Source organism: Pseudomonas sp. TUM22785 (assembly GCF_028198105.1).
In the GTDB taxonomy this organism is placed as follows: Bacteria; Pseudomonadota; Gammaproteobacteria; order Pseudomonadales; family Pseudomonadaceae; genus Metapseudomonas; species Metapseudomonas solani.
The window spans coordinates 4,288,548-4,511,642 of sequence record NZ_CP116239.1; the positions used below are offsets into that span (position 1 = coordinate 4,288,548).

Annotated in this window: 220 protein-coding genes, 6 tRNA genes, 1 pseudogene and 1 riboswitch (1 of these 228 cut by a window edge); of the genes and pseudogenes, 131 read left to right on the top strand and 96 right to left on the bottom strand. The window is 66.4% G+C overall.

The features are described 5' to 3' along the window. Nucleotides 1-271: 271 nt before the first annotated feature. The 4 genes from PI990_RS19375 to PI990_RS19390 form a co-directional block, all read right to left on the bottom strand. Nucleotides 272-1,051, bottom strand: coding sequence for an ABC transporter permease (locus PI990_RS19375; RefSeq protein ID WP_271658164.1), 780 nt, complete (start codon nt 1,049-1,051; stop codon nt 272-274). Beyond that, a complete protein-coding gene (locus PI990_RS19380; protein ID WP_184488774.1) occupies nt 1,048-1,980 on the bottom strand; it encodes an ABC transporter ATP-binding protein in 933 nt (310 codons plus the stop codon). The genes PI990_RS19375 and PI990_RS19380 overlap by 4 nt, the downstream gene beginning before the upstream one ends. Before the next feature lie 85 nt (nt 1,981-2,065). Next, nucleotides 2,066-2,686 carry a glutathione S-transferase family protein gene (locus tag PI990_RS19385; protein WP_184488775.1) on the bottom strand — a complete coding sequence of 207 codons (621 nt, stop codon included), beginning with the start codon at nt 2,684-2,686 and terminating at the stop codon, nt 2,066-2,068. 191 nt (nt 2,687-2,877) lie between these two features. Next, nucleotides 2,878-3,546 (bottom strand): transglutaminase-like domain-containing protein, encoded by a 669-nt coding sequence (locus PI990_RS19390; RefSeq protein WP_271658165.1) that lies wholly within the window; start codon nt 3,544-3,546, stop codon nt 2,878-2,880. A 160-nt stretch (nt 3,547-3,706) separates the two neighbouring features. Here PI990_RS19390 and PI990_RS19395 point away from each other — a divergent pair, with 160 nt between their 5' ends. The 6 genes from PI990_RS19395 (at nt 3,707) to PI990_RS19420 (ending at nt 14,327) form a co-directional block, all read left to right on the top strand. After that, complete coding sequence (locus PI990_RS19395) at nt 3,707-6,154, top strand: acyl-CoA dehydrogenase (RefSeq protein WP_271658166.1); 2,448 nt, start codon at nt 3,707-3,709, stop codon at nt 6,152-6,154. Nucleotides 6,155-6,242: 88 nt separating this feature from the next. Beyond that, a complete protein-coding gene (locus tag PI990_RS19400) occupies nt 6,243-6,653 on the top strand; it encodes a PA2817 family protein (protein WP_021217964.1) in 411 nt (136 codons plus the stop codon). A 215-nt stretch (nt 6,654-6,868) separates the two neighbouring features. Beyond that, nucleotides 6,869-10,243, top strand: coding sequence for a PAS domain-containing protein (locus PI990_RS19405; RefSeq protein ID WP_271658167.1), 3,375 nt, complete (start codon nt 6,869-6,871; stop codon nt 10,241-10,243). Nucleotides 10,244-10,359: 116 nt separating this feature from the next. Continuing rightward, on the top strand, nt 10,360-10,854 hold the full coding sequence (locus PI990_RS19410; protein ID WP_271658168.1) for a DUF1543 domain-containing protein: 495 nt from the start codon (nt 10,360-10,362) through the stop codon (nt 10,852-10,854). A gap of 229 nt (nt 10,855-11,083) precedes the next feature. Then, on the top strand, nt 11,084-12,340 hold the full coding sequence (locus PI990_RS19415) for an HD-GYP domain-containing protein (protein WP_271658169.1): 1,257 nt from the start codon (nt 11,084-11,086) through the stop codon (nt 12,338-12,340). 397 nt (nt 12,341-12,737) lie between these two features. After that, nucleotides 12,738-14,327 carry a malate:quinone oxidoreductase gene (locus PI990_RS19420; RefSeq protein ID WP_271658170.1) on the top strand — a complete coding sequence of 530 codons (1,590 nt, stop codon included), beginning with the start codon at nt 12,738-12,740 and terminating at the stop codon, nt 14,325-14,327. A gap of 155 nt (nt 14,328-14,482) precedes the next feature. Here PI990_RS19420 and PI990_RS19425 read toward each other — a convergent pair whose 3' ends face one another. The 3 genes from PI990_RS19425 to PI990_RS19435 form a co-directional block, all read right to left on the bottom strand. Next, on the bottom strand, nt 14,483-15,085 hold the full coding sequence (locus PI990_RS19425) for a flavin reductase family protein (RefSeq protein WP_271658171.1): 603 nt from the start codon (nt 15,083-15,085) through the stop codon (nt 14,483-14,485). 82 nt (nt 15,086-15,167) lie between these two features. Next, nucleotides 15,168-15,809, bottom strand: coding sequence for a DUF1109 domain-containing protein (locus PI990_RS19430; RefSeq protein WP_271658172.1), 642 nt, complete (start codon nt 15,807-15,809; stop codon nt 15,168-15,170). After that, nucleotides 15,806-16,372, bottom strand: a complete 567-nt coding sequence (locus tag PI990_RS19435) for a sigma-70 family RNA polymerase sigma factor (RefSeq protein WP_031287212.1) — start codon at nt 16,370-16,372, stop codon at nt 15,806-15,808. Before PI990_RS19435 ends, PI990_RS19430 begins: the two co-directional genes overlap by 4 nt. A gap of 202 nt (nt 16,373-16,574) precedes the next feature. Here PI990_RS19435 and PI990_RS19440 point away from each other — a divergent pair, with 202 nt between their 5' ends. The 4 genes from PI990_RS19440 to PI990_RS19455 are packed head-to-tail and all read left to right on the top strand — an operon-like array spanning nt 16,575 to nt 18,964. Beyond that, nucleotides 16,575-16,847, top strand: coding sequence for a BufA1 family periplasmic bufferin-type metallophore (locus PI990_RS19440; RefSeq protein WP_021217973.1), 273 nt, complete (start codon nt 16,575-16,577; stop codon nt 16,845-16,847). A gap of 16 nt (nt 16,848-16,863) precedes the next feature. Continuing rightward, nucleotides 16,864-17,703, top strand: a complete 840-nt coding sequence (gene bufB / locus PI990_RS19445) for an MNIO family bufferin maturase (RefSeq protein ID WP_184488783.1) — start codon at nt 16,864-16,866, stop codon at nt 17,701-17,703. Continuing rightward, nucleotides 17,700-18,485: an HvfC/BufC N-terminal domain-containing protein gene (locus tag PI990_RS19450; RefSeq protein WP_271658173.1), complete on the top strand. Its 786-nt coding sequence runs from the start codon at nt 17,700-17,702 to the stop codon at nt 18,483-18,485. Before bufB ends, PI990_RS19450 begins: the two co-directional genes overlap by 4 nt. Before the next feature lie 14 nt (nt 18,486-18,499). Beyond that, nucleotides 18,500-18,964 carry a DoxX family protein gene (locus PI990_RS19455; protein WP_271658174.1) on the top strand — a complete coding sequence of 155 codons (465 nt, stop codon included), beginning with the start codon at nt 18,500-18,502 and terminating at the stop codon, nt 18,962-18,964. A 12-nt stretch (nt 18,965-18,976) separates the two neighbouring features. On the opposite strand, the gene PI990_RS19460 is transcribed toward PI990_RS19455, so the two are convergent. After that, on the bottom strand, nt 18,977-19,573 hold the full coding sequence (locus PI990_RS19460; protein ID WP_271658175.1) for a chalcone isomerase family protein: 597 nt from the start codon (nt 19,571-19,573) through the stop codon (nt 18,977-18,979). 72 nt (nt 19,574-19,645) lie between these two features. Then, nucleotides 19,646-20,542, bottom strand: coding sequence for an alpha/beta fold hydrolase (locus tag PI990_RS19465; protein ID WP_271658176.1), 897 nt, complete (start codon nt 20,540-20,542; stop codon nt 19,646-19,648). A 123-nt stretch (nt 20,543-20,665) separates the two neighbouring features. Between PI990_RS19465 and PI990_RS19470 the strand changes: the two genes are divergently transcribed. The 5 genes from PI990_RS19470 to PI990_RS19490 all read left to right on the top strand — a co-directional run bounded on the left by PI990_RS19470 (nt 20,666) and on the right by PI990_RS19490 (nt 23,671). Further along, complete coding sequence (locus PI990_RS19470) at nt 20,666-21,433, top strand: DUF2092 domain-containing protein (protein ID WP_271658177.1); 768 nt, start codon at nt 20,666-20,668, stop codon at nt 21,431-21,433. A gap of 102 nt (nt 21,434-21,535) precedes the next feature. Beyond that, nucleotides 21,536-22,156 carry a hypothetical protein gene (locus PI990_RS19475; protein ID WP_271658178.1) on the top strand — a complete coding sequence of 207 codons (621 nt, stop codon included), beginning with the start codon at nt 21,536-21,538 and terminating at the stop codon, nt 22,154-22,156. 110 nt (nt 22,157-22,266) lie between these two features. Continuing rightward, on the top strand, nt 22,267-22,881 hold the full coding sequence (locus tag PI990_RS19480) for a hypothetical protein (RefSeq protein WP_271658179.1): 615 nt from the start codon (nt 22,267-22,269) through the stop codon (nt 22,879-22,881). A 31-nt stretch (nt 22,882-22,912) separates the two neighbouring features. Continuing rightward, nucleotides 22,913-23,293 (top strand): hypothetical protein, encoded by a 381-nt coding sequence (locus tag PI990_RS19485; protein WP_021217982.1) that lies wholly within the window; start codon nt 22,913-22,915, stop codon nt 23,291-23,293. 33 nt (nt 23,294-23,326) lie between these two features. Beyond that, the gene (locus PI990_RS19490) at nt 23,327-23,671 is read left to right on the top strand and encodes a hypothetical protein (RefSeq protein ID WP_043244793.1); all 345 of its coding nucleotides are present in this window, start codon (nt 23,327-23,329) and stop codon (nt 23,669-23,671) included. 36 nt (nt 23,672-23,707) lie between these two features. Here PI990_RS19490 and PI990_RS19495 read toward each other — a convergent pair whose 3' ends face one another. The 4 genes from PI990_RS19495 to PI990_RS19510 all read right to left on the bottom strand — a co-directional run bounded on the left by PI990_RS19495 (nt 23,708) and on the right by PI990_RS19510 (nt 26,417). After that, the gene (locus PI990_RS19495; RefSeq protein WP_043244792.1) at nt 23,708-24,094 is read right to left on the bottom strand and encodes a hypothetical protein; all 387 of its coding nucleotides are present in this window, start codon (nt 24,092-24,094) and stop codon (nt 23,708-23,710) included. A 90-nt stretch (nt 24,095-24,184) separates the two neighbouring features. After that, nucleotides 24,185-24,616, bottom strand: a complete 432-nt coding sequence (locus tag PI990_RS19500) for a hypothetical protein (RefSeq protein WP_271658180.1) — start codon at nt 24,614-24,616, stop codon at nt 24,185-24,187. A gap of 10 nt (nt 24,617-24,626) precedes the next feature. After that, nucleotides 24,627-25,541: an alpha/beta hydrolase family protein gene (locus tag PI990_RS19505; protein WP_442969286.1), complete on the bottom strand. Its 915-nt coding sequence runs from the start codon at nt 25,539-25,541 to the stop codon at nt 24,627-24,629. Between the two features lie 78 nt (nt 25,542-25,619). Next, nucleotides 25,620-26,417 (bottom strand): crotonase/enoyl-CoA hydratase family protein, encoded by a 798-nt coding sequence (locus PI990_RS19510; RefSeq protein WP_271658181.1) that lies wholly within the window; start codon nt 26,415-26,417, stop codon nt 25,620-25,622. A 164-nt stretch (nt 26,418-26,581) separates the two neighbouring features. Here PI990_RS19510 and PI990_RS19515 point away from each other — a divergent pair, with 164 nt between their 5' ends. Next, complete coding sequence (locus PI990_RS19515) at nt 26,582-27,148, top strand: TetR/AcrR family transcriptional regulator (protein ID WP_043244788.1); 567 nt, start codon at nt 26,582-26,584, stop codon at nt 27,146-27,148. Between the two features lie 10 nt (nt 27,149-27,158). On the opposite strand, the gene PI990_RS19520 is transcribed toward PI990_RS19515, so the two are convergent. Further along, entirely contained in the window at nt 27,159-28,073 is a 915-nt protein-coding gene (locus tag PI990_RS19520) for a LysR family transcriptional regulator (protein WP_184488790.1), read from the bottom strand. Between the two features lie 157 nt (nt 28,074-28,230). Here PI990_RS19520 and PI990_RS19525 point away from each other — a divergent pair, with 157 nt between their 5' ends. From PI990_RS19525 to hppD, 6 genes are all read left to right on the top strand, one after another. Next, a complete protein-coding gene (locus PI990_RS19525; protein ID WP_271658182.1) occupies nt 28,231-29,562 on the top strand; it encodes a nucleobase:cation symporter-2 family protein in 1,332 nt (443 codons plus the stop codon). 44 nt (nt 29,563-29,606) lie between these two features. Further along, nucleotides 29,607-30,113 (top strand): nucleoside deaminase, encoded by a 507-nt coding sequence (locus tag PI990_RS19530; protein WP_184488792.1) that lies wholly within the window; start codon nt 29,607-29,609, stop codon nt 30,111-30,113. Then, a complete protein-coding gene (locus tag PI990_RS19535; protein WP_271658183.1) occupies nt 30,110-30,466 on the top strand; it encodes a hydroxyisourate hydrolase in 357 nt (118 codons plus the stop codon). Before PI990_RS19530 ends, PI990_RS19535 begins: the two co-directional genes overlap by 4 nt. 242 nt (nt 30,467-30,708) lie before the next feature. Next, nucleotides 30,709-32,025: an MFS transporter gene (locus PI990_RS19540; protein WP_271658184.1), complete on the top strand. Its 1,317-nt coding sequence runs from the start codon at nt 30,709-30,711 to the stop codon at nt 32,023-32,025. 217 nt (nt 32,026-32,242) lie between these two features. Further along, nucleotides 32,243-32,878 carry a maleylacetoacetate isomerase gene (maiA, locus tag PI990_RS19545; RefSeq protein WP_271658185.1) on the top strand — a complete coding sequence of 212 codons (636 nt, stop codon included), beginning with the start codon at nt 32,243-32,245 and terminating at the stop codon, nt 32,876-32,878. Between the two features lie 164 nt (nt 32,879-33,042). Further along, nucleotides 33,043-34,119: a 4-hydroxyphenylpyruvate dioxygenase gene (gene hppD / locus PI990_RS19550; RefSeq protein WP_021217994.1), complete on the top strand. Its 1,077-nt coding sequence runs from the start codon at nt 33,043-33,045 to the stop codon at nt 34,117-34,119. A gap of 739 nt (nt 34,120-34,858) precedes the next feature. Here hppD and PI990_RS19555 read toward each other — a convergent pair. After that, nucleotides 34,859-35,647 (bottom strand): IclR family transcriptional regulator, encoded by a 789-nt coding sequence (locus PI990_RS19555; protein WP_271658186.1) that lies wholly within the window; start codon nt 35,645-35,647, stop codon nt 34,859-34,861. 102 nt (nt 35,648-35,749) lie between these two features. Between PI990_RS19555 and hmgA the strand changes: the two genes are divergently transcribed. Together hmgA and fahA are read left to right on the top strand one after the other, a co-directional pair. Beyond that, on the top strand, nt 35,750-37,051 hold the full coding sequence (hmgA, locus tag PI990_RS19560) for a homogentisate 1,2-dioxygenase (protein ID WP_271658187.1): 1,302 nt from the start codon (nt 35,750-35,752) through the stop codon (nt 37,049-37,051). A 3-nt stretch (nt 37,052-37,054) separates the two neighbouring features. After that, entirely contained in the window at nt 37,055-38,350 is a 1,296-nt protein-coding gene (gene fahA, locus PI990_RS19565) for a fumarylacetoacetase (RefSeq protein WP_271658188.1), read from the top strand. A 34-nt stretch (nt 38,351-38,384) separates the two neighbouring features. Here the strand turns inward: fahA and PI990_RS19570 are convergent, their stop codons facing one another. From PI990_RS19570 to PI990_RS19580, 3 genes are all read right to left on the bottom strand, one after another. Then, nucleotides 38,385-38,999 carry a LysE family transporter gene (locus PI990_RS19570; RefSeq protein WP_184488799.1) on the bottom strand — a complete coding sequence of 205 codons (615 nt, stop codon included), beginning with the start codon at nt 38,997-38,999 and terminating at the stop codon, nt 38,385-38,387. A gap of 79 nt (nt 39,000-39,078) precedes the next feature. After that, nucleotides 39,079-39,870 carry an AraC family transcriptional regulator gene (locus PI990_RS19575; protein ID WP_271658189.1) on the bottom strand — a complete coding sequence of 264 codons (792 nt, stop codon included), beginning with the start codon at nt 39,868-39,870 and terminating at the stop codon, nt 39,079-39,081. A gap of 47 nt (nt 39,871-39,917) precedes the next feature. After that, complete coding sequence (locus tag PI990_RS19580) at nt 39,918-40,661, bottom strand: sulfite exporter TauE/SafE family protein (protein ID WP_271658190.1); 744 nt, start codon at nt 40,659-40,661, stop codon at nt 39,918-39,920. A gap of 109 nt (nt 40,662-40,770) precedes the next feature. Between PI990_RS19580 and PI990_RS19585 the strand changes: the two genes are divergently transcribed. Both PI990_RS19585 and PI990_RS19590 read left to right on the top strand, forming a co-directional pair. Then, complete coding sequence (locus tag PI990_RS19585) at nt 40,771-41,658, top strand: LysR substrate-binding domain-containing protein (protein ID WP_271658191.1); 888 nt, start codon at nt 40,771-40,773, stop codon at nt 41,656-41,658. A 190-nt stretch (nt 41,659-41,848) separates the two neighbouring features. After that, nucleotides 41,849-42,859: an ABC transporter substrate-binding protein gene (locus PI990_RS19590; RefSeq protein ID WP_271658192.1), complete on the top strand. Its 1,011-nt coding sequence runs from the start codon at nt 41,849-41,851 to the stop codon at nt 42,857-42,859. Between the two features lie 57 nt (nt 42,860-42,916). Here PI990_RS19590 and PI990_RS19595 read toward each other — a convergent pair. The 6 genes from PI990_RS19595 to PI990_RS19620 all read right to left on the bottom strand — a co-directional run bounded on the left by PI990_RS19595 (nt 42,917) and on the right by PI990_RS19620 (nt 43,475). Further along, nucleotides 42,917-42,992: transfer RNA gene (locus tag PI990_RS19595), tRNA-Gly, on the bottom strand. A 7-nt stretch (nt 42,993-42,999) separates the two neighbouring features. Beyond that, a tRNA-Glu gene (locus PI990_RS19600) sits at nt 43,000-43,075 on the bottom strand. Nucleotides 43,076-43,107: 32 nt separating this feature from the next. Then, nucleotides 43,108-43,183: transfer RNA gene (locus tag PI990_RS19605), tRNA-Gly, on the bottom strand. A gap of 7 nt (nt 43,184-43,190) precedes the next feature. Beyond that, nucleotides 43,191-43,266, bottom strand: a tRNA-Glu gene (locus PI990_RS19610). A gap of 32 nt (nt 43,267-43,298) precedes the next feature. Further along, a tRNA-Gly gene (locus PI990_RS19615) sits at nt 43,299-43,374 on the bottom strand. Nucleotides 43,375-43,399: 25 nt separating this feature from the next. Then, a tRNA-Glu gene (locus PI990_RS19620) sits at nt 43,400-43,475 on the bottom strand. 232 nt (nt 43,476-43,707) lie between these two features. Between PI990_RS19620 and PI990_RS19625 the strand changes: the two genes are divergently transcribed. Both PI990_RS19625 and PI990_RS19630 read left to right on the top strand, forming a co-directional pair. Continuing rightward, entirely contained in the window at nt 43,708-44,475 is a 768-nt protein-coding gene (locus tag PI990_RS19625; protein WP_271658193.1) for a hypothetical protein, read from the top strand. Nucleotides 44,476-44,508: 33 nt separating this feature from the next. Beyond that, nucleotides 44,509-45,171, top strand: coding sequence for a glutathione S-transferase family protein (locus tag PI990_RS19630; protein WP_271658194.1), 663 nt, complete (start codon nt 44,509-44,511; stop codon nt 45,169-45,171). 63 nt (nt 45,172-45,234) lie between these two features. Here PI990_RS19630 and PI990_RS19635 read toward each other — a convergent pair whose 3' ends face one another. Both PI990_RS19635 and PI990_RS19640 read right to left on the bottom strand, forming a co-directional pair. Beyond that, a complete protein-coding gene (locus tag PI990_RS19635; RefSeq protein ID WP_021217357.1) occupies nt 45,235-45,717 on the bottom strand; it encodes a GAF domain-containing protein in 483 nt (160 codons plus the stop codon). Beyond that, nucleotides 45,714-46,601: an ATP-binding protein gene (locus tag PI990_RS19640; protein WP_021217358.1), complete on the bottom strand. Its 888-nt coding sequence runs from the start codon at nt 46,599-46,601 to the stop codon at nt 45,714-45,716. Before PI990_RS19640 ends, PI990_RS19635 begins: the two co-directional genes overlap by 4 nt. A 97-nt stretch (nt 46,602-46,698) precedes the next feature. Here PI990_RS19640 and PI990_RS19645 point away from each other — a divergent pair, with 97 nt between their 5' ends. Next, nucleotides 46,699-49,023 (top strand): response regulator, encoded by a 2,325-nt coding sequence (locus PI990_RS19645; protein WP_184488807.1) that lies wholly within the window; start codon nt 46,699-46,701, stop codon nt 49,021-49,023. On the opposite strand, the gene PI990_RS19650 is transcribed toward PI990_RS19645, so the two are convergent. The 3 genes from PI990_RS19650 to msrB all read right to left on the bottom strand — a co-directional run bounded on the left by PI990_RS19650 (nt 49,004) and on the right by msrB (nt 50,462). Next, complete coding sequence (locus tag PI990_RS19650; RefSeq protein WP_271658195.1) at nt 49,004-49,474, bottom strand: MarR family winged helix-turn-helix transcriptional regulator; 471 nt, start codon at nt 49,472-49,474, stop codon at nt 49,004-49,006. The two genes, PI990_RS19645 and PI990_RS19650, sit on opposite strands and share 20 nt — an antisense overlap. Continuing rightward, on the bottom strand, nt 49,471-49,956 hold the full coding sequence (locus PI990_RS19655) for a glutathione peroxidase (protein WP_184488809.1): 486 nt from the start codon (nt 49,954-49,956) through the stop codon (nt 49,471-49,473). Before PI990_RS19655 ends, PI990_RS19650 begins: the two co-directional genes overlap by 4 nt. A 107-nt stretch (nt 49,957-50,063) precedes the next feature. Further along, nucleotides 50,064-50,462, bottom strand: a complete 399-nt coding sequence (msrB, locus tag PI990_RS19660) for a peptide-methionine (R)-S-oxide reductase MsrB (protein ID WP_021217362.1) — start codon at nt 50,460-50,462, stop codon at nt 50,064-50,066. A 147-nt stretch (nt 50,463-50,609) separates the two neighbouring features. Here msrB and PI990_RS19665 point away from each other — a divergent pair, with 147 nt between their 5' ends. The 4 genes from PI990_RS19665 to htpX all read left to right on the top strand — a co-directional run bounded on the left by PI990_RS19665 (nt 50,610) and on the right by htpX (nt 53,992). Beyond that, the gene (locus PI990_RS19665) at nt 50,610-51,821 is read left to right on the top strand and encodes a pyridoxal phosphate-dependent aminotransferase (protein WP_021217363.1); all 1,212 of its coding nucleotides are present in this window, start codon (nt 50,610-50,612) and stop codon (nt 51,819-51,821) included. Nucleotides 51,822-51,832: 11 nt separating this feature from the next. Beyond that, nucleotides 51,833-52,579: an SDR family NAD(P)-dependent oxidoreductase gene (locus tag PI990_RS19670; protein WP_021217364.1), complete on the top strand. Its 747-nt coding sequence runs from the start codon at nt 51,833-51,835 to the stop codon at nt 52,577-52,579. Between the two features lie 2 nt (nt 52,580-52,581). Then, nucleotides 52,582-53,034, top strand: coding sequence for a hypothetical protein (locus PI990_RS19675; protein WP_021217365.1), 453 nt, complete (start codon nt 52,582-52,584; stop codon nt 53,032-53,034). Nucleotides 53,035-53,119: 85 nt separating this feature from the next. Then, a complete protein-coding gene (gene htpX, locus PI990_RS19680) occupies nt 53,120-53,992 on the top strand; it encodes a protease HtpX (protein ID WP_021217366.1) in 873 nt (290 codons plus the stop codon). Between the two features lie 59 nt (nt 53,993-54,051). Here htpX and PI990_RS19685 read toward each other — a convergent pair whose 3' ends face one another. After that, complete coding sequence (locus PI990_RS19685) at nt 54,052-54,708, bottom strand: thiopurine S-methyltransferase (protein ID WP_271658196.1); 657 nt, start codon at nt 54,706-54,708, stop codon at nt 54,052-54,054. Nucleotides 54,709-54,808: 100 nt separating this feature from the next. Here PI990_RS19685 and PI990_RS19690 point away from each other — a divergent pair, with 100 nt between their 5' ends. Beyond that, nucleotides 54,809-55,576 carry a DODA-type extradiol aromatic ring-opening family dioxygenase gene (locus PI990_RS19690; protein WP_271658197.1) on the top strand — a complete coding sequence of 256 codons (768 nt, stop codon included), beginning with the start codon at nt 54,809-54,811 and terminating at the stop codon, nt 55,574-55,576. Nucleotides 55,577-56,122: 546 nt separating this feature from the next. Here the strand turns inward: PI990_RS19690 and PI990_RS19695 are convergent. Then, nucleotides 56,123-57,805: a DEAD/DEAH box helicase gene (locus PI990_RS19695; protein ID WP_271658198.1), complete on the bottom strand. Its 1,683-nt coding sequence runs from the start codon at nt 57,803-57,805 to the stop codon at nt 56,123-56,125. Between the two features lie 362 nt (nt 57,806-58,167). On the opposite strand from PI990_RS19695, the gene PI990_RS19700 reads away from it, so the two are divergent. Together PI990_RS19700 and PI990_RS19705 are read left to right on the top strand one after the other, a co-directional pair. Beyond that, nucleotides 58,168-58,959 (top strand): crotonase/enoyl-CoA hydratase family protein, encoded by a 792-nt coding sequence (locus tag PI990_RS19700; protein WP_271658199.1) that lies wholly within the window; start codon nt 58,168-58,170, stop codon nt 58,957-58,959. Nucleotides 58,960-58,979: 20 nt separating this feature from the next. Then, the gene (locus PI990_RS19705) at nt 58,980-59,714 is read left to right on the top strand and encodes an alpha/beta fold hydrolase (RefSeq protein WP_271658200.1); all 735 of its coding nucleotides are present in this window, start codon (nt 58,980-58,982) and stop codon (nt 59,712-59,714) included. On the opposite strand, the gene PI990_RS19710 is transcribed toward PI990_RS19705, so the two are convergent. After that, nucleotides 59,669-60,415, bottom strand: coding sequence for a spermidine synthase (locus PI990_RS19710; RefSeq protein WP_184488814.1), 747 nt, complete (start codon nt 60,413-60,415; stop codon nt 59,669-59,671). The two genes, PI990_RS19705 and PI990_RS19710, sit on opposite strands and share 46 nt — an antisense overlap. Before the next feature lie 175 nt (nt 60,416-60,590). Here PI990_RS19710 and PI990_RS19715 point away from each other — a divergent pair, with 175 nt between their 5' ends. The 3 genes from PI990_RS19715 to PI990_RS19725 all read left to right on the top strand — a co-directional run bounded on the left by PI990_RS19715 (nt 60,591) and on the right by PI990_RS19725 (nt 64,095). Next, entirely contained in the window at nt 60,591-61,919 is a 1,329-nt protein-coding gene (locus tag PI990_RS19715) for a flavin-containing monooxygenase (protein ID WP_271658201.1), read from the top strand. Nucleotide 61,920: 1 nt separating this feature from the next. After that, a complete protein-coding gene (locus tag PI990_RS19720; RefSeq protein WP_271658202.1) occupies nt 61,921-62,655 on the top strand; it encodes a sulfite exporter TauE/SafE family protein in 735 nt (244 codons plus the stop codon). A 78-nt stretch (nt 62,656-62,733) separates the two neighbouring features. Continuing rightward, nucleotides 62,734-64,095, top strand: coding sequence for a class II 3-deoxy-7-phosphoheptulonate synthase (locus tag PI990_RS19725; protein WP_021222171.1), 1,362 nt, complete (start codon nt 62,734-62,736; stop codon nt 64,093-64,095). Nucleotides 64,096-64,155: 60 nt separating this feature from the next. Here the strand turns inward: PI990_RS19725 and PI990_RS19730 are convergent, their stop codons facing one another. The 3 genes from PI990_RS19730 to PI990_RS19740 form a co-directional block, all read right to left on the bottom strand. Next, the gene (locus PI990_RS19730; RefSeq protein ID WP_271658203.1) at nt 64,156-64,764 is read right to left on the bottom strand and encodes an FMN-dependent NADH-azoreductase; all 609 of its coding nucleotides are present in this window, start codon (nt 64,762-64,764) and stop codon (nt 64,156-64,158) included. A 126-nt stretch (nt 64,765-64,890) separates the two neighbouring features. Then, nucleotides 64,891-65,901, bottom strand: coding sequence for an alpha/beta hydrolase family protein (locus tag PI990_RS19735; protein WP_442969287.1), 1,011 nt, complete (start codon nt 65,899-65,901; stop codon nt 64,891-64,893). A 154-nt stretch (nt 65,902-66,055) separates the two neighbouring features. Further along, complete coding sequence (locus tag PI990_RS19740) at nt 66,056-66,562, bottom strand: DUF1993 domain-containing protein (RefSeq protein WP_021222174.1); 507 nt, start codon at nt 66,560-66,562, stop codon at nt 66,056-66,058. 175 nt (nt 66,563-66,737) lie between these two features. Between PI990_RS19740 and PI990_RS19745 the strand changes: the two genes are divergently transcribed. The 6 genes from PI990_RS19745 (at nt 66,738) to PI990_RS19770 (ending at nt 71,973) form a co-directional block, all read left to right on the top strand. Further along, on the top strand, nt 66,738-67,646 hold the full coding sequence (locus tag PI990_RS19745; RefSeq protein WP_043243467.1) for a LysR substrate-binding domain-containing protein: 909 nt from the start codon (nt 66,738-66,740) through the stop codon (nt 67,644-67,646). Nucleotides 67,647-67,734: 88 nt separating this feature from the next. After that, a complete protein-coding gene (locus PI990_RS19750) occupies nt 67,735-68,934 on the top strand; it encodes an MFS transporter (protein WP_271658205.1) in 1,200 nt (399 codons plus the stop codon). Between the two features lie 10 nt (nt 68,935-68,944). Further along, nucleotides 68,945-69,292 (top strand): MmcQ/YjbR family DNA-binding protein, encoded by a 348-nt coding sequence (locus tag PI990_RS19755; protein WP_271658206.1) that lies wholly within the window; start codon nt 68,945-68,947, stop codon nt 69,290-69,292. A gap of 76 nt (nt 69,293-69,368) precedes the next feature. Then, nucleotides 69,369-69,743 carry a DUF2834 domain-containing protein gene (locus tag PI990_RS19760; RefSeq protein WP_271658207.1) on the top strand — a complete coding sequence of 125 codons (375 nt, stop codon included), beginning with the start codon at nt 69,369-69,371 and terminating at the stop codon, nt 69,741-69,743. After that, on the top strand, nt 69,682-70,314 hold the full coding sequence (locus PI990_RS19765) for a putative glycolipid-binding domain-containing protein (RefSeq protein WP_271658208.1): 633 nt from the start codon (nt 69,682-69,684) through the stop codon (nt 70,312-70,314). Before PI990_RS19760 ends, PI990_RS19765 begins: the two co-directional genes overlap by 62 nt. Before the next feature lie 93 nt (nt 70,315-70,407). Then, a complete protein-coding gene (locus tag PI990_RS19770) occupies nt 70,408-71,973 on the top strand; it encodes a methyl-accepting chemotaxis protein (RefSeq protein ID WP_031288824.1) in 1,566 nt (521 codons plus the stop codon). A 136-nt stretch (nt 71,974-72,109) separates the two neighbouring features. Here the strand turns inward: PI990_RS19770 and PI990_RS19775 are convergent, their stop codons facing one another. Next, the gene (locus PI990_RS19775; RefSeq protein WP_271658209.1) at nt 72,110-73,306 is read right to left on the bottom strand and encodes a helix-turn-helix domain-containing protein; all 1,197 of its coding nucleotides are present in this window, start codon (nt 73,304-73,306) and stop codon (nt 72,110-72,112) included. Between the two features lie 292 nt (nt 73,307-73,598). On the opposite strand from PI990_RS19775, the gene PI990_RS19780 reads away from it, so the two are divergent. Further along, on the top strand, nt 73,599-74,468 hold the full coding sequence (locus tag PI990_RS19780; protein ID WP_184488821.1) for a phytanoyl-CoA dioxygenase family protein: 870 nt from the start codon (nt 73,599-73,601) through the stop codon (nt 74,466-74,468). 76 nt (nt 74,469-74,544) lie between these two features. On the opposite strand, the gene PI990_RS19785 is transcribed toward PI990_RS19780, so the two are convergent. The 7 genes from PI990_RS19785 to PI990_RS19815 form a co-directional block, all read right to left on the bottom strand. Then, the gene (locus tag PI990_RS19785) at nt 74,545-75,507 is read right to left on the bottom strand and encodes a WD40/YVTN/BNR-like repeat-containing protein (RefSeq protein WP_271658210.1); all 963 of its coding nucleotides are present in this window, start codon (nt 75,505-75,507) and stop codon (nt 74,545-74,547) included. A gap of 10 nt (nt 75,508-75,517) precedes the next feature. Continuing rightward, complete coding sequence (locus tag PI990_RS19790; protein WP_271658211.1) at nt 75,518-77,932, bottom strand: efflux RND transporter permease subunit; 2,415 nt, start codon at nt 77,930-77,932, stop codon at nt 75,518-75,520. Nucleotides 77,933-77,940: 8 nt separating this feature from the next. After that, nucleotides 77,941-79,527 carry a DUF1302 domain-containing protein gene (locus PI990_RS19795; RefSeq protein ID WP_271658212.1) on the bottom strand — a complete coding sequence of 529 codons (1,587 nt, stop codon included), beginning with the start codon at nt 79,525-79,527 and terminating at the stop codon, nt 77,941-77,943. Nucleotides 79,528-79,611: 84 nt separating this feature from the next. After that, a complete protein-coding gene (locus PI990_RS19800; RefSeq protein ID WP_271658213.1) occupies nt 79,612-81,033 on the bottom strand; it encodes a DUF1329 domain-containing protein in 1,422 nt (473 codons plus the stop codon). Between the two features lie 472 nt (nt 81,034-81,505). Next, the gene (locus tag PI990_RS19805; protein ID WP_333945567.1) at nt 81,506-82,153 is read right to left on the bottom strand and encodes a hypothetical protein; all 648 of its coding nucleotides are present in this window, start codon (nt 82,151-82,153) and stop codon (nt 81,506-81,508) included. 326 nt (nt 82,154-82,479) lie between these two features. Continuing rightward, nucleotides 82,480-82,695, bottom strand: a complete 216-nt coding sequence (locus PI990_RS19810; RefSeq protein ID WP_108186765.1) for a hypothetical protein — start codon at nt 82,693-82,695, stop codon at nt 82,480-82,482. A gap of 279 nt (nt 82,696-82,974) precedes the next feature. Beyond that, nucleotides 82,975-83,862, bottom strand: a complete 888-nt coding sequence (locus tag PI990_RS19815; RefSeq protein ID WP_073671419.1) for a phytanoyl-CoA dioxygenase family protein — start codon at nt 83,860-83,862, stop codon at nt 82,975-82,977. A 390-nt stretch (nt 83,863-84,252) separates the two neighbouring features. On the opposite strand from PI990_RS19815, the gene PI990_RS19820 reads away from it, so the two are divergent. The 9 genes from PI990_RS19820 (at nt 84,253) to PI990_RS19860 (ending at nt 94,435) form a co-directional block, all read left to right on the top strand. Further along, the gene (locus PI990_RS19820) at nt 84,253-84,834 is read left to right on the top strand and encodes a TetR/AcrR family transcriptional regulator (protein ID WP_184488826.1); all 582 of its coding nucleotides are present in this window, start codon (nt 84,253-84,255) and stop codon (nt 84,832-84,834) included. A 381-nt stretch (nt 84,835-85,215) separates the two neighbouring features. Continuing rightward, nucleotides 85,216-86,742 (top strand): flavin-containing monooxygenase, encoded by a 1,527-nt coding sequence (locus tag PI990_RS19825; RefSeq protein ID WP_271658215.1) that lies wholly within the window; start codon nt 85,216-85,218, stop codon nt 86,740-86,742. Beyond that, nucleotides 86,739-87,614, top strand: coding sequence for an alpha/beta fold hydrolase (locus PI990_RS19830; RefSeq protein ID WP_271658216.1), 876 nt, complete (start codon nt 86,739-86,741; stop codon nt 87,612-87,614). Before PI990_RS19825 ends, PI990_RS19830 begins: the two co-directional genes overlap by 4 nt. A 214-nt stretch (nt 87,615-87,828) precedes the next feature. Then, nucleotides 87,829-88,986: an iron-containing alcohol dehydrogenase gene (locus PI990_RS19835; protein WP_271658217.1), complete on the top strand. Its 1,158-nt coding sequence runs from the start codon at nt 87,829-87,831 to the stop codon at nt 88,984-88,986. 12 nt (nt 88,987-88,998) lie between these two features. After that, the gene (locus PI990_RS19840) at nt 88,999-90,330 is read left to right on the top strand and encodes an APC family permease (RefSeq protein WP_271658218.1); all 1,332 of its coding nucleotides are present in this window, start codon (nt 88,999-89,001) and stop codon (nt 90,328-90,330) included. A 79-nt stretch (nt 90,331-90,409) separates the two neighbouring features. Next, nucleotides 90,410-91,834, top strand: coding sequence for a gamma-aminobutyraldehyde dehydrogenase (locus tag PI990_RS19845; RefSeq protein ID WP_271658219.1), 1,425 nt, complete (start codon nt 90,410-90,412; stop codon nt 91,832-91,834). A gap of 44 nt (nt 91,835-91,878) precedes the next feature. Then, nucleotides 91,879-93,132 (top strand): aspartate aminotransferase family protein, encoded by a 1,254-nt coding sequence (locus tag PI990_RS19850; protein ID WP_271658220.1) that lies wholly within the window; start codon nt 91,879-91,881, stop codon nt 93,130-93,132. 14 nt (nt 93,133-93,146) lie between these two features. Beyond that, a complete protein-coding gene (locus PI990_RS19855) occupies nt 93,147-93,494 on the top strand; it encodes an aminotransferase class III-fold pyridoxal phosphate-dependent enzyme (protein ID WP_271658221.1) in 348 nt (115 codons plus the stop codon). Between the two features lie 29 nt (nt 93,495-93,523). Continuing rightward, complete coding sequence (locus tag PI990_RS19860; protein WP_271658222.1) at nt 93,524-94,435, top strand: NAD(P)-dependent oxidoreductase; 912 nt, start codon at nt 93,524-93,526, stop codon at nt 94,433-94,435. Between the two features lie 346 nt (nt 94,436-94,781). On the opposite strand, the gene PI990_RS19865 is transcribed toward PI990_RS19860, so the two are convergent. The 7 genes from PI990_RS19865 to PI990_RS19895 form a co-directional block, all read right to left on the bottom strand. Then, nucleotides 94,782-95,831 carry an AraC family transcriptional regulator gene (locus PI990_RS19865; RefSeq protein ID WP_271658223.1) on the bottom strand — a complete coding sequence of 350 codons (1,050 nt, stop codon included), beginning with the start codon at nt 95,829-95,831 and terminating at the stop codon, nt 94,782-94,784. Between the two features lie 5 nt (nt 95,832-95,836). After that, nucleotides 95,837-96,889, bottom strand: coding sequence for an AraC family transcriptional regulator (locus PI990_RS19870; RefSeq protein WP_271658224.1), 1,053 nt, complete (start codon nt 96,887-96,889; stop codon nt 95,837-95,839). 186 nt (nt 96,890-97,075) lie between these two features. Next, nucleotides 97,076-98,725, bottom strand: coding sequence for an acyl-CoA synthetase (locus tag PI990_RS19875; protein ID WP_442969346.1), 1,650 nt, complete (start codon nt 98,723-98,725; stop codon nt 97,076-97,078). Between the two features lie 131 nt (nt 98,726-98,856). Further along, on the bottom strand, nt 98,857-99,624 hold the full coding sequence (locus tag PI990_RS19880) for an SDR family NAD(P)-dependent oxidoreductase (RefSeq protein WP_271658225.1): 768 nt from the start codon (nt 99,622-99,624) through the stop codon (nt 98,857-98,859). Then, nucleotides 99,624-100,796 (bottom strand): acyl-CoA dehydrogenase family protein, encoded by a 1,173-nt coding sequence (locus tag PI990_RS19885; RefSeq protein WP_184488837.1) that lies wholly within the window; start codon nt 100,794-100,796, stop codon nt 99,624-99,626. The genes PI990_RS19880 and PI990_RS19885 overlap by 1 nt, the downstream gene beginning before the upstream one ends. A 52-nt stretch (nt 100,797-100,848) precedes the next feature. Continuing rightward, the gene (locus tag PI990_RS19890; RefSeq protein ID WP_184488838.1) at nt 100,849-101,205 is read right to left on the bottom strand and encodes a DUF6285 domain-containing protein; all 357 of its coding nucleotides are present in this window, start codon (nt 101,203-101,205) and stop codon (nt 100,849-100,851) included. Further along, on the bottom strand, nt 101,202-102,260 hold the full coding sequence (locus tag PI990_RS19895; RefSeq protein ID WP_271658226.1) for a phosphotransferase family protein: 1,059 nt from the start codon (nt 102,258-102,260) through the stop codon (nt 101,202-101,204). Before PI990_RS19895 ends, PI990_RS19890 begins: the two co-directional genes overlap by 4 nt. 199 nt (nt 102,261-102,459) lie before the next feature. On the opposite strand from PI990_RS19895, the gene prpR reads away from it, so the two are divergent. Then, a complete protein-coding gene (gene prpR / locus PI990_RS19900; protein ID WP_271658227.1) occupies nt 102,460-104,415 on the top strand; it encodes a propionate catabolism operon regulatory protein PrpR in 1,956 nt (651 codons plus the stop codon). Between the two features lie 392 nt (nt 104,416-104,807). Here prpR and PI990_RS19905 read toward each other — a convergent pair whose 3' ends face one another. Further along, a complete protein-coding gene (locus PI990_RS19905) occupies nt 104,808-105,608 on the bottom strand; it encodes a hypothetical protein (protein ID WP_271658228.1) in 801 nt (266 codons plus the stop codon). A 305-nt stretch (nt 105,609-105,913) separates the two neighbouring features. Here PI990_RS19905 and PI990_RS19910 point away from each other — a divergent pair, with 305 nt between their 5' ends. Both PI990_RS19910 and PI990_RS19915 read left to right on the top strand, forming a co-directional pair. After that, on the top strand, nt 105,914-107,020 hold the full coding sequence (locus PI990_RS19910) for a hypothetical protein (protein ID WP_271658229.1): 1,107 nt from the start codon (nt 105,914-105,916) through the stop codon (nt 107,018-107,020). 572 nt (nt 107,021-107,592) lie between these two features. After that, a complete protein-coding gene (locus tag PI990_RS19915; protein WP_271658230.1) occupies nt 107,593-108,012 on the top strand; it encodes a hypothetical protein in 420 nt (139 codons plus the stop codon). A gap of 53 nt (nt 108,013-108,065) precedes the next feature. Here the strand turns inward: PI990_RS19915 and PI990_RS19920 are convergent, their stop codons facing one another. Beyond that, the gene (locus PI990_RS19920; protein ID WP_271658231.1) at nt 108,066-109,427 is read right to left on the bottom strand and encodes a DUF4041 domain-containing protein; all 1,362 of its coding nucleotides are present in this window, start codon (nt 109,425-109,427) and stop codon (nt 108,066-108,068) included. 182 nt (nt 109,428-109,609) lie between these two features. Between PI990_RS19920 and PI990_RS19925 the strand changes: the two genes are divergently transcribed. Beyond that, complete coding sequence (locus tag PI990_RS19925; protein ID WP_271658232.1) at nt 109,610-110,032, top strand: hypothetical protein; 423 nt, start codon at nt 109,610-109,612, stop codon at nt 110,030-110,032. Between the two features lie 163 nt (nt 110,033-110,195). Here the strand turns inward: PI990_RS19925 and PI990_RS19930 are convergent, their stop codons facing one another. Further along, on the bottom strand, nt 110,196-110,813 hold the full coding sequence (locus PI990_RS19930; RefSeq protein WP_271658233.1) for an alpha/beta fold hydrolase: 618 nt from the start codon (nt 110,811-110,813) through the stop codon (nt 110,196-110,198). A gap of 111 nt (nt 110,814-110,924) precedes the next feature. Between PI990_RS19930 and ccoN (PI990_RS19935) the strand changes: the two genes are divergently transcribed. The 14 genes from ccoN (PI990_RS19935) to hemN all read left to right on the top strand — a co-directional run bounded on the left by ccoN (PI990_RS19935) (nt 110,925) and on the right by hemN (nt 124,805). Next, nucleotides 110,925-112,349 carry a cytochrome-c oxidase, cbb3-type subunit I gene (gene ccoN, locus PI990_RS19935; RefSeq protein WP_271658234.1) on the top strand — a complete coding sequence of 475 codons (1,425 nt, stop codon included), beginning with the start codon at nt 110,925-110,927 and terminating at the stop codon, nt 112,347-112,349. An 11-nt stretch (nt 112,350-112,360) separates the two neighbouring features. Next, nucleotides 112,361-112,972 carry a cytochrome-c oxidase, cbb3-type subunit II gene (gene ccoO / locus PI990_RS19940; protein ID WP_021222189.1) on the top strand — a complete coding sequence of 204 codons (612 nt, stop codon included), beginning with the start codon at nt 112,361-112,363 and terminating at the stop codon, nt 112,970-112,972. 6 nt (nt 112,973-112,978) lie between these two features. Then, nucleotides 112,979-113,164, top strand: a complete 186-nt coding sequence (locus tag PI990_RS19945) for a CcoQ/FixQ family Cbb3-type cytochrome c oxidase assembly chaperone (RefSeq protein WP_021222190.1) — start codon at nt 112,979-112,981, stop codon at nt 113,162-113,164. After that, nucleotides 113,161-114,099: a cytochrome-c oxidase, cbb3-type subunit III gene (gene ccoP, locus PI990_RS19950; protein ID WP_271658235.1), complete on the top strand. Its 939-nt coding sequence runs from the start codon at nt 113,161-113,163 to the stop codon at nt 114,097-114,099. Before PI990_RS19945 ends, ccoP (PI990_RS19950) begins: the two co-directional genes overlap by 4 nt. Before the next feature lie 433 nt (nt 114,100-114,532). Further along, nucleotides 114,533-115,972, top strand: a complete 1,440-nt coding sequence (gene ccoN / locus PI990_RS19955) for a cytochrome-c oxidase, cbb3-type subunit I (RefSeq protein WP_031288829.1) — start codon at nt 114,533-114,535, stop codon at nt 115,970-115,972. Then, nucleotides 115,972-116,583, top strand: coding sequence for a cytochrome-c oxidase, cbb3-type subunit II (gene ccoO, locus PI990_RS19960; RefSeq protein ID WP_043243475.1), 612 nt, complete (start codon nt 115,972-115,974; stop codon nt 116,581-116,583). The genes ccoN (PI990_RS19955) and ccoO (PI990_RS19960) overlap by 1 nt, the downstream gene beginning before the upstream one ends. A gap of 5 nt (nt 116,584-116,588) precedes the next feature. Beyond that, nucleotides 116,589-116,777 (top strand): CcoQ/FixQ family Cbb3-type cytochrome c oxidase assembly chaperone, encoded by a 189-nt coding sequence (locus PI990_RS19965; protein ID WP_031288830.1) that lies wholly within the window; start codon nt 116,589-116,591, stop codon nt 116,775-116,777. Beyond that, nucleotides 116,774-117,748: a cytochrome-c oxidase, cbb3-type subunit III gene (gene ccoP, locus PI990_RS19970; RefSeq protein WP_271658236.1), complete on the top strand. Its 975-nt coding sequence runs from the start codon at nt 116,774-116,776 to the stop codon at nt 117,746-117,748. The genes PI990_RS19965 and ccoP (PI990_RS19970) overlap by 4 nt, the downstream gene beginning before the upstream one ends. Nucleotides 117,749-117,882: 134 nt before the next feature. Beyond that, nucleotides 117,883-119,298, top strand: a complete 1,416-nt coding sequence (gene ccoG, locus PI990_RS19975; RefSeq protein WP_021222196.1) for a cytochrome c oxidase accessory protein CcoG — start codon at nt 117,883-117,885, stop codon at nt 119,296-119,298. A 14-nt stretch (nt 119,299-119,312) separates the two neighbouring features. Next, nucleotides 119,313-119,813 (top strand): FixH family protein, encoded by a 501-nt coding sequence (locus PI990_RS19980; RefSeq protein WP_184488846.1) that lies wholly within the window; start codon nt 119,313-119,315, stop codon nt 119,811-119,813. A 10-nt stretch (nt 119,814-119,823) separates the two neighbouring features. After that, on the top strand, nt 119,824-122,223 hold the full coding sequence (locus tag PI990_RS19985; protein WP_271658237.1) for a heavy metal translocating P-type ATPase: 2,400 nt from the start codon (nt 119,824-119,826) through the stop codon (nt 122,221-122,223). Between the two features lie 62 nt (nt 122,224-122,285). Then, the gene (gene ccoS / locus PI990_RS19990; protein ID WP_271658238.1) at nt 122,286-122,522 is read left to right on the top strand and encodes a cbb3-type cytochrome oxidase assembly protein CcoS; all 237 of its coding nucleotides are present in this window, start codon (nt 122,286-122,288) and stop codon (nt 122,520-122,522) included. Beyond that, entirely contained in the window at nt 122,515-123,198 is a 684-nt protein-coding gene (locus PI990_RS19995) for a sulfite exporter TauE/SafE family protein (RefSeq protein WP_021222200.1), read from the top strand. The genes ccoS and PI990_RS19995 overlap by 8 nt, the downstream gene beginning before the upstream one ends. Before the next feature lie 224 nt (nt 123,199-123,422). After that, nucleotides 123,423-124,805 carry an oxygen-independent coproporphyrinogen III oxidase gene (gene hemN / locus PI990_RS20000; protein ID WP_021222201.1) on the top strand — a complete coding sequence of 461 codons (1,383 nt, stop codon included), beginning with the start codon at nt 123,423-123,425 and terminating at the stop codon, nt 124,803-124,805. A gap of 6 nt (nt 124,806-124,811) precedes the next feature. Here hemN and PI990_RS20005 read toward each other — a convergent pair whose 3' ends face one another. Further along, nucleotides 124,812-125,291 carry a hypothetical protein gene (locus PI990_RS20005; RefSeq protein ID WP_271658239.1) on the bottom strand — a complete coding sequence of 160 codons (480 nt, stop codon included), beginning with the start codon at nt 125,289-125,291 and terminating at the stop codon, nt 124,812-124,814. A 150-nt stretch (nt 125,292-125,441) separates the two neighbouring features. Here PI990_RS20005 and fnr point away from each other — a divergent pair, with 150 nt between their 5' ends. The 4 genes from fnr to PI990_RS20025 all read left to right on the top strand — a co-directional run bounded on the left by fnr (nt 125,442) and on the right by PI990_RS20025 (nt 128,887). Next, nucleotides 125,442-126,176 (top strand): fumarate/nitrate reduction transcriptional regulator Fnr, encoded by a 735-nt coding sequence (gene fnr, locus PI990_RS20010; RefSeq protein ID WP_021222203.1) that lies wholly within the window; start codon nt 125,442-125,444, stop codon nt 126,174-126,176. 53 nt (nt 126,177-126,229) lie between these two features. Continuing rightward, complete coding sequence (locus PI990_RS20015; protein WP_021222204.1) at nt 126,230-126,778, top strand: adenine phosphoribosyltransferase; 549 nt, start codon at nt 126,230-126,232, stop codon at nt 126,776-126,778. 162 nt (nt 126,779-126,940) lie between these two features. After that, on the top strand, nt 126,941-127,906 hold the full coding sequence (locus PI990_RS20020) for a fatty acid desaturase family protein (RefSeq protein ID WP_271658240.1): 966 nt from the start codon (nt 126,941-126,943) through the stop codon (nt 127,904-127,906). 144 nt (nt 127,907-128,050) lie between these two features. After that, complete coding sequence (locus PI990_RS20025; RefSeq protein ID WP_021222206.1) at nt 128,051-128,887, top strand: metal-dependent hydrolase; 837 nt, start codon at nt 128,051-128,053, stop codon at nt 128,885-128,887. Nucleotides 128,888-128,953: 66 nt separating this feature from the next. Here PI990_RS20025 and PI990_RS20030 read toward each other — a convergent pair whose 3' ends face one another. Further along, the gene (locus PI990_RS20030; RefSeq protein WP_271658241.1) at nt 128,954-129,685 is read right to left on the bottom strand and encodes a TetR family transcriptional regulator; all 732 of its coding nucleotides are present in this window, start codon (nt 129,683-129,685) and stop codon (nt 128,954-128,956) included. Nucleotides 129,686-129,799: 114 nt separating this feature from the next. On the opposite strand from PI990_RS20030, the gene PI990_RS20035 reads away from it, so the two are divergent. The 9 genes from PI990_RS20035 (at nt 129,800) to PI990_RS20075 (ending at nt 140,497) form a co-directional block, all read left to right on the top strand. Then, the gene (locus PI990_RS20035) at nt 129,800-131,362 is read left to right on the top strand and encodes a flavin-containing monooxygenase (RefSeq protein WP_271658242.1); all 1,563 of its coding nucleotides are present in this window, start codon (nt 129,800-129,802) and stop codon (nt 131,360-131,362) included. Then, the gene (locus PI990_RS20040; protein ID WP_271658243.1) at nt 131,359-132,246 is read left to right on the top strand and encodes an SDR family NAD(P)-dependent oxidoreductase; all 888 of its coding nucleotides are present in this window, start codon (nt 131,359-131,361) and stop codon (nt 132,244-132,246) included. The genes PI990_RS20035 and PI990_RS20040 overlap by 4 nt, the downstream gene beginning before the upstream one ends. Before the next feature lie 424 nt (nt 132,247-132,670). Beyond that, nucleotides 132,671-133,579 (top strand): glutamate/aspartate ABC transporter substrate-binding protein, encoded by a 909-nt coding sequence (locus PI990_RS20045; protein ID WP_184489478.1) that lies wholly within the window; start codon nt 132,671-132,673, stop codon nt 133,577-133,579. A gap of 133 nt (nt 133,580-133,712) precedes the next feature. Further along, nucleotides 133,713-134,459, top strand: a complete 747-nt coding sequence (locus PI990_RS20050; protein WP_021222211.1) for an amino acid ABC transporter permease — start codon at nt 133,713-133,715, stop codon at nt 134,457-134,459. 5 nt (nt 134,460-134,464) lie between these two features. Further along, a complete protein-coding gene (locus PI990_RS20055) occupies nt 134,465-135,130 on the top strand; it encodes an amino acid ABC transporter permease (protein ID WP_037022405.1) in 666 nt (221 codons plus the stop codon). Further along, nucleotides 135,127-135,861: an amino acid ABC transporter ATP-binding protein gene (locus PI990_RS20060; protein WP_271658244.1), complete on the top strand. Its 735-nt coding sequence runs from the start codon at nt 135,127-135,129 to the stop codon at nt 135,859-135,861. Before PI990_RS20055 ends, PI990_RS20060 begins: the two co-directional genes overlap by 4 nt. Before the next feature lie 94 nt (nt 135,862-135,955). Further along, complete coding sequence (locus PI990_RS20065; protein ID WP_271658245.1) at nt 135,956-137,860, top strand: sensor histidine kinase; 1,905 nt, start codon at nt 135,956-135,958, stop codon at nt 137,858-137,860. 44 nt (nt 137,861-137,904) lie between these two features. Continuing rightward, entirely contained in the window at nt 137,905-139,179 is a 1,275-nt protein-coding gene (locus tag PI990_RS20070) for a sigma-54-dependent transcriptional regulator (protein WP_271661330.1), read from the top strand. 346 nt (nt 139,180-139,525) lie between these two features. Beyond that, a complete protein-coding gene (locus tag PI990_RS20075; protein ID WP_271658246.1) occupies nt 139,526-140,497 on the top strand; it encodes an IS110 family transposase in 972 nt (323 codons plus the stop codon). Between the two features lie 326 nt (nt 140,498-140,823). Here the strand turns inward: PI990_RS20075 and PI990_RS20080 are convergent, their stop codons facing one another. Then, nucleotides 140,824-141,573: a 3-oxoacyl-ACP reductase family protein gene (locus tag PI990_RS20080; protein WP_271658247.1), complete on the bottom strand. Its 750-nt coding sequence runs from the start codon at nt 141,571-141,573 to the stop codon at nt 140,824-140,826. A gap of 145 nt (nt 141,574-141,718) precedes the next feature. Here PI990_RS20080 and PI990_RS20085 point away from each other — a divergent pair, with 145 nt between their 5' ends. The 3 genes from PI990_RS20085 to PI990_RS20095 all read left to right on the top strand — a co-directional run bounded on the left by PI990_RS20085 (nt 141,719) and on the right by PI990_RS20095 (nt 143,560). After that, nucleotides 141,719-142,666 carry a LysR family transcriptional regulator gene (locus tag PI990_RS20085; protein WP_271658248.1) on the top strand — a complete coding sequence of 316 codons (948 nt, stop codon included), beginning with the start codon at nt 141,719-141,721 and terminating at the stop codon, nt 142,664-142,666. Between the two features lie 115 nt (nt 142,667-142,781). Further along, the gene (locus PI990_RS20090) at nt 142,782-143,024 is read left to right on the top strand and encodes a hypothetical protein (RefSeq protein WP_021222218.1); all 243 of its coding nucleotides are present in this window, start codon (nt 142,782-142,784) and stop codon (nt 143,022-143,024) included. Between the two features lie 71 nt (nt 143,025-143,095). After that, nucleotides 143,096-143,560, top strand: a complete 465-nt coding sequence (locus PI990_RS20095) for an SRPBCC family protein (protein WP_271658249.1) — start codon at nt 143,096-143,098, stop codon at nt 143,558-143,560. Between the two features lie 116 nt (nt 143,561-143,676). Here PI990_RS20095 and PI990_RS20100 read toward each other — a convergent pair whose 3' ends face one another. Then, entirely contained in the window at nt 143,677-143,967 is a 291-nt protein-coding gene (locus tag PI990_RS20100) for a hypothetical protein (protein WP_271658250.1), read from the bottom strand. A 154-nt stretch (nt 143,968-144,121) separates the two neighbouring features. Further along, nucleotides 144,122-144,856 carry a siderophore-interacting protein gene (locus tag PI990_RS20105; RefSeq protein WP_271658251.1) on the bottom strand — a complete coding sequence of 245 codons (735 nt, stop codon included), beginning with the start codon at nt 144,854-144,856 and terminating at the stop codon, nt 144,122-144,124. 72 nt (nt 144,857-144,928) lie between these two features. Here PI990_RS20105 and PI990_RS20110 point away from each other — a divergent pair, with 72 nt between their 5' ends. The 4 genes from PI990_RS20110 (at nt 144,929) to PI990_RS20125 (ending at nt 147,537) form a co-directional block, all read left to right on the top strand. Continuing rightward, a complete protein-coding gene (locus tag PI990_RS20110) occupies nt 144,929-145,369 on the top strand; it encodes a MarR family winged helix-turn-helix transcriptional regulator (protein ID WP_271658252.1) in 441 nt (146 codons plus the stop codon). Between the two features lie 83 nt (nt 145,370-145,452). Continuing rightward, entirely contained in the window at nt 145,453-146,160 is a 708-nt protein-coding gene (locus PI990_RS20115) for a DUF1963 domain-containing protein (RefSeq protein ID WP_271658253.1), read from the top strand. A gap of 42 nt (nt 146,161-146,202) precedes the next feature. Then, nucleotides 146,203-146,769, top strand: a complete 567-nt coding sequence (locus tag PI990_RS20120) for a DUF4291 domain-containing protein (protein WP_271658254.1) — start codon at nt 146,203-146,205, stop codon at nt 146,767-146,769. A 114-nt stretch (nt 146,770-146,883) separates the two neighbouring features. Next, entirely contained in the window at nt 146,884-147,537 is a 654-nt protein-coding gene (locus PI990_RS20125; RefSeq protein WP_021222224.1) for a peroxiredoxin, read from the top strand. A gap of 29 nt (nt 147,538-147,566) precedes the next feature. Here the strand turns inward: PI990_RS20125 and PI990_RS20130 are convergent, their stop codons facing one another. Further along, entirely contained in the window at nt 147,567-148,211 is a 645-nt protein-coding gene (locus PI990_RS20130) for a class I SAM-dependent methyltransferase (RefSeq protein ID WP_271658255.1), read from the bottom strand. Between the two features lie 148 nt (nt 148,212-148,359). Between PI990_RS20130 and PI990_RS20135 the strand changes: the two genes are divergently transcribed. The 3 genes and pseudogenes from PI990_RS20135 (at nt 148,360) to PI990_RS20145 (ending at nt 153,763) form a co-directional block, all read left to right on the top strand. Next, on the top strand, nt 148,360-149,481 hold the full coding sequence (locus tag PI990_RS20135) for an efflux RND transporter periplasmic adaptor subunit (RefSeq protein WP_271658256.1): 1,122 nt from the start codon (nt 148,360-148,362) through the stop codon (nt 149,479-149,481). A gap of 1 nt (nt 149,482) precedes the next feature. After that, a pseudogene (locus PI990_RS20140) lies at nt 149,483-152,533 on the top strand (efflux RND transporter permease subunit); the annotation flags it as partial. 18 nt (nt 152,534-152,551) lie between these two features. Further along, the gene (locus PI990_RS20145; RefSeq protein ID WP_271661331.1) at nt 152,552-153,763 is read left to right on the top strand and encodes a Bcr/CflA family efflux MFS transporter; all 1,212 of its coding nucleotides are present in this window, start codon (nt 152,552-152,554) and stop codon (nt 153,761-153,763) included. Between the two features lie 162 nt (nt 153,764-153,925). Here PI990_RS20145 and PI990_RS20150 read toward each other — a convergent pair whose 3' ends face one another. After that, nucleotides 153,926-154,267: a hypothetical protein gene (locus PI990_RS20150; RefSeq protein ID WP_271658257.1), complete on the bottom strand. Its 342-nt coding sequence runs from the start codon at nt 154,265-154,267 to the stop codon at nt 153,926-153,928. Nucleotides 154,268-154,453: 186 nt separating this feature from the next. Between PI990_RS20150 and PI990_RS20155 the strand changes: the two genes are divergently transcribed. Beyond that, a complete protein-coding gene (locus PI990_RS20155; protein WP_271658258.1) occupies nt 154,454-155,644 on the top strand; it encodes a helix-turn-helix transcriptional regulator in 1,191 nt (396 codons plus the stop codon). Between the two features lie 424 nt (nt 155,645-156,068). Here the strand turns inward: PI990_RS20155 and PI990_RS20160 are convergent, their stop codons facing one another. Next, nucleotides 156,069-156,674 (bottom strand): glutathione S-transferase, encoded by a 606-nt coding sequence (locus PI990_RS20160; protein WP_271658259.1) that lies wholly within the window; start codon nt 156,672-156,674, stop codon nt 156,069-156,071. A gap of 116 nt (nt 156,675-156,790) precedes the next feature. Between PI990_RS20160 and PI990_RS20165 the strand changes: the two genes are divergently transcribed. Beyond that, the gene (locus PI990_RS20165) at nt 156,791-157,258 is read left to right on the top strand and encodes a MarR family winged helix-turn-helix transcriptional regulator (RefSeq protein WP_184489495.1); all 468 of its coding nucleotides are present in this window, start codon (nt 156,791-156,793) and stop codon (nt 157,256-157,258) included. On the opposite strand, the gene PI990_RS20170 is transcribed toward PI990_RS20165, so the two are convergent. Both PI990_RS20170 and PI990_RS20175 read right to left on the bottom strand, forming a co-directional pair. After that, entirely contained in the window at nt 157,259-158,287 is a 1,029-nt protein-coding gene (locus PI990_RS20170; protein ID WP_271658260.1) for a zinc-dependent alcohol dehydrogenase, read from the bottom strand. Nucleotides 158,288-158,290: 3 nt separating this feature from the next. Further along, the gene (locus PI990_RS20175; protein WP_271658261.1) at nt 158,291-158,734 is read right to left on the bottom strand and encodes a PaaI family thioesterase; all 444 of its coding nucleotides are present in this window, start codon (nt 158,732-158,734) and stop codon (nt 158,291-158,293) included. A gap of 251 nt (nt 158,735-158,985) precedes the next feature. Beyond that, nucleotides 158,986-159,188: riboswitch (cobalamin riboswitch) on the top strand. Between the two features lie 107 nt (nt 159,189-159,295). Here PI990_RS20175 and PI990_RS20180 point away from each other — a divergent pair. The 7 genes from PI990_RS20180 (at nt 159,296) to PI990_RS20210 (ending at nt 169,280) form a co-directional block, all read left to right on the top strand. Continuing rightward, complete coding sequence (locus PI990_RS20180; RefSeq protein WP_271658262.1) at nt 159,296-161,434, top strand: TonB-dependent receptor; 2,139 nt, start codon at nt 159,296-159,298, stop codon at nt 161,432-161,434. A gap of 23 nt (nt 161,435-161,457) precedes the next feature. Next, the gene (locus PI990_RS20185) at nt 161,458-162,231 is read left to right on the top strand and encodes an ABC transporter ATP-binding protein (RefSeq protein WP_271658263.1); all 774 of its coding nucleotides are present in this window, start codon (nt 161,458-161,460) and stop codon (nt 162,229-162,231) included. Next, the gene (locus PI990_RS20190; protein WP_271658264.1) at nt 162,228-163,193 is read left to right on the top strand and encodes an ABC transporter substrate-binding protein; all 966 of its coding nucleotides are present in this window, start codon (nt 162,228-162,230) and stop codon (nt 163,191-163,193) included. Before PI990_RS20185 ends, PI990_RS20190 begins: the two co-directional genes overlap by 4 nt. Beyond that, complete coding sequence (locus PI990_RS20195) at nt 163,190-164,212, top strand: FecCD family ABC transporter permease (RefSeq protein WP_271658265.1); 1,023 nt, start codon at nt 163,190-163,192, stop codon at nt 164,210-164,212. Before PI990_RS20190 ends, PI990_RS20195 begins: the two co-directional genes overlap by 4 nt. A gap of 84 nt (nt 164,213-164,296) precedes the next feature. Continuing rightward, nucleotides 164,297-165,259, top strand: coding sequence for a hypothetical protein (locus tag PI990_RS20200; RefSeq protein ID WP_021217214.1), 963 nt, complete (start codon nt 164,297-164,299; stop codon nt 165,257-165,259). A gap of 107 nt (nt 165,260-165,366) precedes the next feature. Continuing rightward, nucleotides 165,367-167,022 carry a VRR-NUC domain-containing protein gene (locus PI990_RS20205; protein WP_271658266.1) on the top strand — a complete coding sequence of 552 codons (1,656 nt, stop codon included), beginning with the start codon at nt 165,367-165,369 and terminating at the stop codon, nt 167,020-167,022. Beyond that, nucleotides 167,019-169,280 carry an ATP-dependent DNA helicase gene (locus tag PI990_RS20210; protein ID WP_442969288.1) on the top strand — a complete coding sequence of 754 codons (2,262 nt, stop codon included), beginning with the start codon at nt 167,019-167,021 and terminating at the stop codon, nt 169,278-169,280. The genes PI990_RS20205 and PI990_RS20210 overlap by 4 nt, the downstream gene beginning before the upstream one ends. A 57-nt stretch (nt 169,281-169,337) precedes the next feature. Here the strand turns inward: PI990_RS20210 and PI990_RS20215 are convergent, their stop codons facing one another. The 3 genes from PI990_RS20215 to PI990_RS20225 form a co-directional block, all read right to left on the bottom strand. Beyond that, a complete protein-coding gene (locus tag PI990_RS20215; RefSeq protein WP_271658268.1) occupies nt 169,338-171,482 on the bottom strand; it encodes a 3-hydroxyacyl-CoA dehydrogenase NAD-binding domain-containing protein in 2,145 nt (714 codons plus the stop codon). Between the two features lie 76 nt (nt 171,483-171,558). Continuing rightward, on the bottom strand, nt 171,559-172,764 hold the full coding sequence (locus tag PI990_RS20220) for an acetyl-CoA C-acetyltransferase (protein ID WP_271658269.1): 1,206 nt from the start codon (nt 172,762-172,764) through the stop codon (nt 171,559-171,561). Between the two features lie 546 nt (nt 172,765-173,310). Next, entirely contained in the window at nt 173,311-174,198 is an 888-nt protein-coding gene (locus tag PI990_RS20225; protein WP_271658270.1) for an AEC family transporter, read from the bottom strand. Nucleotides 174,199-174,318: 120 nt separating this feature from the next. Here PI990_RS20225 and PI990_RS20230 point away from each other — a divergent pair, with 120 nt between their 5' ends. The 4 genes from PI990_RS20230 (at nt 174,319) to PI990_RS20245 (ending at nt 178,848) form a co-directional block, all read left to right on the top strand. Further along, entirely contained in the window at nt 174,319-174,675 is a 357-nt protein-coding gene (locus PI990_RS20230; RefSeq protein WP_184489507.1) for a rhodanese-like domain-containing protein, read from the top strand. Continuing rightward, on the top strand, nt 174,675-175,469 hold the full coding sequence (locus PI990_RS20235; RefSeq protein ID WP_271658271.1) for a cytochrome c: 795 nt from the start codon (nt 174,675-174,677) through the stop codon (nt 175,467-175,469). Before PI990_RS20230 ends, PI990_RS20235 begins: the two co-directional genes overlap by 1 nt. A gap of 90 nt (nt 175,470-175,559) precedes the next feature. Next, nucleotides 175,560-176,003 carry a hypothetical protein gene (locus PI990_RS20240; RefSeq protein ID WP_021217205.1) on the top strand — a complete coding sequence of 148 codons (444 nt, stop codon included), beginning with the start codon at nt 175,560-175,562 and terminating at the stop codon, nt 176,001-176,003. Between the two features lie 22 nt (nt 176,004-176,025). Beyond that, nucleotides 176,026-178,848: a DUF4132 domain-containing protein gene (locus tag PI990_RS20245; protein WP_271658272.1), complete on the top strand. Its 2,823-nt coding sequence runs from the start codon at nt 176,026-176,028 to the stop codon at nt 178,846-178,848. Nucleotides 178,849-179,720: 872 nt separating this feature from the next. Here PI990_RS20245 and PI990_RS20250 read toward each other — a convergent pair. The 4 genes from PI990_RS20250 to PI990_RS20265 form a co-directional block, all read right to left on the bottom strand. Then, nucleotides 179,721-180,452 (bottom strand): proteasome-type protease, encoded by a 732-nt coding sequence (locus tag PI990_RS20250; RefSeq protein WP_111264281.1) that lies wholly within the window; start codon nt 180,450-180,452, stop codon nt 179,721-179,723. 133 nt (nt 180,453-180,585) lie between these two features. Further along, nucleotides 180,586-181,389 carry a transglutaminase family protein gene (locus PI990_RS20255; RefSeq protein ID WP_021222639.1) on the bottom strand — a complete coding sequence of 268 codons (804 nt, stop codon included), beginning with the start codon at nt 181,387-181,389 and terminating at the stop codon, nt 180,586-180,588. Next, nucleotides 181,386-182,336 carry an alpha-E domain-containing protein gene (locus tag PI990_RS20260; protein WP_021222640.1) on the bottom strand — a complete coding sequence of 317 codons (951 nt, stop codon included), beginning with the start codon at nt 182,334-182,336 and terminating at the stop codon, nt 181,386-181,388. Before PI990_RS20260 ends, PI990_RS20255 begins: the two co-directional genes overlap by 4 nt. Nucleotides 182,337-182,339: 3 nt before the next feature. After that, a complete protein-coding gene (locus PI990_RS20265) occupies nt 182,340-183,749 on the bottom strand; it encodes a circularly permuted type 2 ATP-grasp protein (protein WP_021222641.1) in 1,410 nt (469 codons plus the stop codon). Between the two features lie 395 nt (nt 183,750-184,144). On the opposite strand from PI990_RS20265, the gene ydcS reads away from it, so the two are divergent. Continuing rightward, entirely contained in the window at nt 184,145-185,302 is a 1,158-nt protein-coding gene (gene ydcS, locus PI990_RS20270; RefSeq protein ID WP_271658273.1) for a putative ABC transporter substrate-binding protein YdcS, read from the top strand. Between the two features lie 203 nt (nt 185,303-185,505). On the opposite strand, the gene PI990_RS20275 is transcribed toward ydcS, so the two are convergent. From PI990_RS20275 to PI990_RS20295, 5 genes are all read right to left on the bottom strand, one after another. Then, complete coding sequence (locus PI990_RS20275; RefSeq protein WP_021222643.1) at nt 185,506-186,249, bottom strand: type 1 glutamine amidotransferase; 744 nt, start codon at nt 186,247-186,249, stop codon at nt 185,506-185,508. Nucleotides 186,250-186,382: 133 nt separating this feature from the next. Beyond that, nucleotides 186,383-186,724 carry a ribonuclease E inhibitor RraB gene (locus PI990_RS20280; RefSeq protein WP_021222644.1) on the bottom strand — a complete coding sequence of 114 codons (342 nt, stop codon included), beginning with the start codon at nt 186,722-186,724 and terminating at the stop codon, nt 186,383-186,385. A gap of 354 nt (nt 186,725-187,078) precedes the next feature. Continuing rightward, nucleotides 187,079-187,840, bottom strand: a complete 762-nt coding sequence (locus tag PI990_RS20285) for an SDR family oxidoreductase (RefSeq protein WP_271658274.1) — start codon at nt 187,838-187,840, stop codon at nt 187,079-187,081. A 1-nt stretch (nt 187,841) separates the two neighbouring features. Beyond that, the gene (locus PI990_RS20290; protein ID WP_271658275.1) at nt 187,842-188,780 is read right to left on the bottom strand and encodes an alpha/beta hydrolase; all 939 of its coding nucleotides are present in this window, start codon (nt 188,778-188,780) and stop codon (nt 187,842-187,844) included. Further along, a complete protein-coding gene (locus PI990_RS20295) occupies nt 188,764-190,239 on the bottom strand; it encodes a flavin-containing monooxygenase (protein WP_271658276.1) in 1,476 nt (491 codons plus the stop codon). Before PI990_RS20295 ends, PI990_RS20290 begins: the two co-directional genes overlap by 17 nt. A gap of 164 nt (nt 190,240-190,403) precedes the next feature. On the opposite strand from PI990_RS20295, the gene PI990_RS20300 reads away from it, so the two are divergent. The 4 genes from PI990_RS20300 (at nt 190,404) to PI990_RS20315 (ending at nt 193,875) form a co-directional block, all read left to right on the top strand. Continuing rightward, nucleotides 190,404-191,444 carry an AraC family transcriptional regulator gene (locus PI990_RS20300; RefSeq protein ID WP_271658277.1) on the top strand — a complete coding sequence of 347 codons (1,041 nt, stop codon included), beginning with the start codon at nt 190,404-190,406 and terminating at the stop codon, nt 191,442-191,444. Beyond that, complete coding sequence (locus tag PI990_RS20305; RefSeq protein ID WP_271658278.1) at nt 191,441-191,785, top strand: hypothetical protein; 345 nt, start codon at nt 191,441-191,443, stop codon at nt 191,783-191,785. The genes PI990_RS20300 and PI990_RS20305 overlap by 4 nt, the downstream gene beginning before the upstream one ends. Next, entirely contained in the window at nt 191,785-192,354 is a 570-nt protein-coding gene (locus tag PI990_RS20310; protein ID WP_271658279.1) for a GNAT family N-acetyltransferase, read from the top strand. The genes PI990_RS20305 and PI990_RS20310 overlap by 1 nt, the downstream gene beginning before the upstream one ends. Nucleotides 192,355-192,558: 204 nt before the next feature. After that, nucleotides 192,559-193,875 (top strand): MFS family transporter, encoded by a 1,317-nt coding sequence (locus tag PI990_RS20315; protein ID WP_271658280.1) that lies wholly within the window; start codon nt 192,559-192,561, stop codon nt 193,873-193,875. An 807-nt stretch (nt 193,876-194,682) separates the two neighbouring features. On the opposite strand, the gene speE is transcribed toward PI990_RS20315, so the two are convergent. After that, on the bottom strand, nt 194,683-195,543 hold the full coding sequence (speE, locus tag PI990_RS20320; protein ID WP_021222652.1) for a polyamine aminopropyltransferase: 861 nt from the start codon (nt 195,541-195,543) through the stop codon (nt 194,683-194,685). Nucleotides 195,544-195,712: 169 nt separating this feature from the next. Between speE and PI990_RS20325 the strand changes: the two genes are divergently transcribed. Both PI990_RS20325 and PI990_RS20330 read left to right on the top strand, forming a co-directional pair. After that, a complete protein-coding gene (locus PI990_RS20325) occupies nt 195,713-196,603 on the top strand; it encodes a DNA-3-methyladenine glycosylase family protein (protein ID WP_021222653.1) in 891 nt (296 codons plus the stop codon). 3 nt (nt 196,604-196,606) lie between these two features. After that, nucleotides 196,607-197,107: a methylated-DNA--[protein]-cysteine S-methyltransferase gene (locus PI990_RS20330; protein ID WP_263402153.1), complete on the top strand. Its 501-nt coding sequence runs from the start codon at nt 196,607-196,609 to the stop codon at nt 197,105-197,107. Between the two features lie 5 nt (nt 197,108-197,112). Here the strand turns inward: PI990_RS20330 and PI990_RS20335 are convergent, their stop codons facing one another. Genes PI990_RS20335 through PI990_RS20345 form a run of 3 tightly spaced genes read right to left on the bottom strand, consistent with a single transcriptional unit; the run spans nt 197,113 to nt 198,104 of the window. Next, nucleotides 197,113-197,667 (bottom strand): histidine phosphatase family protein, encoded by a 555-nt coding sequence (locus tag PI990_RS20335; RefSeq protein WP_271658281.1) that lies wholly within the window; start codon nt 197,665-197,667, stop codon nt 197,113-197,115. Then, nucleotides 197,664-197,855 carry a PLDc N-terminal domain-containing protein gene (locus PI990_RS20340; RefSeq protein ID WP_043244146.1) on the bottom strand — a complete coding sequence of 64 codons (192 nt, stop codon included), beginning with the start codon at nt 197,853-197,855 and terminating at the stop codon, nt 197,664-197,666. The genes PI990_RS20335 and PI990_RS20340 overlap by 4 nt, the downstream gene beginning before the upstream one ends. 51 nt (nt 197,856-197,906) lie before the next feature. Next, complete coding sequence (locus PI990_RS20345; RefSeq protein ID WP_021222657.1) at nt 197,907-198,104, bottom strand: PLDc N-terminal domain-containing protein; 198 nt, start codon at nt 198,102-198,104, stop codon at nt 197,907-197,909. A 138-nt stretch (nt 198,105-198,242) separates the two neighbouring features. Here PI990_RS20345 and PI990_RS20350 point away from each other — a divergent pair, with 138 nt between their 5' ends. Next, nucleotides 198,243-199,127 carry an endonuclease/exonuclease/phosphatase family protein gene (locus PI990_RS20350; protein WP_271658282.1) on the top strand — a complete coding sequence of 295 codons (885 nt, stop codon included), beginning with the start codon at nt 198,243-198,245 and terminating at the stop codon, nt 199,125-199,127. A 13-nt stretch (nt 199,128-199,140) separates the two neighbouring features. Here PI990_RS20350 and mtnC read toward each other — a convergent pair whose 3' ends face one another. The 5 genes from mtnC to aroC form a co-directional block, all read right to left on the bottom strand. After that, nucleotides 199,141-199,824: an acireductone synthase gene (gene mtnC, locus PI990_RS20355; protein WP_184490883.1), complete on the bottom strand. Its 684-nt coding sequence runs from the start codon at nt 199,822-199,824 to the stop codon at nt 199,141-199,143. Between the two features lie 142 nt (nt 199,825-199,966). Beyond that, nucleotides 199,967-200,512: a 1,2-dihydroxy-3-keto-5-methylthiopentene dioxygenase gene (locus PI990_RS20360; RefSeq protein ID WP_021222660.1), complete on the bottom strand. Its 546-nt coding sequence runs from the start codon at nt 200,510-200,512 to the stop codon at nt 199,967-199,969. An 86-nt stretch (nt 200,513-200,598) separates the two neighbouring features. Further along, entirely contained in the window at nt 200,599-201,213 is a 615-nt protein-coding gene (locus PI990_RS20365) for a methylthioribulose 1-phosphate dehydratase (protein ID WP_021222661.1), read from the bottom strand. Continuing rightward, the gene (locus tag PI990_RS20370; protein ID WP_271658283.1) at nt 201,210-202,373 is read right to left on the bottom strand and encodes an MFS transporter; all 1,164 of its coding nucleotides are present in this window, start codon (nt 202,371-202,373) and stop codon (nt 201,210-201,212) included. Before PI990_RS20370 ends, PI990_RS20365 begins: the two co-directional genes overlap by 4 nt. Next, nucleotides 202,370-203,461 carry a chorismate synthase gene (aroC, locus tag PI990_RS20375; protein WP_021222663.1) on the bottom strand — a complete coding sequence of 364 codons (1,092 nt, stop codon included), beginning with the start codon at nt 203,459-203,461 and terminating at the stop codon, nt 202,370-202,372. The genes PI990_RS20370 and aroC overlap by 4 nt, the downstream gene beginning before the upstream one ends. 130 nt (nt 203,462-203,591) lie before the next feature. On the opposite strand from aroC, the gene PI990_RS20380 reads away from it, so the two are divergent. Together PI990_RS20380 and PI990_RS20385 are read left to right on the top strand one after the other, a co-directional pair. Next, complete coding sequence (locus tag PI990_RS20380; RefSeq protein ID WP_271658284.1) at nt 203,592-204,578, top strand: alpha/beta hydrolase; 987 nt, start codon at nt 203,592-203,594, stop codon at nt 204,576-204,578. Between the two features lie 58 nt (nt 204,579-204,636). Then, a complete protein-coding gene (locus PI990_RS20385) occupies nt 204,637-205,416 on the top strand; it encodes a hypothetical protein (protein WP_271658285.1) in 780 nt (259 codons plus the stop codon). Nucleotides 205,417-205,570: 154 nt separating this feature from the next. Here the strand turns inward: PI990_RS20385 and prmB are convergent, their stop codons facing one another. Then, a complete protein-coding gene (prmB, locus tag PI990_RS20390; protein ID WP_031289021.1) occupies nt 205,571-206,485 on the bottom strand; it encodes a 50S ribosomal protein L3 N(5)-glutamine methyltransferase in 915 nt (304 codons plus the stop codon). Between the two features lie 47 nt (nt 206,486-206,532). Further along, a complete protein-coding gene (locus PI990_RS20395) occupies nt 206,533-206,664 on the bottom strand; it encodes a hypothetical protein (RefSeq protein WP_263402161.1) in 132 nt (43 codons plus the stop codon). Between the two features lie 150 nt (nt 206,665-206,814). Here PI990_RS20395 and PI990_RS20400 point away from each other — a divergent pair, with 150 nt between their 5' ends. From PI990_RS20400 to PI990_RS20410, 3 genes are all read left to right on the top strand, one after another. Continuing rightward, nucleotides 206,815-207,411 carry a cysteine hydrolase family protein gene (locus tag PI990_RS20400; RefSeq protein ID WP_271658286.1) on the top strand — a complete coding sequence of 199 codons (597 nt, stop codon included), beginning with the start codon at nt 206,815-206,817 and terminating at the stop codon, nt 207,409-207,411. A 100-nt stretch (nt 207,412-207,511) separates the two neighbouring features. Beyond that, entirely contained in the window at nt 207,512-207,832 is a 321-nt protein-coding gene (locus PI990_RS20405; protein WP_271658287.1) for a hypothetical protein, read from the top strand. A 43-nt stretch (nt 207,833-207,875) separates the two neighbouring features. Then, a complete protein-coding gene (locus PI990_RS20410; protein WP_043244135.1) occupies nt 207,876-208,433 on the top strand; it encodes a Smr/MutS family protein in 558 nt (185 codons plus the stop codon). On the opposite strand, the gene PI990_RS20415 is transcribed toward PI990_RS20410, so the two are convergent. Beyond that, nucleotides 208,434-208,982, bottom strand: a complete 549-nt coding sequence (locus PI990_RS20415) for a carboxymuconolactone decarboxylase family protein (protein WP_271658288.1) — start codon at nt 208,980-208,982, stop codon at nt 208,434-208,436. 90 nt (nt 208,983-209,072) lie between these two features. Between PI990_RS20415 and PI990_RS20420 the strand changes: the two genes are divergently transcribed. From PI990_RS20420 to folE, 4 genes are all read left to right on the top strand, one after another. Next, a complete protein-coding gene (locus tag PI990_RS20420; protein ID WP_271658289.1) occupies nt 209,073-209,414 on the top strand; it encodes a winged helix-turn-helix transcriptional regulator in 342 nt (113 codons plus the stop codon). A 352-nt stretch (nt 209,415-209,766) separates the two neighbouring features. Beyond that, nucleotides 209,767-209,976 carry a cold-shock protein gene (locus PI990_RS20425; protein ID WP_184490871.1) on the top strand — a complete coding sequence of 70 codons (210 nt, stop codon included), beginning with the start codon at nt 209,767-209,769 and terminating at the stop codon, nt 209,974-209,976. A gap of 74 nt (nt 209,977-210,050) precedes the next feature. Beyond that, a complete protein-coding gene (locus PI990_RS20430; RefSeq protein WP_271658290.1) occupies nt 210,051-210,713 on the top strand; it encodes a class I SAM-dependent methyltransferase in 663 nt (220 codons plus the stop codon). Nucleotides 210,714-210,948: 235 nt separating this feature from the next. Further along, the gene (gene folE, locus PI990_RS20435) at nt 210,949-211,509 is read left to right on the top strand and encodes a GTP cyclohydrolase I FolE (protein WP_184490867.1); all 561 of its coding nucleotides are present in this window, start codon (nt 210,949-210,951) and stop codon (nt 211,507-211,509) included. Between the two features lie 401 nt (nt 211,510-211,910). Here folE and PI990_RS20440 read toward each other — a convergent pair whose 3' ends face one another. Genes PI990_RS20440 through PI990_RS20455 form a run of 4 tightly spaced genes read right to left on the bottom strand, consistent with a single transcriptional unit; the run spans nt 211,911 to nt 214,667 of the window. Beyond that, complete coding sequence (locus PI990_RS20440; RefSeq protein ID WP_021222676.1) at nt 211,911-212,261, bottom strand: GFA family protein; 351 nt, start codon at nt 212,259-212,261, stop codon at nt 211,911-211,913. Between the two features lie 43 nt (nt 212,262-212,304). After that, a complete protein-coding gene (locus PI990_RS20445) occupies nt 212,305-212,853 on the bottom strand; it encodes a GNAT family N-acetyltransferase (RefSeq protein ID WP_021222677.1) in 549 nt (182 codons plus the stop codon). Between the two features lie 30 nt (nt 212,854-212,883). Next, nucleotides 212,884-213,486: a glutathione S-transferase family protein gene (locus PI990_RS20450; protein WP_173178347.1), complete on the bottom strand. Its 603-nt coding sequence runs from the start codon at nt 213,484-213,486 to the stop codon at nt 212,884-212,886. Between the two features lie 14 nt (nt 213,487-213,500). Further along, complete coding sequence (locus PI990_RS20455; RefSeq protein ID WP_271658291.1) at nt 213,501-214,667, bottom strand: aminotransferase-like domain-containing protein; 1,167 nt, start codon at nt 214,665-214,667, stop codon at nt 213,501-213,503. Nucleotides 214,668-214,749: 82 nt separating this feature from the next. Here PI990_RS20455 and PI990_RS20460 point away from each other — a divergent pair, with 82 nt between their 5' ends. Then, the gene (locus PI990_RS20460; protein ID WP_031289025.1) at nt 214,750-215,208 is read left to right on the top strand and encodes a MarR family winged helix-turn-helix transcriptional regulator; all 459 of its coding nucleotides are present in this window, start codon (nt 214,750-214,752) and stop codon (nt 215,206-215,208) included. Nucleotide 215,209: 1 nt separating this feature from the next. On the opposite strand, the gene PI990_RS20465 is transcribed toward PI990_RS20460, so the two are convergent. Then, complete coding sequence (locus PI990_RS20465) at nt 215,210-215,842, bottom strand: hypothetical protein (protein ID WP_271658292.1); 633 nt, start codon at nt 215,840-215,842, stop codon at nt 215,210-215,212. Between the two features lie 154 nt (nt 215,843-215,996). On the opposite strand from PI990_RS20465, the gene PI990_RS20470 reads away from it, so the two are divergent. Both PI990_RS20470 and PI990_RS20475 read left to right on the top strand, forming a co-directional pair. Continuing rightward, nucleotides 215,997-216,608: a LysE family translocator gene (locus tag PI990_RS20470; protein WP_271658293.1), complete on the top strand. Its 612-nt coding sequence runs from the start codon at nt 215,997-215,999 to the stop codon at nt 216,606-216,608. Continuing rightward, a complete protein-coding gene (locus PI990_RS20475) occupies nt 216,608-217,819 on the top strand; it encodes a benzoate/H(+) symporter BenE family transporter (protein ID WP_021222683.1) in 1,212 nt (403 codons plus the stop codon). Before PI990_RS20470 ends, PI990_RS20475 begins: the two co-directional genes overlap by 1 nt. A gap of 251 nt (nt 217,820-218,070) precedes the next feature. On the opposite strand, the gene PI990_RS20480 is transcribed toward PI990_RS20475, so the two are convergent. Continuing rightward, a complete protein-coding gene (locus tag PI990_RS20480) occupies nt 218,071-218,955 on the bottom strand; it encodes a bile acid:sodium symporter family protein (RefSeq protein WP_271658294.1) in 885 nt (294 codons plus the stop codon). Nucleotides 218,956-219,096: 141 nt separating this feature from the next. Next, the gene (locus PI990_RS20485; protein WP_021220670.1) at nt 219,097-219,861 is read right to left on the bottom strand and encodes an SDR family oxidoreductase; all 765 of its coding nucleotides are present in this window, start codon (nt 219,859-219,861) and stop codon (nt 219,097-219,099) included. A gap of 228 nt (nt 219,862-220,089) precedes the next feature. Here PI990_RS20485 and PI990_RS20490 point away from each other — a divergent pair, with 228 nt between their 5' ends. After that, a complete protein-coding gene (locus PI990_RS20490) occupies nt 220,090-221,094 on the top strand; it encodes an NADP-dependent oxidoreductase (protein ID WP_021220671.1) in 1,005 nt (334 codons plus the stop codon). Between the two features lie 129 nt (nt 221,095-221,223). Here the strand turns inward: PI990_RS20490 and pyrF are convergent, their stop codons facing one another. Both pyrF and PI990_RS20500 read right to left on the bottom strand, forming a co-directional pair. Next, entirely contained in the window at nt 221,224-221,922 is a 699-nt protein-coding gene (gene pyrF / locus PI990_RS20495; protein WP_271658295.1) for an orotidine-5'-phosphate decarboxylase, read from the bottom strand. 82 nt (nt 221,923-222,004) lie between these two features. After that, nucleotides 222,005-222,745, bottom strand: a complete 741-nt coding sequence (locus tag PI990_RS20500; protein ID WP_184490855.1) for a ZIP family metal transporter — start codon at nt 222,743-222,745, stop codon at nt 222,005-222,007. 307 nt (nt 222,746-223,052) lie between these two features. Here PI990_RS20500 and PI990_RS20505 point away from each other — a divergent pair, with 307 nt between their 5' ends. Next, a protein-coding gene (locus PI990_RS20505) for a response regulator (protein WP_431482196.1) crosses the window boundary here: on the top strand, nt 223,053-223,095 show its 5' end (the start). Its footprint extends 722 nt past the window's final position; the window shows 43 of its 765 coding nt (coding positions 1-43); the start codon lies at nt 223,053-223,055; its stop codon lies off the right edge, out of view.

Here is a 223,095-nt window from a genome sequence, read left to right on the forward strand (position 1 = left end):
CGGACGTAGGGTGTGCTGCGCGCACCTCGGACTCGCAGGAAGCACCGCGCGGAGGTGCGCACGGCACACCCTACGACACGCGTTCATCCTGCATGGCTCTCAATTGAGATCGTCACAGGCAGAGTCGATGACTCATGACCACGCCCTAAGGACGTGGTTTCCCAAGTTCAAATGAATTCGCTCCCACGACAGAGCAATGCCATCCAGCACAAGGTTCGCGAGCAGAGCGCGCTCCTACGGCTGGAGCGCCCTCGCCCTCATCAGCGATGCCTTACTGGCGCATACCCCGGCCGCTCACCAGCAGGCGGATGCAGGCGATGTAGAGGATCACCGTGGTCAGGGTCATCAGGCCGATGGCGATGCCGATGTTGATGTCGGAGACGCCGAGGATGCCGTAACGGAAGGCGTTGACCATGTGCAGGATGGGGTTGGCCAGGGACACCGTCTGCCAGAACGGCGGCAGCAGGCTGATGGAGTAGAACACCCCGCCCAGGTAGGTCAGCGGCGTCAGCACGAAGGTCGGGACGATGGAGATGTCGTCGAAGTTGCGTGCGTACACCGCGTTGATGAAGCCGCCCAGGGAGAAGGTGGTGGCGGTCAGCAGCACCACCAGCACGGTCACACCCAGGTGGTGCACCTGCAGCTTGGTGAAGAACAGCGACAGCAGGGTCACGATCACCCCCACCGCCAGGCCGCGCAGCACGCCGCCGATGGTGTAGCCGAGGAGGATGGTGTGCGGCGAGACCGGCGACACCAGCAGCTCTTCCACCGAACGCTGGAACTTGCTGCCGAAGAAGCTGGAGACCACGTTGCTGTACGAGTTGGTGATCACCGACATCATGATCAGCCCCGGCACGATGTACTCCATGTAGCTGAAGCCGCCCATGTCGCCGATCTGCCGGCCGATCAGGTTGCCGAAGATGACGAAGTACAGCGCCATGGTGATGCCCGGGGGCAGCAGGGTCTGCGGCCAGATGCGGGTGAAGCGGCGGACTTCGCGGTAGACGATGGTGTTGAGGGCGACCAGGTTGGCGCGCAGTTCGGCACTCATACGGCCACCTTCGACAGGTTCTTCTCGACCAGGGACACGAACAGCTCCTCCAGGCGGTTGGTCTTGTTGCGCAGGCTGATCACATCGATGTTCAGCGCCGAGAGCTGGCGGAACAGCTCGGTGATGCCCTGGCTCTTGTCCACCTGCACCTCCAGGGTGTGGTGGTCCACCAGGCGCGCCGGGTAGCCGGCGAGCTGCGGCAGGCTGGCCAGGGAATCCTTGAGGTCGAGCAGGAAGGTCTCCACGTGGAGCTTCTTCAGCAGCGACTTCATGCTGGTGTTCTCGACGATGGTGCCGTGGTCGATGATGCCGATGTTGCGGCACAGCTGCTCGGCTTCCTCGAGGTAGTGGGTGGTGAGGATGATGGTGATGCCCTGGGCGTTGAGCCCGGTGAGGAAACTCCACATGGAGCGGCGCAGCTCGATGTCCACGCCGGCGGTGGGCTCGTCGAGGATCAGCAGGCGCGGCTCGTGGACCAGCGCTCGGGCGATCATCAGGCGCCGCTTCATGCCGCCGGACAGCTCGCGGGACGCCGCGTCACGCTTGTCCCACAGGCCCAGCTGGGTGAGGTACTGCTCGGCGCGCTCCTTGGCGATCTTCGCCGGGATGCCGTAGTAGCCAGCCTGGGTGACGACTATGTCGAAGACCTTCTCGAACTGGTTGAAGTTGAACTCCTGGGGCACCACGCCGAGGCAGCGCTTGAGCGCGTAGGGCGAGGTGTCGAGGTCGTTGCCGAAGACATTGACCGTGCCGCTGGTCTTGTTCACCAGGGTGGAGAGGATGCCGATGGTGGTGGACTTGCCGGCGCCGTTGGGGCCCAGCAGTGCGAAGAAATCGCCTTCGGCCACTTCCAGGTCGATGCCCTTGAGGGCCTGGAAGCCGTTGCCGTAGGTCTTGGTCAGCTGCCGGATGGACAGAGCAGATGTCATGACGTGCCTTTGTGCAAATAGATGGAAATTCGTCTTGATGGCTGCAAACGCAACCATCAAGCCGCTTGATGGGTTGAGCCTAGCATCAGGTCAGGGCGGTCATCACCGCCTTGCGGTAGGCCGGGCGCTCCTTGAGGCGGCCGTACCAGGCCTCCAGGGCCGGCAGCTCGGGGCGCTGGATGGGCATCTCGAACCAGGCATAGATGAAGCTGCCCAGGGGAATGTCACCCATGGCGAAATGGTCGCCGGAGAGGAATGGCTGCTCGGCCAGGGCCCGCTCGGGCATCGCCAGCAGCTCGCTGCAACGGGCCAGGGCGGCGGCGATCTTCGCCGGGTCGCGTTCCGCCGGCGGCGTACGCAGGGTGCCCCAGAACAGGTCGCGGAACACCGGGGCGAAGGCCGAGGTGGTCCAGTCCATCCACTTGTCGCCCCGGGCACGCAGCACCGGGTCTTCAGGGTAGAGACGGCCCGCGGCATAACGCGCGGCCAGGTAGCGGACGATGGCGTTGGACTCCCAGAGCACCAGCTCACCATCCTCGATCAGCGGCACCAGGCCGTTGGGGTTCCTGGCCCGGTATTCGGGGTCGTTGACCAGGCCGAAGGCGCCTCCGGCATCGATCGCCTCGAAGGCGATGCCGGCCTCTTCGGCGGCCCAGAGCGCCTTTCTCACATTGGACGAATTCTTGCGGCCCCAGATCTTCAGCATCTGTGATTGTCCTGACTTTTCTTGAGGCGTCGATTCTAGAGGCAAATCCCCCCACCCTGGCCAAGGATTTGCGTTGATAACGCATATCGACCGGAGCGGGGTGGCGAATGGACGAAGGCGTGCTTGGGGTAAAGCCCGATGCGGCGGGACCGGACCACGATGCGTTGGGCCTCGCTGCGCTCGGCGCCAACCTACGGTGTCTTTACGGCAGCCGCCTCGCTGTGCAGGTCACCGGTCATGAAGGCCGCATCGGCCTCGAACAGGTGCGGGTAGACCTGTTCCAGGTGGCCGAAGAACAGCGCCTCCGGCAGGTCGTCGAACTGGCCGTGGTCGGCGAGGTATTCCATGTAGCGCTCGCCCTGGCGGTTGAAGGGGTGGAAGACGCTGTCGGTCGCGCCGTCGAACTCCAGCGGCGCGACATCGAACAGCCGGCACAGCTCCAGGTTGAAGGCCGGCGTCGCCTTGACCCAGCGCCCATCGAGGTACAGCTCGGTGTAGCCGTGCATGGCGAACACCTCGCTCTTCAGCAACTGCAGCAGGCGCGGGGTGGCGAGGTGGTTGCGCACATCTGCCAGGCCGATGCGCGCCGGGATGCCGCAATGCCGCGCACAGGCCGCGAGGAGGATGGCCTTGGGCACGCAGTACGACTCGCCCACCGCCAGGGCGGTGCTGGCCCTGAGCGACTCGGGGTCGCGGCTGAAGGCGTAGGGGTTGTAGCGGATGGAGTCGCGCACGGCGTAGTACAGACTGACCGCCCGGTCACGGGGTTGCGCGCTCGCGCCGCGGTTTTGCGAGGCGAACTCAACCACCAGGGGGTGGTCACTATCAACGAAGCGACCGGATCGCAGGTAGGGCTGCATGGCATCTCTCCAGGGTGAACCGCCCCAGTCTAGGGGCTGCCCCGATGCCCGCCCAACGACGATCCGGCCAAGCTCACTGCCCATGTCGCCAGCTTTCATGGCGACGTCTACGCTCGTGACGGTCGCGCCTGTGCCGCACCGTCATCAAGGAGGATCACGCATGGTGTTCGTCTGGTTGCTCGTCCTGGTCCTGGGGGTCGCCTGGCTGGCGCACCGCCGCACCGCTCCCCTGCCCGCCCTAGGCGCGGTGGCCCTGTATCTCCTGGCCATGGGGGTGTTCAGCCACTCGCCCGGCTGGCTGCTGGCGATCCTCTGGGTGCTGTGGCTGGCGGTCGCCCTGCCCCTGGCGCTGCCGGACATGCGCCGCAAGCTGATCACCGCCCCGCTGTTCTCCTGGTTCCAGCGCGTGCTGCCGCCCATGTCGGAAACCGAGCGCGACGCCATCGAGGCCGGCACCGTGTGGTGGGACGGCGAGCTGTTCAGCGGCCGCCCCGACTGGAACAAGCTGCTCGACTACCCGCGCCCGGCCCTCACCGCCGAGGAGCAGGCCTTCATCGACGGCCCCACCGAAGAGCTCTGCGCCATGGTCAGCGACTGGGACATCGGCCAGCGCATGGACCTGCCCCCAGAGGCCTGGGAACACATCAAGGCCAACGGCTTCTTCGCCCTGATCATTCCCAAGGAATACGGCGGCAAGGGCTTCTCCGCCTACGCCCACTCCCAGGTGGCGATGAAACTGGCCACCCGCAGCGGCGACCTCGCCTCCACCGTGATGGTGCCCAACTCCCTCGGCCCGGCCGAGCTGCTGCTGCACTACGGCACCGACGAGCAGCGCCAGCACTACCTGCCGCGCCTGGCCCGTGGCGAGGACATCCCCTGCTTCGCCCTCACCGGCCCGCTGGCCGGCTCCGACGCCGGCGCCATGCCCGATGTCGGCATCATCTGCAAGGGCCAGTGGCAGGGCGAGGAAGTCATCGGCCTGCGCCTGACCTGGGAGAAGCGCTACATCACCCTCGGCCCGGTGGCCACCCTGCTCGGCCTGGCCTTCAAGGCCTACGACCCCGAGCACCTGCTGGGCGACGAGGAAGACCTGGGCATCAGCCTGGCGCTGGTGCCCACCGACACCCCCGGCGTCGAGATCGGCCGCCGCCACCTGCCCCTGGGCGCCGCCTTCATGAACGGCCCCAACTCCGGCAAGGACGTGTTCGTGCCGCTGGACTACCTGATCGGCGGCCAGCCCATGCTCGGCAAGGGCTGGATGATGCTGATGAACTGCCTCTCCGTCGGCCGCTCCATCTCCCTGCCGGCGGTGGGCACCGGCGCCGCCAAGTACACCAGCCTGGTCACCGGCCAGTACACCCGGGTGCGCGAGCAGTTCAACGTGCCGCTGTCGGCCTTCGAAGGCATCCAGGAAGCCATGGCGCGCATCGGCGGCAACGCCTGGATGATGGATGCCGCGCGCATGCTCACCGCCAACGCGGTGGACCTGGGCGAGAAGCCCTCGGTGCTCTCGGCCATCCTCAAGTACCACCTCACCGAACGCGGCCGCGAGTGCATCGGCCACGCCATGGACGTGCACGGCGGCAAGGGCATCATCATGGGCCCGAACAACTACCTGGGCCGCTCCTGGCAGGGCGCGCCGATCTTCATCACCGTGGAAGGCGCCAACATCCTTTCGCGCAACCTGATGATCTTCGGCCAGGGCGCCATCCGCTGCCATCCGTTCGTGCTCAAGGAAATGGCCCTCGCCGGCCGCGAGGACCACGACCGTGCCCTGGAAGAGTTCGACGACCTGCTGATGCAGCACATCGGCTTCGCCGTCAGCAACGCCGCAAGCACCCTGCTGCTGGGCCTGACTTTCGGCCAGCTCGGCAGCGCCCCCGGCGATCGCCTGGCACAGGGCTACTTCCGCAGCCTCAACCGCCTGGCCGCCGCCTTCGCCCTGCTCGCCGACTTCAGCATGATGCTGCTGGGCGGCGAGCTGAAGCGCCGCGAACGCCTCTCGGCGCGCCTGGGCGATGTGCTCAGCCACCTCTACCTGGGTTCCGCCGCGCTCAAGCGCTACCACGACCTGGACAGCCCCGAGCACCTGCGCCCGCTGCTGCGCTGGGCCCTGGAGGAAAGCCTGGGCAAGGCCGAGGACGCCCTCGCCGGCCTGCTGGCCAACTTCCCCAACCGCATCTTCGGCTGCCTGCTCGGCGTGCTGGTGTTCCCCTTCGGCCGCCGCCACAAGGGGCCGTCGGATGAACTCGATGCGGAAATCGCCGCCATCATCGGCCGCGACCGTGGCGACCCGGCGCTGGAAAACCTGCTCGCCGGCTGCTTCCGCCCACAGGCCGAAAACGACCCGGTCGGCGCACTGCAGCACGCCGTCGACGCCCTGGCCGCCGTACAGCCGCTGCAGAAGAAGCTGCACAAGGCCGTCAAGGAGGGCCAGGTGAAACCCGCAGCCGGCGAGAACCTGATCGACGCCGCCCTGGCCGCCGGCGTGGTCGACGCCAGCGAGGCCCAGCGCCTGCGCGCCGCCGAAGTGGCGCGGCGCAAGGTGATCGACGTCGACGACTACGCTAAGGAAGAGCTGCTGCTCAACGAAGGCCAGGTCCGCTAGGGCCACCACCCGGCCCGGCGGGCGGGACAGCGGGCGCGGAGCGACTTATACTCCGCGCCCGTTTTCATTCCGCTCCAGGACCCACGCCATGGCCAACTCCTACCTCGACCACCACCTCGCCCTGCTCGCCCACCTGCGCGGCATCCTGGTCGCCCTGGGCGAAGCCGAGCAGGTTCCCGAAGAGAACCACGCCCTCTTCGTCGAACGCTTCGAAGAGCTGATGAGCGAACTGCCGCGCGACCCCGAGGCCAGCCTCTACCTGGGCCAGGACCTGATCAGCCAGGTGTTCCACCGCTACCCGCAGATCGCCCACCTGGTCCCCCGCGACCTGCTGTGGTTCTTCGGCGGCGACTGCCTGCACTTCATGCCCGACGAAGAAATCGCCCTGTTCCAGCGCCTCGACGAGCGCCGTTTCGAAGCCGAAGAAAACGACGAGCCTTTCGACTGGAACCAGGAAAAGCAATTCCTCGCCCTGCCCGACGAAAGCGGCAAGCACTGAGCCGCCTCTGCCCGGGCCGGTTCAACCGGCCCGGTGCGCCCCCCGCAACGCCACGATCGCCTCGACCATCGACTGCATGATCGCCGCGCGGCCATAGCGCTGCGTCGAGCGCCCCCTTAGGGCCGCAACTTTCCCGATGCTATGCTGCCGAAAGCCAGGGCCATGCCCGCCCATGCCCTCTCGTCGACAGCCTTGCCGCCCTGGATCCAGCCCCGATGACCGATGAAGCGCCCCGCTCGCCAACCGGCACGCCGAGCCCGCAATTCCTGCCCAGCAGCGGCGAGCCGGGCCGGCTGATCAACGCCCATGACTGGGCGGCGACGCCCCTTGGGCCCATCGAGGCCTGGCCACAAAGCCTGAAGACCGTCACCGGCATGCTGTTGCTCTCGCCGGTGCCCATCGTGCTGCTGTGGGGCGAGGCCGGCACCATGATCTACAACGACGCCTATTCGGTGTTCGCCGGCGGGCGCCACCCGCAGTTGCTGGGCTCCGAGGTGCGCCAGGGCTGGCCCGAGGTCGCCGACTTCAACGACAACGTGATGAAGGTCGGCCTGGCCGGCGGCACCCTCGCCTACAAGGACCAGGAACTCACCCTGCACCGCAACGGCCGCCCCGAATCGGTGTGGATGAACCTCGACTACTCACCCGTGCTCGACGAGAGCGGCCACCCCGCCGGGGTCATCGCCATCGTCGTCGAAACCACCGAGCGGGTCCGCGCCGAGCGCCACATGCAGGCCGAGCGCAGCCGCCTGCAGAGCCTGTTCGAACAAGCCCCGGGACTGATGGCGCTGCTCGCCGGGCCGGACTACGTGTTCGAGCTGGCCAACCCCGTCTACCGCCGCCTGGTGGGCGACCGCGACCTGATCGGCCGCCCCCTGCGCGAGGCCCTGCCGGAGGTGGAGCGACAAGGTTTCATCGAGCTGCTCGACCAGGTCCGCACCAGCGGCAAGGCCTATGTCGGCACCGGCGTGCACGTCATGCTGCAGCGCGAACCCGGCGGCATCGAGGAAGAGCGCGTGCTCGACTTCGTCTACCAGCCGGTGGTGGATGGCCAGGGCCGGGTCACCGCCATCTTCGTCGAGGGCCAGGACATCACCGAACGCGCCGCCGCCGAGGCCCGCGTGCGCGAGAGCGAGGAGCGCTTCCGCGCGCTGGTCAACGCCTCCTCCGACATGCTCTTTCGCATGGACCCGCACTGGACCGAAATGCGCCGCCTCGACGGCAAAGGCCTGATCGCCGACCTCCGCCGCCCCACCGCCAACTGGCTGCAGGACTACATCCCCGCCGAGGACCAGCCCCGGGTACGCGCGGCCATCGACCAGGCCGTACGCACCAAAGGCATCTTCCAGCTGGAGCACCGCGTGTACCTGCTCGATGGCAGCCTGGGCTGGACCTTCTCCCGTGCCGTGCCCTTGCTGGATGCCGACGGCGAGATCAGCGAATGGTTCGGTGCCGCCAGCGACATGACCGGGCGCCACCTGGCCGAGGACGCCCTGCGCGAGAATGAGGCGCGGCTGCTGTTCCTCGACGCCCTCGGCAAGGAAACCTCCCGCAGCGTCGATGCCGACCAGATCCTCGCCATCACCACCCGCATGCTCGGCGAGCACCTGGGCGTGGCCGTCTGCGCCTATGCCGACATGGACCCCGACGGCGACGGCTTCACCATCCGCGGCGACTGGGCCGCCCCGGGCAGCCAGAGCATCGTCGGCCACTATCACCTTTCCGATTTCGGCCAGCTGGCGGTGCAGCGCCTCGGCGCCGGGCTGCCCCTGGTGCTGGACGACAACCGTGGCCAACTGGCGCCCGCAGAGGCCGCCACCTACCTCGCCATCGGCCTGGCGGCGACCCTCTGCCTGCCCCTGGTCAAGGGCGGCCGGCTCACCGCACTGATGGCCATCCACGACAGCCGCCCACGCAACTGGACGCACAAGGAGCTGGCCCTGCTCACCGAGGTGACAGAGCGCTCCTGGGCCCACATCGAACGGGTGCGCTCGGAGGCCGAGGCCCGCGAGGGTGAGCGCCGCTTCCGCGAGGAGCTGGAAGCCAAGGTGGCCGAACGCACCGCCGCCCTGGCCCAGAGCGAAGCCAGCATCCGCGCCATCTTCGAAACCTCGCACCTCTACCAGGGGCTGATCGCCGCCAGTGGCGAGGTGCTGCACTTCAACGCCACCGCCCTGGCGGGTATCGACGCCAGCCTGGAACAGGTGGCCGGCAAGCCCTTCTGGGAAACCCCCTGGTTCACCCGCACGCCCGGCATGCCCGAGGTGATCCGCGCGGCGGTGCAACGGGTCGCCGCCGGCGCCACCGAGAACCTCGGCATGGCCCTGGACCTGCCCGGCGGCACCCGGCTGTTCGACTTCTCCCTGCGGCCGGTGCTCAACGAAACCGGCGAGGTGGTCGCCATGGTGCCCGAAGCGGTGGAGAAAACCGCCCGGGTCAAGGCCGAGCAGGCCCTGCAGCAGGTGCAGAAGATGGAGGCTATCGGCAGCCTCACCGGCGGCATCGCCCACGACTTCAACAACCTGCTGATGGCGGTGCTCGGTAGCCTCGAACTGCTGCGCCGGCGCATGCCACAGGAGGCGCCGCTGCTGCGCCTGGTGGACAACGCCCGCAGCGCCGCCGAACGCGGTGCCTCGCTGACCACACGCATGCTCGCCTTCGCCCGGCGCCAGGACCTGCGTCGCGAACTCATCGACCTGCGCCAGCTGGTGGAGGACATGACCGAGCTGCTGCAGAGCGCCCTGGGCTCCACCATCGCCGTCGAGACCCTCTTCCCGCTGCAGCTGCCTGCGGTGGAGACCGACCCCAACCAGCTGGAATCCGCCCTGCTCAACCTCGCCGTCAACGCCCGCGACGCCATGGGCGGCGAAGGCCGCATCGTCATCGCCGCCCGCGAGGAGGCGGTGCCCCTGGGCGACAGCGGGCTGCGGCCCGGGCGCTACGTGTGCCTGGCCGTCACCGACATGGGCGAAGGCATGGATGAAGCCACGCTCAAGCGCGCCACCGAGCCCTTCTTCACCACCAAGGGCATCGGCAAGGGCACCGGGCTCGGGCTGTCCATGGTCCACGGTTTCGCCGAGCAGTCCGACGGCGTGCTGCGCCTGCACAGCACGCCACGGCGCGGCACCACGGCGGAGATCTGGCTGCCCGCGCAAGAGGCGCTGCACGGCGAGCCCCCGGTGCGGCAGGTCACGGTGCTGGCACCGGCCGGTGCCTCGACAGCGCCGGGCCTGGCGATTCTCGCGGTGGACGATGACGACCTGGTGCTGACCAACACCGCCGAGATGCTGGAGGACCTCGGCCACCACGTGGCCGTCGCCCACTCCGCCAAGGAAGCCCTGGACCTGCTCGAGCGCGAGCGCTACGACCTGCTGGTGACCGACCATGCGATGCCCTACATGACCGGCGCGCAGCTGGCACTGGAGGTTCGCGCGCGCCACCCCGGGCTGCCGGTGCTGATGGTGTCCGGCTACGCCGAGCTGCCCACCGGGGTGCGCCTGGACCTGCCGCGCCTGTCCAAGCCCTTCACCCAGCGCCAGCTCGCCGAAGCGGTGGACGGCATCGCCGGGCTCGCCGCCAGGCGCGGTTGAGGGACGACGCTTCGTCCGGGCGCCGGACGGCGCTACCACCCAACGAAGCGGCGCCTTACCATGGCGCCCCCACCCGGCACCGGATGCCGGGCCCGATCGACCTGCCAGGACCCAAGATGCTGTTCGTCGTGATGCTCGGAGGCAAGCACCCCCGGGCCAAGATCGAAGTCCATGACGTGGTGTTCGCCTTCGCCGACACCATCGAAGACACCCACACGCAATTGCGCCACGAATGGTTCGGCAGCCCCGCCGGCCTGCACATCGACTCGTGGATGGCCATCGAAGGCATCGACGGCTACCGCGTCAGCCTCGGCAATGCCGCCCCCGCTGCCGGTGCGCCCCGCCTGTTCTTCCTCAACCTCGGCGGCTACGAGCCGGGCGCCTTCGGCGAAGCCCATCGCTACCTGCTGGTGGTGGCGCGGGACAAGGCCGAGGCCAAGGAAAAGGGCAAGCGGCGCATGCTCGCCGGCTGGGACAAACCCCACACCGACGCCCTGCTGGACGTCGACGACTGCGTTCCCATCGACCAGGTGGACGGCCGCTACGTGCAACTGGTGGAAGGCGAGCACCGCGGCATCACCCAGCGCAGCGACTACGTGATCCTCTCCTGAGCACGCCCCGCAGGCGGCCGGCCCTTGCGCCGCCTGCGGAGCAACTATGCTGAACCCCGTGAAACCTGGCCACTCAAAGGAAACGAGGGCGGATCGCGGCATCGACCGGCGCCGATGCAACCCCGCGAATCCTGACGGCCGGGCACGGGCGGCCGAACGGATGACAGGGCTGCTCCGAGGAAGGCAAACCGTTAGACTGCCATCACTTAGCCAGCACCTGGGCCATGGAATGACCGCAGCACCTGCCTACATCACGCCGGACCAGCTTTGCGTCGGCCTCTACATCCAGCTCGAACTGGGCTGGTGGGAGCACGATTTCACCTTCAGCAACTTCAAGATCAAGGACGAGGGGCAGATCAAGGCCCTGCGCGACCTCGGCCTCAAGCGCCTGCGCTACGACCCGGCGCGCAGCGATTGCGAGCCCCTGGAGCTGGAACCCGACGCGCCGCACCCGCCGGAACCCGAGGAAGCACCAGCGCCCAGCCCCGAGGACATCGCCCGCCAGGAGCGGGTGGTCAAGCTCAGCAAGCTGCGCAAGCGCCTGGCGGAGGTGGACCGCAAGTTCATCCTCGCCAGCCAGCAGGTCAAGCAGCTCAACCAGACCCTGCGCAGCCAGCCCGAGGAGGCCCTCAAGCAGGCCGGCCAGGTGGTCGGCGACCTGGTGGCGTCGGTGCTCGGCGAAGACGGCGCCGCTCTGCACAGCATCAACGGCAAGCCCGCCGAAGACGCCTACTTCCATTCGCTGAACGTCACCGTGCTCTCGGTCATGCTCGGCCGCCAGCTCGGCTACGACAGCGAGGCCTGCCACAGCCTCGGCCTCGGCGCCCTGCTCCACGACATGGGCAAGATGGACGTGCCCAGCAAGGTGCTGCTCAAGCCCGAACCCCTGACCCGCCCCGAGCAGCAGCTGCTGCAGATGCACACCGAGTTCGGCCTGCGCCGCAGCCAGCAGCTGATGCTCGATGACGAGGTGCAGCGGATCATCCACGAGCACCACGAGTACTGCGACGGCAGCGGCTACCCCAAGCAGCTGCACGAGGCGAGCATCGGCCGCCTGAGCCGGGTGGTGTGCATCACCAACCACTTCGACAACCTGTGCAACCCGCTCAACCCGCGCGACGGCCTCAGCCCCCATGAGGCCCTGTCGCGCATGTACGGGCAGTACCGCCAGCGCTTCGACGAGGTGATGCTCAAGGCCTTCATCCGCTGCATGGGCGTCTACCCGCCGGGCAGCCTGGTGCAGCTGCAGGACGATCGCTACGGCCTGGTGCTGGGCATGCACCCGACCCTGCCGCTGAAGCCGACGCTGATCCTCTTCGACCCCAAGGTGCCGAAGGAAGAGGCGCTGATCGTCAACCTCGAGCACGAGCCCTCGATCACCATCGCCCGCAGCGTGCGCCCCGGACAGGTGCCAGCGGATGCGCTGGAATACCTCGACCCGCGGCAGCAGGTGACCTACTACGTGGACCCGCGCACCCGGGGCTGAAAAATACCTGCGCTCGGTGATGCTGCGTAAAAACAGCCTCGGGGCGCTCGGTTACGGCCGGTCGGGCGAAATTCCGCCTAGATCACCCCACGCGTGCCCCTGTAATGGCGGACTCCCGCCACTACAAGCCCCCTGCCTGACGGCATGACCCGCACAGCGCCTGGCCTGAAGCCGCCAGGCACGTTCCTTGCTCTATTGGCCGCCCACGGTGGCGAACAGCCACCGCATGCAGGGCGCCGAGGCGCCTGACCGGGGCGCCGCACACGCCCCGGCCACGAGAATGCATGGCCGCCAGCCCAGGAAGACGAACCACCCGAGCGCCACCGAGCCAGCGGGGTTCGTCACTCCGCGTGCCCCCGGGGCGGCAGGCCATGCTCGAAATCTGGACGGTTGGTAAATGAAGAAACTACTGCTGGCGCTCCTGTGCCTGAGCGTCATGGGCTGCTCCCAGCCCGACTCCTCCGAGAAACCCCTGGACGTGCTGCTGATCGGCGGCGGCATCATGAGCGCCAGCCTCGGCACCTACCTGCACGAGCTCGAACCCGAGTGGAAGATCGAAACCTTCGAGCGCCTGGACCAGGTCGCCGAGGAGAGCTCCAACGCCCTGAACAACGCCGGCACCGGCCACTCCGCCTTCTGCGAGCTGAACTACACCCCCGAGACCGCCGATGGCGGCATCGACATCAGCAAGGCCGTGGCGATCAACGAATCCTTCGAGATCTCCAAGCAGTTCTGGGCTTACCAGATCGACCAAGGCGTGCTGAAGAACCCGCACTCCTTCATCAACACCGTGCCGCACATGAGCTTCGTCTGGGGTGACGACAACGTCGCCTACCTGAAGAAGCGCCACGCGGCCCTGCAGCACAGCCCGCTGTTCCGCGGCATGGAGTACAGCGAGGACCACGCGCAGATCGCCCAGTGGGTACCGCTGGTGATGGAGAACCGCGCCCAGGACCAGAAGATCGCCGCCACCCGCATGCCCATCGGCACCGACGTGAACTTCGGCGAGATCACCCGCCAGCTGTTCGGCTCGCTGTCCGAGTCGCCCAACTTCAAGCTCAACCTCAGCCATGAAGTGCGCGACATCGTGCGCAACGAAGACGGCACCTGGAAAGTCGTGGTCGCCGACCTGGCCAAGGGCGGCGAGGAGCGCGCAGTCAACGCCCGCTTCGTGTTCATCGGCGCCGGCGGCGGCGCCCTCAAGCTGCTGCAGAAATCCGCCATCCCCGAAGCGGACGGCTACGCCGGCTTCCCGGTGGGCGGCTCGTTCCTGATGACCCGCAACCAGGACATCGTCGCGCGCCACCACGCCAAGCTCTACGGCAAGGCCTCGGTCGGCTCGCCGCCCATGTCCGTGCCGCACCTGGATACCCGCGTGGTCGATGGCCAGGAGGTGCTGCTGTTCGGCCCCTTCGCCACCTTCTCCACCAAGTTCCTCAAGAATGGCTCGCACATGGACATGTTCAGTGCCATCACCACCGACAACATCGGCCCGATGACCAATGCCGGCATCGACAACATGGACCTCAGCCAGTACCTGATCGGCCAGTTGATGCTCAGCCAGGACGACCGCATGGCCGCCCTGCGCGAGTACTTCCCCGATGCCCAGGACGCCGACTGGGAACTGATCCAGGCCGGCCAGCGCGTGCAGGTGATCAAGAAGGACGCCGAGAAAGGCGGCGTGCTGCAATTCGGCACCGAAGTGGTCAGCGCCGCCGACGGCTCCATCGCCGCGCTGCTGGGCGCCTCCCCGGGTGCCTCCACCGCCGCGCCGATCATGCTCAGCGTGCTGGAGAAGACCTTCCCCGAGAAGATGAAAAGCGATGCCTGGCAGGCCCGCCTGAAGGCGATCATCCCCTCCTACGGCCGCAAGCTGAACGATGACGTCGAGCTGACCAACGCCACCCGCGCCTGGAGCCACGAGCGCCTGCAGCTGGACTTCATTCCCGTCCAGCCCGAGGCCGCCCCGGCCGCCACCGTCGAGTGATGCAAGCGCCCCCCCCACGGGTGGGGCGTCTCCCCTTGCGGGAGCGAATTCATTCGCGAATGGGCTACCTGGCCATTCGCAGCCGAGTGCCTGCGAAAGGTCTTTCGCGGTTGAAACCGCTCCCACGCCTAACGCCCATAGCTAACGGGAAGCCCTCACCCCTTGAGCGGCAACTCCTTCCCGCCAACGCCCTCGCCTATCACCAGGTAATGCCCGCCCGCCACATGATGCAGGGTGCGCAGGTCGTCATGCCCCTCGAAGTTCCAGCGGCCCTCGCTGAACACCCGCGCATCGGCCCAGGCGGCCACCACTTCGCCGAGGAACAGGTCATAGCGTTCCTGGATGTGCGGCTCGGGCAGCAGGCGGCATTCCAGCCAGGCCACGCAACCCTCCACCCGCGGCGCCGGCACCTGTGCACCGGGGAAGGTGGCGATGCCATAGGCGTCGAACTTGTCGCGCCCCGCCTCGTCGAGGGTCTGCCCGGAGCTGGAACCGACCGTCTGCACCAGGTCGACCTGGCCGCGCGCCGGCACGTTGAGCACGAAGCTGCCGGAGGCTTCCAGCAGGCGGCGGGTCCAGGTGGACTTGTCGAGCACCACGGAGACCTTGGGCGGCTCGAAATCCAGGGCCATGGCCCAGGCCGCCGCCATGACATTGCGCTTGCCGCCATGGGCCGCGCTGACCAGCACGGTGGGGCCGTGGTTGATCAGGCGATAGGCCTTGGCCAGGGGAACGGGACGGCGGTGATCGGCGGACATGGCAAGGCTCCGGAAGGCTGCGAAACGGGACGGCGCAGCCTGCACCAGCGTGGCGCTTCAGGGCAAGCCCGGTGAGGCCGGATCACCAGCGCAGCCAGCGGGGCCCCAGCAGCCAGCCGGCGAGGGTCGGCAGCGCCATGCCGAGCACGTACCAGACACCCCAGAACGGCACCGCCATCTCCGGGCAGTGCAGGCAATAGACCAGGGTCGCCAACGCCCCCGCGAGCAGGCCGCCAGCCGCCCCGGCCAGGCGCAACCGGGTGGGTGCCAGGCCACGGATGGCCCAGAGCACCGCGATGAACGCCGGCACCGAGAGCAAGGCGATGTTCAACGGACAGGTGCGCCAGGTAGTGCCCAGCACCTGCGCCAACCGGTCCCCGGCGGGCAGTGCCGCCAACAGCACCAGGCTCGCACCCCAGACCAGCGCCACGGGCACGCCGATGGCAGCCCAGCGCGCGCCCACCGCCAAGCCCGGCCTCGCCAGCCGGCCGCTGGCCCAGAGTGCCCCCAGCACCAGGGCCGCCGGCAACGCCACCTTGGCCCAGAACAGCGGAGTGGCGGCCACCTCGGCCAGGTCCTTGCGCACGCCGAACAGGCAGGCCATCAGCAGCAATGCGCCCAGCAGGCCGCAGAACAGCGCCAAGGCGAAACGCCGCGCCGAAGGCGCCCGTGGCGGGGCCGGGTTGCCGGCAGCGAGCATGGAAATCAGGTCATCGGTCTTCATCGCTTACCTCGAATCATGTCCGCCAGGGCCTTGAGCCCGCGGTGTATGCCGACCTTGACGGCAGAGCTGGAAAGCCCGGTGAGCTGCGCGGTTTCCTCCACCGAGAGGCCCTCCAGCTTCACGTGGATGATCGGCAGCCGCTGCTTGTCGGGCAGTTGCTCGAGCAGGCGGCCCAGATCACGGCTGGCCTCGCCTGGCTGCGCGTCGGCCTCATCGAACAGGTCGTCCTCGTCCAGCGGGTCGTGCAGCGCCTCGCGCCGACCCCGGGCGCGGAAATAGTCGGCCAGCTTGTAGCGCGCGATGGCCTGCACCCAGGCCGTCACCGGCTGGTCGGCGCGGTAGGTGTGGCGAGCGTTGTGCACGGCCAGCAACACCTCCTGCACCAGGTCCTCGCAATCACTCGGCTGCTGCAGGCGACGCATCAGGAAGGCCCGCAGGTGGGCGCCGAGCCGGCCGAGGAACTCCCGGTACGCGGCCGCCTCACCCGCCAGCCCCTTGAGCAGCAGGGCCTGCAATCCGGCTTCCCGTGCTTCGAGCGCCTCTTGGTCACTAGTTCGCTTCATCGACCGTCCTGGTTACACACCGGATGAAATTTTCCCGCCACCGGCACCTGCCGGGGTTCGGGCGACACACGTTAGGGCGCGGCGAAAAAAATCTCAAAAAAATTTCAGTGGGCTGTAACCGAATGCCCGGTGCCGGCGAATTACCCATCGAGCCACCGGTGAAAGGCCGGTCGCCACCCTCAACGGACATTGGAGATACGACATGAACAACATCGCTCTCACCGCCGCTGCCCTGGCCCTCGCCACCCTCGCCGGCGGTGCCGTCGCCGCCGACGCCAAGCCCGGCGCCATGGAGAAGTGCTACGGCGTGGCCATGGCCGGGCAGAACGATTGCAAGGCCGGCGCCGGCACCAGCTGCGCGGGCACCTCGAAAAAGGACTACCAGGGCGACGCCTGGAAGAACGTCCCGGCCGGCACCTGCACCTCGATCAAGACGCCCAACGGCATGGGCTCGCTGACCCCGATCAAGTCCTGATCGCCGGCCGTCGACCATGGAACGCCATGCGCCGCTGGGCGCCGGACTGGGCCTCAAGCCCGAGCACTACGAACAGGCTCACGCCTGCACAGCGCCGGGGCTGTGGTTCGAGGTGCACCCGGAGAACTACATGGTCGACGGCGGCCCGCGCCTGGACTGGCTGCACGCCATAGGCGCGCGCCACCCGCTGTCGCTGCACGGGGTTTCGCTGTCCCTGGCAGCGGACTGCCCGCCCGACCCGGACCACCTGCGGCGCCTGCGCGCCCTGGCGGATCGGGTACAGCCGGCCCTGGTCTCCGAGCACCTCGCCTGGTCCACCTGGCGCGGCGTCTACAACCCGGACCTGCTGCCCTTCCCCCGCACCGAGGCGGCACTGGAGCGCATCACCGACAACATCGCCCGCACCCAGGACGCCCTGGGGCGGCGCATCGCCATCGAAAACCCCAGCCACTACCTGCGCATGAACGGCCACGAACGCCAGGAGATCGACTTCCTCGCCGAACTGAGCCGGCGCAGCGGCTGCGGATTGCTGCTGGACCTGAACAACGTGCAGGTCAGCGCGCATAACCTGGACTTCGACCCGGGCGCCTACGTGGACGCCTTCCCCGCCGAGGCCATCCTCGAACTGCACCTTGCCGGGCACAGCCGCGACGAAGGCGGCAGCGGGCTGCTGGTGGACTCCCACGACGCCCCCATAGACGCCGCGGTCTGGGCACTGTATCGGCGCCTGATCGCCCGCATCGGCCCGCGCCCGACCCTGATCGAACGCGACGACCACATCCCCCCCTTCACCGAATTGCTGGCCGAGCGCGACATCGCCCAGGCCGTGCTCGACGGCCTGGAGCGACAAGCATGAGCCTCGACCTCGGCGCCTTCCAGGACGCCTTCATCGACGCCGCCCGTGGCAACCCCGGGGCACCGGACAGCGCAGAGCAGCGGCTGGTGGCCGAGCTCGTCGGCCAGGCCGGTTTCGACCTCTACCGCAACACCCTGATGAAGGGCTGCGTGGATGCGCTGCGGGCCAACTTCCCGGCAGTGGAGCGCCTGGTGGGCGCCGACTGGTTCGGCGCGGCGGCGGCGTTGCATGTGCGCCAGTCGCCCCCGGCCTCGGTGCAGTTGCTCGACTACGGCCTTGGCTTCGCTGACTTCCTCGATGCCTTCGAGCCGGCCCGCGATCTGCCCTATCTGGGCGCGGTGGCGCGGCTGGACCGGCTCTGGGTCGAGGTGTTCGCCGCAGCGGAGCGGCCGTCTCTCGCGCTCGGCGCCATCGCCGACCTCGGCCCCGAGGCGCTGGGCGCCCTGTGCCTGCGCCCACGACCGGCACTGCGCTGGCTCTGGTGCGCCGACATGCCGGCCTACAGCATCTGGCGCCACCAGCGCGAGGAGCGGCCCCTGCCCGACAGCCTGGAATGGCACGGCGAAGGCGCCCTGCTCGGCCGCAGCGGCGGCCAGGTGACCTGGCAGCCCCTGGGCCCGGGCGGCTGCGCCTTCCTCGACGCCTGCGCCCGGGGCCTGACACTGGACGAGGCCAGCGGCCTGGCCCTGGCCGCCGACCCCACACTCGATTTCATCGACCTGCTCGGCCGCCTGCTGGCGGCTGGCGCCTTCACTCCCGTGCTCGCCACGCGCGACACCTGACCGGAGCACCGCCCATGGATACCCCGCATGCCCAGCCGATCTCGGCCAGCCCCATCGCCCACCGCAGCCTGGCCGCGCGGCTGCACGCCCTGCTCCCCGACGCGTTGCTGTTGCTGGTGGCGCGCCTGGGCATCGCCGGGGTGTTCTTCCTCTCCGGGCGCACCAAGGTGGAGGGTGTCCTGAGTATCACCGACAGCACCTACGAGCTGTTCCGCAGCGAATACGCGCTGCCCCTGCTGCCGCCAGAGCCGGCCGCGCACCTGGCCACCTATGCCGAACACCTGTTCCCGCTGCTGCTGGTGCTGGGCCTGTGCACCCGCCTCTCGGCCCTGGCGCTGCTGGGCATGACGCTGGTGATCCAGGTGTTCGTCTACCCCGACGCCTGGTCCACCCACCTCAGCTGGGCCGGGCTCCTGCTGCTGCTCGTCGGGCGCGGCGCGGGCGCCTGGTCGCTGGACTGCAGGCTGGGCCTGCGCTAAGGCAGGCGGCCACTAGGGCTGCACGGGGCAGCAGCCGGTGACCACCGCCGTGCCCGGCTCGAAGGGCGAGCGCAGGCCGCCGAGCAGCTGCAGGCGCAGCTCGGGGTCCTGGGTGCGCGGGTCCAGCCAGATGCCGAAGAAGGTCCGCGCGAACAGCGGGTCGCGCACCTCATAGGGCGCGCGCCCTTCCACGTACAGGCGCCCGCCGACGCCGGGCAGGTAGACGCCGGTGATGCGCTGGCCGGGTTCGACATCGACGAAGGCGCGCTCCATCTCCGCCTGCCAGGCACCCAGCCGGGCCGCATCCACCGCCTCGCCGCCGAGGCGCTGCAGGTCGTCGAGGCTGGCTTCCACCAGGGTGTCGCGGCTGATGGTGCGCTGGTAGACCAGTTCCAGGGCGAAGGGCCGGTCCTCCCCCAGCACCGCGCCGGGGGCCCACAGCCTGGCATCGTAGATATGGAAGCCGTAGGCGCTGAACTCGCCGCTACCCACCACCTGCGCATCCGGCACAGCCTCGCGCCAACCGTCGGCCAGTGCCTGTTGCAGGCCCAGCAGGCCGATGAACGCGACGACCAGCAGGTGGCGCGGCGAGAAGGATCGGATGGTCACGGGATGGCGCCTCCTGAAAGTGGATGGACCCAGTGTCCCGCAGCCAGATTGCAGTATTCCGTACGCGCCCGATCAGCGCCCCAACAGCTCCAGCACCGCCGCCACCGTCTCCCCCGGCGCCTCCTGGGGTATGTTGTGGCCGACGCCGGGCAACAGCTGGCGCCGGTAGGGGCCGGTGAAGTGCGCGGCGCTGTCGTCCACCTCGGGCGGCGAGCCGACGCCATCGTCCAGGCCACTCAGGGACAGGGTGGGCACACCGATGGCCGGCTGCGCCGCCAGCTGCCGCTCGATGGCCTCCAGCGCCGGGTCGCCCGGCGCGTAGCCGTAGCGATGACGGTAGGAATGGATCACCACCTCGACGAAGTCCGGGTTGTCGAAGGCCTCGGCGCTGGCGGCATAGGTGGCCTCGTCGAAACGCCAGGTCGGTGACCACAGCTGCCAGAGCAGGCGGCACAGCGCCCGCCGGTTCGCCTCCAGCCCCAGGTGCCCGCGCGGCGTGTGGAAGTAGAACTGGTACCAATAGCGGAACTCCTGCTCGGGCGCGGCCGGCGTGCCCGAGACGGCGATGTTCTGGATGTTGTAGCCATCCCCCGTCACCAGCGCCCGCACCCGCTCCGGCCACAGCGCCGCGACGATGCAGGCGGCGCGCCCGCCCCAGTCGTAACCCACCAGGGTGGCCCGGGGGATCGCCAGCGCATCCATGAAGTCCAGCAGGTCCTGGCCCAGGGCCGCCTGCTGGCCGGAGCGCGGGGCGTCCCCGGCCAGGAAGCGCGTGGAGCCATAGCCACGCAGGTGCGGCACCAGCACCCGCAGCCCCTCGGCGGCCAGGGCCGGCGCCACGGCATCGTAGGCCCGCGGCGAATAGGGGAAACCGTGGAGCAGGATCACCACCTCATCCCCCGCGCCATGCTCTTCATAGGCCAGCGCCAGGCTGGCGGTGCGGACCTTGTGAATCTCCCTTGCGGTCATGCCGTGCTCCTTCATCGATGATCGGGACAGCTTAGCCAGCCGCCGCCGAACCGCCGGCCGGAACCAACTCCGCAGCCCTGGAACCTAACGACCATCGACAGCCTCGCATCGAGGTCACCCGCCATGCCCGCCTCTCTCCAGCGCCCCTTGCTCGTCCTGGTCCTCGCCCTCGTCACCTGCACCGCCCTGGCCGCCGAGGAAGACGCCCCCGACCCAGGCGCCCTCGCCGCCCTGGTGAAGATGGGCGAACACCTGCGCGGCCTGCAGCAGTACGCCATAGACGCGGAAAGCGACAGCGACCAGTTGCTGGAAAACGGCCAGGCGCTGGTGGTGCATGCCCGCACCCAACTGCTGGTGAGCGCGCCGGACAAGCTGCGCGTGCAGGTGACGAGTACCGATTACCAGCGCAGCCTGTTCTACGACGGCCAGCAGTTCACCCTCTACGACAGCCGCCAGGGCTACTTCGGCCGGGAGGTGGCACCCACCAGCCAGGAGGAACTGCTGGCCCTGCTAGGCGAGCGCTACGGCATCCAGCTGCCGCTGGCCGATCTCATCCACTGGGGCCCGGACACAGCCCAGCGAGTCGGCATCGGCAGCGCGCTCCACGTCGGCACCGAGCAGGTCGGCGACCAGAGCTGCGAGCACTACGCCTACCGCCAGCCGGGCCTGGATTGGCAACTGTGGCTACGCCAGGGCGCCGAGCCCCTGCCCTGCAAGAGGGTGCTGACCCGCCTCGACCAACCCGAACGCCCCCGCCACAGCGTGACCTACCAGTGGGACACCCTGCCCATGGTCGGCCCCACCGACTTCGTCTTCACCCCGCCCGAAGGGGCGAAGCCGGTGCCGTTGCTGGAGTTGCAGGCGGAGGTAGGGGGAGGCTCGAAACCTTAGCGAGCAGTAGAAAAATTCCGTCGCACCAATGGACAGCACATAGTCGAGTCGGTAGCGTTCGCCCCGCTCGCGCCATCAGGGCGCCATGACAGGGAACGTCCCATGAAACCTATCTTCGCCTTGCTGCTGGCCACGCTGCTCGTCGGCTGCGGCACCCCCAACATTCGTAGCGATTACAAACTGAACGCCGCCAGCGGTGAAGGCCTGGTCATCGGTGCCCTGACCTACGATGGCGCGCTGGCCAAATACAACCTCGAGTACAAAAGAATGGAGGATGGCAAGGGCAACTACTTCACGGTAGGCAGCTCCATGTATCCGTCCTTTTCCAGGAGTGACTTTTCCAGCTACGGCTACAGCGGCGCCCTATTCGCCGCCTCGCTTCCCGCAGGGCATTACCTGATGACCAAGTGGGGCACTGGGAGTGGTGTGGTCAACAGTTCCGCCACTGCCTCCGATGTCGTTCCCTTCGAAGTCGTGGCAGGCAAAGCTACCTACCTGGGTACCTTCCACTTCGTTCCCGTCCGCAAGATCAGCCTCACCGTCGGCGCAAAGATCGTTCATACCGATAAGCACGAGCGCGACCTGGAAGTGTTCCGCAAGCTTTACCCGACACTGGCCGATGTTCAGATCGACTCGATCGATATCCGCAACGGCCTTCTGGGAGAGCCATCGCAGCACTCCATCACCGTTACGCCAGTGGTCCCCCTGCTTCCCATCAAATAGACCCCACGCCTGAACCAGGGCCGGCGACCTGCAGGTGAACAGCCCTGGTGCAAGACGCTTACCTTTGCTAACAGCGCGTCTTATCAAAGTGCAACGACAAGGAACGTCCCATGAAGTACCTGCTCACCCTGCTGCTGGCCATCACCCTCGCGGGCTGCCAGAACAACCAGTTCCCGCCCCAGGATATCCCCGCCGCCGGCCCCTATCGGCATGACGACACCGGCATCGTCTTCCCGTCCACCTCCGGCATCTTCCTCCGCACCCAGATCGTGCGCTTCGACGAGCGGGCCCGGCACATCATGGTCGGCTACAACTCCGAGCTGATCGCCCAGCCCGTCGTCTTCACCGCCTATGTCTACCCGGTGCCGCAGGTCAGCTCGATCGGCTCGCCGGCGGATGTCATCGCAGCAGCCCGGCACCAACTGGTGCTCAACCACCAGCAACAGCAGAAGCAGGAAATCCTCGCCTTCCACAAGACCGGCAAGCTGCTCGGCGAGCAGCCGGCAACCCTGAACTACCGGGGCCAGGCCATCACCGGCCTGCGTGCGGACTTCGAATTCGTCGAGCCCTTCGCCGGCGAAGTGCAACCGATCCGCTCCTCGCTCTACCTGTTCGAGCTGGGCGACAGCCTGCTCAAGTTCCGCGTCTCCGCACCTGCATCGGTGGACAGCGAGGCGGCGGTCAAGGCGATGATCGAGGGGATTGCCGGTTCGGCGGGCCGGTAGTCGCCGTTCATCACTTGGAGAAGGCACGCTCATGCAGATGACTTCCGAGCTGCACAAAAAGGCATTGAGTGCGCGAATGGGCACGGTATGCAGCGCTCTCGCGGAACTCATACGGCTGCGCCAGTTCGTACTGAGCCAGCAGGACCTCACCCTGCTTGAGTCCAGAGGCGACCCGTTCATTGACGGTTGGGTCTTTGCCTATCGCTACTACAGCGCACCGTCCGAGCATCACGAGATGCTGCGTCTTGGATTGGCCAGCAGCAATGCACGGGTGCGCGAGCAGGCATGCGACATCGTCGGCGATAACGCCATCCATGAATTCAGACCAGAGCTTGAAGCGCTGAGCCACGACGGTGAGGCGTTCGTTGCGGAAGCTGCCAGCTATTGCCTCGTCCAGCTGCACATGGCCTAGCCAATCCACCCGACCACAGGGACGACACACAAGATGACATGGGAGCCCATATCACTGACTGCGCTCACCGGCCTGATTGCCGAAGCCGAGGCTCGGATGACACCGAAACAGTTGGGGCTTTGGAGCGCGATCAAGATCACGCCCGTCCGGTGGGATGAAGAAACCCAGGGCCCTTTCTGGATAGTCGCGCTGAATAGTAATCAGGTGCTCTGGTACAACGACATCGAGGAAGGCTTCAACCTCTCGACCTACCGCGAGCAAGGCACCATCGAACAGTACTTCTGCAACCAGGACCCGCTCGAATGGACGGTGCAGAGTTTGCTGGAACCAGAAAAGCCCCGGCTGACCCTGCTGCCACCCCGTCCATTATCAAGCTGAAACCTCGCTGCGTTGGGCTTCGTACCTCAGCCCAACCTACGGGGTCACTTCGCCAACGGAGCGGGCTATCACAAAACCATAGAAGCCGATTGCGGAGACGATGGACCACGCCCGGTAACCCTCCGCCTGCAGGTGGGCAGCAGTGCGTTGGCAATCACCCTTCCAGCCCCGAACGCCGTACCAGCGATCCCACTCGGGCAGTCGATCAGCGAACTCTTCCAGCAGGTCGGTGAGCTCGACTTCATCCAGATGCGTGATGATCGCGCCCTGGGTGTGCACGAAGTGGTAGAGCGAAACGTCGGAGAAGCGGATGAAGGAGTCTTCGATTGACGCCCCTTCATAGTCCCAGGACAGATGCAGGGTGACGGTCTGACCGTACTCCTCTACCGAGTAAGCCTTCAGGTGATAGTCGTGATAACGCATGGGCGTTCCGTAGCCTTATGGATGCGCGCGCATTGTGCATATCGCCGCGCATTATGTCCGCCTTGTAGCCCGGGCTTCAGCCCGGGAGCCTCAACGCATCAGCGCCAGGTAGACGCCGCAGGCCAGGGCCAGGAGCCCGGCGGGGATGGCCAGCAGGGAGATGCGGTCGATCTGCCGGGAAAGGCGGATCACGCCGCCGAGGTCATCGGCTTCGGCGGCGCTGCGGCGGCGCAGCACGGGGACCAGGCAGAGGGCGTTGCCGGCCACGGCCACCAGGCCCGCGACCACTTTCAAGGCATAGAGGCCGTCGAAGCGCACCGGCTCGATCAGCAGCAGCCCGGTGACCAGCGCCAGGCTGAAGGCCGGCATCTCGAAGAACAGGTCGATGCGCCGGTGCATCCGCGCGACGGTGAAGCCCTGGGCGCGGCTGGTGGCGCGCCCCTGCTCCAGCAGGAATTCGACCGCGACAACACCGAGCCAGAAGGCTACGGCGAACAGGTGGAGCTGCAGCAGCAGGGGCATGGCCATATCCTCAGCAGGGAGTGGGTTCGGGGTGCCTGGCACGGCGTTGCGGTGCGTGGGCCAGCAGCCATTTCAGGATGTCGTCCCAGAGCGGTTCGGAACCCGCGCGGAAATAGCCCATATGGCCGATGGGCTCGCCGCCCTGCGGGGGATGCAGGTCGCGCCGGGTCAGCGGGGCGTTGCTGTAGCCCTTGACGAAGGCGTCCCGCGAGCGCGGCGGTGCCCAGGGATCGTCCACCGAGGTGGCGAACACGCAGGGCGTGCGTACACTGGCGTAGAGCCCGGCGACATGGGCCATGCCGGGGTCGTCGAAGTAGTAGTGCGGGTGGCGGCACCAGCGCTTCCAGTCGCGGTACACACCCACGGGCAGGTCGTCGCCCATGCCCAGCAGGCTCCAAGCCATGTAGCCCTTCCAAGCGACGATGGGCGGCAGCACCAGGCTCCACAGCAGGCGGGTTTTCAGGGCTTCGCCGCGAGGCATCCAGCCGCTCCAGCCGGCGCCGCTGCCGAGGCTGTAGCACGCGGCGAGGCGATCATGGTTGGGCAGCAGACCGATGGCGTGCCCGCCGAAGGAATGCCCCACCCAGTACAGCGGCAGCGCATCGGCGCCGAGCAGGTCCACCGCGGCGGCCAGGTCCTGGTAGGCCCAATCGAGGTAGGCCATGTGGAAGCCCTTGAGCGTCGCCGGGACGGATTCGCCGACGCCGCGGTAATCCAGGGTCAGTACGTTGAGCCCCTGCCGCGCCGCATGCTCGGCGAAGCGTCGGTAGAAGCGCTGCTGCACCCCTGTGGCGCCGGCCAGGAGCAGGTTGCCCCGGGCCTCGCCCGCTGCGTGGTAGCGGGTGGCGACCAGGGGGTAACCGTCGCGTGCGGGCAGGCTGACTTTCTCCACGCGGATGCCCTGTTCGGGAAGGTGCTTGGTCATCGTCTCGTTCATGTTCCAGCTATTCATCTATCCAGGTCGGGCCGGCGCCCGGGTGGCCGCCGACCGTTCAACCGCGTTTCAGCGGCCTTTGAAGACCGGTTCACGCTTCTGCATCATCGCCATCACCCCTTCGCGCACGTCTTCGCTGCGGATCAGGCCGAACAGCAGTTCGTTGAGCTGCGAGAGTGCCGCGTCATCGCCTTCGTCCCGCGCCTGGAAGGCGGACTGCAGCGTGGCGCGGATGGCCAGGGGCGCGGCCTTGGCGATGCGCTCGGCATATTCGATGGCCCGCGCCAGCGCCTGGCCCGGCTCGACCACCTCGGTGAGCAGGCGCATGCGCAGCGCCTCGGCGGCGTCGAAGGTTTCGCCGGTGAGCATGTAGCGCATGGCGTCGGTCCAGCCGGCGGCCTGGGTGAAGCGCACGGTGGAGCCGCCGGACGGCGGGATGCCGCGCAGCACCTCCAGATGGGCGAAACGGGCGTCGCGGGCGGCGATGGCGATATCGGCGTTGAGGACCAGTTCGATGCCCGCCGTCCAGCAGGTGCCTTCCACCGCGACCACCACCGGCTTGGTGCGGCGCGGCTTGGACACGCCCCAGGGGTCGATGCCCTCGCTGGGGTACTGGAAGCCGCCGGAGGCGAGCTTGGGCGTCAGCTCCAGCAGGTCGAGGCCGGCGGTGAAGTGCTCGCCATGGGCGAAGAGCACGGCGCAGCGCATGGCCTCGTCACGCTCGTATTCGCCGATGGCGAGGGACAGGTCGGCAAGCATGGCGCTGTCGAAGGCATTGCGCTTGCCGGCCCGGTCCAGGCCGATCAGAAACAACTGGTCCCGCCGTTCCCGCGTGACGCGTCCCGCCCCGCTGTTGGCTTCGCTCATGAATAGTCTCCTGGGTGTCGATGGCTGTCTGGCGAAGGCTTCGCCAGTTACTTACCGTTTGTTCGGCCAGGAGAAACTAAACAAACATTCGGTAACCGTCAAATTGAGGTGGCGAGGCTTATGCCCTAGAATCAGCGGCCTTGATCGAGAGCAGGAAATCCACCGTGCGACCGCCAAAAATCTCCCGCGACGAACTCCTCCAGCACTGCGCCAACACCTTCAAGCGGCTGGGCTACCACGGCACCACCATGGATGCGCTGGCGACGGCGTGCGGGCTGACCAAGGCCTCGTTCTACCACCACTACCCGAACAAGGAATCGCTGCTGCGCGACGTGCTGGCCTGGACCCACGAGCGCATCGGCAAGGCGCTGTTCGCCATCGCCTTCGATGAAGAACTGGCGCCCCACGAGCGCCTGGCGAAGATCGGCCACAAGGCCGGCAAGCTGTTCCAGGACGATGCCATCGGCTGCCTGATGGCGGTGGTCGCGGTGGATGCGACCTACGGCAAGAGCGAGTTGATGGAGCCGATCCGCAGCTTCCTCGACGACTGGGCCGCCGCCTTCGCCAACCTCTACCGACCGAACTTCGGCGAGGCGCAGGCCGGCGAGCTGGGCCGCCAACTGGTGGCCGATTACGAAGGCGCCATCCTCCTCGCGCGCATCTACAACGCCCCCGCCTATATCGACGCCGTCACCCGCCGCGCGCTGCAACAGCTCCAGGCGCAGGGCTGACCCGCACGCGTCAGAGCGTGGTCGCCCTGCCCTGGCGGTCCAGCTCGAACACCTTGGTGCCCATCAACCGCTCACGCAGCCAGCGTTGCGCCTGGCCCCGGCCATGGCGGCGCTGCCAGAGCAGGTCGACCCCCACCAGCCAGTCGGTGTGCGGGTAGGCGGCGAGCTGCAACTCCACCAGTTCACCGGCGGCCAGTTCGCGCTGCACCAGCTGGCGCGGCAGGGTCGCCCAGCCGAGGCCGGCCCGCACCATCTCCACCAGCGCCATGTAGCTTTCCGCTTGCCACAGTCGCGTGGCGCGCAGGTATTCGCTGCTGGGCAGCTTGCTGGCGTGGGCGCTGAAGGCCAGCCGGCGATGGGCGTGCAGGTCGTCGAAGCTGACCTCCTCGCGCTGCGCCAGCGGGTGCCGGGGGTGGGTGACGTGGACCATGATCAGCTTGCCCAGCTGCTGGAATTCCAGCTCGCGCGGGTATTCCGGCTGGGAGAAGGCGATGCCCAGCTCCACCTCGCCGCGCTGCAGCATGCCGGCGACATCGCCGTGGTGCGGGTGGCGGATGATCAGGTCGACATGGGGGAAGGCCTGCTCGAAGTCCCGCAGCACCGGCATCACCGTCGCGTAGGGCACCTCGATGGCCAGGGTCAGGCTGGGCTCGGTCTCCTCCGCCAGGCTGTCGGCATGCCCCTGCAGGGCCAGGCAGCGCGCCAGCACCGCCTCGGCTTCCAGTTGCAGCTTGTGACCACCGGCGGTGAGGGTGGGGATGCGCGTGGAGCGGTCGAACAGCTCCACCCCCAGGTCGGTCTCCAGGTTGGCGATGGCCGCGCTGACGGTGGACTGGGTGCGCCCCAGGCGCCGGGCTGCGGCGGAGAAGGAGCCAGCCTGCACCACGGCGACGAACACCTGGAGCTGATCAAGGGAAAAACGCATCGTCGTGCCCACCGCAACCATCGAAATAAGCGATGGTTATTCATTTGTTCCATCGCCTTCAAGCCCCTGAAGATGCCCGCAAGCCAGCACTGCCTCCTCGAAACGCTGGGCAACCCGCCCCCAATAACAAAAACAGCTGCACCTCCAGGAGATACCCATGAGCCCCACCCATCCGGTCGACCAGCTACTCCCCATCCGGCAACTTCTGACCTTCGGTCTGCAACACGTCCTGGTGCTGTACGCCGGCGCCGTGGCCGTGCCGCTCATCCTCGGCAGCGCCCTGGGCCTGAGCAACGCGCAGATCGTCCTGCTGATCAACGCCAACCTGCTCACCTCGGGCATCGCCACGCTGATCCAGACCCTGGGCTTCTGGAAGTTCGGCGCACGCCTGCCGCTGGTGCAAGCCTGCTCGTTCATCGCCCTGGCGCCGATGATCATGATCGGCAAGGAATACGGCCTGGCCCAGGTGTTCGGCGCGGTGATCGCCGCCGGGGTCATCACCATCGCCCTGGCACCGGTGTTCAGCCGCCTGCTGCGCTTCTTCCCGCCGGTGGTGATCGGCAGCCTGATCACCATCATCGGCATCTCGCTGATGCCCGCAGCGGCCATCTGGCTGGGCGGCGGCAACCCGGATGCCGCCGACTTCGGCGCGCCGGCCAACCTGCTGCTGGGGCTGGCCACGGCCGCCATCATCCTTGCGGTCTATGCGCGCTTCTCCGGCTTAATCGGCAACCTCAGCGTGCTCATCGGCCTGCTGCTGGGCAGCCTGCTGGCGGCGGCCTGCGGCATGACCGACTTCAGCCGCGTCGGCGAGGCGGCCTGGTTCGAACTCTCCGCCCCCATGGCCTTCGGCGTGCCGCAGTTCTCGCTGACGCCGATCCTGATCATGACCCTGGCGATGCTGGTGATCATGGCCGAGACCACCGGCAACTGCCTGGCCATCGGCCAACTCACCGGCCGCTCCGTGGATGCGCGCACCCTGGGCAACGCCTTCCGCGCCGACGGCCTGTCCACGGTGATCGGCGGCCTGTTCAACAGCTTCCCCTACAACGCCTTCACCCAGAACACCGGGCTGATCGCCCTCTCCCAGGTGAAGAGCCGCTTCGTGGTGGCCGCCGCCGGCGGGATCATGATCCTCATGGGCCTGTTCCCCAAGCTCGGCGCCCTGATCGCCGCCGTGCCGCCCCCCGTGCTCGGCGGCGGCGCCATCGTGATGTTCGGCATGACCACGGTGGCGGGCATCCAGGAGCTCTCGCGGGTGCGCTTCGAAGGCACGCGCAATGCACTGGTGGTCGCCGTCTCGGTGAGCGTCGGCGTGCTGCCGATGTCCTTCCCCGCGCTCTTCGCCCATACCCACGGCGCCCTGAAGCTGGTGCTGGAGAGCGGCATCTTCCTCGGCGCCATCACCGCCATCGTCCTCAACCTGCTGCTCAACGGCCGTGAGCCCGCCGAGCACACCGCGAGCGGCACCGCCGACCTCGCCGACTGACCTTTCTCTCGCGCCCTGCGCACCCACTGCCCAAGGAGTCACCCATGACCTTCACCCACCTGGTACCCGCCGGGGTCAGCGACCTCGACCTGGAACTGCTGCGCGAATCCATCCGCCTCTCGCAGGCGTCGCGCCAACGCGGCCGCCACCCCTTCGCCGCCCTGGTGGCGGACCGCGACGGCAAGGTGATCGCCAGCGCCGGCAACAACTCGATGCCGCCGGAAGGCGACCCGACCCAGCACGCCGAACTGGTGGCGGTGGCCAAGGCCGCACGCCTGCTGAGCCCCGAGGCCCTGGCCGAATGCACCCTCTACACCAGTGCCGAACCCTGCTGCATGTGCGCCGGCGCGGTGTACTGGACCGGTGTCGGCCGGGTGGTCTATGCGCTGTCCGAGCACGCGCTGCTGGAGCTGACCGGCGCCCACCCGGAGAACCCCACCTTCTCCCTGCCCTGTCGCGAGGTGTTCGCCCGCGGCCAGCGCCAGGTGACGGTGCTGGGGCCGATGCTGGAGCAGGAGGCGGCGGCGCCCCACGAAGGGTTCTGGACGTGAAGGGCATTTCCATCCATGTCGTCGACGTCGCCAGCGGCTGCGTCGCCGAAGGGCTGGCGCTGCAACTGGAGCACCTCGACGGCGAGCGCCGCGAACTGATCCACGCCGGGCGCATCGGCGCGGACGGGCTGTTCGCCGGGCTCGCGGGCGAAGCCGGCCGCTGCGTGCCGGGGGTCTACGAGGTCCGCCTGCAGGTGGCGGACTTCTACCGCGCCCAGGGCATGGCGCTGCCCGAACCGGCCTTCCTCGACCTGCTGGTCTACCGCTTCGGCCTAGCCGACAGCGGGCAGCACTACCACCTGCCGTTCAAGCTCACCGCCTGGGGCGTCTCCTGCTTCCGCGGCGGCGCCTGAGCCTGCCAGCGCCGGCATTTCCGTGCGTGCGACCCTGCGCTGCAGGTACGGAAATGCCCGCCATCGCCCCAGTCGGACAGGCGCGGCAGGAACCAGGCAGGCGCGCGCCGGTGTCGCTGTCGGCTGGTTACGGGTCGCATCCGGGGGGGCAAGGTCGCGGACAGGCTCGGTAGGTTGCCGGCAGGGGGACGCCAAGGCCCAGGCCAGACGCGTCCGTGACCACCAGAGGGCTCGGAGCGACCATGACCATCCAGGCTATTTCCCACACCACCTCGTCCGTCGATCCGGCGACCTTGCGCAAGGTCATCGCTGCCTCGGCCATCGGCAACTTCGTCGAGTGGTTCGACTTTGCCGTGTACGGCTTCCTCGCGGTGACCATCGCCGGCCTGTTCTTTCCGCCGGGCAATGCCTCCCTCGCGCTGTTGCAGACCTTCGCCGTGTTTGCCGTGTCGTTCGCCCTGCGCCCGCTGGGCGGGATCGTCTTCGGCATCCTCGGGGACAAGGTCGGGCGCAAGCGCATCCTGGCCATCACGGTATTGCTGATGGCCGCAGCCACCACCCTGATCGGCCTGCTGCCGACCTATGGGTCCATCGGCCTGCTCGCCCCGCTGCTGCTGGCCCTGGCCCGCTGCATCCAGGGTTTTTCCGCCGGCGGGGAGTATGCCGGCGCCTGCGCGTTCGTCATGGAGCATGCGCCCACCGAGCGGAAAGCCCAGTACGGCAGCTTCGTCCCGGTGTCGACCTTCATGGCCTTTGCCGCCGCCGCAGGCATCGTGTTCGGCATGGGGTTGCTCCTGTCCGAGGCCCAGATGCAGGACTGGGGCTGGCGCGTGCCCTTCCTGGTCGCCGCCCCCCTGGGCCTGATCGGCCTGTACATGCGCCTGCACCTGGACGAGTCACCGGCGTTCCGCGCCCTGGCGGCGGCCCCGCAGGCGGCTCATTCGCCGCTGAAGGAAACCCTGCTGGAGCATGGCCGCACGATCTTCTGCCTCTCGGCCTTCATTTCCGCCACCGCGCTGTCGTTCTATACCTTCACCACCTACCTCACCACCTACATGCAGGTGGTCGGCGGTGCCTCGCGGCCGACCGCCCTGCTCGCCAGCCTGGTGGCCCTGCTGTTCGCCGCCTTGCTGTGCCCGCTGGTGGGGCGCTATTCGGACCGGGTCGGGCGTCGGCGCACCATCTTCACGGGGTGCGCCTGCCTGATCGTCGCGGTCTACCCGGCCTTCATGCTGGCAGGTTCGGGCAGCCTGCTCGCCGCAGCGCTGGGGGCGATGCTGCTGGCGGTGGGTGCAGTGGTCTGTGGCGTGGTGACGGCGGTGCTGTTGTCCGAGCAGTTCCCGACCCAGGTGCGCTACACCGCCTCGGCATTCACCTACAACCTGGCCTATACGGTCTTCGGGGGCACCGCACCGCTGGTGGCGACCTGGCTGATCGGGCAGACCGGCAATCCCATGTCGCCCGCTTTCTACCTGATCGCCATCGCCCTGCTGGCCCTGGCTGGCGGCATGGCGCTGCCGGAGTCTTGCAAACGGTCCCTGGATTACCAGCCGGAATGACAGCCGCCGCCCCCGGCAAAGACGCCCTGTCGCTGACCGGCGGCGGAACATGCCGCCCGCCTGGGGACTCGAACGTCCAGATGCCCCAGGCGAGCGGATTATTCGAACGCCGGACTTGCCGCAGCGACAAAAATTACGCAGAGTGTAAATAGATTATGAAAACAATAGCGTCAGCGGTGAGCCTGCCGACCGACGCCCTGCCCTGCGAGTGCCCGCCATGGACCTCTACACCTATTACCGCTCCACCTCGTCCTATCGCGTACGCATCGCGCTTGCGCTGAAGGACCTGGAGGTCCAGCACCTGCCGGTCAACCTGATCCGCGACGGCGGCGAACACCGCCAGCCCGAGTACCGCGCGATCAACCCCCAGGGCCGCGTCCCCGCCCTGCGCACCGACTCCGGCGAGGTGCTGATCCAGTCCCCCGCCATCATCGAATACCTCGAAGAGACCCACCCGCGACCGGCCCTGCTGCCCGGCGATGCGCTGCAGCGCGCACGCCAGCGCCAGGTCGCCGCGCTGATCGGCTGCGACATCCACCCGCTGCACAACGTCGCCGTGCTCAACCGCCTGCGCCAGCTGGGCACCGACGAGGATGGCGTGAACGCCTGGATCGTCCACTGGATCAGCGAAGGCCTGGCCGCCGTCGAAGCGCTGATCGGCGACGATGGTTTCTGCTTCGGCACCGAGCCGGGGCTGGCGGACGTCTACCTGCTGCCCCAGCTCTACGCCGCCCGACGCTTTGCCGTAGACCTGGCGCCCTACCCGCGTATCCTCAGGGTTGAGCGCCTGGCCCTGGAACACCCGGCCTTCCGCAAGGCCCACCCGGACGCCCAGGCCGACAAGCCGGCCTGAGGAGCACACATGCAGACCCTCGGTTTCAAAGTGACCATCGGCGACTTCCTCGCCCGCAGCGTGCGCGGCGTTCCCTGCGCGCCACCGCCCCTTGCCTGAATCGACGCCACACCGACTTTCATCCGATTCAGGCGCCGCCGCGCGCCACTGCAAGGAGCCAGAACATGGCCGACATCTTTGAAAACCCCATGGGCCTGATGGGCTTCGAATTCATCGAGCTGGCATCGCCGGTGCCCAACCTGCTGGAACCCATCTTCGCCAGCATGGGCTTCACCAAGGTGGCCACCCACCGCTCCAAGGACGTGCATCTCTATCGCCAGGGCGAGATCAACCTGATCCTCAACAACGAGCCGAAGAGCGCCGCCTCCTATTTCGCCGCCGAGCACGGCCCCTCCGTGTGCGGCATGGCCTTCCGTGTGAAGAACGCGCACAAGGCCTATGCCCGCGCCCTGGAGCTGGGCGCCCAGCCGATCGAGATCCCCACCGGCCCGATGGAGCTGCGCCTGCCGGCGATCAAGGGCATCGGCGGCGCGCCGCTGTACCTGATCGACCGCTTCGGCGAAGGCTCGTCCATCTACGACATCGACTTCGAGTTCATCGAAGGCGTGGAGCGCAACCCCAGGGGCGCCGGGCTGAAGATCATCGACCACCTCACCCACAACGTGTATCGCGGTCGCATGGCCTACTGGGCGGACTTCTACGAGAAGCTGTTCAACTTCCGCGAGATCCGCTACTTCGACATCAAGGGCGAGTACACCGGCCTGACCTCCAAGGCCATGACCGCGCCGGACGGCATGATCCGCATCCCGCTCAACGAGGAATCCTCCAAGGGCGCCGGGCAGATCGAGGAATTCCTCATGCAGTTCAACGGCGAGGGCATCCAGCACGTGGCCTTCCTCACCGACGACCTGGTGAAGACCTGGGACGAGCTCAAGGCCCTGGGCATGCGCTTCATGACCGCACCGCCGGCCACCTACTACGAGATGCTCGAAGGCCGCATCCCCAACCATGGCGAGAAGGTGGAGCGACTGCAGAGCCGTGGCATCCTGCTGGACGGCTCCACCGAGGCCAACGACCGCCGCCTGCTGCTGCAGATCTTCTCGGAAACCCTGATGGGCCCGGTGTTCTTCGAGTTCATCCAGCGCAAGGGCGACGACGGTTTCGGCGAGGGCAACTTCAAGGCCCTGTTCGAGTCCATCGAACGCGACCAGATCCGCCGGGGCGTGCTCACCACCGAGTGAGTCACCGCCGTAACGAAAAAGCCCGCATCAGCGGGCTTTTTCATGGGGTCGCAGGTCTGCCTGTGGGAGCGGTTTCAACCGCGAAGCGCATCGCGAGTAAACATCCACGTTCTTAGAACGTGGCTTTGCTTTTGGCCCCCTAGAAGGGGGCGCAATCAGACCTCGGAGCATGCAGCCGCCACTCACTCCGGACGTAGGGTGTGCTGCGCGCACCTCGGACTCGCCGGAAGCACCGCGCGGAGGTGCGCACGGCACACCCTACGGCACGCGTTCATCCTGTCGAGTCCTCAGCCGCGCTGATCCGCATGGGTTTCGCTTCGCTCTACGCCATCCTACGAAAGCCGCCGCTACGTGCACGTTAGGTTAGTGCGCACATCAATGTGTGGATTTGAGCGAGGAAAGTTGGAGCAGCCGCCAACGCCCCTCCAGGAGGCCGAACGCAGTCGTTGCGCCGGGGGACGAGCGGCATGGATGCCGCGAGAGGCGCGCCAGGCCATGGATGGCCCATCGCGCCGGCCCCCAGAGCAACGATGGAGTGAGGGAACCCCGGCGAAGCCGGGGCCGGATGACGGGGCAAGCCTCTTTGGTTTCTTTCTTGGCGACTGAAGAAAGAGACTCGCCCGGGTGGGCGAAACCAGAAATATCACCAGAGCACGACAATCAGCTGGGCTCAATTCTTCTAGCAACACTTAACGCAGACAGAGCCAATAAATTCCCACAACAGGGCGGTGAACCACGCTCAAACGGGACGAACACCCGCCATGCGCGCAGTGATGGATTCCGCCGCCTGCTTCAGCAACTGCGCTGCGCGGCCACTGGTTTCGGCCTGGAAGCCGCTGGCGGCACCGACCACGGTGATCACCCCGGCGATCTGCTCGCCCACGGCGAACACCGGTGCGGAAAGCGCATTCACCCCCGGCATCAGCAGGCCGTGCACGTGGTGCAGGCCGCTCGCACGGATCTCGGCGATCTGCTTGCGCAGCGCCTTGGCGCCGGGCACGCCGGGCAGGTTCGCCTCCTCCTCGCGCAGCGGCGCCGTCTCGGCGTCGGGCAGGTAGCTGGCGAACACCAGGCCGGTGGAAGATCCCAGCAGCGGCAGCACCGAACCCACGCGGGTGACCAGGGTCACCGCCCGCAGCGGCTGCTCGACGTGCACCACGGTGGGCCCCTTGTTGCCCCAGACGGCGAGGAAGCAGGTCTCGTTGAGCGCATCTCGCAGCTCCGACAGCTGCGCCGTGGCGGCACGCACCACATCCAGCCGGCCGATGGCGGCGAGGCCGACGAACAGTGCCTCCGGCCCCAGGCCGTAGTGGTTGGTGGCCACATCCTGCTCGGCAAAGCCGCTGGCGATCAGCGCCTGCAGGTAGCGGTGGACCTTGGCCGCCGGCATGCCGACGTGCTCGGCCAGGCGAGACAGGGAGGTGGCCGGCGCCAGGTCGGCGAGCCCCTTGAGAATCTCGGTGCCGACTTCGGCCGCCTGTACTTTCTGCCGCTTGGGCGCCTCGGCGTCGTCCCGTTGGATGGCCATCTACTACCTCGGTTGGCAATGGAGGCGCTGTTATAGCTTGACCCTCTCAGGCTTTCAAATTACGTTATCCGTAATTCAATTACAAAAAACACAGAGGTTCTCATGAGCTCCTCACTGCCCCCCACCGCCCTCGCCTATCAATCCGGCTTCAACAACCAGTTCGCCAGCGAAGCCCTGCCGGGCGCCCTGCCCGTCGGGCAGAACTCGCCGCAGTGCGCGCCCTATGGCCTCTATGCCGAGCAGTTCTCCGGCACCGCCTTCACCGTTTCCCGCGCCGAGGCCCGTCGCACCTGGCTGTATCGCATCCGCCCGTCCGCCGCGCACCCGCGCTTCCAGCGCCTGGAGCGGCAGATCCCCGGTCGCCACGTGGGGCCGATCGACCCCAACCGCCTGCGCTGGGATGCCCATGACATCCCCGCCGAGCGCACCGATTTCATCGATGGCCTGCTGACCATCGCCGCCACCGCCGATGCCGAGCAGGCCTCCGGCGTCAGCGTGCACGTCTACCGTGCCAACGCCTCGATGCAGCGTGCCTTCCTCAATGCCGACGGCGAATGGCTGATCGTCCCCGAACAGGGCCGCCTGCGCCTGGTCACCGAGCTGGGGCTGCTGGACGTTGAGCCCCTGGAGATCGCGGTGATCCCCCGTGGCATGAAGTTCCGCGTCGAACTGCTGGACGACAGCGCCCGTGGCTACATCTGCGAGAACCACGGCGCCGCGCTGCGCATCCCGGACCTGGGCCCCATCGGCAGCAACGGCCTGGCCAACCCGCGCGACTTCCTCGCCCCGGTGGCCCACTACGAGGACAGCGACGCACCCGTGACCCTGGTGCAGAAGTTCCTCGGCGAGCTCTGGGCCGCCGAGCTGGACCACTCGCCCCTGGACGTGGTCGCCTGGCACGGCAACAACGTGCCCTACAAGTACGACCTGCGCCTGTTCAACACCATCGGCACGGTCAGCTACGACCACCCGGACCCGTCGATCTTCACCGTGCTGACCTCCCCGGGCGACTTCCCGGGCATGGCCAACGTCGACTTCGTGATCTTCCCGCCGCGCTGGATGGTGGCCGAGAAGACTTTCCGCCCGCCGTGGTTCCACCGCAACCTGATGAACGAATTCATGGGCCTGATCCAGGGCGCCTACGACGCCAAGGCCGGCGGCTTCACCCCCGGCGGCGCCTCGCTGCACAACTGCATGAGCGCCCACGGCCCGGACAACGCCAGCACCACCGCCGCCATCGCCGCGGAACTCAAGCCGCACAAGCTCGATCACACCATGGCGTTCATGTTCGAAACCGGCCGCGTGCTGCGCCCCACCCGCTACGCCCTGGAGTGCCCGCAGCTGCAGAACGACTACGATGCCTGCTGGAACGGCATGGCCAAGACCTTCAACGGCAGGAACTGACCGATGACCCAGAATGACAACCGCCGCAGCTGGATAGCCTCGGCCAACGAACACCCCGACTTCCCCCTGCAGAACCTGCCCCTGGGCATCTTCAGCCCGGTGGGCGGCACCCCGCGCGGCGGCGTCGCCATCGGCGAGCAGGTCTTCGACCTCAAGGTCGCCACCACCACCGGCCTGTTCGAAGGTGAAGCGGCCGACGCCGCGCGCGTCGCCGCCGGGGAAGACCTCAACGCCTTCTTCGCCCTGGGCGCCAACGCCCGCCGCGCCCTGCGCCGCCAGCTGCAGGACCTGCTCGCCGAAGGCAGCCCCGCCCAGGCACGCCTGGAAGCCCTGGGCGCCGAGCTGCTGCCGGCCGCTGCCGACTGCCAGCTGCACCTGCCGGCGCGCATCGGCGACTACACCGACTTCTACGTGGGCATCCACCACGCCAACAACGTCGGCCGCCTGTTCCGCCCGGACAACCCGCTGCTGCCCAACTACAAGTACGTGCCCATCGGCTACCACGGCCGCGCGTCCACCGTGTGTGTGTCCGGTACCCCGGTGCACCGCCCCAACGGCCAGACCCTGCCGCCGGGCGCCGAGGTGCCGAACTTCGGCCCCAGCAAGCGCCTGGACTACGAACTGGAGCTGGGCATCTGGATCGGCCAGGGCAACGCCATGGGCGATGCCATCGCCATTGGCGAGGCGGAGCAGCACATCGCCGGCTACTGCCTGCTCAACGACTGGTCCGCGCGTGACCTGCAGGCCTGGGAATACCAGCCGCTGGGCCCCTTCCTGGCGAAGAACTTCGCCACCAGCGTATCGCCCTGGGTGGTAACAGCCGAGGCCCTGGAGCCCTTCCGCACCGCCCAGCCGGCACGCCCGGAAGGCGACCCGCAGCCGCTGCCCTACCTGCTGGATGCCAATGACCAGGCCCGTGGTGCCTTCGACATCCAGCTGGAGGTGCTGCTGCAGACCGCCGCCATGCGCGAGCGCGGCCAGCAGCCGCAACGCCTGGCCCTGAGCAACACCCAGCACATGTACTGGACCGTGGCGCAGCTGGTGGCGCACCACGCGGTGGGCGGCTGCAAGCTGCAACCGGGCGACCTGTTCGGCTCCGGCACCCTGTCCGGCCCGGAAGCCGACGCCTTCGGCAGCCTGCTGGAGAGCACCTTCGGCGGCAAGCAGCCGCTGTCCCTGGCAAGCGGCGAGCAGCGCACCTTCCTGGAAAGCGGTGACGAGGTGATCCTGCGCGCCTGGTGCGAGGGCGAAGGCCGGGTGCGCATCGGCTTCGGCGAGTGCCGCGGCCGGGTGCTCTGAGTTTCAACGCGGGCCCTCCCGGGCCCGCGCCTGTTCAGGCCAGCCCGCGCAGGGCCAGGGCCGCCATCCCCAGCAGCAACACCCCGCACAGCCCGTGGCTGACCCGATGCCAGGTCGGCGAGCTGTTGCGCCGCAGCCAGTCCACCAGCGCCGCACAGAGGAAGCAGCAGGCCAACGAGGCGGTCATGAAGCCGGCGAAGAACACGCTGGTCTGGGCCAGGTCCGGCGCACCGCCGACGATGCCCGCCATGGCCGTACCGAGGGCGCCCCAGTAGACGATGTTCTTCGGGTTGGTCAGCGAGATCGCCGCGCCGGTGAGCAGTGCACCGCGATCCTCATGCGCCTCCGCTTCGCCCTCCTCCGGCAGTTGCCAGGCATCGCGCAGGCTGCGCAGCCCGAGCCAGGCCAGGTAGGCCGCGCAGGCCAGGGTCAGCGGCAGGCGCACCTGGTCCTGCCCCAGCAGCAGGGTCAGCCCTGCCAGGCCGAGCACCGCCCAGACCGCGTCGCCCACCAGGGAACCGAATTGCACCAGCAGCGCCGGGCGGAAGCCATGCAGCAGCCCACGGCGCAGGGTTTCGGCAAGCACGGCGCCGGGGGACAGGCAGAAGACCACGCCGAAGACGAAGGCCGAGCAGAACAGCAGGAGCATGCAAACCTCGAACGATGCAGGGGAGCGGATGGGCGCATTCTGCCCGGCCCCGCGCCCATGGACTTGAACAGGATTGCACTCAGGCGTTGAGCAGGCGCTTCATCTCGCCGGGGGTGATGCCGTAGGCGGCACGGAAGTGGCGGTTGAGGTGGCTCTGGTCGGCGAAACCCAGGGCGTGCGCGGCATCGGTGGCCGACCAGCCCGCGCGCAGCAGGCCACGGGCACGGCGGGTGCGCAGTTGCATGGCCCATTGCCGGGGGCTGAGGCCGGTGTGTTTCTGGAAAGCACGCAACAGGTGGAACTTGCACAGGCCCAGTTCGGTGGCCAGTTCGTCGAGGCTCGGGCTGTCCTGCAGGCGCTCGGCCAGCAGTTCCTGCACCCGCGCCATCGGCCCCACGCCTACCGCTGCCACATCCGGCAGGGGCCCAGCAGTGCGCTGCACCAGGTGCCCGAGCCACAGCAGCAGGCGCTCCTCCGCGCGTTCGCGCACCAGGGCATCGCCACCCAGCGCCCGCTCCACCGCATCAGCCAGGCTGGCGGCGAGGTCGGGCTGGTGGCTGCAGGCCTGCTGGAACTCTACCCGCGCCAGGCCCAGGTCATCGGCCAGTTGCTCGGCGGTGACGTAGAGGCCGACATAGCGCCAGGGCTCGCCCTCCTTCACCCCGCCGCCCTGGATCTGCCCCGGGTTGTAGAGAGTGATGTCGCCCGCGCCGGCGCGGAAGCTGCGCCGGTCCAGCCACACCTGCTCCTCGCCCACCAGGTTCACGCCGATGACGCATTCGTCGTGGCTGTGCTTGGCGAAGGCGTGGCCGCTGCCGCTGTTGCTGGCGATTTCCAGGCGGCCGAGAAAGGCCTGTCGGCTGTGGAGCATGGTGGGAACTCGGGATCGGGAGGCGCCGAGCATAACGCCCCGGCGATTCAGCCGGCCAGGGCCATCGCCCCGCGCAGCAGCGAATGCGTCCCCAGGCCCAGCAAGCCGAGGAAGAACAGCCGGCGGAACATGGCCTCGCTCAGGCGCCGGCGGATGCGCTGGCCGATCTCCAGGCCCAGCAGTGCCGGCAGCAGCATCAGCCAGGTGAGGCCGAGGTCCAGGCTCTGGCTGCCGCCGTGAATGAACAGGCCCAGGCCCAGCGCCAGGGTGGAGACGGTGAAGGACAGGCCCAGGGCTTGGATCAGCGCCTCACGCGGCAACCCCAGGGCCTGCAGGTAGGGCACCGCCGGGATCACGAAGACGCCGGTAAGGCCCGTCACCAGACCGGTGAGCAGCCCCGCCAGCGCAGACCAGGCGCCTTCGCGGCTCTTCGGGGCCGGCGGGCGGATGGACAGCAGCCCGAGCGCGCCGTAGGCCAGCAGGCAGGCCCCGAGCGCGACGGGAATCCAGGGGCTGGCGGACTCCACCAGCCAGCGCGTGGTCACCAGGGTGCCCAGGGTCAGCGTCAGCAGCAGCGGCCACAGGCGACGCAGCAACGGCAACAGGGCCGGGCCGGCGAACAGCTGCCAGAGGTTGGTCAGAAGCGAAGGCACCAGCAGCAGCGCGGAGGCCTCGCCCGGCGTCATCACCACCGCCAGCAGGCCCATCGCCACGGTGGGCAGGCCCATGCCGAGCACGCCCTTGACCAGGCCGGCGAGCAGGAAAACCAGGGCACTGAAAAGCAGCAGCATATCGATCAACACACAGAAGAATGGCTTTAGCTTGCGCGCTGCCGCGCCAGGGCTGAATCTGTGATTCCCGAGCCCAGGCTACGCCCTGGACGAAGCCTGGAAACCCGCGATGCGCTACGACCTGATCGACCTCAAGCTGTTCCTCGACATCCTCGACGCCGGCAGCATCACCCACGGCGCCGAGCGCAGCCACCTGGCCCTGGCCTCGGCCAGCGCGCGCCTCAAGGGGCTGGAGGAAAGCCTCGGCACGCCGCTGTTCGAGCGCCAGCGTCATGGCGTACGCCCTACCCCGGCAGGCCGCGCCCTGGCCCATCACGCCCGCGCGGTGACGCACCAGCTGGAGCTGATGGCCGATGAGCTGGGCGACTTCGCCACGGGCCTGCGCGCCCGGGTGCGCCTGCTGGGCAATACCGCCGCCCTGGCCGAGCACCTGCCCGGCGTGCTCGGCGACTTCCTGCTCATGCACCCGCTGATCGACCTGGATATCGAGGAAAAGCCCAGCCACGCCATAGTCGAGGCGCTGACCCGGGGCCAGGCGGACCTGGGCGTGCTGGCCGATAGCACCGACATGGCCGGCCTGGAGGCGCGCCCCTTCCGCGTCGACCGCCTGCTGCTGGTGACGCGCCTGGATGACGGCAGCCTCGACGGCGACGGGCCGCTGCACTTCGAGCAGTTGCTCGGCCGCGCCTTCGTCGGCCTGGGCCGTGACAACCCGCTGCAACAGCACATCGCCGGCAAGGCGCTCAACGCCGGTCGCCACCTGGAGCTGCGCCTGCGGGTCAGCGATTTCGATACGGTCTGCAGCCTGGTGGCCCGTGGCGTGGGCATCGCCCTGGTGCCCGAGGCGGCGCTGCAGCGCGCCAGGGACCGTCACGCGCTGCGCGCCCTGCCCCTGGCCGATGCCTGGGCCACCCGCCACCTGCACCTCTGCGCCATGCGCTTCGACGCCCTGACCCCCCCTGCCGCGCGCCTGGCGCAGGCGCTGCTCGCCGGATAACGGGCAAAGAAAAGGCCGCCCGGAGGCGGCCGCAAATGAATCAGGAGCACGATGTGTAGCGCCGAGACTAGGGCGCGATGGCTACCGAATCATGTCGGCGTCATGACCATTGCGTGACGGGCGCCCAGCAGGCGCTCCCGGCCAGGGCGGTCTAACCTTCGTCCCCGTACCCGCAACCGTGGAGAACCCCATGCGATCGATCAAGCACCTGCTGGGCGGCGCCCTGCTCGCCGCCACCCTGTTGAGCCAGGGCGCAACGGCGGACCAGCGCGAGCCGATCCATTTCGGCGACCTGACCTGGGAAAGCGGCAGCCTGATCACCGAGATCCTCCGGCTGGTGGTCGAGAAGGGCTACGGCTACCCGACGGACACCCTGCCCGGCAGCACCGTCAGCCTGGAAGCCGCGCTGGCCCAGGACGACATCCAGGTCATCGCCGAGGAATGGCCGGGGCGCAGCCCGGTGTGGATCAAGGCGGAGCAGGAAGGCAAGGTGTTCGCCCTCGGCGATATCGTCAAGAACGCCGACGAAGGCTGGTGGGTGCCGGCCTATGTGATCGAAGGCGACGCCGAGCGCGGAATCGAGGCGGTGGCGCCGGAGCTGCGCTCGGTGCAGGACCTGGCGCGCTACAAGGCGGTGTTCCGCGACCCGGAGTCACCGAACAAGGGGCGCTTCCTCAACAGCCCGACCGGCTGGACCTCCGAAGGCGTCAACAGCCAGAAGCTCAAGGCCTATGGGCTCGAGGGCAGCTACAACAACTTCCGCACCGGCTCCGGAGCGGCCCTGGACGCGGAGATCACCTCGGCCATCCGTCGCGGCCAGCCGGTGCTGTTCTACTACTGGTCGCCGACGCCCCTGCTGGGCCGCTACAAGCTGATCAAGCTGGAAGAGCCGCCCTTCGATGCCGACGCCTGGAAGACCCTGGCCGACGCCAGCCACCCCAACCCACGCGGCACCCGCTCGCTGCCCGCGCGCCTGGCCATAGGCGTTTCCGCCTCCTTTCGCCAGCGCTACCCGCAATTGGCGGAGATGTTCGCCAAGGTGGACCTGCCCATCGACGGCCTGAACCAGGCACTGGCAACCATGAGCGAGAAACGCCAGCCACCCCGCGACGCCGCGCGCGACTACCTGCGCGCCCATCCCGATGCCTGGAAGAACTGGCTGCCCGAAGAGGCCCGCACCAAGGTGGCTGCCGGGCTCTGAGGGGCAAATGACGCACAAACGAAAACGCCGCTCGAATGAGCGGCGTTTTCGTTTAACTGGAGCGGGAAACGAGACTCGAACTCGCGACCCCGACCTTGGCAAGGTCGTGCTCTACCAACTGAGCTATTCCCGCGTGAAACTGGCGTCCCCTAGGGGACTCGAACCCCTGTTACCGCCGTGAAAGGGCGGTGTCCTAGGCCACTAGACGAAGGGGACAGGTAAAACCTGGCAAGCATCGCTTGTGAAACTGGAGCGGGAAACGAGACTCGAACTCGCGACCCCGACCTTGGCAAGGTCGTGCTCTACCAACTGAGCTATTCCCGCATGAAACTGGCGTCCCCTAGGGGACTCGAACCCCTGTTACCGCCGTGAAAGGGCGGTGTCCTAGGCCACTAGACGAAGGGGACAAACAACACTCAACAAGCATTGCTTGAAAATCTGGAGCGGGAAACGAGACTCGAACTCGCGACCCCGACCTTGGCAAGGTCGTGCTCTACCAACTGAGCTATTCCCGCAATACAACTACATACAGCCAGAAAGTGGCGTCCCCTAGGGGACTCGAACCCCTGTTACCGCCGTGAAAGGGCGGTGTCCTAGGCCACTAGACGAAGGGGACGCGGCCCGGAGCTTACAACAGCTATGACGCTTTCTTCCGGCCTTCGCCGCTTTTGCCCTCAGGCTTCGCGTCGAAGTGGCGCGCATTCTAGGGAGCGTTTTGGCACCCGTCAACCCTTCGACAAAAAACTTTTAAAATCAACGAGTTCAGGGCAAAAACTGACACGGAGCTATCAGCAGGGTGGCCAACCCTCTACACTCCCGCAGAAAACGCACACGGGAGCTGTATAAAGATGTCGCCACTCGTGATCACCCTGATGGTGATAGCCGGCATAGCGGTACTGCTGATCATCGGCTACGCCAACCATATGGTGGAGAACAGCAAGCTGGAGAAAGCCCGGCTGCGCGCCGACCTCATCGACAGGTTGCGCCGCACCAGCATCCTCTCCGAAAGCCTGCCCGGCCAGTTCATGACCCCCGCGCTGAAGCTGCAGCTGACCCGCCTGCAATTGCTCTTCTGCGAGCGCCTGTTGCCCCTGGACAAAAGCAACGCCCAGCTCAAGGTCCAGGCCGAGGAACTGCGGGGCCTGGTGGCCCTGGGCGAAGGGATGCCGATCCGCAACGCGCCGCTGAAGATCAGCAACGAAGCCCAGGCCAAGGAAATCCGCTTCCAGCTGGAATCCCTGCACGGCCAGCTGACCCGCTCGGCCAAGGATGGCTTCATGCCCGTCAACGATGCCAAGCGCTGGGTCAACGAAATCCGCGGCATGCTGGTGCAGCTGCATATCGAGTTCTTCACCAACCTCGGCCTGCAGGCCCTGCAGGAAGGCCAACCGCGCCAGGCCCGCCTGGCCTTCGAGCGTGGCGTGCAGTACCTGCAGAAGCAGCCGGAGCCCGCCCGCTACCAGAACCAGTTGCAGCAGTTGCAGAACCAGCTGGCCCGCGCCAACGCCCTGGCCCTGGACAAGCCGCCGGCCGCCGATGAGCCGAGCGAGCTCGGGGATGCCCTGAAATCCCTGGACGACGAAGACACCTGGAAGAAGAAGAACATCTACGACTGACAGCCCGGCCCCGCTCAGACAAGGACACCCACGATGAGCATTACCCTCTACGGCGCCCCGCTCTCCCCCTTCGTGCGCAAGGTGCGCTTGTTCCTCCTGGAAAAGGGCATCGATTACCAGCTGGAAATCATCACGCCCTTCGGCCAGCCCGCCTGGTACCGGGAGCTGAACCCGCTGGGGCGCATCCCGGCGATGCGCGACGGTGATTTCACCCTCGCCGACTCCAGCGTCATCTGCCAGTACCTGGAAGAAAAGCACCCCGAACTGGCACCGCTCTATGGCCGCGATGCCCAGCAGCGCGCCCGGGTGCGCTGGCTGGAGAAGTACGCCGACTACGAGCTGGCACCGCTGACCACCTTCTGCGTGTTCCGCAACCGTGCGCTGAAGCCGACCATGGGCCAGCCCTGCGACGAAGCAGCCGTACAAGCGGCGCTGCAGGACAAGCTGCCCCAGCACTTCAACTACCTGGAAAAGACCCTGCGCGATGCCGAGTACTTCGTCGGTGACGAGCTGACCCTGGCGGACCTGGCGCTGTGCTGCCAGCTGATCAACATGGAGCACGGCACCGAGCTGCTGGACAGCGGCCGCTGGCCGGCCCTGGCCGCCCACTACCAGCGCATCCGTGCGCGGGAGTCGGTGCAGACGGTATTGCCCGGCGAGCAACGGACCCTGGCCAAGCTCAGCGGCGCGGCCTGACCGCCCTGCCCCGCAGAAACGAAAAAGCCCGGCACTTGCCGGGCTTTTTCATGGCGCGACCGATCAGCAGTCGGTCAGGCGCAGGAAGATCGCCGCCAGGTTCTCGATGCCGGCCTGGTCCGCCTCACTGAAGCGGCCAACGCTCGGGCTGTCGAGGTCGAGCACACCGATCAGCGCACCGTCCTTCACCAGGGGCACCACCAGCTCGCTGTTGGACGCGCTGTCACAGGCGATATGCCCGGGGAAGGCGTGCACGTCCTCCACGCGCTGGGTCTCGCGGGTGCGCGCGGCGGCGCCACACACACCCCGACTGAACGGAATGCGCACGCAGGCGACCTTGCCCTGGAAGGGGCCAAGCACCAGCTGCTCCTGCTTGTTCAGGTAGAAGCCCGCCCAGTTCAGCTCCGGCAGCTCGTTATAGAGGAAGGCCGAGAATTGCGAGGCGTTGGCGATGAAGTCGCGCTCGTCGGCGAGCAACGACTCCAGCTGGGCGGCCAGCAGGGCATAGCCCTCGAGGCCGGCACCGGCCTGTTGCAGGTCGATCATCGGGAAGTCTCCAGCAGCGCCCGGCCAACCCATTGGCGGGCGAATTGATAGGCACAACGGCCATTGCGGTTGCCACGCCCGAGGGCCCAGCGGATGGCCGCTTTTTCCAACTCTTCATTCCATTCCCAGGCCAGGTCACGGGGCGCCAGGGTCTCGATCCAGTGGCGCACCACGGCCAGGAAGTGCTCCTGGGTGAAGGGGTAGAAGGACAACCAGAGGCCGAAGCGGTCGGACAGGGCGATCTTGTCTTCCACCGCCTCATTGGGGTGCAGCTCGCCGTCGACCATCTGCCAATGCTCGTTGTCGCTCTGCTTCTCCGGCACCAGGTGGCGGCGGTTGGAGGTGGCGTAGAGCAGCACGTTGTCCGGCGCGCGCTCCAGCGAGCCGTCGAGCACGCTCTTGAGTACGCGGTAGTCGCCCTCACCAGCCTCGAAGGAGAGGTCGTCGCAGAACATCACGAAACGCTGCGGCAGCTTGGCCACCTGCTCCACCACGCGCGGCAGGTCGGCGAGGTGGTCGCGCTCGATCTCGATCAGGCGCAGGCCGGCACCGGCGTGCTCGGCCAGCAGCGCACGCACCAGTGAGGATTTACCCGTGCCACGGGCGCCCCAGAGCAACGCATGGTTGGCCGGCAGGCCATCGACGAACTGGCGGGTGTTGCGCGCCAGCTGCTCGCGCTGGGCATCGACGCCGATCAGGTCGGTGAGGTTAAGATCCAGGCTCACCTGCAGGGGTTGCAGGTAACCGCCGCGCCCTTCGCGGTGCCAGCGGGCGGCGATGCAGTCCTGCCAGTCGATGGCCGGGCGCAGCGCCGGCAGCAGGGGATCGAGGCGCGCGAGTACCGCGTCGGCGCGCTCCAGGAAGTCGATCAAACGGGAATCCACAATAAACTCCTTGGTTCAGCTCGGAGAGCCGGGCTGTCAGCAGGTGGGATAGGCTATGCTTGGCAAGCCCACGGAACAAGGCCAAATCTTCACGCCCATGGATATCCCGCTAACCCAACGCCTGTCGTTCAAACAGGCCAGCATCACCGTGCTGGTGGCGTTCGTACTCGGGACCCTTCTCAGCATCATTCAGGTCGGCATCGACTACGCCAGCGAGAACGCCTCGCTGGAGCGCGAGATCAATGCGCTGCTGGAAATCAGCCACAACCCCGCCGCCCGCATCGCCTACAACATCGACGCCGAACTGGCCCAGGAACTGGTGCTGGGGCTGCTGCGTTCGCCGGCGGTGATCCGCGCCGAGATCATCGACAACAGCGGCACCGTGCTCGCCAGCGTCAGCCGCCCGCGCACCGAGAGCGACTACCGCATCTTCAGCGACTTCCTCTTCGGTGAGCGCCGAGATTTCCAGGACCCGCTCTACATCGCCCACGCCCCCGCGGAAACCCTGGGCCTGCTGCGCCTGGAAGTGGACACCTTCGCCTTCGGCAACCACTTCCTGCGGCGCTCCATGCTCACCCTGATCTCCGGGTTCGTGCGCAGCCTGCTGCTGTCGCTGATCCTCCTGGTGCTCTTCTACAGCATGCTCACCAAGCCGCTGGTGGGGCTGATCCGTGCCCTCAGCGAAGGCGACTCGCGCAGCCCGGTGGACAACCGCCTGCCCTGCCCCCCCGGCCACGAGCAGGACGAGATCGGCGTCCTGGTGGACGTGATCAACCGGCAACTGGCGAACCTCTTCGCCGAGATGGAGCAACGCCGCGACGCCGAAGACAGGCTCACCCAGTACCTGGCGGAGCTGGAGAACATCGTCTCGGCGCGCACCGCTGAACTGAAGGCCACCAACAGCCGCCTCAGCCAGTCCAACCAGGAGCTGGACATGGCCCGCACCCACGCCATTGAAACGGCCCAGGCCCGTGCCGCCTTCCTGGCCAACATGAGCCACGAGATCCGCACCCCGCTCAACGGCCTGCTGGGCATGCTCGCCCTGACCCTGGACAGCCCGCTGAACGCCGAGCAACGCCAGCAGCTCACCATCGCCCACGACTCCGGCAACGTGCTGGTGGAACTGCTCAACGACATCCTCGACCTGTCCAAGTTCGAGGCCGGCCAGCTGGAGCTGGAAGCCATCCCCTTCGACCTCGGCGTGCTGGTGGAAGACACCGCCAGCCTGCTGTCGCAGAACGCCGCCCCGGGCGTGGAGCTGAGCTGCCTGATCGACCCGCGCCTACCGGCCCTGGTGGTGGGCGACCCGACCCGCGTGCGCCAGATCGTCAGCAACCTGCTGTCCAACGCCCTCAAGTTCACCCGCTTCGGCCGCGTCGACCTGCGCGTCACGCCCACCGCCGAGGGCGTGCTGATCGGCGTCCGCGACACCGGCATCGGCATCTCCAGCGATGCCATGCCCAAGCTGTTCCAGCCCTTCGCCCAGGCCGGCGCCGGCATCACCCGGCAGTTCGGTGGCACGGGCCTCGGCCTCGCCCTCACCCGTCGGCTTTGCGAAGCCATGGACGGCACGCTGCAAGTGCGTTCCGAAGAAGGCATCGGCAGCCTGTTCAGTGCCGAACTGCCGCTGGCCAGCCATGCCGATGCCACGCCGGCACCGGCGCTGCAGGGGCGCGTCATCGCGCTGTGCGCCGCCGGTAGCGGCCTGGCCGAACTGCTGAAGACCTGGCTGCCGGCCTGGGGCATCAACTACCAACGAAGCGATGTCGATACCAGCCTGGCAGGCCAGGTGTTCGACCAGATCATCACCGACTCGCCGGAACAACTGCAGCGTCTGCGCGACGAGAGCGCGGCGCCGATCCTGCTAATCACCGGTTACGGCAACTTCCTCCAGGCCGAGCAGGCCACGCCCCTGGCGCCGCTGCAGCAACTGGCACGGCCGCTGGCCCGCTCGGCGCTCTACCAGGCACTGCGCCGCAGCCTGCAGCAGCTGCCGGACGAACCGGCGCCCAGCCCCACGCCCAAGCAACGCCTGGCGCGCTCGGCACGGGTGCTGCTGGTGGAAGACAACGCGGTGAACCAGCTGGTGGCCAAGGGCATGCTCGGCAAGCTGGGCTGTGAGGTGCTGGTCGCCGCCCATGGCGGGGAGGCGCTGCAGATGCTCGCGGAACACCCGGTGGACCTGGTGCTGATGGACTGCAACATGCCGATCATGGATGGCTATGAAGCCACCCGGCGCATCCGCCAGAGCGGCAACTGGCCGGGCCTGCCGGTGGTAGCGCTGACCGCCAACGCCCTGCCGGACGAACGCGAACGCTGCCGCGCCGCCGGCATGGACGACTACCTGGCCAAGCCCTTCCGCCGTGAAGAGCTGGTCGCCCTGCTGGACAACTGGCTGCCGACTACCCAGCCAGCCCAGTGAAGCGGCCGAGCAGCTCGGCCAGGCGACCGCGCAGCTCCACCATCTCGTTGAGGTCCAGACCGTTGCTGCACAGCAGTTCGGTGCGCAATGCCGATACCTGCTCGCGCAGCGCGATACCCGCTTCACTCAGCGCCAGGTGCACCTCGCGCTCGTCATGGGCCGCCCGACGGCGCTGCACGTGGCCGAGCTGTTCCAGGCGTTTCAGCAGCGGCGTGAGGGTGCCGGAATCCAGCATCAGGCGCTCCCCCAGGGCCTTGACCGTGGGTTGCTCGGGCGGCGCGGCATGCCACTCCCAGAGCACCAGCATGACCAGGTACTGCGGGTAGGTCAGGCCGAGCCGCTCCAGCATCGGCCGGTAGCCCCGGATCACTGCGCGCGACGCAGCGTACAGCTTGAAGCACAGCTGGTTGTCCAGCAGCAGGTCGGCGTCGGGCAGGGCTGGTGGGGTCATTTCAGCAGCGCTTCGATCTCGGTGGCCAGGTCTTCCGGCTTGGTGGTCGGCGCAAAACGCTTAACCTCGCGGCCTTCGCCATCGATCAGGAATTTGGTGAAGTTCCACTTGATACCCTTGCTGCCCAGCAGGCCCGGCGCGCGGCTTTTCAGTTCGACGTAGAGCGGATGGGCGTCGGCGCCATTGACGTCGATCTTCTTGAACAGCGGGAAGCTGACGCCGAAGTTCAACTCGCAGAACTCGGAGATGGCGCCCTCGTCGCCCGGCTCCTGCTTGCCGAACTGGTTGCAGGGGAAGCCGAGCACCACCAGCCCCTTGTCCTTGTATTGCTGCCAGATGCTCTCCAGCCCCTTGTACTGCGGGGTGAAGCCGCACTTGCTCGCGGTGTTGACCACCAGCACGGCCTTGCCGCCGAAGTCGGCGAGGGTCTTCTGCTCGCCCTTGATGGTGGTGACGGGGATATCGAAAAGCTTGCTGCTCATGGACTTTCACCTGGAGGAAGGAATGACGGCAGGAAGATAGCTTGCAATTAAATTGCACGCAATTTAATTACCACAAAAAAGACCCGCTCATTAGCGGGCCTTATGGATCAGGCTTCGCGCGGCACCAGCTTCAGCGATACCGAGTTGATGCAGTAGCGCAGCCCGGTCGGGCGCGGGCCATCCGGAAACACGTGGCCGAGGTGAGCGTCGCAGCGGGCGCAACGCACCTCGATACGGTGCATGCCGTGGCTGAAATCTTCCTTCTCGGCGACCGAGACGTCATCCACCGGCTGGAAGTAGCTCGGCCAGCCGCTGCCGGAGTCGTACTTGGCATCGGAGTCGAACAGCGCCGCCCCACAGCACGAGCAGTGGTAGATACCCGGCGTCTTGGTGCCGTTGTATTCCCCCGTGAAGGGGCGTTCGGTGCCCCCCAGGCGACAGACGTGGAACTGCGCTTCGCTCAGCTCTTCACGCCAGGATTCTAGGGGTTTGTCCAGCTTTTCCATGGGTCACCTCGGCTACGGAAAAAAGCCCGACCAGTACCTTTTCCGGTCATCGGGCCGCACGTATCATGCGTGGCTTTAGACGCCAGTCTGGCAGCGGCGTTACAGGCTGCCAAGGCGCAGTTTCCTCAGATCGGGACACGAACAACCATGCAGGTCAGCAAATCGAACAAGCTCGCCAACGTCTGCTACGACATCCGCGGGCCCGTGCTCAAGCACGCCAAACGCCTGGAAGAGGAAGGCCATCGCATCCTCAAGCTGAACATCGGCAACCCGGCGCCGTTCGGTTTCGAAGCCCCGGAGGAAATCCTCCAGGACGTGATCCGCAACCTGCCCACCGCCCAGGGCTACAGCGACTCCAAAGGCCTGTTCAGCGCGCGCAAGGCGGTGATGCAGTACTACCAGCAGAAGCAGGTGGAAGGCATCGGCATCGAGGACATCTACCTCGGCAACGGCGTGTCCGAGCTGATAGTCATGTGCATGCAGGCGCTGCTCAACAACGGTGACGAGGTGCTGATCCCGGCGCCCGACTACCCGCTGTGGACCGCCGCCGTGAGCCTGGCTGGCGGCAAGCCGGTGCACTACCTGTGCGACGAGCAGGCCGACTGGTTCCCCGACCTCGAAGACATCAAGGCCAAGATCACCCCGAACACCAAGGCCATGGTGATCATCAACCCCAACAACCCCACCGGCGCCGTGTACTCCAAGGAGCTGCTGGAAGGGATGGTCGAGCTGGCCCGCCAGCACAACCTGGTGCTCTTCTCCGACGAGATCTACGACAAGATCCTCTATGACGAAGCCGTGCACATCTCCACCGCCTCCCTGGCGCCGGACGTGCTCTGCCTGACCTTCAACGGCCTGTCCAAGTCCTACCGCGTGGCCGGCTTCCGCTCCGGCTGGGTCGCCATCTCCGGGCCCAAGCAGCGTGCGCAGAGCTACATCGAAGGCATCGATATCCTCGCCAACATGCGCCTGTGCGCCAACGTGCCGAGTCAACATGCGATCCAGACCGCCCTCGGCGGCTACCAGAGCATCAACGACCTGGTGCTGCCCAACGGCCGCCTGCTGGAGCAACGCAACCGCACCTGGGAGCTGCTCAACGACATTCCCGGCGTCAGCTGCGTCAAACCCATGGGCGCGCTCTACGCCTTCCCGCGTATCGACCCGAAGGTCTGCCCCATCGTCAACGACGAGAAATTCGTCCTCGACCTGCTGCTCTCCGAGAAGCTGCTGATCGTCCAGGGCACCGCCTTCAACTGGCCCTGGCCGGATCACTTCCGCGTGGTCACCCTGCCCCGCGTCGACGACCTGGAACAGGCCATCGGCCGCATCGGCAACTTCCTCAAATCCTATCGCCAGTAAGGAACGCCAGCATGGGCCAGGCCAGACGCTACCTGCTCACCGGTGCCAGCTCCGGCATCGGCATGGCCCTGGCCCGGCGCCTCGCCAGCCAGGGGCATGACCTCGCCCTCGCCGCACGGCGCGAGGAAACCCTGCAGCAACTGGCCGAAGAGCTGCGCAGCCAGTACGGCCGCACCATCGCCGTGCTGCCGCTGGACGTCACCGACTACGCCGCCTGCAAGGACGCCGTAGGCCTGGCGCAGAACGCCCTGGGCGGCCTCGACGGCCTGATCGCCAATGCCGGCATGGGGCTCGCGGGCAAGGCCGGCAGCGGCCGCTTCGAACGCTACCGGCAGACCCTGGAAACCAACCTGCTCGGCGCCATCGCCTGCCTGGATGCCGCCGCCGAGCTGTTCCGCGAGCAAGGCCACGGCCACCTCATCGCCATCGCCTCGGTCGCCGGCAAGCGCGGCCTGCCCGCCACCGCCGGCTACTCCGCGAGCAAGGCCGGCCTGATCAGCTACATGGAATCCCTGGAGCTGGAACTGCACCGCAGCCCCATTGCCACCACCCTGCTGCTGCCCGGCTACATCGACACGCCGATCAACCAGGATGCCGGGCCCCGTCCCTTCCTCATCGACGTCGAGCGAGGCGCCGCACTGATCGCCCGACACATCGAGAAACGCACTCGCAGCGCCTATGTACCAGGCTGGCCCTGGGCCCTGATCGGCCGCCTGCTGCCGCTGCTGCCCACCTCGCTGATCGCCAGGGCGCTGTGACCATGGACCTGCAGATAGACGACTTCTACAAGGACTGCGCGGCCGGCATGCTGATGCTCTATCAGGCCTTCCCGCGCAAGGTCGCCCTCTATATCGAGGACCTGATCGGCCACGAGGAACCGGACGAGTTCGGCCTGCCCAGCAAGCGCCACCAGAGCTGCCTCGGGGCCCTGATCTGGCTGGCCGAGGAAGGCTACATCCGCTACGAAAGCGCCATTCGCTACGAGGCGCTGGACCAGGCCGTGCTCAGCGAAAAAGGCTTCCTGCGCCTGTCCCGCACTCTGCCCCACGTCGTGCGCAGCGACGACGAACTGCCACCCAGCGTGCGCCGGGTTCACTCAACCCTCGCCCACCAACTGCGCGAAGCGCTGGCCAGCCGCAACAGCGAACGCACCGCCCGCCTCACCCGGCTGCTCTTCGCCGGAGCCGGCAACCCCGCAGGCGACACAGTTTGAAATAGAGCCCAGGTTGAATAGGCCTCTGGCGCACCTTATATAACCCCGCATTACACCGTCTTTCCCTGAGGAGACCGCTTTAACCATGATGCGCATCCTGTTGTTCGTGGCCACCAACCTTGCAGTTCTGGTGATCGCCAGCATCACCCTCAAGCTGCTGGGCGTAGACCGCTTCACCGGCCAGAATTACGGCAGCCTGCTGGTGTTCTGTGCCGTGTTCGGTTTCGCCGGCTCCCTGGTCTCGCTGTTCATCTCCAAGTGGATGGCGAAGATGAGCACCGGCACCGAAATCATCACCCAGCCCCGCACCCGCCACGAACAGTGGCTGCTGCAGACCGTGGAGCAACTGTCCCGCGAAGCCGGGATCAAGATGCCGGAAGTCGGCATCTTCCCCGCCTACGAGGCCAACGCCTTCGCCACCGGCTGGAACCGCAACGACGCACTGGTCGCCGTGAGCCAGGGCCTGCTGGAACGCTTCTCACCCGATGAAGTGAAGGCCGTGCTGGCCCACGAGATCGGCCACGTGGCCAACGGCGACATGGTCACCCTGGCGTTGGTCCAGGGCGTGGTGAACACCTTCGTGATGTTCTTCGCGCGCATCTTCGGCAACTTCGTCGACAAGGTGATCCTGAAGAACGAGGAAGGTCACGGCATCGGCTACTTCGTGGCGACCATCTTCGCCGAGCTGGTCCTGGGCATCCTCGCCAGCATCATCGTCATGTGGTTCTCGCGTAAGCGCGAATACCGTGCCGACGAAGCCGGCGCCCAGCTGGCCGGCACCAACGCCATGATCGGCGCCCTGCAGCGCCTGCGTGCCGAACAGGGCGTGCCGGTGCAGATGCCCGACAGCCTCACCGCCTTCGGCATCAACGGCGGCCTGAAGAACGGCCTCGCCGGCCTGCTGATGAGCCACCCGCCCCTGGAAGACCGCATCGAGGCCCTGCGCCGCCGCGGTTGATACACGGCAAACGAAAAAGGCGGCCAATCGGCCGCCTTTTTCATGCCCGCAATAAACCGCTAGGACCGGTGCAAGCGGAACACCGGCTCGAACAGCGCGTCCAGCCCACGGGAGGCGAACTTCCAGTTCTTCTCCAGCACGTCCTGGCGCTCCAGCAGCGCCACGCTCCAGAGCGGCTCGAAGCGCCGGCGCACCTCCGCTTCCGGCACCGAGAACGGCGGGCCGTCCAGGCACTGCTGGTCGTACTCCAGGGTCACCGCCAGCCCCTCGCAGTGGGCCGGGAGTATCGCCGCGAGGTGCGCCACATAGCGCTCACGCATCTCTGGCGGCAGGGCGATGAGCGCGGCGCGGTCGTAGAGCCCGCCACAGTCTGCGACCTCTTGCGCATCCAGGGCGAAGAAATCCCCCTGGAGGATGTCGATGCCGCCCGCGCGGTAACGGCGCAAGGCACCCTCCTCGCTCACCTCGGGCACCAGGCCCTGCTCTTCGAAGAAGTCCGTCACCGCCTTCTCTGCCAGCTCCACGCCCAGCACCCGATGGCCCTGGGCAGCCAGCCAGACCAGGTCCAGGCTCTTGCCGCACAGCGGCACCAGCACCCGCGAGCCCTGGACCAGGCCAAGCGACGACCAATACTGCTGCAGGTAAGGGTTGACCTCATCCAGATGAAAACCGATCTGGTCGTTGGCCCATCTGTCCTGCCAGAAACTCTCGTGCACAATCCACCTGCCGATTCGATAGGAACACTCAAGAATTTATGCTGGATGTCGATACGTCCAGCCCCGAATATGGCGCCCATCCTAACGGAGGAAACGCCAGATGCTGCCCAGTCTTTTCATCTCCCATGGTTCCCCGATGCTCGCCCTCGAACCCGGCGCCAGCGGCCCCGCGCTCGCGCGGCTGGCGCGCGAGCTGCCGCGCCCGGAGGCGATCCTGGTGGTGTCCGCCCACTGGGAAAGCGAGCGCCTGGCGATCAGCGGCGGCACGCAGTTGGAGACCTGGCACGACTTCTACGGCTTCCCGCCCGAACTGCACGCGGTGCAGTACCCCGCCCACGGCGCCCCGGAGCTGGCCAGGGAGGTGCAGCAACTGCTGCGCGACGACGGCCTGGAGGCCGCCATCGACCCGCAGCGGCCCATGGATCACGGCGTGTGGGTGCCGTTGACGCTGATGTACCCCGAAGCCGATATCCCGGTGCTGCAACTGTCCCTGCCCAGCCGCCTGGGGCCCGCCTTCCAGACCCGGATCGGTCACGCCCTGGCCGCCCTGCGCGAACGCGGCGTGCTGCTGATCGGCTCCGGCAGCATCACTCACAACCTCGGCGAGCTGAACTGGCGCGCCGGGCCGGAAGTGATCACGCCCTGGGCCCTGGAATTCCGCGACTGGATGGTGGAGCGCCTGGAGGCCGGCGACGAGCAGGCCCTGCACGATTACCGCACCCAGGCTCCCCACGCCCGCCGTAGCCACCCCAGCGACGAACACCTGTTGCCGCTGTATTTCGCCCGGGGCGCCGGCGGGGATTTCAAGGTGGAGCACAGCGGCTTCACCCTCGGCGCGCTGGGGATGGATATCTATAGGTTCGGCTGAACCCCAGGGGCTGCCCTGCAGCCTTGGGCCAATGTATTGGCTCTGTCTGCGTTAAGTGTTGCCAGAGGATCTAAGCCCAGCTGATTGCCGAGTTTTGCTGGTGCTTCTGGTTTCGCCCACCCGGGCGAGTCCCTTTTCCAATCGTTGAAAAGGAACCAAAAAACTTGCCCCTCCATACGGGTCTGGCTTCGCCAGACTCCCCTCGCTACATCATCGTTCCAGGGGCACGCGCTGACGGGCCATCCCTGGCCCGACATCGCTCTCGCGACATCCATGTCGCTCAACCCCTTACACGACGATTCGCTCGGCCTCCTGGGAAGGGGCGTTTGGCGGCTGCTCCAACTTTCTTCGCTCGAATACTCACATTGATATACGCACCAACCCAGCACGTGGTGGCGGCTTTCGTAGGATGGTGTAGAGCGAAGCGAAACCCATGCGGTGGAGGTGGTAGAGAGCTAATGAATTCGCCCCTGCAAAAGCGCCAACCACTTAACCACCACCCATAAAAAAGCCCCGCTCTTGCGGGGCTTTTTCGTCAGGCGCTGATCAGTCTTCGCGGTAGCGGCGCAGCTTCAGGGACTTGCCCGCGACGCGGGTGTCCTTGAGTTTGCCCAGCAGGCGATCCAGGCCGTCTTCCGGCAGCTCGATCAGGCTGAAGGTCTCGCGGATCTGGATGCGACCGATGGCGTCACGTGCCAGACCACCCTCATTGAGGATGGCGCCGAGCAGGTTCTTCGCGGCGATGCCGTCGCGGGTACCCAGCGCGGTGCGGCAACGCACGCGGCCTTCGGTCAGCGGCAGCGGAGCACGACGCTCGCGGTACTCGCCACGCTCACCCGACGGGCGCTCGCCATCACGCTCGCGACGCTCACGCGGCTGCGAGGCGCTCGGCACCAGCGGCTGCTCGCGCTCGACGTCGGCGAGGTTCAGCGCCTGGCCATTGGTGGCCTTGCGCAGCAGGGCTGCGGCCAGGGCACGCGGGCTGCAACCGATGTCGGCGATCAGGCGATCCAGCAGCTCACCATGGGTGGCTTCGGCATCGGCCACCAGGGGCGTGAGGCTGGTGGTCAGCTTCTTGATGCGCGCATCCAGCACTTGCTGGCCGTTGGGCAGACGTACTTCGGCGACCTTCTGGTTGGTCACACGCTCGATCACCTGCAGCATGCGGCGCTCGCGCGGGGTAACCAGCAGCAGGGCACGGCCTTCGCGACCGGCACGGCCGGTACGGCCGATACGGTGCACGTAGGACTCGGGGTCGTACGGCATGTCCACGTTCAGCACGTGGGTGATGCGCGGTACGTCGATACCACGGGCAGCGACGTCGGTGGCGACGACGATGTCCAGGCGACCGTCCTTGAGGGACTCGATCACGCGCTCACGCTGGTTCTGGGCGATGTCGCCGTTCAGCGCGGCAGCCTTGTAGCCCTTGGCTTCCAGGGCGGAGGCCAGGTCCAGGGTGGCCTGCTTGGTACGCACGAAGGCGATCAGGGCGTCGAATTCCTCGACTTCCAGCAGGCGCAGCACGGCACCGACCTTCTGGTCGGCGTGGACCATCAGGTGAGCCTGCTCGATGCGGGCCACGGTCTGGGTCTTGGCGGCGATCTTGACGTGCTGCGGCTCTTTCAGGTGACGCTCGGCGATCGAACGGATCGACGGCGGCAGGGTGGCGGAGAACAGCACGCTCTGACGGCTTTCCGGCAGGGCCTGGAAGATCACTTCCAGGTCGTCCATGAAGCCGAGCTTGAGCATTTCGTCCGCTTCGTCCAGTACCAGCTGCTGCACGGTGGTGAGCATCTGGTCGTCACGGCGCAGGTGGTCGCACAGGCGGCCGGGGGTGGCCACGATGACCTGGGCGCCTTGGCGCAGGGCCTTGAGCTGCGGGCCCATGGGCGCGCCGCCGTATACGGCGACCACACTCAGGCCAGGCATCTGCTTGGCGTAGGTTTCGAAAGCGGTGGCGACTTGCAGTGCGAGCTCGCGGGTCGGTGCCAGGATCAGCGCCTGCGGCTCACGTTTGGCCGGATCGATACGGGAAAGGATGGGCAGCGCGAAGGCTGCGGTCTTGCCGGTACCGGTCTGGGCCTGGCCAATCATGTCGTGACCGGCGAGGATCACCGGAATCGACTGGGCCTGGATGGGGGATGGCTCTTCATAGCCCACTGCCGTGATGGCGGAGAGAACATTGGGATGAAGTCCGAGCGCGGCGAATCCGCCGATATCCTGGGTCATGGGTCTGCCTCATGTGCATCCGCAAAGACCCAAATCCCAGAGCTGCATATGCCGAAAGACCTTGTGGGTCACCCTGGCAGCCTGGGAGAGAATTTGCGAGTTGCTTATTGATATGGATGTAACGTCAAGGGTAGTCCGCGTAGCGGACGGTGCAGCCGAAGGCGAATGCCTCGAAAAATGCAGTTCCTGAACGGGGCCAGTTAAGGCCGGCGCGAATCATACCGGAAAAAGCTGACCGCCGTGCGGGTTTTTCACACGTTCGTCATCAACGCCGCCGGACGGTCATTCCCTCGTGGACAAGGGCCGGCGCTCCGGCTATATCCTCCATGCCCCCGCCCCTCCCACGCCAAAGGACCCACCCCATGACCCAAGCCACCCCTGGCCGCGTAAGCCGTGAGAAACGCGGCCACGTCCTGCTGCTCGGACTGGACCGCACCGCCAAGCGCAACGCCTTCGACCAGGCGATGCTCGACGACCTGGTCACGGCGCTGGGCGAGTACGAGCGTGACGACGAGGCGCGCTGCGCCCTGGTGTTCGCCCATGGCGAGCACTTCACCGCAGGGCTGGACCTGGCCAATGTCGCGGAAACCTTCAGGAATGGCTGGCAGCTGCCCGATGGCGCGGTCGACCCCTGGGGCACCTTCGGCGGCAAGCGCCTGTCCAAGCCGCTGATCCTGGCGGTGCAGGGCTACTGCTTCACCATCGGCATCGAGCTGATGCTGGCGGCCGACATCAACCTGTGCGCCAGCAACACCCGCTTCGCCCAGATGGAAGTGCAACGCGGCATCTTCCCCTTCGCCGGCGCCACCCTGCGCCTGCACCAGGCCGCGGGCTGGGGCAATGCCATGCGCTGGCTGCTGACCGGCGACGAATTCGACGCCCATGAGGCCTACCGCCTGGGCCTGGTGCAAGAGGTGCTGGCCAGTGAAGAACTGATGCCCCGCGCACTCTGGCTGGCCGAACGGGTTGCCGCCCAGGCGCCCCTCGGCATCAAGGCCACCCTTGCCTCCGCGCGCCAGACGGTGAGCGAAGGCGAAGAAGCAGCCGCCCGCAACCTGTCGGTGGTCGCCAAGCGCCTGCTGGGCTCCGAAGATGCCCAGGAAGGCGTCCGGGCGATGCTCGAACGCCGCCCGGGCGAGTTCAAGGGGCGCTGAAGCTGTCGGGCATCACGCTGGTGCTGCTGCCGGGCATGGACGGCAGCGGCGAGCTGTTCGCCCCATTGATCCAGGCACTGGGTGTCGACCTGCACACCCAGGTCGTGCGCTACCCGCCGGAACAACCACTGGGTTATGGGCCATTGATAGAACAGGTCCGGCAGCAGCTGCCCGCTGGCCGGCCATTCATTCTGCTCGGCGAATCCTTCTCCGGGCCCATTGCCGTCAGCCTCGCAGCCGAGCGCCCGGCCGGGCTGCTGGGCCTGGTGCTCTGCTGCACCTTTATCCGCAACCCTCGTCCTGGCCTGGCCTGGCTGAGCGGCCTGCTGCCGCTGGTGTCTCCCCGGTTGGCGCCCCGCGCCCTGCTGAGCCAACTGCTGCTCGCCAGGTTCGCCACCCCGGCGCTGGACCAGGCCCTGGCCGGTGCACTGGCGCCCTTGTCATCGGCCACCCTGCAAGCCCGGCTGCGGGCGGTGCTGGAGGTGGATGCCACCGCACACCTGCAACAGATCCAGGTGCCGCTGCTTTATCTGCAAGCGACGGCCGATCGGCTGGTGCCGGCGGACGCCGCGCGCCTCATCGAACAGCACGCAGGGGACTTTCAATGCCAGCAACTGGAGGCCCCGCACTGCCTGCTGCAAGCCCGGCCGTACGACGCCGCCCGCCTGCTGGAGCACTTCGCGAAGACGGTCGGCACTGATCAGGGCGATCAGGTCGCCGGGCGCAGCACATCCAGCAGCGGTCGCAGCGAGTAGCCCAGGCGCGGTGCCAGGGCCTCGCAACGGGCGGTGAGCGTACGGATGTCGAGCTGCTGCTCGAGATCGGCGGGAACGATAAGGATGACGTTGCCCTCCTTCACCGGGCACTCCCAGTAATGCCGGTGGTACAGGCCGCGCAGCAACGCGGCGCCGAGCGGGCGACCGTCATTGCCGGCCCACTGGTTGATCACCAGCCAGCCACCGGGATTCAGGCGCTTCTGGCAGTTTTCAAGGAAGCGCCAGGCCAGGTGGCCGACGCCCGGGCCCGTGTCGGTGTAGAGGTCGACGAAGATCAGGTCGGCGGTCTCGGCGGTTTCCAGCAGCTCCAGGGCATCGCCGATGCGCACGGTGAGGCGCGGGTCGTCGTCGAGGCCGAGGTATTCCATGGCCAGGCGCGGCACGTCCGGGCGCAACTCCACCACTTCGACGTCGTCCAGCGGCAGGAACTTCATGCACGCCTGGGTCAGGGTGCCGGCGCCCAGGCCGAGGAACAGCGCGCTTTCCGGGTACTCGTGGCACAGCGCACCCAGCAGCATGGCGCGGGTGTAGTCGTACTCCAGCCAGGCGGGATCGGCCGTGAAGACGCAGCTCTGCTCCACCGCCTCGCCGAATTCGAGAAACCGGTAGTCACCCACCTCGAGCACGCGGATGACGCCGAACTCGTCATGCACCTCTGCCAGCAAACGCTCCTCGCGCATCACCACTCCCCAATCCGCCCCGTGACATTTCGCACCAGGGGCACGCCACAAAGGCGCCGTTTGCCATTGAAGCGAGGTGCCCTCACCTCGCCATAATCCGGGCATGCCGCAGGCCTCGCCAGGGGCTGCTCGAAAAAACCCGAGAAGAATAACAGCCAAGAGGTGCATCCCACTCATGTACGCCATCATCGGCGCCGGCCCCATGGGCCTTTGCGCGGCCCGCCAGTTGCAGAAGCATGGAATCCCCTTCGTCGGCTTCGAGCTGCACGAGGACGTCGGCGGGCTCTGGGACATCGACAACCCCCACAGCACCATGTACGAGTCCGCGCACCTGATCTCCTCCAAGCGCACCACCGAGTTCAGCGAGTTCCCCATGGCCGACGACGTGGCGCCCTACCCGCACCACAGCGAGATGCGCCGCTATTTCCGTGATTACGCCCAGCACTTCGGCCTGCGCGCGCACTACCAGTTCGGCACCCGCGTGGAATCCCTGGAGCGCCGGGAAAAGGGCTGGACGCTCACCAGCGAGCGCAATGGCGAACGCCGCGAGTGGCTGGTGGACGGCGTGCTCATCGCCAACGGCACCCTGCACGCGCCCAACCAGCCGGAGCTGCCCGGCCGCTTCGACGGCGAACTGCTGCATTCCGCCGACTACCGCTCCCCGGCGCTGTTCGAGGGCAAGCGGGTGCTGGTGATCGGTTGCGGCAACTCGGCCTGCGACATCGCCGTCGATGCCGTGCACCGCGCCCGCTCGGTGGATATCTCGGTACGCCGTGGCTACTACTTCCTGCCGAAGTTCCTCCTCGGCCGCCCCATCGATACCTTCGGCGGCGCGGTAAAACTGCCGCGGGCACTCAAGCAACGCATCGACGGCGCATTGATCCGCGCCCTGATCGGCAAGCCCTCCGACTACGGCCTGCCCGACCCGGACTACCGCCTCTATGAATCCCACCCGGTGGTGAACTCCCTGGTGCTGCACCACCTCGGCCATGGCGACATCAAGGCGCGGCCGGACCTGGCCAGCATCGAGGGCCGCCAGGCGGTGTTCTGCGACGGCAGCCGCGCAGACTACGACCTGATCCTCCAGGCCACCGGCTACAAGCTGGATTACCCCTTCATCGCCCGCGAGGAGCTGAACTGGCCCGAGCGCGCCGGGGCGCCGCAGCTGTACCTGAACATCTTCCATCCCCAGCACGACGACCTGTTCATGATGGGCATGGTGGAAGCCTCCGGCCTCGGCTGGCAGGGCCGCGCCGAACAGGCGGAACTGGTGGCGCTGTTCATCCGCCAGTGCCAGGCCGGCAGCGCCTCGGCCGAGCGTTTTCGCCGCCTCAAGGCCGAGCGCGCCGGGCAGCGCCTGGACGGCGGCTACGCCTACCTGGAGCTGGAGCGCATGGCCTACTACGTGCACAAGGACAGCTACCGCAGCAGCGTGAAACGGCATATCGACGAGCTGCGCCGCGACCTGCGCGAACAGCCCGCCGACATCAGCGCCCTGGCCTGAGGTGGCGGGCGACCCCTGGCTCTGGCTGGGCCTGTTCATCCTCTTCGCCTATGGCCTGGAAGCCGTCACCGGCTTCGGCAGCACGGTGGTGGCCCTGTCTCTCGGCGCCCTGCTGCTGCCGATCGGCCAGTTGCTGCCGGTGCTGGTGCCGCTGAACCTGCTGATGAGCGGCTACCTGGCCTGGCGCTACCGGCACCTGGCCGATGGGCCGCTGCTGCTGGGCGGCATCCTCCCCGCGATGCTCGCCGGTACCCTGCTCGGCTACGCCCTGCTGCCCTGGCTCGAGGGCGCCGCGCTGAAGCAGGGCTTCGGCGTGTTGATCCTCTGGTTCGCCCTGCGCGAGCTGTGGCGCCTGCGCCATGAACGGCCACGGGGCATTTCACCCGCCTGGATGACCCGCCTGCAAATCGGTGCCGGCGGCATCTGCCATGGCCTGTTCGCCTCGGGCGGCCCGCTGCTGGTCTACGCCCTGGCCGGCACGCCACTGTGCAAGGCGCGCCTGCGGGCCACCCTGGCCTGCGTCTGGCTCAGCCTCAACGGCCTGCTCAGCCTGGCCTTCCTGGTGGATGGCCGCCTGGCCCCCGCCCTGCCCCACCTGGCGTTCTACCTGCCCCTGCTGGTGCTGGGCGTGGCGGCGGGGGAATGGCTGCACCACCGCGTAGCCGAGCGGCACTTCCGCACCCTCACCTATCTGCTGCTGTGCCTCTGTGGCCTGTTGCTGGCCTGGCACGCCTGAAGCACCGCCAGGCGCTGGCAGCGCGGGGCCTTTCGGTTACCATGCGCCATCCGCCACACAGCCCTGATCGAGACCCTGATGAGCAACTTGTCGTCCAGCGCAGACTGGAGCCCGGAAAGCTGGAGAACCAAGCCGATCCTGCAACAACCGACCTACCCGGACGCCGCGCGCCTGGCCAAGGTCGAGCAGACCCTGGCCAGCTACCCGCCCCTGGTGTTCGCCGGTGAGGCGCGCGAGCTGCGCCGCCAGTTCAGCGAAGTGACCGAAGGCCGCGCCTTCCTCCTCCAGGGTGGCGATTGCGCGGAAAGCTTCGCCGAGTTCTCCGCCGCGAAGATCCGCGACACCTTCAAGGTGTTGCTGCAGATGGCCATCGTCATGACCTTCGCCGCCGGCTGCCCGGTGGTGAAGGTGGGTCGCATGGCCGGCCAGTTCGCCAAGCCGCGCTCGGCCGATGACGAAACCATCAATGGCGTCACCCTGCCCGCCTACCGCGGCGACATCGTCAACGGCATCGGCTTCGACCCGGCCAGCCGGATTCCCGACCCGGAGCGCCTGCTGCAGGCCTACCACCAGTCCACCGCCAGCCTCAACCTGCTGCGCGCCTTCGCCCAGGGCGGCTTCGCCGATGTGCACCAGGTGCACCAGTGGAACCTCGACTTCATTGCCAACTCGGCGCTGACCGAGAAGTACAGCCAGCTCGCCGACCGCATCGACGAGACCCTGGCCTTCATGCGCGCCTGTGGCCTGGACACCGCCCCGCAACTGCGCGAGGCCAGCTTCTTCACCGCCCACGAGGCGCTGCTGCTGAACTACGAGCAGGCCTTCGTGCGTCGCGACAGCCTCACCGGCGGCTGGTACGACTGCTCCGCGCACATGCTCTGGATCGGCGACCGCACCCGCCAGTTGGACGGCGCCCACGTCGAGTTCCTGCGCGGCGTCGGCAACCCCATCGGCGTCAAGGTCGGCCCGAGCATGCCCAGCGAGGACCTGATCCGCCTGATCGACACCCTCAACCCGGACAACGACCCGGGCCGCCTCAACCTGATCGTGCGCATGGGCGCCGAGAAGGTCGGCGAGCACCTGCCGCGGTTGATCCGCACCGTACAGGCAGAGGGCCGCAAGGTGCTGTGGAGCTCGGACCCGATGCACGGCAACACCATCAAGGCGTCCAGCGGCTACAAGACCCGTGACTTCGCCATCATCCTTTCCGAGGTGAAGCAGTTCTTCCAGGTGCACCAGGCCGAAGGCAGCCATGCCGGCGGCATCCACATCGAGATGACCGGGCAGAACGTCACCGAATGCATCGGCGGCGCCCGCCCCATCACCGAGGATGGCCTCTCCGATCGCTACCACACCCACTGCGACCCGCGCCTGAACGCCGACCAGTCGCTGGAGCTGGCCTTCCTCATCGCCGAGACGCTGAAACAGGTCCGTCGCTGACGACGCCACCCCGAAAACGACGAAGCCCCGCAATTGCGGGGCTTCGTGCTTTCAGCGGGCTCAGGCGGCGGCGAACAGCTCGCCGATGCGCTGTTGGGCGCCCTTGATGGCGTTGTTGCGCGGGTCTTCACCGTAGGCCAGGCCTTCGGCACGGACGATCTCGATATCGGTGATGCCGAGGAAGTTCAGCACCTGCACCAGGTAAGCCTCATGGGCCTGGCCGCTGGGCTGGCCGGCGTGGATGCCACCAGCGGTGGAGACGATCACCACCTTCTTGCCGCCGGCGAGGCCCTTGGGGCCGTTTTCGTCATAGGCGAAGGTCTTGCCGGCGACGGCGATGCGGTCGATCCAGGCCTTGAGCTGGGTCGGCACGGTGAAGTTGTACATGGGGGCACCGATGACGATGGCGTCGGCGGCGAGGAACTCCTCGAGGGTTTCCTCCGCCAGCTTCACTTCGGCCTTCTGCGCGGCGTCGCGCAGTTCCGCCGGGGTGCCACCGGCCACCAGGCTGGCAGCGGAAAGGTGGGCATAGGCGTCGGTGGCGAGGTCACGGTAGCTGAGCTGGACGCCCGCGTTGGCGGCCTGCCAGGCCTGCACCACGGTGCGGCTCAGTTGGCGGGAGGCGGAGGCGTCGCCGAGGATGCTGGAGTCGAGGTGCAGAAGCTTCATGGGTATCCCCTGATCTGGCGATCACCGGATGTGATCGAAGTAGGGAGAATCCTACCCATGACGCGAAACCCTGATTAGCCGGCAAAAATGCGATGCACCGTCTCATCGGTAGGACGAACCTACGGATCATCGTGCCGAGGTCTGCAGGTCGCTCAGGGTCTGGGTGAAGAAGCGCACCGCCTCGGCATTCAGCTGACGGTGGATGGCGACGCGGTCGACGCCCTCGGCGTCCTGGCACAGCTGCGGCAGCATGGCGTCCATTTCCGTCGAGCACGGCGCCATGAACACGAAGTGCCCCGCCCCCGGCAGCAGGCGGAAATCCGGGGGATTGGGCAGCCTGCGCTGCAGGGCCCCGGCGTTCTGCTCCAGTTGCAGGGTGCGGTCGTCATCCCCGGAATAGAGCAGCACCGGCACCTGCACCGGTTCGAGCTCCTTGCGGCCGAACATCAGGCCCAACGGGGCCATCAGCATCAGCGCACTGACCCGGGAATCGGCGATGGCTTCCAGGTCGTCGCGGTCGGAAATCAGCTCGCCGGCATGGCCGCAGGCGTCATCGTCGTCCGGCCACTGCCGGCAGTAGGCACGCAGGCGCTCGGGTTCGGGCTGGGCGCCGGCGAGAATCAGCGCCGTCTCGCCGCCGGCCGAGTAACCAATCACGCCGACCCGCTCGGTGTCCAGGCTGCCGGCCAGCAGTGCGTCCTGCTCGGCGGCGTCTATCGCGGCGGTCAGCTGCAGCGGGCGCCCATAGAGGTTGCTCAGGGTGCCGCTGCGGCTCTGATCCTTGTAGTTGTCGCCGGTGTGCAGCACGGCCAGCACGACGAAGCCGCGCCGCGCCAGGGCGGTGGCGAGGTCGTGGTGCGCCAGTGGCGAACCGCCGTTGCCGTGGGACAGCAGCACCAGGGGGAAGTGGCCGGTGGCGATGGGGGCGTCCATGCCGGCGTCGACCTGGTAGAGGCCAAGCTCGGTGCGGGTCGGCTCGCCGGATGCAGGGTAGAAGGCAACGGCGCTCATCTCGCGCTGCCCGTCCACCGGGTCGGCGAGAACCAGGCGGTGCACGCCCACCGCTTGCGCGCCGAATGCGGGGAGGGTCGCCAGCAGCGACGCCAGGGCCAGTACGGCAGAAAGACGAACCAACATGGTGCTCACCTTCCGTTCCAGGTTCAGGAATCGGGCGTGCCTGCCATCAATTGCGCCTTGCTTCGTTCCTTGAGCCGGCAGCGCCGACGGCCTATCCGCCGGCGCCACATACATTGCATGGATCACGCCACAAGTCGTGGCGCGGGAGGGGCGATCAGACGCCGCCGAGGAAATCCATCTTGCCGATCTTCACGCCGTTGTGGCGCAGGATGTTGTAGGCGGTGGTGATGTGGAAATAGAAGTTCGGCAGGGAGAAATTGAGCAGGAAGGCCTGCCCCGGGAAGCTCACCTCGCTGCCACGCATCTTCAGCACCACGGTGCGGCCCTCGCTGCCATCTATCTGCTCCGGGCGGATTTCCTGGATGAAGCCGAGGGTGCGGGCGATGCGCTCCTGCAGCTCCGGGAAGCTCGCCTCGGTGTCGGCGTAGGACGGCACCTCCAGCTGCGCCAGGCGCGCTGCGCAGCCCTTTACCGAGTCGGTGGCGATCTGCACCTGGCGCACCAGGGGGAACATGTCCGGCGCCAGGCGCGAGTTGAGGAACACGGCCGGCTCTATGCCCTGCGCTTCGGCGTGGGCAGCGGCCTTGTCGAGGATGGTGGACAGGTTGCCGAGCATGCGGGTGAAGACAGGAATGGAAGCCTCGTACATGGACAAGGACATGGGGCTGACTCCGTAATGGCAGGGGGATGGACCGGGCGAAGGTGCCGGTCGCCGCTCCACGATACACCCGCAGCGGGCGGCTTGTGCAGGCCTGCGAGATTGTCCCGCTGACGAAATCCGTGGCGCCGGAATCAGCGCCGGTGCCATAGTTCGTCCCCTCTACAGGACAATCCCCATGCAAGACCTCAACGACCTTTTCTACTTCGCCAAAGTCGTCGAACACGGCGGCTTCGCGGCCGCCGGGCGCCTGCTGGGCATTCCCAAGTCGCGCCTGTCGCGCCGCATCGCCGAGCTGGAAACCCGCCTGGGCGCCCGCCTGCTGCAACGCACCACGCGCAAGCTGGCCCTGACCGATGTCGGCGAGCGCTACCTGCGCCATTGCCAGGCGATGCTGCTGGAGGCGGAGCAGGCCGACGAAGCGGTGGCCTCGCTGACCAGCGAACCGCGCGGGCGCATCCGCGTCTCCTGCCCCACCGAGGTGGCGCGCATGCGCCTGCGCCATGTGTTCCCCAGCTTCCTCCAGCGCTACCCGCAGGTGCAGCTGGAAGTCATGCTGAGTAACCGCCGCATCGACCTGGTCAACGAAGGCGTCGATGTGGCGCTGCGGGTGCGCGAGCAGGACGACGAAGACCCGTCGCTGATCTGCCGCCAACTGAGCCCCGCCCGCGCCATGCTGGTGTGTGCACCGAGCCTGCTCGAGGGCGTGACCCTGAACGGCCCGGACGACCTCCAGCAACTGCCAGCCCTCGGCGCCCTGGAGACCGACCGCCGCCTGCACTACCTGCTGCGCGACAGCCGTGGCAACCGCCGCGACATCGTCCTGGAAGCACGCCTGAGCATCGAGGACTTCGAGATCCGCAAGCTCGCCGCGCTGCAAGGCCTGGGCATGACCATGCTGCCGCAGATGAACTGCCAGCAGGAGCTGGAAGCCGGCACCCTGGTGCGCCTGCTGCCAGGCTGGGAGTTGCCGGGCGGCAACCTGCAAGCGGTCTACACCCACCGGCGCGGCATGCTGCCGGCGGTGCGCGCCTGGATCGAGCACCTGGCCGAGGCCTGCCAGGCCGAGGGGCTGCAGCCCATCTGAGGTTTGCGAAGAATAGTTAGCTAGCTTTCATTAACCCCATGACTGGGTGATGATGGCGCTCTTCCCCAGCCCCAGCCGGACAAGCCCCATGATTGCCGCCGAGCAGTCTGCGACCGCCGCCACCTTGCAGATCGTCTCCATCGTCTTCTTCACCTTCATCAGCTTCCTCTGCATCGGCCTGCCGCTGGCCGTACTCCCGGGCTACGTGCACAACGACCTCGGCTACGGTTCGGTACTGGCGGGCATCGTCATCAGCACCCAATACGCCTCCACCCTGCTCTCGCGGCCCATGTCCGGCGCCGTGGCCGACCGCCAGGGGGCCAAGCGCGCCGTGCTCTACGGGCTTGCCGGCTGCGCACTGAGCGGCGTGCTGACCCTGGCGTCCACCTCGCTGCAGCAGTTCCCCACCCTGAGCATGACGCTGCTGCTGGCCGGGCGCGTCGCCCTCGGCGTTGCCCAGGGCCTGGTGGGCACCGGTTCCATCAGCTGGGGCATCGGCCGCGTCGGCGCCGAGAACACCGCGCGGGTCATCTCCTGGAATGGCATCGCCTCCTATGGCGCCGTGGCCCTGGGCGCACCACTGGGGGTGCTGATGGTGGGCAGCATGGGGCTGTGGAGCATGGGCGCGCTGATCGGCCTGCTCGGGCTCGGCGCCCTGGCGCTGGCCTGGAACAAGGAGGCGGCCCCCATCGTCCAGGGCGTGCGCCTGCCATTCCGCAACGTCTTCATGCGCATCGCCCCCAACGGCACGGCGCTGGCCCTGGGCTCCATCGGTTTCGGCACCCTGGCCACCTTCGTCACCCTCTATTACGCGAGCCGTGGCTGGGATGGCGCGGCCTGGTGCCTGACCGCCTTCGGTTGTGCCTTCATCGGTGCGCGGCTGCTCTTCGCCGGGGCCATCAACAGCCGTGGCGGCTACCGCGTGGCCATCGCCTGCCTGGGTATCGAGAGCCTCGGCCTGCTCCTGCTGTGGCTGGCCCCCCAGCCCTGGCTGACCCTGTGCGGCGCGGCGCTGACCGGCTTCGGCCTGTCGCTGGTGTACCCGGCGCTGGGCGTGGAGGCCATCTCGCGCATTCCCGCCTCCAGCCGCAGTTCGGCCCTGGGCGCCTACGCGGTTTTCTTCGACCTCGCGCTGGGCATCGCCGGCCCCCTGATGGGCGCCATCGCCACGGGATTCGGCTTCGGCTCCATCTTCATGGTTGCCGCCGCCATGGCGCTCGTGGGTATGCTGCTCAGCTTCTACCTGCTGCGTATCGACGAACGCAGCGGGCCCACCCCCGCCCCGTGAAGGAACGCCCATGACCGCCGACGAGATCGCCGCTTTCTGCCTGCAATTGCCGGGCGCCCGTGAAGACCTCAAATGGGGCAGCAACCGGGTGTTCTCGGTGGCCGAGAACAAGATGTTCGCCATCCTCGACTTCCTCGGCAGCGACCTGGCCTTCAAGGTGGACGCCGACCTGTTCCTCGGCCATGTCGACCGCCCCGGCATCCGCCCGGCGCCCTACCTCGCCCGCGCCCACTGGATCACCCTGGCCATGCCGCCTTCGGTGGGCGGTGAAGAGCTCCGCTCGCTGCTGACCCGCTCCCACCAGCTGGTGGTGGCCAAGCTGCCCAAGTACAAGCGCGTAGGCCTGCTGCTGGACTGACTGCGACAATCCGTCCGCTACACGGGGGCCCTGGCCGTTCTATCGTCCGCGTCAAACCCACAACAAGGACGTCACCATGCCTGCACGCCTGTCCGCGCTTCTCGCCCTTGTCGCCTTCGGCGGCTATACCCTCTATGTCATGGCCATCAGCGAACAACCGCTCCTGGAGTTCGGTGCCCAGCTGATGAGCCGCCCGGATACCGCCCAGGTGGTGATCGACCTCTACCTCGCCTGCGGCCTGATCGGCATCTGGATGTACCAGGACAACCGCCGCCAGGGGCGTGGGCTGCTCTACCTGCTGCCCTTCTACCTGGTCACCGCCGTATTCGCCTCCATCGGCCCGCTGCTCTACCTGGCACTGCGCAGGCCCACCAACCGGACAATCGACGATGGCAGCCACCGCACTGTGGCAGCACCTGTGGAACAGCCAGGCACCGACCCCAGGGCTTGAGCACCTGCGCCTGGAAGGCCGGCGCGCGGACAGCGTCCTGCTGGCCTTCGACGAACAGGGCTGCCCCTACCGCCTGGGCTATCGGCTGGAATACAGCCAGCACTGGCGGCCACGCCACCTGCTCGTCCGCGTCGACGACGAGCGCGGCACCCGCGAGCTACGCCTGCATTGCAACCGCAGCGGCGAATGGCGGGATGGCGCGGGCACCCCACTGCCGCAGCTAAGCGGCTGCCTGGACCTCGACCTCTGGCCCACGCCCTTCACCAACAGCCCGGCGATCTGGCGCCTGGACCTGGCCCAGGACCAACGCGAAGAGATCGCCGTCGCCTACATCGAGGCGCCGAGCCTCGACCTGCGAGTGATGCGCCAGGCCTATACACGGCTGGACGCGCGCCACCTGCTGTACCAGAACCTGGATGGCGATGGCTTTCATGCTGTACTCACGCTTGGCGATGACGGGCTGGTGGAAGACTACCCGGGCCTGTTCCGCCGGCTGCGCCGATGGGCGCAACAGGGCCCGCCACCGCCGAAGGCTCTGGAACGCGATTTACGGGAAAAATCCCGCTCATGAACTGTAAAGTTTTAGATACACTTCACAAAAAATTTCGGCTCAACTTTGGTGCATCCACGCCGATACGCGCTCTAAGCCTTGCGGAAGAACACTATGAGAAACAATCAGCCAGTCACTCAGCGCGAACGTACTTTCCCTCCCCAGCAACGTCTGATCTCCACGACGGACAGCAAGGGCGTGATCACCTATTGCAACGAAGCCTTCACCGATATCAGCGGCTACAGCCGCGACGAATTGATCCGTTCGCCGCATAACCTGGTGCGCCACCCGGACGTTCCGCCCGCCGTCTTCGCCCATATGTGGGCGACGCTGAAGAAGGGCCGCCCCTGGATGGGCATCGTCAAGAACCGCTGCAAGAACGGCGATCACTATTGGGTCAACGCCTACGTGACGCCGATCTTCGAAGGCAGCCAGGTGGTCGGCTACGAGTCGGTGCGGGTCAAGCCCACCGCCGAGCAGGTACGCCGCGCCGAAGCGCTGTACCAGCGCATCAATGCCGGCAAGTCGGCCATTCCCAGCCGCGATCGCTGGCTGCCCATCGTGCAGGACTGGCTGCCCTTCATCCTCATCAGCCAGATCGGCTTCATGATCGGCGCCTGGCTCAACTCGCACTGGGGCTTCCTCCTCGCCGCCCTGCTGTCCGTGCCCCTGGGCCTCAGCGGCCTGGCCTGGCAGAACCGCGGCATCAAGCGCCTGCTGCGCCTGGCCGAGCAGACCACCTCGGACCCGCTGATCGCGCAGATGTACACCGACAGCCGCGGCGCCCAGGCCCGCCTGGAGATGTCCATCCTCAGCCAGGAAGCTCGCCTGAAAACCTGCCTGACCCGCCTGCAGGACACCGCCGAGCACCTCACCGAGCAGGCCCGCCAGGCCGACGCCCTGGCCCACAACAGCTCCGAAGGGCTGGAGCGCCAGCGGGTGGAAACCGAACAGGTGGCCACCGCGGTGAACCAGATGGCCTCCACCACCCAGGAAGTCGCCAGCAACGTGCAGCGCACCGCCGACGCCACCCAGGAAGCCAACCGCCTCACCGGCCAGGGCCGCAGCATCACCGCCGAAACCCGCGAAGCCATCCAGCGCCTGTCGCGCGCCGTGGGGGAAACCGGCGAGACCGTCACCCGCCTGGCCCAGGACAGCAACGAAATCGGCGGCGTGGTCGATGTGATCAAGGGCATCGCCGACCAGACCAACCTGCTGGCGCTCAACGCCGCCATCGAAGCGGCGCGTGCCGGCGAGATGGGCCGTGGCTTCGCCGTGGTCGCCGATGAAGTGCGCCAGCTGGCGCAGCGCACCGCCGAATCCACCGGGCAGATCCACCAGCTCATCGCGCAGCTGCAGAAGACCGCCGAGGAAGCCGTGCGCACCATGGAAACCGGGCGCCGCCAGGCCGACGAAGGCGTGGAGCGCGTGCTGGAGGCCGACCAGGCTCTGGTGGGCATCAGCGAGGCGGTGGCCAACATCACCCAGATGACCGACCAGATCGCCGCCGCCACCGAGGAACAGAGCGCCGTGGCCGAGCAGATCAACCAGAGCATCAGCAGCATCGCCCAGCTCGCCGACCAGACCTCCGGGGAGGCCCAGCGCACCGTGCTGCTCAGCGAAGAGCTGACCACCACCGCGCAAGGCCAGTACTCGCTGGTGGACCGCTTCAACCGCTGACCTGCTCCACCCCGTAAAAGGGCGCCCTCAGGCGCCCTTTTCGTTTCCGGCCTCAGCCGATGATCAGGCTCATGACCAGATGGCCCCTCAGCGCCTTGCGCGCCTGCAGGCTTGCGTCGGAGCGATCCCCGCCCGGCTACTCAGCGTCCACCAGGGGTGTGCTCCAGATCACCAGCTCAAGGGCTGCGGCGATCTGAATGCGGTGGTCGGCGAGCGGGACGGGCAACAGGTCCTGGGCCCGCTCCAGCCGGCGCAGCAGCGTGTTGCGGTGCGTGCCCAGCACTTCGGCGGTCTGGGTGATGTTGCAGCCATTGGCCAGGAAGGCGTGCAACGAGTGCTGAAGCACCCTGGGCTCCGTGGCCAACCGCCCCAGCGTGTTCAGGACGAATTGCCTGGCGGCACGGAGGTCCTGGGTCATCAGGGAAACCATCCTGACTTGATCGATGGTGGCGACGGCGGGCGCACCCGCCAGGCGCCCCATCAAGCGCTGGGTGGTCAGGGCCTCCAGGTGTGACCGACGGAAGCCGTTCACCCCCATGGCCGGGGAACCGATGGCCGCGCGTACGTTTGGAAACCGCTGGGCGACGCCTTGCAGCGCGTTCAGGTCCAGCGGCCTTGCCGCGCTCATCCAGACCCATAGCGTTGCCGGGCCAGCGAACACGACTAGCGGCGCTACCGTGCCGCTAAGCTGCGCCAGCGCGCGTGCCATGCCCTCCAGGGGGTGGATGTCCGCATCGGCGATTTCGCTCCAGATAAGGCAGGCATGGTGCTTCTGGAACAGGCTGTAGCCGAGCCGCCTGCCGAACTGCTCGGTGTCCACATCTCGGCCATCGAGCAGGCGACTGACCAGCGTCCGCTTATCGATAGGGTCGTCATGGGCCTGGGCGTTCTTCTCTTCCAGGATGATCTGGGTCACGACCCGCATATTGCCGTCGATGAACGCCGAGATGGAGCGCGACGAAACCTCCAGGAACTCCTCGAGCACCACTGGATCCTGCGTCAGGCCGAATGCCATCTTCATCCACATGTCCCACGCGGCGCTCTGGGTCGACCTGGCGACATTCATCAACAGCTCGGACAGCCCCCTGCGGGCCAGCTCCTTGGCCGTCTCCACCATGTCGGCCGACACGTAGGACTCCACCGGCTCTCCAGGGCGCTGCATGTTGGCGCTCGCCCAGTGCAGCATTTCTGCCCGATTGGCGCGCCGGCACGCCGCGAGGATGACCGGGTCCTCCAGCAGCCTGGCATCTTCGGGTGAGGAGAAAAGCGCCTGGTTCAGGCGCTCGATCCACTCCGGCGGCAGCGTCTGAGCGATCTCGGCGCCTTTGCGCATGAGCTCACGGACGGCTTCGGAGGGGCGTGGCCAGGAGGACGGAGTGCTGGTCATAGGCAGTGCAAATCACTCAAAAATTCCAGTGAAAACGGTGCAGTTTGTACCTAGGCGACAGGCCGGGTGAAACCTAGCATGAACCCACTGCCTGAACAAAAAATACAAGGAGGCACCGTGACGCTCCATGTTCCTTTTTTGGGTTTAGCGCAGTGGCAAGCGGCTCCGTTCCTGATGCCCGTTGGTTGAGCATCGATCCGCCTGCGCCAACCGTTCCTTTCAATCTGGAGTGTTTTCAATGTCAGCCTCTCGCGATTCCTTGCCAGGCTTGCCCGTCGTGACCCGATCGAATTCAGCGGAAGAAATTGCGCTGCTGAGCGACCAGGCGGGCGGGGTCATCATCCGTAACTTTCTGACGCCTGAACAAGTCGTACGGATCAACGACGAACTCGAAGCACCGCTTGCCGCGCTCGATGCGGGCTCCAAGCACGAACACCCGATGGTTGCCGAGTTTCATGGGCATCAAACCAAGCGGCTTACCAACCTCGTTACCCACAGCAAGACCTTTCGCGAGGAAATCCTCGATGACGATCTCTTTCACGAACTGGGCCGCGTGCTTTACGAACCCGAGTGCGGTGACTGGTGGCTGACCACGGCTCAACTGATCGAGATCGGCCCAGGCAACAAGGCCCAAATGCTGCACCGGGACATGGCGCAGTACCAACCGTTCGTTGCCATGAACAAGCATGCGCCTCGCGCCATCACCAACCTGATGCTGGCGCTCACGGACTTCACCGAGGAAAACGGCGCGACCCGCTTGATTCCAGGGAGCCAGGACTGGGACGACTTCGAAGAGATGGGCACCCCGGAGATGACGATTCCCGCCCTGTTGAACGCCGGGGATGCCGTGCTGTTCGGCGGGAAGGTCGTCCATGGTGGCGGGGCCAACGTGACCGCCGACTCCTTCCGTCGCGGGCTGACGATCCCGATGCAGGCTTCGATCATCACGCCTGAAGAAGCCTATCCGCTGATCGTGCCGCTCGAGGTGGTCCGGACCTTGTCCCCACGGGTGCAGAAGATCCTCGGCTTCCGCTCTCAATACCCCAATGGCAGCCCGGGCCTGTGGCAGCACAACTACGCGGACCTGGCGGATTACCTCCAGCTCTAGACGCCTCCAGCGCAAGAAAAGAGGCTAGGCATCTGATTGCGATGCCTGGCCTTTTCGCCACCCGCCGGTGAACACCTCACTCCTGATAAGCGACGACCCCGCGACGTGAAAACAGCACGGGCACGCCCTCGGGGTCGAACAGCGCCGCGGTCAGCGAAAGGCCGTCTGCCGACTGCTTATCCTGGAAGCTGTGCCCACTGTCGCGGCTCTCCACCCTGAACCCATCCAGCCCAACCGCCACGACGCGACGGCCCTCTACCGCTACGGAGGTGACAGAGCCCTTGCTTTGCGTCGGCAGTCGGCGGAAGCCGTGGCCACCCACTGCCCCCTGCAACAAGGTCCCGCGTTGGCCGCCCAGCAGGAGGCTCCCGTCGGCCAGTACCGCGCCAGACCAGAGCGTGCCTTCGTAGCCGGTATCCAGGTAACGCCAGCTCTTCCCAACGTCCTCGGATTGCAGCACCTGCCCATGCTCGGCGGTGGCGTAGAGCGTGCCGCGGCTGTCGGCAAAAAGCCCCATCAGGTTGAGGTCGGCCCTCTTGGCACCGGGTGGGGCTTGCAGCGGCTGTTCCGCCCACGTCTTGCCGCCATCCCTGGTGGTCAGCAGCAACGACCAGAGGCCTACCGCAACGCCCTGCTGGGCGTTGAAGAAGTGCACGTCGAACAACGGCCGGTCCTCTTCCGTGGACAGGCGCTGGACCTGCCAGGACTCACCGCCATCCGTGGTCGACAGAATCACGCCCCACTGGCCGACCGCCCAGCCGCGGCTTGCATCCACGAACGACACGCCTGTCAGCTGCGTGGATACGGGTACCGAGCGTGCCTGGCGAAACTGCTTGCCCTGGTCATCGGACAACAACACGACACCGTGGTCGCCGACGGCGACCACACGCTCCCCGGCCCAGGTGGCATCCAGCATGGCGGCTTGCGTGGCATGGCTCGCCTGGGCGGCCGGCACCGCCTGCAAAGGCTCGGCCCTGAGAGACTCCAGCGATAGTGCGGCGACGAGCAAAGCCGCCGCGAATGAACCTCTGTAACCCATGTTTCTCTCCTCAGTGCAGCAATGCGCCGACCATGCGCACGGGGCGCTTGCGCGGGAACACCCGCTCCAGCCACACGGCGAAGGCCGGCAGCACGGTCATGGCCATGACCATGTTGACGATGAACATGAAGGCCAGCAGCTTGCCCATGTCGGCCTGGAACTTCAGTTCGGAGAGCGCCCAGGTGGCGACCCCGACGGCCAGGGTGATCGCGGTGAAGATCGTGGCCACGCCCACTTCGAGCAGGGCGTACTCGACCGCCTTGGTGATCGACTGGCCATGGGCCTGGTGCAGTTGCAGCCGGTTGTAGATATAGAAGGCGTAGTCGACACCGATCCCCACGGCCAGCACCATCACGGGCAAGGTGGCGATGGTCAGGCCGATCTGCAGCTCCTTCATGAACCAGTAGCCGATGAAGGTGCCGATGGTCAGCGGCAGGCAGCACACCAGCACGGCGCGCAGGTCGCGGTAGACCGCGAACACCAGTAACGCGATCGCGGCATAGACGTACAGCAGCATGGGCGTTTCGCTTTTTTCCACTTCCTCGTTGATGGCGGCCAGGACACCGGCATTACCCGAGGCGAGGCGAATCGACATGCCCGGCAGCGGGTACTGGCTGCGGAACGCCTTGACCGCTTCCACCACCCCGTTGATCGTCGTGGCCTTGTGGTCGGCCAGGTACAGGTGCACGGCGGACATGCTGCAGTCGTTACGCATCAGTCCGGGCGTGCGCGCCACCTCGCCGGCCAGCGCGGCGTAGTTCATCGGGTCGATGGGCACGGCGGCCATCTTGGGATTGCCTTCGTTGTAGCCCTCGTTGAACTGCCGCATGGTGGTGGAGAAGGAGGCGACCGACAGCACCCCGGGCACGCCCTGCATGGCCCAGACGAAACGGTCCTGGTACTGACCCGCCGCCACATCCTCACAGGCCACCGGCACGCTTTCACCCGAGGCCGCCGGGTCGACTTCGAACACCACGCTGAGCCAGTCCAGGCCGATGTCGTAGTTGCTGGCGATGGCGACGGCATCGCGGTTGAAGCGCGAGTCCTCGCGCAGCTCCGGAGCCCCCGCCTGCAGCGAGCCGACGACACGGTCATGGCTTTGCCAGATCGCCACCAGGAAGACCATCAGGGCCACGCCCAGCACCCACTGCGCCTTGCGCCACTCGGCGAGCCGAGCCAGGCCACGCAGCCAATGCGTGCGGCGGCGACGGGAGTTCTCCTGCGCCGCCGCGTACCGGTCGTCGACCCGCAGCATGGAGGCCAGCAAGGGCAACATCAGCAGATTGGTGATGATCTTGAAGGCCACGCCAAGCGATGCCGTGATGGCCAGTTCGCGAACCATCGGGATAGGGATCAGCAGCAGGGTGACGAAGGAAACCAGCGCGGTCACCAGGGCCAGCGTTCCCGGGATCAGCAAGCCGGTGAAGCTCGAGCGGGCCGCCTCCTCCGCGCTCTTGCCGACCGCGATTTCACGGACGATGAAGTTGATCTGCTGAACGCCATGGGAAACCCCGATGGCGAACACCAGGAACGGCACCAGGACCGCCAGCGGATCGAGCCCGTAGCCCAGCAGGCGCAGGCTGCCGAACTGCCAGACCAGCGACGCCAGCGAGCAGACCAGCGCCAGCAGCGTGAAGCGAAACGAATGGCAGTACCAGTAGACCGCCCCCGCCGTCAGCAACAGCGCCAGCAGGCAGAACTCCAGCACGGCCGAAGCGCCATCGGCGATGTCGCCGATCTGCTTGGCGAAGCCGATGATCTGGATCTCGAATTCGCCATCTTCGAACTGCTGGCGGATCTCCTTCTCCAGTCGGTGATTGAACGCGACGTAGTCCAGATGAGTACCGTCGGCCTCGTACTCATTGAGCTCCGCCGTGATCATCGCGCTGCTCTGATCGCGGGACACCAGGGTGCCAATGAAGCCACCCTGGGCGGTCGAGCTGGCGATCGCCGCGATGATCCCGTCGTCCAGGTGCTCGGGCGATACCGTGCCCGGCACCAGGGGGTCGGCGCGGAACCCTTCTTCGGTGATCTCGTTGACGAAGGCATTGGGCGTCCATAACGAACGCACGCTGCTCCGGGAGATGCCTGGCAGGAAGGTGACCGCCTGGGTCACGTCGTAGAGGCGCCTCAGCCCCGGGGCACTCCAGATGCCACCCCCGCGGGCCTTGACGACGATGGTCAGGCGGTTGGCCCCCATCAGGTCATTGCGGTAAGCCTCGAATGTCTCGATGTACTCATGGCCGACCGGCAGTTGCTTTTCGAAGCCAGCATCCATGCGCAGCTGCACGGCGAACCAGGCCATGATCAAGGTAAAAATGGCCAGGCTCGCCAGCACCAGCCGACGATGCCCAAAGAGGAAACGCTCGACGCGTGGCAGTACGCCACGCGCCGGGGTTCCACACAGCTTTACGGAACCATTCACGGCGGACCTCACAAGGTGCGGGAGATCGCGATACCGACGTAATCACGGTCACGATAGAGCTGGTCGTAAGGCGTATCGCCCCCCATGAACTTGGCGTAGTTGAGGGATACCTGCCAACTGGCGGGGTTGCGCACGAAGTTCAGGTAGAGGTTCATGCTGCTCGCGTCTTCGGTGAAGGTGGCAGAGAGGTTCGGTGTGCGCCCTCCCAGCGAGCGCGAGTAGAAGACCCCCGGCGTGACCTGCCAGCCCGGCAACAAGGTGCCGTCGTAGGTCACGCTGAAGTCCAGGTTGATCCCCGATGAGGTCTTGTCGCCACGGGCCTTCGGCGCTGTCGCAGGGTCCAGTTGCCAGGTATTGAGTCCCGCAGCGAGCAGCTCGCCATTGACCTCGTCATGCAGCCCCGGGTACTTGATGACCACCAGCTCGGTCAGCAAGGTCCCTGTGCTGGCGCCGGTGAAATCGAGCAGCATCGGCGAGTTGGACGGCGTGAAGCTGTAGAGGCCGGTCAGGTGCCACTGGAATTTCTTCTCGTCCTTCCAGCACTTGCCGCCATTGCTCGCACACAGGTCGATGACCGGGTTGAGCATCACCGAATCCTTGGGCCGGTAGGACAGCTCGGTACCGACCGCCCAGTCGCCGACCGGCAGGTTGGCGCTGATGCCATACATCATCCGGTCTTCCTGATAGCGCCAGGTCGGTGCGGCCGCAAAGGTGCTCGGGTCGAGAATGTCCACGCGCAGCGACGGCAGCTTGTCGTGATAGCGCATCACGTAGAGCCCATAGTTGATGTCGCTGTCTTCCGGTTGCCAGCGCAGCGAAAGGCCCCATTGGCCACTGTCCCGGGCTTTCTTTTCAGCGAACCCGTAGTCTCGCCGGCCCTCGCCCAGCGCATTGTTGGTCGACCAGTAGCTGCCCACCGGCGGCAGCTCGCTCTTGTTCCAGCGGAATTGGTAGTAGGCCTCGACATTGACCCCGGAACCCAGGCCCGAGGCGACGCTGAGCAGGGGCGCCGGCAGCACGGCCTCCTTGAGCTGCACACCGGGGCGGGCCAGGGCCTGGTAGTCATAGGCGTTGGTGTTGTTGATGCCCCCTGCCACGAACAGGCTTTCACCCCAGTTGATCACCTGGTTGCCCAGGCGGGCCCGTACCCGCTGCCCACCCAGGTCGAAGCCCTTGCTCACCCAGAGATCCAGCAGGCGAGCCTTGAAGGCAAGGTCGTCGCGGGCGTCGTCACTGAGCCCGTTGCTGCCGACACTTTCGGGGGTGTTGAACGACAAGGTGCCCGTGGTATCGGTAGCGGCGAAGTCGCGGATCCAGGTGCCGCGCGCCATGAAGGTGACGTCTTGCGGCAACTTCAGCAACAGCTCATGGGTGCCCTTGAGGTAGTTGGTGAAGAGGTCGCCCCGGTCGTAGTTCAGGTCGCCCTGATCAGCCACGCCGGAGCTTTGCGCCAGGCAGCCGGAGGGTACGTTGTGCCCGGTCGGCCCCTGGTTGATCAGGTTGCAGCCGCGCGACTCCGTGCGCAGGCCCATGCCTGCGGCGATCGTGGAGTCGAACGAGCCGTGAAGGGTGTCGGTTTCAAAGGTGAACCCCATTGCCATTGGGGTTGCGCACACGATGGCAAGGCCTGACGCTTTCGTAATTATTTTTTTCATGCTGGCTCTCGATCTGACGTCGTTCTAGCGCTCGCTGATAGCTCGCAGGTTGTCGGAGGTGAAAAAGTCGCGTTTCAGTCGAGGGTTGCCACTGTCTTCGGTGAGCCAGCGAATGTCGTTCTTGCCCGCGCCGATGGTGGTCATGTCGAAGAGATAACGGTTGTCGACCAGGTTGTACTGGACCTGTGCCTGCACATCGCACGCGCCCGTCTCGTACACGGGGATCGAGAACCCTTCACGCACCTTCCAGATCTGGCCCTGCTTGTCGTAGTCGACAGCCAGCAGGGGGTTCCAGCTGTCCTCGTCGATGTAGAACAGGCGCTTGGGCGCCTGGTGGCGCATGCCCTGGCGGACATTGGCCTCGACGACCCAGGCACGATGCAGCTCGTAGCGACGCGATTGCGGCGCGATGGAGTCCTCGCCCGCGAACGCTTCAACCTTGGCGGCCGTGTCGTAGGCACCAAAAGCGTTGTACGGCACCAGCAGTTCCTGCTTGCCGATCAGCTTCCAATCGAAGCGGTTCATGGCCCCGAAGAAGACGTTCGCCTCATCCACGGTGTACTGGTTGTCCAGCCCGATCTGTGGCGCGTCGTAGGAATACGACGGCATGCGCCGGACCCGACGCTGGCCGGGGAAGTAGTAGAAGGTCGTGGCCTGCTCACCGGCCACCGCCGTCTGCACGCCAGCCTGACCGGCCAGCGCCGCGGGCTCCTGGTAACTGGAGAACGTGGCGTTTTCCAGGCGTCCGACGGACGAAAAAAGCGCACTGCCTTTCTTGCCCCAGGGCGTGAAGAAGAAGGTGTCCGTGGACTGACGCAACCATTCCCTGCCCTTGCGCGGCGAAATGCCTGAAATGCTCTTGGGGATATCTACACCCAGGCCGCGGTAACGCATCTTCATGTTCCACATCACCTCTGCGCCGCTGCTGGGTAAAGGGAACGGGATGCCCGGCACATGGGCTTCCTCGAGGGCCACACCCTCGGCGTCGAGCTTGGCGAAGCCAAGGTTCTGCCGGGTGTTCTCAGCCACGAAGTCCGGCACGCCACAGGTACGGCGGGTCGGGTAGACGTCCATGCGGTAACCCGGGATCTTCTTGAACAGTTCGAGCTGGCCCGGTGAAAGCTTGCTCGCGTGCTGTGCCACGCTGCTCGAGTCGATGCTGTAGAGAGGTTTGTCATCCTTGAACGTCCAGTGCTCTCCCCGCACCTGGCCGTAGCTCCAGCCCTCCCCTTGCGGCCCGGGAGCAGCCCAGGCGGGAATCTCCCCGCTTGAATTGGCGGCCACCTCACCGCCCAGCGGCGTCAGCGTCGAACCCAGTTCCTCGGCCCCCTGGGGCGCGGCCTGTACCGAGCAGATCGCGGTCGATGCCGCGAGGGTAACCAGCAGCTGCCTGAACATACGGCGGGCGGATACGTCGCCATCCTGCCGTGTAGATACGTCTTTCATTAGAGACTCCTCGAACAAAGGGCTTGGACTGGCGACCCGACTTTCCAGGCGGAAATCGGCACCTATCGCAAACTGATCATCTGACATGATCAATTGACCATGTCAGATGACCAACACGCAATCCATATGCCAGAAACTTGTATGAGGAAATTAAATTAGATAAATCAGTTAGTTAGGCGTTATTGGCGCTTTATATGTATCAAGTGCCTGCACCATCATGGGAATTAAAGGAACATGTGTTACCCGTATATGCCCACTCATGGCGCACTTCGTAGTTATACGAAGCCTTTCCAAGCCGTCGCCTTTATTGCACCAGAGTTGATCTCCCGACTGAGAGCCCAACCCTAAAAACGAATCACTCGCCCATAAAAAAACCGCCCCGAGAGGCGGTAAAGAAGCGGGACTATGGCCCGACATGGAGTTGCTGAATCAAGGAATATTCAGCACAGCAGCGCACCTTATACCGTTCGATCTAACGGACGTTGAGCAACGCCTCGGCGGAGTTCTTCCTGGAACGCTGAAGTGCACCATAGGCGTAGTACGACTGCGCGATCGAGTACGACCAGGTCAAGAAGGCACAGGTCATGAATACTATCTTTGTGTCGTCACCCGGAAGCGGAAAGAAGTCATACCGCAGTGCAATCGTCAGCCCCGCCACGCCACTCACGGTAGTGGCCAGCGCATGCAAAGGCTCCTTGGCACGGGCCAGTCGCCACACGAAATAGGCCAGGTACAGGGTGTAAGCCAACCACATCGCCACATAGAAATACGGGAGGTAGGCCTTGAATGAACTCGACGTGAAGTAGATGGCCGCTGCCGCAAAACCCGCCAGGAACAATAGGATGTCACTCACCAGGGACGGCTTGTAATTGTGCGTGACCGCCATCAAGCCCAGTGTTGCAATGATCGGAATACCGACCCCACGGGAGAAGGCATCGAGAAACATGGCGACATTGTAATTAGCCAGCCAGCCCGTAACGATGAAGACCGTGAAGTTCGTTGCGGATATTCCTACAATCAAAAACTCCCAACCAATCAGATAGTTATCTCGCCTGATGAACGCCACCCCATAGTACAGGCCGCAGATCACCAGTAACACACATGAGACCAGGGCCCCCACTTCTATTAGTTCCACGACAATAGCCTCTATCAATAAGGGTCGCGCCGTGCTCTGCAGCTGTCTGGAAAGACGCAGTCGCACACCCACTACCTGATCAGTCCTCCGACAGCCTGCGCTGCTTGTGCCTGAGACTGCCACCCTTCAAGCGATACGAAGTTCATTCCGCAGTTCACGGAAGCGGACTTATGTGAAAGGCAGCTATCGGTCAACAACTGCCTTTCACCGACGACCACTATCAACCGGCTCCCCCTGATAAATACTCACTGAGTTACCGGCGCCGCACGAGAAACTGTATATATACGAGCCGTGCAGGATAGCCGCCCGTATTAGCCAGCCAACGACTTCAGGTCGCTGTCAATTTTATTTAGCGCGTCTTGAGAAATCAGGCCGCCCGAATATTTCGCCGCCGTCACCAGGGCAAAGCCACGGGCCATGTTGATTTGCGGATGTTTAGTGATACCGGGCAAGTGTTTTTCAAGAATCTGGCGCGCAGTGCTGTTATCCAGCAATTCACTCACTTTGGACTCAATTGAATACGTCATATATTGTCTCCTCGGTTGTGCCCTACAGGGCAGACATTCAAAACGCAGCCGTGTGCTGCAGGCGCTGAAAACAGAGTTCGTTACTTCAATGACATCGGCATGCGCCTGTCCCGTGAGCGTTGACTGCACATCGGCCAGCCGCTCTCATTCATTCAGGCTGTGAAACTTCAACGACCCCAAGCCACCGGGCACTGTGTTATCCCAGGCACTCATTCATATGATTCCCAGGACGTGCAGCACTGCTCCCACAGTGGGCCGCTTCGTGGCAGCTCAAGATCGTCAGAATCCTTTTCCCGGCTCGGAAAAAGCAGGCATGCCCAGGAGCTCTTGCGGGTCACGCATCTGTCCGTCGATTTCTACCCAGCCCAGCAGCGTTGAGCTGGCGCTCCAGCCCAGCAGGCGTTGCATCTCCGGGGGGAGCTGGCGCACCCGTTCAATGGGAAGGGAAAGGAAGTGGTTTTCTTCGAGGCGCAGGAAGGCCAGGTCGTAGGCCATGGTCAGGCCAGTACGAGGAGAGGAGGAGGTATTGGCGCCACCGCCGTGATAGACCGAGCCCATCCACAGCAGCGCGGAGCCTGCCTTCATCTCGGCGGCAACGGTTTCTTCCTGGGTCGGCATGCGCTCGTCATCCCACTGGTGACTGCCCGGAATCACGCGCGTGGCACCGTTCTCTTCGGTGAAGTCCGAGATGGCCAGCATGATCTGTAGCCGAGCCTCGCGCCCGAACTGGGGATGCCGCCACAGCGAAGTGGCATCGTCACGGTGCAGGGGCTGCAAGCCTTGGCCCGGCCCGATCTGGATGGCCTGGGTGATGCTGAGCTGAATGTCAGGGGCCAACTCCATGCGGTCGCTGCCCACCCAGACATGGGTAGGCGTCTGCAGGATCTGCCTGGCTGCCCCGATGAACAACGGGTTCAGCGCCACCTCCACTGCCGTATCGCTTCGCCCGATGATGCGACCGACACGTCGGGTCTGCGTGCCCGCGAAATAAGGGTCTTCTCCGCAGGGCGTGACATTCAAGTAAGTGTCCAGCTCTTCACTGAGGCACTTGAGCGTTGCAGGCGAGACGAAATCGGAAATGATGACCCCGCCGTCACGCCGAATGATCTCCACTACCTGTTCGACCGATGCATCACTGCTGACCGTCGAGAGTTTTCGTGTGTCCATCTGCTTTGTACCTGTCTGGTTTTGTCATTGTTCTGTCCAGGGAGCCTGGTCAACCGGCTCGGCCCGCCGGGTGCCAGTCACCACAGCGACCTTTCTCCCGCTGCCGCAGTTCGGCATTACCCGCTCGGCGCTGTCATAATCCTCAAACATGGTCAAATGATCAAGTCATTTGATTTTTTATTTTTGGATCATTCCGCAGGCAGCTCAGCACCGGTGAAATCCATGCTCCGCCTGCCCTTCCAGGCGATGGCCGCGCCCTGATAGCTGCGCGCACGAGGGTGGAACCCATCGACGCATCTCATGGATTGGGGAATGACCTTGCGATAGCATTCGTCACCGCCGGCACCGGACCAGAGGGTTGGCGGCAATACCGAAAAGGGAGAACGCTCAATGGCTCGGATAGGCGCTGAAGAGCGCAGACAGGATTTTATCGAGGCCACCATCAAGGTGATCGCAGAGCACGGCATCGCCAACGCCACGACGCGACGTATCGCGGCGGCGGCGGATTCGCCGCTGGCCTCGCTGCACTACGTCTTCCACACCAAGGAAGATTTGTTCTATGCGGTCTACGAATCCTTGATCAACCTGCCGCAACAGTCCTTGCAGCAAGCGCCGGCAGGCGCCACCCCCGCAGAGACGGTAGGGGAGATGCTGCGCCAGCTGGTCAAGTGGTTCATCGCGCACCCCGAACGGGCCATCACCCAGTTCGAACTCTTCTTCTGGAACCTGCGCAACGACCCGGAAATGGCAGAGAAGATCTATACCGTTTCCAACGAAGCGACCCGGCAGGCCATCCAGAAGGCGACGGGCGATGCGCTGGACCAGGCCGCACTGACCACTGTCAGTCAACTGCTCCTCAACCTCTTCGATGGCTTGCTGCTCGCCTGGATCGCCCACGGCAACCCCGAGCGCCTTGAGGCCGAAACCGAGACCGCCTGCCAGGCGGTGGAACTGCTGGTGGCCAGCTACTGAGACGCCATCCGGATGCGCCGTGCTCACATGTGACACGGCAATCCGGGAATCCATCTGGTTGACAGACAAGCTGACCGCGCACCTCGCCGCAAGAGCCCCCCTGCCGACCACAGTCATGACGACTCAAAGCCCTGAAGACGACTGGCGCGAAGCCCCCTCCCAAGACACGCAGCCCAGATAGCCACCCTACTCCCTCTGTTTGATCACGGCGCCAGCGACAGCGGGTCGAGTCGGTGTCTTCGCGGCTGAACTGTTCAAATCGCCACAAAAAAATTAATTCGCGGTGCATTTTGCACCTTGCCCCGGCCAATCGGCCGCCCCATCATGGTCAAATGATCAAGTCAAAAGATCAGTCTCTATAACACAACAATAGGAGGCCCTATGTCCTCGCACACTGCTCTTCCGGTTGAGCCACTCGATATTCTGATCATGGGAGCCGGTGTGTCTGGCATCGGTGCGGCCGCCTATCTGCGGCGCTATCAACCCAACAAGACCTTCACGATTCTCGAGTCCCGTGAGCGCATGGGGGGCACCTGGGACCTGTTCCGCTACCCCGGCATCCGCTCCGATTCCGACCTGTACACCTTCGGCTTCGACTTCAAGCCCTGGACCAAGGCGAAGTCCCTGGCGGACGCCGCAGACATCATCGAATATCTGCGCGAAGCCATCGACGAGCATGAGCTGGACGCCCTCATCCAGTACAAGCAGACCGTCATCTCGGCGAACTGGCAATCGGACAAGGGCCTGTGGGCGGTGCTGGTGGACGACGGCCACATGGGGCAGCTCCGTACTGTCGAATGCCGCTGGCTGTTCGGCGCGGGCGGCTACTACCGGTACGACCAGGGGTTCAGCCCCCGCTTCGAGGGAACCGAACGGTTCAAGGGGTTGATCGTCCACCCCCAACACTGGCCGGAGAACCTGGACTACACGGGCAAGCGTGTCGTCGTCATCGGCAGCGGCGCGACGGCCGTGACCCTGATTCCGGCCATGGCGGACAAGGTGTCCAGCATCACCATGCTGCAGCGCACGCCCTCCTACATCATCAACCAGCCGGCCAATGATGCGGTCGCGGCGTTCTTCCGCAAGGTCCTGCCCGAGCAGGCCGCCTACTCCCTGACGCGCTACAAGAACGCCAGGATCACCCTGGCCTTCTGGGCCTTCTGCCAGCGCTTCCCCAAACTTTCCCGCAAGCTGCTCCTGTGGCTGACCCGCAAGGAGCTGCCAAAGGACTACCCGGTCGACGTGCATTTCAATCCGCCCTACAACCCCTGGGACCAGCGCCTGTGCACGGTTCCCGAAGGCGACCTGTTCAAGGCGATCAGCGCAGGCAAGGCCGACATCGTCACCGACCATATCGAGTGCTTCACCGAATCCGGCCTGTTGCTGAAGTCCGGCAAGACCCTGGAAGCCGACATCGTGATCACCGCCACAGGGCTGAACGTGCAGATGTTCGGGGGCATCAGCCTGCACAAGGACGACAAGCCCGTCGTGCTGAGGGAAACCCTCGCCTACAAGGGCACCATGCTCTCCGGCGTCCCCAACTTCGCCTTCGCGGTGGGCTACACCAACTCCTCCTGGACCTTGAAGGTGTGCCTGCTGTGCGACCACTTCTGTCGCCTGCTGGGCTTCATGGACAGCCACGGCTACAACGTCTGCGAACCCATCGCGCCGGACGGGATCGAGACCCGCCCGCTGCTGGATTTCGGTGCCGGCTACGTGCAACGCGCGCTGGACAGCATGCCGCGTCAGGGGCCGAGCGAGCCCTGGGTGATGTCGATGGACTACTTCCGCGATGTCAAGCTCCTGCGCCGCGGCACGGTGGCCGAGAAGTGCCTGGCGTTCTCCTCGGTGCCCAGCGCACCCCTGCACGCAAAGGTCGAGCTGCAACAACCAGGTAGCCGCGGATGAGCCCCGATCGCTTCTGCGAACTGCCTGGCGCGCGCAGGATCTGCTATCGCAGCCACGGCCACGAAGACGCACCGGCGGTGCTGCTCATCGTCGGCCTGGGGCTGCAGCTGACCTACTGGCCGCAAGCGCTCATAACCGGACTGGTCGAGCGGGGATTGCGCGTCATCACCCTGGACAACCGGGACTCGGGCAGGTCCTTCTTTACCGACGTGACACCGCCCTCGGTCATGCAGCAGTTCTTCCGCAAGCGGACCCCCGGCTATGACCTGGGGGACATGGCCAGCGACGTCATTGCACTCATGGATGGCTTGCAGCTGGAAACGGCGCATGCCGTGGGCATGTCGATGGGCGGCATGATCGCCCAGACGCTCGCGGCGCGTTACCCCACGCGCATCAGGACCCTCACCTCCATCTTCTCCACGACCGGTTCACTGCGCGTGGGCCAGCCCGCGCTCAAGGCCATCTTCAAGCTGCTGCGCCGCCCCCCGCGCAATCAGCAGGAAAGCGTTCGCGACTACCTGGACATCATGCGCGTGATCGGCTCGACGCTCGAATGGGGCGAGGTGGCGATGCGCGACTACGCCACGGAGGCCTGGGAACGAGGTGGCGGCGAGGCCAGCAACCTGGGCACGGCGAGGCAGATCGGCGCAATCATCAACTCGGGTGACCGTACCCAGGAACTCCAGGGCATCCGTTGCAGCACGCTGGTCATTCATGGGGACAAGGACCTCATGGTCGCGACCAACGGAGGCTTCGCCACCGCCGCGGCGATCCCCGGGTCGAGCCTGGTGCTGTTGCCCGGGATGGGTCATGACCTGCCGAAATGCCTGACAGGCACGCTGCTGTCACTTCTCTCGGGGCACATGCGCTAGTACCGACCTCCTTTTGGGGCGTGCAGCTTGCCGCCCCTTTTTTTATTCAACCAGAGGCTTCTCGCAGCACCTTTCGCAGGACACAGAACAACAAGATTCCGGCTTGTTGAAACCGTCAAGCCGTACTTCAAGCGCCCGAGCCGTCAAGACGAACTCGCCCGGGTGCTCCTCCACTGCCCTTTCGACAATCACAACAATCGAGCAAGAGGTCTGTATGGAATTCAAGTTCTTACTCCCCAGCAAAGTCGTCATGGAACCCGGCCTGCGCGAGCGCACCGGTGAGCATCTGCAGGCACTTGGCCTGAGCCGCATCCTGATCGTGACCGATCCCGGGGTGAAGGCAGCCGGCCTGCTGGACAGCGTCTACGCCAGCCTGGAGAAGGCCGGCATCGCCTTCGAGGAAGTGGCGGACATCAAGGCCAACCCACGCAGCGAAGACATCAACCAGACCGCGCAGCGGTACCGGGGCACAGGCATCGACGGCCTGCTGGCCGTGGGCGGCGGCAGCGCGATGGACGCGGCCAAGGCCATCAGTGTGCTGCTCACTCATGACGGCCGCATCGAAGACTACGAAGGCTCCTTCACGCTCACGCGTGCCATACCGCCCATCGTCGCCATCCCGACCACGGCAGGCACCGGCAGCGAGGTGACCTGCTTCTCGGTGATCACCGACACCGCCCGTCATTTCAAGATGAGCGTCCACGATCACCGGGTCGGACCGGTACTGGCGCTGCTCGACTCGCACATCACCGACACACTGCCCGCGTCGATTGCCGCCGCGACCGGTATGGATGCGCTCACCCACGCCATCGAGGCCTACACCTGTCGCGTGTCGAACCCGATCAGCGACGGCTTGGCGCTGCATGCCATCCGCCTGATCAGCCAGCACCTCAAACCCGCCGTGCAAGAGCCGGAGAACCGGGAAGCCCGGGAGCAGATGCTGGTGGCGAGCCTGATCGCCGGCATGGCATTCGGCAACGCCGACGTCGGCAGCGTGCACTGCATTTCCGAAGCGATCGGCGGCATGTACGACACGCCGCACGGCGTGGGCAACGCGATCTTCCTGCCCTTCGTATTCGGCCACAACCGTGACGCCGACATCGTCCGCCATGCCCACGTGGCCTATGCGCTGGGGATCGACCCCAGGCTTTCGCCGATCGACGCCGCCGAGGCCGCTGTCAGCCATCTGTTCCAGATGAGCAAGGACCTGGGGATCCCCCGCTTCGCCGACGTCAGAGGCGTGCGCGAAGAAGACTTCCTGACCCTGGCGGAAAACGCCAAGCAGAACTTCTCGGACGCCAGCAACGCCAAGTCGATGTCCGTGCAGGCCTACCACGACATCATCACCACCGCTTACCACTTCGTCGCGTGAGGGGGGCCGGTCATGAATCAGTCAAACCCCGGCGCCTCGTTGAGGCGCACCCTGGGCCCGTTCTCCGTGCTGCTGTTCGGCCTGGCATTCCTGGCACCCCTGATCGTCTTCGGCACCTACGGCGTGATCTCGCAGGCAAGCGGGAACACCACGGCGATGGCCTATCTGGTCGCAGCGACCGGCGTGGTGTTCACGGCGTTCAGCTATGGCCGCTTGGTGAAGGTGTTCCCGGTGGCCGGCTCGGCCTACACCTATACCCGCAAGATGCTGAATGCCAATCTCGGCTTCATGGTGGGTTGGGCGGCCCTGCTCGATTACTTCTTCATCCCGATGCTGATCTGGCTGCTCGGCGCCAGCTACCTCAACATGGCGTTTCCAGAAGTCCCTCAGTGGGTGTGGATCACCGGGTTCATCCTCTCCACTTCCCTGCTCAACGTCCTCGGCATCCAGGTCGCCAACCGCTTCAACCTGCTGCTGATGGCGGTGCAACTCGCCATCATCGCCGTGTTCATCGGCCTGTGCGTGCACTACATCGTGGCGGCCAACGGTCCTGGCGGGCTGCTGTCGGCCAGGCCGTTCTTCGACCCGGACGTGCCCTTCGCCACCACCATGGCCGGCGCCGCCATTGCCGCGTACTCGTTCCTGGGCTTTGACGCACTGTCCACGCTGAGCGAGGAGACCCGCGACCCGGGCCGGACGCTGCCGCGCGCCATCGTGCTGGTCGCGCTGATCGGCGGCACGATCTACGTCGGCTCCTCGTACTTCATGTACCTGGCGCACCCCTCCCCCACCTTCGAGCAGGTGGATGGGGCAGCCTTCGAGATTGCCCGGATGATCGGCGGCGACCTGTTCTTCGCCGTGGTCCTGGCGGGGATCATCGTCGCCCACTTCGCGGCGGGGATGTCCTTCCAGGCCAGCGTGGGCCGGCTGCTCTACGCCCTCGGCCGGGACAACCAACTGCCCCGCAAGCTGTTCGGCGTCCTGCACCCCCGCTACAAGACTCCGGCCTTCAACATCCTGCTCTGCGGCGTCTTCGGCACCGCCGGTTTTGGCTTGACCATCGCCACCGCGACATCACTGGTCAACTTCGGCGCTTTCCTCGCCTTCACCGCCGTCAACCTGTGCGCGTTGCGACTCACCTTCGATGCACGCACCAGGGATGGAGCCGGCCTGCTGCTCGGCGTGCTCTTCCCCTTCATCGGCCTGATCACGGCCGGGTGGATGCTGGTCAGCCTGGACAAGGACGCGCTGATGATGGGCTGTGGCTGGCTCGCCCTGGGGGCGGTTTATCTCGCCTGCCGGACCCGCCTCTTCCGCCACCCCGTGCCTGACGCGCTGGTGTAGCGGGCGCTTTCCAATCGAACCCCCTGACGACAACCCCAAGGCAAGCCCCTGGCCTTGCCGTTCAATGGCGAGAATCGACATGCAAACAAAACTCCTGATCAATGGCGCCCTCGTGGCCGGCGAAGGCGAAAGCCTGGCCGTATACAACCCTTCCTTGGGCAGCGTCCTGGTGCAGACCACCGAAGCCAGCAGCGCCCAGGTCCAGGCCGCGGTGCAAAGCGCGGATGCGGCCTTCGACGCCTGGTCGCAAACGCCACCCAAGGACCGTGCGGCCCTGCTGCTCACCCTTGCCGACAGCATCGATGCCCAGGCAGCGGTGTTCGCCCGCCTGGAGGCGGACAACTGTGGCAAGCCCTACAGCGCCGTGCTGCAGGACGAACTGCCGGCCGTATCGGACGTGTTCCGCTTCTTTGCCGGTGCCGTCCGCTGCCTGCAGGGCTCGGCAGCGGGCGAGTACCTGCCGGGGCACACCTCGATGATCCGTCGCGACCCGGTGGGCGTCGTCGCGTCCATCGCGCCCTGGAACTACCCCTTGCTGATGGCGGCCTGGAAGCTCGGCCCGGCCCTGGCCGGTGGCAACACCGTGGTCCTGAAGCCCTCCGAGCACACCCCGATGAGCACCCTGAAGCTGGGGGAACTGCTCGCCGAGATCTTCCCTGCCGGCGTGGTCAACATCGTCCATGGCCGTGGCGCCACAGTGGGAGAGCCACTCACCAGCCACGCCCGGGTCCGCATGGTGTCGCTGACCGGCTCCGTGCGCACCGGCAGCCGGATCATCGAAGGCACCGCAGACAGCGTTAAACGCATGCATATGGAGCTGGGTGGCAAGGCGCCGGTGCTGATCTTCGACGATGCCGACATCGACGCCGCCGTCGAAGGCATCCGCGCCTTCGGTTTCTACAACGCCGGCCAGGACTGCACCGCCGCGTGCCGCCTCTATGTGCAGAAGTCGGTCTACCCGGAATTCGTCCGCAAGCTCGGCGAGGCGGTGTCCAGCATCAAGTGCGGGCTCCAGGACGACCCTTCCACCGAGATGGGCCCGCTGATCACCCAGGAGCACCTGGAGCGCGTCGAGGGCTTCGTCAACCGCGCCAGGGAGCTCCCGCATATAGAGGTGGTCACCGGTGGCAAACGGGCGGCGGGGAAGGGGTTCTTCTTCGAACCCACCGTCCTGGCCGGCGCCACGCAGGAGGATGAAGTGGTGTGCCGTGAGATCTTCGGCCCGGTGGTCACGGTCACGTCGTTCGAGGACGAAGCCCAGGCCCTGGCGTATGCCAATGCCTCCGACTACGGCCTGGCCTCGTCGGTGTGGACGGCCGATATGGGGCGCGCCCATCGTCTCGCCGCCCGCCTGCAGTACGGCTGCACCTGGGTCAATACCCACTTCATGCTGGTGAGCGAGATGCCCCATGGCGGAGTGAAGCTGTCCGGGTACGGCAAGGACCTCTCCATGTATGCCCTCGAAGACTACACGGTGGTGCGCCACGTGATGTTCAAGCACTGACGCCCCCAAGACGACGCTTCCCCACTACTTCCAAGAGGTTATGCATGAACAATATCGAGACGTTCGAGAGGCTCGAGTCCAACGTGCGGATGTACTGCCGTGACCTGCCGCTGGTGTTCGATACCGCCCAGGGCAGCACGATCCGCGGCGAGGATGGCCGCGAATACCTGGACTTCTTCGCCGGCGCCGGTGCGCTGAACTACGGCCACAACGACCCACGCATGCGCGATGCCCTGATCGCGTACCTGTCGTCCAACGGCGTGACCCACGCCCTCGACCTGCACACCACCACCAAGCGCCAGTTCCTGGAGTCGATCGAGCGTGACCTGTTCAAGCCGCGTGGCTGGGACTACAAGGTTCAGTTCACCGGCCCGACCGGTGCCGATGCCGTCGAGGCCGCGCTGAAGCTGGCGCGCAAAGCCACGGGGCGCACCAAGGTCGTCTCGTTCTATGGCGCCTATCACGGCATGACGGCCGGCGCGCTGGCCGTCACCGGCAACCGCACTCGCCGAGGCCCCGGGCTGTCCAGCGACGTGGTGTTCGTGCCGTACGAAGACAGCCCCTACGGCGCGTTCGACAGCATCGGCTTCCTCGAACGCCTGGCCAACGACCAGGGCAGCGGCTCGGAAATCCCCGCGGCCGTGATCGTGGAATCCGTGCAGATCCAGGCGGGCGTCTACCCGGCCTCCAACGCCTGGTTGCAGCGGCTGCGCAAGTGGACCACCGATCACGGCGTGTTGCTCATCTGCGATGAGATCCAGGCGGGCTGCGGCCGCACCGGCGATTTCTTCGGCTTCGAGCGCTCCGGCGTCGTGCCGGACCTGATCACCTGTGCGAAATCGATCGGCGGCTTCGGGCTGCCGATGGCGATCCTGTTGATTCGCGCCGAACTGGATGTATGGCAACCCGGCGATCACATCGGCACCTTCCGTGGCAACCAGCTGGCGTTCCTCACCGCCCAGATCGCACTCGGCTATTGGCGCGACGAGCAGTTCCTGAAATTGCTCGCCGCCAACTGCACGGCCATGGAACGAGCAGTCGCCGACTACGCCGAGATCCCGGGCGTCGCCTCCGCGCGCTGCCGCGGCATGATCGCCGGCATCGACTTCGGCCGCGGCAACGTGGCCTTCGCCAAGGATGCCCAGCAGCGTGTGCTGCAGGCCGGCGTGCTGGTCGACCGCTGCGGCCCGAACGGCGAAATCATCAAGCTGATGCCGCCGGTGAACACCCCCACCGACCAGCTCGAACAGGGCCTCAAGGCGTTCGGCGAATCGGTCGCGGCAGCGCTTAGCCAGTAACTGCATGAGCCTGCGTGCGGCCTGTATCGAACAGGCTGCACGCAGGCCCGCCGCATGCAGCAGATAATCCGTCGGTGACAGGAAACCACGCCGGCGATGTCCGGGGTGTCGGGCTGCTGGGCGCTATCGAGCGGGTGGCGAACAAGGCCACCGGCCAAGCGTTGGCCCAACCCGACGTGCTGGGTGGCTACCTGTTCAAACAGGCACACAAGCACGGGCTGATCATCCGCGCCATCTACGACACGATCGCCTTCTGCCCGCCATTGATCACCACGCAAGACGACCTCGACGCGATCTTCAGCGCATTTGATCGGGCCCTGGCTGACGCGACGGACTGGGCCCGGTCACAGAACCATCTGTAAACAAAAACAAGAACCTGGAGTGTTGAATCATGCATAACCCCGTTGATACCTTTTCAGGCTTCGACGTATCCGTCGTGGGGCTTGGAGCCATGGGCACGATCATGGCGCACGTGCTGCTCAAGCAAGGCAAACGCGTAGCGGTCTGGAATCGCTCCCCCGACAAGGCTCAGGTGCTCGTCGCTGCCGGCGCCCACCTCTGCGACAGTGCGCACGCTGCGCTGGCGGCGAGCCCGGTCACCCTCCTGGTGCTTCTGGACAACGCGGCGGTACTCGAGGTTCTGCAATCTGCCGAGGCGAACCTCGCACTGGCCAACCGCACGATCGTCAATTACACCACCGAGTCCCAGGAAGAGAGCATGGCGCTTCAGGCGCTCGTCCACCGTGCGGGCGGTCACTACGTCAAGGGCATGATCGTGGCCTACCCGCGCAACATCGGCCACGCCGAAAGCTACTGCATCCATACCGGCGAGCGGGAAGCCTTCGAGCAGCATCGCGCACTGCTGCACGTGCTGGCGGGCCATACGCTGTTCCTGCCCTGGGAGGAAACGTACGCGTTCGCTGCCCTGCTGCATGCCCATTCGTTTGCCGCGATGGTGGCGTTCTACGAAGCCGTGGGCACGAGCCAGGCATTTGGCATGCCAGTTGCCAAGATGGCCCGGCTGATTCTCGACACGTCGCGCTTCTTCGTCGCCGATGCACTCGAGGAAGCCGTGCGGCGCCTGGAACAGCAGGATTTCGCGGGTGACCAGGCAAGGCTCGACGTGCATGCCAGTGCCTTCGCAGAGATTGGCCAGGCCATGCAGGCAGCCGGTGCCTGGACGCCGGTGTTCGACGCCGTGTGCCAGGTGGCCCAGCGTGCAACGTCGATGGGTTTCGGCGACCAGGACATCGTGGCCACTACCCAGGCGTTCGCGGCAGCGGCCCTCCCCTCGCAACCCTAGCGTTAGCCGGCGCTGACCCGCCCCGTCAGCACGGGGCTTTCCAGGTCCGCGCCAGCCTCACAAAGGCCCATTTAATGGCGCGCTTTATCAAGTCTCCGCAGGCGCCACGGACCAGACTCGACGGCAATTACAACAATAAGTCCGGAGGTTCCTATGCGTGCTTTTGCTTTTCTACTGGCGGGCCTGGCGCTCGCCCTGTTCCTGACGACCCACACCCCGAAGCCTTACGTAGAGAATCGCGCGGCCGTGCCCACAGGGCACCCGGTCGCGAGCATAGGCGATATCTTCCGCCACTATTGATGGGCGAGGCACGGCGCTGATTGCTCCCGGCGCCGGCCGGCTCCCCCTACCGGCGCGTGCGCCCTCGCCCCAGCAGACGCGGCTGGCGCTGGATGCCCTGGCTCTTCTGCCAGTTCAACGGGCTCATGTGGAACCAGCGGTGGAAGGCGCGGCAAAATCCGCTGGCGTCGGAGTAGCCGAGCATCGTGGCCAGCTCGCCGATGTTGACCGAAGACCTGGAAAGATACGCTTGCGCCATGCACTGCCGGACCTCATCCAGCAACTGCTGGAAAGACAGGCCCTCGTGCTCCATGAGCTGACGCAACTCGTTCGGCGTCACCGCCATGACACTGGCCACCCTCTCCGCCGTGGCCCGCCCGGCGGGCAGCAGCTGATGCAACAACTGCTTGATCTGGTCGGACAGGTTGTCGCTGGAGAGCGGCTCCAGGCGCTGCATTCGCCTGGCGATCACCTGGTGCAACGCCTCGTCGGAGGCGGCATTGGGCCGGTCCAGGATCGCCGGTTCGAACACCATGGCCAGAGCGTGCGCATCGAAGGTCGGCGCCATGCCCAGGGCCTGGGCATAAAGGGCCGTGTCGGTGCTGGCCGGGTGCCTCAGCAACAGGGCGCGGGGCAACCAGTGCTCCCCCACCAGCGCCCGCATCAATTGAAGGCCCACCGCACAGGCCAGCTCCTCGGCCTGGCGCACACCGGGCACATTCGACTGACGGACGTGGTAACTGAGGGTGGCCCACCCGCCTTGATGGTCCAGCCCCACCTCGGCGGCACCGTTGTAGAGCGCATAGTGGTGGCGTAACTCCAGCAACGCCTCGCCGACCGTGCGCGTATTGCGCAGCAGGTAGAGCAGATCGCCAAAGACGCCCGGTGCCTGGAACAACCCATATTGCAGGCCGAACAGCGCATTCCCCGAATGCAGGCTGCAGGCCTCCAGCAAGGCGCAATATTGCTGGTAGGGGAAAAGGCCGTCCTCGTGCTGCACGCTGTGGCTCGGCAAGCCGATGTGCCTGAGCATCTGCACGGGATCGAGTCCCTGCGCCGCAGCGAACGCATGGAACCCGGTAAGGCTGATGGCCCGAACGAAAGGAACGGTGGCCATGGGGGTCACGCCTCGGCGGATGGCGGTGGCGACGCGCGGCATTTGGCGTTCGGATCGAGCGCAGGCGCCTGGTGCAGTTGGCGTTTCCATTGTTGCGGGCTGACGCCATGCCAGCGGCTGAACGCCCGGGAGAACGCACCGAGCTGGGTGTACCCCAGCAAGTCCGCCACCTGCGTCAGGCTGATCGAGGCATCACGGATCAGGCGTGTGGCCACCGCCTGGCGCGTCTCGTCCAGCAGCGCCTGGAAACTCGTGCCCTGCGTCAGCAGGTAGCGCTGCAGGCTGCGTGGGCTGACAGTCAGGTCCATGGCGACCTGCTCCACCGTGACGCGCCCGTGGGGCATCCGGTTGCGAATGAGCCGTTGAACGTGGAGGGGCAGCGACTGCAAGCTGATGTCCGCCAGCTCCTCCTGAAGCTGCCGCGCCAGTTGCATGAACCGTTCATCCTGCACGGCGAGCCGTGTATCCAGGAGAGCGGGGGCGAAGACCCAGGCGTTCTCCAGGCTGGAGAAACGCGGCGTCACACCGAGCAGGCACCGGTAGGCAGCCGGCGCCACAGCCGCGCCATGCTGCAGGAGCAGGGCCTGGGGACGCCACAGGTGCTTGAGCAGGCTCTGCATGAGTTGCGCGCTCATGCCCATGGCCCATTCCACGGTCTGCCGTACGCAGGGAATCTCGGCATCGGTGACCTGGTAGAGCAACCGTGCGCTACCGGCATGCCGTTCGATACGGAACTGCACCGCAGTGCCGAGCACATGGGAATGCCGGCTCAACGCGTGCACCACCTCGCCGACGCTGTGCGCGCCCTGAATGGCATGCAGCAGGCTCCCCATGCCGCGCATGCCATGCTCCAGGCCGAACTGCAGCGCGAACAGGCCATTGCCCGAACGTTGCGCGCACAACGCCAGTAGCTGGTTGAACTGCCGGGTTTCGATCGCCGCGTCGAGGTCGCCCGAGCCGGGAAAAACCTCTGCCATCAGCGCACGGGGCTCAAGGCCTTGCGCGACGGCGAAGTCGTCAAAACCCAGTAACGCGCTACCCAGGATGGAGGACGTCATCATTGAAGGTCCGGCTCACGACTTCTGGTCACTGACGGGTGCATGGATTGCCTGAATTTTGGCGGATGATGTGAAGCCTTTGCTCGGGATGATCCAGCAGACTCGATCGGCCTGGCGGCTGGCCGGAAGGGTGACCACGCATCACCCTTCCGGTCGGTCGCCGCATACCGAGCGACGGCAGCTCGATCAGCCTGCGTGGTCTGCGGTTTCCGCTGCCTGTTGCCGGGCCCACTCGCGCAGGACGAACTTCTGGATCTTGCCGGTAGCGGTCTTGGGCAACTCTGCCAGCGTTACATACCGTGGCGCCTTGAAATGCGCCAGGCGCTCGCGGCACCAGCGAATCAGATCATCACCCGTGGTCGTTGCCCGGGCATCGGCACGCAGGGTGACGAAGGCCTGGGGGGTCTCGCCCCAGCGCGCGTCCGGGCGTGCCACCACAGCGGCCTCGATCACCCCGGGGTGCTGGTAGAGCACCTCTTCGATTTCCAGCGAGCTGATGTTCTCGCCTCCGGAAATGATGATGTCCTTGCTCCGGTCCTTGATTTCCACATACCCGTCCGGATGCAGCACGGCCAGGTCACCCGTGTGCAGCCAACCGTCGGCCAGGGCGCTGCGGGTCGCCTCCGGGTTATGCAGGTAGCCTTTCATCACCGTGTTGCCGCGCACCACCAGTTCGCCCAGGGTGGTTCCGTCAGCGGGCACCGGCTGGCCGGTGTCGGCGTCCAGCACAGTGGCTTCCTCCAGCATCGGGTGGGCCACGCCCTGGCGGCTCATGAACCGGGCCCGGTCCTCCAGCGGCAGCTCGTCGACGCCCGGCTGCCACAGGCACAGGGTGCTGGGGCCGTAGCTTTCGGTCATGCCGTAGGCGTGGGTGATGCTGAAGCCGAGCGCCTCCATGGCGGCGATCACTGCGCTGGGTGGCGCGGCGCCGCCGGTGATGACCGACACCGGCCCGCCAGGCGCACCGGCATGCTTGGCATGGATCAGCATCGACATCACCACCGGCGCGGCACTCAGGTGGGTCACGCCATGCACGGCGATCGCGGCGTGAATCGCTTCCGGCTGCACCTTGCGCAGGCAGACGTGGGTGCCACCCGACAGGGTCACGGCCCAGGTGTGGCTCCAGCCGTTGCAGTGGAACATCGGCAGGGTCCACAGATACACGCTGCGCGGCCCCAGCTGGAAGATCAGGGCGCCGGCGCAGGCATTGAGGTAGGCGCCGCGGTGGTGCAGGACCACGCCCTTGGGGTCGCCGGTGGTCCCGGAGGTGTAGTTGATGGCGATGGATTGCCATTCGTTGCGCGGCGCGCTCAGCGGCCGGTTGGCGTCGCCCTGGGCCAGGAAGCCCTCGTAGTCCAGATCGGCTACCGGGTCGCCGCCCTCGGCCTGGGCATCGTCGATGCCCACCAGCAAAGGCGGCGTCTCCAGCATCGCCAGCGCCTGGTGGACCACGGCGCCGAACTCACGGTCGCAGATCAGCACCCTGGCTTCGCAATGACGCAGGATGAACGCGATGCTGCGTGCCTCCAGGCGGATATTGATGCACACCAGGACCGCCCCGGCACCGGGTACGCCGTAGTGCGCCTCCAGCATCTCGGGGATGTTCGGCGCCAGGATCGCCACCCGCTCGCCCGGCTGTACGCCGACCCGCTCGAGGGCGCTGGCCAGGGCGCAACTACGCTGGTGCAGCTGCTGGTAGCTGTAGCGGCGGTCGCCATAGACCACCGCGTCGCGCTGCGGGTAGACCTGCGCAGCGCGCTTGAGGAACGACAGCGGCGACAGCGGCACATGGTTGGCCGCGTTGGGGGCCAGGTCGTGTTCGAAGCTCCGCGTCATCATGCCAGGCACCTCGTCCATGGGCAGTCCAGGGGTTGCACGCACCTATCTCTCTCCTGTTTCTTGTTGTCTTGATCGAGCCTTGCAGCGACCGACGAACACCCGCGCTGCGCGACCCGCCAGCACGGCGCCTAGAGGCTGCCGCACAGATGGCCGCCATCGACCACGATCTCGCTACCGCTCATGCCCCGTCCGGCGTCGCTGGCGAGCAGCAGCAAGGCCCCGTCGAGGTCCGCCGGCTGGTTGAAACGTCGGCTGGGAATACGCGCACGCAACTTCTGCCCCGCTTCGCCGGCCAGGAAGGCCTCGTTCAGGTCGGTCATCACGTAGCCTGGCGCCAGGGCGTTCACCCGAATGCCATGGCGTGCCAGCTCCAGGGCCATGGCCCGGGTCAGGTGAGCCAGGCCGGCCTTGGCCGCGAGATAGGGGCCAACGGCGCCGGCCACACGGCTGGCGAGGATCGAGGTGACGTTGATCAGGCTGCCGCCCTTCCCCGCCGCGACCATGCGCCGGGCGCTTTCCTGGGCCACGGCCCAGGCGCCCTTGAGGTTGGTATCGAGCACGCGATCCCAGCTGTCATCGTCGCAGGCCAGCAAGGGTTGGCTGTCGCTCACCCCGGCGTTGTTGACCAGCACATCCAGCGGGCCCGCGGCATCGAGCACCCGGCAGATATCCTCGCGGCAGGTCACATCGAGGGCGAAGGCACGGGCACGTCCCCCCGCCCCCTCGATGGCCTCCACCAGCTCCTGCAACGGCGCCTGGCGCCGGGCCGTCACCACCACCTCGGCACCGGCGGCGGCCAGGGTCATGGCGAAGTGTCGGCCCAGGCCACTGGAGGCGCCGGTCACCAGGGCACGGCGACCGGCGAGGGAGAACAGTCGAACCAGGTCGGGCTGCATCAGTGGCTCCCCGGGCGCTGGCCGAGCAGCTTCTTCGCCAGGCTCATTCGGTGCACTTCGCTCGGGCCGTCGTAGATACGGAACGGGCGGATGTCACGGAAGATGCGCTCCACCACCGTGTCCCCGGTCACCCCGCGCCCGCCCAGCACCTGCATGCAGCGATCCACCACCCGCCACAGCGCCTCGGAGCTGATCACCTTGGCCATGCTCGAATCGACATTGCCCCGCTGGCCCTGGTCGAGCACCCAGGCGCAGTGCCAGACCGCCAGGCGCACCACATGCAGGTCCATCTGGTTGTCGGCCAGCATGAAGCCCACGCCCTGGTGCTCGCCCAGCGGCTTGCCGAAGGCGTCGCGAGTGCGCGCATAGTCGCAGGCGATGTCGTGGGCACGGCGCGCGGCACCGAGCCAGCGCATGCAGTGGGTCAGGCGCGCGGGCGCAAGGCGCACCTGGGCGTAGCGGAAGCCCTTGCCGATCTCACCCAGTACATCGCTCGCCGGCACCCGCAGGTTGTCGAAGCGCAGTTGGCCGTGACCGCCGGTGAAGCAGCGGTCCAATGAATCCAGCTGACGCTCGTGGACGATGCCCTCACGCTGCATGTCGGTGAGGAACATGGTCGCCGTGCCGTCTTCCATGCGCGCCATGACGATGGCGAAGTCGGCCCCCTCGGCGCCGGTGATCAGCCATTTGCGGCCATTGATCACGTAGTCGTCACCGTCGCGGGTGGCGGTCGTGCGCAGCATCGACGGATCGGAGCCCGAGCCCGGCGCCGGCTCGGTCATGGCGAAGCACGAGCGGGCACGCCCCTGGACCAGCGGCCGCAGCCAGCGGTCCTTCTGCGCCTCGGTGGCGACCACGTCCATCAAGTGGATGTTGCCTTCGTCCGGGGCGTGGATGTTCAACGCTACCGGGCCCAGCGGCGAGTAGCCGGCCTCTTCGAAAACGATGGCCTTGGCCACGTGGCTCAGCCCCAGGCCGCCCATCTCGCGGCTGGCATGGGGGGTCAGCAGGCCCACATCGCGCGCACGGTCCAGCAGGTCCAGGCGCAGGGCGTCACTGGGGCCGTGGGCGCCCTGGCGGGGGTCGTTTTCAAAGGGGATCACCTGTTCCGCAATGAAGTCTCGGGTCTTGGCCTGCAGCGCCAGGAGTTCGTCCGGGAGGGAGAAGTTCATGGTTGTCCTTGTGGGCGAGTCGGTCGTGAGGAGTGGGGGTGGCCAGCCGTGTTCAGGGCACGGCCTTGGGATTGCTGATCGCCAGCTGGGCGAGCGTGATTGCGCGCAAGGCGCCGACCAGGTTGCGGCGGGCGTGCGGGGCATCATGTGCACCGGCGCGGATCGAGCCTGCCAACTGGCGGCGGGTCTCGGGCAAGGTGGCGGGCGCCCCATCCACCAGGGCCGCCAGGCGCGTCCGCTCCTGGTCATCGAGCACAGCCTTGGCGCGGCTTTCACGCGCGGCGATGGCCATGGCGTTGGCGATCATTAGCACCGGATAGCGCAGTTCGCCGGGCAACGTCGGCGCGACCTGCTCCAGCAGCGTCTGGCGGGCAATGTCGAGCAGTTCAGCGGCATTCGGCTGGGTCATGGCGCATCGGCTCCAGTCATGTTCAGGATGTCGAGTTCGAGCTCGGGCAACAGGCGTGCAGTCAATGCCAGCTCGAGGGAAGGCTCCTCACCGGAGAGGTGGCGCTGGCCCTGCTGCAGGGCGATCACCGCCCAGCGCAGGGTGGCCATGACCTGCCAGTAATGCAGTTGGCTGCGCTCGATGCGCAGAGCGGACAGCCCGTGGTAGCCCTGCAGGAAATCCTCCAGCACGCCGATGCCACCCGCCTCGAGGTCGGGCCGGGTGAAGCGCCAGCAAGGGGCGGTAAACCAGCCCAGGTCCTCGCAAGGGTCGCCCCAGCCGGTGAATTCCCAATCCAGCACGGCCTCCAGGCCCTGCTCGCTGGCCAGGTAGTTGCCCGTGCGGTAGTCGCGGTGCAGCAGGCACAGGCCGCTGCTGGGCGGAACCTGCAGCTCGCACCAGCGCAACCCCCACTCCAGCACCGGATAGGCATCGGCGAGGGTGTCGAGGTAGCGGCGATAGGCCTGGATGGTCACCAACGCCGGCGAGCTGTCCGGCAGGGGCAGGAAATCCAGCGTGGCGCACGGCGGGCGGACCTGATGCAGACGCGCCAGGTTGGCACCGAGCTGCGCCGCCAGCCGCGCCTGGCCCTGGGCTCCGGCGCCGGCGCTGAGCAACCGCCCGGCGGCGATACCCGGCACGTACTCCATCAGGAAGAACACCCGGCCATGGACGCGAACATCGCGGCACAGCCAGAGCGGACGCGGCACCTTCACGCCCGCCTGGTGCACCACCTGCAACACGGCGAACTCCTGTTCGCGATCGAGGCTGGCGGGAAGCGCAGAGAGAGCATCGCTGCGCAGCACCCAACGCCGGGAGCCGGCCCACGGGCCGCCTTCTATCTGCAGGTCCAGCAGCCAGTTTTCCTGGATGGCGCCACCGCTCAGGCGCTTGCGGGCCTGGATGACCACCCGCGTTGCCGAGGCCTGTTCGCGGATGAAGTCGGTGAGGCGGTGATCGTCGGACCGGGCCTCCGGCGTATCGCTGGCCGGAGAAATCGTTGGAGAACTGCTCATGGATCGGGGGGCTCTGCCTGGGTTTCGAATGGGCAGACACCCGGGAGCAAACCCTGGGCCAATTTCCCCAGAGTTCGCTGCAGGCCTCATGCAGCCTGGGCTTTGCCATTCCCAGGGAGCGCAGAGACAGGCCTGCCGTTGCAAATATGCAATCCATTCATTCAGTATCGAAACACTTCAATAATGAACAGGCTCAGCCATGAACCCTCCCACCTCCCAGGTCGTCGTGCTGATAAGCCACCTGCAACGCCCCCAGCAACGCAGCCGACTCGCCCATGTGGTCACCAGGCTGACGCCGGACTATCCCGATACCCATATCGAGGTCCTGGATACCTCGGTGACCGAAGCGTTGCAGACCGCCCGCGAACTGGAGCAGACGGGCAAGGTCGATGTGTTCGTCTGCGCCGGAGCCACGGCCGCCTACCTGCGCAAGCACCTGACGCGCCCGGTCCTGGCGATGCGAGTGGGCGGCGGCGACCTGCTCCGGGCATTGGGGCAAGCCAGTGAAATCTCCTCGCAGGTGGCCGTGATCAGTTACCGGCGCATCAACCAGGACCTGCAGGCCATGGCCACGCTCTTCACGGTGCAGATTCACCAGGCCGCCTACACCTCGCTCGAAGAGGCCCGCCAGGCCGTGGAGCTGGCGGCCCGGCTGGGCTGTCGCAGCATCATCGGCTCATCGACGGTGGTGGAGCTGGCGGAACAGGCAGGGCTGCATGGCGTGCTTTCGCTGAGCGAAGACACCGCGCGAAAGGCCCTGGAGGAAGCCATGGGCATTCTCGACAGCCAACGCATCGAGATCGCCAAGCGACGGCATCTGGATGCCGTGTTGAAACACATCCCCGCCGGCGTCGCGGCGGTCGATAACCAGGGCGTGGTGCAGTCGCTCAATCCGGCCCTCGCCCAATTGCTGGAGCTGCCGATCAGTGCCGCGCTGGGGCGACCGCTGGAGCAATTGTGTCCGGAGCTGGACCTGCAGCAGGCGCTGCAAGGTGGCGCCAGCGAGGAAAACCGGGTGATCCGCCTCGGCTCGCACGCGGTGGTCAGCAACCTGCTGCCCATCCTGGAGAACGGCGAGCGCACCGGCCTGGTCCTGACCTGTCAGGACATCACGGCCGTGCAGCGCGCCGACCAACGCATCCGCTCCACCCGCCGTCCCGGCGCGTTCGCCGCCCGCTATCGGCTCGACCAGCTGGACGGCAACAGCAAGGCCAACCGCGAAATGCTGCAACTGGCCAAGCGCTTCGCCACCAGCCAGTCGACCATCCTGATCACCGGCGAAAGCGGTACTGGCAAGGAGCTTCTGGCCCAGGGCATCCACAACGAAAGCCCACGCTGGAAGAGCCCCTTCGTTGCCATCAACTGCGCCGCGTTTCCCGAGTCCCTGCTGGAAAGCGAGCTGTTCGGCTACGAGGAAGGCGCCTTCAGCGGCTCACGCAAGGGCGGCAAGCCAGGCCTGTTCGAAGCCGCGCATCGAGGCACGCTGTTCCTCGACGAGATCGGCGACATGCCCGTGTCGCTGCAGACCCGACTGCTGCGCGTGCTGCAGGAGCGCGAGGTCCTGCGCCTGGGTGGCACCGAGCCGATTGCCATCGACGTGCGCATCATTGCCGCCACGCACAAGGACCTCAGCGCAGCCATGAACGAGCGCGAGTTCCGTACCGACCTGTACTACCGGCTCAACATCCTTCGCCTGCAGACCACCCCTCTGCGCGAACGCCCCGAGGACATCCCCCTGATCTGCCGGGGCATCAGCCAGCGCCTGCTGGCCCAGGGCCAACCCACGGGCGCGGCCGCCATCACCGAGGCCTTGCAACCCTACCTCTTGCGCCACGCCTGGCCAGGGAACGTCAGGGAGCTGGAGAACGTCATCGAGCGAGCGATGCTCTCCGCCAACGAAATCCTCCACGAGCACGGCGTGGATGAGCAGTACCTGGCTCGCGTCCTGCCCGAACTGCGGGAAGGCCTGACCCAACCCGCCCCCGAGAAGCAGCGACCACGCACAAAGGAGGATTTGCACACCATCGGCAAAACCGCGCAGCTGCAACACATACAGGAGACGCTGGAAAGCTGTCAGGGCAACCTGGACGAAGCGGCGCGTCGACTGGGGATCAGTCGGACCACGCTATGGCGACGGCTTCGCTCGGCAGATTAGGCGGGGCGTGGGTGGGCTCTTTCAGCTGTATCAGACACGACGTCAGAGGCAAGGAGAGAGCTCCTAGCTTGTAGTTTTTCCGACTCCACTTGCTGTCTGCGGTTACTCACAGAGGGCAGCTAACGGCCAAAAGCAGGCGTTTGGAGCAGAGGGGTGAGTGGTTTGCTCACGCCCCAAGTCGCCATTTCATCCCGGATGACGAAGACATCAGAGTCCGCGAACCTCAACCGCGCATGGACGCCATCAGGTGGCTAACGAAATAATTCCGGTTTATCCAGCCAGCCCACTCCCCCAGATCGGTGACCGCAAGCAGCTTCATCAGGAAGCTCTGGAGAAAATTTCATTGAGCAAGTTCAAGAAAAAGAATTTCGCCCAACCTAACATTCCGATAATTAAGCCCGGACGCGCTGTCGCAGGCGCTTTACATATGGGCCATCGAGCAGATCATCATCTACTAAGCCCAATGCGCAGTTAGCGAACGATGCGAAACCATTGTCCGTGGGATGGAAATCATCAGGAATCCGCCCGTGATAAGCGTGACGATGCTCGTCGATGGCTACGAACCATGCTTTGAAAAAATCAGCGAGTGACGATCGCGATGCATCTGTTGCTGCCTCGGTCAACGGATCCGAGGCTTCGATCTCAGCGACGCGGGCATCATCTGCAATGGCTTCAACGCAATCATGAATCGCCGGCCAGTACTTAAGGTCATAACTAGCTTGCAGCTTTTCCAGCTGTTCCTCCAGATACATCGTGAAGTGACCGTTATATTGGCCGGCCTCTTTGATCAGGTCGCCGATATGGTACTGAGTGTTACTTCGAAAACCTGACTTGTTATGGAGCTCATCGCGACGCCTGAGAAGAGCGGCCAGGTTTTCACCAATTTCAGCGACCTGCTGATTGACCCTGACAAGCTCGTCTCGCTCCTCACGGGCTTTTGCAATCCGCTCCGGCGCCCAGTAGGCAGCGGCATCGAGCAGTGCTCCGAAGAAGCTATTGAGCGCTCCCGGGTATTTGGACAATTTCTTGTGCAGATCTGAGTACGCATTGTGCAGCTCCAACTCGCGGACCAGCAGGCGCTCAATAACGGAGTTATGGCTCCGGAGAATGCTGTGTTCCAAGTTGTACTGCTTTCTGGCGAGAAGAATGGCTCTGCAGGTTTGAACAGCTAGGGATGCATCGACGACTTTCATTTGAAACTCCGTTTAGTTGTGTGCACCTAGACTGCCGAGATCGCTAATTTTTGTCGGTACCTGAGGCAATGAAAATCAAACTGCCTTCAGGTACCTAGCAATCAGGTCGTGGAACAAAGCCTTCCTGACACAAGACCACGAACACATTCGGCGCCGGGTAGAACCCTAAAATTTCTAAGCATCGGCCATAAGCCCCGATCATTTTCCAAGGTCTTTCTACATTTTTCTTGTCATACTCGTCTGCATCCTGCTTGATGCTAGGTCTGATTGCCCTGCAGTTCCTTGCCACCGGACGTTAACGCCAAATGGATTCTCAAGATTTTCTTCGAGAGCTAAATACGCAGCTCACCTATCTGTTCAGCTTCGCGCAAAAAATGAACGAAATTGACACCGCAGCAGCGCTGTTTGGAGAGTTTCGGGGAGCGCAGGACGCTAATTGGAGCACAGTGGATACGGCCCATGAGGTTTACCAAGAGCTGAGAGACCTTTGTTCGAGAAAAGAGCCTTTGACTCGAGCAGAGCTCCGTCAATTGCTGTGCCTCTACGCGCAGTTATCGGAGGCTGGTGGGGTCTATGAAGGGCTGCTGAACACCCTGCAGATACCGCAATTGAAGGCGTACAACCTATGGCCTTTCAAGGATTTAGTGCGCATTCGGGAAAAGCCTCGCGCGATTATCGGCCCAAACTCCAATGCAGTGTTTAGACGTCTAGCAACCGCAGCCACAGAAATTGGGATGACCGGCCTTGCTGGTTTGCTCGAGTTAGCTTTTCGTGACGACATTCGAAATGCCATGGCTCACGCTGACTACATCTTGGTAGGCGGTGATTTGCGGCTGCGCAGAAGGAACGGCGGCCCCGCTGAAGTGGTACCTCTCGCAGAGCTGCTGACGGCACTAGAAATTGCAACTTTCTTCTTCGAGCTTCTCTACAGTCATCAGAGAGCTATAGCTCTGTCATTTCGACCGGCTCGAACTGTCATCGGCAAATTTAGCGGAAACCCGCCGATGCCATGGAAGGTCGGATTTTCAGATGATGGAAGATTCTCATTTTCAAGCAGCTCTCCAGGCCCCCAGGTTGATGCTGCATACGAACGACAAGCAAAGATCAATGACTACCTTGGGGGGCGAGTGGTAGCAAGCTACCTTCCCCTAGGATCAGGCTTTCCGGTGGGGCTCCTGGAAGAAATCCAGAAGATTGGGTTTGAAGTGCTGATCGTTGCCATGGAGAGCGTCGAACAATATGAAACCCTTGTTAAAAACATTGAAAAACACTCGCTGTGGGACGGTACGGCTAAGGTGGAGAGGGACGACGAAGCCGTGTTGATGATTACAGCACTTGGTTTTCGGTGGATATCTACAGGCGCGGGTTTCCAATCATGGCTTCCTACAGTCAACGAGATTGAGGTCGCTTAACACGTTCGATGCTGATCATGAAAGGCACCCTGTTGGAATCTCTTCACGAAGCTCTACCAGGGTAAGCAGTTGGTGGATGTATTACATGGACTGCTTACTGCTTCTGTCTCATTAGCAAACGCATTTAGTACCGGAATTATAGCTGGCAGCACTTTGAAGGAATGCGGGTATCAGCCGGTATTTTTAGAAAGATTTTCCAGGGCAGTGACGGCGTGTACCGTCACGACCAGCATAGAAATCCAATAACCAACGGAAGGTGAGAATGTTCTGGAAAAGAGCAAGCAAAATAGTGCGCGTGGAATTGGTAAACCTGCCTAGCGCTCTACCAGTTACTACCACAGCCATGCCAACGTCGGAGGTGCGGCCAGCGTTCATCAGCTTTGATGCTTGGCTCAAGCTTTGCTTGATGTTGGTGGCTGTTACGAACTGTTGTTTGCTTACAGCAGGGTATATGCGGCGCCTAGGAGAGGTGGAGGCTTATGGTATCCAACGATCTGAGGTCAGTTTCTCCATTTCTGATCTACTAGCTAGCGGCTACGCATTGGTGTTGAAGCCTGCAACTGCAGGTCTTTATGCCAGCTGTATCGTTGGAGGTGGGCTCGCCGTTGCATGCGTCATTCTGGTCGGGATTACGATTAGAGAAGGCACCAGTATCCAGAGATACACTTCTTTCCTGGGCCATCGCCATGGCATTTGTCGTCGCGCTGTATGCGCCATTGACCGCCTACCTGCCTGGTAAAGAGTCGGCCTTTCGAGACCTTGCTCCCGCTTTGCAGGTCGAAAGCAGCAAAATCAAGAAGCTAGAGAAGGTTGTTGAAATTCCAACCAACGAGGGGCCGCTCAAAGGTGATCTGGTCCTGGCGACACCAGATTACGTTTTCCTTCGAGTGGGCACTACGCTTTACAAAATAACTGCAGATACCAATCTGGTTGTTCGTAAGATTTTTTTGAGTCTTCCCGTCGAGTCATCGCAATCAGCGCCGCCTCGGTGAGCGCTGATCATGATGGGCAGAGCCAGGTCTGGAGCACGGCGCGGATGCTTAACTCAAGCGTTCTGCGCTGCAGCTAACTCTGACTGCAAAATTTCGGCCTTAGGAAGTGCCATGCGAAGGCTTTCGCGGAATTGCTCAGCCGGCGCCTCGTAGACTACTTCGACGGCTGCGTCGTAGTTCTCCCGAATCACGGACTCAATCTCAGCGATGTCGGCTCGGAAAAATTCTTTACGACCGTTGACCTTGTTCAGGCGGCCAGCAGCAAAGCGTTCGTGCAGCTTTGCTTCCAAAGCGGGGGCGTTGTTGGAGAAGACCATGGCGTGCACGTCGAACCAGAATGGTACCGAGGCATCTCCCAGTTCATCGACTCGATCCATCGGCTCCAATCGGCGGGTCATGCCGATCTTGTAAATCCCTTCACCGAACGCACCTACGTTGGAAATCACATACACGTAGCCTGCCTTCGCATTCTGCTCGCGGTAATCGATGAGCTTCTCTTCGCTCTCCAGTTCGGCACGGCTTGCCTCTACTTCGGCGAGCTTGGCCAGGAGAGGAGCGCGCTCCTCTTCAGAGGTGGCCTTATCCAGGCGGGTTTGAAGGTCACGCATGGCGGTAGCGAAGTGCTTACGCTCTTTGGCGATTTTTTCCCGGGCAGCGCGAATTTCCTGCTCAAGCTTTTGCTGCTCTCTAAGCTCCTCTCGAACGCGCTTGGCTTCTTCTTTCTCTTCCTGCTTTTTGATCTGAAATTCGTGAGCCAGGTGCAGCTCATCAATCTTGAGGCTCAGGTATTTGCGTGAAATCTCAACATCCATGAGCTTGCCAAGGCGGTTGCAGGCCTCGAACGACTTGAGGATGCGTTTCTCGCCCAGTTCCACGTTGTCGAATTTGACGTTGTCGACGCAGAAATCGGCTTCGTTGTTGAACGATCGGACCACCAACTTGATCATGTCGGTGACCAGCTTACGGCCCTGTGCCTGGCTTCCATTGACCGTCCAAGCCATGTTGCCGGTGGCTGCAGTTCCGCCCTTGATCATCACTTTTTGATGCTCACGAGTGATATCCAGCCGAGCTTTATACTCGTGGCTGGCATTGAGCTTGAACTTGGGTTCGTACAGAGCAAAGGACTCTAAGAGCAGTGTTTCCTCCCAGACCAAAATCTCATTTTTCAGTTCGAGCGAATGCTGCCTGAGCGATGCGACGGCTTTTTCGTTCTTCTTGGTCTCTTGCTGGACGGCAGAGAGCTTTTCTTTTTCTTGATCGATCAGCGCCTGGATTTCCCAAATATCCATGGCACCAACCTTTCGCACGAGCGCCTGCAGCTCTGCATAGCGAGCTTGAAGGTCGGTCAATTGGGTATCGAGATCGTCGGCACGCTGCCGATGGGCAGGACCTTTCCAATAGTCGCTAAGAGGCATGAATTACTTCCTTGTATTAGGCAGGGGGAGCATCGAATTGGTGAGTGAATCGCAGAATAAAACGATTGGTAGCCATATGCCACCAACAAAGCTGCAGGATTAATTTTGCGAATGGTACTGTTGATCAGGTCAGCTTCTTAGCGGGGAGCACGCCAAGGGTATCGAAGGGAGGCGTTGTCCGAGTGAAAGGTGCTTATAACGGCACCCTTTCGGTTTATGAAGGCGGACAGGTCATCGTCACCGACAGAGCAAACGCCTCGACAACGATTTACCCCGGAGCAAATGTTGTGATCGAGCCTTTGGGCAAAATATCCGGATCCACGTCCAACAATGGCACTCTTATTATTACGGGAGCCCTTGGAGGAGCCTACCGAGGGCACGGTGTTCTCATCTTGGCAGGCGAGGGCTACATCAAAAAACTTGTCAGCCAGAGCCTGCTGGCGAGGGCATCACACGGAGAGCTTTACGCTCTCATTGTGCTCAGCATTTCCTATGCTGCATCACTATTTGGCGTTTGGCTTTTATCACTCGGAAATACAATGAGGATTTGGCCGGTGAAGCGAGGGGCTACATGTTTTACCCAGGGCATCTGCTGGTTCGATTGATGGTCTGACCGCTCCCAGACATCACCTCAGCCATGGCCAAAACATTCTTGTTCACGACAGGCAGCTATTGGCCGAAAGCACCCCCTGCCCTAGCTGTCATCCTTCGGCTGGCCGAACAGCTCGCTGACCAGCCCACGCGCCCCGGGCAGGCTGGCCTGGTCGATCAGCCCCTCAGGAAATTCGCAATCTCCCCCGCAGCACTGTCCAGGTGCTGCTCATGGGTGAAGCCGGAGGCCTTGAGCGGCTTGAGGTCGTGATCGCCCGAGGCCAGCCAGTGCAGCTGGATCGACGGTGACAGGTCATAGCCGCTGACAGTGGTGCGGTCGCCGAGGGCGTCACGCTCGCCCTGGATGATCAGGGTCGGGGTCTTCAGTTCGGCCAGGTGCGCGACCCGGGGTTTCTCCGGTTTGCCGGCGGCATAGAAGGGATAACCCAGGCAGACCAGCGCATCCACGCCCAGCTCGTCGGCCAGCAGGCTGGCCATGCGACCGCCCATGGATTTGCCACCGATGGCCAATTGCCCCGTGACGTGCTGTCGCACCTCGGCATGCACGGCACGCCAGTGATCGAGCAATTGCCCCTGGGGATTCGGCGGGCGCTTGCGCCCATCCTCACGCCGCGCAGCCATGTAGGGAAACTCGAAACGAACCACCGCAATGCCGCGCGCGGCAAGCTTTTGCGCCATTTCGTCCATGAAGGCGCTGTCCATCGGCGCCCCCGCACCATGGGCCAGCACCAATGTGCGCTCGATAGGGCCCGAAGGCCGGTTCCACAACAACATAGGGAAATCTCCGGTGGACGGCGTCCGTTGATCCAAATCAATAGGACTTGAAGGGGCTTTCACCATGCTTCGCACGCAATTCCAAGAAACCGTGTACGGAAGCCCACAAACATGAACACAGCAGTCAGTACCGCCTACAACTACAAGGTGGTCCGCCAGTTCGCCATTATGACGGTGGTCTGGGGAATCGTCGGGATGGGGCTCGGCGTTCTCATAGCTGCCCAGCTAGCCTGGCCGGAGCTCAACTTCAACCTGCCCTGGACCAGCTTTGGCCGCTTGCGACCCTTGCACACCAACGCGGTGATTTTCGCGTTCGGTGGTTGCGCATTGTTCGCCACCTCCTACTACGCCGTCCAACGCACCTGCCAGACCCGCCTGGTCTCGGACAAACTCGCTGCCTTCACCTTCTGGGGTTGGCAACTGGTGATCGTCCTGGCCGCCGTAAGCCTGCCGCTGGGTTTCACCAGCTCCAAGGAATACGCCGAGCTGGAATGGCCGATCGACCTCCTCATCACCATCGTCTGGGTCAGCTACGCCGCCGTGTTCTTCGGCACGGTGATGAAGCGCAAGACCAAGCACATCTACGTCGGTAACTGGTTCTTCGGTGGCTTCATCCTCACCGTGGCCATCCTCCACGTGATCAACAACCTGGAGATTCCGGTCACCCTGACCAAGTCCTACTCGCTCTATGCGGGTGCGACCGATGCGATGATCCAGTGGTGGTACGGCCACAACGCCGTGGGCTTCTTCCTGACCGCCGGCTTCCTGGGGATGATGTACTACTTCGTTCCGAAGCAAGCCGGTCGCCCGGTCTACTCCTACCGCCTGTCCATCGTCCACTTCTGGGCGCTGATCGCGGTCTACATCTGGGCCGGCCCGCACCACCTGCACTACACCGCGCTGCCGGACTGGGCGCAGAGCCTGGGCATGGTGATGTCGCTGATTCTGCTGGCGCCGAGCTGGGGCGGCATGATCAACGGCATGATGACCCTGTCGGGCGCCTGGCATAAGCTGCGCGACGATCCGATCCTGCGCTTCCTGGTGGTCTCCCTCGCCTTCTACGGCATGTCCACCTTCGAAGGCCCGATGATGGCCATCAAGACCGTCAACGCCCTCTCCCACTACACCGACTGGACCATCGGCCACGTACATGCCGGTGCCCTCGGCTGGGTCGCCATGGTGTCCATCGGCTCGCTGTATCACCTGATCCCGAAGGTCTTCGGTCGCGAGCAGATGCACAGCGTCGGCCTGATCAACGCCCACTTCTGGCTGGCCACCATCGGCACCGTTCTCTACATCGCCTCGATGTGGGTCAACGGCATCGCCCAGGGCCTGATGTGGCGCGCAGTGAACGAGGACGGCACCCTGACCTACTCCTTCGTCGAAGCGCTTGAAGCCAGCCACCCCGGCTTCGTGGTGCGCATGATCGGCGGCGCGATCTTCCTCAGCGGCATGCTCCTCATGGCTTACAACACCTGGCGCACCGTGAAGGCTGCCAAGCCGGCCGAATACGACGCCATCGCCCAGATCGCCTGAGGAATCGATAGATGAAAAAGCATGAAGTCATCGAGAAAAACGTCGGCCTGATGGCGTTGTTCATGATCCTGGCAGTCAGCATCGGCGGTCTGGTACAGATCGTCCCGCTGTTCTTCCAGGACGTCACCAACACCCCGGTCGAAGGCATGAAGCCCTACACCGCGCTGCAACTGGAAGGTCGCGACATCTACATCCGTGAAGGCTGCGTTGGCTGCCACTCGCAGATGATCCGTCCGTTCCGTGCCGAGACCGAGCGTTACGGCCACTACTCCGTCGCTGGCGAAAGCGTCTGGGACCACCCCTTCCTGTGGGGTTCCAAACGTACCGGCCCGGACCTGGCCCGTGTTGGCGCCCGCTACTCGGACGACTGGCACCGCGCGCACCTCTACAACCCGCGCAACGTGGTACCGGAGTCGAAGATGCCGGCCTACCCGTGGCTGGTGGAGAACAAGCTCGACGGCAAGGACACCGCCGCCAAGCTCAGCGCCATGAAGACCCTGGGCGTGCCCTACACCGACGAGGACATCGCCGGTGCCTCCGAGGCGGTCAAGGACAAGACCGAGATGGACGCCCTGGTCGCCTACCTGCAGGTGCTCGGCACCAGCCTGAAGACCAAGAGGTAAGGCGCCATGGACGTTGGAATACTGCGCGGCCTCGGCACCTTGCTGGTGCTGGTCGCGATGATCGGGGTGTTCTGCTGGGCCTACAGCGGCCGGCGCAAGGCTGACTTCGAGCAAGCCGCGCTGCTGCCTTTCGGTGATGACGCCGAGCCCAGCCTGCAAGACCGGAATGTTTCTAGGAGCACACACGAATGACCACTTTCTGGAGCTGGTACATAACCCTGCTCACCCTCTTCACCCTGGTGGCGCTGCTCTGGCTGGTGTTCGCCACCCGCAAGGGCGAGGCCAAGGGCACGGTCGACAAGACCATGGGCCATGCCTTCGACGGTATCGAGGAGTACGACAACCCGCTGCCCAAATGGTGGTTCATGCTGTTCGTGGGCACCATCGTCTTCGCCATCGGCTACATGGTGCTCTACCCCGGCCTGGGCAACTGGACCGGCCTGTTCCCCGGCTACGAAGGTGGCTGGACCCAGGAGAAGCAGTGGCAGCGTGAAGTGGACAAGGCCAACGCACAGTACGGCCCGATCTTCGCCAAGTACTCGGCCATGTCGCTGGAAGCCGTCGCCCAGGATCCGCAAGCCATGAAAATGGGCGGCCGCCTGTTCGCCACCTACTGCTCCATCTGCCACGGCTCGGACGCCAAGGGCGCTGTGGGCTTCCCCAACTTGGCTGACAGCAGCTGGCGCTGGGGCGGCGACGCCGAAACCATCAAGACCACCATCCTCCACGGTCGCATGGCTGCCATGCCGGCCTGGGGTGAAGTGCTGGGTGATGAAGGCGTGAAGAACGTCGCGGCCTATGTTCGCCAGGACCTGGCCGGCCTGAAGCTGCCGGACGATGTGAAAGCCGACGTGGAAGCCGGTAAAGCCATGTTCGCCACCACCTGCACCGCCTGCCACGGTCAAGAAGGCCGCGGCACTGCAGCCATGGGCGCCCCGGACCTGACCCAACCGGCCGCCTGGATCTACGGTTCCAGCCTGGCCCAACTGCAACAGACCATCCGCTACGGCCGCAACGGCCAGATGCCTGCCCAGGAGCAATACCTCGGTCAGGACAAGGTGCACATCCTTGCCGCCTACGTGTACAGCCTGTCCCGCAAGGACGGCGAGAAAGTAGCCAGCGAGTGATCCGAACCGGCGACGCAAGGAGGCGTCGCCACACCGGCCGGACCGAAAGGCACCGGACGGAGCCGCGCAAAGGCAGCCCAACGCAAGACGGGCAACACGGACACAAGGATGTGTCCACCCCTCCCCAGCCCCTCCTTATATATAGTGCGACCCAATGTCGCACCCCTCCCGACCAGCTGCCTTCCCCCCCAAAGCTCATCGTCTACGCTGCTGAATAATCCTCATCGGTCATGAGGACAAGGCGGTTCCCCCTCCTCGCCCCCGGTTCGAAGTGCTCCACCAGACCCCGGGCGACCCGGCTGGAATCCTTGCCCCGAGGGCTCTGAAAGGGTGATTGTGTCGGCATGTGTCGTTGCAATGACTACCCTCTTTCTCCATACTGCCGCCGCTTTTTTGTCCCCCGAAAAACTCCATTAACCGTGGAACCCCTAGCATGAGCACAGCAATCAGTCAGACTGCTTATAACTATAAGGTGGTCCGCCAGTTCGCCGTTATGACGGTGATCTGGGGGGTCATTGGGATGGGTCTAGGCGTGTTCATCGCCGCACAACTCGTGTGGCCGGAACTCAACCTGAACCTTCCGTGGACCAGCTTCGGCCGTCTGCGCCCCTTGCATACCAACGCGGTGATCTTCGCCTTCGGTGGTTGCGCCCTGTTCGCCACGTCCTACTACGTGGTGCAACGTACCTGCCAGGCCCGGCTGATTTCCGATGGATTGGCAGCCTTCACGTTCTGGGGCTGGCAAGCCGTGATCGTGCTGGCAGTGATCACACTGCCCCTGGGTTACACCTCCTCCAAGGAATACGCTGAGCTCGAGTGGCCGATCGACATCCTCCTGGGGATCGTCTGGGTCACTTACGCAATCGTGTTCTTCGGCACCATCGTCAAGCGCAAGACCAAGCACATCTATGTGGGCAACTGGTTCTTCGGCGCCTTCATCCTGGTGACTGCACTGCTGCACATCGTCAACAGCGCGGAAATCCCGGTCTACGCCTTCAAGTCGTACTCCGTGTACGCCGGCGCGACCGACGCGATGATCCAGTGGTGGTACGGCCACAACGCCGTGGGCTTCTTCCTGACCACCGGCTTCCTGGGGATGATGTACTACTTCGTTCCGAAACAGGCCGAGCGTCCGATCTACTCGTATCGCCTGTCCATCGTGCACTTCTGGGCACTGATCACCCTGTACATCTGGGCCGGTCCGCACCACCTGCACTACACCGCTCTGCCGGATTGGGCCCAGTCCCTGGGCATGGCGATGTCCCTGATTCTGCTGGCTCCGAGCTGGGGCGGCATGATCAACGGCATGATGAGCCTGTCGGGCGCCTGGCATAAGCTGCGCAGCGACCCCATCCTGCGCTTCCTGGTGGTTTCCCTGGCCTTCTACGGCATGTCCACCTTCGAAGGCCCGATGATGGCGATCAAGACCGTCAACGCCCTCTCCCACTACACCGACTGGACCATCGGCCACGTACACGCCGGCGCCCTCGGTTGGGTAGCGATGATCTCCATCGGTTCGCTGTACCACCTGATTCCGAAGGTCTTCGGTCGCGAGCAGATGCACAGCGTCGGCCTGATCAACGCCCACTTCTGGCTGGCCACCATCGGTACCGTTCTCTACATCGCCTCGATGTGGGTCAACGGCATCACCCAAGGCCTGATGTGGCGTGCAGTCAACGAAGACGGCACCCTCACCTACTCCTTCGTCGAAGCGCTGGAAGCCAGCCATGCCGGTTACCTGGTGCGCATGATCGGCGGCGCGTTCTTCGTCACCGGCATGCTGCTGATGGCCTATAACACCTGGCGCACCGTGCGTGCCGCCAAGCCGTCCGAATACGAAGCCGCTGCCCAGATTCCGCAAGGAGCTCACTAATGAAGCAACACGAATTAGTCGAGAAGAACGTAGGTCTGCTGGCGCTGTTCATGGTCATCGCCGTGAGCATCGGTGGTCTGGTGCAGATCGTTCCGCTGTTCTTCCAGGACGTCACCAACACCCCGGTCGAAGGCATGAAGCCGCGCACCGCGCTGGAACTCGAAGGCCGTGACATCTACATCCGCGAAGGCTGCGTAGGCTGCCACTCGCAGATGGTCCGTCCGTTCCGTGCCGAGACCGAGCGTTATGGTCACTACTCCGTCGCCGGCGAAAGCGTCTGGGACCACCCCTTCCTGTGGGGTTCCAAGCGTACCGGTCCGGACCTGGCCCGCGTAGGCGGCCGTTACTCCGACGACTGGCACCGCGCGCACCTGTACAACCCGCGCAACGTGGTTCCGGAATCGAAGATGCCGTCCTACCCGTGGCTGGTGGAGAACAAACTCGACGGCAAGCACACTGCCGCCAAGATGGAAGCTCTCCGTACCGTAGGCGTGCCCTACACCGACGATGACATCGCCGGCGCCAAAGACGCAGTCAAGGGCAAGACCGAGATGGACGCGCTGGTCGCGTTCCTTCAAGGCCTTGGCACCTCGATCAAGAACAAACGGTAAGCATGATGGATATCCAGACTCTCCGCGGGCTGGGAACCATCCTGGTGTTCGTCGCCTTCATCGGCGTCGTGCTCTGGGCGTACAACAGCAAGCGCAAGGACAGCTTCGACGAAGCTGCCAACCTGCCCTTCGCAGACGACAAGCCAGCGAACACCAAGAGCGACGAAGAAGCTTCTAGGAGTAAGAGCGAATGACCACGTTCTGGAGTTGGTACGTAACCCTGCTCACCAGCGCCACACTGGTGGCGCTGACCGTGCTGATCTTTGCCACCCGCAAAGGCCAGCGCCAGGAAAGCACCGAAGAAACCGTCGGCCACGCCTTCGACGGTATCGAGGAATATGACAACCCGCTGCCCAAGTGGTGGTTCATGCTGTTCGTCGGCACCCTGATTTTCGCCGTCGGCTACCTGGTCCTGTACCCGGGCATGGGCAACTGGAAAGGCATCTTCCCCGGCTACAGCACAGTCACCGAAGGCAAGCCCTTCGCTGACGGCCAGCCCGGCTGGACCGGTGTCCACCAGTGGGAAAAGGAAATGGACAAGGCCGACAAGCAATACGGCCCGCTGTTCCAGAAGTACGCTGCCATGCCGATCGAGGAAGTGGCCAAGGACGAGAAAGCCCTGAAAATGGGTGGTCGCCTGTTCGCTTCCAACTGCTCGGTCTGCCACGGTTCCGACGCCAAGGGCTCCTATGGTTTCCCCAACCTGACCGACGCCGACTGGCGCTGGGGCGGTGAGGCCGAAACCATCAAGACCACCATCCTTGGCGGCCGCCACGGCATCATGCCTGCCTGGGGTGAAGTCATCGGCGAACAGGGCGTACGTGATGTCGCCGCCTTCGTCCGCGTGACCCTGGATGGCCGCGACCTGCCGAAGGACGCCAACGCCAATCCGGAAGCCGGCAAGGCGATCTTCGCTGCCAACTGCGTGGCGTGCCACGGTCCGGAAGGCAAGGGCACCCCGGCAATGGGCGCACCGAACCTGACCCACCCGGGCGCGTTCATCTACGGCAGCAGCTTCGCTCAGCTGCAGCAGACCATTCGTTACGGCCGCCAGGGCACCATGCCGGCTCAGGAAGAACACCTGGGCAACGACAAGGTTCACCTGCTTGCCGCCTACGTCTACAGTCTGTCGCACAAGAACGCCGCAGAGACCGAAAGCAAGTAACGCCGAGCCTGCCATGCGCGACGCACTGTCGCACATGGCAGGCTGCTATGAGGCGTACCATATGCGGCAGGCAAAAAAGATCCCGTTCGGCACGCACTGATCGGGGCAAGCCCCAACCGTCGTGGTACGAGTAGATGAGCGAACAGATCCCCGTCCAGAACATTACCCCTCCCCCGGCCAAGAGCGGTGCCAACACCGACCTCTACGCCAGCCGTGAAAAGATCTACACCCGCGCCTTCACCGGCATCTTCCGCAACCTGCGCATGGCAGGCGGCGCCCTCCTCTTCCTGCTCTACTTCGGTACCGTCTGGCTGAGCTGGAACGACCGGCAAGCCGTCTGGTGGAACCTCCCCGAGCGCAAGTTCTACATTTTCGGCGCCACCTTCTGGCCCCAGGACTTCGTCCTGCTGTCGTGGCTCCTGATCATCTGCGCCTTCGGCCTGTTCTTCATCACCGTCTTCGCCGGTCGCGTCTGGTGCGGCTATACCTGCCCGCAGAGCGTCTGGACCTGGATCTTCATGTGGTGCGAGAAGGTCACCGAAGGCGACCGCAACCAGCGAATGAAGCTGGACAAGACGCCCATGAGCGGCGCCAAGCTCATGCGCAAATCCGCCAAGCACAGCCTCTGGCTGCTGATCGGCTTCGTCACCGGCGTCACCTTCGTCGGCTACTTCACCCCCATCCGCGAACTGGTGATCGACCTCTTCACCGGCAACGCCGATGGCTGGGCCTATTTCTGGGTCGGCTTCTTCACCCTGGCCACCTACGGCAACGCGGGCTGGCTGCGCGAGCAGGTGTGCATCTACATGTGCCCCTATGCCCGCTTCCAGAGCGTGATGTTCGACAAGGACACCCTGATCGTCTCCTACGATCCGCGCCGCGGCGAATCCCGTGGCCCGCGCAAGAAGAACGTCGACTACAAGGCCCAGGGCCTTGGTGATTGCATCGACTGCACCATGTGCGTCCAGGTCTGCCCCACCGGCATCGACATCCGCGACGGCCTGCAGATCGAGTGCATCGGCTGCGCCGCCTGCATCGACGCCTGCGACAGCATCATGGAGAAGATGAACTATCCCAAGGGGCTGATCAGCTACACGACTGAACACAACCTGAACGGGCAGCAAACCAAGCTCATGCGCCCAAGGCTGATCGGGTACGCTGCCGCGCTCGTTGCGATGATCGGCCTGTTCGGTTACGCCGTCGCCGCCCGCTCGCTGGTGGAACTGGACGTGATCAAGGACCGCGTCCTGTACCGCGAGAACGAGCAGGGTCGCATCGAGAACGTCTACACCCTGAAGATCATGAACAAGGCCCAGAAGGACCAGGTCTTCACCATCGAAGCCGAAGGCCTCGACGGCCTCGTCTACGAAGGCAAGACCCAGGTCAGGACGGAAGCGGGCGAAGTGCTCTCGGTGCCGGTGGAACTGTCCATCGACCCGGAGAAACTCCCCTCCAGCACCAACAACATTCTCTTCCGGGTCCGCTCGGTCGATGACGCCAGCATCACCACCGACGCCGACAGCCGCTTCATCGGCCCCAGCGTCCGCTGAACAACGAGATCCCCATGCAGTCCGAATCTCCCGCAAGCCCCTGGTACAAGCAACCCTGGCCCTGGTTCATCCTCGGCATCCTCGGCACCTCGGTGGTGCTGGGCACCTCGATGCTGGTGATCGCCATCCAGAACCCGCCGAGCCTAGTGGTCGACAACTACTACGACGTCGGCAAGGGCATCAACACCTCGCTCGAGCGCGAGGAGCTGGCCAAGCGCCTCGGCATGAAGGCCCAGGTGCGCCTGGATGACCAGAGCGGCGTGGTGCAGGTCAACCTGACCGGCAACAGCCACCCGCAACAGCTAGTGCTCAGCCTGCTCTCCCCCACCCAGCAGGAGAAGGACCGCCGCATCGTGCTGCAACCGCAATCCGGTGACCTGTACAGCGGCCACCTGGAAGACTCGGTCAGCGGCCGCCGCTTCGTCGAGCTGATCGGCCAGGAAGATGGCCAGGACTGGCGCCTGTTCGAGGAAGAAACCCTCGAGAACGGCAGCGTGACCCTGCTGGGCGAATAAGCCAGGCCCCATGCCCGCGCCCCTATCCTGCTACCACTGTGGCCTGCCGGTGCCCTCCGGCAGCCCCTACGAGGCCCGCGTACTCGGTGAGACGCGGGCCATGTGCTGTCCGGGTTGCCAGGCCGTGGCCGAGGCCATAGTCGCCGGCGGCCTGGAAGGCTACTACCGCCACCGCAGCGAAACCGCCGCCAACCCCGAAGCCCTGCCCAACGCACTCCCCGACGAACTGGCCCTGTTCGACCGTGAGGACGTGCAGCGCCCCTTCGTCCAGCACCAGGGCGAACTCAGCGAAACCAGCCTGCTGATCGAAGGCATCAGCTGCGCCGCCTGCGGCTGGCTGATCGAACGGCACCTGCGCACCCTGCCCGGGGTGGACGAGGCACGCCTCAACCTGTCCAACCACCGCCTGCAGGTTCGCTGGGCCGACAGCCAGCTGCCCCTCAGCGAGCTGCTCAAGGAACTGCGCCGCATCGGCTACGCCGGCCACCCCTACAAGGCCGATGACGCTGCCGAGCGCCTGGCCGCCGAGAACAAGCGCGCCATGCGCCAGCTCGGCGTCGCCGGCCTGCTGTGGATGCAGGTGATGATGGCGGCCATGGCCACCTGGCCCGAGTTCAACATCGACCTGAGCCCGGAGCTGGACAAGATCCTGCGCTGGGTCAGCCTGTTCCTCACCACGCCCATCGTCTTCTACTGCTGCGGCCAGTTCTTCCGTGGCGCCTTGCGTGACCTGCGCACCCGCCACCTGAGCATGGACGTCTCGGTGTCCCTGGCCATCGGCGGGGCCTATGCCGCCGGCATCTGGTCCACCGTCACCGGCATCGGCGAGCTGTACTTCGACGCCGTCGGCATGTTCGCCCTGTTCCTTCTCGCCGGCCGCTACCTGGAGCGCCGCGCCCGTGAGCGCACCGCTGCCGCCACCGCGCAACTGGTCAACCTGCTGCCCGCGTCCTGCCTGCGCCTGGACGCCAGTGGCCAGAGCCAGCGCATCCTCCTCGGCGAGCTGGCCGTGGGCGATCGCGTCCTGGTCCCACCGGGCGCACTGATGCCGGCGGACGGCCTGATCCTCGAAGGCCAGTCCAGCGTCGACGAATCCCTGCTCACCGGTGAATACCTGCCCCTGCCTCGCGGGCGCGGCGACGCCGTCACCGCCGGCACGCTCAACGTCGAAGGCCCGCTGACCCTCGAAGTGCAGGCGCTCGGCGACCAGACCCGCCTCTCCGCCATCGTGCGCCTGCTGGAACGCGCCCAGGCGGACAAACCGCGCCTCGCCGAACTGGCCGACAAGGTCGCGCAATGGTTCCTGATCATCGTGCTGCTGGCCGCCGCCATCGTCGGCCTGGCCTGGTGGCAGATCGACCCGTCGCGGGCCTTCTGGATCGTCCTCTCGCTGCTGGTCGCCACCTGCCCCTGCGCCCTCGCCCTGGCCACGCCCACCGCACTCACCACCGCCACCGGCAGCCTGCACAAACTCGGCCTGCTGCTGACCCGTGGCCACGTGCTGGAGGGGCTGAACCAGATCGACACGGTGATCTTCGACAAGACCGGCACCCTCACCGAAGGCCGCCTCACCCTCAGCGCCATCCACCCCCTGGGCCCGCTCGACAACGACGCCTGCCTGGCCCTGGCCGCCGCGCTGGAGAACCGTTCGGAGCACCCCATCGCCCGCGCCTTCGGCCGCGCGCCACGCCCCGCCGAACAGGTGGAGAACGTCCCCGGCAAGGGCCTCGAAGGCCTTGTCGACGGCCAGCGCCTGCGCATCGGCCAGGCTGCGTTCGTGGCCGAGCTGGGCGGCTGGGCCGAGCCGGAGATTCCCGGCAGCAACGGCCAGTGGCTGCTGCTCGGCAATGAACAGGGCCCGCTGGCCTGGCTGGTGCTGGATGACCGCCTGCGCGAAGACGCCCCGCTGCTGCTCGATGCCTGCCGCGCCCGTGGCTGGCAGGTGATGCTGCTCTCCGGCGACAGCTCGCCGATGGTCGACGAGATCGCCCGCCGCCTCGGCATCGACGACGCCCGCGGCGGCCTGAGTCCCGACGCCAAGCTCGACGTACTGCGCGACCTGCACCAGCAGGGCCGCCGCGTGCTGATGCTGGGCGACGGGGTCAATGACGTACCGGTCCTGGCCGGCGCCGACATCAGCGTCGCCATGGGCAGCGCCACCGACCTGGCCAAGACCAGCGCCGACGCCGTACTCCTCTCCAACCGCCTGGAAAGCCTCGTGCAGGCCCTCTCGGTGGCCGGGCGCACGCGCCGCATCATCATCCAGAACCTGGCCTGGGCGACCCTGTACAATGGCCTGGTTCTGCCCTTCGCGGCGCTGGGCTGGGTCACTCCGGTCTGGGCCGCATTCGGCATGTCGGTCAGCTCGCTGCTGGTGGTGATCAACGCCCTGCGGCTGGCCAGAAGCTAGAGGCCGGTCGGGGCGCCCTCCCCTTCCGGCCTATCGCCCAGGCTCCATAACGAGATTTCCCGATGCCTGCGTTATACATCCTGATCCCCGTCGCCATCGGCCTGGTCGGCTTCGCCATCTGGCTGTTCTTCTGGGCCGTGGACAGCGGCCAGTACGACGACCTCGACGGCCCCGCCCACAGCATCCTCTTCGACGACGAAGACCCGGGCCACAAGGCCGGTATCGTCGAAGCCGACGAAAGCGAGGGCGAGCGCAAGAACGAGGAAAGCCCCGACGACGAGGACAAGCGCAGTGCTTGAACTGGCGCCCCTGCTGGTTTCGGCGCTGATCCTCGGCCTGCTGGGGGGCGGCCACTGCATCGGCATGTGCGGCGGCCTGATGGGCGCCCTGACCCTGGCCATCCCGCCGGAGCAACGTGCTCGACGCTTCCGCCTGCTGATCGCCTACAACCTCGGCCGCATCCTCAGCTACACCACCGCCGGCCTGCTCATCGGCCTGGCCGGCTGGGCCGTGGCCAGCAGCCCGGCAGCCATGGTGCTGCGGGTGATCGCAGCACTGCTGCTGATCACCATGGGGCTCTACCTGGCAGGCTGGTGGAGCGGCCTGACCCGTATCGAAGCGCTGGGGCGCGGCCTCTGGCGTCATATCCAGCCGGTGGCGAGCAAGCTGCTGCCGGTCTCCACCCTGCCCCGCGCGCTGCTGCTCGGCGCGCTCTGGGGCTGGCTGCCCTGCGGCCTGGTCTACAGCACCCTGCTGTGGGCGGCCAGCCAGGGCTCGGCCAGTGAAAGCGCCCTGCTGATGCTGGCCTTCGGCCTCGGCACCTGGCCGGTGCTGCTGGCCACCGGCCTCGCCGCCGAACGCATCACCGCTCTGCTGCGCAAACGTGGCATCCGCATCGCCGGCGGCCTGCTGGTGATCCTCTTCGGCATCTGGACCCTGCCCGGCCCGCACCAGCATTGGTTGATGGGGCACTGACAGCGAAGCTGGAAGCTGGAAGCTGGAAGCTGGAAGCTGGAAGCTGGAAGCTGGAAGCTGGAAGCTGGAAAGTCTGGCGCGGCGAGTTGTGGGGTCGAGCATTGATTCGAGCGCATGAGCAGCCACCGGGCCCCGGCGCTGCGACAGCATGACCCAGGTCAAGAAGCGCCGGTCAGGCGGCACCTAGACTGCCGAGCACTGACTGCTGAACCTGGAATGCCCGCATGCTCGACGATATTCGCTGGGACTCCGGCCTGATCCGCCGTTACGACGCCGCAGGCCCTCGTTACACCTCCTACCCGACCGCCGTGCAATTCAACGAGCGCATCGGCTCCTTCGACCTGCTTCACGCGCTGCGCGACAGCCGCAAGGCCCTGCGCCCGGTCTCGCTCTATGTGCACGTGCCGTTCTGCGCGAACATTTGCTACTACTGCGCCTGCAACAAGGTCATCACCAAGGATCGCGGCCGCGCCCTGCCCTACCTGGAAAAGCTCGAGCGCGAGATCGAACTGATCGCCTGCCACCTCGACCCGCAACAGAAGGTCGAGCAACTGCACTTCGGCGGTGGCACGCCGACCTTCCTCAGCCACGACGAACTGCGCCGCCTCATGGGGCACCTGCGCCAGCACTTCAGCCTGCTCGATGACGATTCGGGGGATTACGGCATCGAGATCGACCCGCGTGAAGCGGACTGGTCGACCATGGGGCTGCTGCGCGAGCTGGGCTTCAACCGCGTCAGCCTGGGCGTGCAGGACCTCGACCCGGTGGTGCAGCGCGCCGTCAACCGGCTGCAGAGCCTGGAGGAGACCCGCGCCATCGTCGAAGCGGCGCGCACGCTGCAGTTCCGCTCGGTGAACATCGACCTGATCTACGGCCTGCCCCGGCAGACGCCGGAAAGCTTCGCGCGCACCGTGGCCGAAGTCATCGCCCTGCAGCCGGACCGGCTCTCGGTGTTCAACTATGCGCACCTGCCGGAACGCTTCATGCCCCAGCGGCGCATCAAGACCGAGGAGCTGCCGAGCCCCGCGCAGAAGCTGGAGATGCTCCAGCGCAGCATCGAACAGCTGACCAGCGCCGGGTACCGCTACATCGGCATGGACCACTTCGCCCTGCCCGACGACGAACTGGCCATCGCCCAGGAAGACGGCCGCCTGCAACGCAACTTCCAGGGCTACACCACCCATGGGCACTGCGACCTGATCGGCCTCGGCGTCTCCGCCATCAGCCAGATCGGCGACCTCTACTGCCAGAACGACGCCAACATCGCCACTTACCAGGAAAAGCTGCAAAACGGCCTGCTCGCCACCCGACGCGGCCTCGCCTGCATCGAGGACGACCGCATCCGCCGGGCGGTGATCCAGCAGTTGATCTGCGAATTCGAGCTGGATTTCCAGTCGATCGAAGCGCTCTTCAACATCGAATTCAGGGGGTATTTCGCGGATATCTGGCCGCAGCTGGAGCAGATGTCCGCCGATGGCCTGATCACCCTCAGCGAGCGCGGCATCGACATCCTGCCGCCCGGGCGCCTGCTGGTGCGCTCGGTGTGCATGCTCTTCGACCACTACCTGACGCCAGAGACTACCCAGCGTTTCTCCCGGGTGATCTGAGGGGCATCACTTCATCAGCAGCTGGGCGGCCTCGAGCATCTGCTCGCCGCTCAGGCCTGCGTCGCGCATGGCCTTCATCAGGCTGGCGGTGGCCTGGGAAATGGCACCGTTGAGGCTGGAAATCTCGCTTTGCAGGCCTTCCATGCTGCGCAAACGGGCTTCCTCGTCCAGGCTCTGATCGGTGGCGATCGACTGGAGCTCGGCCATCTTCTCGCGCAGGTCTTCCTTCAGCTTGCGAATCATCTTGAGGATCTGCTTGACGGTGTCCGGCAGGCTGCTCTCGTCGATATCCTGGTTCTTCTTCGCCTCATCGGAGCGCGTCTTGCCCGCTTCGGACAGGCTCACGCGGATGCCCACGTGGCCGATACGGTCGTCGAGGCCGCCGTCGGCACTCTCTTCACCCTGCCCGGCATCCCTGGCCTCATCACCACGCGCAGCCGCGAAACGCTGGCCGATCTGCGGCCAGCCGGAAACGTCTACTCTCATGATCGCTCGCTCCATTGGGATCAATACCGAGATATCGACTGCGCAACGAAGAACTTGAATACGTTTCCTTCGGCCTTTTCCTAGCCCTGAGCGCGCCCCATGCGTTACCCTTACGCCCATTGTGTGTTTGCTTTTGCAAGGGATCCGTGGATGTCCGAGATCATCAAGGTACGCAACCTGCCTCAGGCACATTGCAAGGACTGCAGCCTCGCCGCCCTTTGCCTGCCCCTGTCGCTGAACATGGAAGACATGGACTCGCTGGACGAAATCGTCAAGCGCGGTCGTCCGCTGAAGAAAGGGGACTACCTGTTCCGCCAGGGCGACACCTTCGAGTCCGTTTTCGCCGTACGTTCCGGTGCGCTGAAAACCTTCGGTGTCACCGATGCCGGCGAAGAGCAGATCACCGGCTTCCACCTGCCCAGCGAGCTGGTCGGCCTCTCCGGCATGGACACCGAGCTCTACCCGGTATCCGCCCAGGCACTGGAAACCACCTCGGTCTGCGAAATCCCCTTCGAGCGCCTCGACGAGCTATCCGTCCAGCTGCCGCAACTGCGTCGCCAGTTGATGCGCGTCATGAGCCGCGAAATCCGTGACGACCAGCAGATGATGCTGCTGCTCTCCAAGAAAACCGCCGACGAGCGCATCGCCACCTTCCTGGTGAACCTCTCCGCGCGCTTCCGTGCCCGCGGTTTCTCGGCCAACCAGTTCCGCCTGGCCATGTCGCGCAATGAGATCGGCAACTACCTGGGCCTTGCGGTCGAGACCGTCTCCCGCGTGTTCACCCGCTTCCAGCAGAGCAACCTGATCGCCGCCGAAGGCAAGGAAGTGCACATCCTCGATCCCATCGAGCTCTGCGCCCTCGCTGGCGGCAGCATCGAAGACTGATCCCCGCGCCGGCCGCTCGGCCGGCGCTCTCCCCTCTCTCCAGGTTCCGCACCATGATTTTCGACGAATTCGATATCAAGACCCTGATCCGCCCGGTGGTGGACTTCCCCAAGCCCGGCGTGGTCTTCCGCGATATCACCCCGCTGTTCCAGTCCCCCCGCGCCCTGCGCCTGGTGGTGGACAGCTTCATCCAGCGCTACGTCGAAGCCGAGTTCAGCCACATCGCCGCCATGGACGCCCGCGGCTTCCTGATCGGCTCCATCGTCGCCTATGAGCTGAACAAGCCGCTGGTGCTGTTCCGCAAGCAGGGCAAGCTGCCCGCCGACGTACTCGCCCAGGGCTACCAGACCGAGTACGGCGAAGCCTTCCTCGAAGTGCACAGCGACAGCCTCTGCGACGGCGACAAGGTCCTGATCTTCGATGACCTGATCGCCACCGGCGGCACCCTGCTGGCCGCCACCGCCCTGGTCCGCCGCATGGGCGCCAGCGTGTTCGAGGCCGCCGCCATCATCGACCTGCCGGAACTCGGCGGCTCCCAGCGCCTGCAGGACATCGGCATCCCCACTTTCTCGCTCACCGCCTTCGCCCTCGACGAGAAGTGATCTTCCGGGGCCTGCACGCCAGGCCCCAATCCCCTCCCAAAGTCTGAACCCATGGCATTTGCGCCAGGCTTGCGGCCGCCCGCGCGAAACCGGGGCGAGCCCCTGGCCGCTCGGGCCATGGCGGGCAATCATGGCGACTCCTGCGTACAACAAGAGGTCGCCATGAACCCTCGCAGCAAGCTCTCCGACTGCTTCAGCCGTGAAGAAATCCAGCGCCTGAGCCAGCGCTCCGACGCCGCCGGCTGGTGGGCCGTCGGCTCCACCTGGGCGATCATCGCCGCCACCTTCGCCGTGCTCGCCCTCTGGCCCAACCCGGTGACCTTCGTCCTCGCCCTGGTCATCCTCGGCGGCCGCCAGCTGGCCCTGGCCATCCTCATGCACGAAGCCGCCCACGGCACGCTGTTCCGCACCCGCTGGCTGAACGACCGTCTCACCGACTGGCTCTGCGCGCGGGTCATCTGGGTCGACGTCGCCCGCTACCGCAAGCACCACATCCGCCACCACGCCCACACCGGCACCGATGAGGACCCGGACTGGAGCCTGTCGCGCCCCTTCCCCACCCGCCGCGCCTCGCTGCTGCGCAAGTTCACCCGCGACCTGTCCGGCATCAGCGGCCTGCGCCGGCTGCTGGGCCAGCTGCTGATGGACCTGGGCGTGCTGGAGTACACCGTGGCCGCCGAGGTCACCCGGCGCCCCCGGGGCGATCGCCGCTGGCACCACTACCTCGCCGAAGGCGCCCGCAACATGGGCCCCATGCTCCTGGCCAATGCCGCGCTGGCGGGAATCCTGGCCGCTTGCGGCGAGTTCTGGCTGTTCGGCGTCTGGTGGCTGGCCAACCTCACCACCTACAGCCTGTTCATGCGCATCCGCTCCCTGGCCGAGCACGCCTGCACCGAGCGCGGCCGCGACATGCTGCGCAACACCCGCACCACCCGTGCCGGCTGGCTGGCACGGGCCACCGTCGCGCCGCTGCGGGTGAACTACCACATCGAGCACCACCTGATGGCGGCCCTGCCCTGGTTCCGCCTGGCCGAAGCCCACCGATTGCTGCGCCAGCGCGGCCTGGTGCCGACTCCTCCCGGGTATCTGGAGGTGCTACGCCGAGTCAGCGAGACGGCCACAAAATAGCCATAACCCGCCGAAAGTTGGTCGGTGGGAGCGTGCGAAAACTGCGTTAATCCTCAACAGTTACATCGTTCGATGGCACGGTCAGCCGTGTCAGCAAGAGCCAGACAACAACAAGGGACGGCTCCCAACCACGAGGATTGCCCAATGACCGCCAGCGCCGCCGCCAACCTGCCCAAGGCCAATTTTCCCGTCCGTCGCATGGACTTCAGCTTCGACTCCACCCAGAAATACTGGTGGAGCGGCGATCCCTTCATGAGCCACTTCATGAACAACCTGTCGTCGCTCTTCCCCTATGGCGAGAAGTTCTTCGTCGACAGCGTGCGCGGCGTGCGCGACCAGATCAGCGACCCGCAGCTGCAGAAGGACATCAGCGCCTTCATCGGCCAGGAAGCCATGCACTCCAAGGAACACGCCACCTACAACGACTACGCCGCCGCCCACGGCATCGACCTGGAGCGCCTGGAACTGCGCATCAAGGTGCTGCTGGAGTGGGTCACCCGCTTCACCACCAAGAAGCAGCGCCTGGCCGCCACCTGTGCCCTGGAACACTTCACCGCGACCATGGCCGAGCAACTGCTGCGCCGCGAAGACCTCAGCACGCAGATGGACGACCAGAAGATGTACCAGCTGTGGATGTGGCACGCGATCGAAGAGAACGAGCACAAGGCCGTGTGCTACGACGCCTACATGGCGGTTGGCGGCGGCTACTTCGAGCGCACCATCACCATGGCCCTGACCACCGTGATGTTCATCGGCGTGATCGGCGCCTTCCAACTGCACCTGCTGCGCAAGGACGGCCAGCTGTTCAACCTGCGCAGCTGGGGGCGTGGCCTGAAGACCCTGTTCAGCCTGCGCACCGGCTACTTCCCGCGCATGATCAAGCCCTACCTGGACTACTACCGCCCCGGCTTCCACCCCTTCGACCATGAAACCAAGGCGCTGGAACAACGCTGGAAGGAGCGCCTCGGCTTCAACGGCTGAGTGATTCACGCCCAACGAAAAGCCCGGCAATCGCCGGGCTTTTTATTTGGCGCTTCTGCGCGCGCCCTATCGCGGGCCGTCGCCCAGCGACCCCATCGCCTCCAGCCCCTGCAGCACGCTGGCACCGGTGAAGAGGAACAGCACCTGCTCCTCGGCTTCCAGGCGAATGTCGGCACGGCGCTCGGGCTCACCGATGAAATCCAGGGACATCTGGAACAGGTTGCGGCTGATCAGGCTGGACACCCGCCGCACCACCGCATCGGGCACCAGCGCCGGCAGCAGCTTGAACTCGACTATGTCCTCGGCCATGTCATCGGCGAATTCGTCCATCACCTCGCGCAGGGCCTCGCGCATGGCCGGCGACGCACCATGCAGCTCACGCACGCCGATGATGAAGGCCTCGGCGTTGTCGGCGACGAAGTCGAAGAACAGGTTCACCGTTTCATGGCACACGCGCTTGCCGCGCCCCAGGTCGATGCCCATCAGCTTGGGCATGGCCCTGTGCTCGCCCTGCACCGCCCGCGCCGCCGCTTCACGGCGCAGGTCACGCAGGGGCTGGCGCAGCTGGGTGGAGATGTTGCGGATCATCGCCAGGCCCAGGTCGTCCACGTCCTTGAAATGGCGATAGAAGGTATTGGGGTTGAGCCCCGCCTCCCGCGCCAGCTCGCGCAGGCCGAGGCTGCTCAGGCTGCGGCTCTGGGAGGTCAGGCGCAGGGCCGCCTCCATCAGCAGGCGCTTGCCCGGTGCATCGACTGCTCTTTCCTTGGACTGTTGCCCGTCGTCCAGCACAGAACTCATGGCTGACCCTACCTAAGGTTGGTTGTACCGCGATGGCTTGCTGGCGAGTATACATCTGTCTACATTGGTATACAGCTGTATACGCCACAAAATAAGCATAACAGGAGCTTGGCCATGAACGCGCCCGTATCACCTCCCACCCCTGCCCGCCACTGCAAGATTGCCATTATCGGCTCCGGCTTCTCCGGCCTGGGCATGGCGATCCGCCTGAAACAGAAAGGCGAGAACGATTTCCTCCTGTTCGAGAAGGAAGCCGGCGTCGGCGGCACCTGGCGCGTCAACAACTACCCGGGCTGCGGCTGCGACGTGCAATCGCACCTGTACTCCTTCTCCTTCGAGCCGAACCCCAACTGGACGCGGATGTTCGCCAAGCAGGAAGAGATCAAGGGTTACCTGGAAGGCTGCTGGGAGAAGTACCGCCTGCAGGACAAGACCCTGCTCGGCACCGAGATCACCCGCGTGGCCTGGAGCGACAGCGAAGAGCTCTGGCACATAGACGACGCCGCCGGCAATCACTACACCGCGCAGTTCGTGGTGTCCGGCATGGGCGCCCTGTCCACCCCGGCCATCCCCCACCTCAATGGCCTGGAGAACTTCGCCGGCAAGAGCTTCCATTCCCAGCAGTGGGATCACAACTACGACCTGGCGGGCAAGCGCATCGCCGTGGTCGGCACCGGCGCCTCGTCCATCCAGTTCGTCCCGCAGATCCAGAAGGTGGTCGGCCAGCTCGACCTCTACCAGCGCACCGCGCCCTGGGTCATGCCCAAGCCGGACCGCGCCATCAGCGAAAACGAACGCTCGCGCTTCAAGCGCTTCCCCCTGCTGCAGAAGCTCTGGCGCGGCGGCATCTACGCCATCCTCGAAAGCCGCGTGATCGGCTTCGCCCTGACCCCGAAGGTGATGAAACTCGCCCAACTGGTGGCCAAGGGTTACATCAAGCGCAAGATCAAGGACCCGGTGCTGCGCGCCAAGGTCACGCCCGACTACACCATGGGCTGCAAGCGCGTGCTGATCTCCAACGACTACTACCCGGCGCTGACCCAGGCCAACGTCGACGTCATCACCGATGGCATCCAGGAAATCCGCGCCAACAGCATCGTCACCCAGGACGGCCAGGAGCGCCCGGTGGACGCCATCATCTTCGGCACCGGCTTCACCCCCAGCGACCCGCTGCCGCGCGGCGTGGTCTTCGGCCGCGGTGGCGTCGACCTGCTCGACACCTGGCCGGAAGGCCCGGAAGCCTACAAGGGCACCCTCACCGCCGGCTTCCCCAACCTGTTCTTCCTCATGGGCCCGAACACCGGCCTGGGCCACAACTCGATGGTCTACATGATCGAATCGCAGATCCACTACGTGCTCGGCGCCCTCGACCTGCTCGACCAGCGCAAGCTGCAGAGCCTGGAGGTCAAGCGCGAGGTGCAGGACAAGTTCAACGGCAAGATCCAGGGCAGCCTGGGCAACACCGTATGGAACGCCGGCGGCTGCAAGAGCTGGTACATCCACCCGGTCAGCGGCCGCAACTGCACCGTATGGCCCGGTTTCACCTGGCGCTTCCGCCTGCTGACCCGCAACTTTGACCCGGCGGCCTATCACTTCAGCCGTATCCAGCCGGTGCACGCCGCCCAGGGGCCGCTGACCCTCGCCACCACCACCGCTGCAGAAGGAGTACCGGCATGAAGTCCTTCGAGAACAAGGTCGCCGCCATCACCGGCGCGGGCTCCGGCATCGGCCGCGCCCTCGCCTACGGCCTGGCCCGTCAGGGCTGTCACCTGGCGCTTTCCGACGTCAACGCCGAAGGCCTGGCGGAAACCGCTGCCCAGGCCCGCAAGCTCGGCGTGCAGGTCACCGACACCCTGGTCAACGTCGCCGACCGCGAAGCGGTACACGCCTGGGCCGACCAGGTGGTGCTCGACCACGGTCGGGTCAACCTGATCTTCAACAACGCCGGCGTCGCCCATGCCGGCACCGTGGAAGGCAGCGACTACTCGGAATACGAGTGGATCATGAACATCAACTTCTGGGGCGTGATGCACGGCACCAAGGCCTTCCTGCCGCACATCAAGGCCACCGGCGACGGCCAGATCGTCAACGTCTCCAGCGTATTCGGCCTGTTCGCCCAGCCGGGCATGAGCGCCTACAACGCCACCAAGTTCGCCGTGCGCGGCTTCACCGAAGCCCTGCGCCAGGAGCTGGACATGGAAGGCTGCGGCGTCTCCGCCAGCTGCGTGCACCCCGGCGGCATCAAGACCAACATCGCCAAGACCGCACGGATGAACGACAGCCTCGCCCGGGTCGTCGGCCAGGAAACCGACCAGGCGCGCAAGCAGTTCAACGACCAGCTGCTGCGCACCACCCCGGACAAGGCCGCCTCGGTGATCCTGCGCGGCGTGCTCAAGGACAACCGGCGCATCCTCATCGGCGCCGACGCCTGGGCCCTGGACGGCATGCAGCGCCTGCTGCCGACCTTCTACCAGCGCCTGGTCACCACCTCCATGCGCCTGGCCGCCCGCTTCGCCCCCAAACCCCGTCGGGACCGGGAAGCACAGAACCTGGCGGACTGACCCACCCCGCGTAGCCCGTGCCCAGCCCGGGGCTCACCTCCCCGGGCTGAAGCCCGGGCTACGCGGTGGTCGTATCGCCCTTATCGTCGGCTTGCACCCAACCTACCTGCTACGCGGTCATGCCGTGGGCTTTAGCCCACCAACTCCCGAACCAGCCCTCTCCAGCCACGCCTCTCCAATCCCTTCCCGCCTGATCACCCAGAAATCCGTTCGGATATCCGAACGATAAAACCCGCCAAAGCCGGAACCCCGAACACCACGCCTCCAAGCCCATTCAGAACATAAAAATAAATCCTTATAAATCAATAAATTACGCACAAACCAACACGACCATACAGATGGCACGCATCCTGCCATTACAGATCCCCGACGGCGCCGAACCGCTGGCGTCGATAAGAACAAACAAAGTCGAGGACTGAAACACATGCGTATCCTTCCGAAGGTTCTGGCCGCCGCCATTGCAGCGACCCTGATTTCCGCTCCCGCTATCGCCGAAGAACTGACCGGCACCCTCAAGAAGATCAAGGACAGCGGCACCATCGTCCTCGGTCACCGTGACGCCTCCATCCCCTTCTCCTACCTCGGCACCGAGCCGGGCAAGCCGGTGGGCTACTCCCACGACATTCAGTTGAAGGTCGTCGAAGCCATCAAGAAGGAACTGGCCCTGCCGGACCTGAAGGTGCGCTACAACCTGGTGACCTCGCAGACCCGCATCCCGCTGGTGCAGAACGGCACCGTCGACATCGAATGCGGCTCCACCACCAACAACCTCGAGCGCCAGAAGCAGGTCGGCTTCTCCATCGGCATCTTCGAAGTCGGTACCCGCCTGCTGTCGAAGAAGACCGCCGGCATCAACGACTTCGCCGACCTCAAGGGCAAGAACGTGGTGACCACCGCCGGCACCACCTCCGAGCGCCTGCTCAAGTCCATGAACGCCGAGAAGCAGATGGGCATGAACATCATCTCGGCCAAGGACCACGGCGAATCCTTCCTGATGCTGGAATCCGGCCGTGCCATCGCCTTCATGATGGACGACGCCCTGCTCTACGGTGAGATGGCCAAGGCCAAGAAGCCCGCCGACTGGGTCGTCACCGGCGAACCGCAGTCCTATGAAATCTACGGCTGCATGGTCCGCAAGGAAGACGAGGCCTTCAAGAAAGTGGTCGACAAGGCCATCGCCGACACCTTCGCCTCGGGCGAGATCAACGGCATCTACGACAAGTGGTTCACCCAGCCGATCCCGCCGAAGAACCTCAACCTCAACTTCCCCATGAGCGACGAGCTGAAGAAGCTGATCGCCTCCCCCACCGACAAGTCGGCCGAAGAAATCTGACCTGTCGCGCCCATCCCGCCTCGCGGGATGGGCCAGGAGCAAGGGCCGCCGGCTCCCCGCGGCGCCGGCCGGCCCCTCCTCCCTCCACTGCCTTCAACCGCAGAAAGACAAGAACCCTGAGGGGAAAACCCTGATGAACTACAACTGGGACTGGGGCGTGTTCTTCAAGTCCACCGGCATCGGCAGCGAAATCTACCTGGACTGGTTCGTCACCGGCCTGGGCTGGACCATCGCCATCGCCCTCGCCGCCTGGATCGTCGCGCTCCTGCTGGGCTCGCTGCTCGGCGTCATGCGTACCGTGCCCAACCGCTGGGTGTCCGGCATCGCCACCACCTACGTGGAAATCTTCCGCAACGTGCCGCTGCTGGTGCAGCTGTTCCTCTGGTACTTCCTGGTGCCGGACCTGCTGCCCGAGCCGCTGGAAATCTGGTTCAAGCAAGACCTCAACCCGGCCACGTCCGCCTACCTGAGCGTGGTCGTGTGCCTCGGCCTGTTCACCGCCGCCCGCGTCTGCGAGCAGGTGCGCACCGGTATCCAGGCGCTGCCTGCCGGCCAGGCCTCCGCCGCCCGCGCCATGGGCTTCCGCATGCCGGCGATCTACCGCTACGTGCTGCTGCCGCAAGCCTTCCGCATCATCATTCCGCCGCTGACCAGCGAGTTCCTCAACATCTTCAAGAACTCCTCGGTGGCCTCCCTCATCGGCCTGATGGAGCTGCTCGCGCAGACCAAGCAGACCGCCGAGTTCTCCGCCAACCTGTTCGAGGCCTTCACCCTCGCCACGCTGATCTACTTCACCCTGAACATGAGCCTGATGCTGTTCATGCGCATGGTTGAACGCAAGGTCGCGGTCCCGGGCCTGATCGCCGTAGGAGGCAAATGATGGAGATGGATTTCAGCGCAATCATCCCCGCCCTGCCGGGCCTGGTCGACGGCATGCTGATGACCCTGCAGCTCATGGTGCTGGGCATCATCGGCGGCGTGGTGCTCGGCACCCTGCTGGCACTCATGCGCCTGTCGCACAACCCGCTGCTGTCGAAGCTCGGCGCCCTGTACGTCAACTACTTCCGCTCCATCCCGCTGCTGCTGGTGATCACCTGGTTCTACTTCGCGGTGCCCTTCGTGCTGCGCTGGATCACCGGCGAAGACACCCCGGTGGGCGCGTTCACCTCCTGCCTCATCGCCTTCATGATGTTCGAGGCGGCGTACTTCTGCGAAATCGTCCGTGCCGGCATCCAGGCCATCCCCCGTGGGCAGATGGGCGCCGCCCAGGCCCTGGGCATGACCTACGGCCAGACCATGCGCCTGATCATCCTGCCCCAGGCGTTCCGCAAGATGACCCCGCTGCTGCTGCAGCAAAGCATCATCCTGTTCCAGGACACCTCGCTCGTTTACACCGTGGGCCTGATGGACTTCCTCAACGCCGCCCGTTCCCGTGGCGACATCATCGGCCAGCCGCACGAATTCCTGATCTTCGCCGGCCTGGTGTACTTCACCGTCAGCTTCGCCGCCTCGCAGCTGGTCAAGCTCCTGCAAAAAAGGTTAGCCGTATGATTTCGATCAAGAACGTCAACAAGTGGTACGGGGAATTCCAGGTGCTGACCAACTGCAGCACCGAGGTCCAGAAAGGTGAAGTGGTGGTCGTCTGCGGGCCGTCCGGCTCCGGCAAATCCACCCTGATCAAGTGCGTCAACGCGCTGGAGCCCTTCCAGAAGGGCGACATCGTCGTCGACGGCACCTCCATCGCCGACAAGAAGACCGACCTGCCCAAGCTGCGCTCCCGCGTCGGCATGGTGTTCCAGCACTTCGAGCTGTTCCCGCACCTGTCGATCACCGAGAACCTCACCATCGCCCAGATCAAGGTGCTCGGCCGCAGCAAGGAAGAAGCCACCGCCAAGGGCCTCAAGCTGCTGGAGCGCGTCGGCCTCTCCGCCCACGCCCACAAGCACCCGGGCCAGCTATCCGGCGGCCAGCAGCAGCGCGTCGCCATCGCCCGCGCCCTGGCCATGGACCCGGTGGTGATGCTGTTCGACGAACCCACCTCCGCACTCGACCCGGAGATGGTCAACGAAGTGCTCGACGTGATGGTGCAACTGGCCAACGAAGGCATGACCATGATGTGCGTCACCCACGAGATGGGCTTCGCCCGCAAGGTCGCCGACCGGGTGATCTTCATGGACGCCGGCCAGATCGTCGAAGACTGCCCCAAGGAAGAGTTCTTCGGCGACGTCAGCCAGCGCTCCGAACGCGCCCAGCAGTTCCTCGCCAAGATCCTGCAACACTGATGCACCGCGCCCCTCTCCACCTCGGAGAGGGGCCGCGTCGCCCCACCCGCCGCTCGGCGCCCCGCACCGACTGGCAAGGCCCGGACCACTTATGATGCAATGCCCTCCCGCCAGCCTCCGCGCCGTGCCGCCCGCATTGACCGTGAAACCGCGCCTGCTCCGCCACCTCTCGCTGACCCTGCTGCTGGTCCTGGCCATGTTCGGCGTCGGCTGGGTCGGCTACCACCTCAGCGAGCTCTCCGGCATCCGCGCCCTGCGCGAGAACGGCGAACGCCAACTGGAACTCCACGCCCGCGCCGTGGAGAGCGAAATCAACCGCTACACCTACCTGCCCAGCCTGCTGGAGCTGGAATCCAGCGTCAGCCACCTGCTGCTCAACCCCACGCCCTACCGGCGCAACCTGGTCAACGACTACCTCGAAGGGCTCAACCGCCGCAGCGGCAACCGCGCCATATTCCTCCTCGACACCAACGGCCGCGTGCTGGCCACCAGCAACTGGCGCGACGCCGACAGCTTCCTCGGTGAAGACCTGGCCTTCCGCGCCTACTTCCAGCAAGCGATGAAGGGCGAGCCCGGGCGCTTCTACGGCATCGGCAGCACCACGGGCGAGGCCGGCTACTACCTGGCCCACGGCCTGCGCTACGAAGGTCGCATCATCGGCGTCGCGGTGGTCAAGGTGAAACTCGAGGCGCTGCAGGAGCGCTGGGAAAAGGCCCGTCTGCAGGCCTTCGTCAGCGACGAGAACGGCATCATCATCCTCTCCAGCGACCCGGTCCTGCGCATGAAGGCCATCCGCGCGCTCTCCGCCGAAGACAAGGAGCGCCTGGCCCGCAGCCTGCAATACCACTGGTGGGCGCTCAACGAATGGCAGCCGCGTTCGCGCCAGGACCTGGGCGACGGCCTGGAAACCCTCAGCTTCGCCTCGCCCCTGCCCGACGGCGGCGAGCAGGAGATCGCCTACCTGGCGCAGAGCCGGCCGCTCAGCGACACCCCCTGGCACTTCAGCCTGCTCTCGCCCCTGGCCGACCTGCGCCGCGAAGCCGTCATCCACGGCCTGCTGGCCGCCGCCGGCCTGGCCCTGCTGGCCTTCCTCGCCATCGCCTGGAACGAGCGGCGCAAGGTGCTCGCCACCCGCCTCGCCGCCCGCGAGGCGCTGCTCCAGGCCAACAACGAACTCGAACGCAAGATCGCCGAACGTACCCAGGACCTGCGCTCCAGCAACCAGCGCCTGATGGGCGAGATCCGCGAACGCCGGCAGACCGAGGAGAACCTGCGCAAGGCCCAGGACGGGCTGGTCCAGGCCGGCAAGCTGGCGGTGATCGGGCAGATGTCCACCAGCATCGCCCACGAACTCAACCAGCCCCTGGCCGCCCTGCGCACCCTCTCCGGCAACACCGTACGCTTCCTCCAGCGCGGCGCGCTGGACGTGGCCAGCACCAACCTCACCGCCATCAACGAACTGGTCGACCGCATGGGCCGCATCACCGCCAGCCTGCGCGCCTTCGCCCGGCGTGCCGACGACCATGGCCAGGCCAGCCTGGGTAAGGCCGTGGACGCGGCACTGTTCATCCTCCACACGCGCCTGGAACACACCCCGCTGACCCTGCACCGCGCCTTCACCGATGCCCGCCTGGCCATCGACCAGACCCGCCTGGAGCAGATCCTGGTCAACCTCATCGCCAACGCCCTGGACGCCATGAGCGGCCAAGCCGACTGCCAGCTCTGGCTCGACGGCCACGACGAAGACGGCACCTACATCCTCCGCGTGCGCGACAACGGCCCCGGCATCTCCCCGGCCGTGCGCGAGCACCTGTTCGAACCCTTCTTCACCACCAAGCCCGGCGAACACGGCCTGGGCCTTGGCCTTACCCTGTCCGCCAGCCTCGCCACCGCCGCCGGTGGCAGCCTCGGCGTGCAACACCCCGAGGACGGCGGCACGGCCTTCGAGCTGCGCCTGCCGCAGATCGCCGCCCCCTCCGAAACGAGCCCCCGCCCATGACCGAGCCGCTCAGCGTCCTTATCGTCGAAGACGACCCCCACGTCCTGCTCGGCTGCCAGCAGGCACTGGCCCTGGAAGACATCCCCAGCATCGGTGTCGCCAGCGCCGAGGAAGCCCTTAAGCAGATCGGCACCGACTTCGCCGGCATCGTCATCAGCGACATCCGCCTGCCGGGCATCGACGGCCTCGAGCTGCTCGCCCGCCTCAAGGCCCGCGACCGCAGCCTGCCGGTGGTGCTGATCACCGGCCACGGCGACATCTCCATGGCGGTGGGCGCCATGCGCGACGGCGCCTACGACTTCATGGAGAAGCCCTTCTCCCCCGAACGCCTGGTGGAGGTCACCCGCCGCGCGCTGGAGCAGCGCGGCCTGGCCCGCGAAGTCACCGCCCTGCGCCGCCAACTGGCCGGGCGCCAGTCCCTGGAGCAACGCATCATCGGTCGCTCGCCGGCCATGCAGGCTCTGCGCGAGTTGATCGCCAACGTCGCCGACACCGCCGCCAACGTGCTGATCGAAGGCGAAACCGGCACCGGCAAGGAGCTGGTCGCCCGCTGCCTGCACGACTACAGCCGGCGCCAGCCCCAGCAGTTCGTCGCGCTCAACTGCGGCGGCCTGCCGGAGAACCTCTTCGACAGCGAAATCTTCGGCCACGAGGCCCACGCCTTCACCGGCGCCGGCAAGCGCCGCATCGGCAAGATCGAGCACGCCCACAACGGCACCCTGTTCCTCGACGAGATCGAGAGCATGCCCATGAACCTGCAGATCAAGTTCCTCCGCGTGCTGCAGGAGCAGACCCTGGAGCGCCTCGGCTCCAACCAGCCGATCCCGGTGGACTGCCGCGTGGTCGCCGCCACCAAGGCCGACCTCGACGAACAGGGCAAGGCCGGCCAGTTCCGTAGCGACCTCTACTACCGCCTCAACGTGGTGACCCTGGAGTTGCCGCCGCTGCGCGACCGCCGCGAAGACATCCTGCTGCTGTTCGATCACTTCCTGCAGCTCGCCTCGCTGCGCTTCGACCGCGCCATGCCGGAGATCGACCGCGCCACCGTCTCCAGCCTCATGGCCCACGATTGGCCGGGCAACGTGCGCGAACTGCGCAACGTCGCCGAGCGCTACGCCCTCGGCCTCCCCGTGTTCAAGAAGACCGGCCTGGCCCTGGACGGCAACGAACCCAGCTTCGCCGAAGCCGTGGAAGCCTTCGAACGCAACCTCCTCGGCGACGCCCTGGAACGCCACGGCGGCAACCTCAGCCAGGCCGCCATCGCCCTCGGCATGGCCAAGACCACCCTGTTCGACAAGGTCAAGAAATACGGCCTCTGACCCGCCCCCAGCCAAACCCGGACGCCCTCGCCACGTAGGGTGGACCCCGCTCCACCGGTCCACCTTTCATACTCGCCGGCCACTCCGCCGGTGGATGAAAAAAGCGTCATCCACCCTTGTATCTCGACTAACTACCCCTTCAGGGGTAATAGTTCCCGACTGATCATCGGGGGAGGGGCTGGAAGTCGTGTCCACCCTTAGGCCCTGAGCCTGCGACGTAGATAGTGCTCCGCCCCTCCACACTCACTCGAACAGCCCGAACGGTATCTTGAGCCCAGAGCTCGCATTCACAAGGTTGGGCCGGGTGCAGTGATGATCGCATTTGGAACGATCAGGAGGAGCACACATGCCCAGTGTCATTGGTGTCGACATTGCGAAGCACACGTTCGATATCGCCACCCTGCAGGCGAACGGCAAGTACCGCACCAAGGCCAAGTTGGTCAACAGCGAGGCGGGCTTTCGCACGCTGCAGGAGTGGCTGAACAAGCACAGCGAGGCGGGTGCCTGGGTCGTGATGGAAGCTACCGGCATCCACCATGAAGCCCTGGCCGAATGGCTGCTGGAGCAGAACTATCGGGTCTGCGTCCTCAACCCAGCGCAAATCGCTCACTACGCCCGCAGTCAGCTGCAGCGAGTGAAAACTGACAAGGTCGACGCCAAGCTGATCGCCGAATACGGCGAGCGCCACCAAGACGAGCTACGGCCCTGGCAGCCTGAACCTCGCGCCATACGGCGCCTGAAAGCACTGATGCGGCGCCTGGCGGATCTGCAGGAAATCCAGCAGATGGAGAGCAATCGCCTGGAGGTGGCTGATACCAGCGTGCAGGAGTCGATCCGCTCAGTGTTGCGGCACATCGAGCAACAGATCGAGGAAACCCTCAAGGCCATCAACGACCACATCGACAATGACCCGGATCTGCGCGGCAAACGTGATCTGTTGACCAGCATCGATGGCATCGCGGACAAGACAGCCGCCCTGATCCTGGCGGAGCTGGGCGACCCTCATCGCTTCACCAGCAGCCGCGCGATTACCGCCTTTGCCGGGCTCAACCCGCGTTTGCAGGAGTCTGGTAAATACCGGGGGCAGACCCGCATTTCCAAGATGGGCTCATCGCGGCTACGTGCTGGGCTGTACATGCCTGCCGTTTGCGCCCTGCAGCACAACGGGGCGATCAAAGCGATGAGAGAACGCCTCAGAGCCAAGGGCAAGACCGGCATGCAGATCATCTGCGCAGCGATGCGTAAGCTGCTGAACATCGCTTATGGCGTCTTGAAATCGGGCCAGCCGTACGACGTAAAACTGGCCCTTGCTCACTAGGGATCAAGACGGTATCTACGGCGCGGATGTGGGGTGACGGCATCCCCGTGGGAGCGAATTCATTCGCGATGCTTCTCCACCGGCCAACTCTGGATGCCCTCGCCACGTGGACCCCGCTCCATCGGTCCACCTTTCGTACTCGCCGGCCACTCCGCTGGTGGATGAAAAGAGCGTCATCCACCCTACAAAGGTGCCACCGCAAGACACCAAGGATGGGAGTGGGTGTAGGGGCGAATTCATTCGCCCGCTCTTCTGCTGGGCACCGAAAACGAGCCACAAACAAAAACGCCGGCCCAGTGGCCGGCGTTTTCCTTGTACCCGAGACGTCAGGCGGCGAAACCACCGTCGATCGTCAGGTTGGCACCGGTGATGTAGCCCGCTTCCGGGCCGGCCAGGTAGGCCACGAAGCTGGCGATCTCCTCGGCCTTGCCATAGCGCGCCAGCGCCATCATCTGCTTGAGCGATTCGGCGAAGTCGCCTTCGGCCGGGTTCATGTCGGTGTCCACCGGGCCAGGCTGCACGTTATTCACGGTGATGCCACGGGGGCCCAGGTCACGGGACAGGCCCTGGGTGAAGCCCGCCACCGCCGCCTTGCTCATGGCGTAGACCGAGCCACCGGCAAAGGGCATACGCTCGGCGTTGGTGCTGCCGATGGTGATGATGCGACCACCCTCGCCCATCACCCGGGCGGCTTCCTGGCTGGCGATCACCACGCTGCGCACGTTCACCGCCAGGGTGCGGTCGAGGTCTTCGATGGCGAATTCCTCGATGGGCGCCACGGCCAGCACGCCGGCGTTGTTCACCAGGATGTCGAGGCGGCCGAAGCTGTCCACGGTGTAGCGGATGGCGCCGCGCAGGGCCTGCTCGTCGCTGCTGTCGGCCTTGATGGCCAGGGCGCGGCCACCGGCCGCCTCGATGGCATTCACCACCTCTTCGGCGGCCTGGCCGGAGGCGGCGTAGGTCAGCGCCACGGCGGCACCTTCACGGGCCAGGCGCTTGGCGATGGCAGCACCGATACCGCGGGAGCCGCCCTGGATGAATGCAACCTTGCCGCTGAGGGTTTGAGTCGAGGTCATGATGGTTCTCCAATTGTCTGTAGGGGTATTCGGGCTTGGCCGCTTGGCTGTTGCTCGATGACGGGGCCAGTATCGGAGAGAGATTGACAACCGATAAGCCGTCAATCGCTATATTCTTTCGATCCAAACGGTTTACATTGACGCCATGGGAACCCTCAACAACATCGAATGCTTCGTCCGCAGCGCTGAGGCCGGCAGCTTTGCCGAGGCCGCACGGCGCCTGGGCCTGACGCCAGCGGCAGTCGGCAAGAACGTGGCGAAACTGGAAAGCGGGCTGGGGGTGCGGCTGTTCCAGCGTAGTACACGCAGCCTGAAACTCACCGAGGCCGGCGAGCGCTTCCTCGCCGAGGTCAGCGGCGGCCTCGCCACCCTCCAGGGCGCGGTGGCCAACCTCGCCAGCGCGGGCGGCCAGCCGGCGGGCAACCTCAAGGTGAGCATGGGGCTGATGTTCGGCCGCGAGTACATCGTGCCGCTGCTCGAGGGCTTCCTCGCCCGCTACCCCGCCATCGTCCCCGACTGGCATTTCGACAACCGCCAGGTGGACCTCATCGGCGAAGGCTTCGACATCGGCATAGGCGGCGGTTTCGAGCTGCCCCAGGGGGTGATCGCCCGGCAGATCGGCCCGGGGCATCGCGTGCTGCTGGCCTCCCCCGGCTACCTGGAGAAACACCCGCAGCCACAAGCGCCGGCGGACCTCCCCCAGCACGACGGCATCCTGCTGCGTTCACCGCAGACCGGCCGCGTGCGCAACTGGGTGCTGCGCAACGGCAGTGACGACCAGTCCCCCATCGACCTGCGGCCGCGCATGCTGATGAGCGACCCGGAAGCCGCCTGCCACGCCGCGTGCATGGGCCTGGGCATCACACTGGTCAGCACGGTGCACGCGGTGCACTTCATCGAGCGCGGCCAGCTGGTGCGGGTACTGCCGGACTGGCACGTGCTCTCCGACCCGCTGTGCCTCTACTTCAGCGCGCAGAAGCTGTTGCCGGCCAAGACCCGTGTCTTCATCGACCATGTGGTGCACGCCTTCCGCGAGCAGGGCCTGGCCGAACGCTTCTCCGCCCAGGGCCCGGCCTGCGGCGGCCGGGGCTGATCGGCACCGTTGCCACTCAGGCAATAGTCATTATCGAAGTGGGTGATTTTTCCGCCCCCGGGGCCGCGGATAACCTTTGTTCATCAAAGGACAACGCCACCCCAGGGGGCCCGAAATGAATCGCCTGCTCGCCATCGCACTCGCCGCTACCACCCTCATCCTCGCTGGCTGCGCCAGCCAACCGGAGCCGCGCCCGTATACCGATGCCGAGGTCAAGCAGTTCTCCCTGGAGATGCTCAACCGCGCCGGCCTGCCCTACGAGGATTACGAGAAAGTCCGCTCCGCGCTGATGAACCCCAAGGTCTCCAGCGCCAGCCGCGACTACGAGGCCGCCTTCATCCGCCGCAACGAGGGCTGAACCCGGGGCTATGCTTTGCGCTCGACCGCCTGGCCACCAGGCGGCCACGACCGAGCGAAAGGCCCGCCCCAATGAGCAGCACCGCCTCCCCCACCGCCCATCGCGAATGCGCCACCTCACGGCTCATCGATGCACCGCCGGCCCGGGTCTTCCGCGCCATCGCCAGCCCCGAGCACCTCGCCCGCTGGTGGGGCCCGAACGGCTTCAGCAGCACCTTCGAGCTCTTCGAATTCCGCCCCGACGGCGCCTGGCGCTTCACCCTCCACGGCCCCGACGGCACCGACTACCCCAACCACAACCTGTTCCGCGAGATCACCCCCGACCGGGTGCTGATCGAACACCTCTCCGACGACCACCACTTCTTCCTCACCATCACCCTCACCCTGGAAGGCACCGGCACGCGGGTGGGCTGGCAGCAGGTCTTCGACAGCGCGGAACACCGCAAACAGATCGCCACCTTCGTGCTGCCGGCCAACGAGGAAAATCTCGACCGCCTAACCGCCGAAGTGCGCAACGTCGACTGGCCCATGGCCTGAAGACCGTGCCGCCAAGCCCCGCATCCGTAGCGCTTCCGTAGGATGGCGTAGAGCGCAGCGAAACCCATCGATGCGAGGCTCGGCTTAGGACATTGGTATCCGCCCGGACGCAGACTTCATTGCATCAGGCCACGCCTGCGCTGCAGGACTTCTTCGAGGCTCTGAGCACTGCCGACGGTATCGATACGTCCGGAATGAACATCCACCAGATAGGCATTCACACCCACCCGGCAGTAGCCGATGAGCCCCTGCTCGACATAACCCCTGGTATTGCCCTGCACAATCCAGCAGTCACCTCGCTCTGAAAGCGTGCAGGACGAGACGACGAATTGATCCAACGGGTCGTCGTACACCTGGCGATTGTCCAGGGCGAGGACGATGGCGCGGGCCGCCGCCTCGTCGATCATGCGGGCTTCCCGCTGGCCAGCGGGCGATGAAGGGGGTTACGACTCAGCATGATCGGCGGTTCCCTGTGCCGGAGGTTCGAGGACAGGACTCTAGCGCCATCGGCAGCGGATGGGAGCCGTGCAGGCCCCATCCTTCGCTCGGAAACACACAGGTTCAGTCCCCCAGGTCCTCATGGTGGTCCGAGAAGCCCTGCCGCCAGTAGGCCGCGACGCGCATCGCCTCCTTCGGCTGCCCCTTCTCCACCAGCAGGGCGCGGGTGCGGGTCATCATGCCGTGCTCGCCGGCACCCCAGGCGTAGCCTTCGCCAGCCGGCAGCTGCAGGGCCTGTACGGCGGCGACCAGTTCCTCCGGCGTATCCACCCAGCGCAGGTCGAGGTTGGCAGCGCTGTGCAAATCGCGGCGGTCGGCCTCGGCCAGTTGCACGATGGCGCTGACGCGGGCGCCGGCCGGCAGCTCTTCCAGGCGCCGGTGGATCGCCGGCAGGGCGCTGGAGTCACCCACCAGCAGGTGCCAGTCGTAATCCATGGGAATGATCATCGAGCCACGCGGGCCGCCGATCAGCGCGGAGTCGCCCGGCTGCGCGCGCTCGGCCCACTCGCAGGCGCCGCCCTCGCCGTGCAGGGCGAATTCGAGGGTCAGCTCGCGACGTTCAAGATCGAAGTGGCGCGGCGTGTAGTCGCGGCGGATGAGCTCGCCCTGCTCGTCCACGAACATGAACTTGATGTGGTCGTCGAAGGAGGCGGAAACGAAGTCCGCCAGTTCGTCACCGCCGAAGGTGACGCTCATGAAATGCGGGCTGATGCGCTCCACGCGGAGCACGTCCAGCTCGCGGCGGCGCAGTTCGTGGCGCACGCGCTGCACGCGGCGGGTCTGTACGGGTTGTTCCATGGGCTGTTGCTCGCAAGGAATGGTTGATAACATCAACGATCATAAAAACCACTAGTTGATACTGTCAACCATATGACCGCCGATACAGCCGAAGACGTCTTCGAATCCATCCACTCCGTCATGCACCTCTACCGCGCCCGGCAATACCGGACGCTGCGCGACGGCGCCCACGACCTCGCCCACATGGAATTCAAGGCGCTGAACTTCTTCGCCCACAATCCGGGGGCGACCCAGAGCGACCTGGTGGCCCACTCCGGGCGCGACAAGGCGCAGATCGCCCGCCTGATCCAGGCGTTGCGCGCCAAGGAGCTGCTGGAAGGCAAGGCCGACGAGGCCGACAAGCGCAGCATCCGGCTCTACCCCACCGCCGCCGGCACGGCTCTCCACCAGGCGGTGCGCCAGCAGGGCCGGCGCCTCAACCAGGTGGCGGTGGACGGGTTCAGCCAGGCGGAATGCCAGCAGCTGCTCGACCTGCTGGCGCGGGTGCAGGCCAACCTGAACGCCGAAGACTGACGCCCAACCCCCGAGGGATGCGCAGCGGCCGCCGACACCGCAGAATAGGCGCCGCGATTTTCCCCACCGGTCAGGGACGACAGATGCACGACAACGATGAAATCCAGGCGATCCGCCAGCAGTTGGCCCGCCCCGCCACGCAGTTCACCGCCGGCGGATTCCGCCCCACCCAGGCCGACGACGAAAGCTGGCTGGGCCGGGTCTTCCTGTTCCGCCCCGACGAAGGCATCCCCTGCAACGCAGCCGGGGACGCGATGCTGCCCCTGGCCCAGTTCCACCTGCCGAGCCTGCCGGTCAACCACCCGCTGCTGGCGGATGTACGGGTGCTGACCCTGTTCATCTCCGCCGATTTCGGCGAGCCGCTGGAGCCCATGGGCGCCCACTGGCTCATCCGCGAATACGGCCACCACGAGGTGCTGGAGCGCAAGGAGCTGGCCGCGCCGGCTTCCTTCATCAAACCCTTCCCGCTCAAGGCCGAACGGCTGGACGAGGACTACCCGCTGTGGGACGGCGGCGGCGTGCCGGCGGACCTGGAAGACCGCATCCTCGAACTGGAACGCCAAGGCACGATCGACAGCTACTACAACATCGTCAGCCACTGCTACGCGCACAAGATCGGCGGCTACCCGTCCTTCTGCCAGTCCGGCATCGACCCGGGCGACGGCTTCGAATTCGTCTTCCAGATCTCCTCCGACGCCAAGATCAACCTCAACGTTGTGGACAGCGGCAGCCTGATGTTCTGGAAGCACCGCAGCAGCGGCGAATGGGCGCTCTACTACGACTTCTACTGAGCCCAGCCCCCTCACCCACGGCTCATCCCAACGCAGGCCCCCATGCAGGCATTCCCCCAGAAACAGATCCGGGCCCACTACGACGCCCGCACCCTCCGCGTCTACCAGGCCTACTCCGACGCCATCGCCGACAGCGCGCTGGCCCACGGCACCTTCGTCTCGCCGCCCTTCAAGCTGGAGCGCATGACCTGGATAAAGCCCTCCTTCCTCTGGATGATGTACCGCGCCGGCTGGGGCCTGAAGGACAGCGGGCAGAAGCGCATCCTCGCCCTCGACATCAGCCACGAAGGCTTCGCCTGGGCCCTGGCCAACAGCTGCCCCAGCCACCCGGAGCCGGGCCAGGGCAAGGAGGAATGGGAGCGCATCAAGAACGCCTCGCCGGTGCGCATCCAGTGGGACCCGGAGCGCAACCTGCACCTCGAGCCGCAGCCCCACCGCGCGATCCAGATCGGCCTGGGCCCGGAGGCTTCAAGGCGCTACGTGGAGCAGTGGATACAGGGCATTACCGAGGTCACCGGCCTGGCCCATGACATCCACGCCCTGGTGCAGGCCGGAGAGCTGGAAGAGGCGCGGCGCAGGCTGCCCGAAGAGCGCGAATACATCCCTTGAAACACCTGCTCCTCCGACCCGGCCGGCGGCGTGCGTCAGCGGGTTAGCGTCGTCACGAAAGCCGTCTACGCTCACCCACGACCCGCCCGCCATCCACTTCAGGAGGACACCACCATGGCATTGCGCATCAACGATACGGTCCCTGACTTCAAGGCCGAAACCGACCAGGGCAGCATCAGCTTCCACGATTGGATCGGCTCCAGTTGGGCCATCCTCTTCTCCCATCCCAAGGACTTCACCCCGGTGTGCACCACCGAGTTCGGCGCCGTGGCGCAACTGGCCGCCGAATGGGCCAAGCGCGGCACCCAGGTGATCGGCGTCTCGGTGGACGGGGTGCAGGCGCACCAGAAGTGGAAGGGTGATATCGAGGCGTTCTGTGGCGCCAACGCCACCTTCCCGATCATCGCCGACGAGTCCCTGGCCGTGTCCAAGGCCTTCGACATGCTGCCCGCCGAAGCCTACCTGCCCGATGGCCGCACCGCCGCCGACACCGCCACCGTGCGCTCGGTGTTCATCATCGGCCCGGACAAGAAGCTCAAGCTGTCCATGACCTACCCGATGTCGGTGGGCCGCAACTTCGCCGAAGTGCTGCGTGCCCTCGACGCCCTGCAGCTGACCTACAACGTGCCCCTGGCCACCCCGGCCAACTGGACCGAAGGCCAGGACGTGATCGTCGCCCTCGCCCTCAATGACGACCAGGCCCGCGAGAAGTACGGCAGCATCGACATCAAGCTGCCCTACCTGCGCACCACCGCCGCGCCGAAGTAGGTCCGCTCCACCCGGTGGTAGCCCGGGCTTCAGCCCGGGACCACCGTCCCGCTCCTGCGCCACACGCTCGCCACCCAGGGCTGCTGCTCCCGCGGCAGGCCCGCCGGGCGGTAGTAATGCTCCAGCTCCTCGAACCCCGCCGCCTCCAGCAGCGCCTTCCAGGCCGCGAAGTCGTGCCAGGCGCCATAGCGGTTGCCGCTCCAGCCTTCCTGGTTCTGCCCGCGCGGGTTGGAGCTGAACAGCACCCCACCCGGCTTCAGCGTCGTGTGCAGCTGGCGCAGCACCCTCGGCAGCTCCTGCCCCGGCACGTGGAACAGCGTGGCATTGGCGAACACGCCATCGAAGCGCCCATCCGGCAACTGCAGGTCGAGGAAGGACTGCAACCACACCTCGCAGCCGGAATCCGCCCGTGCCATCTCGACGAAGCGCTCGGCGCCGTCCAGCCCCACCGGCGCGTGGCCCAGGGCGCGGAAGGTGCGCAGGTCGCGCCCCGGCCCGCAGCCGAAATCGAGGATGGCCAGCGGCGCCGGGCCGTGGATATGCCGCAACAGGGCCTCGATGTTCTGGCTCACATCATGGTCGCGGGTGTTCTCGCGGAAGCCATCGGCGTTCTGGTTGTAGTCCTCCAGCGTGGTGGCGCTGAGGTTGGCGAGCTCATCGGGCAGCAAGGGCATGGGGGTCTCTCGTGAGATAGGCCCGGGGATTCTACCCGCCCCCGCCACCGCGCTCACGGCCCCTTTAAATGACGAACGACATCTATGCGACGAATAATATTACGAATATCATCCAAACAATCGCAGGCATCCCCGAGAGTGCAGGACCATGAACCGACACGCGCACACCCTCCGCCCCCTGGCCCTGTTGGCAGCACTGCTGGCCCTCGGCGGCTGCAACAGCCAGGCCGACACCTCGCCCACTGCCAGCGGCCCGCAGCCGCGCCCGGTACTGGCCGCCCAGGTGGAAAGCGCCAGCCACCACCAGGCCGCCTACACCGGGGTGGTGGCGGCGCGCACCGAGAGCGACCTGGGCTTCCGCGTCGGCGGCAAGGTGATCGAGCGCCGCGTCGACCCCGGCGCCCGGGTGGCCAAGGGCGACACCCTGCTGGTGCTGGATATCGAGGACTTCGAGCTGGCCCTGCGCGCCGCCAACAACCGCGTCAGCGCCGCCCGTGCGCAACTGCGCCAGGCCCGTGACGACGAAAGCCGCTACCGCCGCCTGTCCACCACCGGCGCCGTGTCGCGCCAGGTGTTCGACCAGGCCGCCACCAACCTGCGGGTCGCCGAGGCCGAACTGGCCGCCGCCAGCTCCGAAGCCAGCCAGGTGCAGAACCGCCGCAGCTACTCGACCCTCAAGGCCGATGGCGACGGCATCATCACCGATGTGCGCGTCGAGCGCGGCCAGGTGGTCGCCGAAGGGCAGATCGTCGCCCGCCTGGCCCACGACGGCGCCCGCGAAGCGGTGATCGACCTGCCGGAAACCCAGCGCGCCCTGGCCGGCAGCAATGCCCTCGCCTACCCCTTCGATGCCCGCGAGCAGGCGGTGAAAGCCACCTTGCGCGAGCTCTCCGCCTCCGCCGACCCAGTGACCCGCACCTACCGCGCCCGTTACATCCTCGATGGCGCCGCCGAGCGCTTCAGCATCGGCTCCACCATCACCGTGCGCTTGCAGAGCGAGCAGGCCGAGCTGCTGCGGGTGCCCATAGGCGCCCTGCACAACCCGGGTTCGGGCAGCGGCGTCTGGGTCATAGGCGAAGACGGCAGCGTGCACTTCGCCGCCGTGAAGGTCGCCCGCCTCGGCCAGGAATACGCCCTGCTGGAAGGCGGCGTCAGCGCCGGCCAGCGGGTCGTCGCCCTCGGTGCCCACCTGCTGCACGAGGGCGACAAGGTGCGCCTGCTGCCAGGCCAGGCCCTGGCGCTGGCCCGCCAGAACGACGAGGTGCGCTGAGATGCGCGGCCTCAACCTCTCCGAGATCGCCGTACGCAACCCGGCGGTGACCCTGTTCCTGATCATCGCGGTGATCCTTTCCGGGGTCTTCGCCTTCGGCAAGCTGGGCCGCGCCGAAGACCCCTCCTTCACCGTCAAGACCATGACCGTCACCGCCACCTGGCCCGGCGCCACGGCGCGGGAGATGCAGGAACAGGTCGCCGACCGCCTGGAGAAGCGCCTGCAGGAGCTGGACTTCTACGACCGCGTGGAAACCATCGCCCAGCCCGGCTTCGTCTCGATGAAGGTGCAGTTCCTCGAATCCACCCGCCCCGGCGATATCCAGGAGCTGTTCTACCAGACCCGCAAGAAGCTCAGTGACGAGGCCGCCCGCCTGCCGCGCGGGGTGCAGGGGCCGTTCTTCAACGACGAGTATTCCGACGTCTACTTCGCCCTCTACGCCCTGGAGGCCAAGGCCCTGCCCCACCGCGAGCTGGTGAAGATGGCCGAGGACCTGCGCCAGGGCTTCCTGCGCCTGCCGGGGGTGAAGAAGGTCAACATCCTCGGCGAGCAGGCCCAGCGCGTGTTCGTCGAGTTCTCCTACCAGCGCCTGGCCACCCTCGGCATCAAGCCGGAGCAGATCTTCGCCGCCCTCGCCACGCAGAACGGCGTCTCCCCCGCCGGCTTCGTCGAGACCGCAGGCCCGCGCGCCTACATCCGCATCGACGGCGCCTTCGACACCCTCGCGCTGATCGAGAACGTGCCCATCGCCGCCGGCGGCAAGGTGCTGCGCATCGCCGACGTGGCCACGGTCAGCCGCGGCTACGAAGACCCGGCCAGCTACCGCATCCGCCACCAGGGCGACCCGGCGCTGATGCTCGGGGTGATCATGGAGCCGCACTTCAACGGCCTCGACCTGGACCGCACCCTGCAGGCCGAGGAAGACCGCATCCACGCCGACCTGCCCCTGGGCGTCAGCTTCGACAAGGTCTCCGACCAGGCGAAGAACATCCGCCTGGCGGTGGACGAATTCATGCTCAAGTTCTTCGTCGCCCTGGCCGTGGTCATGCTCATCAGCCTGCTCGCCCTGGGCTTCCGCGTCGGCCTGGTGGTGGCCGCGGCGGTGCCGCTGACGCTGTCCATCGTCTTCGTGATCATGCTGATGACCGGCCGCGAGTTCGACCGCATCACTCTTGGCGCGCTGATCCTCTCCCTCGGCCTGCTGGTGGACGACGCCATCATCGCCATCGAAATGATGGTGGTGAAACTGGAGGAAGGCTTCGACCGCATGAAGGCCGCCACCTTCGCCTGGAGCTCCACCGCCGCGCCCATGCTCACCGGCACCCTGGTGACCATCATCGGCTTCCTGCCGGTGGGCTTCGCCCGCTCCGGCGCCGGGGAATACGCCGGCAACATCTTCTGGATCGTCGGCTTCGCGCTGATCGCCTCCTGGCTGGTGGCGGTGGTGTTCACGCCCTACCTCGGGGTGAAGATGCTGCCGCGCATCGTTCCCGTGCCCGGCGGCCACGACGCCCTCTACGCCGGCCCCTGGTATGCGCGCCTGCGCCGCCTGGTGAGCGCCTGCGTCGAACACCGCTGGCTAGTCACCGCCCTGGTGCTCGGTGCCTTCGTGCTCTGCGTGCTGGGCATGGGCGCGGTGAAGAAGCAGTTCTTCCCCAACTCCGACCGCTCCGAGCTGATCCTCGAGGTCTACATGCCGCCGGGCAGCGCCTTCAAGGCCACCGAAGCGGTGGTCGCCCAGGTGGAAAGCGCCCTGCTGGAAGAACCGCAAACCAAACTGGTGGACGCCTATGTCGGCGGCGGCGCGCCGCGCTTCTTCCTCTCGCTGAACCCGGAGCTGCCGGACCCGGCCTTCGCCAAGCTTATCGTGCAGACCGCCAGCGCCCACGACCGCGACGCCCTCAAGGCACGCATGCGCGAACGCATCGCCGCCGGTGAGTTCCCCTCGGCGCGGGTGCGCGTCACCCAGCTGCTGTTCGGCCCGCCGGTGCCCTTCCCCGTGGTGTTCCGCGTGGCCGGGCCGGACGCCGACGTGCTGCGCGGCATCGCCGAAGACGTGCGCCAGGTGGTGGCCGCCAACGCCCTGACCCGCGACAGCTTCCTCGACTGGGGCGAGCGCACCAGCGCCTACCGCCTGGTGCTCGACCAGGACCGCCTGCGCCTGCTCGGCTTCACCCCGGACCAGGTGCGCAGCCAGGTCAACGCCCTGCTCACCGGCAACAACGTCACCGAAGTGCGCGAAGGCACCCGCAATGTGCTGGTCATCGCCCGGGCGCTGGATGACCAGCGCGAAAACCTCGGCAACCTCACCGACCTGACCCTGACCAACGCCGCCGGGCAGTCCGTGGCGCTGGAACAGGTGGGGCGCTTCCAGGCGGTGATGGAGGACCCGGTGCTCAAGCGCCGCGACCGCGACATCACCTTCGAGGTGCGCGCCGATATCGTCGACGGCACCCAGCCGCCGGACGTGGAAATGGCGGTGTGGCGCGACCTGCAGCCGCTGCTGGCGCAGCTGCCATCCGGCTACCGGGTGGAGATCGCCGGCCCGGTGGAGGAAAGCGCCAAGGCCAACAAGGCCCTGGCCGCGCTGTTCCCCATCATGATCCTGCTGACCCTGGTGGTGATCATGTTCCAGGTGCGCTCCTTCGGCGTGATGTTCATGGTCTTCGCCACCGCGCCCCTAGGCCTGATCGGCGCCGTGCCCACACTGCTGCTGTTCGACCAGCCCTTCGGCTTCAACGCCATCCTCGGGCTGATCGGCATCGGCGGCATCCTCATGCGCAACACGCTGATCTTCACCGACCAGATCCGCCAGAACCGCGAGGCCGGCCAGGACGTGCGCGAGGCCATCATCGAAGCCACGGTGCGCCGCGCCCGCCCGGTGGTGCTCACCGCGCTGGCGGCGGCGCTGGCCTTCATCCCGCTCACGCTCTCGGTGTTCTGGTCGTCCCTGGCCTTCGTGCTGATCGGCGGCGTGCTGGTCGGCACCCTGCTCACCCTGCTGTTCCTGCCGGCACTCTGCACCCTGGTGCTGGTGCGCAAACCCCGCCGCCCACCGGAGGACTCATCCATGGACGCCACCCGCCGTTCCGGCCTGCTGCTCGCCCTGCTCGTCGGCCTCTGCGGCCTGGGCGAGGTCTCCACCCAGCTGCTGCTGCCCAGCCTCGCCGCCATCGAGCACGGCTTGGCAGCAGCGCCCGGTTCGTCCCTGGTGGCGCTTTCGGTCTTCGTCGGTGCCTTCGGCGTCGGCCAGCTGTTCTTCGGCCCGCTGTCGGACCGCATCGGGCGCAAGCCGGTGCTGCTGGCCGGCGTCACCACCTATGTGCTGGCCTCGCTGTGGATGGCCTTCGCCCACTCCATGCCGGAGTTCATCGCCGGCCGCGCCCTGCAGGGCCTCGGCGCCTGCGCCGCGCTGGTGGTGGCACGGGCCATCGTGCGCGACGTGTGGCGCGAGAAGGCCGGTCCGATCATGGCCCTCACCGTGATCGGCATGCTCTGCACCATCATGCTGTCGCCGGTCATCGGCGGGCTGATCGCCACCAAGGCCGGCTCCTGGCGGGCGGTGGTGGTGGCCACGGTGATCATCGGCATCGTCGCCCTGCTCGCCTGCACCCTGCTCTACCGCGAAAGCAACCAGGCCAAGGACCCACTCGCCGGGCGCCTGGCCACCCTCGCCGGCAACTACCGCGAACTGCTCAAGGGGGCCGAGGTGCGTGCCTTCTCCTTCGCCATCGCCGGCACCTACGGCGCCATGTTCTGCGTGATCGCCGGTTCCTCGCGGGTGTTCGTCGGCCAGCTCGGCCTGAGCCCCACCCAGTACGGGCTGGTCTTCGGCGGCATCGTCTCGGGGTTGATCACCGGCGCCATCCTCAGCAACCGCCTCATCATGAAGCTGGGCCCGGCGCGCCTGGTGGGTATCGGCACCGCGCTGGTGGCCACCGGTGCGCTGATCACCCTCGTCGTGCTGCTCGCCGCCGGCCCTTCGGTGCCCGGCCTGCTGCTGCCGCAGGTGCTGCTCACCCTCGGTGCCGGCATGGTGCTGCCCGGCTCGGTGGCCGGCGCGGTGATCCCCAACCCGACCCGCGCGGGGCTCGCCGCCGGCTTCATCGGCTTCGCCCAGATGGCCGGCGCCACCCTCTCCGGCCTGCTGCTCAGCGCCCTGCAGAACGACAGCGCGCTGCCGATGATCGGTCTCAACGTCACCTTCGCCGTCGCCGCTTTCGGCCTGTTCCGCCTCGCCCGGGCGCACCAGGCACGTACAGCGGCGCTGGCGACGGACTGAAGAAGGAATAGCAGCGTTGGCCGGTGCTCACCCTGCTAGGCAGGCGGCTCAGCCACTGAAAAGAATCGGGCAACGCAGGCCCACCCCTGGAGCGTGAGAGGGAGGCCTGCCGTGGTGTCGCCCGAGCTGCGCGAGAATGCGCGAGGTGTGCAGGCGCCGTGATCAGTGCGCTTCGTACTTCTGCAGCAGGATGTACTGCACGCCGCCGTTCTTGTGGCCACAGCTGGCGCAGGAGGCCTCGTTGGTTTCCCCGGCTTCCATGTTGCTGTTGCAGCCGTTGATTTCGCGGCCGCTGTTGGTCACCACGGTCCAGCAGATGGCGGCGGCGGTGTTGCCGGTGTTGGTGATGCGGGTGTAGCCCGAGCCACCATTCGGATAAGAGCAAGCTTCCATGTGCACCGGGTAGGCCTTGTGGGTCCAGCCCTCGCAAATGTCCTCATCCGCCTGGGCGAAGTTCGCCACCCCGGCCAGCATCAACAGGCCCAACGCAATTTTCCTGATCATCCTTCTCCCCCTCCGGAGCACGTCTGGTCGATGGCGCGGGCAAGGGTGCCCACGGCCAACGGCATTCTCCGGGAAGCCTGTGGCAGTGCACATCACCAGAATTGGCTAAGCGGCTGTTTACCGGACGACTCGGGCTGACGAATAATGGCAAAAAGCCAACACTCCGCGTGTCCCGAGATAAGAAGCATGGATGTCTCTGAACCCTTGGGCCTGGGCCCGCTGATCGCCGGCATCTATGAGGCTGCCCTGGACAATGGCCGCTGGAACGCCTTCCTCGCCGGCTTCGCCGCGCGCCTCGACTCCCACGCCGCGATGATCTGGGGCCACGACTTCAGCGACCGCAGCGCCGAGATCGACAACAGCACCGGCTCCATCGCCACCTTCACCGGCATCGACGCCCAGGCGATGGCGGACTTCGCCGAGTACTACTGCCAGCGCAACGTGTGGATGGAAGACCCGCTGAAACACGGCGAGGGCCACGTGGTCACCTCCTCCAGCCTGTTCCCGGACGACCAGCTCAAACGCACCGAGTACTACGCCGACTGGCTGCGCCACCAGGACTTCTTCTATTCATCCGCCGCGGTGGTGTCCAAGCGCGAGGACCGCTCGCTCAATGTCACCGTGGTGCGCTCCGAGCGGGTGGGCATCTTCCGCGAGGAAGAACTGCAGGTGATCTCCGCGCTGATGCCGCACCTGCAGGCCGCCTTCGCCCTGCACCGCCGGCTGCACCGGCTGGAAGCGCTGTCCCAGGCCTCGATGGCGGCGCTGGAGACCAGCACCTTCGGCATCATCCTGCTGGACCATCGTGGCCGCGTGCTGCACGCCAACAGCCTGGCCCACGGCCTGGCCAACCGCTCCGGGCTGCTGCGCTTCGGCCCTGCCGACAGCCTGCGAGCCACCTACGCCGGAGACGACAACCTGCTGCAACAACGCCTGTTCGGCGCCCTGCGCACCGGCGTGGGCGCCACGGGCGACGGCGGTGGCGCCCTGCGCCTGCGCGGGCTGGAAGGCGCCCAGCTGGACGCCGTGATCGCGCCCCTGCCCAGTTGGGCCTCGCCCTTCGGCGAGCGCAGTTCGGTGGTGGTCTTCCTCAGCGACCCCGGCGCCGTGATCGGCTCCCTGGCACCGATGCTGCGCGCGATCTACGGCATGACCCCGGCCGAAGCGCGGCTCACCGAGGCCCTGGTCAACGGCCTCACGCCCCAGGAATACGCCGAGCGCCAGCAGGTCTCCCTGCACACCGTGCGCGCCCAGTTCAAATCCGCCGCCGCCAAGGCCGGCACCAGCCGCCAGGCCGACCTGGTGCGCATCGTCCTCACCGGCCCCGCCGTGCTGCGCTGGCAGGCCAACGGCATGATCCCGCCGCAGACCACCTAGGCACAGCGCCGTGGGTGGGTGCCGTAGGTTGGCGCCGAGCGCAGCGAGGCCCAACGCAGCGATATCCAGCCTGGCGACGTTGGACTTCGTACCTCAGCCCAACCTACGAGTACTACGGGTTTCCATATGACTCCGCTGGTGGATGATGAAGCGCCATCCACCCTACACAACGGTCAGCCCCGGCTCGGGGTTGGGGCCGCGCCGTAGGTTGGTGCCGAGCGCAGCGAGGCCCAACGCAGCGATGTCCGGCCTGGCGACGTTGGGCTTCGTACCTCAGCCCAACCTACGAGGGCTCCGGGTTTCCATGTGATTCCGCTGGTGGATGATGAAGCGCCATCCACCCTACACAGCGGTCAGCCCCGGCGCGGGATTGGGGCCGCGCCGTAGGTTGGCGCCGAGCGCAGCGAGGCCCAACGCGACGGTGTCAGGCCGGCACCGTCGCCCTCATCGACTCACGCTCGGAGAAGGCGACGAAGAAGCGTTCCAGCCCCGGGTGGCCATTGCGCCAGCCCAGGTCGGCGAAGCGGAAGTCGAGGTAGCCGAGGGCGCAGCCCACGGCGATCTGGGCGATGTCCACCGGGCCCTGGAACTGGTCGGCGATGGCCTCCAGGGCCTCCAGCGCGCGGTGGATCTTGCCCAACTGGCCGTCCTTCCATTCCTGCCACTGCAACGCCTCGGGGCGGATGGCGCCCTCGTAGCGCACCAGCAGCGCCGCATCCATCAGGCCGTCGGCCAGGGCCGCGCGGGTCAGGCAGGTCCAGCGCTCGCTGCCGTGGGGGAAGAAGGCGTCGCCGCTCTGCAGGGCATCGAGGTATTCGCAGATGACGCGGCTGTCGAACAGCGCCTCGCCCTCGGCGGTGATCAGCACCGGGATCTTGCCCAGCGGGTTGGCGCGGTTGACCTCGGCGTTTTCCTTGATCGGCAGTACGGCGGTGTCGAGCATCTCGATGCCCGCAGCGAGCCCGGCCTCCAGGGCCAGCACCCGGACCTTGCGGGCGAAAGGCGACGCTCCGGCATAGATCAGTTTCATCACGCAGTTCCTCCTGTGTGCGGGCCGGCTCGGTTGCCGGCATCCGCTGTGGTTGCAACTGGACCACCACCGGCGGCGCCGGTAGCATCCCCGCCCATCGCGCCCGGGAGCTGCCCATGGTCATCGACAGGAAAATCAAACTGGACTCCGCCGACATCAGACGCCTGGACGATCTGGATGTCGCGCTGGAGTTGCTGCACTTCGGCTTTCGCGGCCTCACCGTGGACGCCGACGCCTACCTGGAAACCCTCGGCCTGTCGCGTGTGCACCACCGCATTCTCTACGCCATCCGGCGCGTCGACGGCATCAACGTCGGCGAACTGGCCGCTCTGCTCGGCGTCAGCAAGCAGGCGCTGCACCGCCCGCTGACCCACCTCTTCGAACGCGCCCTGGTGACCCAGCAGCGCGACCCGGAACAGCATCGCTACAAGCGCCTCTCCCTCAGCGCGGAAGGCCATGACGTGGAACACCGCGCCACCGATCTGGAGCGCCGGGTCATCCGCGCCGCGCTGGACACCACCGACACGGACGGCCGGATCGCCTGGCACTCGGTCATGCAATCCCTGGCCGCCCGCCTCGACTGATCAGCCCGCCGTGGTGATGCGCTCGCGCACCACGATGCACTTGGCCAGCGGCTGGATCAATGCCTCGGTCGCTTCCTCCCAGGGCACCACGCTGGGGCTCACCAGCAAGGGGTCGCAATGCCCCTGCTCCACCAGCTCCAGCACCCTGGGAATGTGCGGCCGTACGCTGCAGGCGCCTACCGAGAGGGTGACGTCGCGCATGTACATGCCGAACAGCGGGATGGCCGGGTCCTCGAAGATGATGCCGATGCACGAGCAATGCCCGCCCGGCGCCAGCGCCAGCAGGCCGGTGCGCAGGGCCTGCGGGTCGCGGGTGGCGGACACCACCAGGTCGTAGCGCTCGTTCAGCGCGCCGTCGGCGCCGTTGCGCAAGGTGGCGCCGCTGCGCACGGCGAGGTCGTCGCGGTAGCCGTCGCCATCCAGGTAATCCACCTCGGCCGCTCCGGCGGCGCGGGCCATCTGCACCGCGAGAATGCCCAGGCTCTCGGTGCCGCCCACCACCAGTACCTTCGCCTCCTCCCGGGTCGCCAGCGGGCGGCTGGTGGCCACCCAGGCATCGGTGAGGTTGTCGCTGGCGCTGGCCACGGCCACCGGGTCCAGCCCCGGCGGCAGCACCACCAGCATGGCGTCGGCGAAGGGCACCCGCACCACCTCGGAGAACAGCCCGCCCCAGTGGCCGCCGGCCGGCACGCCATAGGCCGCGTGGCGGGCGACGCCAGTGCAGGCCGTGCTGCGCCCCGCCAGGCATTGGCGGCAGGTGCCGCAGGCGATCTTCCAGGGCACCGAGACCAGGTCGCCGCGCTTCACCGTGGTCACCCGTGCGCCCACTTCCAGCACCTCGGCCACGCACTCGTGGCCCAGGGCGAAGGGCGGCTTGAACGGCGTCAGCCCGGCCACCAGGCGCCGATCGAGGTCGCAGGAGGCCGAGGCGATGGGCCGTACCAGCGCCGCCAGCGGCGAATCCAGCACCGGTGACGGTGCCTCCTCCCAGGCCAGGCGCCCCGCGCCCTTGACGATGAGTTCGCGCATGGCTCAGTCCCGCACGTTGAAGGTGGTGGTGGCGCGGGCGCAGAGCTTGCCGGCTGCGTCGCGGATATGGGCGTCGCACACCGCCAGGCTGCGGGTGCGCTCCACCAGCCAGCCCTCGACGCTGTACAGCTCGCCGACCTTGAGCGGGCGCAGGTACTTCACGCCCAGGTCCACCGTCGAATAGGGCGTGTCGGCGGCCAGAGTGGAGAACAGCGCCAGGGCCGCCGCGCCATCCAGGCAGGTGGCGGCGAAACCGCCGTGCACCGCGTTGGCCGGGTTGAGATGGCGGGCATCCGGCCGCGCCTCGATGAAGACGCGTCCGGGCTCCACGCCCACCGCCCTCATCGCCATGGTGTCGCCGATGGCGGGTGCGGGCAGCTTGCCGGCGATCACCGCCTGGAGGAGTTGCAGGCCCGAAGGCAGGGTTCTATTGGGGGTATCGGTCATCACGGGGCTCCTGGCTCTGCCGGGGTCGGCGAGCGATTGCGGGATGGAGGGCCGGCAGCCCTCCACAGGGCCAGCGCGAGGGAATCGCCCTGCAGCCCGTGGACGGACGATACGGGAGCGCCAACTCTCAAATCAACATTGTTGATATGACAAAAAAGAAGGCATTCCGGCAAGGTCGACAGGGCTCTGGAACGGGCTTTTCCGCCATCTGCCGCAACACACTGGCGTTGACGACCGGGCGTGTGGATGGTCATATGCGCGCCGTTCCAGGTGTCCCACGCCGTCGTGCGTGGGGTGAAACGGGAAGCCGGTGCGTCCTCAGGACCAGTCCGGCGCTGCCCCCGCAACGGTAAGCGAGCGCTGCATTCGATACGCCACTGTGCCCACGGCATGGGAAGGCGAATGCGGCGTGATCCTCGCAAGCCCGGAGACCGGCCTGGAGCATCGATAGGCAAACCCGCGGTGGGCGGGCACGGGCCGGTTTTCGCTTGGGCGCTCGCGCCTGCGCACGCCTTTGCATTCCCTCCGGGCTCCATTCATTCCTGACGTGATAGGAACGACATGTCCCGCACCTTCAGCTCCAACGCTCCGGCAAGCGCCGCCCTCGGCCTGCTCGCGCTTTCCATCTCCCTCGCCCTGCACGCCGAAGACGGCGCCCTGGCCCTGCCCGCCACCGCCGTCACCGGCCAGGCGGACGACACCGCCATCCGCCTCGACACGCCCGTGCCCGCCGGCTCGCGCCTGGGCCTCTCCGCCCTGGAAACCCCGGCCAGCACCAGCGCCATCAGCGGCGACGAAGTGCGCGCACGCAACAACGCCACCGTGCAGGACGCCGTGACCCGCAGCCCCGGCATCACCCACATCGGCACCCCCGGCAATGGCGGCACCGCCCTCTCGGCGCGGGGCTTCACCGGCCACGCCTCGGTGATGCAGCTGTACGACGGCACCCGCTTCTACACCGGCATGGGCACCACCACCTTCCCCACCGACCCGTGGATGGTGGAACGCATCGACGTGATCCGTGGCCCGGCCTCGGTGCTCTACGGCGAAGGCGCCACCGGCGCGGTGATCAACGTGGTGCCGAAGAAGCCCTTCGACGGCGAGATCCGCAACCGCCTGCGCCTGGGCTACGGCTCCGACGACCGCCAGCAGATGGCCCTGGACAGCGGCGGCTCGCTCACCGACACACTCAGCTACCGCCTCAACCTCAACCGCGAAACCAGCCATGGCTGGATCGACCGTGGCGACTCGAAGAACCTCGGCCTCAGCGCCGCCCTGCGCTGGCAGGCCCGCGACGACCTGGCCTTCACCCTGGCCCATGACCAGGGCGACCTCACGCCGATGAACTACTTCGGCACGCCGCTGATCGACGGCTACCTACGCGACAGCCTGAAGGAGAAGAACTACAACCTGCACAACGTCGAGCAGCACTACAACGACCAGTGGACCCGGCTCGTCACCGACTGGACCCTGGCCGAGGGCATCAGCGCCAGCAACCAGCTCTACCACATCAAGAGCCGCCGCTACTGGCGCAACGCCGAGGCCTATAACTGGGACGCCGGCCTGGGCCAGCTGGAGCGCGCCGAGAACCTGCGCATCAAGCACGAGCAGGAGCAGATCGGCGACCGCCAGACCTTCACCTTCGACCACTCGCTGTTCGGCCTCAGCAGCCGCACCCTGGTAGGCGCCGAGTTCAACCGCATCCGCTTCAACCTGCTGAACAACTCGCCCTACATCGATGTGGGCGGCAACTACGTCGACCCGTGGAACCCCACGCCCGGCTACTACCAGAGCGCCTCGGCCTACGGCCCGCACTCGCGCAGCGAAACCCGCACCGTCGCCCTGTTCGCCGAGAACCGCACCCAGTTCGACGAGCGCTGGTCCCTGGTCACCGGCATCCGCCGCGACCAGAACCACATCGACCGCAACGACCTGCGCGCGAACACCCGCAGCGACCGCAGCCTCTCCGGCGGCAACTGGCGCGCCGGCCTGGTGTTCGCCGCCACGCCGCAGCTGTCCTTCTATGGCCAGTACTCCACCAGCGAGGACGGGGTGAGCAACCTCATCACCCTCAGCCCCACCCAGCAGAAGATGGACCTCACCGAGTCCAAGCAGACCGAGTTCGGCCTCAAGCAGCAGTTCTGGGACGGGCGCGGCGAATGGACCCTGGCCGCCTACCACATCGTCAAGAAGAAGCTGCTCTCCCGCGAGTCGGTGACCCGGCCCACCCAGCAGATCGGCCAGCAATCCTCCGATGGCCTGGAAGCCACCCTGGAGCTGGCGCTGGAGCAGGGCTGGCACGTTTCGGCCAACGCCGCCGTGGTGCGCGCCGAGTACGACGACTTCAACGAGTCCGCCGGTGGCCAGCTGATCTCCCGTTCCGGCAACAGCCCCACCGACGTGCCGCGACGCACCGCCAACCTGTGGCTGAGCAAGCAGCTGGGCCGTGACCTGGACGCCGGCATCGGCGCGCGCTACGTCGATGCCCGCTATGCCGACGCCGCCAACACCGTGAAGGTGCCGGGCTACACCGTGCTCGACGCCAACCTCGGCTGGCAGGTGCTGCCCGACACGCGCCTGGGCCTGGAGCTGAACAACCTGCTGGACCGCCGCTACGCCGTCACCCAGCAGAACGGTGGCCAGCAATGGCTGCTGGGCCAGCCGCGGTCGTTCTTCGTCACCGCCGACTACAGCTTCTGATCCGGCGAAAGGGAGTGCCCGGCATGCCATCACTGAACATCAGCGACCTCGCCTGGGCACCCGACGGCCGCCCGCGCTGGCTCCTGCAGGGCATCGACCTGCAGGTGCGCGCGGGCGAGTTCGTCGGCCTCATCGGCCCCAATGGCAGCGGCAAGACCAGCCTGCTGCGCTGCGCCTACCGCGCCGAGCGCCCGGCCTCCGGCTGGGTGGCCCTGGACGGCGACGACCTCTGGCGACGCAGCCCGCGCTGGAGCGCGCAACGCATCGCCGTGGTGCTGCAGGAGTTCCCCCAGGACTTCGGCCTGGCCGTGGCCGAGGTGGTCGCCATGGGCCGCTCGCCGCACAAGGGCCTGTTCGACGGCGACGATGCCGAGGACGCGCGCATCGTCGACGAAGCCCTCGCGGCGGTGGGCATGGCCGGGCTTCGCGAGCAGGCCTTCGCCCGCCTCTCCGGCGGCGAGAAGCAGCGCGTGCTGCTGGCCCGCGCCCTGGCCCAGTGCCCAGGCCTGCTGCTGCTCGACGAGCCCACCAACCACCTCGACCCGCGCTACCAGCTGGAGCTGCTGCAGCAGCTGCGCGAGCTGCGCCTGAGCACCCTGGCCAGCTTCCACGACCTCAACCTGGCGGCGGCCTTCTGCGACCGCCTCTACGTACTGGACCAAGGCCGCGTGGTGGCCAGCGGCACCCCCACCGACGTGCTCACCGCCGAGCTGCTGCAACAGGTGTTCGGCGTGCACGCTCTGGTGGACCGCCACCCCCTCGCCGACCACCCGCGCATCACCTGGATCACCCCATGAAGCCTTCGCCTATCGCCCTGCTCGCCCTGCTCCTGGCGCCCCTCGCCCAGGCCACCGACTACCCGCTGAGCGTCACCAGCTGCGACCGCCAGGTGGTGTTCGAACGCGCACCGCAGCGGGCGGTGAGCCAGGACATCAACCTCACCGGGATGATGGTCGCCCTCGGCCTGCAATCGCGCATGGTCGGCTACAGCGGCATCAGCGGCTGGAAGACCCCCGACGCCCGGCTGATGGCCGCCCTGGGCGACCTGCCGGAGCTGGCGCGCAAATACCCCTCCATCGAAACGCTGCTCAACGTCGACGCCGACTTCTTCTTCGCCGGCTGGAACTACGGCATGCGCGTGGGCGGCGAAGTCACCCCGGCCACCCTCGCGCCCCTGGGCATCCCGGTGTACGAGCTGAGCGAATCCTGCGCCCACGTGATGCCGCGCGAGGCTGCCAGCCTGGAGGACCTCTACCGCGACCTCGACAACCTCGGCCGCATCTTCGACGTCGAGGCCCGCGCCAACGCCCTGGTCGCCGGCCTGCGCACGCGCCAGGCCGAGGTGGCCAAACGCCTGGAGAACGGCGGCGAGGCACCCCGGGTGTTCCTCTACGACAGCGGCGAGGACCGCCCCTTCACCTCCGGCCGCCTGGGCATGCCGCAAGCGATCATCGACGCCGCCGGCGGCCACAACCTGATGGACGACCTCGCCGCCAGCTGGACCCAGGTCAACTGGGAAACCGTGGTCGAGCGCGACCCGCAGGTGATCCTCATCGTCGACTACGGCGAACGCAGCTGGCAGCAGAAGCGCGACTTCCTCCTGGCCCACCCGGCCCTGCAATCGGTCGAGGCGATCCGCGAGCAGCGCTTCCTGGTCCTGCCCTACCTCGCCGTCACCCCCTCGGTGGAGAACATCGAAGCCATCGAGACCCTGGCCGCCGGCCTGCACCCCGAACGCTTCGCCGGTAAGGCGCCATGAGCCCGGTGCGCTCGCCCGGCGCCTACCGCCTGCTGCTGCTCGGCCTGGCCGTGGCGCTGGTGCTCTCCTGCATCGCCGCCCTGGGCTTCGGCCCGGCCGCGGTGCCCCAGGCCCACGTCTGGGGCATCCTCGCCGAGCGCCTGGGCGTGAGCACTGCGGGCGACTGGAGCCGTGGCCAGGAACACATCGTCTGGCTGATCCGCGCGCCCCGGGTACTGCTCGGTGCGCTGGTGGGCGCCGGCCTGGCCCTGGTGGGCGGCGCATTGCAGGCGGCCACGCGCAACCCGCTGGCCGACCCGCACCTGCTCGGGGTCAGCTCCGGCGCGGCCCTGGGCGCGGTGCTGGTGCTGCTCTACCTGGGCGAATTCATCGGCGTGCTCAGCCTGCCCCTGGCCGCCTTCGTCGGCGCCCTGGGCAGCACCCTGCTGGTGCTGGCCATCGCCAGCCGCCACGGCCGCCTGGAGAGCGACCGCCTGCTGCTGGCGGGCGTCGCCGTGTCCTTCCTGTGCATGGCGCTGGTCAACCTGCTGCTGTTCCTCGGCGACCACCATGCCGCCAGCTCGGTGGTGTTCTGGATGCTCGGCGGCCTCGGCGCCGCGCGCTGGGAGCTGCTCTGGCCGCCGGCGCTTTGCCTGGCCCTGGGGCTGCTCGTGCTGCTCGCCCAGGCCCGCGGGCTCAACGCCCTGATGGCCGGCGAGCAGACCGCCGTCAGCCTGGGCTTCAGCGCCCGGCGGGTGCGCCTGCAGGTGTTCGTCTGCGCCTCGCTGCTCACCGGGGTGCTGGTGGCCCTCAGCGGCGCCATCGGCTTCGTCGGCCTGATGCTGCCGCACCTGGCCCGGCGCCTGGTGGGCGCCGAGCACCGCCGCCTGCTGCCGGTCGCCGCCCTGCTCGGCGCGCTGTTCCTGGTCTGGGTCGACGTCGCCGCCCGCACCCTGGTCGCCCCCGAGGACCTGCCCATCGGCATCGCCACCGCAGCCATCGGCGGGCTGTTCTTCATTGGCCTGCTGCGTCGGCGTTGACCGCCGGCAGCAGGACGGGACGTAGCGATGCACGCAGGGCAGGGCCTGTGGTGAAATACCGCCGCCCATCAACAAGGACGCACGATGACCTCCAGCACACCCCGAACCACCCGCTCCCTGTCACTGCTTGCCGCCGCGCTCCTGCTCGGTGGATGCGACAGTGATTTCGCCACGCTCACCTTCGAGCGCTCGGTACTCGATACCACTTTCGGTGACGAACTCCTGCCGATCTACCACGAACAATTGTCAGCGTTGATTCATGCACAGGGCATCGATCCGGAGAAGGTCACCTTTCGGGTCGCCGGCAGCCTGAGTCAGGAACTGGTGCTCAGCGAGCCGCTGTTCGGTGGTCTGGAACCGGCACAGAAGACGGCCCTGCAAGCCGCCCTCGAGGCCATCGTCGAGGGCCGCAACGCCTCGCTGGACATGCACCTGGCCATTCACCCCGACGCCATGGATCCCACCGAAGCCAAAGCTCGCGCCGAGGCACTCGAATTGCCTCGCGAGTACGACGCTCACTTCAGCCTCGACCACGTATCCCTGAGCGTGGCCTACGGCCTGACCGACCTGGTCGGCATGGCCCTCAAGGGCTCGCAGAGCATGCAGAGCGAGGCGGTTTGCAATGTGACGGCGCACTTCGACCCCGCCCTGCCCTTCATCGGTTTGAAAGCACCGGAGCAGGAAGGGAGCCCCTATCGCCACATGATGCTGCTGAACCTTTCCACCCCTTACTCCTACGACGAGATCCCGGTGGAGATTCGCTTCGCAGACCCGGCCATGGAGGCCCTGGTGAGCCAGGAGACGATCCTGGTCACCTCTGCCGTGACCGACCGATCGACTCCCCTTCGCAACAAGCGCGAACTGAACCAGTTCGAGTTCGTCATCGGCCCCGTCGGGGGCGTCGAGCACGAGAACGCCAAGGTCGGCGTCAACACCCACATGGACCTGGCATCGAAATGTGAACATCTGGCCGGCGCCCTGGGTCGTCCGTTCAGCTACCACTTCGGCGACTCGATGGACCGGCTGAAAGCCGTGGCCTTCTACTGAAGCCAAGTGGGGTGGCGCCCGATGCCATCCCACTGATCGAAATTCCCTTGGGCGGCAGGGGTCGATAGCTGTATAAATAGCCAGCCATTTACCCAAGCCGTTCCGCCATGCCCAGCGCCCTCGACGATCCCTTCTACTACCTGAACAACTTCCAGGCCGTGCTCGACTGGATCGGCGCCCGCTATGACGACCTGCTGGACGACGAGGAACGCGGCTTCATCGTCGCCTTCGCCGGCCTGCCCAAGGCGTCCCGGGCGCTGCTGGTGCGCATGGTGATGCGCAAGGGCACGCTATTCCGCGAGAGCAAGCTGGAGTACGCCGAGATCGGCCCCACCCGCGACGCCATGCTGCCGCTGGTGGCACAGGGCTGGGTGGATGCGGCGCCCAGTCTGGAGCTCGCGCAGCTCTTCGCCCTGCTGCGCAAGCCGGAGATCGCCGCCTGCTTCGGCACGCAACTGGGCCGCGCGACCCTACGCAAGGCCGACCAACTCGCCCTGCTGCAACCCCTATACCCCGAGGCGCAGCCCCTGGAGGCCTGGTACCCGACGCTGGACGAGCGCATCTATGCCCTGCAGCTCATGGCCCTGTGCGACCGCCTGCGGCTGATGTTCTTCGGCAACCTGGCCCAGGACTGGTCCGAGTTCGTCCTCGCCGACCTGGGCATCTACCAGTACGAAAAGATCGAGCTGGACGCCGCCTCCCGGGGCTTCCGCCAGCGCGCCGATATCGATTTCTACCTGCACCTCTACCAGTGCCGCGAACGCTTCGAAGCCGGCGAAGCCCCCGTCGACGTGCTCGCCGACATCCCCCCGGCCCACGACAACCCCTGGCTGCAGAGCCGCCGCGCGCGCCTGTTGTTCCAGCTCGGCCAGCACTGCGAACGCCTGGGCGAATGGGCGCTGGCCCTGGAGATCTACGCCGGGTGCAGCTACCCCGGTGCGCGCATCCGCCGTATCCGCGTGCTGGAGAAGACCGCCGAATTCGACGAGGCCCACCGCCTCGCCCTGGACCTGGCCGCCGGCCTCCACAGCGAGGAAGAGCGCCAGCACCTGGCGCGCATCCTGCCGCGCCTGCAGCGCAAGCTGGGCCTGCCCAAGGCGGCGGCCCGCAAGCCGGCGCCGGTGCTGCGGCTGGACCTGCAGCTGCCCCGGGGCGAGGACTTCGTTTCGGTGGAGCACAGCGTCGCCCGGCACCTGGCGGACGAGCCGGGCCCGGTGCATTACGTCGAGAACACCCTGATCAACTCGCTGTTCGGCCTGCTGTGCTGGGAGGCGATCTTCCTGCCGCTGCCGGGCGCCTTCTTCCACCCCTTCCACGCCGCACCGGCGGACCTGCTGGCGGCGGACTTCCACGCCCGCCGCGCCGAGGCCTTCGCCGCCTGCCTGGCGCAGCTGGATGGCGACGCCTGGCAGGCCACCATCCGCCGCAACCACGCGGCCAAGTACGGCCTGCAGTCGCCCTTCGTCTACTGGGGTGTGCTCGATGAAAACCTGCTGGAACAGGCCCTGCTGTGCCTGCCCGCCGCGCACCTGAAGCTGTGGTTCCAGCGCCTGCTGCTGGATATCAAGACCAACCGCGCCGGGCTGCCGGACCTGATCCGCTTCTGGCCCGGGGAGCGGCGCTACCAGATGATCGAGGTGAAGGGCCCCGGCGACCGCCTGCAGGACAACCAGCTGCGCTGGCTGGACTTCTGCGCCGAGCACCAGATGCCGGTCACCGTCTGCTACGTGCAATGGGCCGAAACCGAGGCCGCCCTGGCGTGAGCTACCAGGTGGCGGTGCGCGCGCTCTGCGAATTCACCGCCAAGTGTGGCGACCTGGACCTGCGCTTCACCCCCGCCCCCACCGCCCTCGAAGGCATGGCCGGCCACGCCCTGGTGGCCGCGCGCCGTGGCGAGGGCTACCAGAGCGAAGTGGCCCTGGCCGGCGAGTTCCGAAACCTCAAGGTGCGCGGCCGCGCCGATGGCTACGACCCCGCGCGCAACCGCCTGGAAGAGGTGAAGACCCACCGCGGCGACCTGGCCCGCCAGCCGGCCAACCACCGCCAGCTGCATTGGGCCCAGGTGCGCGTCTACGGCTGGCTGCTGTGCCAGGAACGTGGCCTGGACGAGGTGGAACTGGCCCTGGTGTATTTCGATGTCGCCAGCCAGAAGGAAACCCTGTTCACCGAGCGCGCCAGCGCCGCCGAGCTGCGCGCCTTCTTCGAAGCCCAGTGCCTGGCCTTCATCGCCTGGGCCGAGCAGGAGCTGGCCCACCAGGGCGTGCGCAACACGGCACTGCAGGCGTTGCGCTTCCCCCACGCGGCGTTCCGCAGCGGCCAGCGGGAACTGGCCGAGGCGGTGTACAAGGCCGCCAGCACCGGTTGCTGCCTGCTGGCCCAGGCACCCACCGGCATCGGCAAGACCCTGGCCACCCTGTTCCCCCAGCTCAAGGCCCTGGGCGGCGAGCGCCTGGAGCGCATCTTCTTCCTCGCCGCCAAGACACCGGGGCGCCAGCTGGCCCTGCACAGCCTGGCGACCCTGCGCGACAGCGTCGATGAACTGCCCCTGCGGGTGCTGGAGCTCACCGCCCGCGACAAGGCCTGCGAGCACCCCGGCAGCGCCTGCCACGGCGAGGCCTGCCCGCTGGCGCGGGGCTTCTACGACCGTCTGCCAGCCGCCCGCGCGGCCGCCGCCGAGCGTCGCTGGCTGGATCGCGCGGCCCTGCGTGAGGTGGCCCTGGCCCATGACGTCTGCCCCTACTACCTGGGCCAGGAGATGGCGCGCTGGAGCGACCTGGTGGTGGGCGACTACAACTACTACTTCGACCTCGGCGCCCTGCTCTTCGGCCTCACCCAGGCCAACCAGTGGCGCGTCGGCGTGCTGGTGGACGAAGCCCACAACCTGGTGGAGCGAGCCCGCGCCATGTACTCCGCCGAGCTGCGCCAGGGCGCGCTGAAGGCCCTGTGCAAGAGCGTGCCGGCACCGCTGAAGAAGCCCTTGGAGCGGGTGCAGCGCAGCTGGAGCGAGCTGAACAAGGCCCAGGTGGCGGATTACCAGGCCTACGACGAGCCGCCGCAGAAGCTGCTCGGCGCCCTGCAGAGCGCAGTCACCGCCATCACCGACCACCTCGCCGAACAGCCCGGCGCACCGCTGGACCCCGAGCTGATGGCGTTCTATTTCGACGCCATGCATTTCGGCCGCATGGCCGAGCTGTTCGACCACCATTCGCTGTTCGACCTGAGCAAATACCAGGCGGGCAAGAGCAGCCGCTCCACCCTGTGCCTGCGCAACCTGGTGCCGGCGCCCTTCCTCGGCCCGCGCCTGGCCGGCAGCCGTTCCACGGTGCTGTTCTCCGCCACCCTCAACCCGCGTCGCTACTACGCCGACCTGCTGGGGGTACCGGCCAACACGCCCTGGCTGGAGGTGCAGTCGCCCTTCGCCGCCGAGCAATTGCAGGTCCGCGTGGCGCGGCGCCTGTCCACCCGCTACCAGCACCGGGCGCAGTCGCTGGCGCCCATCGTCGAGCTGATGGCCGACCAGTACCACGAGCGCCCGGGCAACTACCTGGCCTTCTTCAGCAGCTACCAGTACCTGGAGCAGGTGGCCGCGCTGTTCGCCGAGCGCCACCCCTTCATTCACGCCTGGAGCCAGTCGCGGAGCATGGACGAGGGCGCGCGCACGGCCTTTCTCGAACGCTTCGCCGAGGGCGGGCGCGGCATCGGCTTCGCGGTGCTTGGCGGAGCGTTCGGCGAAGGCATCGACCTGCCGGGCGAACGCCTGATCGGCGCCTTCATCGCCACCCTCGGCCTGCCCCAGGTCAACCCGGTGAACGAGCAGCTGAAGCAGCGCATGGGCGCGATCTTCCAGGCCGGTTACGACTACACCTACCTCTACCCCGGCCTGCAGAAGGTGGTGCAGGCCGCCGGCCGGGTGATCCGCACCCAGGGCGACCGGGGCGTGGTGCACCTGATGGACGAGCGCTTCGCCCAACCCGAGATCCGCCGCCTGCTGCCCACCTGGTGGCAGGTGGAGCCGGGCTGAGCCCAGGAACGACAAAGCCGGCCCAGGGGCCGGCTTTGTGTTTACGCCATCAGGGAATCAGAAACCCTCTCCCTTGGCGGCCTTCTCCAGCAGCAGGGCCGGCGGTTCGAAGCGTTCGCCGTACTGCTCGGCCAGGTAGTTGGCGCGGGCGACGAAATCCTGCACGCCGTACTGGTTGATGAACTGCAGGGCGCCACCGCTCCAGGCGGCGAAGCCGATGCCGAAGATCGAACCGATGTTGGCGTCTGCGGTGGAGTGCAGCACGCCCTCCTCCACGCAGCGCACGGTTTCGATGGCCTGGATGAAGAGGATGCGGTCACGCACGTCTTCCGCCGGGATCTGCTTGTCGGCCTTCTCGAAGCGCGCTTTCAGCTCCGGCCACAGGCGCTTCTTGCCACTGGCCGGGTACTCGTAGAAGCCACCGCCGGCGGCTTTGCCGGGGCGCTTGTACTCGTTGACCATCAGGTCGATCACGGCGAAGGCCGGGTGCTGCGGCAGCGCCTTGCCCTCGGCCTTGAGGTCGGCGGCGGTCTGGTTGCGGATGTGGGTCATCAAGCTCATGGAGACCTCGTCGGAGATCGCCAGCGGGCCCACGGGCATGCCGGCCTGGCGGGTCTCGTTCTCGATCATCGCCGCCGATACGCCTTCGCCGAGCATGGCGATGCCTTCGTTGGTGAAGGTGCCGAACACCCGCGAGGTGAAGAAGCCACGGCTGTCGTTGACCACGATCGGGGTCTTCTTGATCTGCAGCACGTAGTCGAAGCCACGGGCCAGGGTCTCGTCCGTGGTCTTCTCGCCACGGATGATTTCCACCAGGGGCATCTTGTCGACCGGGCTGAAGAAGTGCAGGCCGATGAACTTCTCCGGCTTGGCCACGGCAGCGGCCAGGCCGGTGATCGGCAACGTGGAGGTGTTGGAGGCGATCACCGCATCGGCCAGCGCATGGGTTTCCGCGGCAGCGGTGACCTTGCCCTTGAGTTCGCGGTTTTCGAACACGGCTTCGATGATCAGGTCGCAGCCTTCGAAGTCGGCGTCATCCACGGTCGGCTTGATGCGGGCGAGGAAGGCGTCGCGCTTCTCGGCGCTCATATGGCCACGGGAGACCTTCTTGTCCAGCAGGCCGGCGGAGTACGCCTTGCCCTTCTCGGCGGCCTCGATGGACACGTCCTTGAGCACCACCTCGATGCCGGCGGCGGCGGAGACGTAGGCAATGCCCGCGCCCATCATGCCGGCGCCGAGCACGCCCACTTTCCTGGTTTCATAGCGGGCCGGCCCCTTGGGACGGGAGCTGCCGGCGTTGATCTCGTTCAGCTGGAACCAGAAGGTGCCGATCATGTTCTTCGCCACCTGGCCGGTGGTCAGCTCGGTGAAGTAGCGCGCCTCGATCAGTTGGGCGGTGTCGAAGTCCACCTGGGCGCCTTCGACGGCGGCGCACATGATCTTCTCCGGCGCCGGGAAGCAGCCCTTGGTCTTGTCGCGCAGCACGCTCGGGGCGATGGCCAGCATCTGGGCCACGGCGGGGGTCGACGGGGTGCCGCCGGGGATCTTGTAGCCCTTCACGTCCCAGGGCTGAACGGCGCTGGGGTTGGCGGCGATGAAGGCACGGGCCTTGGCCAGCAGCTCGTCGCGGTCCTTGGCGATGTCGTGGATCAGGCCGGCCTTGAGGGCCTGGTCCGGGCGCACCTTCTTGCCTTCGGCGAGGTACGGCAGCGCCTTCTCGATACCCAGCAGGCGCACCATGCGCACCACGCCGCCGCCACCGGGGAGCAGGCCCAGGGTGACTTCCGGCAGGCCGAGCTGGACGTGGCTTTCGTCCACGGCGATGCGGTGGTGGCAGGCCAGGCAGATTTCCCAGCCGCCGCCCAGGGCCGCGCCGTTGATGGCGGCGACCACGGGCTTGCCGAGGCTTTCCAGGCGGCGCAGCTGGCCCTTGATCTTGAGGATCATCTGGTAGAAGCCGTTGGCATCGGCCTTGGTGACCTTGATCAGCTCGTTGAGGTCGCCGCCGGCGAAGAAGGTCTTCTTGGCGGAGGTGACGATGACCCCGGCGATGGAATCCTTCTCGGCCTCCAGGCGGTCCACGGTGGCGCCCATGGCCTCGCGGTACACCGCGTTCATGGTGTTGGCGCTCTGGCCGGGCATGTCGATGGTCAGGACAACGATATTGTCCTGGCCTTTTTCGTAACGGATGGCGTCAGTCATTTTTTTTCAATCCCAATGTTCGGGGAGCGCATCAGGGACGTCGCGAGCTACGCGGCATCAGCCCCTGATAGCTCCTTCAGATGCGCTCAATGATTGTGGCAATACCCATACCGCCGCCGACGCAGAGGGTGGCGAGGCCATAGCGCAGCTGGCGCTTCTCCAGCTCGTCGAGCAGGGTGCCGAGGATGGCGCAACCGGTGGCGCCCAGGGGGTGGCCCATGGCGATGGAGCCGCCGTTGACGTTGACCTTCTCCTCCGGCACGCCCATGTCCTTCATGAACTTCATCACCACCGAGGCGAAGGCTTCGTTGACTTCGAACAGGTCGATGTCGCCCACCGCCAGGCCGGCCTTGGCGAGGGCCTTGCGGGTGGCCGGCGCCGGGCCGGTGAGCATGATGGTCGGGTCGGTACTGGTCACCGCGGTGGCGACGATGCGCGCGCGGGGCTTGAGGCCCAGCTCCTTGCCCTTGGCAGCGGAGCCGATGAGCATGGCGGCGGCGCCGTCGACGATGCCGGAGCTGTTGCCCGGGGTGTGCACGTGCTCGATGCGCTCGACATGGCTGTACTTGCGCAGGGCGGTGGCGTCGAAGCCCATCTGCCCCATCATCTCGAAGCTCGGCTTCAGCGCGCCGAGGCCTTCGAGGGTGGATTCGCCACGGATGAATTCGTCATGGTCCAGCAGCACGATGCCGTTCTGGTCAGTGACCGGCACCAGGGATTTCTTGAACGAGCCGTCGGCGCTGGCGCGGGCGGCCTTCTGCTGGGAGCGCAGGGCGAAGGCGTCGACGTCCTGGCGGCTGAAGCCTTCGAGGGTGGCGATCAGGTCGGCACCGATGCCCTGGGGCACGAAGTGGGTGTGCAGGTTGGTTTCCGGGTCCATGGCCCAGGCGCCGCCGTCGGAGCCCATGGGGATGCGCGACATGGATTCCACGCCACCGGCCACCACCAGGTCTTCGAAGCCGGAGCGCACCTTCATCGCGGCGAGGTTGATGGCTTCCAGGCCCGAGGCGCAGAAGCGGTTGATCTGCTGGCCGGAAACGGTCTCGTCCCAGTCGGCCACCAGCGCGGCGGTCTTGGCGATGTCGGCGCCCTGGTCGCCCACCGGGGTCACGCAACCGAGCACGATATCGTCGACCTGGCTGGTATCCAGCTTGTTGCGCGCCTCCAGGGCCTTGAGCAGGCCGGCGATCAGGTTGACCGGCTTGACGCTGTGCAGCGCGCCGTCCTTCTTGCCCTTGCCGCGGGGCGTGCGCACCGCGTCGTAGATATATGCTTCGGTCATGGGGTTCTCTCTTGTCGTTAGGCAGAGGGGCCAGCCAGGGGCCGACCGCTGTGGGCTTACCTTAGCGGCACGCGGGCCGCACTCAATGACCGAACTGCTCAGCGCCATTGACTTCTGCGCTCAGACGAACGGTCACCTGACTCCCAGGTCAACGCGATGTGTCTGGCTCAAGGGTTGCCATCCACAGGCCCGGGTCGACCCGCGAACGGCGTTCTAAGCAGCGGGCTGTTGATCCCAAGCGTTCTAAAGGGCCGGGGAACCGGCCCCTAGAGTTGAGGTTGTCAGAGGTCGCTGCCGGGTTTTGCCGGGGCGGCTTTTTCCACCCACCGCCAAGGAGGCGGCCACGCCGACCGGCAGGCCGTTCACGCCCGACGCATGGCGCCTCCAACAAAAACAAAGGCACAAGGCTATGTTCAAACAGCCGAAAATGCGGCAAGCGAGCCTCATCGTATTCGCCACCACCGTCATCCTCATCCTCCCCAACCTGACCCGACTGGTCAGCTGACAACGCGGGCATCGTCCTGTGCTGCGCACCGCGCCCTGCGGTCAACGCAGCGCAGGTAGCCACCAGGCCAGCAACAGCGGAATGGTCACGAACGACAACAGCGTCGAACACATCACCAGGCTCGCCACCTGCTCCGGCGAACGCCCGGCGCGCACCGCCAGCAGGTAGTTGAACACCGCCACCGGCATCGCCGATTGCATCACCAGCACGCCCAGGGTCAGCGGCTCCAGCTGCAGTGCCAGGCCCACTCCCCAGCCCACGCCCGCACCGAAGAGGATGCGCAACGCCCCCTGCAGCAGGCCGCTGCCCAGGTGGCCGACGCGGATGCTGGCGAGGGACACGCCCAGGGTCAGCAGCATCAGCGGGATGGTCATGCCGCCCAGCAGCTCGATGGTGTTGGCCAGCCAGCGCGGCAGTGTCAGGTCGAAGAGGATCAGCGGAATGGCCAGGGCCAGGCTGATGACGATGGGGTTGATGAACAGCTTCTTCACCGAACGCTCGCTGCCCGAGAGCAGCAGCCCCAGGCTGAACTGCACCACCGCCAGGGCCAGGAAGAAGCCCACCGCCAGGGCCAGGCCCGGCTCGCCGAACGCGTAGAGCGCCACCGGCAGGCCCATGTTCCCGGAATTGGGGAACAGGAAGGCCGGCACCAGCACGCGCCAGTCCTGTTTCATGGCCCGGCTCAGGCCCAGGCCGATCACGCCCATCACCAAGGTGGTGAGCAGGCAGGCGAGCGCGATCTGGCCGAAGGCGTGCTTGTCGATTTCCGCCTGGCTGAGGGTGGAAAGCACCAGGCTCGGCGTGCCGACGTTAAGAACCAGACGAGCGATAAAGTCTGTTGGGTAACTCTGCCCGGAGCGTGCCCAGGCATAGCCGATGCCAGCAGTGATGAGGATCGGCGCCATGACGGCGAACAGCGCGGCCAGCATGGCCCGCTCCTTAGCCCGGAGGGGCGTGGAATGACGGAAAGGCCCGATCCTAACGGCTGGCGATGACCTCCGGCAATTGTGCTAGGGTCCAAGGGTTCTTGTTTTTCAGGGAGTTACACCATGCGCAAGATGCTCGCCACACTGGCCCTTTCCCTCAGCCTTCCCGCACTCGCCGCCGATGTAGACCAGGCAGCGGCGCTGGAAGCACTGAAGCAACCGGGCGCTGTGCTGATCGACGTGCGTACGCCGGAAGAAATCGAGGCAGGAGCCTTGCCCGGTGCCCGTTACATCGGCTTCGAAGACATTGGTACGAAAATCGCGGAACTGGCACCGGACAAACACACCCCTATCGTCCTCTACTGTCGAAGCGGTCGCCGCTCCGGCATCGCCCAGGACGATCTGCGTGCCAGGGGCTACACCAATGTGCAGAATGCCGGCGGCTACACCACCCTCAAGCCGATTCTGGACAAGCCCTGATGCGCCACCTGCTGTTCTGCCTGCTGTTGCTGACCCCTACCCTGCACGCCGCCGAGCTGCTGCTCGAATTGCCCGGCGGCACGCAGCGCTGGGACAGCGCCAGGCTGCTGGCCCACCCCCAGGCGCGGGATATCGAGGTACCCGCCGACGTCGCCTACAAGCGCACCATGCATTACCGCGCCCTGCCCCTGGCGGCGTTGCTGGACGGGGTCGAACCCGGCCAGCACCTGCAAGCCGTGGCGCTGGACGGGTTCGCCGCCGAATTGCCCGCCACGCCCCTGCTCGCCAAGGAGGGCGCCCGGGCCTGGCTGGCGGTGGAAGACCCGGGCAAGCCCTGGCCACCCCTGGCCAAGGGCAAGCCCAGCGCCGGGCCCTTCTACCTGGTGTGGACGGACCCGCAGGCTGGCGGCATAGGCCCGGAACAGTGGCCCTTCCAGGTGGCGAAGTTGCGCTACCTGGCTGCGGTCGCCGAGCGCTTCCCCGCGCTGCTGCCGGCGAGCGATGCAAGCGCCGACATCCAGGCCGGCTTCGCCCAGTTCCAGAAGAACTGCCTGGCCTGCCACCGCCTCAACGGTGCCGGCGACGCCCAGTTCGGCCCCGACCTCAACCTGCCCTACAACCCCACCGAATACTTCGCCGAAGGCTTCCTCCAGCGCTACATCCGCGACCCGCAGGCCATGCGTCGCTGGCCGCAAGGGCGCATGCCCGCCTTCCCGGCTGCGGTGATCGACGACGCGCAGCTGGAACAGCTGGTCGCCTACCTGAGCCACATGAGCGGTCGCAAGACGCCGTGACGGCCCTCACGGACGGTGGCGGCCGGGCTTCTCCGCCAACCGCGCCGGCGCTACGCTCTCCCACCTAAACCGCCGGCCGGGAGAGCCAGCATGAGCACCGAGCTCCACGTCGAAAGCCTGGTCCTGCGCGGGGCCCGCAACGAGGCCCTCACCCCCGACCTGAACCTGCACCTGGACGCTTCCCGGCTCACCCTGGGCGAGCTGATCCGCCGGGTGGTGCTGCATGTCGTGGCCGAACAGACCACCGAGCGCTGGCTGGACCGCCTGCAGGCCAGCAGTGGCCCCGGCTACCTCAGCGAAGAAGACATCCGCCACCAGTCCGCCCGGGGCGCCATCAAGCTGCGCACCCAGGTGCCCGGCGCCCCACGTATAGACGCCGAAGCCGAGGTGCAGCGCGCCCTGGATGGATTCCGCCAGCGCCGCTACCGCGTCCTCCTCGACGGCCAGATGCTCCACGACCTCGACCACTCCCTCGACCTGCCCGCCCAGGCTCGGCTCACCTTCCTGCGCCTGGTCCCCCTGGTGGGTGGTTAAGCCCATGACGAACGGACTCCCCATGCAGCATTACCAAGCCGACACCCGCCAGCAGGCCCGCATCGCCCTGCTCGATGCCTTCCTCGACCGCACCCTGGATGCCCTGCCCGAGCGCGACGCCCTGCTGGCCGAAGACAGCTACCAGCACCCGTTCTGGGACGAGGTCGACGGCCTCGCCCTGGCCGACGCCTTCCTCGCCGAAGCCGGCCCCGACGGCCAGCCCGCCCTGGTGGATGCCCTGGTCTTCCCGCGCATCTGGGGCCACGACGAGACCATGCACCTCTACACCCGCCAGCGCCTGGCCCAGATCGCCAGCCACGCGGGCGTCACGGCGCACCCCGGCGCCTATGGCTTCCAGGCCCTGGAACGGCGTGTGCGACACATGCTGACCCAGGCCTTCGAAGACAGCGACTACGCCCTGCAACCCGGCTTCAAGGCCCAGGCCCACTGGCACTACCCCACCGGCGCCTGGGTCACGCCCGACCTGGAGGAATGCCTGGAGCTGCTCGCCGGCTACCCCGTCGACGGTGCCTGGCTGGACTTCGCCCAGTGGCTGCTCGGCGGCGATTGGGACCGCCCCAGCCCCGCCGAAGACGCTTACTACCCGCGCCTCGCCGAGGTCTACCAAGGCAAGGCAACGGAGGCCATCCGGCGCTTCGCCGTGGCCCTGGCCGAAGCCGGCCGCCTGGATGCGGCCCTGCACGAGCGCGCGGTGCACACCTGGGCCGACAGCCTGTGCACGCTGCCACCCCTCGTCCAAGGCGACAGCACGGGCGAGCAACGGCTCGACGCGCTCAACGCCGACCGGGTGGAACGCGCACTGGCCCAGTTGCCGGAAAGCGCCACCTGGTTGCGCAGCCTGATCGGCGACCGGGGCACCTCCAGCCCAGGCTGGCTGCTGGCCGGCGTGCGCGAGCTGTCGCGCCTCGACCTGGCGCCGGACGCCCTCGAAAGACACTACGAAAACCACCTGGGCCGGGTACTGACCGCCCTGCTCGACGTCGGCCACCTGGAAAAGGACGACGAGGCCGAACTGGCCAAGCAGCTTGCCGGCTTCCCCCGCGCCAGCCTGCTCACCGCCCTGCCCTTCAGCGGTGCGGCCAATGAAGCGGTGCTGGACGCCCTCGGCTGGAGCGACCTGAAGCCCCTGCAGCGCCTCTACCTCGACCTGGCGCTGGCCGTCGACCACAGCGGCCGCCTGGTCGAGGACCTTCAGAGCAGCGACGACCCGGAGCTGGGCGTGGTGGACCGCCCCGCCCTGCAGGCCGCCCTGGACCAGGCCGACGCCGGGCACCTGGCCGACTACCTGGCCAGCTTCGACGGCACGCCCTGGGCCTTTCCCAATACCCGCCTGCTGCTGGACGCCTTCCGCGGCCTGGAGCGCAAGGCCCTGGAGAAGAAGCTGCAGCGCCACGCCCAGGCCGCCCTGCGCGCCTACGGCCTGCTGCCCATCAGCGGCGCGGACGAAACCCGCGAGCGCTACCTGGCCCTGAAGCGTTATCACCGCGAAGTGGAACGCTACGGCGCCGAGCGCCAGGCCAACTCCCAGGCCGCCATCCAGGCCGGCCTGGAGAACCTCGCCCGCACCGCCGGCTATGGTGACGCCACCCGGCTGGAGTGGGCGATGGAAGCGGAGATCGCCGAGCAGACCCCGGACCGCCTGCACCTGGACGGCTACGACCTGTGGCTGGAGTTGCAGGGCCTCAACCCGGTCATGGTTGCCAGCAAGGGCGGCAAGCGCCTGAAGTCGGTACCCGCCGCCCTGCGCAAGCACGAAGGCCTGGCCGAGCTGAAGACCCTGCAGGCCCGCATGAAGGACCAGATCCGCCGCTTCCGCCTGACCCTGGAAGCCATGATGGCGCGGGGCGAGGCCCTGGAGCTGACGCAGCTGCGCCAGCTGCTGCGCATGCCGGCGGCGCGCCTGCTGCTGGACCACCTGGTGCTGCGCGACGGTGACGGCCAACTGGGCTGGCTGGACGGCGACGCCTTCACCCTCTGCCCCCTGGCGGGACCGGCCCGTGCCATCGACGGCCCGCTGCTGATCGCCCACCCCCTGCACCTGTTCGAAGCCGGGGCGCTCTCCGCCTGGCAGCAGGCCCTGGTGGCCCAGCGCCGGGTGCAGCCGTTCAAGCAGGTGTTCCGCGAGCTGTACCTGCTGACCCCGGCCGAGCGGGAGAACGGCCTGAAGTCCCTGCGCTTCGCCGGCCATGTGCTGCGCAGCGCCGTGGCCGCGCGCCTGCTGCGGGCCCGGGGCTGGACCACCCACGACGGCGAGGAAGTGTTCCGCAACTGGGGCCAGGGCCTGTACGCCTTCCTCAACTTCCCCGATGCGCAGCGTTACCTGCCCCTGACCGAGGCCATCACCCTGCGGGAGGTGGAGTTCGTCCAAGACCGCGCCGCCCTGCCGCTGGAGGAGGTGCCGCCGCTGCTGTTCTCCGAAACCCTGCGCGACGCCGACCTGATCGTCTCGGTGGCCTTCACCGGCGAGACCGCCAGCCACGCCGGCAGCGCCGAGACCATCCAGCGCCGCGCCGAACTGGTGCAGGCGCTGGTGGCCGACCTGGGGCTGGCCAACGTGCGCTGCGAAGGCCACCACGCACACATCACCGGCAGCCACGCACGCTACCGGCTGCACCTGGGCAGCGGGGTCATCCACATCGAGCCGGGCAACTACCTGTGCATCGTCCCTGCTGGCAAACCGGCGGATGACCTCTACCTGCCCTTCGCCGACAGCGATGCACGCACCAGCGAGATCATCAGCAAGCTGTTCCTGCTGCTGGACGACGGGGCGATCGACGACCCCAGCATCCTCGAACAGATCCGCCGCAGCGAAGTGCCGGCCTAGGGACGGGCGCAACCCGTAGGAGCGAATTCATTCGCGATGAAGCCGGCACCCTGCCCGCCCCTTTCGCGGCTGAAGCCGCTCCCACAACCGGTGCCTTAGGTTGGCGCCGAGCGCGGCGAGGCCCAACACAGCGATGTTCGGCCTCGCACCGTTGGGCTTCGTACCTCAGCCCAACCTACGGAGTGCCGCGCCCCCTGGAGGTCCGCAGGGTGTATGAAACCCTGTAGGAGCGAATTCATTCGCGATGAAGCCGGCACCCTGCCCGCCCTTTTCGCGGCTGAAGCCGCTCCCACAACCGGTGCCGTAGGTTGGCGCCGAGCGCAGCGATGCCCGGCCTGGCAACCCTGTAGGGGCGAATTCATTGGCTCTGTCTGCGTTAAGTGTTGCTAGAGGATTTGAGCCCAGCTGATTGCCGAGCTCTGGTGATGCTTCTGGTTTCGCCCACCCCGGGCGAGTCTCTTTTTTCAATCGCCAAAAAAAGAACCAAAAACGCCCCATCATCCGGCCCCGGCTTCGCCGGGGTTCCCTCACTCCATCGTCGCTCTGGGGGCCGGCGCGATGGGCCATCCATGGCCTGGCGCGCCTCTCGCGGCATCCATGCCGCTCGTCCCCCGGCGCAACGACTGCGTTCGGCCTCCTGGAGGGGCGTTGGCGGCTGCTCCAACTTTCTTCGTCCAGCACATCGCCACGAGGTGCGCACGAGCTTTCGTAGGATGGTGTAGAGCGAAGCGAAACCCATGCGGTGGAGGTGGCACGAACCCTTGGGCGCCCGGAAATGGCCGTGCTTGAGCGCTTGCATTAAAACCACAACAGCTAACGCAGACAGAGCCAATTCATTCGCCCGCTCTTTCGCGCCGCCCGTGGCCTCGACGTCAGACGTTGTATTCCGCCGGCGGCGCCGGCAGCTTCTCCAGCACCTCGTGCAGGCCGGCGGCCCATTGGCGGCGCACGCCTTCGTAGTACTCGTCGTCTTCGGTGACGCGGTAGCCGGCGGGGAGGATCAGGCTGTCGGTGTGGTAGACCAGCAGGTCCAGCGGCATGCCCACCGAGAGGTTACTGCGGATGGTGGAGTCGAAGGAGACCAGCGCGCAGCGCAGTGCCTCCTCCAGGCTGGTGTCGTGCTTGAGGTTGCGATCGAGGATCGGCTTGCCGTACTTGCTCTCCCCCAGTTGCAGGAAGGGCGTGTCCTCGGTGGCCTGGATGAAGTTGCCCTGCGGGTAGATGCTGTACAGCGCGGGCGGCTGGCCGGCGATCTGCCCGCCGACCAGGAAGGAGCAGGTCAGGTCGGTGTTGCCCGCCAGCGGCGCGCCGTCGCGGGCGACCACCTCGCGAATGGTCTCGGCGACCAGGGCGGTGGCGTCGTAGAGCGTGGGCACGCTGTCGAGGTTCACCAGGGTGCTGCCCAGGCGCTGCTTGAGCAGGTTGACCACCGATTGCGAGGTGGCCAGGTTGCCCGCCGTCTGCAGCACGATCAGGCGCTCGCCCGGCGTGCCGAAGGTGAAGAGCTTGCGGAAGGTGGCGATGTGGTCGATGCCCGCGTTGGTGCGCGAATCGGAAACGAACACCAGGCCATCGGCAAGGTGCATGGCGACGCAGTAGGTCATGATTCTCTCCCGTTTTTATATGCCCCCCGCCTCCCCCGCGCCTTGCGCTTCGGCATCACCGGCCCGTGCCTGCCGGGATGGCAGGCGGGCAGTCGAATGACCGGTGATGCGGCGAGAAGTCCTGTGACGCGTGTTACTGCTGTTCCTGGACCATCAGCAACGGCGGTACGGCGACATCCGCACGTGCGTGCATCTGCTCGCCGCCGCCACGGCGCATGCCGCGCACCGGGCAGGCGTCCAGGTAGTCCAGGCCGACGGCGAGCTTGAGGTGGCGCTCCGGGCGGGACAGACGGTTGGTGACGTCGAAGCTGTACCAGGCATCGCCCAGCCAGGCTTCCGCCCAGGCGTGGCTGACCAGGTGGGCGTTGTTCTCCTTGTACAGGTAGCCGGAGACGAAGCGCGCCGGCACGCCGAGGGTGCGGGCGCAGGCGAGGAAGGCGTGGGTATGGTCCTGGCAGACCCCCGCGCGACCGGCGAAGGCCTCGGCGGCGGTGCTGTCCACGGCGGTGACGCCGGTCTGGTAATCGATGTGCTCGTGCAGCGCGTCCATCAGGGTGATCAGGCCGCTGCGCTCTGGCCGGGGCTGGCAGTGGGTGTGGGCGAAGGCACGCAATGCCTCGTCCGCCGCAGTCAGGCGGGTGGAGCGCAGGAAGGGCAGCGCCGAGAGCTTGTCGTGCTCGGCCTCGCTGTGCTCGTCGATCTCCACCTGGCCACGGGCGCCGATGACGATGGCCTCGTGGGGTTCATCCAGGGTCAGCACGTGGAGGATGTTGCCGTAGGGGTCGATCTGCGCGCGCACCGGGCGTGGCAGGTCGAGCTGCCAGCTGAGGATGTGCTGGCGCTCACTGTCGTGGGGCGTCAGGCGCAGGTACTGGATGCTCGCGCGAACCTGGTCGTCGTAGCGATAGGTGGTTTCGTGGCGGATGGACAGTTTCATACGGCCTCCAGATAAGAGCTGTGGATCGCTCTGGCCAATTGGCGAACCAGCAGAATGAAGTCGGTGAGCCAGCCGTGCAGGCCCTCACCGAGGATCTCGTCGATGCTCGTGTAGCGCAGGCGTGCATCCAGCTCGGCGGCCAGGCGCTGGGCCGGCCGGCCGTTCTCGCCGGGCAGGCTGGAGAGGATCAGGTTGAGCTCCTCCATGCAGGCCCGCAGGGAGCGCGGCACATCGGGGCGCAGCAACAGCAGCTCGGACACCTGGCGCGCACCGGGCGAGCCACGGAAGACTTCCGTGTACGCCTCGAAGGACGACAGCGCGCGGAGCAAGGCGCTCCACTGGTAGTAGCCACGTGCGGACGTATCGCTGACCTCCTCCGCCTCCTCGCCGAGCATCTCGTAGCGTGCATCGAGCAGGCGCAGCGTATTGTCCGCCCGTTCTATGAAGGTTCCGAGACGGATGAAGCGGTAGGGGTCGTGGCGCATGATGGTGCCGAAGGTGGCGCCGCGGAACAGGTGCGAACGCTCCTTGACCCACTCGCAGAAGCGCTTGATGCCATAGCGCCCCAGGCCCTCGCCGGCGATGCCGCGCATCTCCAGCCAGGTGGCGTTGATGTTCTCCCACATGTCGGCGGTGATGCGGCCGCGCACGGCATGGGCGTTGGTACGGGCGGCACCCAGGCAGCTGTAGATGCTCGCCGGGTTCTCCGCATCGAGGGCAAAGAAGTGCAGCATGCGCTCGGCGTGCAGCTGGCCGTGGCGGGTCAGGTAGGCGTCCAGGGTGCCGGTGATCAGCAGCGGCATGGCCAGCTCTTCCAGGCCATCGCCACGGCCGTCCTGGGGCATCAGCGACAGCGAGTAGCTCACATCGAGCATGCGCGCGAGGTTCTCGGCGCGTTCCAGGTAGCGCGACATCCAGTACAGATCGGAGGCAGTACGGCTCAGCACGGGTCAGTCCTCCACGATCCAGGTGTCTTTGGTACCGCCGCCCTGCGACGAGTTGACCACCAGCGAGCCTTCGCGCAGCGCGACGCGCGTCAGGCCGCCCGGCACCAGGCGCGTTTCGCGGCCTGAGAGGACGAACGGGCGCAGGTCGATATGCCGCGGGGCGATGCCCTTCTCGACGAAGGTCGGGCAGGTGGAGAGGCTCAGCGTGGGCTGGGCGATGTAGGCCTCCGGGCGCGCCTTGAGGCGTTCGCGGAAGGCTTCGATCTCGGCCTTGGTGGCGGCCGGGCCGACCAGCATGCCGTAGCCGCCGGAGCCCTGGGTTTCCTTCACCACCAGTTCCGGCAGGTTGGCCAGCACGTGGGACAGCTCCTCGGGCTTGCGGCACTGCCAGGTGGGCACGTTGGCGAGGATGGGTTCCTCGTCCAGGTAGAAGCGGATCATGTCGCCGACATAGGGGTAGACCGACTTGTCGTCCGCCACCCCGGTGCCGATGGCGTTGGCCAGCACCACGTTGCCGGAACGGTACGCCGCCAGCAGGCCGGGCACGCCGAGCATGGAGTCCGGGTTGAAGGCCAGCGGGTCGAGGAAGGCGTCGTCGAGGCGACGGTAGATCACGTCCACCGGCTGCGGGCCGGAGGTGGTACGCATGTAGACGCGGTCGTCGCGGACGAACAGGTCGGCGCCCTCCACCAGTTCCACGCCCATCTCGCGGGCAAGGAAGGCGTGCTCGAAGTAGGCGCTGTTGAAGCGCCCCGGGGTGAGCACCACGACGCTGGGGTTATCCAGCGGGCTGGAGCTCTTGAGGGTCTCCAGCAGCAGGTTCGGGTAGTGGTCGATGGGGGCTACGCGCTGGGCCGAGAACAGCTCGGGGAACAGGCGCATCATCATCTTGCGGTCTTCCAGCATGTAGCTGACGCCGCTGGGAGTCCGCAGGTTGTCTTCGAGCACGTAGTAGGTGCCATCGCCGTCGCGCACCAGGTCCACGCCGGCGATATGGGCGTAGATGTCGCGGTGCAGGTCCAGGCCCTGCATGGCGATCTGGTAGCCCTCGTTGGCCAGCACCTGCTCGGCCGGGACGATGCCCGCCTTGATGATGCGCTGGCCGTGGTAGAGGTCGGCGAGGAACATGTTCAGCGCCTTGACGCGCTGGATGCAGCCGCGTTCGACGACGCGCCACTCGCTCATGGGGATGGAGCGGGGAATGGTGTCGAAGGGGATCAGGCGCTCGGTGCCCTGCTCGTCCCCATAGAGGGTGAAGGTGATGCCTGCCCGGTGGAACAGCAGGTCGGCTTCGCGCCGCCTCTGGGCAAGCAGTTCCTCGGGGGTATCGGCCAACCAGCGGGCGAATTCCCGGTAATGCGGACGGCAGTCGCCGTTCGCGTCATACATTTCGTCAAAAAAGGTGCGGGCCATGCCGGACTCCTTGTCACCACCGACCATCTTGCAGTCGCAAGCCTCGTGCCAGCGACTCAACCCTATACGTATCAATGACTTGCAATCAGCCACTCGCCACCGCGCACTGCCTTGGTGCAGGCGGGAGAGCGGAACGGTGGCTACCGCCCCGTTTGGCGGCGATACGAATTAGGACGGGGGCCTGCGCGTACTTGTTCCCTATTTCTTCGCTTATCGCGAATGCGCCCACGCAAGCAGTCTAGGACACGCCCGCGCGCCTGCCCGGCGCCATCGGTAACCGCGCTTGTCAGGCCACAGGCCCCGAACTACGCTGCCTTGAGCACCTCCCGCCTCAAGGCCCGCCCCTCCGGCGTCCGCCGCCCAGGCTCCGCCCGCAGCCGCAACAGGAGTCGACCATGCCTTTCATCCGGACCACCCTCCCGGCCTTCGCCTGCGCCAGCCTGTTGCTCAGCGGCGCGCTGCAGGCCGCCGACCCCCTGAAGCAGCTCGGCGAGGGCGAAGGCGCGCTCGACATCATTGCCTGGCCCGGCTACATCGAGCGCGGCGAAACCGACAAGGCCTACGACTGGGTCACCGCCTTCGAGAAGGACAGCGGCTGCAAGGTCAACGTGAAGACCGCCGCCACCTCCGACGAGATGGTCAGCCTCATGGCCAAGGGCGGCTACGACCTGGTCACCGCCTCGGGCGATGCCTCCCTGCGCCTGGTGGCGGGCAAGCGCGTGCAGCCGATCAACGTCGCGCTGATCCCCAACTGGAAGAACCTCGACGACCGGCTCAAGGACGCCCCCTGGCACAGCGTGGCCGGGCAGCACTTCGGCACGCCCTACCAGTGGGGGCCGAACGTGCTGATGTACAACACCCAGGTGTTCCCCAAGGCGCCGACCAGCTGGAAGGTGGTGTTCGAGGAAACCACCCTGCCCGACGGCAAGAGCAACAAGGGCCGCGTGCAGGCCTATGACGGCCCCATCTACATCGCCGACGCCGCCCTTTACCTGCGCACCACCCGGCCCGAACTGGGCATCGGCGACCCCTATGCGCTGAACGAAGAGCAGTACGCCGCCGTGATCGCCCTGCTGCGCGGCCAGCAGCCGCTGATCCACCGCTACTGGCACGACGCGACGGTGCAGATGAGCGACTTCAAGAACGAAGGCGTGGTTGCCTCGGGCTCCTGGCCCTACCAGGTCAACGCCCTGCGCAGCGACAAGCAGCCCATCGCCTCGACCATTCCCGTGGAAGGCTCCACCGGCTGGGCCGACACCACCATGCTGCACGCCGAGGCCAAGCACCCCAACTGCGCCTACAAGTGGATGAACTGGTCCCTGGAGCCCAAGGTACAGGGCGATGTGGCCGCCTGGTTCGGCTCGGTGCCGGCGGTGCCCAAGGGCTGCAGCGGCAGCGAACTGCTCGGCGCCGGCGGCTGCGCCACCAACGGCTACGACCAGTTCGACAAGATCGCCTTCTGGAAAACGCCCCAGGCCAAGTGCGGCGACGGGCAGTGTGTGCCCTACAGCCGCTGGACCCAGGACTACATCGCGATCATGGGTGGGCGTTAGCGGGCCTTCCCGGGGCGCCGCGCGACCCTCTTCGCGAATGAATTCGCTCCCACGCCAGACCTGACCGCTGCGTAGGGTGGAGGTCGCTTTTTACCTCAACCAGGCGGGGTCGGTTAGGGCACGGCGTCAGGCCGGCAAGAGAGCGGCGGCGCTGCGCGCCGCTTGGCGAATGAATTCTCCCCTACAGGGTCTGCGCCCCCGCGCTAGGCGCTCAAGGCGGGGGCCATGCGCAGGGGCTGATCCTGGAAGGCCAGGTCCAGCCAGCGGCGGTAGAACCCCTCCGCTACCCCGTGCAGCGCCTCCACCTTGGCCGGCAGGTCGGTGAGCATGCGGCCCTTGGCCTGCTGGCTGGGCTGGGTCTCGTCGAGCAGGTGGGCCCAGTCGGTCAGCCACAGCTGCACCAGCTCTTCGGTCATTTCCGGGTGGCCTTGCAGGGCCAGCACCTTGTCGCCCCAGGCGAAGCCCTGGTTCGGGCACCAGGGGCTGTCGAACAGCCACTGAGCGCCGCTGGGCAGGTCGAAGGTGTCGCTGTGCCACTGGTAGACCGGGAACTGCATGGGCAAGTGTGCGACCCAGGGGTTGCCCACCGCCAATGCGCGTTTTTCCAGAGGCTGCCAGCCGATCTCGGTGTAGGGCATGCGGTGCACCGCCGCCCCCAGCGCCCGGGCCAGCAGCTGGCCACCGAGGCAGTGGCCGATGATGGGGATGTCGCGCGCGATGAAATGCCGCAGCGCTTCGATTTCTGCCTCGATCCAGGGCAGTGGGTCGTTCACGCTCATCGGCCCGCCCATCACTGCTACCGCTTTCGGGCGGTCGAGGTCATAGCCCTGCAGCTCGCCCTGGTCCACGCGCAGCACCGTGAAGGCCCGCTGCTCCGCGTCCAGCAGGCTTGCGAGGTGGCCGGGCGGGCAGAAATCCGCGTGGGTAAGAATCAGGATATCGGTCATGTGAACCCTCCGTTTCCGCAGTCTGAGGCAAAGCCCGTGCCGAGGTCGAGTCAGGAAAATGTAAGTTTTCCGACTGCGGAAACGACACCGGCCAGCACGAGGCTGGCCGGTGATTGCACAAGGGAACGGGAATTCAGCGCGCGGGCGCCGCCAATTCCTGGGTCACGCCCCATCCATCCAGGGTTCCGCCCAGTGGCACGACCAGCTCCTCCAGATCGTGCTCGAAATCACCGATACCGGAATGGGTGGCATACATGACCTTGCTCACCTGCAGGTGCCAGGCCCCGTCGTCACGGGGGGAAACCTGGGCATTCAACCACTCGCCACTGAACTTTCGCGCCGCCATCCGGGCCCGGTCCTCGTCGGGGAAGATGGCGTAGAACTCGATGGGGTGCACACGGGCGAAATCGAAACCGCCCTCTTTCATGCGGCGCAGAACATTGCTGCTGACGTCATCGTGGAAGGTTGTGCTCATGGTTACGACCTCCTCTCTGGCGATTGATGAGTTTCGCTTGTAGACGGCCGAAGGATTCGGCCTCGCGACGCCCGGCGGCGCCGCCACGGGGCTGCCCCACGGACGCGGGACAGGGCCCTGGCCAGGCCCGCGAAAGCGGGACCGGCCGCTGCTTCAGCTCACGCACAACGATCTACTGCATCAGAATGCAGGGTAGCGTCAGCTCGGCCGGTCTGCCCGCCGAAGGGCGAATTTTCCCGCCCCCGGCACGACGGGCGGCACGGGAATGGCGCCGGGCGAGCGCTCCATAGAACCTCACCCCGCGCCCGTTCGCCGGGCTTATCGCCAACCCGGCGTGCAGGGCCTCAGTGCACCCTATTCCCGGCTCAACCAGCCCATGATCAGCCGGCTGATCCAGGGCGGCGACACCTGCCCGGACCAGTACATCAGCTTGAACAGCGCACTGATGGGCCGGTGCACGGCGGCGCCGTGGGCCTGCTGCCAGGCCGCCGCGGCGATGTCCTCGGACTTGAGGTTGACCCCCAGGCGGCGCAGGGTCGGTGGCTCGAAGCGCTGGCTCTCGACCATGGGCGTGCGCACGAAGGGCGGCATCAGGTCGCCGACACGGATGCCATGGCGGCGCCACTCCAGCTCCAGGCCCTCGGTGAAACCGCGCACGGCGAACTTGGAGGCGGAGTAGCTGGCCATGTACGGCGTGCCGTAGAGCCCCGATGCCGAGCCCATGTTGATGACCTGGGCGTCGGCGGTGGCCTTGAGGTAGGGAAAGGCCGCGTGGGTCATCTGCACCAGGCCCAGCACGTTCACCGCGAGGATGCGCGCGTGCTCGGCCATGTCGATCGCCTCGAAGTGGCCGAAACGCAGCAACCCCGCGCAGTTGAACAGCAGCCGCAGTTGGCCGTCGTGGCGCCCGCAGAAATCCGCCAGGGCGCTTTCGACGGCAGCCAGGTCGGTGACGTCCAGGGCCTGGTGCCAGAGCCCGCCCAGCTCGGCGGAGAGTTCCTCCAGGGGCTGCGGGGCGATGTCCAGCAGGCCCACTGTCCAGCCCTTTTCATGGAACAGCCGTGCGGTGGCCCGGCCGATGCCGGAGGCGGCCCCGGTGATCAGGATGTTGTGCATCTCAGGCCCCCTCGCCGCTGCGGGCACGGATGAAGGCGAGGATGCTGGCCAGCGCCTGGTCGGCAGCGCGCAGCATACCGGCGTGGGCCTGGAACACGTGCCACAGGCCGGGGTAGCGCTCCAGGCGCACCGGCACCCCGGCGGCCCTCGCCGCCTCCGCCAGGCGCAGGCTGTCGTTGAGCAGCAACTCGTCCTCGCCCACCTGCACCAGGATCGGCGGCAGGCCGGCCAGGTCGGCGTAGATCGGTGACAGGCCGGGGTCGCGGCGGTCCAGCCCCGCCGGGGCGTAGAGGCTGATGGCCTGCTCCATCCACAGCGGGTTGAGCAGCGGATCGCCCGCCGGCGGCTGGTGCATCTGCTCGCCACTGAAATCGGTGACCGGCGACAGCAGCACCAGCCCTGCCGGCTGCGGTAGCCCCTGGCGCGCCAGCTCCAGGGCGGTGATCAGGCTGAGGTTGCCCCCGGCGGAATCACCCCCGATGAAGATGCGCTCGCTGGCGTAGCCCTGGGCCAGCAGCGCGCGATAGGCGGCCACGCCGTCCTGGCGGGCGGCCGGGAACGGGTGCTCGGGCGCCAGGCGATAGTCCAGCGCGCAGACCGCCAACCCGCCCCGTCGCGCCAGGGTGGCGGTGATGGCGCGATGAGTGGAGGCGGCGCCGATGAGGAAGGCGCCGCCGTGCAGGTAGAGCAGCACGCTGCCGTTGTCCTGCGCCGGGCGGTGCCATTCGCAGTGCACGCCGCCGAGGCTGTCGCGGCTGCGGGTGACACCGCGCATCGACACGGGCGTGGCCGTGAGCGCGCGGATCACCGCCCGCTGCCCGGCGATGGGCATCGGCGGGCGCACCAGGCCCCGGAACAGCACCCGCAAGCCCCCGCGCAGCACCGCACGCAGCAGCGGCTGGCCGGCATCGGGGGCGGTGAAGTCAACGGACGCATTCATAGTGGTCGAGCTCCGGTTGGCGGGTCTGTTGGCGGTAAGTCAGGGTGAAGCCGGGCCAGTTGTTGGTGTTGCGGCCATCGGCGGTCTTGTACCAGCTGTTGCAGCCGCGCTCCCACACGGTATGGCGCACGGCGTGCTGCAGCTTGTCGTTGAAGCGGCGCTGCACCTCGGGCTTGAGGTCCATGTAGCGCAGGCCGTCGCGCTTCAGTGCGCGCAGGCAGCCGAGCACGTAGGCGAACTGGCTCTCCAGCATGTAGAGGATGGAGTTGTGCCCCAGGTTGGTGTTCGGCCCATAGAGGATGAACAGGTTGGGGAAGCCGCTGACGCTGATGCCCAGGTAGGCTTCGGCGCCCTCGCGCCAGGCCTCGTTGAGGTCGCGCCCACCAAGCCCCTGGATGCTCATGGGGGCGAGGAAGTCGGTGGCGGCGAAACCGGTGCCGTAGATGATCGCGTCGACTTCGCGCTCGCGGCCATCGGCGGTGAGCACGCCGCGCTCGCTGATGCCGGCGATGGCCTGGTCCACCACCTCGACGTTGTCCTGGGCCAGGGCCGGGTAGAAATCGTTGGAGATGAGGATGCGCTTGCAGCCCAACGGGTAGTCCGGCTGCAGGCGCCGGCGCAGCTCGGGGTCGCGGATGCCCCGCGCCAGGTGCAGGTGGAAGCTCAGGCGCATGGCCTTCATAAGCGGCGGGAACACGGTGAAGGCCAGGGCCCGCGCCTCGTGCTGCACGTACTTGAGCAGGCGATCGACCTTCTGCAGCACCGGCAGGCGCTTCATCAACGCCAGCTCCCAGGGGCGGTAGGCGCGGTCGGGCTTGGCGATCACATAGGCGGCCGAGCGCTGGAACAGGTGCAGCTGCGCCACCTTGCGGGCGATCTGCGGCACGAACTGGATGGCGCTGGCACCGGTGCCGATCACCGCCACGCGCTTGCCGGCCAGGTCGTAGTCATGGTTCCAGCGCGCCGAGTGGAACACCTCGCCGGTGAAGTTCTCGATGCCGGGCAGGCGCGGCACCGCCGGGCGGTTCAGCTGGCCGCAGGCACTGACCAGGGCCTGGGCGCTGAAGTGCTCGCCCGCCGTGGTCTCCACCCGCCACAGCGCGGCCGCCTCGTCGAAACGCGCCCCGGCCACTTCGGTGCCGAAGCGGATGCGCCGGCGCAGGCCGTGGCGCTCGGCGCACTGCTGCTGGTAGGCGTGGATCTCCGCCTGGGGCGCGAACTTGCGCGACCAGTCGAGCTTGGGCTCGAAGGAGAAGGAGTAGAGGTGCGAAGGCACGTCGCAGGCCGCGCCGGGGTAGGTGTTGTCGCGCCAGGTACCGCCCAGGTCGTCGGCCTTTTCGAGGATGAGGAAATCCTCGATGCCGCATTGCTGCAGGCGGATGGCCAGGCCGAGGCCGCCGAAACCGGCCCCGATGATCAGCACGCGCAGAGGCGCCGGGTGCTGGGGATTGTTGTTCATTGTTATCTCCCATGTTCGCCGCAACCGCCGGGGACCAGGCCAGCCAGCGTGCGGATGAACGGATGCTAATGCGCGGCGGCGCACGCTGTTTATGGCATCATCGGACAGCGAATTGTGCTTTTCGGACAGAAGCCCCCGTTCAACCGCCCAGGACCGCGACCACCATGCACCACACCGCCCACTGGCCACCCCGCCGCAGCGCCATCAGCGTGCAGTTGCTCACCCAGTTCGGCCTCGACCACGGCCTGTCCGTGGAACGCTGCCTGGCCGGCACCGGCCTGGACTGGAACGCCCTCGCCGACCCCGGCGCCGAGGTCAATGCCGACCAGGAACTGGCCCTGGTGCGCAACATCGTCCAGGCGCTGGGGCACCTCCCCGGCATCGGCCTCAAGGCCGGCCGCCGCTACCACCTCAGCACCTATGGCATCTGGGGTTTCGCCCTGCTCAGCAGCCCCACCTACCGTAGTGCCGCCGAACTGGGCCTGCGCTACCTGGACCTGACCTATGCCTTTCACAGCATGCGCCTGGAAGAACATGACGACGAAGCGCACCTGGTGCTCGAAGGGCGCGGCCTGCCCGAGGACCTGCGCGGCTTCCTGCTGGAGCGCGACATCTCCGGCGCCCTCAGCGTGCAGCGCGACCTGAACAACGCCGACCTGCCGCTGACCCGCGTCAGCCTGGCCCTGCCCGAGCCGGCCGACCCCACGCCCTACCGCGAGCTGCTGGGGGTGACGCCGAGCTTCGCCGCAGCGGAGAACCGCATGGTCTTCGCCCGCGCCCTGCTCGACCTGCCGCTGCCTGGCGCCAACCCCCAGGTGGCGCAGCAGTGCGAGGCCCAGTGCAAGGCACTGCTGGCCCGCCGCCGGGTGCGTGCCGGGCTCGCCGGGCGCATCCGCGATCGCCTGCTGTCGCAGCCCGGCCAGGTGCCGGACATGGAGCGCATCGCCACCGAACTGCACATGACCTCGCGCACCCTGCGCCGCCGCCTGGACGCCGAGGGCACCTCCTTCCGCCAGCTGCAGGAAGAGGTGCGCAATGCCCTGGCCGAGGAACTGCTGGCCGCCGATGGCATCCGACTGGAAGAGATCGCCGAACGCCTCGGCTATGGCGAGCTGTCCAACTTCATCCATGCTTTCAAGCGCTGGAAGGGCATCACGCCCGGCCAGTACCGCAGCCAACTCCAGCCCCGGAACGCCCTTTCATGAGATACGCCCTCGCCCTGCCCCTGCTGCTCGCCGCCGGCCCGCTGCTGGCCCAGACCCTGGAAACCCCCGGCTACCGCATCCAGATCATCGACCAGTGCGAGGAAGGCACGGTCGGCTGCGACAACATGCTCTATCGCGGCACCAGCAAGAAGAGCGGCAACACCCTGGAGCTCAAGGGCCGCCAGTTGATGCGCCTGTGCGCCGACGGCGTCACCCCCTGCCATTCCCTGGGCTACGAGTTCAACAACGGCGATACCCGCTACTTCGTCGGCGAGGACGGCCACCTGAGCGTGACCCGGGGCGAGCGCACCCTGGTGGACCAGCAAGGGGAGTGGCGTTGATGGGCCAGGCCGACGACTACGCCGTGGTACCCGCCGAGCCGCGCCACCTGGCAGCCCTGGCCGAGATCGAACGCGCCGCCGCCAGCCTGTTCCCGGAGGGCGTCATTCCCGAGCTGCTGCGGGAGGCCACCGTGCCCCAGGCGCTGCTGGCCCAGGGGCAGTCCGAAGGCCGTCTGTGGGTGGCCCAGGACAGCGGCGGCATGGCCGTGGGCTTCGCCCTGGTGGAGGTACTCGGTGGCATCGCGCTGCTGGCGGAACTGGACGTGCTGCCCGCCCTGTGCCGCCGTGGCATCGGCCGCCGCCTGATCGCCGCCGCCCGCGACTGGGCCGAGGCACGCGGCCACGAAGCGCTGTACCTGACCACCTTCGCCGACCTGCCGTGGAACGCGCCCTACTACGCCCGCCTCGGCTTCCGCCCGCTGGACGAAAGCGAGCTGCACGACGAGCTGATCCGCCGCCTCAGGGAGGAAGAAGCCTTCGGCCTCGCCAACCGCGTGGCCATGCAGCTGTGCCTCGGCCCGGTGATCCCCGCGCCCAGGCCCGCCCCGGCCCCCGCCCCGATTCCGTAGCCCGGGCTTCAGCCCGGGAGCTGGCCCGCATAGGCCGCCGGCCAACCGCCCTGCGGTCGTTGCGTTTCCGCCCAAGCGGGGCTTGGCTGATATCAGGACGCCGCAACATTTTGTGACATCGGCAGTCAATCCAATGGACAGGCCCGGCCCGCTTCCGCTCGAGGACGCGGGCCGGAACTCATTCCAGAACGAGTGCCACGCCCCATGAGCAGTACGACCGAACACCTCGAGAGCCCCCATCCGCACTACAGCTTCGAAGAACGCCGCAAACGCGTGTTCGCCATAGTCGGCGCCTCTTCCGGCAACCTGGTGGAGTGGTTCGACTTCTACGTCTACGCCTTCTGCTCCATCTATTTCGCCCCGGCCTTCTTCCCCTCCGACGACCCGACCGTGCAGTTGCTGAACACTGCCGGCGTGTTCGCCGCCGGCTTCCTCATGCGCCCCATCGGCGGCTGGCTGTTCGGTCGCGTGGCCGACAAGTACGGGCGCAAGGTCTCGATGATGATCTCGGTGCTGATGATGTGCGCCGGCTCCCTGGCCATCGCCTTCATGCCCACCTACGCCAGCATCGGCGCTCTGGCCCCGGCGCTGCTGCTGGTGGCGCGTTTGTTCCAGGGGCTGTCGGTGGGTGGCGAGTACGGCACCACGGCCACCTACATGAGCGAGGTGGCGCTGAAGGGCCAGCGCGGTTTCTTCGCCTCCTTCCAGTACGTGACCCTGATCGGCGGCCAACTGCTGGCGGTGCTGGTGGTGGTGATTCTGCAGCAGTTGCTGAGCGAGGACGAGCTGCGCGCCTGGGGCTGGCGCATTCCCTTCGTGATCGGCGCGGCGACGGCGGTGATCGCCTTCTACCTGCGTCGCTCGCTGAACGAAACCGCCCGCGAGGACCAGCTGCACAATGAGGAATCCGGCAGCCTGGGCCACCTGTTCCGCCATCACAAGCGTGCCTTCGTCACCGTGCTCGGCTACACCGCCGGCGGCTCGCTTATCTTCTACACCTTCACCACCTACATGCAGAAATACCTGGTCAACAGCGCCGGCATGACCACCAAGACCGCCAGTGCCGTGATGACCTGCGCGCTGTTCGTCTACATGCTCATGCAACCGCTGTTCGGCGCCCTCTCCGACCGCATCGGCCGGCGCACCTCGATGCTCTGGTTCGGCGCCCTCGGTGCGCTGTGCACCTGGCCCATCCTCACCGCGCTCAAGGGCGTGCAGAGCCCCTATATCGCCTTCGCGCTGATCATCCTCGCCCTGGCCATCGTCAGCCTCTACACCTCCATCAGCGGGCTGGTGAAGGCCGAGATGTTCCCCCCGGAAGTCCGCGCCCTGGGCGTCGGCCTGGCCTACGCGGTGGCCAACGCCATCTTCGGCGGCTCGGCGGAATACGCGGCCCTGGGACTGAAATCCATCGGCATGGAGGAGACCTTCTACGGGTACGTCTCGGCGATGATGGTGGTGGCCTTCCTCTTCAGCCTGCGGCTGCCGAAACAGGCGAGCTACCTGCACCACGATCTGTAGGGGCCCCATCGTGGGAGCGAATTCATTCGCGAATGGGCACCCTGCCACGGCCTTCGCGGTTGAAACCGCTCCCACGGAAGAAGCCCCCAGCCCGTAGGTCGGGTGCAACCCGACATTGTCCGTGCACCTGGATCGCGGGTTTCACCCGCCCTACGACTGCCCACATCAGGGCAACGCCGTTGCTCGTGGGCGAATGAATTGGCTATGTCTGCGTTAAGTGTTGCTAAAGGATTTGAGCTCAGCTGATTGTCGAGTTCTGGTGATGTTTCTGGTTTCGCCCACCCGGGCGAGTCCCTTTTTTCAGTCGCCAAAAAAGGAACCAAAAACGCTTGCCCCATCATCCGGCCCCGGCTTCGCCGGGGTGCCCTCACTCCATCGTCGCTCTGGGGGCCGGCGCGATGGGCCATCCATGGCCTGGCGCGCCTCTCGCGGCATCCATGCCGCTCGTCCCCCGGCGCAACGACTGCGTTCGGCCTCCTGGAGGGGCGTTGGCGGCTGCTCCAACTTTCTTCGTCCAGCGCATCACCACGTGGTGCGCACAGGCTTTCGTAGGATGGTGTAGAGCGAAGCGAAACCCATGCGGTGGGGGGGCACGAACCCTTGGGTGCCCGGAAATAGCCGTGCTTGAGCGCTTGCATTAAAACCACAACAGCTAACGCAGACAGAGCCAATGAATTCGCCCCTACAGGTTGTGTGCCGCGACGGTGTCCTTCGCGGGCCCATTTCGCGGTTGAAACCGCTCCCACAGGGAAGGTTCGAGCGGGCACAAAAAAGGCCCCTTATGGGGCCTTTTACATGGCACTCGGCTCAGTCGTTGCTCGGCTTGCCGATGGCCTGCAGCACGTATTGCGGCAGGGCGAAGGCGCCGAGGTGGATCTCGGGGTTGTAGTAGCGGGTGACGATGCCGCTGCCGGCGAAGCGCTGGCGCAGGGTGTCCAGGGAGACCTTGCGCGACGCGGGGTTGGTGGCGCCCCAGGCGAAGGTCATGGAGCCGCCGATGTAGGTGGGCACGGCCGCCTGGTAGAAGTGCCAGTCGGCGAACAGGCCGTTCATGCGGCCGGCGGTGGTCTGTACCTCGCCCAGTTGCATGAAGGGCGTGCCGTTCTGGGTGACCAGGATGCCGCCGTCGTTCAGGCAGCGGCGGCAGGCCTGGTAGAAGTTCTCGGAGAACAGCACCTCGCCCGGCCCGATCGGGTCGGTGGAGTCGGAGATGATCACGTCGAACTTCTCCTCGGTGCTGGCGACGAAGCGCATGCCGTCGTCGATCACCAGGTTCAGCCGCGGGTCTTCATAGGCGCCCTTGGAGTGGTTGGGCAGGAACTCCTTGCACATCTCCACCACCGTGCCGTCGATCTCGACCATGGTGATGCTCTCGACGCCCTTGTGCTTGCGCACTTCACGCAGCATGCCTCCATCGCCACCGCCGATAATCAGCACGCGACGCGCAGCGCCGTGGGCGAGGATGGGCACGTGGGTGAGCATCTCGTGGTAGATGAATTCATCCGCCTCGGTGGTCTGGATCACGCCGTCCAGGGCCATGACGCGGCCCATGCGCGGGTTCTCGAAGATCACCAGGTGCTGGTGCTCGGTGCGCACTTCGTGGAGCAGCTTGTCCATGCGAAAACGCTGGCCGTAGCCTTCGTAGAGAGTTTCCTGGTAGTCGCTCATGAGGGGTCTCCCGTGATGGCTGCAGGTGGGCGGGCGGCGAGCCGGGTCCGTCCCGAAGAAAAGGCGCGCATTCTACGATGGCCCGGGTTACAGGTCGAACCGTGAAGGCCAGGAATTCGATGGTCAGTTTCCGAGAGACAGCCGTCACGACCGGCGGTATCGTCGCGCCATGAACGCATCCCTCCCCGCCGCCACCGGCCTGCACCTGCCCTACATCGAACCCTGGAGCTGGGAGCAGTTCCTGCGCCACTTCGCCCTGCGCCGCCTGCCCGGCGTCGAACGCATCGACGCCGCCAGCTACTGCCGCAGCTTCCGCCTCGGCGAGCTGCACGGCTGGTTCCGCGTGCGCCCCGGCGCCGGGCACCTCGCCCTGGAATTGAGCCCCTCGTGCATCGGCCGCGAGGCGGAACTGGTGGCGCGGGTGCGGCAGATGTTCGACCTCGACAGCGACCCCCTGGCCATCGCCCGGCACCTGCGCGGCGACCCGCAACTGCAACCCCTGCTGGAGCGCTACCCGGGCCTGCGCCTGCCGGTGGCCTTCGACCCCTTCGAGCAGGGCGTGCGCACCATCATCGGCCAGCAGGTGACGGTGAAGGCGGCGGTGACCATCGCCGGGCGCCTAGTGGAACGCCTCGGCGAGCCCCTGGCGGACTCCCCCGACGACGGCCCGCTGCGCCTGTTCCCCACCGCCCGCGCCATCGCCGATGACCCGCTGCCGGGTATCGGCATGCCCGGCAAGCGCGTGGAAACCCTGCGCCGCTTCGCCGACGCGGTGGCCTCCGGTGCCCTGGAACTCTCGGTGGCCGAAGGCGTCGAAGCCCTCATCGCACGGCTCTGCGCCCTGCCCGGCATCGGCCCCTGGACCGCCGAATACATCGCCCTGCGTGCCTTCGGCCAGCCGGACGCCTTCCCCACCGCCGACCTGGGCCTGCTCAAGTCACCCTTCTGGGGGGAAACCGGCATCAGCGCCAAGGCCCTGGCCAGCCGCGCCGAGCACTGGCGGCCGTGGCGCGCCTACGCCGCCGTCTACCTCTGGCACAGCTACGCATCGGAGAATTGATCCATGTACTTCCGCTATCAGGACAGCCCCATAGGCCCGCTGCTGCTGGCCGGCGACGAGGCCGGGCTGCGCCTGCTGCACATGGAGACCGAACAGTCCACGGCGCTGGACCCACTCTGGCAACCCGCCGCCCGCCAGCTGGACAAGGCCTGCCGCCAGCTGGACGAGTACTTCGCCGGCAAGCGCAAACGCTTCGACCTGCAGCTGGCGCCCCAGGGCACCGAGTTCCAGCGGGCCGCCTGGCAGGCGCTGCTGGAGATCCCCTACGGCCAGACCATCAGCTACGCCACCCAGGCCCTGCGCATCGGCCGGCCCAAGGCGGTACGCGCCATCGGCCTGGCCAACGGCGCCAACCCCATCGCGGTGATCATCCCCTGCCACCGGGTCATCGGCCGCGACGGCAGCCTCACCGGCTTCGGTGGCGGGCTGGAGCGCAAGGCCATTCTGTTGCGCCTGGAAGGCGCGGCGGTGCAGCCGGTGCAGGACCAGCTGCAGCTGATCTAGCGCGTCTAGTGCGGTGCGGGAATGCGTGCCAGGACCCGGGCCGGCTCGGTGAGAGGCAGCGCGACGATCAGGGCTTCATCCGGTGCCGCCGCCGTTCCCGTCAACGCCGCCATGTTCGCCCCGTGGGTCACCAGCACCAGCGGCAGGCCGCGCGGCAGTGCGTTGATGGCTTGGCGCATGCGCTGCATGGCGGCGGTATCACCCTCGAAGTAATCCAGCTCGGCCATGGGTTGTGACGCGCCCATGTGCAGTTCCAGGGCGGTGTCCTGGGTGCGGCACCAGCGCCCGGTGAAGAGGCGCGGCGCCTCGATCCAGTGGCTGCGCAGCAACTGGCCCCATTGCTGGGCCTGGTAGCGCCCGCCGCCGTCAAGGTTGCGCTGGGTGGTGCAATCGCCAAGGCGGAAGCTGTCCGGGTCGCCCGCACCCGGTGCGCTGGCGTGATGCATGAGAAACACCGCCTGGCCACTGCGCAAGGCAGCCCAGGCGGCGTCTTCAGAAGCGTGAACGGGCAGCGCCAGGCAGGCGCAGAGCAGCAGCCAGGCGCCGCGGCGCCGGCTCATATCCTCACATTGCCGCGGGGCCCGGCGATGGCCCAGATGATCAGGCCGATCACCGGCAGCAGCACGATCAGCAGGATCCACAACACCTTCATGCCGATTTCGACATTGCTTTTGATGACGTTGAGGATGGCCCAGATATCCAGGGCGAGGATGATCAGCCCGGCGAGGCTGTTGAGGATCGAACCCATGGCGATGCTCCTTATTGCGGGGGTTGTGAGTGCAGGATAGGTGAGCCTGGATCAACGGTGCAGGCGACGCGGCCCCATCCAGGCCCAGTTGAACAGCCCGAGCAGCGGGAACAGCAGCAACAGTGCGGTCCAGAGGACCTTCTGCTCGCGCCGCACACCGCTGCCCAGCACGTTGAACAGCGCCCAGGCGGTGAGCAGCAGGTACAGCGTGCCCAGCACGGCGTACAGGGTCATCGCGTGTTGGCTCATGGCGGGCTCCTGCAGGGTGGCTATCCAGTGTTAGGACACGGGCGCCGGCCAGGGTGTTCCCGGCACCGTTATCAAGGCTCCCACGCCGCGTCGGATGGCCCTACAATCGCGCCTTTCTCCCCCACCCAGGATGCACGCGTGCTCAAGGCCTTGCGCTTTCACCTCAACCAGCTCGCCTGGCTGGCCCTGGTCACCCTGGTGCTTGGCCAGTTCGGCCGCCTGCACTGGGGCCTGGAGCTGCTCAGTCACTTCATGCCGATCCAGGCGGTGGTGATGCTGGTCGGCGCTGCCGTGCAACCGCGCAATGCCTCCTCGCTACTGTTCGCCCTGTGCGGGCTGGGTGCCCTGGCCTGGTCGCTGACGCCGCTGCCTACCGAGCCCCTGGCGACCGATGCGCCCACGCGGCGCTTCCTCGCCTTCAACCTGAAGCTGGACAACGCGGATGCCGCCGCCGATGCCCGCTGGCTGGCGGAACAGAAGGCGGACCTGATCTTCGTCAGCGAAGCCACGCCCGCCTGGGCAGAGCAACTGGCCGCGCTGCGTCCCTTCGAGGCCTGCGCCCGCTACAGCGATTCGCCCTTCGGCCTGGCGCTGTTCTCGCGCCTGCCGCTGAAGCGCTGCCAGGTGCTGGAACTCACCGGCCCTGCCGCCGGCTACCCCTACCTGCGTGCCGAGCTGGAAGACGGCACGGTGGTCTTCGGCCTGCATCCACCGCCGCCGCTGGGAGCCGATCTGGCGCTGGCCCGTGACGAATCACTGCGGCAACTGGCGGAGCGTATCGCCGCCGAAGGGCCGGAAGTGGTCGTGCTGGGGGATCTCAACATCACCGCTTACTCACCGCGCCTGCGGGACTTTCTCGACAACGCCGGGCTGCGCCTGACCAGCCCGCGCATCCGCCCCACCTGGTGGCCGGGCATGCTCGGACTGGATCACATCCTGGTACGCGGCGAACGCCCGGTGCGCGCGGTGGGCACCCTGCCCTGGCGCGGCTCGGACCACCGCGCGGTGTGGCTGGACCAGTAAGGCCCGGCAGGGCTCAGGCGCGCGCCGGGTCGATCACCGCGAAGCTGGCCACGGTGGGGTGGCTGCCCAGCTCGCCGCCTTCGCGGGCCAGGCCGATGGTGGGCATGCCGGCCTGCTGGGCGGCGTCCAGTTCCTGCACCACATCGGAGAGGAAGAGGATGTCGCCGGCAGGCAAGCCGATGGCATCGGCAATGCGCCCATAGGACGCCGCCTCGCGCTTGGGCCCGGAGGTGGTGTCGAAGTAGCCGGAGAACAGCGGCGTCAGGTCGCCCGCCTCGGAGCAGCCGAAGATCAGCTTCTGCGCCTGGATCGAGCCGGAGGAATAGACGTACAGCGCATAGCCGTCCTGCTTCCAGCGTTTCAGCGCCTCCACCGCGTCCGGGTAGACATGCCCCTTGAGCTGGCCGGCAGCGTAGCCCTGCTCCCAGACCATGCCCTGCAGCGCCTTCAACGGCGTGGCCTTGCGGTCTTCGGCGATCCAGCCGAGGAGGATTTCCACCACCCGCAGCGGCTCGGCAGCCGGCTCACCGCTCTCCACCCGCACCGCCTGCAGCTGTTCGGCGACATCCGGCCGCTCGGCGTGGGTCAGCACGAACTCCGGCAGGTGGCGGGCGGCATAGGGAAAGAGCACGTCGAAGACGAAGCTGACGGCGCTGGTGGTGCCTTCGATGTCGGTGAGAATGGCTTTGATGGGCATGCAGGCTCCGGTGTCGCGTTATTCAATGGGCCCCGAAGGGGGCTGCGGGCAAGTATTAGACAGGCGCAGGCCGGGCGTAGGGTGGCCGTAGGGTGGCCGTAGGGTGGGCTTCAGCCCACCGCTCCCCCCCAGCACCGGAAGCTCAATCCTCCAACCGCGGGAACCGGCTGGCGATCTCCTCGCCGGTGAACTGAGCCACCCAGCCCTCGGGGTTGTTGAACAGGCGGATGGCGACGAAGTGCGGCTCCTCGCCCATGTCGAACCAGTGGCGGGTGCCGGCGGGCACCGAGATCAGGTCGTTCTTCTCGCAGAGCACGGCATAGACGTAGTCGTCGATGTGCAGGGTGAACAGGCCGCGCCCGGCGACGAAGAAACGCACTTCGTCCTCCGCATGGCGGTGCTCGTCGAGGAACTTGGCGCGCAGCTCGGCCTTCTGCGGGTGGCTGCGGTCGAGGCTGACCACGTCGACGGTGACGTAGCCGCGCTCCTTCATCAGCGCATCGATCTGCGGACGGTAGGCGGCGATCACCTCCTCCTGCGGGGCACCGGCGGTGATCGGCGCGCTGGCCTGCCAGCGCTCGAAGCGCACACCGACATCGGCGAGGGTGCTGGCGATGTCGTCGACATGGGTCAGTACCTTGTTCGGTACGTCGGGGCTGGTCTCGTGGTAGACGGTAAGGCTGCTCATCTGGCTACTCCTGGCGCCGCACTCCCGCTCTGGGGCGGGTCGGGCGAACGCACTATCGGTCATGCACCTTCGGAAGGAAGGAAGCGTCAGGCTCGGGTAATGGCGCGAACCTTCAGCTCGCACTCGAAAAGAAACTCGAAGGCTTCCACCTGGCGCAGCGCATCGCTCATGCGCGGGCCCCAGGTATAGAGGCCGTGGCCACGGATCAGGTAGCCCACGCAATCGGGGTGCTCGTCCAGCCAGGGCTGCACCTTGGCGGCGAGGCGGGCGATGTCCTGGTCGTTGTCGAAGATCGGCACCAGCACCTGGGATTCGTGGGTGGCGATGCCGCTGAAGGCTTTCTGCAGCTCGTAGTCGGCGAACACCAGGGAGTCGGCCAGGGTCATGCGCGAGAGCACGGTGGCGTTCACCGAGTGGGTGTGCAGCACGGCGCCGATCTCCGGCTTCCAGCGGTACAGCTGGGTGTGCAGCAGGGTTTCGGCGGAGGGCTTCTTGCCCGGCTCCAGGCTGTTGCCGTCGAGGTCGGTGGCGAGGACGTCGTCCAGGCCCAGTTCGCCCTTGTGCTTGCCGGAAACGGTCAGCAGCGCCTGGTCGGCGGACAGCCGCGTGGAGTAGTTGCTGCTGGTGGCCGGCGACCAGCCGCGGCCATACAGGAAGCGGCCGGCATCGATGATCTGCTGGGCGAGTTGTTGGCGGTTCATGCCCGCTCCTCTTTCAATTGAGTGGCAATGATAACGGCAGCGGCCAGGGCTGCCAGGGCTGCCAGGCTGGCGATCGCGAAGGTCCATGAGGCGCCCAGGCTGGTCCAGCTGTAACCCGAGTACAGGGCCCCGAGCGCGCCGCCGGTGCCGGCGAGTGCCGCGTAGAGCGCCTGGCCCTGGCCTTGCTGCTGCGGGCCGAACTGGCGTTGCACGAAATGGATGGCCGCCGCATGGAAGCTGCCGAAGGTCGCCGCATGGAGCACTTGGGCGAACAGCAGCACCGCGAGGTTGTCGGCGAAATGGCCCAGCAGCAGCCAGCGCAACGCCGCGAGCAGGAAGCTCGCAGCCAGCACCTGGCGCACCGAGAACCGCGCGAGGATGCGCGCCATCACCAGGAACATCAAGACCTCGGCCACCACGCCCAGCGCCCAGAGCTGGCCGATGAAACCACGCGGGTAGCCGAGGGCTTCCAGGTAGATGGTCTGGAAGGTGTAGTAAGGCCCGTGGGACAGCTGCATCAGCCCCACGCACAGGTAGAACGCCAGCACGCCCGGCTGGCGCAGCTGGGCGATGAAGCCGCCCTGCTCCAGGCCGTTGTCGCGGGCCAGCGGCGTGGCGTTGGGCACCCACCAGCTGCTTGCGACGATGCCGGCCATGATGACCACCAGCGCCAGCGGGTAGACGTCCAGGCTGAACACCTCGAAGGCCTTGCCCAGACCGACCACGGTGAGGATGAAGCCGATGGAGCCCCACAGGCGGATCTGGCTGTAGCGCGCCGCCTGCTCCTTGAGGTGCGCCAGGGTGATCACCTCGAACTGCGGCAGCACCGCGTGCCAGAAGAAGGCGTGCAGGGCCATGATCATCGCCAGCCAGGCGTAGCTCTTGTCGATGAAGATCAGGGCGAAGGTGCACAGGGTGCAGAGCGCGCCGAAGCGCACGATGGCCAGGCGCCGACCGCTGCGATCACCCAGCCAGCCCCAGAGATTGGGAGCCACGCAGCGCATCAGCATGGGGATGGCCACCAGCTCGCCGATGCGCGCCGGGGAGAAGCCCAGGTGGGCGAAGTACAGCCCGAGGAAGGGCGCCGTGGCGCCCAGCAGGGCGAAGTAGAACAGGTAGAAACCGGACAGCCGCCAATAAGGCAGCGCGCTGCCCGTCACAGCTGGCCGAGCACCGGGGTGGCGACCTGCACGCCGGCGTTCTGGCCGCGATGGCGCAGCAGGTGGTCCATCAGCACGATGGCCATCATGGCTTCGGCGATGGGCGTGGCGCGGATGCCGACGCAGGGGTCGTGGCGGCCCTTGGTGATCACGTCCACCGGGTTGCCGTCGACATCGATGGAGCGGCCCGGGGTGGTGATGCTGGAGGTGGGCTTGAGCGCCAGGTGGGCGACGATCGGCTGGCCCGAGGAAATGCCGCCGAGGATGCCGCCGGCGTTGTTGCTGAGGAAGCCCTCCGGGGTCAGCTCGTCGCGGTGCTCGGTGCCGCGCTGGGCGACGCTGGCGAAACCGGCGCCGATCTCCACGCCCTTCACCGCGTTGATGCTCATCAGCGCATGGGCCAGTTCGGCGTCCAGGCGGTCGAAGATCGGCTCGCCCAGGCCCGGCATCACGCCTTCGGCGACCACGGTGATCTTGGCGCCGACGGAGTCCTGGTCACGGCGCAGCTGGTCCATGTAGGCCTCCAGTTCCGGCACCTTGTCCGGGTCGGGGCTGAAGAAGGCGTTCTGCTCCACCGAATCCCAGGTCTTGAAGGGGATCTCGATCGGGCCGAGCTGGCTCATGTAGCCGCGCACGCTGATGCCCAGGGTGGCCAGGTACTTCTTGGCGATGGCGCCGGCGGCGACGCGCATCGCGGTCTCGCGCGCCGAGGAACGGCCGCCGCCACGGTAGTCGCGGATGCCGTACTTGTGGTGGTAGGTGTAGTCGGCGTGGGCCGGGCGGAACAGGTCCTTGATCGCCGAGTAGTCCTTGGACTTCTGGTCGGTGTTGCGGATCAGCAGGCCGATGGAGCAGCCGGTGGTACGGCCTTCGAAGACGCCGGAGAGGATTTCCACCTCGTCGGCTTCCTGGCGCTGGGTGGTGTGGCGGCTGGTGCCCGGCTTGCGGCGGTCGAGGTCACGTTGCAGATCGTCCAGGGAAAGCTCCAGCCCCGGCGGGCAGCCGTCGACGATGGCGACCAGCGCCGGGCCGTGGCTTTCGCCAGCCGTGGTGACGGTGAACAGCTTGCCGTAGGTGTTGCCGGACATGCACAGTGCTCCGCTTAAATTGGGCCTCGAAGAAAGGCCGAGGAGTATACCTGCGGCGCCCGGCCAGTTCACCCACGAACCTTGCGCCGGCGCCGGCGTCCAAGCCACATCGCCGTACCCGGAACCCTTCATGCCACGCCTCCGCCCCCTGCTCGCCCTCCTCTTCCTGACCTTCACCGGCACCGCCCTGGCCGACCCCTGGACCATCCTCCAGCGCCCCATCGAGCTGGAGACTGCCTCCGGCACCCTGCACGGCACCCTGCTGCGGCCCAAGACCGACGCGCCGGTGCCGGTGGCGATGCTGCTGGCCGGCTCCGGCCCCACCGACCGCAACGGCAACAACCCCATGGGCGGGCGCAACGACAGCCTGAAGAAGCTCGCCGAGCTGCTGGCGCGCAACGGCATCGCCAGCGTGCGCTACGACAAGCGCGGTATCGCCGCGAGCCAGGCCGCCGGCCCCGACGAGCGGCAACTGAGCGTCGACCTTTATGTGGCCGATGCGGTGGCCTGGGGTCACAAGCTGAAGGCCGACCCGCGCTTCTCGCGGCTGGTGCTGATCGGCCACAGCGAGGGCGCCTTGATCGCCAGCCTGGCCGCGCCGGGTGCCGGGGCCGATGCGCTGGTGTCCATCGCCGGCAGCGCCCGCCCCATCGACGCGCTGTTGCGCGAGCAGCTGCAGCAGCGCTTGCCACCGCCGCTGATGGCCCGCAGCGACGAAATCCTCGCCAGCCTCAAGGCCGGGCATCAGGTGCTGCGCGTGCCCAAGCCGCTGCTGGTACTCTACCGCCCCAGCGTGCAGCCCTACCTCATCTCGCTGTTCGCCAAGGATCCGGCCGCCGCCTTCACCGCCGTAAAGGTGCCGGCGCTGATCGTCCAGGGCAGCCACGACATCCAGGTGAGCGTGGGCGACGCCCGCGCCCTGCAGGCGATCCGCCCGGATGCCGAGCTGGCGATCATCCCTGGCATGAACCACATCCTGCGCATCACCCCGGCGGATGCCCGCGACCCGCTCGCCACCTATAATTCCCCGGGCCTGCCCCTGGCCCGCGAGCTCGGTGAGCGCCTGGTCGCCTTCATCGAGCGGCTGCCCTCCAGCGACGGCAAAAGCAGCCGATAAGGGACAGGTCAGCGCGCCGCCATGGGGCCCGCTGCGCCCAGCCACAGGATTGCGCTCGATGACCGAAGACGAAACCGAACAGACGGAAACCGCCGAACCCATAGCCCAGCCACACCCGTGGACGGACCTGGAGCCGGAGCGTTTCCAGCTGCTGCGCCTGGCCCCGCTGCCCACCGACAGGCAGACCGGCGCGCGGCCGTTGCGCTTCGTTCAGTTCGGCGAGGTGGAACGCCACAGCGCCGACCAGAGCGTGCTGCACCTGAGCCTGCACCTGCCCGGCCAGCGGGTGCGCAAGGAGCAGAACCTGTTCGAGGTCTGGGCCGACCACCGCAGCAAGGAGGTGCGTTTCGGCGCCGACAGCGGCCTGCAGCTGGAACCGCAGAACCGTGGCCTGGGCCGCTTCCTGCTGGCACGCGGCATCGGCTGGGCCCGGCGCCACTGGCCGCACTACAAGGTCGAAGGCGGCGCCCTGGCGGCCAAGGACGCGGTGGCCGAAGAATTCCGCCTGCGCCGCGATCACTTCCTCAAGGCCCAGGGGTTCGAGGTCACCTACCTCGACGCCCTGCAGCTCAAGGCCGAATACCGTGCCGGGCGCGTCAGCGAGCTGCACGAGGACTGGAACAAGGAAAAGGTGCAGGTCGTCGACATGCTCGACGCCGCCGCCATGCTCCAGCAGGCCGACCACAACCTGCACCAGCAGGAGATCGAGATCCGCAAGCTGCAGGATCGGGTCAACGCCTTCCAGCGCGAGGACAGCGGCCTGCGCTTCACCATCGCCTGCCTGGTGGTGTTCGCGGTGTTCCAGGCCGGGCTGCTGATCTGGATCGCCACCCACTGAACCTGCGCTCAACCCAGCAAAGCCCTATGCGGCAATCCCTGTAGGTCGGGTGCAACCCGACACGCGGGTTTCACCCGCCCTACGTCCCCCCAAAATGCCCAGGCATGAAAAAGCCCGTCGCCTGGCGGGGACGGGCTTTCGGACTTGCCGTGGCTCAGCCGTTCAGGCGCGAGCGGAACAGCGCCTGGTGCTCGCGGCACTGGCTGGCACTGAGCAGGAACACGCCGTGGCCGCCATGGGCGAACTCCAGCCAGGTGAAGTCCACTTCCGGGTACAGGGCTTCGACGTGCACCTGGCTGTTGCCCACTTCGATGATCAGCGTGCCGCGCTCGGTGAGGTGGTCGGCGGCCTCGGCCAGCATCCGGCGCACCAGGTCCAGCCCATCGTCGCCGCAGGCCAGGCCCATGGCCGGCTCGTGCTGGAACTCCTCGGGCATGTCGGCGAAGTCTTCGGCGTCCACATAGGGCGGGTTGGACAGGATCAGGTCGAAACGCTGGTTCGGCAGCCCCTCGAAACCGTCGCCCTGGACGGTGAAGACGCGGTCTTCCAGGTCATGCCGCTCGATGTTCAGGTTGGCGACTTCCAGCGCATCGAAGGACAGGTCGGCCAGCACCACTTCGGCATTGGGGAAGGCATGGGCCGCGGCGATACCGATGCAGCCGGAACCGGTGCACAGGTCGAGGATGCGCGCGGGCTCGGCGGCCAGCCAGGGTTCGAAGCTCTGCTGGATCAGCTCGGCGATGGGGGAACGCGGCACCAGCACGCGCTCGTCCACCACGAAGGGCATGCCGCAGAACCAGGCCTCGCCCAGCAGATAGGCCACCGGCACGCGCTCGAGAATGCGGCGGCGCAGCAGCGCCTGGACGTGGGCGCGCTCGTCGTCTTCCAGGCGGCAATCGAGGTAGCTGTCGGCCACTTCATAAGGCAGGTGCAGCGCGCCCAGCACCAGCTGGCGCGCTTCGTCCCAGGCGTTGTCGGTGCCATGACCGAAGAACAGGTTTTCCGCATGGAAACGGCTGACCGCCCAGCGGATGTGATCACGCAGGGTGCGCAAACGGGACTCGGACACGAAGACGACCTCAGAAAACTCGGGTGGGTGATTCTACACCCGTCGGCTCAGGGCTTGCGACGCGTTGGCGGGCCGGGCTCTTCCTCGCGCTCGCGACGCAACTCGCGCATCACCGCGATGGACACGGCCAAGGCGAAGAGCAACCAGAAATAAGCGGGGACCTCAGAGAAATCGGGCATGGGCAGCTCCTTCTGCGGGGGGCTTCGCGTCCTGCGAAACACACCGATAGTGCACGGCCGCCCGGCGATCGACAAGTCAGTTGCGCGACATGGTTCACTTATCGCTCCGCTCGGCGGACAATGGCCGACAAAGCCGTACCGGAGATTCGCATGTCCGCCCCCAAATCCATGTTCCAACTGAGTGGCCGCGGCTACCCGCCTGCCAGCCTGAACAACGCCACCCTGGTGATCATAGACGCGCAGGAGGAGTACCGCAGCGGCGTTCTCGCCCTGCCCGGCCTGGATGCCGCGCTGGAGGAGATCGCCACCCTGCTGGCAGCCGCCCGCGCCATCGGCAGCGCCGTGGTCCACGTCAAGCACCTGGGCGTTCCCGGCGGCCTGCTCGACCCCCAGGGCGAACGTGGCCAGCACCTCCCCGAAGTCGCCCCGCTGCCGGGCGAGACCGTGGTCGAGAAGCGCCTGCCCAACGCCTTCGCCGGCACCGAGCTGCATGACCGCCTGCAGGACATCGGCCACCTGGACCTGGTGGTCTGCGGCTTCATGACCCATTCCAGCGTCAGCACCACCGTGCGTGCCGCCAAGGACTACGGCTACCGCTGCACCCTGGTCAGCGCCGCCTGCGCCACCCGCGACCTGCCCACTGTCGATGGCGGCGTGATCAGCGCCGACGAGATGCACCGCGTCGAAGTCATCGCCCTCGCCGACAACTTCGCCAGCGTCGTGCCCCACGCCCGCGCCCTGGCCTGAGCCTGAGCGCTACACATCTCGCGACATCCAATCGGGCGAACGACCGGAACCCCGCTGACAGGCGCCGGTCATACGCCCGATTGCCAATGAGGACGTCCGGATGAAGTTATCCGATGGTTTCGATGCCCGCCGCCTGCGTCCACGTGGGCCGGGCAGCTGGCGCTGGCGTATCGCTGCGGCCTTCGCTGCGCTGGTCGCCAGTTTCGGCATCCTGCTCGCCATGGCCGGCGCCGCCACCCTGCTCGGCCGCCCGCCGGCGCTGGGTACGTTGAATGACAGCACGGGTTCCGCCGTGACCCTGCTGGTGATCGGCCTGCTGTGCCTCTGGTTCGGCGTCGCCGGCTGGCGCATCGCCCGCCGCCGTTCGCGCCGCCGCAACGACCTGAGCCTGTCCCCCGGGCTGATGAAGAAACGCGACTGACGCCCAGGCGCTGGGTAAACTAGGCCTCCTTCGTGGAGGCCTTATGCAAGACGACGACTTTTCCCTGTTCAACGAGCAGATGCGTGGTGTGAAGCGCATCCAGCACGACCGTGCCGACACCGGCAAGCCGAAGGCCGATCGCAAGCAGGTCGCCAGCCTGCGTCAGAATGCGACCCAGATAACCGAATCGACCAAGGTGGACGGCCTCTCCGACCTGTTCGTCATCGATGTTGGTGCCGAGGACGAACTGCACTGGGCCCGCGACGGCGTCCAGGAAGGCCAGATGCGCAAGCTCAAGCTGGGCCAGATCGGCTTCGAAGGCAGCCTCGACCTGCACGGCATGAGCGTGGAAAAAGCCCGCGAAACCCTGTGGGACTTTTTCGCCGAAGCGGCGAAATTCGAAATCCGCTGCGTGCGCATCACCCACGGCAAGGCGGCACGCCTGGATGGCAAGCGCCCGCTGATCAAGAGCCACGTCAACACCTGGCTGCGCCAGCACCCGCAGGTGCTGGGCTTCACCTCCTGCCTGCCGCGCCACGGTGGCACCGGCGCAGTCTATGTGATGCTGCGCCGCACCATGCTCGAAGGCCGCGACGAGTAGTCAGCGCGGAAATCGCGGCACGCCCGCTTCCCGCTCCACGCCGGTGCCGTTCACCACGAACGACACCGCGTGGTAGAAGCCGACCAGCATCAGGCACTCGATCAACTGCTCCTCGCTGAAGTGCGAGGCCAGCCGTTGCCACAGCCCCTCCTCCACCTGCGCCGAGCGGTTCAACCCATCGGCCAGCTCCATCAGCGCCAGTTCGGCCGCGCTCCAGAGCGCCGGGTCAGGCCGTTCGCTGCAACTGTCGGCCACCTGCTCCGCGCTGAACCCTGCACGCTCGGCGAAGAAGGCCACGTGCACGCCCCATTCGTACTCGGCCCGGCAGCGGGCGGTGGTGCGTAGGATCAGCACCTCGCGCTCGCACAGGGTGATGCTGCCGGGGTCCAGCAGGCCGCCGGCGATCAGCCGCTGCAGGACGCGGGGGTTGCGCGCCATGCTGCGGAACAGCTTGAGCGGCGGCACGCCGGGCGGCATGACCTTATCGAAGGCGGCCTGCACGGCCGGGCCATAGGGGGCATCGAGGGGTTGGATACGCGCAGTGCTCATGGCCGGATCTCCTGTCGGGCTGTTACGCTACGCAAAACGTAGCAGCAAAGCGTTCCGTCTGCTACTAAAAAAGTAGCAAGGAATCCGATCATGACCCTTCCCCTCCCCGGCAAACCGGTTCGCGGCTCCACCAGCGGCCGCCCGATCATGGCCCTGCTGGACCTCCTCGGCCGTCGCTGGAGCCTGCGCATCCTCTGGGAACTGCACCAGGGCCCGGCCACCTTCCGTGAACTCCAGGCACGCTGCGAAGGCCTCTCGCCCTCCGTGCTCAATACCCGCATGGGCGAGTTGCGCGAGGCGCTGCTGGTCGACCTGGGGGATGCCGGCTATCGGCTCAGCGAGAATGGCTACGAGTTGATCCAGCGCTGCCTGCCCCTCGCCGAGTGGGCTGAAACCTGGGCCGAACGCCTGCCGCCACCCTCGGCCGAATGACGCTGCCCGTGCCCGGCGACGGGCGGCGATGGCGCTCGGCGGGAGCCTCACTATCCTCTGGAAGCCCTGCTGAGGGCTTGCTGTAGGGCCGCCATCGGTCCCCCCAAATTCAACTGATGGCGGCCTTTTCTTCCCTCCCGAACGCCCCTGACAGCGCACCGATAAAAATAAATCTGGGTTATTCCGGCAAGAGGAGTATGGTGGGCGCACTGGATGCAACGTGTCATTGCGATTTCTGACCTGATGTAACGATTCCCATCTTTCATCTCCTCGGCTTCTTTCGCTCTTCGCTCTCAGTCTCGACCCGGATGTCCCGGCGTCGATGCCCTATATATTTCCCTGGAGATACATCATGTCCGCACGTCAAACCGGCACCGTCAAATGGTTCAACGATGAAAAAGGCTTCGGCTTCATCACCCCCCAGGAAGGCCCGGACCTCTTCGTTCACTACCGCTCCATCGAAAGCGCCGGCTTCAAATCCCTGGCTGAAGGCCAGCAGGTGAGCTACCTCGTCGCCAAAGGCCCGAAAGGCCTGCAAGCCGAGCAAGTTCAGGTGGTCTAACCCCCACCTCGAAAGAAGCCCCGGGTTTCCGGGGCTTTTTTTTGCCTTCTCTTTTTTCAGCGCAGCGGAGCGACATGCCAGGCTATCTGATCAAGACCAATACCTTCCGGGTGGGCGGCAGGGACTTCCACATGCAATCGCTGCTGGATGCCGAGCAGTTCCACGACCCGCTGGGCGAGGCTGCCGACCTGGGCATCACCGCCGATACCTGGGCGCTGTTCGGCCAGGTGTGGCCGGCAGGCGAAGTGCTGGCCCAGACGATGGCGACCCGCGACCTCACCGGCTTGCGCGTGCTGGAAGTCGGCGCCGGGCTCTGCCTGGCCAGCCTGGTGGGCCACCAGCGCGGCGGCGACATGACCGCCAGCGACATCCACCCGCTGATCCCCACCTTCCTCGCCGAGAACGCACGCCTCAACGGCCTGCCGCCAATGCGCTACGAAACCTGCGACTGGGGCGGCACCGAGGCGTTCGGCGAATTCGACCTGATCATCGGCAGCGACCTGCTCTATGACCATGACAACCAGGCCGATCTGGCCGACTTCATCGACCGCCATTCCGCAAGCTCCGTGGAAGTGCTGCTGGTCGACCCGGATCGCCAGGGCCAGCAGGCCTTCCATGACGAGATGGCCGAGCTCGGCTACGGCATGGACATCAGCCACGCCGACTGCATGCTGGCCAACGGCGAGCGCTTCAAGGGCTCCTACCTGCACTTCAGCCGAGGCGCCGTCGCCGCCTGAGCCCTTGCATGGCGCATACGGATACCCGGGCGCAACGGCGCCCGCAGTACAATTGCCGCCTCGCCCAGGCGACCCGACGCGTCGTGGCGGGTATGATGCCCGCCTCTATCGCCACTCGATCCGGCCATAGCGTGCAGAAGCTGTCCCGAGCCCACCACGATGGGCAAGCGGTGCGGCCCCCGAAAGGGAGGCCCACGAAGGGCACGCTGATATTCCACTAGCCCCTGGAAGCCCCATGGAATCTAGCAATCAGAAACTCGAGCAACACTACACCGCGATCCTCGGCCAGCTCGGCGAGGACGTCTCCCGCGAAGGCCTGCTGGACACCCCCAAGCGTGCCGCCAAGGCCATGCAGTACCTCTGCCGCGGCTACGAGCAGACGCTGGAGGAGGTCACCAACGGTGCACTGTTCAGCTCCGACAACAGCGAAATGGTGCTGGTGAAGGACATCGAGCTGTACTCCCTGTGCGAACACCACCTGCTGCCCTTCATCGGCAAAGCCCACGTCGCCTACCTGCCGAGCGGCAAGGTGCTGGGCCTGTCCAAGGTCGCGCGCATCGTCGACATGTACGCCCGCCGCCTGCAGATCCAGGAAAACCTCAGCCGCCAGATCGCCGAGGCCGTGCAGCAGGTCACCGGTGCCGCCGGTGTCGCCGTGGTCATCGAAGCCCAGCACATGTGCATGATGATGCGCGGCGTGGAGAAGCAGAACTCCTCCATGGTCACCTCGGTGATGCTCGGCGAGTTCCGCCAGAACGCCGCGACCCGCAGCGAGTTCCTCAGCCTGATCCGCTGAGTCGCGCGCCCATGAAAAAACCGGCCTCGGCCGGTTTTTTCGTTTATCGGGTTTCAGGATTCGAGGTGGGCTCTTCTCGCGAGTAAAAGTCCACGTGGCTTTGCTTTTTGCCCCCCCTATAAGGGAGGCGCAATCAGACCTTGGAGCAAGCAGCCGCCGCTCACTCCGGACGTAGGGTGTGCTGCGCGCACCTCGGACTCGCCGGAAGCACCGCGCGGAGGTGCGCACGGCACACCCTACGACACGCGTTCATCCTGTAGGGCTCTCAATTCAAATCGTCACAGGCAGAGCCGATGACTCATGACCACGCCCCAAGGACGTGGTTTCCCACGTTCAAATGAATTCGCAAACAAGTCCGGCGGAGCCGGGTGCAGCACTTCGCCTTGCCTGAACCAAGCGAGCTAGAAGCTGCGCCCATCCACCTTCACCACCTTCAGGGTGTCGGGGTCGACGCCCTCCAGGCAGCGCACGTTCACCGCCGCCATGGCATTGCCCTGGGGATCGGCCGCCTCGCCGAAGGGTGCGCAGCCGCAGTTGGCGCAGAAGTGATGGGCGATGTGCATGCGGTTGAAGCGGTAGGTGGACAGGTCCGTGTCCGGGGTCGACAGCGTCAGTTGCGCCCGTGGCACGAACCACAGCAGGTAGCCGCGCTTGCTGCATAGCGAGCAGTTGCACTCCATCACCTCGGCGAGCGGGCTGCCGTCCACCTCGAACGCGATCCGGCCGCAATGGCAGCCGCCTGTGTATTTCATGGGTCTCTCCCTGCCTGGCCCGTCGCAGGCCGATGTCGCCACGTTAGACCAGGGTCGCCCAGTGCGCCATGTCCAGGCGGAAGCCCAGCAGCGTCTCCTCGCGCCCACGGAACTCGCGGGGGAAGCGCTGCCCCAGGGGCTGCAGGCCGATGCCGGTCATCACCCGCGCCGAGGCCGGGTTGTGCGCCAGGCAGTAACCCTCCACCCAGGCCAGGCCGAGCACCTCGAAGGCATGGGCCAGCACCAGGCGTGCGGCCTCCTGCATGTAGCCCTGGCCCCAGTACGGCTTGCCGATCCAGTAGGCCAGTTCGCCGGATTCGGCGCCGGCTCGCAGCCCCATCAGGCTGATACAGCCGAGCAGCGCATCATCCTCGCGCCGGACGATGGCCCAGGTGATGCGCGGGCGCTGCGGGTAGCCAGGCTCCAGGCTGGCGATCCAGCCCTGGGCCAGTTCCAGGGGATAGGGATGGGGAATGGTCGCGGTGGTCGCCGCGATGGCCGGGTCACCGGCCAGGCGCTGAACCTCGGGCGCGTCGTCGGCCCTGAAGGGGCGCAGCCCGACGCGCGGGCCATTGAGCGATGGCGTCGTCATCTGCGGGCCTCCCCGCCCCGTGGTGTGTCGTCAGCCCAGCATGCCCACGTGTTTCGGGTGGCTGGCCACGCGGTCCATCCAGGCCAGTACGGCCGGGAAGCGCGAGAGGTCGAAACCGCCCTCTTCCGCCACATGGGTGTAGGCATAGAGGGCGATGTCGGCGATGGAGTACTGCTCGCCCACCAGGTACGGCGTGCGCGAGAGCTGCTGTTCCATCACCTTGAGCGCCTTGTAGCCCCGCGCCAGGCAAGTGCGGTATTCCTCTTCGCGCTCGGCGGGCATGCCCTGGTAGAGCTTGATGAAACGCGCCACCGCCACATAGGGCTCGTGGCTGTACTGCTCGAAGAACTGCCACTGCAGCACCTGGGTGCGCAGGCGCGGCTCGCTGGGCAGCAGGTCGCTGCCCTCGGCGAGGAAGTTGAGGATGGCGTTGGACTCCCAGAGCGTGGTGCCGTCTTCCAGTTCCAGCACCGGGATCTTGCCGTTGGGGTTCAGCGCCAGAAAGGCTTCGCTCTGGGTCTCGCCCTTGAGGATGTCCACCGGCACCCACTGGTAGGGCTTGCCGAGCAGGGTGAGGATCAGTTTGACCTTGTAGCAATTGCCGGAGATGTAATCGCCGTGAACCTTGTACATGTCGTACTCCTCGATCAGGCGGCCTCGGCGGCCAATGCGTGACGGATGACCCCGGCGAGGCGCTGCAGGCCTTCGCCCAGGCGCTCGGGTGCCACATGGCTGAAGTTAAGACGCAGATAGCCGGGATGCTGGTCCGGGTCGATGAAGAAAGGCTCGCCCGGCATGAAAGCGACGTTCTGCTCCAGCGCCGGCTTGAGCAGAGTACGGGTGTCCAGCGGCTGCTTCAGCGCCAGCCAGAAGAACAGGCCGCCCTGGGGAATCTGCCAGGTGGCGAGGTCGGCGAAATGCTCTTCCAGCGCCGCCTGCATGGCGTCGCGGCGCTGGCGGTAGAAGTCGCGCAGCTCGGCCAGGTGCTCGCGGTACTGCTCGGTGCCCAGCCATTGCAGGGCCTGCCACTGGCCGATGCGGTTGGTGTGCAGGTCGGCGGACTGCTTCAGGCGCAGCAGGTAGGGGAACAGGTCCGGGCTGGCGATCAGGAAGCCCACGCGCAGGCCCGGCAGCAGGGTCTTGGACACCGTGCCGGTGTAGATCCAGCTGGCCTTCTTCAGGCGGCTGACGATAGGGGTAGCGGTGCCTTCGTCGAACACCAGCTCACGGTAGGGCTCGTCTTCGATCAGGGTCACGCCGAACTCGTCCAGCAGCGCCGCCACGGCATCGCGCTTGGCTTCGCTGTAGCGCACGGCCGAGGGGTTCTGGAAGGTCGGGATCAGGTAGGCGAAGGCCGGCTTGTGTTGCTCCAGGCGCTGGCGCAGGGAGGCCAGCTCGGGGCCGTCGGCTTCCTGGGCCACGGCGATGCAATCGGCGCCGAACAGCTGGAAGGCCTGCAGGGCGGCCAGGTAGGTCGGCGCCTCCAGCAGCACTTCGGTGCCCGGGTCGATGAACAGCTTGGACGCCAGGTCCAGGGCCTGCTGGGAGCCGCTGACGATCAGCACCTGGCTGGCGTCGCACTGCACGCCCAGCTTCTGCGCCTCGGCGGCGATGGCCTCGCGCAGCGCCGGCTCGCCTTCGCTCATGCCGTATTGGCCCATGCTCACCGGCATGTCCGCCCACTCCACCTTCGGCAGCATCGGTTCGGCCGGCAGGCCACCGGCGAAGGACATCACCTCCGGGCGCTGCGCCGCAGCGAGGATTTCACGGATCAAGGAGCTTTTCAGGCGGGCGATGCGTTCGGAGAAGGCCATGGGTTGTCACCGGGTGCGAAGGCGGGAAAACTGAGTCAAACTGCTTGACCGAAATTACGATGCCCGGGATGGATACGTCAATATGCTTGACCTTAAAAACCCAGCCGTCCAGCACGCCGCCATGGAAGCCTTCTTCTTCGGCTACCAGGCCTTCACCAGCAAGCCCGACGAAATGCTCGCCCGTCGCGGCCTGTCGCGGGTGCACCACCGCATCCTGTTCTTCATCGCCAAGTACCCGGGGCTCAGCGTCAAGGAGATGCTCGGCTACCTGGGCGTCAGCAAGCAGGCGTTGAACACGCCCCTGCGCCAATTGATGGAGATGGACCTGGTGCAAAGCACCGCCGCCGACGACGACAAGCGCAAGCGCCAGCTGGGCCTGACCGCCGACGGTTCGAAACTGGAGAAGAGCCTGCGCCGCGAGCAGGCGCGCCTGCTGGAACGCGCCTTCAGCGAGGCTGGGGCGGACGCCGTGGATGGCTGGCTGAAGGTCAACCAGGCATTGTCCAGCGCGCGCCCGGGCGAGAGCGAAGAAGCCGCCTGACTCAGGCCTGCCCGGCCATGTCCCTGGCGCCGCGGAAGAACACCAGCGCCATGGCGATGGACGAGCCCAGCAGCGGCAGCAGGGAAACCAGCACCAGCAATACCGTCGCCATCATCACCCCGCCCACCAGCAGCAACCAGGCCATGACGCGGAACGGCGGATAGACGTTCTGCACCTTGAGCAGGCGCACCGCCAGCCAGATGACCACGGCGCCATAGCCGACCATCAGCCCCAGGTACGCCCCCAGCTGCCAGCCCAGGCGCGCCATGGCCGCGTCGTCCACCAGCATCATCATCACCTGGGACACCACGCCCGCCAGGATCACCAGCCAGGTCGGCCAGGCCAGCCCGGTGGCGGCGAAGCGCGCCTCGGCGAAGCCCTTCAGGCGCAGGCTCAGGTAGCTGCCCAGCAGCATCACCGCCAGGCCCAGCCAGTCGGCGACCAGCGAGGCGCTGTGGATGCCGATGAAATCCCCGAGGAAGATGAACACCAGCACCGCCACCGACCCCAGGGCCGAGATCAGGCACAGCCAGCCCAGCAGGTTGAGCAGCCCCGGGCTCCAGTCCGGCAGTTCGTGAGGGGCTTGTGCGCCCACCAGATCAGTCTGGGGTGCGGCGTAGGGGTTTTCGTCCATGTGGCGGGGCTCCTGGGGAAACTGAGAACCGGAACAGTACTGGCTGTATCCACGCTCGTCACGCGACTGTATCGCTTTTTGCGCGCTTCGCTGTACGGGGCGCGGCAACGCGCCACGCCGTAGGCTTCCAGCATTCCCAAAAGAGTGCCCCGCCATGAGCCTGGAACTGCTGCTCGCCTTCGCCCTGTTCGCCTTCGTCACCTCGGTCACGCCGGGCCCCAACAACATGATGCTGCTCGCCTCCGGGGTGAACTTCGGCGTGCGCCGCAGCCTGCCGCACATGCTCGGCATCAGCCTGGGCTTCATGGTCCTGGTGATCGCGGTCGGCCTCGGCCTGCACCAGGTCTTCGAGCAGGTGCCGGTGCTCTACACCACCCTGCGCTACCTCGGCGCGGCCTACCTCCTCTACCTAGCGTGGAAGATCGCCGGCTCCGGCGCCCCCGACAGCCGTGACAGCGGCGCGCGGCCCTTCACCTTCTTTCAGGCGGCGGCCTTCCAGTGGGTTAACCCGAAAGCCTGGGTCATGGCGATCGGCGCCATCACCACCTATACCCCCCAGGAGAACTTCGTCACCAATGCGTTGCTGATCGCCGCGCTGTTCGCCCTGATCAACTGCCCCAGCGTCGGGCTCTGGACCGTGGCCGGCAGCCTGCTGCGCCGCTGGCTATCCTCGCCACGGGTGCTGCGTGCCTTCAATATCGGCATGGCCCTGCTGCTGGTGGCCTCGCTCTATCCGATCCTCGTCGACTTCAAGGAAACCGTCTGATGACCCAGGCTTCCGACTCCAGCGCCGCCCTGCCCCGCCTGCGCCCGCTGGCCGACTCCTCGCCCTCGGCGGTGGTGGCGGGCTTCATCGCCATGCTCACCGGCTACACCAGCTCCCTGGTGCTGATGTTCCAGGCCGGCCAGGCCGCCGGGCTCAGCGCCGGGCAGATTTCCTCGTGGATCTGGGCCCTGTCCATCGGCATGGCGGCCTGCAGCATCGGCCTGTCGCTGCGCTACCGCACGCCCATCACCGTGGCCTGGTCGACCCCCGGCGCGGCGCTGCTGATCACCAGCCTGCCGGGTGTCTCCTACAACGAGGCCATCGGCGCCTTCATCGTCTGTGCCGTGCTGCTCACCCTGGTCGGCCTCACCGGCGGCTTCGAGCGCCTGATGCGCCGCCTGCCCGGCTCCCTGGCCGCCGCCCTGCTGGCGGGCATCCTGTTCAAGATCGGCAGCGAGATCTTCGTCGCCGCGCAGCATCGCACCGCGCTGGTGCTGGCGATGTTCTTCAGCTACCTGCTGCTCAAGCGCCTGCAGCCACGCTACGCGGTGCTGGTGGCGCTGCTGGTGGGGTGCGCCATGTCGGCGGCGCTGGGGCTGCTGGACTTCAGCGGCTTCGACTTCGCCCTGGCGCAGCCGGTATGGACCACGCCGAGCTTCTCCTTCACCGCCATCATCAGCATCGGCATCCCGCTGTTCATCGTCGCCATGGCCTCGCAGAACATCCCCGGCATCGCCGTGCTGCGCGCCGACGGCTACCAGGTGCCGGCCTCGCCACTGATCTCGGTCACCGGCTTCGCCTCGCTGCTGCTGGCGCCCTTCGGCTCCCACGGCATCAACCTGGCGGCCATCAGCGCCGCCATCTGCACCGGCCCCCACGCCCACGAAGACCGCAACAAGCGCTACACCGCCGCCGTCTGGTGCGGCATCTTCTACGGCATCGCCGGCACCTTCGCCGCCACCCTCGCCGCCCTGTTCGCCGCCTTCCCCAAGGAGCTGGTGCTCTCGGTGGCCGCCCTGGCGCTGTTCGGTTCCATCAGCAACGGCCTCACCGTGGCGATGAACGAACCCAAGGAACGCGAAGCGGCGCTGATCACCTTCATGGTCACCGCCTCGGGCATGAGCCTGCTGTCCATCGGCTCGGCCTTCTGGGGCCTGGTGGCCGGGGTGCTGACCCTGGTGATCCTCAACTGGAATACCGGCAAGAACTGAAGCACGGGCGGCTTGATATCGGTGCAATGACCGGCACCGCCGGTGGATGAAAAGAGCGTCATCCACCCTACTCATCGATCAGCTTCGTAGGTTGGCGCCGAACGCAGCGAGGCCCAACCTACGGTGTCTCCTATGCCCCGGCCGGCATCGCTTGGGAATGTAGGGTGGACCACGCTTCACCGGTCCACCGCAGCGGAGCCCGGACCAGCACCGTAGCCCGGGCTTCAGCCCGGGACGCTGGCACGCAACCTTCAGGCCTCCGACGCCAGCTCGCGTCCGTGCACGCGGTTGACCCACCAGCCGAAGGCGGCGGCGGTGAAGAACATGATGATGCTGTAGATGGCCGCCGGGATGGCCATGGTCGGGTTGTTCAGCAGCATCGGGCTCAGCGCCAGGGCGATGGCCAGGGTGCCGTTGTGGATGCCGATCTCCATGCCGATGGCCACCGCCTGGCGTTGGCTGAGGCGGCACAGGCGCGGCACGAAGTAGCCCACCGCCAGGCTGATGAGGTTGAACGCCAGCGCCGCCAGGCCCACCACCGGGGCGTAGTCGACGAAGGTGCGCCAGTCCTTGGCCACCGCCAGCACGATGATCAGCAGCAGGAACAGCGCCGAGATGATCTTCACCGGCGTCTCCATGCGCGCGGCGAAGCCGGGGAAGCGGCTGCGCAGGAACATGCCGATGGCCACCGGGCCGAGGACGATGGCGAACACCTGCACTACCTTGGCGAATTGCAGGGGGATGGTCTGGTCGCCGGTCATGAAGTGGGCCAGGGACAGGTTGACGATGAAGGGCATGGTGAGGATGGCGATCACCGAACTCACCGCCGTCAGGGTGATGTTCAGCGCCACGTCGCCGTGGGCCAGGTGGCTATAGAGGTTGGCCGAGGTGCCGCCGGGGGATGCCGCCAGCAGCATCATGCCCACCGCCAGCGCCGCCTCCAGCTGGAAACCCTTGGCGAGCAGGAAGCAGGCCAGCGGCAGCAGGAGGATCTGGCAGCCGAGGCCGATCAGTACCGGTTTGGGGAATTTCACCACCCGGGCGAAGTCCGCCAGGGTCAGGGACAGCCCGAGGCCGAGCATGATGATGCCCAGCGCCAGGGGCAGGAAGACGGTTACCAGGGGGCTTGCGGTCATGTTGTTCTCCTTGTCGGACCTTGGCGGATTCTGCGCACGCGACGCGTGGCTGAATAGTGGCCCCGCAGGCCAGCCCCGGTCCGACCTGTAACAGAATGCAAAAAGGCGCCCTAGGGCGCCTCTGCATGACCGCGTAGAGGGTCAGATGGCGGTGGCGCCACCGTCCACGGCCAGGGAATGGCCGGTGGTGAAGCCCGCGGCGTCGCTGCACAGGTAGAGCACCGCGCCGGCGATCTCCTCGACCTTGCCGATGCGCCCCACCGGGTGCATGGCGGCGGCGAACTCGCCCTTCTTCGGGTCGGCCTCGTAGGCGCGACGGAACATGTCGGTGTCGATCACCGCCGGGCACACCGCGTTGACGCGGATCTTCTTCTTCGCGTACTCGACGGCCGCCGATTTGGTCAGGCCGATCACCGCATGCTTGGAAGCGGCGTAGATGCTCATCTTCGGTGCCGCACCGAGGCCGGCGACGGAGGCGGTGTTGACGATGGCGCCGGCGCTGCCCTGGGCCAGCATCTGCGGGATCTGGTACTTCATGCACAGCCAGACGCCCTTGACGTTGACGCCCATGATGGCGTCGAACTCGGCCTCGGACCCCTCGGCCAGCTTGCCCTTCTCGATCTCGATGCCGGCGTTGTTGAAGGCGTAGTCGAGGCGACCATAGGCGGCGACGGTACCTTCCACCAGGGCCTTCACCTCGGCATCGACGGTGACGTTGCAGCGGATGAAGGTGGCGTCGCCACCGGCATCGCGGATCAGTTGCACAGTGCCTTCGCCACCGGCGGCGTCGACATCGGACACCACCACCTTCAGGCCTTCGGCGGCGAATGCCTGGGCGGTCGCGCGGCCGATACCATTGGCGGCGCCAGTCACCAGGGCGACCTGGCCGGAGAAAGTCATGCTCATCTATGCAACCTCGGTTGGAATGGGGGAACCGGGCTGGAGTCTAGTCACTGGAGGGGGCTCGGCGTCAGCATCATCAGGTCCGTGGTGGGTGCTGCATCCAATCTGCTGATGAAGCACCCCCGCAATGATCATTGCGATTCATGGCCGGACATTCCTCGCCGCGACTAAGCTTGCCCTCCACCGCCGTGCAGACTAAACCGGTGGTTTCCCTATTCGGAGTGCCCTGCCATGTCCCAGCTCAACCGCCAGTTCCTGCTCGCCAAGCGTCCGGTCGGCGCAGCCACCCGCGACACCTTCTCTTATGTCGAGAAGCCGGTGGCCGAGCCCGGGCCGAACCAGATAGTCGTGGAAAACCTCTACCTGTCCCTCGACCCAGCCATGCGCGGCTGGATGAACGACGCCAAGTCCTACATCCCGCCGGTGGGCCTGGGCGAAGTGATGCGCGCCCTGGGCGTAGGCAAGGTGATCGCCTCCAACCACCCGGACTTCGCGGTGGGTGACCACGTCAACGGCGCCCTGGGCGTGCAGGACTACTTCGTCGGCGAGCCCCGTGGCTTCTACAAGGTCGACCCGAGCCGCGCACCGCTGCCGCTCTACCTCTCCGCCCTGGGCATGACCGGCATGACCGCCTACTTCGCCCTGCTCGACGTCGGTGCACCCAAGGCCGGTGACACCGTGGTGCTCTCCGGCGCCGCCGGCGCGGTCGGCAGCATCGCCGGGCAGATCGCCAAGATCAAAGGCTGCCGCGTGGTCGGCATCGCCGGTGGCGCCGACAAGTGCCGCTTCCTGATCGACGAACTCGGCTTCGACGCCGCCATCGACTACAAGAACGAAGACGTCGCCGCCGGCCTCAAGCGCGAGTGCCCGAAAGGCGTGGACGTGTACTTCGACAACGTCGGCGGCGACATCCTCGACGCCGTGCTCACCCGCCTGGCCCCGCGCGCGCGCATCGTCATCTGCGGCGCCATCAGCCAGTACAACAACAAGGAAGCGGTGAAGGGCCCGGCCAACTACCTGTCGCTGCTGGTCAACCGCGCGCGCATGGAAGGCTTCGTGGTCATGGACCACGCCGCCAACTTCGCCAGCGCCGCCCAGGAAATGGGCGGCTGGATGGCCGCCGGCAAGCTGAAGAGCAAGGAAGACATCGTCGAAGGCCTGGAAACCTTCCCGGAAACCCTCGGCAAGCTGTTCAGCGGCGAGAACTTCGGCAAGCTGGTGCTGAAGGTCAAGTAACCCTTCCGCGCCAATAAAAATGGCCCGGGCTGCAGTGCAGTCCGGGCCATTTTCATTTGGGGCTCATGTAGGTCGGGTGCAACCCGACCAACCATCGCGCGACACCACGCGGGGGGCGCCGATCGCGCCTCAGGCGAGTTCGGCAACCACGGCGGCCAGGGCCTTGGCCGGGTCGGCGGCCTGGCTGATGGGGCGGCCGATCACCAGGTAGTCGGAGCCGGCGTCCAGGGCCTGGCGCGGGGTGAGGATGCGGCGCTGGTCGTCCTGGGCGCTGCCCGCCGGGCGGATGCCGGGGGTGACCAGTTGCAGGCTCGGGTGCGCCGCCTTCAGTGCGGTGGCTTCCTGGGCCGAGCACACCAGGCCGTCCATACCGGCCTTCTGCGCCAGGGCGGCCAGGCGCAGCACCTGCTCCTGGGGCTCGATGTCCAGGCCGATGCCGGCTAGGTCCTCGCGCTCCATGCTGGTGAGCACGGTCACGCCGATCAGCAGCGGCTTGGGCCCGTTGAACTGTTCCAGGATCTCGCGGCAGGCCGCCATCATGCGCAGGCCGCCGGAGCAGTGCACGTTGACCATCCACACGCCCATCTCCGCCGCCGCCTTCACCGCCATCGCGGTGGTGTTGGGGATGTCGTGGAATTTCAGGTCGAGGAACACCTCGAAGCCGCGGTCACGCAGGGTGGTGACGATGTCCGATGCGCAGCTGGTGAACAGCTCCTTGCCCACTTTCACCCGGCACAGCTTTGGGTCCAGCTGGTCGGCCAGCTTCAGCGCGGCTTCGCGGGTGGGGAAATCGAGGGCGACGATGATGGGCGTCTGGCAGGCGGACATGGGCGGGCTCTCTGGCAAGTCGAAAACGGCGCGCATTGTAGCGGAAGCCCGCGCCCGCCGCTGCCCCGGTGATCGCCCGCGCTCATGCCAGATGATCGAGGGCGAAGGCGGTCATGAAGCCGGCCAGGGTGATCAGCCCGGTCCAGGCGTGGGTGCTTTCGAAGGCCTCGGGGATCAGCGTGTCCACCAGCATGCACAGCACCGCACCGGCGGAGAACGCCAGGGCGAAGCCCAGCCAGGCCGGCGGCAGGTCGCTCATCAGCCCCGGGCCGGCCATGGCCGCCAGGCCCGAGAGCAGCACGATGACACCCCACAGGCCGAACACGAACAGGCCGCTGCGCTTCTCCTCGCGCAGCCCGGCGGCGCTGGCCAGACCCTCCGGCAGGTTGGAGAGGAAGATCGCCACCAGCATCAGCAGGCTCACCTGGCCGCCATCCAGCAGCCCCAGGCCGAGCCCCAGGGACTCGGGAATGCCATCGAGGAAGGCACCCACGGCGATCAGCAGCGCCACCATGGAGCCCACGCCGCCGCTGCGCTGGCGATGATGCGCCTCCCAGCGGTCCAGCAGCTGGCTGGCGAGGACGAACAGCGCGCCACCGGCGAGCATGCCCGCCAGGGTCGGCCCCAGCCCGCCGAGGCGCTCGGCCTCGGGAATCTGCCCGAAGCACAGCGCGGCGATCAGCACCCCGCTGCCATAGGCCATCACCGAGGCGGTGACCGCCTTGGGCAACGACACCCAGAAGCCGATGGCGGCACCGAGCAACAGGCTGCTGGCGGCCAGCCAGCCCCAGAAACCGGCGAGCAGGGTGGTGGAAATCTGCATGACAACTCCTGTGGGGGAAGCGCATCCGAGCGCGGCGCGACATAAGTAACCCATCCAGCCCGGGAAAGCAGCCATGGCCCTTCCCCGGGTCGCGAGCGCCCTTTCCGAGATGAACGCCGCGCCTTTGTATCGAGCCCGATACAAAGCCGACACGCTGGCGACACCGCCATGGGCGAGCCTCTCGCCGCAATGGCCGGCAGCAGGACGGCGGAGTAGCATGCGCCCGATGGATGCCGACGGCCCGCCGCTCGACGCCCCGCCGCCAGACGCGAAGCACAGTGGTCCACCGGCCCGGTGAACCCGCCAGATGGCAAGAACACCCATGCACAACCAAGCCCCCGCCCCCGCCG

Bases quoted from the DNA above. Each gene is read 5' to 3' on its own strand.
- PI990_RS19375 (WP_271658164.1), bottom strand. From the start codon at position 1,051: ATGAGTGCCGAACTGCGCGCCAACCTGGTCGCCCTCAACACCATCGTC.
- PI990_RS19380 (WP_184488774.1), bottom strand. From the start codon at position 1,980: ATGACATCTGCTCTGTCCATCCGGCAGCTGACCAAGACCTACGGCAAC.
- PI990_RS19385 (WP_184488775.1), bottom strand. From the start codon at position 2,686: ATGCTGAAGATCTGGGGCCGCAAGAATTCGTCCAATGTGAGAAAGGCG.
- PI990_RS19390 (WP_271658165.1), bottom strand. From the start codon at position 3,546: ATGCAGCCCTACCTGCGATCCGGTCGCTTCGTTGATAGTGACCACCCC.
- PI990_RS19395 (WP_271658166.1), top strand. From the start codon at position 3,707: ATGGTGTTCGTCTGGTTGCTCGTCCTGGTCCTGGGGGTCGCCTGGCTG.
- PI990_RS19400 (WP_021217964.1), top strand. From the start codon at position 6,243: ATGGCCAACTCCTACCTCGACCACCACCTCGCCCTGCTCGCCCACCTG.
- PI990_RS19405 (WP_271658167.1), top strand. From the start codon at position 6,869: ATGACCGATGAAGCGCCCCGCTCGCCAACCGGCACGCCGAGCCCGCAA.
- PI990_RS19410 (WP_271658168.1), top strand. From the start codon at position 10,360: ATGCTGTTCGTCGTGATGCTCGGAGGCAAGCACCCCCGGGCCAAGATC.
- PI990_RS19415 (WP_271658169.1), top strand. From the start codon at position 11,084: ATGACCGCAGCACCTGCCTACATCACGCCGGACCAGCTTTGCGTCGGC.
- PI990_RS19420 (WP_271658170.1), top strand. From the start codon at position 12,738: ATGAAGAAACTACTGCTGGCGCTCCTGTGCCTGAGCGTCATGGGCTGC.
- PI990_RS19425 (WP_271658171.1), bottom strand. From the start codon at position 15,085: ATGTCCGCCGATCACCGCCGTCCCGTTCCCCTGGCCAAGGCCTATCGC.
- PI990_RS19430 (WP_271658172.1), bottom strand. From the start codon at position 15,809: ATGAAGACCGATGACCTGATTTCCATGCTCGCTGCCGGCAACCCGGCC.
- PI990_RS19435 (WP_031287212.1), bottom strand. From the start codon at position 16,372: ATGAAGCGAACTAGTGACCAAGAGGCGCTCGAAGCACGGGAAGCCGGA.
- PI990_RS19440 (WP_021217973.1), top strand. From the start codon at position 16,575: ATGAACAACATCGCTCTCACCGCCGCTGCCCTGGCCCTCGCCACCCTC.
- bufB (WP_184488783.1), top strand. From the start codon at position 16,864: ATGGAACGCCATGCGCCGCTGGGCGCCGGACTGGGCCTCAAGCCCGAG.
- PI990_RS19450 (WP_271658173.1), top strand. From the start codon at position 17,700: ATGAGCCTCGACCTCGGCGCCTTCCAGGACGCCTTCATCGACGCCGCC.
- PI990_RS19455 (WP_271658174.1), top strand. From the start codon at position 18,500: ATGGATACCCCGCATGCCCAGCCGATCTCGGCCAGCCCCATCGCCCAC.
- PI990_RS19465 (WP_271658176.1), bottom strand. From the start codon at position 20,542: ATGACCGCAAGGGAGATTCACAAGGTCCGCACCGCCAGCCTGGCGCTG.
- PI990_RS19470 (WP_271658177.1), top strand. From the start codon at position 20,666: ATGCCCGCCTCTCTCCAGCGCCCCTTGCTCGTCCTGGTCCTCGCCCTC.
- PI990_RS19475 (WP_271658178.1), top strand. From the start codon at position 21,536: ATGAAACCTATCTTCGCCTTGCTGCTGGCCACGCTGCTCGTCGGCTGC.
- PI990_RS19480 (WP_271658179.1), top strand. From the start codon at position 22,267: ATGAAGTACCTGCTCACCCTGCTGCTGGCCATCACCCTCGCGGGCTGC.
- PI990_RS19485 (WP_021217982.1), top strand. From the start codon at position 22,913: ATGCAGATGACTTCCGAGCTGCACAAAAAGGCATTGAGTGCGCGAATG.
- PI990_RS19490 (WP_043244793.1), top strand. From the start codon at position 23,327: ATGACATGGGAGCCCATATCACTGACTGCGCTCACCGGCCTGATTGCC.
- PI990_RS19495 (WP_043244792.1), bottom strand. From the start codon at position 24,094: ATGCGTTATCACGACTATCACCTGAAGGCTTACTCGGTAGAGGAGTAC.
- PI990_RS19500 (WP_271658180.1), bottom strand. From the start codon at position 24,616: ATGCCCCTGCTGCTGCAGCTCCACCTGTTCGCCGTAGCCTTCTGGCTC.
- PI990_RS19505 (WP_442969286.1), bottom strand. From the start codon at position 25,541: ATGACCAAGCACCTTCCCGAACAGGGCATCCGCGTGGAGAAAGTCAGC.
- PI990_RS19510 (WP_271658181.1), bottom strand. From the start codon at position 26,417: ATGAGCGAAGCCAACAGCGGGGCGGGACGCGTCACGCGGGAACGGCGG.
- PI990_RS19520 (WP_184488790.1), bottom strand. From the start codon at position 28,073: ATGCGTTTTTCCCTTGATCAGCTCCAGGTGTTCGTCGCCGTGGTGCAG.
- PI990_RS19525 (WP_271658182.1), top strand. From the start codon at position 28,231: ATGAGCCCCACCCATCCGGTCGACCAGCTACTCCCCATCCGGCAACTT.
- PI990_RS19530 (WP_184488792.1), top strand. From the start codon at position 29,607: ATGACCTTCACCCACCTGGTACCCGCCGGGGTCAGCGACCTCGACCTG.
- PI990_RS19540 (WP_271658184.1), top strand. From the start codon at position 30,709: ATGACCATCCAGGCTATTTCCCACACCACCTCGTCCGTCGATCCGGCG.
- maiA (WP_271658185.1), top strand. From the start codon at position 32,243: ATGGACCTCTACACCTATTACCGCTCCACCTCGTCCTATCGCGTACGC.
- hppD (WP_021217994.1), top strand. From the start codon at position 33,043: ATGGCCGACATCTTTGAAAACCCCATGGGCCTGATGGGCTTCGAATTC.
- PI990_RS19555 (WP_271658186.1), bottom strand. From the start codon at position 35,647: ATGGCCATCCAACGGGACGACGCCGAGGCGCCCAAGCGGCAGAAAGTA.
- hmgA (WP_271658187.1), top strand. From the start codon at position 35,750: ATGAGCTCCTCACTGCCCCCCACCGCCCTCGCCTATCAATCCGGCTTC.
- fahA (WP_271658188.1), top strand. From the start codon at position 37,055: ATGACCCAGAATGACAACCGCCGCAGCTGGATAGCCTCGGCCAACGAA.
- PI990_RS19570 (WP_184488799.1), bottom strand. From the start codon at position 38,999: ATGCTCCTGCTGTTCTGCTCGGCCTTCGTCTTCGGCGTGGTCTTCTGC.
- PI990_RS19575 (WP_271658189.1), bottom strand. From the start codon at position 39,870: ATGCTCCACAGCCGACAGGCCTTTCTCGGCCGCCTGGAAATCGCCAGC.
- PI990_RS19580 (WP_271658190.1), bottom strand. From the start codon at position 40,661: ATGCTGCTGCTTTTCAGTGCCCTGGTTTTCCTGCTCGCCGGCCTGGTC.
- PI990_RS19585 (WP_271658191.1), top strand. From the start codon at position 40,771: ATGCGCTACGACCTGATCGACCTCAAGCTGTTCCTCGACATCCTCGAC.
- PI990_RS19590 (WP_271658192.1), top strand. From the start codon at position 41,849: ATGCGATCGATCAAGCACCTGCTGGGCGGCGCCCTGCTCGCCGCCACC.
- PI990_RS19625 (WP_271658193.1), top strand. From the start codon at position 43,708: ATGTCGCCACTCGTGATCACCCTGATGGTGATAGCCGGCATAGCGGTA.
- PI990_RS19630 (WP_271658194.1), top strand. From the start codon at position 44,509: ATGAGCATTACCCTCTACGGCGCCCCGCTCTCCCCCTTCGTGCGCAAG.
- PI990_RS19635 (WP_021217357.1), bottom strand. From the start codon at position 45,717: ATGATCGACCTGCAACAGGCCGGTGCCGGCCTCGAGGGCTATGCCCTG.
- PI990_RS19645 (WP_184488807.1), top strand. From the start codon at position 46,699: ATGGATATCCCGCTAACCCAACGCCTGTCGTTCAAACAGGCCAGCATC.
- PI990_RS19650 (WP_271658195.1), bottom strand. From the start codon at position 49,474: ATGACCCCACCAGCCCTGCCCGACGCCGACCTGCTGCTGGACAACCAG.
- PI990_RS19655 (WP_184488809.1), bottom strand. From the start codon at position 49,956: ATGAGCAGCAAGCTTTTCGATATCCCCGTCACCACCATCAAGGGCGAG.
- msrB (WP_021217362.1), bottom strand. From the start codon at position 50,462: ATGGAAAAGCTGGACAAACCCCTAGAATCCTGGCGTGAAGAGCTGAGC.
- PI990_RS19665 (WP_021217363.1), top strand. From the start codon at position 50,610: ATGCAGGTCAGCAAATCGAACAAGCTCGCCAACGTCTGCTACGACATC.
- PI990_RS19670 (WP_021217364.1), top strand. From the start codon at position 51,833: ATGGGCCAGGCCAGACGCTACCTGCTCACCGGTGCCAGCTCCGGCATC.
- PI990_RS19675 (WP_021217365.1), top strand. From the start codon at position 52,582: ATGGACCTGCAGATAGACGACTTCTACAAGGACTGCGCGGCCGGCATG.
- htpX (WP_021217366.1), top strand. From the start codon at position 53,120: ATGATGCGCATCCTGTTGTTCGTGGCCACCAACCTTGCAGTTCTGGTG.
- PI990_RS19690 (WP_271658197.1), top strand. From the start codon at position 54,809: ATGCTGCCCAGTCTTTTCATCTCCCATGGTTCCCCGATGCTCGCCCTC.
- PI990_RS19695 (WP_271658198.1), bottom strand. From the start codon at position 57,805: ATGACCCAGGATATCGGCGGATTCGCCGCGCTCGGACTTCATCCCAAT.
- PI990_RS19700 (WP_271658199.1), top strand. From the start codon at position 58,168: ATGACCCAAGCCACCCCTGGCCGCGTAAGCCGTGAGAAACGCGGCCAC.
- PI990_RS19710 (WP_184488814.1), bottom strand. From the start codon at position 60,415: ATGCGCGAGGAGCGTTTGCTGGCAGAGGTGCATGACGAGTTCGGCGTC.
- PI990_RS19715 (WP_271658201.1), top strand. From the start codon at position 60,591: ATGTACGCCATCATCGGCGCCGGCCCCATGGGCCTTTGCGCGGCCCGC.
- PI990_RS19725 (WP_021222171.1), top strand. From the start codon at position 62,734: ATGAGCAACTTGTCGTCCAGCGCAGACTGGAGCCCGGAAAGCTGGAGA.
- PI990_RS19730 (WP_271658203.1), bottom strand. From the start codon at position 64,764: ATGAAGCTTCTGCACCTCGACTCCAGCATCCTCGGCGACGCCTCCGCC.
- PI990_RS19735 (WP_442969287.1), bottom strand. From the start codon at position 65,901: ATGTTGGTTCGTCTTTCTGCCGTACTGGCCCTGGCGTCGCTGCTGGCG.
- PI990_RS19740 (WP_021222174.1), bottom strand. From the start codon at position 66,562: ATGTCCTTGTCCATGTACGAGGCTTCCATTCCTGTCTTCACCCGCATG.
- PI990_RS19745 (WP_043243467.1), top strand. From the start codon at position 66,738: ATGCAAGACCTCAACGACCTTTTCTACTTCGCCAAAGTCGTCGAACAC.
- PI990_RS19750 (WP_271658205.1), top strand. From the start codon at position 67,735: ATGATTGCCGCCGAGCAGTCTGCGACCGCCGCCACCTTGCAGATCGTC.
- PI990_RS19755 (WP_271658206.1), top strand. From the start codon at position 68,945: ATGACCGCCGACGAGATCGCCGCTTTCTGCCTGCAATTGCCGGGCGCC.
- PI990_RS19760 (WP_271658207.1), top strand. From the start codon at position 69,369: ATGCCTGCACGCCTGTCCGCGCTTCTCGCCCTTGTCGCCTTCGGCGGC.
- PI990_RS19765 (WP_271658208.1), top strand. From the start codon at position 69,682: ATGGCAGCCACCGCACTGTGGCAGCACCTGTGGAACAGCCAGGCACCG.
- PI990_RS19770 (WP_031288824.1), top strand. From the start codon at position 70,408: ATGAGAAACAATCAGCCAGTCACTCAGCGCGAACGTACTTTCCCTCCC.
- PI990_RS19775 (WP_271658209.1), bottom strand. From the start codon at position 73,306: ATGCGCAAAGGCGCCGAGATCGCTCAGACGCTGCCGCCGGAGTGGATC.
- PI990_RS19780 (WP_184488821.1), top strand. From the start codon at position 73,599: ATGTCAGCCTCTCGCGATTCCTTGCCAGGCTTGCCCGTCGTGACCCGA.
- PI990_RS19785 (WP_271658210.1), bottom strand. From the start codon at position 75,507: ATGGGTTACAGAGGTTCATTCGCGGCGGCTTTGCTCGTCGCCGCACTA.
- PI990_RS19795 (WP_271658212.1), bottom strand. From the start codon at position 79,527: ATGGGGTTCACCTTTGAAACCGACACCCTTCACGGCTCGTTCGACTCC.
- PI990_RS19800 (WP_271658213.1), bottom strand. From the start codon at position 81,033: ATGAAAGACGTATCTACACGGCAGGATGGCGACGTATCCGCCCGCCGT.
- PI990_RS19810 (WP_108186765.1), bottom strand. From the start codon at position 82,695: ATGACGTATTCAATTGAGTCCAAAGTGAGTGAATTGCTGGATAACAGC.
- PI990_RS19815 (WP_073671419.1), bottom strand. From the start codon at position 83,862: ATGGACACACGAAAACTCTCGACGGTCAGCAGTGATGCATCGGTCGAA.
- PI990_RS19820 (WP_184488826.1), top strand. From the start codon at position 84,253: ATGGCTCGGATAGGCGCTGAAGAGCGCAGACAGGATTTTATCGAGGCC.
- PI990_RS19825 (WP_271658215.1), top strand. From the start codon at position 85,216: ATGTCCTCGCACACTGCTCTTCCGGTTGAGCCACTCGATATTCTGATC.
- PI990_RS19830 (WP_271658216.1), top strand. From the start codon at position 86,739: ATGAGCCCCGATCGCTTCTGCGAACTGCCTGGCGCGCGCAGGATCTGC.
- PI990_RS19835 (WP_271658217.1), top strand. From the start codon at position 87,829: ATGGAATTCAAGTTCTTACTCCCCAGCAAAGTCGTCATGGAACCCGGC.
- PI990_RS19840 (WP_271658218.1), top strand. From the start codon at position 88,999: ATGAATCAGTCAAACCCCGGCGCCTCGTTGAGGCGCACCCTGGGCCCG.
- PI990_RS19845 (WP_271658219.1), top strand. From the start codon at position 90,410: ATGCAAACAAAACTCCTGATCAATGGCGCCCTCGTGGCCGGCGAAGGC.
- PI990_RS19850 (WP_271658220.1), top strand. From the start codon at position 91,879: ATGAACAATATCGAGACGTTCGAGAGGCTCGAGTCCAACGTGCGGATG.
- PI990_RS19860 (WP_271658222.1), top strand. From the start codon at position 93,524: ATGCATAACCCCGTTGATACCTTTTCAGGCTTCGACGTATCCGTCGTG.
- PI990_RS19865 (WP_271658223.1), bottom strand. From the start codon at position 95,831: ATGGCCACCGTTCCTTTCGTTCGGGCCATCAGCCTTACCGGGTTCCAT.
- PI990_RS19870 (WP_271658224.1), bottom strand. From the start codon at position 96,889: ATGACGTCCTCCATCCTGGGTAGCGCGTTACTGGGTTTTGACGACTTC.
- PI990_RS19875 (WP_442969346.1), bottom strand. From the start codon at position 98,725: ATGACGCGGAGCTTCGAACACGACCTGGCCCCCAACGCGGCCAACCAT.
- PI990_RS19880 (WP_271658225.1), bottom strand. From the start codon at position 99,624: ATGCAGCCCGACCTGGTTCGACTGTTCTCCCTCGCCGGTCGCCGTGCC.
- PI990_RS19885 (WP_184488837.1), bottom strand. From the start codon at position 100,796: ATGAACTTCTCCCTCCCGGACGAACTCCTGGCGCTGCAGGCCAAGACC.
- PI990_RS19890 (WP_184488838.1), bottom strand. From the start codon at position 101,205: ATGACCCAGCCGAATGCCGCTGAACTGCTCGACATTGCCCGCCAGACG.
- PI990_RS19895 (WP_271658226.1), bottom strand. From the start codon at position 102,260: ATGAGCAGTTCTCCAACGATTTCTCCGGCCAGCGATACGCCGGAGGCC.
- prpR (WP_271658227.1), top strand. From the start codon at position 102,460: ATGAACCCTCCCACCTCCCAGGTCGTCGTGCTGATAAGCCACCTGCAA.
- PI990_RS19905 (WP_271658228.1), bottom strand. From the start codon at position 105,608: ATGAAAGTCGTCGATGCATCCCTAGCTGTTCAAACCTGCAGAGCCATT.
- PI990_RS19910 (WP_271658229.1), top strand. From the start codon at position 105,914: ATGGATTCTCAAGATTTTCTTCGAGAGCTAAATACGCAGCTCACCTAT.
- PI990_RS19915 (WP_271658230.1), top strand. From the start codon at position 107,593: ATGCCAGCTGTATCGTTGGAGGTGGGCTCGCCGTTGCATGCGTCATTC.
- PI990_RS19920 (WP_271658231.1), bottom strand. From the start codon at position 109,427: ATGCCTCTTAGCGACTATTGGAAAGGTCCTGCCCATCGGCAGCGTGCC.
- PI990_RS19930 (WP_271658233.1), bottom strand. From the start codon at position 110,813: ATGTTGTTGTGGAACCGGCCTTCGGGCCCTATCGAGCGCACATTGGTG.
- ccoN (WP_271658234.1), top strand. From the start codon at position 110,925: ATGAACACAGCAGTCAGTACCGCCTACAACTACAAGGTGGTCCGCCAG.
- ccoO (WP_021222189.1), top strand. From the start codon at position 112,361: ATGAAAAAGCATGAAGTCATCGAGAAAAACGTCGGCCTGATGGCGTTG.
- PI990_RS19945 (WP_021222190.1), top strand. From the start codon at position 112,979: ATGGACGTTGGAATACTGCGCGGCCTCGGCACCTTGCTGGTGCTGGTC.
- ccoP (WP_271658235.1), top strand. From the start codon at position 113,161: ATGACCACTTTCTGGAGCTGGTACATAACCCTGCTCACCCTCTTCACC.
- ccoN (WP_031288829.1), top strand. From the start codon at position 114,533: ATGAGCACAGCAATCAGTCAGACTGCTTATAACTATAAGGTGGTCCGC.
- ccoO (WP_043243475.1), top strand. From the start codon at position 115,972: ATGAAGCAACACGAATTAGTCGAGAAGAACGTAGGTCTGCTGGCGCTG.
- PI990_RS19965 (WP_031288830.1), top strand. From the start codon at position 116,589: ATGGATATCCAGACTCTCCGCGGGCTGGGAACCATCCTGGTGTTCGTC.
- ccoP (WP_271658236.1), top strand. From the start codon at position 116,774: ATGACCACGTTCTGGAGTTGGTACGTAACCCTGCTCACCAGCGCCACA.
- ccoG (WP_021222196.1), top strand. From the start codon at position 117,883: ATGAGCGAACAGATCCCCGTCCAGAACATTACCCCTCCCCCGGCCAAG.
- PI990_RS19980 (WP_184488846.1), top strand. From the start codon at position 119,313: ATGCAGTCCGAATCTCCCGCAAGCCCCTGGTACAAGCAACCCTGGCCC.
- PI990_RS19985 (WP_271658237.1), top strand. From the start codon at position 119,824: ATGCCCGCGCCCCTATCCTGCTACCACTGTGGCCTGCCGGTGCCCTCC.
- ccoS (WP_271658238.1), top strand. From the start codon at position 122,286: ATGCCTGCGTTATACATCCTGATCCCCGTCGCCATCGGCCTGGTCGGC.
- hemN (WP_021222201.1), top strand. From the start codon at position 123,423: ATGCTCGACGATATTCGCTGGGACTCCGGCCTGATCCGCCGTTACGAC.
- PI990_RS20005 (WP_271658239.1), bottom strand. From the start codon at position 125,291: ATGAGAGTAGACGTTTCCGGCTGGCCGCAGATCGGCCAGCGTTTCGCG.
- fnr (WP_021222203.1), top strand. From the start codon at position 125,442: ATGTCCGAGATCATCAAGGTACGCAACCTGCCTCAGGCACATTGCAAG.
- PI990_RS20015 (WP_021222204.1), top strand. From the start codon at position 126,230: ATGATTTTCGACGAATTCGATATCAAGACCCTGATCCGCCCGGTGGTG.
- PI990_RS20020 (WP_271658240.1), top strand. From the start codon at position 126,941: ATGAACCCTCGCAGCAAGCTCTCCGACTGCTTCAGCCGTGAAGAAATC.
- PI990_RS20025 (WP_021222206.1), top strand. From the start codon at position 128,051: ATGACCGCCAGCGCCGCCGCCAACCTGCCCAAGGCCAATTTTCCCGTC.
- PI990_RS20030 (WP_271658241.1), bottom strand. From the start codon at position 129,685: ATGAGTTCTGTGCTGGACGACGGGCAACAGTCCAAGGAAAGAGCAGTC.
- PI990_RS20035 (WP_271658242.1), top strand. From the start codon at position 129,800: ATGAACGCGCCCGTATCACCTCCCACCCCTGCCCGCCACTGCAAGATT.
- PI990_RS20040 (WP_271658243.1), top strand. From the start codon at position 131,359: ATGAAGTCCTTCGAGAACAAGGTCGCCGCCATCACCGGCGCGGGCTCC.
- PI990_RS20045 (WP_184489478.1), top strand. From the start codon at position 132,671: ATGCGTATCCTTCCGAAGGTTCTGGCCGCCGCCATTGCAGCGACCCTG.
- PI990_RS20050 (WP_021222211.1), top strand. From the start codon at position 133,713: ATGAACTACAACTGGGACTGGGGCGTGTTCTTCAAGTCCACCGGCATC.
- PI990_RS20055 (WP_037022405.1), top strand. From the start codon at position 134,465: ATGGATTTCAGCGCAATCATCCCCGCCCTGCCGGGCCTGGTCGACGGC.
- PI990_RS20060 (WP_271658244.1), top strand. From the start codon at position 135,127: ATGATTTCGATCAAGAACGTCAACAAGTGGTACGGGGAATTCCAGGTG.
- PI990_RS20065 (WP_271658245.1), top strand. From the start codon at position 135,956: ATGCAATGCCCTCCCGCCAGCCTCCGCGCCGTGCCGCCCGCATTGACC.
- PI990_RS20075 (WP_271658246.1), top strand. From the start codon at position 139,526: ATGCCCAGTGTCATTGGTGTCGACATTGCGAAGCACACGTTCGATATC.
- PI990_RS20080 (WP_271658247.1), bottom strand. From the start codon at position 141,573: ATGACCTCGACTCAAACCCTCAGCGGCAAGGTTGCATTCATCCAGGGC.
- PI990_RS20085 (WP_271658248.1), top strand. From the start codon at position 141,719: ATGGGAACCCTCAACAACATCGAATGCTTCGTCCGCAGCGCTGAGGCC.
- PI990_RS20090 (WP_021222218.1), top strand. From the start codon at position 142,782: ATGAATCGCCTGCTCGCCATCGCACTCGCCGCTACCACCCTCATCCTC.
- PI990_RS20095 (WP_271658249.1), top strand. From the start codon at position 143,096: ATGAGCAGCACCGCCTCCCCCACCGCCCATCGCGAATGCGCCACCTCA.
- PI990_RS20100 (WP_271658250.1), bottom strand. From the start codon at position 143,967: ATGATCGACGAGGCGGCGGCCCGCGCCATCGTCCTCGCCCTGGACAAT.
- PI990_RS20105 (WP_271658251.1), bottom strand. From the start codon at position 144,856: ATGGAACAACCCGTACAGACCCGCCGCGTGCAGCGCGTGCGCCACGAA.
- PI990_RS20110 (WP_271658252.1), top strand. From the start codon at position 144,929: ATGACCGCCGATACAGCCGAAGACGTCTTCGAATCCATCCACTCCGTC.
- PI990_RS20115 (WP_271658253.1), top strand. From the start codon at position 145,453: ATGCACGACAACGATGAAATCCAGGCGATCCGCCAGCAGTTGGCCCGC.
- PI990_RS20120 (WP_271658254.1), top strand. From the start codon at position 146,203: ATGCAGGCATTCCCCCAGAAACAGATCCGGGCCCACTACGACGCCCGC.
- PI990_RS20125 (WP_021222224.1), top strand. From the start codon at position 146,884: ATGGCATTGCGCATCAACGATACGGTCCCTGACTTCAAGGCCGAAACC.
- PI990_RS20130 (WP_271658255.1), bottom strand. From the start codon at position 148,211: ATGCCCTTGCTGCCCGATGAGCTCGCCAACCTCAGCGCCACCACGCTG.
- PI990_RS20135 (WP_271658256.1), top strand. From the start codon at position 148,360: ATGAACCGACACGCGCACACCCTCCGCCCCCTGGCCCTGTTGGCAGCA.
- PI990_RS20145 (WP_271661331.1), top strand. From the start codon at position 152,552: ATGGACGCCACCCGCCGTTCCGGCCTGCTGCTCGCCCTGCTCGTCGGC.
- PI990_RS20150 (WP_271658257.1), bottom strand. From the start codon at position 154,267: ATGATCAGGAAAATTGCGTTGGGCCTGTTGATGCTGGCCGGGGTGGCG.
- PI990_RS20155 (WP_271658258.1), top strand. From the start codon at position 154,454: ATGGATGTCTCTGAACCCTTGGGCCTGGGCCCGCTGATCGCCGGCATC.
- PI990_RS20160 (WP_271658259.1), bottom strand. From the start codon at position 156,674: ATGAAACTGATCTATGCCGGAGCGTCGCCTTTCGCCCGCAAGGTCCGG.
- PI990_RS20165 (WP_184489495.1), top strand. From the start codon at position 156,791: ATGGTCATCGACAGGAAAATCAAACTGGACTCCGCCGACATCAGACGC.
- PI990_RS20170 (WP_271658260.1), bottom strand. From the start codon at position 158,287: ATGCGCGAACTCATCGTCAAGGGCGCGGGGCGCCTGGCCTGGGAGGAG.
- PI990_RS20175 (WP_271658261.1), bottom strand. From the start codon at position 158,734: ATGACCGATACCCCCAATAGAACCCTGCCTTCGGGCCTGCAACTCCTC.
- PI990_RS20180 (WP_271658262.1), top strand. From the start codon at position 159,296: ATGTCCCGCACCTTCAGCTCCAACGCTCCGGCAAGCGCCGCCCTCGGC.
- PI990_RS20185 (WP_271658263.1), top strand. From the start codon at position 161,458: ATGCCATCACTGAACATCAGCGACCTCGCCTGGGCACCCGACGGCCGC.
- PI990_RS20190 (WP_271658264.1), top strand. From the start codon at position 162,228: ATGAAGCCTTCGCCTATCGCCCTGCTCGCCCTGCTCCTGGCGCCCCTC.
- PI990_RS20195 (WP_271658265.1), top strand. From the start codon at position 163,190: ATGAGCCCGGTGCGCTCGCCCGGCGCCTACCGCCTGCTGCTGCTCGGC.
- PI990_RS20200 (WP_021217214.1), top strand. From the start codon at position 164,297: ATGACCTCCAGCACACCCCGAACCACCCGCTCCCTGTCACTGCTTGCC.
- PI990_RS20205 (WP_271658266.1), top strand. From the start codon at position 165,367: ATGCCCAGCGCCCTCGACGATCCCTTCTACTACCTGAACAACTTCCAG.
- PI990_RS20215 (WP_271658268.1), bottom strand. From the start codon at position 171,482: ATGACTGACGCCATCCGTTACGAAAAAGGCCAGGACAATATCGTTGTC.
- PI990_RS20220 (WP_271658269.1), bottom strand. From the start codon at position 172,764: ATGACCGAAGCATATATCTACGACGCGGTGCGCACGCCCCGCGGCAAG.
- PI990_RS20225 (WP_271658270.1), bottom strand. From the start codon at position 174,198: ATGCTGGCCGCGCTGTTCGCCGTCATGGCGCCGATCCTCATCACTGCT.
- PI990_RS20230 (WP_184489507.1), top strand. From the start codon at position 174,319: ATGCGCAAGATGCTCGCCACACTGGCCCTTTCCCTCAGCCTTCCCGCA.
- PI990_RS20235 (WP_271658271.1), top strand. From the start codon at position 174,675: ATGCGCCACCTGCTGTTCTGCCTGCTGTTGCTGACCCCTACCCTGCAC.
- PI990_RS20240 (WP_021217205.1), top strand. From the start codon at position 175,560: ATGAGCACCGAGCTCCACGTCGAAAGCCTGGTCCTGCGCGGGGCCCGC.
- PI990_RS20245 (WP_271658272.1), top strand. From the start codon at position 176,026: ATGCAGCATTACCAAGCCGACACCCGCCAGCAGGCCCGCATCGCCCTG.
- PI990_RS20250 (WP_111264281.1), bottom strand. From the start codon at position 180,452: ATGACCTACTGCGTCGCCATGCACCTTGCCGATGGCCTGGTGTTCGTT.
- PI990_RS20255 (WP_021222639.1), bottom strand. From the start codon at position 181,389: ATGAAACTGTCCATCCGCCACGAAACCACCTATCGCTACGACGACCAG.
- PI990_RS20265 (WP_021222641.1), bottom strand. From the start codon at position 183,749: ATGGCCCGCACCTTTTTTGACGAAATGTATGACGCGAACGGCGACTGC.
- ydcS (WP_271658273.1), top strand. From the start codon at position 184,145: ATGCCTTTCATCCGGACCACCCTCCCGGCCTTCGCCTGCGCCAGCCTG.
- PI990_RS20275 (WP_021222643.1), bottom strand. From the start codon at position 186,249: ATGACCGATATCCTGATTCTTACCCACGCGGATTTCTGCCCGCCCGGC.
- PI990_RS20280 (WP_021222644.1), bottom strand. From the start codon at position 186,724: ATGAGCACAACCTTCCACGATGACGTCAGCAGCAATGTTCTGCGCCGC.
- PI990_RS20285 (WP_271658274.1), bottom strand. From the start codon at position 187,840: ATGCACAACATCCTGATCACCGGGGCCGCCTCCGGCATCGGCCGGGCC.
- PI990_RS20290 (WP_271658275.1), bottom strand. From the start codon at position 188,780: ATGAATGCGTCCGTTGACTTCACCGCCCCCGATGCCGGCCAGCCGCTG.
- PI990_RS20295 (WP_271658276.1), bottom strand. From the start codon at position 190,239: ATGAACAACAATCCCCAGCACCCGGCGCCTCTGCGCGTGCTGATCATC.
- PI990_RS20300 (WP_271658277.1), top strand. From the start codon at position 190,404: ATGCACCACACCGCCCACTGGCCACCCCGCCGCAGCGCCATCAGCGTG.
- PI990_RS20305 (WP_271658278.1), top strand. From the start codon at position 191,441: ATGAGATACGCCCTCGCCCTGCCCCTGCTGCTCGCCGCCGGCCCGCTG.
- PI990_RS20310 (WP_271658279.1), top strand. From the start codon at position 191,785: ATGGGCCAGGCCGACGACTACGCCGTGGTACCCGCCGAGCCGCGCCAC.
- PI990_RS20315 (WP_271658280.1), top strand. From the start codon at position 192,559: ATGAGCAGTACGACCGAACACCTCGAGAGCCCCCATCCGCACTACAGC.
- speE (WP_021222652.1), bottom strand. From the start codon at position 195,543: ATGAGCGACTACCAGGAAACTCTCTACGAAGGCTACGGCCAGCGTTTT.
- PI990_RS20325 (WP_021222653.1), top strand. From the start codon at position 195,713: ATGAACGCATCCCTCCCCGCCGCCACCGGCCTGCACCTGCCCTACATC.
- PI990_RS20330 (WP_263402153.1), top strand. From the start codon at position 196,607: ATGTACTTCCGCTATCAGGACAGCCCCATAGGCCCGCTGCTGCTGGCC.
- PI990_RS20335 (WP_271658281.1), bottom strand. From the start codon at position 197,667: ATGAGCCGGCGCCGCGGCGCCTGGCTGCTGCTCTGCGCCTGCCTGGCG.
- PI990_RS20340 (WP_043244146.1), bottom strand. From the start codon at position 197,855: ATGGGTTCGATCCTCAACAGCCTCGCCGGGCTGATCATCCTCGCCCTG.
- PI990_RS20345 (WP_021222657.1), bottom strand. From the start codon at position 198,104: ATGAGCCAACACGCGATGACCCTGTACGCCGTGCTGGGCACGCTGTAC.
- mtnC (WP_184490883.1), bottom strand. From the start codon at position 199,824: ATGCCCATCAAAGCCATTCTCACCGACATCGAAGGCACCACCAGCGCC.
- PI990_RS20360 (WP_021222660.1), bottom strand. From the start codon at position 200,512: ATGAGCAGCCTTACCGTCTACCACGAGACCAGCCCCGACGTACCGAAC.
- PI990_RS20365 (WP_021222661.1), bottom strand. From the start codon at position 201,213: ATGAACCGCCAACAACTCGCCCAGCAGATCATCGATGCCGGCCGCTTC.
- aroC (WP_021222663.1), bottom strand. From the start codon at position 203,461: ATGTCCGGCAACACCTACGGCAAGCTGTTCACCGTCACCACGGCTGGC.
- PI990_RS20380 (WP_271658284.1), top strand. From the start codon at position 203,592: ATGCCACGCCTCCGCCCCCTGCTCGCCCTCCTCTTCCTGACCTTCACC.
- PI990_RS20385 (WP_271658285.1), top strand. From the start codon at position 204,637: ATGACCGAAGACGAAACCGAACAGACGGAAACCGCCGAACCCATAGCC.
- PI990_RS20395 (WP_263402161.1), bottom strand. From the start codon at position 206,664: ATGCCCGATTTCTCTGAGGTCCCCGCTTATTTCTGGTTGCTCTTCGCC.
- PI990_RS20400 (WP_271658286.1), top strand. From the start codon at position 206,815: ATGTCCGCCCCCAAATCCATGTTCCAACTGAGTGGCCGCGGCTACCCG.
- PI990_RS20405 (WP_271658287.1), top strand. From the start codon at position 207,512: ATGAAGTTATCCGATGGTTTCGATGCCCGCCGCCTGCGTCCACGTGGG.
- PI990_RS20410 (WP_043244135.1), top strand. From the start codon at position 207,876: ATGCAAGACGACGACTTTTCCCTGTTCAACGAGCAGATGCGTGGTGTG.
- PI990_RS20415 (WP_271658288.1), bottom strand. From the start codon at position 208,982: ATGAGCACTGCGCGTATCCAACCCCTCGATGCCCCCTATGGCCCGGCC.
- PI990_RS20420 (WP_271658289.1), top strand. From the start codon at position 209,073: ATGACCCTTCCCCTCCCCGGCAAACCGGTTCGCGGCTCCACCAGCGGC.
- PI990_RS20425 (WP_184490871.1), top strand. From the start codon at position 209,767: ATGTCCGCACGTCAAACCGGCACCGTCAAATGGTTCAACGATGAAAAA.
- PI990_RS20430 (WP_271658290.1), top strand. From the start codon at position 210,051: ATGCCAGGCTATCTGATCAAGACCAATACCTTCCGGGTGGGCGGCAGG.
- folE (WP_184490867.1), top strand. From the start codon at position 210,949: ATGGAATCTAGCAATCAGAAACTCGAGCAACACTACACCGCGATCCTC.
- PI990_RS20440 (WP_021222676.1), bottom strand. From the start codon at position 212,261: ATGAAATACACAGGCGGCTGCCATTGCGGCCGGATCGCGTTCGAGGTG.
- PI990_RS20445 (WP_021222677.1), bottom strand. From the start codon at position 212,853: ATGACGACGCCATCGCTCAATGGCCCGCGCGTCGGGCTGCGCCCCTTC.
- PI990_RS20450 (WP_173178347.1), bottom strand. From the start codon at position 213,486: ATGTACAAGGTTCACGGCGATTACATCTCCGGCAATTGCTACAAGGTC.
- PI990_RS20455 (WP_271658291.1), bottom strand. From the start codon at position 214,667: ATGGCCTTCTCCGAACGCATCGCCCGCCTGAAAAGCTCCTTGATCCGT.
- PI990_RS20460 (WP_031289025.1), top strand. From the start codon at position 214,750: ATGCTTGACCTTAAAAACCCAGCCGTCCAGCACGCCGCCATGGAAGCC.
- PI990_RS20465 (WP_271658292.1), bottom strand. From the start codon at position 215,842: ATGGACGAAAACCCCTACGCCGCACCCCAGACTGATCTGGTGGGCGCA.
- PI990_RS20470 (WP_271658293.1), top strand. From the start codon at position 215,997: ATGAGCCTGGAACTGCTGCTCGCCTTCGCCCTGTTCGCCTTCGTCACC.
- PI990_RS20475 (WP_021222683.1), top strand. From the start codon at position 216,608: ATGACCCAGGCTTCCGACTCCAGCGCCGCCCTGCCCCGCCTGCGCCCG.
- PI990_RS20480 (WP_271658294.1), bottom strand. From the start codon at position 218,955: ATGACCGCAAGCCCCCTGGTAACCGTCTTCCTGCCCCTGGCGCTGGGC.
- PI990_RS20485 (WP_021220670.1), bottom strand. From the start codon at position 219,861: ATGAGCATGACTTTCTCCGGCCAGGTCGCCCTGGTGACTGGCGCCGCC.
- PI990_RS20490 (WP_021220671.1), top strand. From the start codon at position 220,090: ATGTCCCAGCTCAACCGCCAGTTCCTGCTCGCCAAGCGTCCGGTCGGC.
- pyrF (WP_271658295.1), bottom strand. From the start codon at position 221,922: ATGTCCGCCTGCCAGACGCCCATCATCGTCGCCCTCGATTTCCCCACC.
- PI990_RS20500 (WP_184490855.1), bottom strand. From the start codon at position 222,745: ATGCAGATTTCCACCACCCTGCTCGCCGGTTTCTGGGGCTGGCTGGCC.